The organism is Psychrobacter sp. JB193 (assembly GCF_002285555.1).
Lineage (GTDB): Bacteria > Pseudomonadota > Gammaproteobacteria > Pseudomonadales > Moraxellaceae > Psychrobacter > Psychrobacter alimentarius.
On record NZ_NRGY01000002.1, the window covers coordinates 1,038,088 to 1,228,459 of the forward strand.

At 42.6% G+C, this 190,372-nt stretch carries 161 protein-coding genes, 1 tRNA gene, 1 pseudogene, 2 riboswitches and 1 other annotated feature (1 of these 166 cut by a window edge); of the genes and pseudogenes, 90 read left to right on the plus strand and 73 right to left on the minus strand.

What is annotated here, in order from left to right; all coding sequences use genetic code 11:
* From CIK80_RS12455 to queC, 10 genes are all read right to left on the minus strand, one after another.
* A protein-coding gene (locus tag CIK80_RS12455; RefSeq protein WP_062845001.1) for a TerD family protein crosses the window boundary here: on the minus strand, positions 1 to 174 show its 5' portion. It extends 402 nt beyond the left edge of the window; 174 of the gene's 576 nt are visible here — the first part of the coding sequence; its start codon is at positions 172 to 174; the stop codon falls past the left edge of the window.
* Positions 175 to 483: 309 nt separating this feature from the next.
* The gene (locus CIK80_RS12460) at positions 484 to 1,404 is read right to left on the minus strand and encodes a glutaminase (RefSeq protein WP_062845000.1); all 921 of its coding nucleotides are present in this window, start codon (positions 1,402 to 1,404) and stop codon (positions 484 to 486) included.
* A gap of 247 nt (positions 1,405 to 1,651) precedes the next feature.
* On the minus strand, positions 1,652 to 2,725 hold the full coding sequence (locus CIK80_RS12465) for a DUF475 domain-containing protein (RefSeq protein WP_095570243.1): 1,074 nt from the start codon (positions 2,723 to 2,725) through the stop codon (positions 1,652 to 1,654).
* A gap of 191 nt (positions 2,726 to 2,916) precedes the next feature.
* Positions 2,917 to 3,492 (minus strand): TerD family protein, encoded by a 576-nt coding sequence (locus tag CIK80_RS12470; protein WP_062844998.1) that lies wholly within the window; start codon positions 3,490 to 3,492, stop codon positions 2,917 to 2,919.
* 275 nt (positions 3,493 to 3,767) lie between these two features.
* Positions 3,768 to 6,074 (minus strand): bifunctional 23S rRNA (guanine(2069)-N(7))-methyltransferase RlmK/23S rRNA (guanine(2445)-N(2))-methyltransferase RlmL, encoded by a 2,307-nt coding sequence (rlmKL, locus tag CIK80_RS12475; RefSeq protein ID WP_095570244.1) that lies wholly within the window; start codon positions 6,072 to 6,074, stop codon positions 3,768 to 3,770.
* 168 nt (positions 6,075 to 6,242) lie between these two features.
* Positions 6,243 to 7,430 carry a mechanosensitive ion channel family protein gene (locus tag CIK80_RS12480; RefSeq protein ID WP_062844996.1) on the minus strand — a complete coding sequence of 396 codons (1,188 nt, stop codon included), beginning with the start codon at positions 7,428 to 7,430 and terminating at the stop codon, positions 6,243 to 6,245.
* Between the two features lie 119 nt (positions 7,431 to 7,549).
* Entirely contained in the window at positions 7,550 to 9,043 is a 1,494-nt protein-coding gene (locus CIK80_RS12485; RefSeq protein WP_062844995.1) for a dihydrolipoyl dehydrogenase, read from the minus strand.
* A gap of 112 nt (positions 9,044 to 9,155) precedes the next feature.
* Positions 9,156 to 9,665: a peroxiredoxin gene (locus CIK80_RS12490; protein WP_062844994.1), complete on the minus strand. Its 510-nt coding sequence runs from the start codon at positions 9,663 to 9,665 to the stop codon at positions 9,156 to 9,158.
* A 165-nt stretch (positions 9,666 to 9,830) separates the two neighbouring features.
* Complete coding sequence (locus CIK80_RS12500) at positions 9,831 to 10,160, minus strand: hypothetical protein (RefSeq protein ID WP_062844993.1); 330 nt, start codon at positions 10,158 to 10,160, stop codon at positions 9,831 to 9,833.
* 234 nt (positions 10,161 to 10,394) lie between these two features.
* The gene (queC, locus tag CIK80_RS12505; RefSeq protein ID WP_062844992.1) at positions 10,395 to 11,174 is read right to left on the minus strand and encodes a 7-cyano-7-deazaguanine synthase QueC; all 780 of its coding nucleotides are present in this window, start codon (positions 11,172 to 11,174) and stop codon (positions 10,395 to 10,397) included.
* Positions 11,175 to 11,558: 384 nt separating this feature from the next.
* Between queC and ttcA the strand changes: the two genes are divergently transcribed.
* Positions 11,559 to 12,713: a tRNA 2-thiocytidine(32) synthetase TtcA gene (gene ttcA / locus CIK80_RS12510; protein ID WP_062844991.1), complete on the plus strand. Its 1,155-nt coding sequence runs from the start codon at positions 11,559 to 11,561 to the stop codon at positions 12,711 to 12,713.
* A gap of 100 nt (positions 12,714 to 12,813) precedes the next feature.
* Here the strand turns inward: ttcA and CIK80_RS12515 are convergent, their stop codons facing one another.
* From CIK80_RS12515 to ccoN, 6 genes are all read right to left on the minus strand, one after another.
* Positions 12,814 to 13,395, minus strand: coding sequence for a FixH family protein (locus CIK80_RS12515; RefSeq protein ID WP_062844990.1), 582 nt, complete (start codon positions 13,393 to 13,395; stop codon positions 12,814 to 12,816).
* Positions 13,396 to 13,524: 129 nt separating this feature from the next.
* A complete protein-coding gene (gene ccoG / locus CIK80_RS12520; protein WP_062844989.1) occupies positions 13,525 to 14,934 on the minus strand; it encodes a cytochrome c oxidase accessory protein CcoG in 1,410 nt (469 codons plus the stop codon).
* Between the two features lie 433 nt (positions 14,935 to 15,367).
* Positions 15,368 to 16,531, minus strand: a complete 1,164-nt coding sequence (gene ccoP, locus CIK80_RS12525) for a cytochrome-c oxidase, cbb3-type subunit III (protein ID WP_095570246.1) — start codon at positions 16,529 to 16,531, stop codon at positions 15,368 to 15,370.
* The gene (locus CIK80_RS12530) at positions 16,528 to 16,710 is read right to left on the minus strand and encodes a CcoQ/FixQ family Cbb3-type cytochrome c oxidase assembly chaperone (RefSeq protein WP_062844987.1); all 183 of its coding nucleotides are present in this window, start codon (positions 16,708 to 16,710) and stop codon (positions 16,528 to 16,530) included. Before CIK80_RS12530 ends, ccoP begins: the two co-directional genes overlap by 4 nt.
* Positions 16,710 to 17,348, minus strand: coding sequence for a cytochrome-c oxidase, cbb3-type subunit II (gene ccoO, locus CIK80_RS12535; protein ID WP_062844986.1), 639 nt, complete (start codon positions 17,346 to 17,348; stop codon positions 16,710 to 16,712). The genes CIK80_RS12530 and ccoO overlap by 1 nt, the downstream gene beginning before the upstream one ends.
* Before the next feature lie 9 nt (positions 17,349 to 17,357).
* Positions 17,358 to 18,842: a cytochrome-c oxidase, cbb3-type subunit I gene (gene ccoN, locus CIK80_RS12540; protein WP_062844985.1), complete on the minus strand. Its 1,485-nt coding sequence runs from the start codon at positions 18,840 to 18,842 to the stop codon at positions 17,358 to 17,360.
* Positions 18,843 to 19,683: 841 nt separating this feature from the next.
* Between ccoN and CIK80_RS12545 the strand changes: the two genes are divergently transcribed.
* Complete coding sequence (locus tag CIK80_RS12545; protein WP_062844984.1) at positions 19,684 to 20,073, plus strand: SCP2 sterol-binding domain-containing protein; 390 nt, start codon at positions 19,684 to 19,686, stop codon at positions 20,071 to 20,073.
* A gap of 102 nt (positions 20,074 to 20,175) precedes the next feature.
* Here CIK80_RS12545 and CIK80_RS12550 read toward each other — a convergent pair whose 3' ends face one another.
* On the minus strand, positions 20,176 to 21,150 hold the full coding sequence (locus CIK80_RS12550) for a hypothetical protein (RefSeq protein WP_095570247.1): 975 nt from the start codon (positions 21,148 to 21,150) through the stop codon (positions 20,176 to 20,178).
* Between the two features lie 452 nt (positions 21,151 to 21,602).
* Here CIK80_RS12550 and CIK80_RS12560 point away from each other — a divergent pair, with 452 nt between their 5' ends.
* The 3 genes from CIK80_RS12560 to CIK80_RS12570 all read left to right on the plus strand — a co-directional run bounded on the left by CIK80_RS12560 (position 21,603) and on the right by CIK80_RS12570 (position 24,067).
* Positions 21,603 to 22,838 (plus strand): lipoprotein-releasing ABC transporter permease subunit, encoded by a 1,236-nt coding sequence (locus tag CIK80_RS12560; protein WP_062844982.1) that lies wholly within the window; start codon positions 21,603 to 21,605, stop codon positions 22,836 to 22,838.
* Between the two features lie 137 nt (positions 22,839 to 22,975).
* Positions 22,976 to 23,656: a lipoprotein-releasing ABC transporter ATP-binding protein LolD gene (gene lolD / locus CIK80_RS12565; RefSeq protein WP_062844981.1), complete on the plus strand. Its 681-nt coding sequence runs from the start codon at positions 22,976 to 22,978 to the stop codon at positions 23,654 to 23,656.
* A gap of 102 nt (positions 23,657 to 23,758) precedes the next feature.
* Entirely contained in the window at positions 23,759 to 24,067 is a 309-nt protein-coding gene (locus CIK80_RS12570; RefSeq protein ID WP_095570249.1) for a hypothetical protein, read from the plus strand.
* A 132-nt stretch (positions 24,068 to 24,199) separates the two neighbouring features.
* Here the strand turns inward: CIK80_RS12570 and CIK80_RS12575 are convergent, their stop codons facing one another.
* Positions 24,200 to 24,775: a DUF2062 domain-containing protein gene (locus tag CIK80_RS12575; RefSeq protein WP_228139850.1), complete on the minus strand. Its 576-nt coding sequence runs from the start codon at positions 24,773 to 24,775 to the stop codon at positions 24,200 to 24,202.
* Between the two features lie 286 nt (positions 24,776 to 25,061).
* Here CIK80_RS12575 and CIK80_RS12580 point away from each other — a divergent pair, with 286 nt between their 5' ends.
* The 4 genes from CIK80_RS12580 to CIK80_RS12595 all read left to right on the plus strand — a co-directional run bounded on the left by CIK80_RS12580 (position 25,062) and on the right by CIK80_RS12595 (position 31,194).
* Complete coding sequence (locus CIK80_RS12580; protein WP_257011770.1) at positions 25,062 to 27,977, plus strand: ComEC/Rec2 family competence protein; 2,916 nt, start codon at positions 25,062 to 25,064, stop codon at positions 27,975 to 27,977.
* 287 nt (positions 27,978 to 28,264) lie between these two features.
* On the plus strand, positions 28,265 to 29,257 hold the full coding sequence (gene sppA / locus CIK80_RS12585) for a signal peptide peptidase SppA (protein ID WP_218830337.1): 993 nt from the start codon (positions 28,265 to 28,267) through the stop codon (positions 29,255 to 29,257).
* A gap of 187 nt (positions 29,258 to 29,444) precedes the next feature.
* The gene (locus CIK80_RS12590; protein WP_095570252.1) at positions 29,445 to 30,335 is read left to right on the plus strand and encodes an alpha/beta hydrolase; all 891 of its coding nucleotides are present in this window, start codon (positions 29,445 to 29,447) and stop codon (positions 30,333 to 30,335) included.
* Between the two features lie 73 nt (positions 30,336 to 30,408).
* Positions 30,409 to 31,194 (plus strand): CPBP family intramembrane glutamic endopeptidase, encoded by a 786-nt coding sequence (locus CIK80_RS12595; RefSeq protein ID WP_257011771.1) that lies wholly within the window; start codon positions 30,409 to 30,411, stop codon positions 31,192 to 31,194.
* Positions 31,195 to 31,247: 53 nt separating this feature from the next.
* On the opposite strand, the gene dusA is transcribed toward CIK80_RS12595, so the two are convergent.
* The 3 genes from dusA to CIK80_RS12610 all read right to left on the minus strand — a co-directional run bounded on the left by dusA (position 31,248) and on the right by CIK80_RS12610 (position 35,564).
* The gene (gene dusA, locus CIK80_RS12600) at positions 31,248 to 32,219 is read right to left on the minus strand and encodes a tRNA dihydrouridine(20/20a) synthase DusA (protein ID WP_095570253.1); all 972 of its coding nucleotides are present in this window, start codon (positions 32,217 to 32,219) and stop codon (positions 31,248 to 31,250) included.
* A 159-nt stretch (positions 32,220 to 32,378) separates the two neighbouring features.
* Positions 32,379 to 33,680, minus strand: a complete 1,302-nt coding sequence (locus tag CIK80_RS12605; protein WP_095570254.1) for an MFS transporter — start codon at positions 33,678 to 33,680, stop codon at positions 32,379 to 32,381.
* A 249-nt stretch (positions 33,681 to 33,929) separates the two neighbouring features.
* Positions 33,930 to 35,564, minus strand: coding sequence for a phospholipase D family protein (locus CIK80_RS12610; RefSeq protein ID WP_095570255.1), 1,635 nt, complete (start codon positions 35,562 to 35,564; stop codon positions 33,930 to 33,932).
* 338 nt (positions 35,565 to 35,902) lie between these two features.
* On the opposite strand from CIK80_RS12610, the gene CIK80_RS12615 reads away from it, so the two are divergent.
* From CIK80_RS12615 to CIK80_RS12630, 4 genes are all read left to right on the plus strand, one after another.
* Positions 35,903 to 37,177 carry an O-succinylhomoserine sulfhydrylase gene (locus CIK80_RS12615; protein WP_095570256.1) on the plus strand — a complete coding sequence of 425 codons (1,275 nt, stop codon included), beginning with the start codon at positions 35,903 to 35,905 and terminating at the stop codon, positions 37,175 to 37,177.
* 232 nt (positions 37,178 to 37,409) lie between these two features.
* Entirely contained in the window at positions 37,410 to 37,739 is a 330-nt protein-coding gene (locus CIK80_RS12620) for a YbaB/EbfC family nucleoid-associated protein (RefSeq protein ID WP_025651278.1), read from the plus strand.
* Positions 37,740 to 37,835: 96 nt separating this feature from the next.
* Positions 37,836 to 38,429 (plus strand): recombination mediator RecR, encoded by a 594-nt coding sequence (gene recR, locus CIK80_RS12625; RefSeq protein ID WP_062844940.1) that lies wholly within the window; start codon positions 37,836 to 37,838, stop codon positions 38,427 to 38,429.
* Positions 38,430 to 38,563: 134 nt separating this feature from the next.
* A complete protein-coding gene (locus CIK80_RS12630) occupies positions 38,564 to 39,862 on the plus strand; it encodes an HRDC domain-containing protein (protein ID WP_095570257.1) in 1,299 nt (432 codons plus the stop codon).
* 15 nt (positions 39,863 to 39,877) lie between these two features.
* Here the strand turns inward: CIK80_RS12630 and CIK80_RS12635 are convergent, their stop codons facing one another.
* The 5 genes from CIK80_RS12635 to gcvT form a co-directional block, all read right to left on the minus strand.
* Complete coding sequence (locus CIK80_RS12635; RefSeq protein ID WP_095570258.1) at positions 39,878 to 40,567, minus strand: alpha/beta fold hydrolase; 690 nt, start codon at positions 40,565 to 40,567, stop codon at positions 39,878 to 39,880.
* 179 nt (positions 40,568 to 40,746) lie between these two features.
* The gene (gene gcvP / locus CIK80_RS12640) at positions 40,747 to 43,644 is read right to left on the minus strand and encodes an aminomethyl-transferring glycine dehydrogenase (protein WP_095570259.1); all 2,898 of its coding nucleotides are present in this window, start codon (positions 43,642 to 43,644) and stop codon (positions 40,747 to 40,749) included.
* A 58-nt stretch (positions 43,645 to 43,702) separates the two neighbouring features.
* Positions 43,703 to 44,461: a nitroreductase family protein gene (locus CIK80_RS12645; RefSeq protein WP_179288385.1), complete on the minus strand. Its 759-nt coding sequence runs from the start codon at positions 44,459 to 44,461 to the stop codon at positions 43,703 to 43,705.
* 288 nt (positions 44,462 to 44,749) lie between these two features.
* The gene (gene gcvH, locus CIK80_RS12650; protein ID WP_062844936.1) at positions 44,750 to 45,130 is read right to left on the minus strand and encodes a glycine cleavage system protein GcvH; all 381 of its coding nucleotides are present in this window, start codon (positions 45,128 to 45,130) and stop codon (positions 44,750 to 44,752) included.
* An 83-nt stretch (positions 45,131 to 45,213) separates the two neighbouring features.
* Positions 45,214 to 46,401: a glycine cleavage system aminomethyltransferase GcvT gene (gcvT, locus tag CIK80_RS12655; RefSeq protein WP_095570261.1), complete on the minus strand. Its 1,188-nt coding sequence runs from the start codon at positions 46,399 to 46,401 to the stop codon at positions 45,214 to 45,216.
* A gap of 172 nt (positions 46,402 to 46,573) precedes the next feature.
* Positions 46,574 to 46,731: riboswitch (glycine riboswitch) on the minus strand.
* Between the two features lie 56 nt (positions 46,732 to 46,787).
* Positions 46,788 to 46,925, minus strand: a riboswitch (glycine riboswitch).
* A gap of 250 nt (positions 46,926 to 47,175) precedes the next feature.
* Here gcvT and CIK80_RS12660 point away from each other — a divergent pair.
* The 4 genes from CIK80_RS12660 (at position 47,176) to CIK80_RS12675 (ending at position 50,807) form a co-directional block, all read left to right on the plus strand.
* Positions 47,176 to 47,496 carry a YcgL domain-containing protein gene (locus tag CIK80_RS12660; protein WP_062844934.1) on the plus strand — a complete coding sequence of 107 codons (321 nt, stop codon included), beginning with the start codon at positions 47,176 to 47,178 and terminating at the stop codon, positions 47,494 to 47,496.
* Positions 47,497 to 47,755: 259 nt separating this feature from the next.
* Positions 47,756 to 48,388 carry a hypothetical protein gene (locus tag CIK80_RS12665; RefSeq protein WP_228139848.1) on the plus strand — a complete coding sequence of 211 codons (633 nt, stop codon included), beginning with the start codon at positions 47,756 to 47,758 and terminating at the stop codon, positions 48,386 to 48,388.
* Positions 48,389 to 48,677: 289 nt separating this feature from the next.
* Positions 48,678 to 49,526: a MoxR family ATPase gene (locus tag CIK80_RS12670; protein WP_095570262.1), complete on the plus strand. Its 849-nt coding sequence runs from the start codon at positions 48,678 to 48,680 to the stop codon at positions 49,524 to 49,526.
* Positions 49,527 to 49,583: 57 nt separating this feature from the next.
* Complete coding sequence (locus CIK80_RS12675; RefSeq protein WP_095570263.1) at positions 49,584 to 50,807, plus strand: VWA domain-containing protein; 1,224 nt, start codon at positions 49,584 to 49,586, stop codon at positions 50,805 to 50,807.
* Positions 50,808 to 50,890: 83 nt separating this feature from the next.
* On the opposite strand, the gene CIK80_RS12680 is transcribed toward CIK80_RS12675, so the two are convergent.
* The 6 genes from CIK80_RS12680 to CIK80_RS12705 all read right to left on the minus strand — a co-directional run bounded on the left by CIK80_RS12680 (position 50,891) and on the right by CIK80_RS12705 (position 58,890).
* A complete protein-coding gene (locus tag CIK80_RS12680) occupies positions 50,891 to 51,721 on the minus strand; it encodes a phosphodiester glycosidase family protein (RefSeq protein ID WP_095570264.1) in 831 nt (276 codons plus the stop codon).
* A 103-nt stretch (positions 51,722 to 51,824) separates the two neighbouring features.
* Positions 51,825 to 53,633, minus strand: coding sequence for an FMN-binding glutamate synthase family protein (locus CIK80_RS12685; RefSeq protein ID WP_095570265.1), 1,809 nt, complete (start codon positions 53,631 to 53,633; stop codon positions 51,825 to 51,827).
* A gap of 209 nt (positions 53,634 to 53,842) precedes the next feature.
* Positions 53,843 to 54,943 (minus strand): RNA 3'-terminal phosphate cyclase, encoded by a 1,101-nt coding sequence (rtcA, locus tag CIK80_RS12690; protein WP_095570266.1) that lies wholly within the window; start codon positions 54,941 to 54,943, stop codon positions 53,843 to 53,845.
* A gap of 469 nt (positions 54,944 to 55,412) precedes the next feature.
* Positions 55,413 to 55,871: a DIP1984 family protein gene (locus CIK80_RS12695; protein WP_095570267.1), complete on the minus strand. Its 459-nt coding sequence runs from the start codon at positions 55,869 to 55,871 to the stop codon at positions 55,413 to 55,415.
* Positions 55,872 to 55,938: 67 nt separating this feature from the next.
* Complete coding sequence (locus CIK80_RS12700; RefSeq protein ID WP_179288386.1) at positions 55,939 to 57,621, minus strand: DUF4209 domain-containing protein; 1,683 nt, start codon at positions 57,619 to 57,621, stop codon at positions 55,939 to 55,941.
* A gap of 36 nt (positions 57,622 to 57,657) precedes the next feature.
* A complete protein-coding gene (locus CIK80_RS12705) occupies positions 57,658 to 58,890 on the minus strand; it encodes an RtcB family protein (RefSeq protein WP_095570269.1) in 1,233 nt (410 codons plus the stop codon).
* 261 nt (positions 58,891 to 59,151) lie between these two features.
* Between CIK80_RS12705 and rtcR the strand changes: the two genes are divergently transcribed.
* Positions 59,152 to 60,867: an RNA repair transcriptional activator RtcR gene (gene rtcR / locus CIK80_RS12710; RefSeq protein WP_095570270.1), complete on the plus strand. Its 1,716-nt coding sequence runs from the start codon at positions 59,152 to 59,154 to the stop codon at positions 60,865 to 60,867.
* Between the two features lie 57 nt (positions 60,868 to 60,924).
* Positions 60,925 to 61,326: a hypothetical protein gene (locus CIK80_RS12715; protein WP_095570271.1), complete on the plus strand. Its 402-nt coding sequence runs from the start codon at positions 60,925 to 60,927 to the stop codon at positions 61,324 to 61,326.
* Here CIK80_RS12715 and CIK80_RS12720 read toward each other — a convergent pair.
* Positions 61,323 to 62,150, minus strand: a complete 828-nt coding sequence (locus CIK80_RS12720; protein WP_095570272.1) for an IclR family transcriptional regulator C-terminal domain-containing protein — start codon at positions 62,148 to 62,150, stop codon at positions 61,323 to 61,325. The genes CIK80_RS12715 and CIK80_RS12720 overlap by 4 nt on opposite strands.
* A gap of 176 nt (positions 62,151 to 62,326) precedes the next feature.
* Here CIK80_RS12720 and CIK80_RS12725 point away from each other — a divergent pair, with 176 nt between their 5' ends.
* Both CIK80_RS12725 and CIK80_RS12730 read left to right on the plus strand, forming a co-directional pair.
* On the plus strand, positions 62,327 to 63,511 hold the full coding sequence (locus tag CIK80_RS12725) for an acyl-CoA dehydrogenase (RefSeq protein WP_095570273.1): 1,185 nt from the start codon (positions 62,327 to 62,329) through the stop codon (positions 63,509 to 63,511).
* Positions 63,512 to 63,767: 256 nt separating this feature from the next.
* A complete protein-coding gene (locus CIK80_RS12730) occupies positions 63,768 to 64,976 on the plus strand; it encodes a CaiB/BaiF CoA-transferase family protein (RefSeq protein WP_257011782.1) in 1,209 nt (402 codons plus the stop codon).
* Positions 64,977 to 65,055: 79 nt separating this feature from the next.
* Here the strand turns inward: CIK80_RS12730 and CIK80_RS12735 are convergent, their stop codons facing one another.
* On the minus strand, positions 65,056 to 65,826 hold the full coding sequence (locus tag CIK80_RS12735; RefSeq protein ID WP_062844921.1) for an IclR family transcriptional regulator: 771 nt from the start codon (positions 65,824 to 65,826) through the stop codon (positions 65,056 to 65,058).
* A gap of 248 nt (positions 65,827 to 66,074) precedes the next feature.
* Here CIK80_RS12735 and CIK80_RS12740 point away from each other — a divergent pair, with 248 nt between their 5' ends.
* The 3 genes from CIK80_RS12740 to CIK80_RS12750 all read left to right on the plus strand — a co-directional run bounded on the left by CIK80_RS12740 (position 66,075) and on the right by CIK80_RS12750 (position 70,685).
* The gene (locus tag CIK80_RS12740; protein ID WP_095570275.1) at positions 66,075 to 67,541 is read left to right on the plus strand and encodes an NAD-dependent succinate-semialdehyde dehydrogenase; all 1,467 of its coding nucleotides are present in this window, start codon (positions 66,075 to 66,077) and stop codon (positions 67,539 to 67,541) included.
* 111 nt (positions 67,542 to 67,652) lie between these two features.
* Positions 67,653 to 68,915 (plus strand): 4-aminobutyrate--2-oxoglutarate transaminase, encoded by a 1,263-nt coding sequence (gene gabT / locus CIK80_RS12745; RefSeq protein WP_095570276.1) that lies wholly within the window; start codon positions 67,653 to 67,655, stop codon positions 68,913 to 68,915.
* Positions 68,916 to 69,242: 327 nt separating this feature from the next.
* Entirely contained in the window at positions 69,243 to 70,685 is a 1,443-nt protein-coding gene (locus CIK80_RS12750) for an APC family permease (protein WP_095570277.1), read from the plus strand.
* 97 nt (positions 70,686 to 70,782) lie between these two features.
* On the opposite strand, the gene CIK80_RS12755 is transcribed toward CIK80_RS12750, so the two are convergent.
* Positions 70,783 to 72,002 (minus strand): IS3 family transposase gene (locus tag CIK80_RS12755; protein ID WP_095570278.1). Its coding sequence is split into 2 segments (ribosomal slippage): positions 70,783 to 71,654 and positions 71,654 to 72,002, totalling 1,221 coding nucleotides; the frame shifts between segments, so codons are not numbered across the junction.
* A gap of 364 nt (positions 72,003 to 72,366) precedes the next feature.
* On the opposite strand from CIK80_RS12755, the gene CIK80_RS12760 reads away from it, so the two are divergent.
* Positions 72,367 to 72,588 carry a hypothetical protein gene (locus CIK80_RS12760; protein WP_062844917.1) on the plus strand — a complete coding sequence of 74 codons (222 nt, stop codon included), beginning with the start codon at positions 72,367 to 72,369 and terminating at the stop codon, positions 72,586 to 72,588.
* A 176-nt stretch (positions 72,589 to 72,764) separates the two neighbouring features.
* Here CIK80_RS12760 and CIK80_RS12765 read toward each other — a convergent pair whose 3' ends face one another.
* The 7 genes from CIK80_RS12765 to carA all read right to left on the minus strand — a co-directional run bounded on the left by CIK80_RS12765 (position 72,765) and on the right by carA (position 83,623).
* Complete coding sequence (locus CIK80_RS12765) at positions 72,765 to 74,126, minus strand: glycosyltransferase (RefSeq protein ID WP_095570279.1); 1,362 nt, start codon at positions 74,124 to 74,126, stop codon at positions 72,765 to 72,767.
* Between the two features lie 144 nt (positions 74,127 to 74,270).
* The gene (locus CIK80_RS12770) at positions 74,271 to 75,143 is read right to left on the minus strand and encodes a TIGR03915 family putative DNA repair protein (protein WP_095570280.1); all 873 of its coding nucleotides are present in this window, start codon (positions 75,141 to 75,143) and stop codon (positions 74,271 to 74,273) included.
* Positions 75,144 to 75,342: 199 nt separating this feature from the next.
* Positions 75,343 to 76,611, minus strand: coding sequence for a putative DNA modification/repair radical SAM protein (locus CIK80_RS12775; protein WP_095570281.1), 1,269 nt, complete (start codon positions 76,609 to 76,611; stop codon positions 75,343 to 75,345).
* A gap of 302 nt (positions 76,612 to 76,913) precedes the next feature.
* A complete protein-coding gene (locus tag CIK80_RS12780) occupies positions 76,914 to 77,771 on the minus strand; it encodes a hypothetical protein (protein ID WP_095570282.1) in 858 nt (285 codons plus the stop codon).
* 373 nt (positions 77,772 to 78,144) lie between these two features.
* A complete protein-coding gene (greA, locus tag CIK80_RS12785) occupies positions 78,145 to 78,621 on the minus strand; it encodes a transcription elongation factor GreA (RefSeq protein ID WP_057760725.1) in 477 nt (158 codons plus the stop codon).
* A 344-nt stretch (positions 78,622 to 78,965) separates the two neighbouring features.
* Positions 78,966 to 82,229 carry a carbamoyl-phosphate synthase large subunit gene (carB, locus tag CIK80_RS12790; protein WP_095570283.1) on the minus strand — a complete coding sequence of 1,088 codons (3,264 nt, stop codon included), beginning with the start codon at positions 82,227 to 82,229 and terminating at the stop codon, positions 78,966 to 78,968.
* 152 nt (positions 82,230 to 82,381) lie between these two features.
* On the minus strand, positions 82,382 to 83,623 hold the full coding sequence (gene carA / locus CIK80_RS12795) for a glutamine-hydrolyzing carbamoyl-phosphate synthase small subunit (RefSeq protein ID WP_095570284.1): 1,242 nt from the start codon (positions 83,621 to 83,623) through the stop codon (positions 82,382 to 82,384).
* Between the two features lie 689 nt (positions 83,624 to 84,312).
* Here carA and CIK80_RS12800 point away from each other — a divergent pair.
* Positions 84,313 to 84,849, plus strand: a complete 537-nt coding sequence (locus CIK80_RS12800; protein WP_062844910.1) for a gamma carbonic anhydrase family protein — start codon at positions 84,313 to 84,315, stop codon at positions 84,847 to 84,849.
* Between the two features lie 27 nt (positions 84,850 to 84,876).
* On the opposite strand, the gene CIK80_RS12805 is transcribed toward CIK80_RS12800, so the two are convergent.
* On the minus strand, positions 84,877 to 85,326 hold the full coding sequence (locus CIK80_RS12805; protein ID WP_095570285.1) for a hypothetical protein: 450 nt from the start codon (positions 85,324 to 85,326) through the stop codon (positions 84,877 to 84,879).
* A 179-nt stretch (positions 85,327 to 85,505) separates the two neighbouring features.
* Between CIK80_RS12805 and CIK80_RS12810 the strand changes: the two genes are divergently transcribed.
* From CIK80_RS12810 to CIK80_RS12820, 3 genes are all read left to right on the plus strand, one after another.
* A complete protein-coding gene (locus CIK80_RS12810; RefSeq protein ID WP_095570286.1) occupies positions 85,506 to 86,207 on the plus strand; it encodes an HAD family hydrolase in 702 nt (233 codons plus the stop codon).
* Positions 86,208 to 86,315: 108 nt separating this feature from the next.
* Positions 86,316 to 87,411, plus strand: a protein-coding gene (prfB, locus tag CIK80_RS12815) for a peptide chain release factor 2 (RefSeq protein ID WP_099046701.1) whose coding sequence is annotated in 2 segments (ribosomal slippage) — positions 86,316 to 86,387 and positions 86,389 to 87,411 — 1,095 coding nt in all. Because the reading frame shifts where the segments join, the coding sequence is not laid out codon by codon here.
* 64 nt (positions 87,412 to 87,475) lie between these two features.
* Positions 87,476 to 87,760, plus strand: coding sequence for a pyrimidine/purine nucleoside phosphorylase (locus CIK80_RS12820; protein WP_095570288.1), 285 nt, complete (start codon positions 87,476 to 87,478; stop codon positions 87,758 to 87,760).
* A gap of 90 nt (positions 87,761 to 87,850) precedes the next feature.
* Here the strand turns inward: CIK80_RS12820 and CIK80_RS12825 are convergent, their stop codons facing one another.
* Positions 87,851 to 88,303, minus strand: coding sequence for a GNAT family N-acetyltransferase (locus CIK80_RS12825; protein WP_095570289.1), 453 nt, complete (start codon positions 88,301 to 88,303; stop codon positions 87,851 to 87,853).
* A gap of 179 nt (positions 88,304 to 88,482) precedes the next feature.
* On the opposite strand from CIK80_RS12825, the gene CIK80_RS12830 reads away from it, so the two are divergent.
* The 7 genes from CIK80_RS12830 (at position 88,483) to CIK80_RS12860 (ending at position 99,668) form a co-directional block, all read left to right on the plus strand.
* The gene (locus tag CIK80_RS12830; protein ID WP_095570290.1) at positions 88,483 to 89,601 is read left to right on the plus strand and encodes a DNA topoisomerase IB; all 1,119 of its coding nucleotides are present in this window, start codon (positions 88,483 to 88,485) and stop codon (positions 89,599 to 89,601) included.
* A 251-nt stretch (positions 89,602 to 89,852) separates the two neighbouring features.
* Complete coding sequence (locus CIK80_RS12835) at positions 89,853 to 91,631, plus strand: AMP-binding protein (RefSeq protein WP_095570291.1); 1,779 nt, start codon at positions 89,853 to 89,855, stop codon at positions 91,629 to 91,631.
* Between the two features lie 196 nt (positions 91,632 to 91,827).
* Positions 91,828 to 92,628, plus strand: a complete 801-nt coding sequence (locus CIK80_RS12840; protein WP_095570292.1) for an SDR family NAD(P)-dependent oxidoreductase — start codon at positions 91,828 to 91,830, stop codon at positions 92,626 to 92,628.
* 134 nt (positions 92,629 to 92,762) lie between these two features.
* Complete coding sequence (locus tag CIK80_RS12845; protein WP_095570293.1) at positions 92,763 to 93,332, plus strand: L,D-transpeptidase family protein; 570 nt, start codon at positions 92,763 to 92,765, stop codon at positions 93,330 to 93,332.
* 424 nt (positions 93,333 to 93,756) lie between these two features.
* Positions 93,757 to 96,354 carry an ATP-dependent chaperone ClpB gene (clpB, locus tag CIK80_RS12850; RefSeq protein WP_062844901.1) on the plus strand — a complete coding sequence of 866 codons (2,598 nt, stop codon included), beginning with the start codon at positions 93,757 to 93,759 and terminating at the stop codon, positions 96,352 to 96,354.
* A 174-nt stretch (positions 96,355 to 96,528) separates the two neighbouring features.
* Positions 96,529 to 97,773: a PQQ-dependent sugar dehydrogenase gene (locus CIK80_RS12855; RefSeq protein ID WP_095570294.1), complete on the plus strand. Its 1,245-nt coding sequence runs from the start codon at positions 96,529 to 96,531 to the stop codon at positions 97,771 to 97,773.
* Positions 97,774 to 98,018: 245 nt separating this feature from the next.
* Entirely contained in the window at positions 98,019 to 99,668 is a 1,650-nt protein-coding gene (locus tag CIK80_RS12860; RefSeq protein ID WP_095570295.1) for a BCCT family transporter, read from the plus strand.
* Positions 99,669 to 99,821: 153 nt separating this feature from the next.
* Here the strand turns inward: CIK80_RS12860 and CIK80_RS12865 are convergent, their stop codons facing one another.
* The 7 genes from CIK80_RS12865 to CIK80_RS12895 form a co-directional block, all read right to left on the minus strand.
* Positions 99,822 to 100,145, minus strand: coding sequence for a hypothetical protein (locus tag CIK80_RS12865; RefSeq protein WP_095570296.1), 324 nt, complete (start codon positions 100,143 to 100,145; stop codon positions 99,822 to 99,824).
* Between the two features lie 222 nt (positions 100,146 to 100,367).
* On the minus strand, positions 100,368 to 100,739 hold the full coding sequence (locus CIK80_RS12870) for a DUF3144 domain-containing protein (protein WP_095570297.1): 372 nt from the start codon (positions 100,737 to 100,739) through the stop codon (positions 100,368 to 100,370).
* A 71-nt stretch (positions 100,740 to 100,810) separates the two neighbouring features.
* Positions 100,811 to 101,977 (minus strand): methionine adenosyltransferase, encoded by a 1,167-nt coding sequence (gene metK / locus CIK80_RS12875; protein ID WP_095570298.1) that lies wholly within the window; start codon positions 101,975 to 101,977, stop codon positions 100,811 to 100,813.
* A 162-nt stretch (positions 101,978 to 102,139) separates the two neighbouring features.
* Positions 102,140 to 102,736 (minus strand): DJ-1/PfpI family protein, encoded by a 597-nt coding sequence (locus tag CIK80_RS12880; protein WP_095570299.1) that lies wholly within the window; start codon positions 102,734 to 102,736, stop codon positions 102,140 to 102,142.
* Between the two features lie 177 nt (positions 102,737 to 102,913).
* The gene (gene nth / locus CIK80_RS12885; RefSeq protein ID WP_095570300.1) at positions 102,914 to 103,609 is read right to left on the minus strand and encodes an endonuclease III; all 696 of its coding nucleotides are present in this window, start codon (positions 103,607 to 103,609) and stop codon (positions 102,914 to 102,916) included.
* 98 nt (positions 103,610 to 103,707) lie between these two features.
* Entirely contained in the window at positions 103,708 to 104,562 is an 855-nt protein-coding gene (locus CIK80_RS12890; protein ID WP_095570410.1) for an RnfABCDGE type electron transport complex subunit B, read from the minus strand.
* A gap of 337 nt (positions 104,563 to 104,899) precedes the next feature.
* Positions 104,900 to 105,790, minus strand: coding sequence for a LysR family transcriptional regulator (locus CIK80_RS12895; RefSeq protein ID WP_095570301.1), 891 nt, complete (start codon positions 105,788 to 105,790; stop codon positions 104,900 to 104,902).
* Positions 105,791 to 105,882: 92 nt separating this feature from the next.
* On the opposite strand from CIK80_RS12895, the gene CIK80_RS12900 reads away from it, so the two are divergent.
* Entirely contained in the window at positions 105,883 to 106,818 is a 936-nt protein-coding gene (locus tag CIK80_RS12900) for a DMT family transporter (RefSeq protein ID WP_095570302.1), read from the plus strand.
* Positions 106,819 to 106,840: 22 nt separating this feature from the next.
* On the opposite strand, the gene nudC is transcribed toward CIK80_RS12900, so the two are convergent.
* The 3 genes from nudC to dnaQ form a co-directional block, all read right to left on the minus strand.
* A complete protein-coding gene (nudC, locus tag CIK80_RS12905) occupies positions 106,841 to 107,836 on the minus strand; it encodes an NAD(+) diphosphatase (protein ID WP_095570303.1) in 996 nt (331 codons plus the stop codon).
* Positions 107,837 to 107,977: 141 nt separating this feature from the next.
* Complete coding sequence (locus CIK80_RS12910) at positions 107,978 to 109,660, minus strand: hypothetical protein (protein WP_095570304.1); 1,683 nt, start codon at positions 109,658 to 109,660, stop codon at positions 107,978 to 107,980.
* 144 nt (positions 109,661 to 109,804) lie between these two features.
* Positions 109,805 to 111,448, minus strand: coding sequence for a DNA polymerase III subunit epsilon (dnaQ, locus tag CIK80_RS12915; protein WP_095570305.1), 1,644 nt, complete (start codon positions 111,446 to 111,448; stop codon positions 109,805 to 109,807).
* Positions 111,449 to 111,837: 389 nt separating this feature from the next.
* On the opposite strand from dnaQ, the gene CIK80_RS12920 reads away from it, so the two are divergent.
* From CIK80_RS12920 to CIK80_RS12930, 3 genes are all read left to right on the plus strand, one after another.
* On the plus strand, positions 111,838 to 112,389 hold the full coding sequence (locus tag CIK80_RS12920) for a hypothetical protein (protein ID WP_257011772.1): 552 nt from the start codon (positions 111,838 to 111,840) through the stop codon (positions 112,387 to 112,389).
* 70 nt (positions 112,390 to 112,459) lie between these two features.
* On the plus strand, positions 112,460 to 112,765 hold the full coding sequence (locus CIK80_RS12925; protein WP_095570306.1) for a hypothetical protein: 306 nt from the start codon (positions 112,460 to 112,462) through the stop codon (positions 112,763 to 112,765).
* A gap of 402 nt (positions 112,766 to 113,167) precedes the next feature.
* The gene (locus CIK80_RS12930; RefSeq protein ID WP_095570412.1) at positions 113,168 to 114,385 is read left to right on the plus strand and encodes an LD-carboxypeptidase; all 1,218 of its coding nucleotides are present in this window, start codon (positions 113,168 to 113,170) and stop codon (positions 114,383 to 114,385) included.
* A 275-nt stretch (positions 114,386 to 114,660) separates the two neighbouring features.
* Here the strand turns inward: CIK80_RS12930 and CIK80_RS12935 are convergent, their stop codons facing one another.
* Positions 114,661 to 115,659 carry a helix-turn-helix domain-containing protein gene (locus CIK80_RS12935; protein ID WP_095570307.1) on the minus strand — a complete coding sequence of 333 codons (999 nt, stop codon included), beginning with the start codon at positions 115,657 to 115,659 and terminating at the stop codon, positions 114,661 to 114,663.
* Positions 115,660 to 115,952: 293 nt separating this feature from the next.
* On the opposite strand from CIK80_RS12935, the gene CIK80_RS12940 reads away from it, so the two are divergent.
* The 6 genes from CIK80_RS12940 to arfB all read left to right on the plus strand — a co-directional run bounded on the left by CIK80_RS12940 (position 115,953) and on the right by arfB (position 122,159).
* Entirely contained in the window at positions 115,953 to 117,758 is a 1,806-nt protein-coding gene (locus CIK80_RS12940) for an acyl-CoA dehydrogenase (protein ID WP_095570413.1), read from the plus strand.
* 23 nt (positions 117,759 to 117,781) lie between these two features.
* Entirely contained in the window at positions 117,782 to 118,789 is a 1,008-nt protein-coding gene (locus CIK80_RS12945; protein ID WP_095570308.1) for an NADP-dependent oxidoreductase, read from the plus strand.
* 3 nt (positions 118,790 to 118,792) lie between these two features.
* Positions 118,793 to 119,575, plus strand: coding sequence for an SDR family NAD(P)-dependent oxidoreductase (locus tag CIK80_RS12950; RefSeq protein ID WP_095570309.1), 783 nt, complete (start codon positions 118,793 to 118,795; stop codon positions 119,573 to 119,575).
* A gap of 96 nt (positions 119,576 to 119,671) precedes the next feature.
* Positions 119,672 to 120,436, plus strand: a complete 765-nt coding sequence (locus CIK80_RS12955) for an SDR family oxidoreductase (protein WP_257011783.1) — start codon at positions 119,672 to 119,674, stop codon at positions 120,434 to 120,436.
* Positions 120,437 to 120,667: 231 nt separating this feature from the next.
* Positions 120,668 to 121,543, plus strand: a complete 876-nt coding sequence (locus CIK80_RS12960; protein WP_095570311.1) for a CoA ester lyase — start codon at positions 120,668 to 120,670, stop codon at positions 121,541 to 121,543.
* Between the two features lie 202 nt (positions 121,544 to 121,745).
* Positions 121,746 to 122,159 (plus strand): alternative ribosome rescue aminoacyl-tRNA hydrolase ArfB, encoded by a 414-nt coding sequence (arfB, locus tag CIK80_RS12965; protein ID WP_095570312.1) that lies wholly within the window; start codon positions 121,746 to 121,748, stop codon positions 122,157 to 122,159.
* Positions 122,160 to 122,178: 19 nt separating this feature from the next.
* Here arfB and CIK80_RS12970 read toward each other — a convergent pair whose 3' ends face one another.
* A complete protein-coding gene (locus CIK80_RS12970; RefSeq protein WP_095570313.1) occupies positions 122,179 to 123,378 on the minus strand; it encodes a sugar transporter in 1,200 nt (399 codons plus the stop codon).
* 450 nt (positions 123,379 to 123,828) lie between these two features.
* On the opposite strand from CIK80_RS12970, the gene CIK80_RS12975 reads away from it, so the two are divergent.
* The gene (locus tag CIK80_RS12975; RefSeq protein ID WP_095570314.1) at positions 123,829 to 124,461 is read left to right on the plus strand and encodes a hypothetical protein; all 633 of its coding nucleotides are present in this window, start codon (positions 123,829 to 123,831) and stop codon (positions 124,459 to 124,461) included.
* A 221-nt stretch (positions 124,462 to 124,682) separates the two neighbouring features.
* Here the strand turns inward: CIK80_RS12975 and CIK80_RS12980 are convergent, their stop codons facing one another.
* Complete coding sequence (locus CIK80_RS12980; protein WP_095570315.1) at positions 124,683 to 125,318, minus strand: TetR/AcrR family transcriptional regulator; 636 nt, start codon at positions 125,316 to 125,318, stop codon at positions 124,683 to 124,685.
* A 323-nt stretch (positions 125,319 to 125,641) separates the two neighbouring features.
* Between CIK80_RS12980 and CIK80_RS12985 the strand changes: the two genes are divergently transcribed.
* The 4 genes from CIK80_RS12985 to CIK80_RS13000 all read left to right on the plus strand — a co-directional run bounded on the left by CIK80_RS12985 (position 125,642) and on the right by CIK80_RS13000 (position 131,430).
* Complete coding sequence (locus CIK80_RS12985) at positions 125,642 to 126,793, plus strand: acyl-CoA dehydrogenase family protein (protein ID WP_095570316.1); 1,152 nt, start codon at positions 125,642 to 125,644, stop codon at positions 126,791 to 126,793.
* A 92-nt stretch (positions 126,794 to 126,885) separates the two neighbouring features.
* Positions 126,886 to 128,094 (plus strand): acetyl-CoA C-acetyltransferase, encoded by a 1,209-nt coding sequence (locus CIK80_RS12990; RefSeq protein ID WP_095570317.1) that lies wholly within the window; start codon positions 126,886 to 126,888, stop codon positions 128,092 to 128,094.
* A gap of 56 nt (positions 128,095 to 128,150) precedes the next feature.
* Entirely contained in the window at positions 128,151 to 130,340 is a 2,190-nt protein-coding gene (locus CIK80_RS12995) for a 3-hydroxyacyl-CoA dehydrogenase NAD-binding domain-containing protein (protein ID WP_257011773.1), read from the plus strand.
* On the plus strand, positions 130,333 to 131,430 hold the full coding sequence (locus CIK80_RS13000) for a CaiB/BaiF CoA-transferase family protein (protein WP_095570319.1): 1,098 nt from the start codon (positions 130,333 to 130,335) through the stop codon (positions 131,428 to 131,430). Before CIK80_RS12995 ends, CIK80_RS13000 begins: the two co-directional genes overlap by 8 nt.
* 70 nt (positions 131,431 to 131,500) lie before the next feature.
* On the opposite strand, the gene CIK80_RS13005 is transcribed toward CIK80_RS13000, so the two are convergent.
* Positions 131,501 to 132,181: a GntR family transcriptional regulator gene (locus CIK80_RS13005; protein ID WP_095570320.1), complete on the minus strand. Its 681-nt coding sequence runs from the start codon at positions 132,179 to 132,181 to the stop codon at positions 131,501 to 131,503.
* A 256-nt stretch (positions 132,182 to 132,437) separates the two neighbouring features.
* On the opposite strand from CIK80_RS13005, the gene madL reads away from it, so the two are divergent.
* The 12 genes from madL (at position 132,438) to CIK80_RS13065 (ending at position 142,557) form a co-directional block, all read left to right on the plus strand.
* A complete protein-coding gene (gene madL, locus CIK80_RS13010) occupies positions 132,438 to 132,842 on the plus strand; it encodes a malonate transporter subunit MadL (protein ID WP_062844874.1) in 405 nt (134 codons plus the stop codon).
* 74 nt (positions 132,843 to 132,916) lie between these two features.
* Complete coding sequence (gene madM, locus CIK80_RS13015; RefSeq protein WP_062844873.1) at positions 132,917 to 133,678, plus strand: malonate transporter subunit MadM; 762 nt, start codon at positions 132,917 to 132,919, stop codon at positions 133,676 to 133,678.
* Between the two features lie 62 nt (positions 133,679 to 133,740).
* Positions 133,741 to 135,396, plus strand: coding sequence for a malonate decarboxylase subunit alpha (gene mdcA, locus CIK80_RS13020; protein WP_095570321.1), 1,656 nt, complete (start codon positions 133,741 to 133,743; stop codon positions 135,394 to 135,396).
* A gap of 43 nt (positions 135,397 to 135,439) precedes the next feature.
* A complete protein-coding gene (mdcC, locus tag CIK80_RS13025; RefSeq protein ID WP_095570322.1) occupies positions 135,440 to 135,757 on the plus strand; it encodes a malonate decarboxylase acyl carrier protein in 318 nt (105 codons plus the stop codon).
* On the plus strand, positions 135,750 to 136,667 hold the full coding sequence (locus CIK80_RS13030; RefSeq protein ID WP_095570323.1) for a biotin-independent malonate decarboxylase subunit beta: 918 nt from the start codon (positions 135,750 to 135,752) through the stop codon (positions 136,665 to 136,667). Before mdcC ends, CIK80_RS13030 begins: the two co-directional genes overlap by 8 nt.
* Positions 136,668 to 136,671: 4 nt before the next feature.
* Positions 136,672 to 137,388 carry a biotin-independent malonate decarboxylase subunit gamma gene (gene mdcE / locus CIK80_RS13035; RefSeq protein WP_095570324.1) on the plus strand — a complete coding sequence of 239 codons (717 nt, stop codon included), beginning with the start codon at positions 136,672 to 136,674 and terminating at the stop codon, positions 137,386 to 137,388.
* A 95-nt stretch (positions 137,389 to 137,483) separates the two neighbouring features.
* Positions 137,484 to 138,188 carry a malonate decarboxylase holo-[acyl-carrier-protein] synthase gene (gene mdcG, locus CIK80_RS13040; RefSeq protein WP_095570325.1) on the plus strand — a complete coding sequence of 235 codons (705 nt, stop codon included), beginning with the start codon at positions 137,484 to 137,486 and terminating at the stop codon, positions 138,186 to 138,188.
* Positions 138,139 to 139,026 (plus strand): triphosphoribosyl-dephospho-CoA synthase MdcB, encoded by an 888-nt coding sequence (mdcB, locus tag CIK80_RS13045; protein WP_095570326.1) that lies wholly within the window; start codon positions 138,139 to 138,141, stop codon positions 139,024 to 139,026. The genes mdcG and mdcB overlap by 50 nt, the downstream gene beginning before the upstream one ends.
* Entirely contained in the window at positions 139,004 to 139,924 is a 921-nt protein-coding gene (gene mdcH, locus CIK80_RS13050) for a malonate decarboxylase subunit epsilon (protein ID WP_095570327.1), read from the plus strand. Before mdcB ends, mdcH begins: the two co-directional genes overlap by 23 nt.
* Positions 139,925 to 139,995: 71 nt before the next feature.
* Positions 139,996 to 140,802, plus strand: coding sequence for a sulfite exporter TauE/SafE family protein (locus CIK80_RS13055; protein ID WP_095570328.1), 807 nt, complete (start codon positions 139,996 to 139,998; stop codon positions 140,800 to 140,802).
* 156 nt (positions 140,803 to 140,958) lie between these two features.
* Positions 140,959 to 141,615 (plus strand): glutathione S-transferase, encoded by a 657-nt coding sequence (locus CIK80_RS13060; RefSeq protein ID WP_095570329.1) that lies wholly within the window; start codon positions 140,959 to 140,961, stop codon positions 141,613 to 141,615.
* Positions 141,616 to 141,846: 231 nt separating this feature from the next.
* Entirely contained in the window at positions 141,847 to 142,557 is a 711-nt protein-coding gene (locus CIK80_RS13065) for a hypothetical protein (RefSeq protein ID WP_095570414.1), read from the plus strand.
* A gap of 226 nt (positions 142,558 to 142,783) precedes the next feature.
* On the opposite strand, the gene CIK80_RS13070 is transcribed toward CIK80_RS13065, so the two are convergent.
* The 6 genes from CIK80_RS13070 to otsB all read right to left on the minus strand — a co-directional run bounded on the left by CIK80_RS13070 (position 142,784) and on the right by otsB (position 148,782).
* Positions 142,784 to 143,455 carry a glycosyltransferase gene (locus tag CIK80_RS13070; protein ID WP_095570415.1) on the minus strand — a complete coding sequence of 224 codons (672 nt, stop codon included), beginning with the start codon at positions 143,453 to 143,455 and terminating at the stop codon, positions 142,784 to 142,786.
* Positions 143,456 to 143,517: 62 nt separating this feature from the next.
* Positions 143,518 to 144,288 carry a class I SAM-dependent methyltransferase gene (locus CIK80_RS13075; protein ID WP_095570330.1) on the minus strand — a complete coding sequence of 257 codons (771 nt, stop codon included), beginning with the start codon at positions 144,286 to 144,288 and terminating at the stop codon, positions 143,518 to 143,520.
* Positions 144,272 to 145,171 carry a PIG-L deacetylase family protein gene (locus tag CIK80_RS13080; RefSeq protein WP_095570331.1) on the minus strand — a complete coding sequence of 300 codons (900 nt, stop codon included), beginning with the start codon at positions 145,169 to 145,171 and terminating at the stop codon, positions 144,272 to 144,274. The genes CIK80_RS13075 and CIK80_RS13080 overlap by 17 nt, the downstream gene beginning before the upstream one ends.
* On the minus strand, positions 145,159 to 146,181 hold the full coding sequence (locus CIK80_RS13085) for an acyl-CoA/acyl-ACP dehydrogenase (RefSeq protein WP_095570416.1): 1,023 nt from the start codon (positions 146,179 to 146,181) through the stop codon (positions 145,159 to 145,161). The genes CIK80_RS13080 and CIK80_RS13085 overlap by 13 nt, the downstream gene beginning before the upstream one ends.
* Before the next feature lie 73 nt (positions 146,182 to 146,254).
* Entirely contained in the window at positions 146,255 to 147,901 is a 1,647-nt protein-coding gene (locus CIK80_RS13090; RefSeq protein ID WP_095570332.1) for a trehalose-6-phosphate synthase, read from the minus strand.
* A complete protein-coding gene (gene otsB, locus CIK80_RS13095) occupies positions 147,898 to 148,782 on the minus strand; it encodes a trehalose-phosphatase (RefSeq protein ID WP_228139843.1) in 885 nt (294 codons plus the stop codon). Before otsB ends, CIK80_RS13090 begins: the two co-directional genes overlap by 4 nt.
* Positions 148,783 to 149,198: 416 nt before the next feature.
* Here otsB and CIK80_RS13100 point away from each other — a divergent pair, with 416 nt between their 5' ends.
* The 3 genes from CIK80_RS13100 (at position 149,199) to CIK80_RS13110 (ending at position 151,647) form a co-directional block, all read left to right on the plus strand.
* On the plus strand, positions 149,199 to 149,903 hold the full coding sequence (locus CIK80_RS13100; protein ID WP_095570333.1) for a hypothetical protein: 705 nt from the start codon (positions 149,199 to 149,201) through the stop codon (positions 149,901 to 149,903).
* A 250-nt stretch (positions 149,904 to 150,153) separates the two neighbouring features.
* Complete coding sequence (gene rluF, locus CIK80_RS13105) at positions 150,154 to 151,134, plus strand: 23S rRNA pseudouridine(2604) synthase RluF (RefSeq protein ID WP_095570334.1); 981 nt, start codon at positions 150,154 to 150,156, stop codon at positions 151,132 to 151,134.
* Positions 151,135 to 151,209: 75 nt separating this feature from the next.
* Positions 151,210 to 151,647 (plus strand): SRPBCC family protein, encoded by a 438-nt coding sequence (locus CIK80_RS13110; protein ID WP_062844860.1) that lies wholly within the window; start codon positions 151,210 to 151,212, stop codon positions 151,645 to 151,647.
* Positions 151,648 to 151,724: 77 nt separating this feature from the next.
* Here CIK80_RS13110 and CIK80_RS13115 read toward each other — a convergent pair whose 3' ends face one another.
* Positions 151,725 to 152,048 carry a DUF1244 domain-containing protein gene (locus tag CIK80_RS13115; protein ID WP_062844859.1) on the minus strand — a complete coding sequence of 108 codons (324 nt, stop codon included), beginning with the start codon at positions 152,046 to 152,048 and terminating at the stop codon, positions 151,725 to 151,727.
* A 318-nt stretch (positions 152,049 to 152,366) separates the two neighbouring features.
* Positions 152,367 to 153,386 (minus strand): aminotransferase class V-fold PLP-dependent enzyme, encoded by a 1,020-nt coding sequence (locus CIK80_RS13120; protein WP_218830331.1) that lies wholly within the window; start codon positions 153,384 to 153,386, stop codon positions 152,367 to 152,369.
* Between the two features lie 278 nt (positions 153,387 to 153,664).
* Between CIK80_RS13120 and CIK80_RS13125 the strand changes: the two genes are divergently transcribed.
* The 5 genes from CIK80_RS13125 (at position 153,665) to CIK80_RS13150 (ending at position 162,129) form a co-directional block, all read left to right on the plus strand.
* The gene (locus CIK80_RS13125; RefSeq protein ID WP_095570335.1) at positions 153,665 to 154,216 is read left to right on the plus strand and encodes a hypothetical protein; all 552 of its coding nucleotides are present in this window, start codon (positions 153,665 to 153,667) and stop codon (positions 154,214 to 154,216) included.
* A 152-nt stretch (positions 154,217 to 154,368) separates the two neighbouring features.
* Positions 154,369 to 155,588, plus strand: a protein-coding gene (locus CIK80_RS13135) for an IS3 family transposase (protein ID WP_095568366.1) whose coding sequence is annotated in 2 segments (ribosomal slippage) — positions 154,369 to 154,645 and positions 154,645 to 155,588 — 1,221 coding nt in all. Because the reading frame shifts where the segments join, the coding sequence is not laid out codon by codon here.
* Positions 154,644 to 154,760, plus strand: a sequence feature (AL1L pseudoknot). Its footprint overlaps the gene before it by 117 nt.
* A gap of 264 nt (positions 155,589 to 155,852) precedes the next feature.
* Entirely contained in the window at positions 155,853 to 157,943 is a 2,091-nt protein-coding gene (locus CIK80_RS13140) for a hypothetical protein (RefSeq protein WP_143516799.1), read from the plus strand.
* Complete coding sequence (locus CIK80_RS13145) at positions 157,936 to 161,148, plus strand: tyrosine-type recombinase/integrase (protein WP_095570338.1); 3,213 nt, start codon at positions 157,936 to 157,938, stop codon at positions 161,146 to 161,148. Before CIK80_RS13140 ends, CIK80_RS13145 begins: the two co-directional genes overlap by 8 nt.
* 426 nt (positions 161,149 to 161,574) lie before the next feature.
* Positions 161,575 to 162,129, plus strand: coding sequence for an Rrf2 family transcriptional regulator (locus tag CIK80_RS13150; protein WP_062844853.1), 555 nt, complete (start codon positions 161,575 to 161,577; stop codon positions 162,127 to 162,129).
* A 41-nt stretch (positions 162,130 to 162,170) separates the two neighbouring features.
* Here CIK80_RS13150 and CIK80_RS15585 read toward each other — a convergent pair whose 3' ends face one another.
* Positions 162,171 to 162,326: a LuxR C-terminal-related transcriptional regulator gene (locus CIK80_RS15585; RefSeq protein WP_323053120.1), complete on the minus strand. Its 156-nt coding sequence runs from the start codon at positions 162,324 to 162,326 to the stop codon at positions 162,171 to 162,173.
* Positions 162,304 to 162,465 (minus strand): hypothetical protein, encoded by a 162-nt coding sequence (locus tag CIK80_RS15590; protein WP_320157667.1) that lies wholly within the window; start codon positions 162,463 to 162,465, stop codon positions 162,304 to 162,306. The genes CIK80_RS15585 and CIK80_RS15590 overlap by 23 nt, the downstream gene beginning before the upstream one ends.
* 504 nt (positions 162,466 to 162,969) lie before the next feature.
* On the opposite strand from CIK80_RS15590, the gene CIK80_RS13160 reads away from it, so the two are divergent.
* The 6 genes from CIK80_RS13160 (at position 162,970) to CIK80_RS13185 (ending at position 170,819) form a co-directional block, all read left to right on the plus strand.
* Positions 162,970 to 164,169, plus strand: a complete 1,200-nt coding sequence (locus tag CIK80_RS13160) for a globin domain-containing protein (protein WP_095570339.1) — start codon at positions 162,970 to 162,972, stop codon at positions 164,167 to 164,169.
* A gap of 584 nt (positions 164,170 to 164,753) precedes the next feature.
* Positions 164,754 to 165,683 (plus strand): bestrophin family ion channel, encoded by a 930-nt coding sequence (locus tag CIK80_RS13165; protein WP_095570340.1) that lies wholly within the window; start codon positions 164,754 to 164,756, stop codon positions 165,681 to 165,683.
* 239 nt (positions 165,684 to 165,922) lie between these two features.
* Complete coding sequence (locus CIK80_RS13170; protein WP_095570341.1) at positions 165,923 to 166,327, plus strand: hypothetical protein; 405 nt, start codon at positions 165,923 to 165,925, stop codon at positions 166,325 to 166,327.
* A 24-nt stretch (positions 166,328 to 166,351) separates the two neighbouring features.
* Entirely contained in the window at positions 166,352 to 168,505 is a 2,154-nt protein-coding gene (locus tag CIK80_RS13175) for a hypothetical protein (protein ID WP_095570342.1), read from the plus strand.
* A 12-nt stretch (positions 168,506 to 168,517) separates the two neighbouring features.
* A complete protein-coding gene (locus tag CIK80_RS13180; RefSeq protein ID WP_095570343.1) occupies positions 168,518 to 169,216 on the plus strand; it encodes an OmpA family protein in 699 nt (232 codons plus the stop codon).
* Between the two features lie 25 nt (positions 169,217 to 169,241).
* Positions 169,242 to 170,819, plus strand: coding sequence for a hypothetical protein (locus CIK80_RS13185; protein ID WP_102094037.1), 1,578 nt, complete (start codon positions 169,242 to 169,244; stop codon positions 170,817 to 170,819).
* Positions 170,820 to 170,848: 29 nt separating this feature from the next.
* On the opposite strand, the gene CIK80_RS13190 is transcribed toward CIK80_RS13185, so the two are convergent.
* Both CIK80_RS13190 and CIK80_RS13195 read right to left on the minus strand, forming a co-directional pair.
* On the minus strand, positions 170,849 to 171,724 hold the full coding sequence (locus CIK80_RS13190) for an IS3 family transposase (RefSeq protein ID WP_143516800.1): 876 nt from the start codon (positions 171,722 to 171,724) through the stop codon (positions 170,849 to 170,851).
* Between the two features lie 146 nt (positions 171,725 to 171,870).
* Positions 171,871 to 172,035, minus strand: a complete 165-nt coding sequence (locus CIK80_RS13195; protein ID WP_095570346.1) for a transposase — start codon at positions 172,033 to 172,035, stop codon at positions 171,871 to 171,873.
* Positions 172,036 to 172,120: 85 nt separating this feature from the next.
* Between CIK80_RS13195 and CIK80_RS13200 the strand changes: the two genes are divergently transcribed.
* From CIK80_RS13200 to CIK80_RS13205, 3 genes and pseudogenes are all read left to right on the plus strand, one after another.
* Entirely contained in the window at positions 172,121 to 172,528 is a 408-nt protein-coding gene (locus CIK80_RS13200; RefSeq protein WP_095570347.1) for a hypothetical protein, read from the plus strand.
* A gap of 43 nt (positions 172,529 to 172,571) precedes the next feature.
* Positions 172,572 to 172,781: pseudogene (locus CIK80_RS15255) on the plus strand (IS3 family transposase); the annotation flags it as partial.
* Positions 172,782 to 172,811: 30 nt separating this feature from the next.
* Positions 172,812 to 173,012 carry a helix-turn-helix transcriptional regulator gene (locus CIK80_RS13205; protein WP_095570348.1) on the plus strand — a complete coding sequence of 67 codons (201 nt, stop codon included), beginning with the start codon at positions 172,812 to 172,814 and terminating at the stop codon, positions 173,010 to 173,012.
* Positions 173,013 to 173,438: 426 nt separating this feature from the next.
* Here the strand turns inward: CIK80_RS13205 and CIK80_RS13210 are convergent.
* A tRNA-Gly gene (locus tag CIK80_RS13210) sits at positions 173,439 to 173,513 on the minus strand.
* A 264-nt stretch (positions 173,514 to 173,777) separates the two neighbouring features.
* Between CIK80_RS13210 and CIK80_RS13215 the strand changes: the two genes are divergently transcribed.
* From CIK80_RS13215 to CIK80_RS13225, 3 genes are all read left to right on the plus strand, one after another.
* Complete coding sequence (locus CIK80_RS13215) at positions 173,778 to 175,448, plus strand: thiamine pyrophosphate-binding protein (protein ID WP_095570349.1); 1,671 nt, start codon at positions 173,778 to 173,780, stop codon at positions 175,446 to 175,448.
* A 188-nt stretch (positions 175,449 to 175,636) separates the two neighbouring features.
* On the plus strand, positions 175,637 to 175,972 hold the full coding sequence (locus tag CIK80_RS13220) for a GlpM family protein (RefSeq protein WP_062844816.1): 336 nt from the start codon (positions 175,637 to 175,639) through the stop codon (positions 175,970 to 175,972).
* 322 nt (positions 175,973 to 176,294) lie between these two features.
* The gene (locus CIK80_RS13225) at positions 176,295 to 178,106 is read left to right on the plus strand and encodes a potassium/proton antiporter (RefSeq protein ID WP_062844815.1); all 1,812 of its coding nucleotides are present in this window, start codon (positions 176,295 to 176,297) and stop codon (positions 178,104 to 178,106) included.
* 7 nt (positions 178,107 to 178,113) lie between these two features.
* On the opposite strand, the gene CIK80_RS13230 is transcribed toward CIK80_RS13225, so the two are convergent.
* Positions 178,114 to 179,013, minus strand: a complete 900-nt coding sequence (locus CIK80_RS13230) for a LysR family transcriptional regulator (RefSeq protein WP_062844814.1) — start codon at positions 179,011 to 179,013, stop codon at positions 178,114 to 178,116.
* Between the two features lie 206 nt (positions 179,014 to 179,219).
* On the opposite strand from CIK80_RS13230, the gene speB reads away from it, so the two are divergent.
* From speB to CIK80_RS13250, 4 genes are all read left to right on the plus strand, one after another.
* Entirely contained in the window at positions 179,220 to 180,188 is a 969-nt protein-coding gene (speB, locus tag CIK80_RS13235; protein ID WP_087040004.1) for an agmatinase, read from the plus strand.
* A gap of 113 nt (positions 180,189 to 180,301) precedes the next feature.
* On the plus strand, positions 180,302 to 182,005 hold the full coding sequence (locus CIK80_RS13240) for a 5-guanidino-2-oxopentanoate decarboxylase (protein WP_095570350.1): 1,704 nt from the start codon (positions 180,302 to 180,304) through the stop codon (positions 182,003 to 182,005).
* Between the two features lie 119 nt (positions 182,006 to 182,124).
* Positions 182,125 to 183,531, plus strand: coding sequence for a YjiH family protein (locus tag CIK80_RS13245; protein WP_095570351.1), 1,407 nt, complete (start codon positions 182,125 to 182,127; stop codon positions 183,529 to 183,531).
* A gap of 135 nt (positions 183,532 to 183,666) precedes the next feature.
* A complete protein-coding gene (locus CIK80_RS13250; protein WP_095570352.1) occupies positions 183,667 to 185,142 on the plus strand; it encodes an aldehyde dehydrogenase family protein in 1,476 nt (491 codons plus the stop codon).
* Between the two features lie 104 nt (positions 185,143 to 185,246).
* Here the strand turns inward: CIK80_RS13250 and CIK80_RS13255 are convergent, their stop codons facing one another.
* Positions 185,247 to 185,780: a DUF2058 domain-containing protein gene (locus tag CIK80_RS13255; protein WP_095570353.1), complete on the minus strand. Its 534-nt coding sequence runs from the start codon at positions 185,778 to 185,780 to the stop codon at positions 185,247 to 185,249.
* A 376-nt stretch (positions 185,781 to 186,156) separates the two neighbouring features.
* Here CIK80_RS13255 and CIK80_RS13260 point away from each other — a divergent pair, with 376 nt between their 5' ends.
* From CIK80_RS13260 to CIK80_RS15370, 3 genes are all read left to right on the plus strand, one after another.
* A complete protein-coding gene (locus CIK80_RS13260) occupies positions 186,157 to 187,020 on the plus strand; it encodes a universal stress protein (RefSeq protein ID WP_095570354.1) in 864 nt (287 codons plus the stop codon).
* A gap of 1,278 nt (positions 187,021 to 188,298) precedes the next feature.
* Complete coding sequence (locus CIK80_RS13265; RefSeq protein WP_095570355.1) at positions 188,299 to 189,288, plus strand: OmpA family protein; 990 nt, start codon at positions 188,299 to 188,301, stop codon at positions 189,286 to 189,288.
* Between the two features lie 63 nt (positions 189,289 to 189,351).
* The coding region (locus CIK80_RS15370; RefSeq protein WP_218830332.1) for a hypothetical protein at positions 189,352 to 190,372 on the plus strand (1,021 nt) is incomplete at its 3' end.

Below are 190,372 nucleotides of genomic sequence, written 5' to 3' on the forward strand. Positions count from 1 at the left end.
TTGGTCGTTACGTACTTTGCCTGCTTCATTAACCAAAAAACCAATCGCATCTAAGTCAAATTCTTGCCCGTCAGTGGCACGTGGATCCCATCCAAGACCGACTGTGATATTGGTTAAACCTGGCGCTTCTTTTGATAAATTTACGTTGCCGCCTTTTGTTAAACTGATAGCCATACAAAGATCCTTTAGATTAATAATTAAGTGGATTAAGTGATAGAAAAAGTAAACTAAAAATGATGTGTTTATGAGCAAAAGTGGCAAATACATCTAGCTGTATGCCATGCTCTACATATCACTACGCTTTACTATACTAAGCGTTTGCTGACTAAGCAAGGCGTATTTTGTGCGCTTACTATATGTTTACCAAGAGACATAATTGATGTTTACTAAGAGAAATAATTGCTGGTTATCTCTGATACTTTTTAACACTCTCTTTATATTAGTTAAGGTTAAACGATCAAAAAATACTTGGCCCAAGCATGTTTAATCGGAAAAAACCGACCAGCCCGTTTTTTCTACGAACAGCTCTAATGCTTTTAATCCAAGCTTGGAGTTTCCGATATGATCAAGCCCTGGCGACCAGACAGCGATAGAGCCTTTACCGGGGGCTATGGTCAAAATACCGCCACCAACGCCACTTTTACCGGGTAAACCGACGCGATAGGCAAATTCACCAGAGCCATCATAATGCCCGCACAGCATCATTAGCGAGTTAATCCTTCTTGCCCGGTGCTCGTTGATCACGCGTACCCCTGAGTGCTTATCAACCCCGTTAGAGACTAAATAGAGACCGGCGCTGGCTAATTGCTGGCAATTCATCGCAATCGAACATTGATGAAAGTAAGTACCCAACACCTTATCCACATCGTGCTTGAGACGACCAAAGGATTTCATAAAGTGTGCAAGCGATGCGTTACGGTCTTTATGCTCCATCTCGGACGCTGCCACTTTGTGGTCAAAACGGATGGACTCATCGTCCGTAATAAAGTGCACAAACTGCAGAATCTCACCCAATACTTCTCTAGGTTCGTGACCCATCATGATCGCATCCACCACCGCAATCGCACCGGCATTAATAAATGGATTGCGCGGTCGACCAGTTTCATGTTCCAGCATGACGATTGAATTAAAGGGATCACCTGATGGTTCACGACCAACGTGTGTCCAAAGTCCATCGCCCAACTTGCCAAGACCAATGGTTAGGGTGAATATTTTAGAGATACTTTGGATCGAAAACAGAGTGCTTGCATCACCTGCTGTATACATTTGTCCGTCAGGTGTCGCTACTGCAATACCAAATTGATTTGGATCTATGTGGGCCAGTTGCGGAATATAATCTGCTACTTTTCCACGATCAGTCTCAAGCGCCATCTGTGCGGCAATATCATCAAGAATTTGTTGCATATAAGTTGTATAGCCGTATTTCTGTTGGTGAAGGTTGTGTTATAAAGGATTGTACTGATAAAGCAGCGATTTTAACCGAATATAGAGTCACAAGGACGAAAAATTTGCATTTTGAGCAAAAATGGCTTTATGACATCGGTATCTTAAATATCAGCTCCATGAAGGAAGTAGAGTCATGCAAAAAAAAGCAGACCATATCTGATGATATAATCTGCTTATATAAGACGTATCGTATTAATAATACGTTTTAATTCAAATGGGCTTCTTTAGCTTTTTCGAGCTTGCGGTGCTTTAGTGATGCCCATAGTGCAAAACCAATAAAGGCGATACCGATAAGACCAGTAATCAGCTCAGGTACGTGGAATTTTACAGAAAGCAACATGATAACGGCAAGTGCACCGATGGCGTAATGCGCACCATGCTCAAGATAGATAAATTCATCAAGTGTGCCTTTATCTACTAAGAAAATAGTCATTGAACGCACAAACATTGCACCAATTGCAAGACCAAGCATAATCACGATGACGTCGTTAGTAATAGCAAATGCACCGATCACACCATCAAAACTGAACGAAGCATCAAGGACTTCTAAATATAAGAAACCGATAATACCACCCTTCATGATAGCGCTAGTGGCAGCACCAGTACTATTGCCTTGAGCGTCTAGTTCTTCTTCAAGATCGCCCTCAAGCATACCAGAAATTACTTGCACCCCCAGATATACTAGGATACCCCAAACGCCTGCAATTAATACCGCACCAGCTTGCTCAGCAGTCGCCCAAGATACTGAAATCATCAGGACAATAAGGGCTACGAATACGCTCATGGCATCGACTTTACCCAGTTTTGCTAAGCGACTTTCAAGCCAATCGAACCAATGTACTTCTTTGTCATCAAAGATAAAGTTTAAGAATACCAAGAGTAAGAAAATACCACCAAAGGCTGAAATTTCAGCGTGATGTGCCATCAATCTGGCTGAATATTCTTCAGGGTTATTCAGTGCCAAATCAATCACTTGCATCATGCCAAGATCGGCAGTCACTGCGACGATGACAATAGGGAATACTAAGCGCATACCGAATACGGCGATCAAAATACCAACGGTTAAAAATATCTTTTTCCAAAATTCGTCCCAGCCCTTAAGGACTGAGGCATTGACCACCGCATTATCAAACGATAATGAAATCTCCATAACGGCCAAAATAGCGGTAATGGATAGGGTAGTTATCAGGCCACCCATACCGCCATGTGAATATCCCCACCACGCTGCTATTGCTAGAGCGATGGCTGTGAAGATAAAATCTAAATAAAAATGTCTCATGACACATCCTGTCTGGTTGCGTAAAGCTAAGGTCAGTCTAGTATAAACACGCCATAAAAAAGTGGTTATCACTAACCACTTTTTATGTATAAATTCAGATGAAACATAAAGTATTATTGACCATTTGGCTATCAATAATTGTGACTATTTTGCAACTAGACATGTTTTATATTTCAAGGCGAAACCCTTGTTTAGATATCAACACCATACTGCTGACACATGGCTTGCAAACCGCCTGAATATCCTTGACCGACGGCACGGAATTTCCACTCACCATTGTGACGATATACTTCACCAAATACCATGGCTGTCTCGACAGAGTAATCTTCTGCTAAGTCAAAACGTACGACTTCAGTGCCCGTTTCTTCATTAACCACACGGATAAAAGCATTGGCGACTTGCCCAAAGTTCTGATTACGAGTAGCGGCGTCATGGATGGTTACCGTCACTACAATTTTATCGATATCAGCAGGTACTTGAGTAAGGTTTACCTTGATGACTTCATCATCACCATCGCCTTCGCCAGTACGATTATCACCTGTATGCTCAACGGAGCCATTATCGGATTTTAACTGGTTATAAAAGATAAAGTCATGGTCGCCACGTACTTTGCCTGCATTATTTAGCAAAAAGACACTCGCATCGAGATCGAACTCAGCGCCAGAAGTTGCACGCTCATCCCAGCCAAGACCGATCAGCAGCTTGGTCAAATTTGGGTCAGTTTTTGTTAGCGATAAATTACCGCCTTTATTAAGTGATAAAGCCATGAAATTGTCCTTATTATTAGAGTCAGTGAAAAGTTCAAATACATTTATAATCATGAAAAAAGCAATGTTTGGCAAAAAATGACACAAGACCATTACTTGATGACGCTCTATCATAACAACAAAAAATGACCCAATCAAAGCTGATTGGGTCATTGTTATGTTTTATCTGAATTGAACACAAAAACAAAGTGTTAGGTACTGTTTATACTTTAAAGACAATTTTAATGGTCACTATGCTTTGATTATTAAGTAATTACTTAAAGCTAAGTGGTCGCTTACAGGCTTTGGCGATGACGAATCTCAAAACTCTGATGGATGGGTTTTTTGATATTGAAATCAAACCCGATCGTTTTTTGTGTGATATCGATAATATCGTAGCGCTGGGTCAACTGCTCATCTAACTCAAACCGAGTAAAGTTATTAGAGAAATACAAGACACCATCAGATGTTAGACGATTCATCGCACGGTTGATAAGGGCCGCATGATCACGCTGTACGTCAAAGGTACCTTGGAACTTTTTAGAGTTCGAAAAAGTGGGTGGATCAATAAAGATAATGTCAAATTGCTCAGTATTGTCTTTGATCCATTCAAAGATATCAGCGGCAACGAACTGGTACTTATTGCGACTGACATCCAGACCATTGAGTACAAAGTTTTGTTTGCCCCAGTCTAGGTAGTTTTGTGACAGATCAACACTGGTCACTTTTTTGGCGCCCGCCAAAGCAGCATGCACACTCGCTGTACACGTATAAGCAAATAGATTTAATACGGATTTGCCGCGACTGTTATCTTTGATACGTGCACGCATATTACGATGGTCAATGAACAAACCCGTATCGAGATAATCGGTAAAATTAACGTAAAGATAAGCGCCGTCTTCACGCGCAACATAAAATTTACCACGCTTCTCAGTATTGCCCTGTTTGCTATACTGATCATTACCAGATTGGCGCGCCCGTGTTTTGATAAAGATTTGTTCACGGTTGATGCCAAACACTTCACGAATACCCATCAATGCCAAATTAAAGCGTTTTTTAGCAGTTTCTGGTGGAATCGTTTTGGGCGGCGCATACTCTTGTACGTGAGCGTAATCACCGTATAAATCGATGGCCACTTTGAAATCAGGCAAATCAGCATCGTAGACGCGAATATTGCTGACGTTGTCTTTTTTGGCAAGTTTTTTAAGTTTGGTCAGGTTTTTTTGCAACCGATTGACGAAGTCTTGTCCATCTTCCACGTCAATCTCATGTTTCTCAAAGTGGCTCACAAGGTTGCCTGTTTGCCCAGCGATTAAAGTACCGTAACGGAAGTAAACCGTGATAGCACCATTGTGACAGCGCAAGGTTTTCGGTTCCTTAATTGGCAATATATCAACTTGTTCGACATTGGACGCCAATATGCCAACCATTGGATTGATATCACTCGCCGCAAAACTGTCTTGCAAAATCAGACCCAATGCGTGATACAACGGCTTGATCATCTCTTCGTCACCCAAACGCTCTCCATAAGGAGGATTGGTAATGACGAGTGGATTACTCATTCTACCATCATCAACCAAGGGTTTTAGGACACCACTAAGCTGATCCAATGCACGCGTTTCAATATCGAGTAGGGGTAATAAGTCTTGCAAGCCTGCGGCGATGAGGTTTTTTTCAGTTGCCACAATCGCGCCGCTATCTGCATCAAATCCCAAGATTAAAGGTAGGGTATCTGGTTGCTCATTAGCAATTTCTAATGCTTCACGAAAACGCATCTGCGCATCATCAATCATCTCTTGCCATAACGCATCATCATGATGCTGCCATTGATAAAAACCAAATTGATTGGAAGCTTTATCAATACCCACTGCATAATCACAATGCATGAGTAGGGCTTCGATAATAAAGGTGCCAGAACCACACATCGGATCAACAAGCGCATCGTAAAAAGGCGCGTTGCCTGCTTCGTTTTTCTGATGCCAGCCTGCGCTATAGAGTAGAGCCGCTGCCAGGTTTTCCTTCAAAGGCGCTTCAGTCATTGCCACACGGTAGCCACGGCGATGCAAACTGGTTCCTGACAAATCCAAATACAGCTCGGCTTGTTTGTCATTTACCGTTGCAAAAATGGAAAAGTCTGGATTTTTACTGTCTACATTAGGACGACTGTCATAAACTTCGTTAAACGTATCTGCAACGGCATCTTTGATACGCAGCATCGCAAACTGCTGGCTGACAGCCACGCGTTTATCAACAGACAGACGAATCGCAAAAGTTTGTTCTAAGTTAAATTGCTCAGTCCAATTGACTGATTTTGCCAAACCATAGATCTGTTCAGCCACATCATATTCGGCATTTATGTTTCTACGTTTGATGAGCATCAATACCCGAGACGCGACGCGCGACCAGAGACAAATAGTATATAGATCACGTAAGGTGCCAGTGACCGCCAGACGCCCCGTGCTTTTAATATCGCTTACAATACCAAAACTTGTCAGCTCAGTCTGTAGCGGCGCCTCAAGCCCATCGGCACAGGTGATGATAAGATCAAGCGACAACTCTGATGGAGAAGCAGCTGAAGTGGCGGTTGCGGTTGTTACGGTCATACGAATACCTGTGAGCTAAATTGACAAAAAATGCGAATAATGAAATGGGCGATTTAACCAGTAATTTTACCATAGTTCAGGGTAGGATGGTCTAAAGTGCTTATGTTTAAAAAGACGTTTCAATACGAGAATGATTGACTGTCAAAAATTTAAGATGAGTTTATAACATTAATGATCGTTTTTCGTCAGTGGTACACCGTCTGAAACCATTGATGTTGCAGCCGTAAAAGATTTGGTGGCGATAGGATGATCGGTCTCACTTGGCATCAGCAAACGCATATGGGGGTAGGGGGTAGAAACACCTGCATTATCAAAGGCACGTTTGATGTCTTCTCTTAAGTTCTCTTTAATAATGGGCATGCGAGCAACAGCAGCAGGTTTTACCCAAAAACGTACGATAAAGAACACGCCATATTCGCCAATTTCTGCCACGGTGGCTGAATGTTCAGGTCGACTGAGTATCACCTCAGTATCAGTGAGTACTTGTAAAATCTCTTTACGTGCTGTGGCGATATCATCTTCAAAAGCAATGCGGACACGAATGTCAAAACGTATAAAGTTTTTTGAGGTCAGATTAATGACTTCAGATGAAGCAACATTAGAATTTGGGATAATGACGGTGATGTTGTCGCGAGTCAAAATGTGGGTCGTGCGCAAAGCAATCAGTACCACGCGGCCTTCATTTTCATTGATATGGATCCAATCGCCAACCTGAAAGGATTGCTCAAGCAAAATAGTGATACCAGCAATAAAGTTGGCAAGCGTTGATTGCGCTGCAAAACCTACTGCCAATCCGACAATACCCAAACCTGCAACCAATGAGACGATATCAAAGCCAAACTGCGCCATGACGCTGGCAAGCCCAAGTACCAGTAGTAACACAGACAAAATATTTTTGAGCAGCTGCTCTATAGAAGCGTTGAGTCCATAATGCTGCAATACTCTATGAATAACTTGTCCTGACGTGGCCCAAAGCACGTAATAAATACCGGCCCAAGTGCTTGCTTTTGCTGTGGCTTCAATCGTTTCTGGTTTAAAATTCATTTGACTCATAATCGCGATAAAACTGGCGACGATCCAAATATAGCGCAGCACTGAGCGCACAATTTTGGTACGTCGCTCATTTAGCCGAATTTTTGTTCTACTTTGCTTAACCATATAAACCGTGAGCCAATAAAAAAATCCCAATATGGCAAGCAGTATTAGGATTTTTATACCAGTACTGGTCAGCTCAACCGCTTGGGATTTCCAATCAAACGTTTCCTCTTCTATAGAACCGCCAAGTCCAAGATAAAGGCTAGTATGGAGATCATTAACAATCTCTTCAAAAAAATCCTTAATACTAGCAATTTGCATTGTTCAGTCCATGCGGTATGTGAATGGCATTAGGTTGTTAAGCAGGTAACCTGAGTGACGATTACTATTGAATACATCTAATACTAAATGTATCGGTTCTCTTATTGCTAACCTTATTATTAAAAGTTATTTTCTTGGGTGTCATGAAACTGATAGGGAATTTCCATTTTATGCTGGACATCTTGTAATGCGGTTCTTAGACCTTCTAGTATCGTAGGATGGTAAAAAGGCGTATTTAACAGGTCTTTGACACTCAAATCATTGGTAATCGCTGTTGCTAAAATATGTCCAATGTACTCGGCATCAGGCCCAACCATGCTCGCCCCTAATACTCTGTCGGTTTTTTTACAGCCGTAAATATGCAATAGACCACAGTTGACGCCCATGACACGACTACGACCTTGATTATCAAAACTGACGCTACCCACGACGTATTTTAGGTCTGGATCTTGTTGGATTTCTGGAAGCGATTTGCCAACGTTAACAATTTGTGGAGAGCAAAAAACGATAGAGAAAGGTATCGCAGGAGGGCGAATATAAGCGTCTTCATTATTTTTGCAGACCATACTGCCCGCACTATAGCCTTCATCACTAGCAACATGTAGCAATGGGATATGAGCATTGGCATCACCAACGATATAGACATTCAGATCACCAATCTGACCTGTTTTTTTGCTCAGATCTTTAGGACGGTTTTTGTCATCAAGCTCAACGCCCAGATGTTCAATGCCTAGCTGTTTTATGTTGTTGCGACGGCCTGTTGCGACCAGTACATATTCACCTTGCCATTGCTGTAACTCACCAGCACTGTCTTCATAATCAATAAATGCAGCAGTCCCTTCATTTTCAATAGTATTATGACCAACCTCGTTAATTTTACTGCCCAAATGCATGGTCAATTGACTACTTAAACAATCAATGGCTTTGTTATTAATGTCATCATCTTTAAGACCAGCAACGCGTTTTTCTCGATTGAATAAAGTGACGTCTACGCCCAAACGTTTGAATGCTTGTGCGAGTTCAAGTCCTATTGAGCCTGCGCCGATTACTGCCAGTGACTTTGGCAAATCTGCCAGCTCAAACACAGTATTAGAAGTTAGAAGTGTATCGCCAAGCTTATCGGCCCAACCCTCTGGAATAAAAGGCGAGCTGCCAGTGGCAACGATAATTTGACTGGCCTCAATCAATTCGTCGTTGACTTCAATCAAACCCTGCTCGTTGATATGAGCATGGCCGGCAATTTTTTTATCATCCGGCCAACTGTCTACTTGTTTTTTGATATAACTAGCAAAATGACTGCGCTCATCACGCACGCGCTGCATGACTTGCTTGCCATCTATCTGAGTGGTGGTATGAATACCAAATTCTGTAGAATGGTTGGCATCATGGGCACGATCAGCGGCTGCAATCAGTAGCTTACTAGGCATACAGCCGACAGCGATACAGGTGGTTGTCCAAAATCCTTCATTGATAATGACGACATCATCGAACATTTTACTGGCTTGGCGAAAGGCATTTTGACCAGCTGTACCAGCGCCAATAATAGCCACAGAGACCTTACGAGTGACTTTGGATGAGGCATTATCAGCAGAAACGCTAGACGGTTTATTCATATTATTCTCAAGTAATGTTTTATTAGTAAGGAATGTCTTTATTATTTGGTCCTAGATTTTTATCATAACGTTTGTTCACAGCCATTTCATAATTTTTTTATCAGGTATGGTTTTAGTTTTGTGATGAAGTGGTCAATGTTTCAAGCAAACGCTCGGTGTAGCCTTTAGCACGTAGGTTTCGTTGAGCATGAGTGAGCTTACCTTCGGTATTAAAAACAAAGGCCGAACGTACCAGCCCTAATGTGATATTGCCATACATGTTTTTCTCTTTGATCACATCAAAGTATTGGCATAACTTTTCATCAGTATCGCTGATAAGCGCGATTTGTAAATCTTGCTTTGCAATAAATTTTTCGTGTGATTCTACGCTGTCACGTGATACGCCAATAATATCGTAGCCTAAATCATCAAACTCGTTCAGCTGAGCTGTAAATTCTGTCGCTTGCGTGGTACAGCCTGGCGTATTGTCTTTGGGATAAAAATAAAGGATAAGGCCTTTATTGGTATTGGCGACCATCTCTTTTAAACTAATCTCATCATGAATAAAATGTCCATCCAATTCTCTTACCATGGTGACAGGAAAGGTTGGTAACGTGATGTCTTCTGTGGTTGGCTTTGCCATTGTAGATTCCTTATTGGTTTTGTTTATATGTGATTGGTATATTTATAGATATCTTATTATAGGCAGATTTGCAGCAATTAATGATGAGTTTTACACTTTGTTTCTGTATTGGCAACAAAAAAGACTGGCAATAGCCAGTCTTTTGTATATCAACCTCATGATGGGTTAAGCAGGTTTTTGTGGCTCTTTTAAATCCAAGCCTACTGTGCACTGCTGCAAGTCTTTTTGCATTTTTTTCACATAAGGCAAGTTTGAAGGGTCTTTTTTGTCTTGCGCGTAGCTTTCGATTTCCCACATTTGACCAATAGTCATATTGCTTCGAACGCCGATAGTACAGCTACACAATTTAGTCGCATTGCCTTTATCAGCGACTTTGTATTTGACCGCACCATTAACGCAAGTATTGATATTGTTTTGTTTAATATCAGCAGCGTTTGCTTGTGGAATCACAAACATCGCTGCTAGGGCTAGGGGTAACATCGGCAAAAACTTCATAAACGTCCTCTTAAAGGTGGTGTCAATTTCTTAAATCTTGTACTCAAGTTAGAGTCAGGTCACTCGTATGCGAATGCTTCATTGCATGATAAGTAAATATTGATACGTGCAAGCGCTCATACCATAGCAAGTATAGCGATTAAAATACAACGGCAGCTTGCTGTGTTAATGCAAGTAAATGTTTCGCTAGTGTTTACTATCACTGTTTAATCATAATCGCTATTCTAATGATTATTAAGCTTGATAGTGAGTGGGATCGGCAACGCCTGCTTGGGCGAATCCCTGACGGCGTAATGCACAGCTGTCACAGACACCGCACGCAAGACCGCTGGCATCTGCGCGGTAACAAGAAATCGTTTGACCATAATCAACACCTAACGACAAACCAAGCTCAATAGTTTGAGCTTTTGACAACTGCTGTAGAGGAGTTTGAATAGACAAGTGGTGACCAGTGACCCCAGCTTTGGTGGCAAGATTTGCCATGTGCTCGAAGGCTGCAATGTATTCTGGGCGGCAGTCAGGATATCCAGAGTAGTCGACTGAACTGACCCCGATAACAATGTGATTTGCATCCGTCACTTCGGCAACTGCCAATGCATAAGACAAAAAGATGGTATTACGCGCTGGCACATAAGTGTTGGGTATGGCGTCGTTATCAATCTCATCGTGCTTTTTATTGGGGAACTTATCGGCATCGCCATCAGGTACGATCATGCTGTGATCGGTCAATGAAGAGCCACCCAGCTGAGCAATATCAATATCGATTATTCTATGATTGACCTCAGCTGCTTCTGCGATGGCCTTTGCTGCTACAAGCTCGCTATTGTGACGCTGACCGTAATTGAAGCTGACCGCAGTGACAGAGGCATAACGCGCCTTAGCCCAATACAAACAAGTGACTGAATCAAGTCCGCCTGACAGTAGGACAACAGCGTTCTGACGCTTATGAAGGTCAGATACGTTGGCATCAGAGATTGGATTGATAGAAGTGTCCTGCGTAGTAGCGTTTGTCATAGTGGTATCTATTATTGGTTTACGAAAACGGGTATTTTAGCAAAAATACCCTCATTACAGAACCATGAGGCTATGATAAAAACAGTATCAAATATAAAGCGCGTGGATTGTCTTGACCGTGTCAACTCTCTCAAAAGAAAACATAAAGCAATAAAACACTATATAGGCATAAAAATTTTGTATATAAAAAGGTCAAACGACCAAGGCAATTTGGTATTTAACTTCATAATTTAATGTCATATTTTCAAACTATTAACAATATTTGTTATAATCGCTGCTTTCAGAACCTCCATGCTAATCCCTTTTTGCTAATGGCACTATGACCCCGCTTTTTAGCAAATGGTCTAACAGCAAAACCATCATTGTAAAGATATTGAGTAATTTATGACCGCAGCGACCTTGTTTACGCCACAGATCACGCCTGAGCTTGATGATACCGGCTTAGATAATCATGCCACAATAATTGAGAATGAGGGCGTGGACTATGATGATGCCGCTGATGATATGAGTGAAGAAGCGCTTATAGAAGGGCAGACAACCTCTCCTGAATCTGCTCAGTTTCGTAAGTTACAGAAAAAGCTACGTAGACAAGTCTCTTGGGCAATTCGTGACTTCAATATGATTGAAGATGGCGATGTGGTGATGGTCTGTGTCTCAGGTGGAAAAGACAGTTATACGTTGCTCGATATTTTATTGTTGTTGAAGCGTATTGCACCAATAAGCTTTGATATCGTCGCTGTCAATCTTGACCAAAAACAACCTGGATATCCTGAAGATATCTTGCCTGCGTATTTAAATGAGCAAGGTATTGCCCACTATATCTTAGAAAAAGACACTTATAGCATCGTAAAAAGCGTGGTACCAGAAGGCAAAACTTATTGCTCAGCATGTTCGCGTCTGCGTCGCGGCTCTTTGTATGGTTTTGCCAAACAAATCGGTGCCACCAAAATTGCACTGGGTCATCACCGAGACGATATGCTCGCCACCTTCTTTTTGAATTTGTTTCATGGTGGAGCGCTCAAGTCGATGCCGCCTAAGCTACTCAGTGATGATAAGCAAAATCTGCTTATCCGTCCGTTGGCGTATGTTGAAGAAAAAGACATCATTGAGTATGCGCGTTTAAAAGCGTTTCCTATCATCCCTTGCAATCTCTGTGGTAGCCAGACCAATCTACAACGTGCCATCATCAATGACATGTTGAGAGAGTGGGACAATGCCCACCCACAGCGTTTGGCCTCTATTTTTAAAGCCATGCAAAACGTAGCACCGTCTCAGCTCGCGGACCGTGAGTTATTTGACTTCGAGCGATTAAGTCTTGAGCGTGATGACAACGAGCGCGTCTTTGAAGGTGATAACATTCAAGCAGGGCAGACCGATAGTTTGGCCGAGATTGGCTTGCCAGTGTCGCCAAAAACACAAACTTTTAACCCAAAGTTCGCGAGTGACAACAGTAACGACCAGCTTTCGACAGGTACAGAAAAAGTAGCAGAGCACAATCGTACTATGCAAAAAATACCTACAATCAATCCTGTTCTATAAGATTGCACTCTCATTGTAATAAAAGGTTCAAGAACAAAAAAACCAGCCATTGATAAGCAATGGCTGGTTTTTATGATGCTATTGGGCATGACAAATAAAATTAGCTTTCTGCAAAAACAGGTAGTGGGCTGAAACTAACCTCCGAGCGAGGCAGTTTGGCCACATCTTGCATACGCCAGTCTTCCTTACCATCATGACTGACTTGTAAGTAGTATTTGGCTTTGACAGGATCGATATCTACTTGTGCACTGTATTTATTACCATCCTCATGCTGTAACACCACATCGCGATCTTTTTTGATATCAGTGGCATGTGAGATAGACAACGCCAGCTCTTTTGGATACACGAGCGGTGTCCCATCTAACAATTTACCTGATTGTAAGCTTTGCTTAGGATAATCCAAATAAAAAACCACATTCCCATTGTCTGAAAACTGCATTTTACCATGCAGGTCTAAATCGTACGTAAGCTTATCACGTGATACATCCTGATAAAGAGTCTTTCCATCCATATACCAATCATCACGTACTACACTGTCACGAATCTGGTAAGAGTAATAAACAAACCAAATGCAAGCGACCACCACAAATGCAGGCATGCCAATGACAAAGATGACAACCATGTAGTTTTTATACCATGGCTGAGAATCTTGATGTTTAAAGTTCGATATTGGAGTAGACATAAAATACCTATTAACTGTATCAACGGATAATCTGACGGCAGTATGCTGCCAGTTAATGATAAATAAGTCCTCCATTCATTTTAGATTAATGGAGGACATATAAGAACCTAAGTAGCTAATATCTTAAAATTACTGGCCTTGAGTGGTGAAAACGTTTTGTTTGCTGACTTTGTACTGACCATCTTCGCTGGTCACATTTAGAGTAATGGGTGTTTGACCAAATTCAATAACATCAGGATCACCATAAATACTGACAGGCATATCAAAGCTTTCGCCTGCTTCTAATGGTACATCATTAAACCGTAACTCTAAACTCAAACCCTCTTGTGGGGCAAGCGTAATTTTATAATTATGAGCATCCTGCGTCTTATTAGTCAGTTTAACGATATAGCTATTTTCGATCATGCCTTGCGTGTTTACAGAGGACAGCTGATTGCGGTCACGACGAATATCAATCTCTAATGGAACACGATCGGTTAGCGCATAGATAATGCCACCACACAATATCCCCAATAGTGCCAGATAGGCAAACAATCGCGGACGCAACACTCGGCTGGGTTCTTTTTCCGCCAATTGACGCTCTGTAGTATAGCGAATCAGTCCACGGGGATAGCCAACTTTATCCATAATTTCATTACAGGCATCAATACAGGCTGCACATTGGATACACCCAACTTGTAGACCATCTCGAATATCAATACCTGTTGGACAGACCTGAACACACATCTGACATTCAATACAGTCGCCTAAATCTTCAGGATTTGTGCCTTTTTTGCGAGCACCTCGAGGCTCACCGCGCTCATAGTCATAAGATACAACTAAGGTGTCTTTATCGAACATCACACTTTGGAAGCGCCCATAAGGACAGATCTGAATACACATTTGCTCACGCATGTAGCCAGCGTTGGCATAGGTTGCAAACGTAAAGATAAACATCGAAACCCAGATCCATGTCGGCCAATCTGGGATTGGCACCACACCAATCATTTGCCAGCTTTGATACAGATAATCTGTTCCAGCAACGTAGCTGACAAAGGTTGCTGCTGTAATCACTGAAAACAGAAACCAGATAAAATATACCAAAGAGCGCTTAAAAACTTTTGTCGCACTCATTGGTGCTTTATCAAACTTAATTCTCTTATTGCGATCGCCAATCACCCACTTTTCAACATATTGATACAGATGTGTCCAAATCGTTTGCGGACACGCATAGCCACACCAAACACGGCCTGCATAAACGGTCACCACGAATAAAGTAAAGGCTGCAATAATTGCAAATATAGCGATGAAATAAAAGTCTTGAGTCAAAAAGGTCATGCCAAAGATATAGTAATGCTGTGAAGGCACATCAAACCATATTGCTTGCCGATCATTGTAACGTAGCCATGGCAAAAGCAAAAAAGCAGCCAAAAGCGCATACATGGTAATAACCCGAATATTCTGATAAAAACCTTTAACAAACCTAGGGTGAACACGATGCTTGGTTGCATCAAGATCTACTTGTTGCACAGGAATTTTATTAGAGTGTTGTGCTGACATAAACGTGCCTCTTTTAAAAAAGAATCAGTTTGCTGGCATGATGAACAAACACCTGTACTAATCAGATGTATGAATGTGTGATGTTATCCATGTCAGTAAGCGGCGGATAAAACAGAAATACAGTCCAGATCCACTACTAAAAATCGATTGCGAATAAATGGCTTAATAAAAATCAATAATGACGATGAAGATCAGTAACTTATAGGACAATTTAAAATGCCGTTATTTTAACATTATCCCTACTATAAATGGGGTAATGATCTTAAAAAGCAATCAATATGTAAGAATAACTGTCTATTGAACAGTCATTTTACGACTTCAATTTATAGAGAATAAATCTTCTAGTATAAAAAGATAAAAAGGGAGAACTGTTATGACAGTTCTCCCTTTACTAAAGCTTGTCCATTTTAATTAAAAAGCTAAGTCAGAAATATCAATTAGCAGTTGCTGTTTCAGTTCCTGCAGGTTGAGCGGCAGTATTAGCAACGGCTGATTGAGTAGCAGAAGTACTAGCAACAGCTGGTTGAGCGGTCTTATCTGATAAAGAATAGACATAGGCTGCAAGAAGCATAATACGCTCATTACCTAACTTGGTTTGCCACTCAGGCATGACACCCGCACGACCATAACGTAAGGTCTCACGAATAGTCTCACGGTCGCCACCATATAACCAGATTTTGTCCGTTAAGTTTGGCGCGCCAGTTGAAATCATACCTTTGGCATCATTACCGTGACAAAGTACACAATTGGTAGGCTGATTAAATATTGCCTTACCTTGAGCAACCATTGTTTGATCTAGCTCATAATCTTGCTGATTACCAGAGATAGATAAAACATATTCAGCTGCCGCACGTACGCCATCTTCACCGATTTGATCACGCCACGCTGCCATACCACCGACGCGACCATTATGTAGTGTCGTCAAGATATTTTCAGGTGCGCCACCATACAACCAGTCGTTATCCGTCAAATTAGGATAGCCAACTGCGCCTTTAGCATTTGAGCCATGGCATACTGAGCAGTTCTGTAAGAACAAACGACTACCCACTTTTAAAGCATTTGGATTTTCAGACAACTTCTCAACGTAAGGAGCAAGTTCTGCTACTTTTCCATCAATCTTAGTCTGTAGGTCGGCAGGTGGATTTTCACTATGACTTCTTGCTGACTGTAGCTGAGCAAGTTCGGTCAAAGTAGACGTCGCACCGCTGGCATCCGCTTGCGCTAAAATGTTCTTTTCAAAGTTATCAGTAAATACTTTATTGTTACTTTCAAGGTCACTATATAGCTCGTTCTTAGAGGTCCATGGCACAGTTTCGCCATCAACTTCTACGGTGGCAAGTCCTTCCCATTTTCCTGGAACCATTGCTGGGAAAAATACCCAATATACAACTCCCCAAGCGATAGACCCAAAAAATATTACTAACCACCATTTGGGTAAGGGTTTGTCATATTCTTTAATGCCATCATAAGCATGACCTGTTGTACCGTCGTCTTCTAGCTTTGGCTTGTATTTCAATACCATTAGTAAGATGCCGAGGATAAATGCCCAACACGCGAAACTTAGTAAGGTAATCCAAGAACTCCAAAAAAATGTCATCGTTCATCCTTATTGCGCTGCTCTTCAGACAAAGCTTTTACATCTTTGTCATCAAGCGCAAGTTGTGCATCTTCTTCGAAACGTTTTTTGTTTTTTGGCGAATACGCCCACCATGCAATACCTACGAAAGCAATAAAGGCAGAAACGGTCGCAATTGTTTGTAATTCACCAATACCCATTAGCGCTGTCCTTCCATCGCAGTACCTAGCTGCTGTAGATAGGCAACCAAAGCATCAAGCTCAGTGGCGCCAAGAACAGCATCAGGAGCCCCTTCGATATCTTCTTCAGTATAAGGCACACCAAAGCGATCGCGGAATAGACGCATTTTAGTTTGAACGTTCGCACCATTTACTTCGTTAGTAGCAAGCCATGGAAAGCCTGGCATGACTGATTCAGGTACTAGCGAACGAGGATCAATCAAATGCTGTTTCTGCCAATCTTCGGAGTAGCGGCCACCAACACGTGCTAGATCAGGTCCAGTACGTTTTGAACCCCATAAGAACGGGTGGTCCCATGTTGATTCAGCAGCACGCGAGTAGGGTCCATAACGTTCAACTTCAGCACGCAGTGGACGAACCATCTGTGTATGGCAAACGTGACAGCCTTCACGAATATAGATATCACGGCCTTCAAATTCTAATGCAGTCCAAGGCTCCATAGAGGGAAGGGGAGCGTTCACACCACCTTCTTCAGGACCTTTATAGTCATAGATCAACGGCACGATTTCAACTAGCGTTGCAAAGCTAATAGCAATAACGATACCGATGACCAACAAGCCTGTATTTTTTTCAATAATTTCATGCGGTGTACCAGCCATGATCGCTCCTTATACGTTAGCAGCTGTCGAGGTTTCATCGACACTAGGTTCATGATCAGTTGGATCTGCAATGTCCACAGGTTTACCTTCTGGCATCTTGAGCGTTTTATAGCAGTTATATGCCATAACGAACATACCCGATACATATAAGAAGCCACCAAAAGCACGACCCATATATGGAAAATGTGAGAACTCAACGGTATCAACGAAACTGTATACCAAAGTACCATCAGGATTCGTTGCAAGCCACATCATGCCTTGACCAATACCTGAAATCCACATAGATACGATATAGAAGATAGTACCTGCAGTTGCCAACCAAAAATGCGTGGTAATTAAGCTAATAGAGTACATCTTTGGTTTATTATAAATACGTGGTAACAAGACGTATAATGAACCAATAGTAATCATACCAACCCAGCCAAGCGCACCTGAGTGAACATGACCAATCGTCCAATCCGTGTTATGTGATAACGCATTGACCGTTTTAATTGACATCATTGGGCCTTCAAACGTCGACATTGCGTAAAACGATAATGCCACGATCATAAAGCGAATGATGGGATCGGTACGCAGCTTATCCCAGCTACCTGAGAGGGTTAATACACCATTAATCATACCGCCCCAAGAAGGTGCGAATAGGATAATAGAGAACACCATTGCTAGAGATTGTGTCCAATCTGGCAAGGCTGAATAATGTAAATGGTGACCACCTGCCCACATGTACGAAGCAATCAATGCCCAAAAGTGAACAATAGACAAACGATAAGAGTAAATAGGACGACCAATCTGCACCGGGACAAAATAATACATCATCCCAAGGAAGGCAGCCGTTAAATAAAAGCCGACCGCATTATGTCCGTACCACCACTGTACCATTGCATCGGTCGCACCACTAAATAACGAATAAGACTTAAACGCACTAACAGGAATTGCCATGCTGTTCACGATATGCAGCAGTGCAATCGTAATAATAAAAGCGGCAAAAAACCAGTTAGCCACATAAATGTGTGAGGTTTTACGTTTGATGAGGGTCCCGAAAAAGACAATGGCATAAGATATCCATACCAAGGCAATTAAAATATCGATTGGCCACTCAAGCTCTGCATATTCTTTAGACGAAGTCAGACCTAAAGGAAGCGTAATAACGGCTGATACAATAACCGCTTGCCAGCCCCAAAAGGTAAACCAAGCCAGATAAGGAGCAAATAATCTTGTCTTACAAGTACGCTGAACAATATAGTAAGACGTTGCGAACAGGGCAGAACCACCGAACGCAAAAATGACCGCATTAGTATGTAGCGGTCTTAGACGACTAAAGGTCAGCCATGGAATATCAAAGTTAAGTGCTGGCCATACTAACTGCGAAGCAATGAACACCCCAATACTCATGCCGACGATGCCCCAAATCACGGCCATTGTCGTAAAAAATCTTATGACAGTAATTTCGTACTCACGGTCCACTGGGGCGACTGCTGTGTTTTGTAAACTCATTGGATGATTCCTTTACAGCCCGAATTATCAACAGAATTAACTAATGCACCGCATCATCTGCATTATAAAAATTTATAAGCAAATAATGATTGCGGGATATACTGCTTTTTGATTCACTTATTACCGTAACGCTATTAACTATCGCTTTAAGCGTTCTCTTATATTAGCCAGTACTAATAAATCAGAAGAGAAAACTGAAACACTCAGTGCTCATAGCTAGTCGATAGTAGGATTGTTAATAGGTTAAATAAGAAGATGCGCCGTTTTTTAACATCAAACCTCTGATGAGGTTAAGTATTTATCTTCATTATTATCAAAAAATTTGCACCAATAAAGACAGATACTAATATTCATAGAAAACACATGGCAATAGACTTGTGCTAGCGGCGGCTGACAAAAAAACAGGTTTATGTAATATTTAGTTAAAACTCCCGACTCTGTTTAAGGGTATTGTAACGCAATCTTAATGAAATATCATTAGGACTATGCGCCAAAATACAAACTCTTTAGTAAAAATATTAGCGATCAACTTGTTACCACTGGGTTGTCTCTTCATTTTATACCCAAACATATCACTATTCTAGGGATATGTTTGGGTATAAAAATAGCCAGAGTGCTTCAGTGAACGCAAAAATACGAGCAATATTTTTGTAACAATTGCAGTCTAAGCGATGTAAATAGGTTTTACTTATCATTAAGTCGCCCCTTATAATGAGGCAGAAAAAGAGCGATGCTAGCGCCTGTCTATGTCGATACTATCTGCTCTATTTTATAATTCAATATTTAATTGGACGAGAGCGAAACGACTCAGTCCTACATAATACCAATTAAGGAAAATAACATGGCCGTATTTTTGACAAATGAATGGTTTGAGCAAGTAGAGCAAATGGGGAATGAAGCAGGTGAGCTTAACTTGCCACCAGCACTTGCCAATATGATCGTCAATTTGAAGGTATCTGACGCTGAGCAAGATATTGAAGCCAACTTTACGAATGGGTTGTTACATCGCGGTTTGAATGATTCAGCAACAACGACCTTATTGCTTGATCGCGATATTCTACAATCTATTATCACTGATTTTGATACCAATCAAATCATGGGTGCATTCATGAGTGGCAAGATTCGTGTCGAAGGCGATATGTCACAGTTGATGGCAGTACAGACAGCGCGTCCAAGCGCGGAGCAAAAAGAGTTATATAGTCGTATTAAGTCAGCGACGACAATGGCTTAGTGATTTTTAGACTTGTCTAAAAATCATAACAAGAAAGCCCCTAATAGATATTAGGGGCTTTTTTATTGACTCAGCATATACTCAAATATTTTTCTTACTCAATCAACTGGCTTTTGATTGCTGGGTAGCATTTTGTTGATTTTCTTTATAGATAGCCGCTTGTAACCAGACGTTTGCTTGTACATAGTCATTGACTTCAATAGCCGCGGTCTCTGGTGTATTCAGTGCGCCAATCCGCATCACAAATGGATCTGCATCTTGTTCACGCAATACTACCACGTCAAATAAAATGATGGATTTGTCATTAAATACCGTGTTTTGCTTGCCCAGTACTTGACCTTGACACCATGCTTCGTCTTCTTGTCCTAGAGTGTCGCCAAATAGATAAGCGCACATATGACCCAAGTTGATTTCTACTGGTGCCATTTGTGCTTCGGTCTCAGGTTTCCATTCGCTGATCTGTGCTTGCAGATCGTCCGGAATTTGACCATCGTTGGCCGCCACGATGTCATTAAACGCACGGTGATAACGGATCGATTCTTGATCTTCTACCATAATCACCTCATTTTGTTCGCTTGGTTTGATTTCGTGTGCCCAAGCACTCAAGTTCACAAAATAAGACGTATCACGCTGATAGAGATGGCGATTGGTTGTATAAAGCTGGTCAAAGGCATAAATGATACTGCCATCAGCCGTACGTAAACGTAAAACGGCATCGTGCGAGCTGTCATTGGCAATGACGCGCTCAATTTTACAGTTCAGCCCATAAGGGCTGTCGACACAAGGGTAGGCATTGATAAAGCATTCAGGCTTACCATTTTTCATGGCCAGTACCTGGTTGATATGGCAAGGTTGGTTTTCAGATAGCAATAAGCAGCTGTCTTGAGCGCTCACATTGCTATTAAGACCTTTAGGCATTGCCGCTTTTTCAATCATCTTTTGTAGCCATTCTGGCACGTCATGACTCATGTCATCGGTTAAGATACGCCAATGATCAGCGTGACCTGCAGATTGCTCATCGGTTAAGGTGATTTTGGTAGGGGTTTGGATATTTTTATATTGGTAATTAATAGTCATGAAAATACTCAAAATTAAGTCAGCGTGAAGTTTGAACCCAAAACTGCTGTTGCGTATGTACCATACAATACTTAACGATATTGGTTTATGATAGTCAGCAATGTGATCATCAGCATAGAGTCAACAAACAGCAATAAATGGTTAATGACAATTGTCCTTAGCATACAATATATAGGTATTGACGCAAGTAATAGCAAGTCCTTCATTAAAAATAGTAACAAAACCCAAATTTTTATCAGAAAATATACTCAATTTTCGCTAATGAGTGGCACATATCCGACAAATTGTGTCAAACTAGCTCCCTTTTGACAGCTGTCTTTGAGCTGCCTTAAACCCTGTTTTTGTGTTCGATTTGTATGTGAGTATGGCAAATGCAAGCGCATGGTGCATTTGATATGGCTCATTTTATAACATATATAAAGTCGCACGTAGATAAGATAAAGAGTTTGAATATGTTTCGTCCTTTAGCGTTATTTATCGGCTTACGATACACCCGAGCAGAACGCAGTAACCGTTTTATCTCCTTTATATCACTCATCTCGATGATTGGTTTGACGCTGGGAGTGGCTGTATTAATAACGGTGCTGTCGGTCATGAATGGTTTTGATCGTGAACTCAAAACCCGTATCTTGGGTATGGTGCCGCAAGCAACTGTCGTCTCAACCGAAATCATCGGTGATTGGCAGCAATTGGCTGATAAAATCAAAGAAGATCCAGAAGTAGCAGCCGTAGCTCCCTTTATTCAGTTGCAAGGCATGCTGACCTCAAATGGGCAGGTTGCCGGAATCATGGTCACAGGTGTCGATCCTGAGTATGAAAAAAAGGTTTCAATCATCAATGATCATATGATTGAAGGCAGTATCGATACCCTACAAAGTGGCGATTTTAGCATTGTGCTGGGTGAAGAGATGGTACAGTCATTAGGGCTACGTCTTGGCGATAAAGTCACACTAGTACTGCCAGAAGCTTCGCCTTCGCCTGCAGGCGTTATACCGCGCTTCAAACGGTTTACCTTAACAGGTATTTATACGATCAGTCCTGAAGTTGATAGTTTGATGGCATTCATTCCAATGAACGATGCTGCAAAACTACTACGCCTTCCTGATGGAGCACAAGGTGTGCGTATGAAGCTCAATGATATCTTCAATGCGCCAATGGCATCAGAAAAAGCAGCAGCGATCGCGCCTGAACGCTTATATCCTAATAATTGGACGCAAACTCACGGCAATCTATTTGGCGCCATTCAAATGGAAAAAGCCATGGTAGGCCTGCTGTTATTCTTAATTATTTTGGTTGCAGCCTTCAATATCGTGTCAAGTCTAGTCATGCTTGTCACTGATAAAAAAGCAGATATTGCGATTTTAAAAACTTTTGGCGCATCTCCTCGTTTGATTACGCAGGTCTTTATGGTGCAAGGGGTTGTTATTGGTGTTATTGGTACGATTGCCGGCACGATATTGGGCGTAATATTTGCGCTCACTGTTAGCGATATTTTAGGCTTCATTAATCAGACTTTTGGTCTGAATTTATTTGATGCTTATTTCGTTAACTATTTGCCATCGCAGTTACGTTTGTTAGATGTTGTATTGATCACAGGCGCTTCGTTCATCTTAAGCTTCTTAGCAACCATCTATCCAGCACGCCGAGCAGCTAGAATCCAGCCAGCACAAACCCTACGTTATGAATAATTAGAAACATTAGTAGCCCAAGATATGAACAATGTCCCTTAAAATATAAGCATGTTTTAAGGGAGTCTTGGGTTTCTAGAGGCTAATTAAACTTGATGAGGCATCAACCTCAGTATGAATAGAATAAAGGAAGCATCATGTCTGCCATTTTAGAGGCAAAAGATATCAATAAGATATACGATGAAGGGGCAGTTAGTACGCAAGTATTGACTGGTCTTGATTTGACTGTTCACCCTGGCGAACGCATTGCTATCGTTGGTACCAGTGGTTCGGGTAAAAGTACTTTACTACACTTGCTTGGTGGTCTTGATACACCAACCAGCGGCGAAGTCTGGCTTCATGGGCAATTGCTAAATAGTATGAATGAAACTGAACGTGGTGCCATGCGTAACAAGTATTTAGGATTCATCTATCAGTTTCACCATCTTCTGGCGGAATTTACAGCCGTTGAAAACGTTGCTATGCCTTTACTGATGCGTCCAAAAGTATCGATAAATGAAGCGCGTCAACAGGCAATTGATATCCTAGAGAGTGTTGGCCTTGAGCATCGACTGGCACATCGACCAGGTGAGCTGTCGGGGGGCGAACGTCAGCGTGTTGCCATTGCCCGTGCGCTTGTGACCAAGCCCTCGCTTATTTTGGCAGATGAGCCGACAGGTAACTTAGATTATGATAATGCACAGAGTGTTTTTGGGCTGTTATCAGAATTGCAAAATACCATGCAAACGGCATTACTCATGGTGACCCATGACCGTAATCTGGCGGCATTGGCAGATCGCCAGCTTTTGCTACGTAATGGTCATTGGGAACAATATTAAACCTGCCACGCAGCAATGTGAAATCAGCAAGACAAGAAAAAGACATCATAAAAGAATGATTAGTCACTCGCCATTTCTGATAACGAGATAAGGATGAATACAATGAACGCAAACGACGATCCAATTGAAGCTTTCGGCAGCGCTGAAGAAGGCAACGAGCCATTAAAGCCTTATATGGATGTAACGCTATTTGATACGTTTGATAGACACGCACAGGTAGAGATTTTAACGCCTGTTTTTGATGCCATTACTCTGGCTGGTGCTGATTTTGATCTAAAAGCGCAAGACAGTGCAACGGGCAAACGCTACACACTACTCAAAAATGACGAAGTGATTGACGTTTTTGTTATGAATGCAAATCTTGCTGATGAGATTCAAGTGGCAATGGAAAACAGCAAAGACGAAGAGTGATTGAAACAAACAGCCGCTTTACTGTTTAGAGTGAGTGATACTTGATCACATATCAGTATCGCTCACAACAGATAGGCTTTAATTATCATTAGTTGTGTGGGCTTCTACTAATTTGATATTAATGAGATGCTATCAATCTTTGGGTGACTTATCCGTTGGTTCCTGCTGCCGTTTTTGCCAGCTAATAACAGTTTTGTAACGCCAAATTGCTTTAAATGCCAATCCGCAAATAAGACTTGTGATAATCGCTAAAACGATGACCCCGATACAAAAAGCCGCAAGTGAGACGGTGCCACGATAGGTCACAAAAGGATTGTCACCATTCGATAGTATCCATAAGCTAAAATCAGCAATCATCCGCCCGATCAGTCGTAGACTAATCATCGGCACATCAAGAATCTTGGCCCCCACATAGTAACTTGCATAAAAAACGGGTAGGGTCGTGAGCGGATTGGTAATCCAAGTCAAGCCTAGCGCCATAGGTACATTGGCACGGAAAATCAATGAGCCAATCAGTGCCAATAGCATCTGTCCTGGCAATGGAAAAAAGGCACTGAGTACACCAATATAGACGGCCTTATTCAAACTATGGCGATTAAATTGCCACAATCTTGGGTCTGCCAAATGGGGTGCGAATAATTTTAGAGTGCGACTTTCTAGGATTTTCTCCGGTGTAGGCAGCAAGTCTTTTAGACGTTTTTGGGGCACGGGATCGCCTTTAATCATTAAAGACAGTCCGATCAATCTTATCGATGGACTGATATAAAGTAATGTCATTAGTAAAAAGTGAGGACAAGAACATATTGGATGATAGTGCCAGATAGGTATTATCGCAATATGTATAATCAGTATAGGGCAATATAAATAGAAATGCTATTACATGAGGTAGCAGTTGTGGCTGTTTGAGTCTATATCGTATTGACGCATTTTTTTTGATAACACATCTCTATATGTGATTGCATCGTTTACCCTTATTATCAAGCAAGGAGCACGGGTGTATTGGTTAATTGTTGGTCTGATTCTTGTGGCGATGATAGGTGTGTTGGCAGTCGCAGACAGTATACCAATGTCGCTCGATTCATTTTTGTCAGGTCTTACTAGTCCTTCTAGCTTATTTTTATTATTAACGATGTTATCCATCATTTTGGTGGCTATTCTTCAATTTACGACACCGTCAGCAAGTAATCTAGAATCTTCTCAGACGCCTTCCAATATTCTACCTCATCGCTTTTTCCGTATTATTACTTACATTTTAGTCGCTGTTTTGGCAACAGGGCTGATAGTTGGCAGTGTCTTGCAAGCGATAAATAGCTATCAGCAGGCAAGAACCACAGAAGTTATTGAACCTATGCGTGTGCAAGCATTGGTAACGATTGAGGGGATAAGTGATAGTGTTTATGATGACTCTATGGAGAGCGGCTATCGACAAGTTGCCATCGTTAGTCAAATCTCACCATTGGTTTCTGATTTAAGCACTCAAGATTTAAATAAAATAACAGACAAGTATGCAGTTAATAATAGCCTAAGCGGTGATAATTCACTTAAAAGTTTTGCTCACAAATTTGGTAGTGAAGGCGCTACCTATCGCATATTGCTCAATGCGTATCCGAAAAACTCATCCAAGTCCTCACTTGGCAAACCCTCTAATGACAGTCAATTAAGAAGGTTGAACCATTTAAAGCCAGGGGATCAGCTATTTATGAGTTTGGCATTAGCACCACTTTCGACTTCTGAGCAAACCATCAATAATCCCTCTGGCTTCGATAGTTATCGCTGGCTAAAAGCCCGACATATTGATGGAGTGGCGAATGTATTGGCGACTAGCACCGTGACTGTGCCTGACGCTAACTCAACATCAGTATTTTCTGATCATTCCTATATCCACAACTTTCGCACTCGAATTGACCAAGGACGGTGGCAATTACGCCAGCATTTTTATGAGGATTGGTTAGAACTGACGGCGATTGATCAGCAAGCGAGAGCGGTTACTTTGAGTTTGTTGACTGGTGATCGTAGTTTAATCAGTCGAGATACCAAAGATCTGTATCAACTGGCTGGTATCTCGCATTTGCTGGCCATATCAGGCACACATATTTTGTTTTTGGCAATTATGTTGTCAGCAGGAGTGGTCTTTATCTTTGATCGACTATACCCAACGGTGTATCGCTCTGTCCCGCGCTGGCAATTGCGCTGGGGAGTGATGGTGGGTGCAGCTTTTGTGTATGCGTTATTTACAGGTTTTGATGTGCCAGCTGCGCGTACTGCTTGGATGCTATTGGCATTGGGGTTGATACGTTTGACATTGCTACCTATCAGTACGATACGTGTCTTATTTGCGTTGGCCGTGCTGATGGCATGGCATGACCCTTATGTATTATGGCAAGCAGGCTATTGGTTATCTTTTATTGCTGTGGCACTACTACTCAAATACGATGATACCTCAAACAGAGATGCACAATCTGATACAGTCCATAACGTCGGTTTAGTGAATGCTTTTACTAAGCGTATTTGGGAAACAAGTAAACGTCTATTTAAACTACAGTTTTGGTTATTTATTACTTTATTACCCATCACTTTGCTCTTATTTGGTAAAGCGTCGCTGTGGGGGCTTATCATAAATTTATTTGCAATCGGACTGTTTGGATGGGTGATTGTACCGCTCAATTTATTGGCAGGGCTTTGTTATCTGTTATCACCTGCTATAGCAGACAGTATTTGGACGATCGTCAGTACCATCGTGGCTCATTTGCATGAGCTTATTATCTGGCTAACGTCACTACCATCGTTGTCAAAAGCGTGGTTATACACACCTATAAATACAGCGATAATGCTCATGGTGATATTAAGTATGGTGCCTTGGCTATTACCACGAGGGTTTGTCAGTCGCTGGCTGGCGCTTCCGCCCTTGACATTATTAATGATGACAGTATATGCCAATCAGCAGTCACCAAAAACGATACCGACATTGTATATTTTGCCAACGGGTGACCGTTATGTGAGCGCTGTCTTGTTGCAGTATCCTAATAAAAATAATGAGCGTATAAGTAAGAATAAAAATATAAATTGGCTATTTTTAGCAGATCATAGGTCTGCTACCATACGAACGATGCCAAGCAAGTTAACAGCTGATAAGCTGTTTACGGCATTGGAGCAGCAGTTAGGTAGTCTATCTGTCGATGCGCTAGAAGGGGTCATAGTGCAGAGTGGCTATGCTGGATTAACGACCACACTCAATAATAATGACACGTTTGCTACGTCTGGTATCAGGCAATCTGAGATATTGCCCATGACAGTCGCACAGTTGGCTGCGCGTATTCCTATCGGCCAATATTGGCAAGCCGGTCGCTCTGAGCGCTGGGGCAGTTTGCAGCAAGCGTATCAGACCATTAATCATTCTGAAGGTAGGTTAGGTGTGAGTACTCAACCCTGCGAACAAGGTAAGACATGGCAACTACCTAATGGAGCGTTAACTATTCAAGCACTAACAGGTTGGAGTAAGGTAGGCGATACCAGTGTTTGGGATTGTACGATAGCGCTTGATACCAGTTTGCCCATACAAATATTAAAATATGATGCCTCTCATCCCCTCAAATCCTTGCTTTCTACTATTCAAACGCGCATATCGAACGATCACTCAACTGTTCAGCAAGTGAATGACCCATCATCGCGTCTTATTTTAAATGCTGATACTCACCAGCGGGTCTGGCAAATGTGGTCGTTACTGTGTTCCGCTGATGCTTCTAACAATCAAACCTCATCCCATACCACTTGGCTTGGACATAGCGAATCACAAATAACGACCGAGGTACTGAGACATCAAAAAATAGATGAAATTATGACTTATGATGATAAAGGGCTAGAGGCGGCATTATCGCTAGGTGAGATTGGCAACGTGTCACCTCAAAAATAGTACTTATAAGACAGGCGTTACAATATCGTGATATTTCACAGTTATACTATTGAACCATAAATGAAATACCACCATACTTAGCAGCTTGTTAATACAGATGACCGTGACAAGTTAAAAGTATAGAGTGTGAGAATTCACTCTCATTCTAGATTTTTTCTACGTTATCTTTTTTATCTTTTTTATCTTTTTTATTGTTTTAGATTGTTTCTGACTTAGGAAGTTATATGCCCAACTGGCCACCAGACCCTAACAAACGTCCTGATAATTCGGCAAACCAGCCCGTATCAATGCAGCAACAAAGCCCGCCGAGTGGTCAAGAGTGGCGAGTGCTGGAAAACACCTTATTGGCTAGCGTGGTTGAGCAACGCCGTGCTCGTCGCTGGAGTATCTTTTTTAAACTATTGACCTTTGGTTATCTATTGCTGATATTTTTGATGCTGGGTCGTAGTTGTAGCACACCGACTACAGGTATAGATGGGGTCGATACGAGTCAGCCGCATTTAGCGGTGGTTGAGCTTCAAGGTGTGATCAGTAATGATGACGTGGCCAACGCTTACGATGTCAATGAGGCATTGAGAGACGCTTTTGAAAACAGTAACTCTAAAGCGGTGGCGTTAGACATTAACTCACCAGGCGGTTCACCAGTACAGTCTGATGAAATTTGGCAGACGATGATGGATCTGCGTAAAGAGTACCCAGACAAAAAGCTTTATGCCGTTATCGGTGATATTGGTGCGTCAGGTGCTTATTATATTGCCTCTGCCGCAGATGAGATCTATGTCAATCCATCGAGCTTGGTTGGTTCTATCGGTGTCATTATGCCAAGCTACAATGTCAAAGGTTTAATGGATAAGGTTGGCGTAGAAGATCGTACTATCACAGCGGGTGAGTACAAAGACATCTTGAGCTTGTCGCGTCCATTGACTGACTACGAAGAAAAACATGTCGAAGGTGTGCTTGCCAATACGCACAAGCATTTCATCAATGCCGTTAAAGAAGGCCGCGGCGATCGCTTGAAAAACCCTGAGCAGAACAAACTGTTTTCAGGGTTGTTCTGGACAGGTGAGCAGTCTATAAAGCTAGGTTTGGCAGACAAAACAGGTAGTATCACAAGTCTTAGTAAACAATTGGATCTTGATACTATCATTAATTACAGTCCAACCGATCCGTTCCAAATGTTTATGGATCGTTTTGCCGTACAATTAGGTGCTGGTATCGGCTCTAGCGTCAGTCTTGATGGTTTTTTGCCGCAAGAAGAAGGTAATGCGAAGATGCGTTAAGCATTTAATATTTCAGATTTACTGTGTATGATTGTTAAGGCTGAGCGTAGAACTATGCTCAGCCTTAATTGTAGGTAAAAACAAACACAAAAATTGATAACCTTGTCAAATTCTGGGCAAAGAATGACAGAGGTCAGTCATGATAAAAATGTTTAACCTATTCATAATGATCTAATGAGTGCCTATTATGAGTGATGAAATTGATGTGAATGCCTTTGAGGTGTTACCTGTATCTAAAATAACGAACAAGCCAGTTATCCATTTTGCTCATGCCAATGGCATGCCAAGTGCTGTCTATGCACCATTTTTTGAAGCACTGACTGAGTTTTTTACGATTGAGTATATTGCGATGTTGGGTGCTACCCCTGATTATCCAGTCGATGACCATTGGCGTAGTCTGACGCAGCAGATTATCGATAGTGTGAAAAATACCTGTGAGAAGCATGGCGTTATGCAAGTCGTTGGGGTGGGTCACTCACTTGGTGCTATGTGTACTTTACAAGCATTATATAGGGCACCTGAGCGCTTTAGCCAAGCGGTACTTATGGATCCGCCTTGGATTTATGGCAAAGTCAGTTTGCTATGGCATTTGGCAAAGACGGCTGATAGATTGCCACTCATGAATAACCGTTTGATGGATAAACTGTCGCCAGCAGGCGTGTCCAAGCATCGCCGCGATGTGTGGGATAGTCGGCAAGACGCTTATGAAAAAATGCGCCACAAAGGATTTTTTAAAGATTTTGATGAGCGTAGTTTTCAAGGATACATCGATCATGGTTTGCATGAGCGCGCCGATGGCAAAGTGACCTTGGCCATCCCGAAAGCCAGTGAAGTAGCTGTATTTCGCACCAATCCCTCTTGGTATTGGCTTGCACCAAATCGTGCTCCCAAACCGCCAGTTACCTTAATCATTGGTGAGGACAGTCTTTTTTTAAAACGTCGCTTTCCACAGCAAGTCAAGTCACGATTGGGCATTCCTTATGAAACCCATGCGGGTGGTCACATGTTCCCGCTTGAGTATCCAAAATCAGTAGCATTGCAGGTACTAGCGTTGATTCAGAAACAGCTGGCAGAGTAAAGATTAATTACCGACTACTATTCACTTCATTATAGATTTGGACTGATAGACTGTCCTTTTGAGTAAAGACTTTATGCCAAAAAATGCTATTGATTCAGACAATCCTACACATCTATCTAAGCAGTCTCCTTTATTTTCTCGTTTAGGAGCTTGCCTGTTGACCATAGGCATGGTGCTTGCTTTCTTTATCAGTCAATTACTAGGGGTGTACGTTGCAGGCAAGTTGGTATTGCCTTCTACTAAAAATACAACCGTCGCTGATATATTCTTTTTTGGTGGTAATGATGGCACAGTGATCAGTTATTCAATCATCATTGGCTGTGTATTATTAATAGCGATTAGCGTCTTGATTATTCGCTTGCGGGGCGGTAACAGCCGCCAGTATTTGGCATTGAAGCCATTTGCTTTTTCGACAGGCATGAAGATGCTTGGGTGGTTGATACTCTTTATGATTGGTAGTCAAGTATTGACGTATTTTTTGGATGAAACACCATTGGTATTTGTCGACCCTTTATACCAATCAGTCAGCTCGGTCTGGTTATTGGTCTTTGCCATGGTGATTGTTGCGCCATTATATGAGGAATTGGTATTTCGCGGCATACTATGGTCTGCTATCTCAGAGCAATTCGTGACATCTCAATTGAGATATCATGGAGCAATTGTGGCAAGTTTAGTGACCAGCTTGATATTTGCGATGATTCACTTGCAGTATGGTATCTACGAAATCAGTACCATCGTGGTGCTAGCACTTCTCTTTTGCTATGCTCGTGTCAAATCAGGCTCATTGCTGTTGCCTATGTTAATGCACATGATCAACAACGGCGTGGCAATGGTACAGTATATTGCTCAAACAGCATGAACAATATAGGTATTGCAATCACTAGAAACGTAACTATTGAGCCATTCTTTTAATTAGGCGTCAGGATTCAACAGTAAAACCTCATCAGCTGCTCGTTTAACCTCATCAAGCGTTAGTTGCGGCTTACCACTTAGGGATTGTCGCCATTTACGAGCACCTGTTAACCCTTGAAACAGTCCCAGATAGTGCCGAGTCATCGTTGGTAGAGCCTCACCTTTGGCAATCTGTTGTTCTAAATAGGGGTAGAGCTGCTCTAAAATCTGTGAGCGTTTAGGAACAGCATGTCCCCACAAGCTATTGGCTTCTGCTAGTAAGTAAGGGTTATGATAAAAAGCGCGTCCAATCATAACGCCGTCTAGATGCTGTAAATGCATGTCAATATCGCTGATTGTTTCGACACCACCGTTGATTTCGATATCCAATTCAGCAAAATCTTGTTTAAGGCGATAGACGTCATCGTAACGCAGTGGCGGTATCTCGCGATTTTGTTTTGGGCTAAGACCTTGTAACCAAGCGGTTCTCGCATGCACGATAAAACGTGTACAGCCAGCATCAGCGACTTTTTGGACAAAATCTGCCATAAACTCATAACTATCAAAATCATCAATACCAATGCGATGCTTCACGGTCACAGGAATATCAACAGCGGCCTGCATGTGTTTGACTAAGTCTGCGACGGTATGAGGCTCCGCCATAAGACACGCCCCAATTTTGTTGTGCTGTACACGGTCAGAGGGGCAACCAACGTTGATGTTGACTTCATCATAACCATATTGCTGAGCAAACACTGCGCACTGAGTCATCTCAGTCGTATCTGCTCCGCCAAGTTGCAGCACCAAAGGATGCTCAAGCGCATCAAAACGTAGGTGCCGCGCCCGATTGCCATGTATCAATGCACCTGTACTGATCATCTCGGTATACAGGTACGTATGCGGATTAAAAAGTCGTGCAAAGTACCGATAGTCGGTCGTTGTCCAATCAATCATTGGGGCAATGGAGAGTCGCTTGTTGGTCATATCAACCATGGTTGTATAGCCTTTAATAATGAAATGTTTGAGTCTTACCGTTTACGTTTTTATCGCAAATAAATGCACTAGAGGTATGTAATAAACAACCCCTTATACTAAATCGATATATAAAATACTGTACGTTCACGAGCTAAGAGTATGTAACTCAGCTATTTATCAGATAACTTCATCGATTTTTTTGAATTCAGGTAAGTTATAAAAATAAATACCCATAATAATGCCAATAAAACCGACGAACGCAATATAAAGTGCTGGTGAGAAGCTCACATATAACGTTGCGTAGCCAAGTCCGAACGGAACCAGTACACCGACAATACCGTAAGCCATATTATAACAAAAAGCCATTCCAGTTAGTCGTACGTTGGTTGGAAACAAACGCACAAGAATTGCTGGAACCATACCGACAATACCAGCAGAAAAACCTAAGAGAGAATACATAATGAGAATGTAGTCACCACTTGCTTGCAAATGATAAAAGAATAAAAGCATCTGAATGATCAATAAAGTAGAACCAATGGCCAAGACTTTACCAAAGTTTTGTTGGTTCGATATCAGACCATAAAAGATACAACCAAGAACCATAAAGACAATTCCCAGACTGTGTGAGAAGCCAAACAAATCACTGTCTAAAGCAAAGCGTAATTCAATCAAATCAGGTAGTAAGAGTACGATAACGGTGGTAATGCTAGAAAGAATAATCGTAAGAATCATCCCAATAAATATGGAGTGTTTGCAATGTTTAAAAAGAAGACGGAATGGTTTAGCAATATAGTTATCAGGCTTTGATTTTTTCATTTCGACAAAGAATGGCGATTCATCTATCCAGCGCCATGCCAGCAGAGGTAAAAGACTTAAAATAGCGCCAGTTAGGAAAGGCAAACGCCAACCGTAATCGGCCAATTGGTCAGGTGTCATACTATTGGTTAGCCAAAGAAAAAAGGCATTGGAAAATAAAACCCCCACATAAAAACTGGCGGTGACATAGCTACAGGCTACTGATGAGTACTGGCGAGGTACATGTTCTGCCACAAAAACCCAAGCAAGAGGGACATAAAGCCCAAAAGCAATACCTTGTATCAGTCGTAATATAATGAATAAGGCTGGTGCCACTAATCCCCATTGGGCGTAAGTTGGCAGCATTGCCATTGCAGCCAGGCTGATTACCGTTACTAACATACTGATCAGTAGTACGGGCTTTCGACCCTTGATGTCACCATAACGCCCAAAAATAAGACCGCCAATAGGTCGCGCCAAATAACCAATGGCAAAGAGTCCAAGCCCTTGAATTTTTGTAATAGTAGGGTTGACACTGACAGGGAAAAAGTTTGCCGCTACAACATCAGCGATATACAAATAAATCAAAAAATCGAAAAACGCGACTGCGCTACTAAAACATACTAATAGGACAATGTTTTTGTCTTTAGCAGACATAAGGGCATATTGAGAACGAGAAGGCATAGTAAGTCGCGTATCCACATATAAAAGTGCTCATCAAGCCAGTTACTGTCAAAATAACTGACCATAATAAAAAACGGCAAATCAGTATAAAAAATAATGATTTGTCGAAAAGATGAAGTGTTGAGCAAAAAATAATTGAAAAGTAAGTAATCTGATTACACGTGTATGAGTCAAAAATGCCCAATTCCATGAGCTATTTCATTACTAAGAAGTAGGTTTTCCGATTACTTTTACTTTTTAGTATGACAGCTATAGCAGCCAATCAATAGGCAACCATGACATAATGGTCAGCCAAACATGGTCACTCACATCGACGCGTGGTTCTGAATCGTAAACCACTTTTTTGTCATCTTCCATCGTATGCCATTGCAGTTTGCCGTTATCGAGTAACTTAACCTCATAAGCCTGGTTCAACAAATCATCACTTAGCGCACCATGCAATTGTTTTGCCAGTTGGTCGTCATTGATGATTACGCCCATTTCGGTATTGATATTGGCAGAGCGCGGATCAACATTGTAAGAACCAATGAAAACTTGGTAGTCGTCAACCGCAAACGTTTTTGCATGTAAGCTGGTTGAGGACTGGCTACGCGCTTTCCACAATTTGTTTTCGCGTTTTTCTTCAGAAGCGGTTGATTTTAGCTCATAGATTCTAACGCCTGCCTTCAAAAGAACAGGGCGCCATTGTATATAGCCAGAATGAACCGCAGTCACATCAGTGGCATCAAATGAATTGGTCAAAATTTTAATATCAATCCCAGACTCAGCCAGTTTTACCAATGTATTGACCCCATCTTTGGTTGGAACAAAGTAGGAAGAAATAATGGTTAATTGTTTGGTAGGGCTACCAAGCAAAGTGCGCAATTGATGCACCAAATTGGTCTCAGATGAGACGGTTTTTGATAGTTTGCCTACATCATCACTCAAAAACTGCATGTCTGTCCAACGAAAGGGCACACGCTTATTAAGCAAGTCTTCATCGATGGTAGATTCTTCGATGGCCGTCTTATAGACAGTCACATCACTACGATTATCATCCTTGTCTTCTGGCCCAAGCTTGTCTAGTGCTTCTAAGAAACCAGATGGGACATCATTATCAGGCGTGACTAATGTTTCGATATCGAACGACAGCGGTGAAGACCAATAACTGGCAAAGCTGTTGTCAATATCGCCAACTACCTTACCAATCAGCAATACATCTAAGTCTGCAAACTGACTGTTTTGATCATTACTCAGATATTCATTGCCGATATTGCGTCCCCCAATGATAGTAATTTGCTTATCAAAGGTCATACTTTTGTTATGCATACGGCGATTGATACGTGGTAAACCCGTGACATAATTCAATGTCTGAAGTTTACGATGCACCAAAGGGTTGATTATACGTACTGCAATATTGGGATGGCTGGCAAAACGCAAAAGGTGCTGATCAAATTCAGCATTGTTATTAAAATCATCCAATAGCAAGCGTACAATTACCCCACGCTCGGCAGCTCTCCACAGATCTTTTAACAATAACTGACCCGATTGATCGTTATGCCAAATATAATACTGTGCATCGATATTACGTGTGGCCATTTCAGTTAAGATACTGCGAGATGCAAAAGCGTTCGCACCTGTTACGATGGGATGGTAGCCTGACAGCTCAGGATGGATATTGTTCTGCTCACTAATAGCCGCAACCAAATTGGTATTGTCAGCGGTATCTTGTGCACTAACTTGGTTGCCTTCCTGCTGATATAAAGCGTCAACACGTGCTGATAGTGCAACGCTTTCGGGCAAATGCGGTTGCTTTGGCAAAACTTGGCATCCACTAAGGCTTAAGCTAAGTCCAAGTGTGAGACTCAGAGCTAGGTTGTTAGGTTCTATACTAAACATGGACATAAATGAATTACCTTAGTGAACCTTTATATAGTGAAGCATTTTTTAAGGAAATGGGCTTGCATTTGCTATCTGTTTTTATAGATGATAGCACTGAATATGAGGCGTATGATAATATCACCCAAGGCAAAATTCAAATCGCTGCTAAGCTTACCAGCTGTCGTTATCTCTGCCTATTATAAATACGTTATTTTTATAAGATTCATCCACTCATTTACGAGCTTGCTATTTAGAATAAGTCAACATGATATGATAATGCTGGTACGTTGGGCAATAATCAAAAAATAAACAGTCTTTTTAATATTAATCAAATCAATACCAATCAAAGCAATGGAATATTTATGAGTCAGTCGCAAACCTATGATGAGAGCAATGTGAACCCATTAGATCCAAACTGGCGCAATGATGCCTTAGATTTAGGGCTTGATTATGGCATGCAAACCATTGCTGTACGAGCAGGGCAACATCGCACGGATGAAGGCGAACACTCAGAACCTATTTTTACCACCAGCTCTTATGTCTATCAATCCGCGGCTGATGCAGCAGCACACTTTGATGGTACCAAAACGGGCAACGTCTATTCACGTCATACCAATCCAAGCGTTCGTACCTTTGAGCGGCGTTTGGCTGCGCTCGAAAATGGTGAGCGAGCCGTAGCAACCGCATCGGGCATGGGTGCGATTTTAACCATGTGCTTAGCCTACCTAAAAGCGGGCGATCATTTGTTGGCCGCCAATCAGCTCTTTGGCTCATCTATCGGGCTGTTTAACAATTATATGGTCAAATACGGGGTTGAGGTCAGCTATGTCGATTGCTTCGATAATGACGCGTGGGCAAAGGCCGTCCAGCCAAACACCAAAGTGATTTATTGTGAAAGCCCAAGTAATCCGCTGGCGCAAATTTGTGATCTTGGTTATTTGAGCGAGCTATGCAAAGCCAATAACATATTATTGGTCGTGGATAACTGCTTTGCCACACCAGCATTGCAGTGTCCTCTAGATTTGGGTGCTGATGTGGTTATTCATTCTGCAACCAAATATTTGGATGGACAAGGTCGCGTGCTTGGCGGCGCTTTGGTTGGTAGCGACAAATTGATGCAAGAAGCGTTTACGGTGGTACGCTCAGGCGGTATTAGCATGAGTCCATTTAATGCTTGGGTCTTTACCAAAGGTCTTGAGACACTAAAATTGCGTATGCAGGCACATTGTCACAATGCCAATCAAGTAGCAGCGTTTTTGGTCGATCATCCCAATGTCAGTAAAGTGCATTTTTCTGGTCTTAGCGATCATCCAGCACATGAGCTGGCAACCCGTCAACACCATATGAAAGATGGCTATGGTGCTATCATGGGGTTTGAAGTTAAGGCGTCAGATGACCACGATGCGAAAGCCGCCGCTTGGCATGTGATTGATTCCACACAAATGGTTTCTATCACCAATAATTTGGGCGATGCCAAAACCACAATCACACATCCGGCGACGACCACGCACTTTCGCCTCACAGCGCAAGAACGTGCAGAAGCTGGCGTCAACGATGGCTTGATTCGTCTGTCAGTCGGTTTAGAAGATGTAGAAGATATTATCAAAGATTTGGCACGTGGTTTAGACAGTTTATAAAGATAACGGTATAATCACTGTCAGCGCATGCACGTTACGTTATAGTCAATATTAAACAAAATACATATCGAGCATTGTATTGTGTGACTGAGATGATTTTTCGCTTGCTGTGTCTTCGCTGATGGAGACGACAAACAAAGGCAACAAAAAATTTGCGCGAGTCCCACTGTGTTTTTTATATTGAACCGACGATATTACTCATTATTTATTACTATAAAAGAAAGAGGCAATTATGAACATCCAAGCATTGATGCAACAAGCCCAAACGATGCAAAAGAAAGTAGAAGCCAACGTTGAAAATGCCAAAAAAGAGCTGGCCAACAAAGAAGTACAAGCAGAAGCAGGCAGTGGTCTGGTCAAAGTCACTATGACTGGTCGTCATGTGGTTAAGCGTTTGACCATTGACCCAAGCTTGCTAGAAGATGAGCCAGATATGATCGAAGATTTGATTGCGGCCGCTATCAATGATGCAGTTCGTCAAGCGGATGAGCTATACGAAGAAACCATGGCAGGCGCGACCTCAGGTATGGGTTTGCCACCAGGTATGCAAGGCATGTTTTAAGCATTAAATACTTCATGCTAAAGACAAAATGGGGTTGTTATCGACACGATACGACCCCATTTTTATAGCTATGGTTTATAAATAAAGGAAGTAACTTTGCTGACAGCCAAATTTGATTTGCTGGTCAAACAGCTACGTGTATTACCAGGTGTGGGTCAAAAGAGTGCCCAACGTATGGCGCTGCATTTGCTCACCAAAAAACGCCCCCAAGGGATGGCACTGGCCCAGGCCTTGGACGAGGCGATGCGTGACATTGTAGAATGTCAGCGTTGTCATAGTTTTAGCGATGAAGCGGTGTGTCCACTCTGTCAAGACCCTAGACGTGATGATGGTTTGTTGTGCGTGGTCGAAACGGCAGCCGATGTCATGGCAATTGAGCAAACCGCAGGCTATCGTGGTCGCTATTTTGTGTTGGGCGGTCATTTATCACCCATCGATGGCATTAGTGCGGATGACTTAAATATTGATCAATTGGTTTGGCGCGTCAAGCAAGAACCAGTTGAAGAGCTGATATTGGCAACGGGCACCACTGTCGAAGGACAAACCACGGCGCATTTCATCAGCGAAGCTGTCGGACGCCACGTCAATAAGATCACTCGCTTAGCACAAGGCGTGCCGATGGGTGGTGAGCTTGAATACTTGGATAGCATGACGCTTGGTCAAGCCATGCAGAACCGCTCCTTTTTATAAAGCCTAAGTGAGCTATAAAATAAATCAGGCTTATTTTATAGCTCACTACCGTTATAATGACATCATTTTTTATCCCATTTTATTAAAATACTATTGAGTGTTTTATTTTCTTTTATTTATGCAGGTATCTGCCCGTGTCCAATCATGCTGTGAACGTTTCAAACCCTCAACAAAGTGCTACCGATGATCTCGCGACTGAGGATGCTTTAGCGAACCATTCAGTATCTTCATCCTCAGGCATAGACATCGATACATTGTTAGAGACCGCTAATAATGCAGTCGTCACTTGGGTGCATGAGCAGCATCAGTTGGATGAGGTCATCGAAGCATTGGCTACTTGTGGCCGTGTGGCGCTCGATACAGAGTTTATTAAGCGTGATACCTATTACCCACGCTTGGCATTGGTGCAGTTAAATACGGGCGATCATATCTATTTGCTGGATGCACCGCAGCTACAATTGGCTGAGCTTTGGCAAGCACTAAGTGACGTCGACGTCGCTATTTGGCATGCGTGCGGTGAAGACTTGGGTATTTTTTACCTTTTGTCTGGTTGTCCACCATTGACCAATATTTTTGATACGCAGATTGCGCTGTCTTATTTGACGGGTCAATTGCAAATGGGCTATCAGCAAGCGTTGGCGGATCAGTTAGAGATACATATCGATAAAGAACAAAGTCAATCAGATTGGTTGCAGCGCCCATTGTCTGACGAGCAAGAACAGTATGCTATTGATGATGTGCGGTTTTTGCCAGCACTGTATTTGCAGATTGAGGACAAGTTAAAAGCGCAAGGTCTTTATGATTATGTGTGGGCTGACTGTCAACTTTATGCCAGTGACTTATATGAGGCACAGCGTGTTGAAGACGAGGCCATGTATCTGACGATGGCAGATTATCGTTATACCTCAGAGCAGATGGCCATCCTAAAAGCGATTGCTACTTGGCGAGAGGGACTGGCACGCTCGACCAATCAGCCACGTACTTTTGTTATAAAAAAACAAGCGGTGCGTGAGATTGTCACGGAAAAGCCAAACAGTATGCGAGAGCTTGCGCATAAAACCACGATGCACCGCAGTATGCTGCGACTATATGGCGAAGAGTTGCTCAAGATAGTAAGAGAGGCGAGAAGTCTACCACCTGCTGAGCATCCAGCTTGTTTATTGCCACCTTATCGCTCAAAAAACAAAGCCCTTTCAAAAGCCGTGCAACACGCCATTGATGAACATGCCAAATCCCTTAAAATTCCTGCGAATGTATTGATGCGTAAAAAGTGGCTCAGTCAGTTGTATGAAGTGATTGCTTTTGACCAAGACATAAGCGAGTTGCCGCAAGGGTTAAAGGGCTGGCGTCATGATTGGGTAGTGAATACGTTGATTCCGGTTATTGAAAAGCATAAGACCGAATTGCAGCAAGGCATGGGTATTCGAGTTTAAAGAGTTGTATGATATCTATTCATTAAGCAATTCATGGTTGAATTGGCCATGCTCTAAAAAACAGCAGGTCTGTTCAGCCACTTGCTGGTTAACCAGCATACCAGTATGTGACACTGGTAAGACGATATGATCGCTTGCGCCTTCAACTTTGGTTTCAGAGACATAGACGGTGCCGTCATGAGCGCAAGCATCAGATAGCAAGGATGTGCCTTGTTTACGTAGTTTACGATTGTGATAGTGTAAAAACACTTGCCCTAAACCGTAAGGGTGGTTGCCAGCAATCACACCAAGCGTGATATGATCAGGTAAAGGCGCTACAGTACCATCTAACGCGTCAATGTATGAGCGTCCTACCATGAAAGGTGTTAATCGCCAAATATAATCGGCACAAACGCTACCCACATGCGGTGTCCCTAGCGTGACGCAATGTCCAATTTGCCACTTAGAGTAGTGTGCGACAAAATCCCTAATAATCAAACCGCCCAAACTATGCCCAACCAAATCTATCGCCTCGTCAGGATGATGATTTTGCTCTAACCATTCATTAAGTCGTGCACTGTTTACCTTGATACCATCACGCAGACTTCGGTAGCCGTATTGATAAGTATCAAACCCTTCAGACTGCAAACGTCTAGCAAGTTTTTTCATAATCCAAGCCGTTTGATGTAGACCATGTATTAGAATAACGCGGTTTTTTTGTGGCATGGTGTTTTCCAGATTAACTGAAGGCGTATCGCTATTATATTGGACTCTGATACTATATTTAAATACTAAAGATATGGTTTCTTTAATAAATAGAAAAGACCTGCAAAACAAAACCGCCAAATCAGTAACTGACTTGGCGGTTTTTTAGACAAAAAATGTGCAAATAATGAAAACGATGATTACATATAGTTTTCGATACTTGGGCAAGAACACATAAGGTTTTTATCGCCATACGCATCATCAACGCGTGCCACACTCGGCCAGAACTTGTTGGCACGGATGTAAGGCAGTGGGAAGGCAGCAGTCTCACGGCTGTACGGGTGCGTCCACTCTTCGCTAGTAATCATAGCGGCAGTATGCGGTGCATTGACCAATGGATTGTCTTCGAGCGTCCAATTGTCTTCGCCAGCTTTAGCTTTCATGGCTTCGGCTTTGATAGATTTTAACGCGCTGATAAAGCGATCCAACTCTTCTTTAGACTCAGACTCGGTTGGCTCAATCATCAATGTGCCTGCGACTGGGAAACTCATCGTTGGTGAGTGGAAACCATAATCCATCAAGCGCTTGGCGATATCGCTTTCGGTAATGCCAGTTTCTTCTTTTAACGGACGAATATCGATGATACATTCGTGAGCCACGCGGCCGTTTTTACCGGTATATAGGACAGGGTAGTGACCTTTTAACTCAGCCGCCACGTAGTTGGCATTTAGCAAGGCAAGCTCAGTGGCTTTAAGTAAGCCATCACGTCCCATCATGGCAATATACATCCATGAGATAGGCAAAATGCTTGCTGAGCCATAAGGAGCAGCCGATACCGCTGAGCAGTCTTTTTGCGCGTTATGAACAGGGCTTAGCGTATGGTTGGCCATAAATGGCGCTAAGTGTGCTTTCATGCCGATAGGACCCATACCTGGACCACCGCCACCATGCGGGATACAGAAGGTTTTGTGCAAGTTCATGTGTAGGACGTCTGCACCGACATCCGCAGGTTGCATCATACCGACTTGAGCATTCATGTTGGCACCATCCATATAGACTTGGCCACCATGTTTATGAATAAGGTCGCAAATATGACGGATGCCTTCTTCAAATACGCCGTGCGTCGATGGATAAGTGATCATTAATGCACCCAAACGCTCGCTGTGCTCTTCACATTTGGCGGTTAAGTCTTCGATGTCAACGTTGCCATTATCATCGGTTTTGACCACGACCACTTGCATGCCCATCATCATCGCAGTAGCAGGGTTAGTGCCGTGCGCTGACATAGGAATCAAGCAAACATCACGGTTGGTTTCGCCCAATGACTCATGATAACGGCGAATCGCGAGTAGACCGGCATACTCACCAGAGGCACCAGAGTTAGGTTGCATTGATACATCGTCAAACCCAGTAATGGCTTTTAGCTGGTCTTGTAAGCTATCAATCATTGCGATATAACCAGTGACTTGATCGCGCGGTGCAAAAGGATGCACATTGGCAAATTCAGGCCACGTGATCGGTAGCATCTCACTGGTCGCATTGAGCTTCATGGTACAGCTACCCAAAGAAATCATACTGCGATTCATCGCCAAATCTTTGTCTTCAAGCGATTTTAAGTAGCGCAGCATTTCATGCTCAGTATGATGCGAGTTAAAGACTGGATGAGTCAAGATATCGTCAGTGCGTAGGTGTTCGCTATCAAGAGACACGTTAGCTGTTTCAGGTAAATCATGGGCTTTACTGACAAATAACTGAGTTAGCACTGTAAAGTCTTGCTGATCACTGGTTTCACTGAAAGCGAGAGCCAATTTTTGCTCGCCCAAACGCCATAAGTTGTAACCAAGATTGTCCGCATTTTCAAAAATTTGTGTGGCTAGCTTTTCTGAACCGCAATCCACAACAACCGTGTCAAAGAACTGATCATGTACCACATTGAGGCCGCTATCATTCGCTTCTTTGATAACTGTCGCAAAAGCCGTGGCAAACGCATGAATACGAGTCGCAATACGCTTAACGCCTTCTGGGCCATGATACACAGCATACATACCCGCTAAATTGGCAAGTAATACTTGCGAGGTACAGATGTTTGAGTTGGCTTTTTCGCGGCGAATATGCTGTTCACGAGTTTGTAGTGCCATACGTAACGCCGTATTACCTTGCGCGTCTTTTGAGACACCAATGATACGACCAGGAGCAGAGCGCTTGGCTTTATCAGAGAAGGCAAAGTAAGCGGCATGTGGACCACCAAAGCCCATTGGAATACCAAAACGCTGTGTGCTACCAAGTGCCACATCTGCGCCCATGTCTGCTGGTGATTTTAATAATACCAAGCTCATGATGTCACTGACGACGCTGACATACGTTTTGTTTTCTTTGACTGCTGCGATAACGTCTGTTAGATCTTTCACGTCGCCTTCAGCGCCCACATATTGGAATAGCGCGCCAAAATAATCACCTGATTTGGCAGTCTCAAAGTCACCAACGACCACGTCCCAACCGAAGTACTTGGCGCGAGTATTGATAACATCTAGCGTTTGCGGATACACACGCTCATCAACGAAAAACTGTGTTGATTTGCTTTTGCTCACACGCTTTGACATTGCCATGGCTTCTGCCGCCGCAGTGGCTTCGTCCAATAAGGATGCACCAGCCATCTCAAGACCCGTCAAATCAATACATACTTGCTGGAAGTTGAGCAGCGCTTCTAAGCGACCTTGCGCGATTTCAGCTTGATAAGGGGTATAAGCGGTATACCAGCCTGGATTTTCAAGTACGTTGCGCTGAATGACCGCAGGCATACGTACAGGTGAGTAGCCTTGACCGATATAGCTCTTATTAACGGTAATGTCGTCCGCCATCGTCCGCAGTTTGGCAAGCGCTGCATGTTCACTCATTGCCACTGGCAAATCCAACGCTTTATGCAAACGCACTGGCTCAGGGACGGTATCGTTGATGAAGCTTTCCATATCCTTGTAGCCAACCGCGCTTAGCAAATCAGCTTGTTTGGTGTCATTTGAGCCTAAGTGGCGATAGACAAATTCAGCTTCGTTAAATAATCCTTGAAAGGTATCAAACGTAGGGTTTTGAGAGATAGTCATGACAGTCCTTGGTTAAGGGAGTAATAAATAAAGTAACTAAAAATCACGGTCTCATACACTATACATAGCGCACGAATTGGTCTTGATCAAAACGAAATTGGGTATTGTAGACACCATTGTCGGCACGCTCGCCGGCACCAATCATCATAATAATATGTTGATCGTCATTTAGACCCAATAGCTGCTTCATGGCTGGCTCATCAAAGCCGCCCATAGCACAGCTGTCAAATCCATATGCGCGCAGTGCTAACATAAGGTTTTGCGCCGCCAGTGCTGTATTGTTGGTTGCCCAGTTTTTGGTGTCTTCAAATGTATAATAAGGCGATTTGATGGGGCCTTTTACGCGTCTGACAACCTGAGTTGCGCCCCATTTTGCGGCAGATACGACATTGGCTGGACCTCGTAAAAAATCCATCGCTACCACTTTGGTATAGTAGTCTTTTACCTTTTTTGGCACAGGTTTATCAGGATATTCACGCAATATTTGCTTGGCATGATCGTGCCAAATATCGGTACGAGCCACGACAGCGATGAGGCGAGCTGAGGTTTTTGCGGCATTTTGATTCATGCAGTTTTTTACTGCCTGCTTACGGCTATCAGCACTATCAATAACATAGAATTCCCATGGCTGTAGGTTGCTAGAGTTTGGCGCTAGCATAGCCAGACGTAGACAGTCTGCTAATACGTCATCCGGTATTGGCGTGTCCGTAAAACGACGTACTGAACGGCGCGACTCAACCACTTCACGAAACGCTTGTAATTGCGGGGTGTGGCTAGGGGTAGCAATACTGTCTTTATGGTCAGTGTTGGGGTTCATATTAGGATCCATGCTGGGGATTGGGTACTCAACTTGAGTCATCATCGATTGCAGCTATTTAATCATTTTGCAAATCTGCAATCATATAGTGTGGCAAGTGATTAATACGAATAAACGGGGTATTTATTGAAAGTAATACGTTGAGCAATCATTTTTTAAATAAAACAGTACAGATACCAGCTGATGCTAGTACCCATAATTTTAAGAGATAGTGATAAAATCTATTTTTTGCTCGATAAAAGCGATACTTGATCAGTACCGCTTTTAGATGAGCGAACCAAGCGAATATTACAGCTCGTTTTCGTACTCATCTGCTGTCATTAGTGCTTCATAATCAGCGATGTTGTCAGGCTTGATTCTGAAGAACCAACCAGCACCATATGGATCAGAGTTGATGATTTCTGGATCATCTTCCAAGGCTTCGTTGATCTCAACCACTTCACCTGAAATGGGTGCATAAACGTCAGAAGCTGCTTTTACAGATTCGACCACTGAGATTTCATCATCAACAGCGATGATGTCACCCACGTCTGGTAATTCAACAAATACCACGTCACCTAACAAGTCTTGAGCATGGTCAGTGATACCAACGGTGATGGTGCCGTCGTCTTCTAAGCGTAGCCATTCGTGGCTGGCGATATACTTTAATTCTGCTGGGATATTGCTCATGGTCTCTCTCCTAAATGATAGAGGTTAATTAACAAAAATAGTGAACACTAGCTAATGCAGGCTAATAATAGAGTTTATGATGCTTATGAGTCAAATTGCTGTTTGCCATTACGAACAAACGGCAGCTTCAGAACGCGTACATCAACGAATTTGCCTTTGCCGCGTAGATCGACTTGCACGCTATCGTCATCCGATACGCTGGCAGGTACACGGGCAATAGCAATGGAGTTTTTTAGACTAGGAGAGAATGTACCGCTGGTGATGATACCGGTCTGTTCATTGTCTGTGCCTTGATTGATAGTCACTGTCATGCCTTCACGTAATACACCACGAGTCGTCAATAACAAGCCAACTTGTTTCATCGCCGTGTTGTCGTCTTTTGCTTGCTTGCGTTTGCTTACCAGTGCTGCGCGACCCACAAAATCACGATCATCTTTTAGCGCAAGCGTCCAACCCATGTTGCATTCATAAGGATTGATGGTTTCATCCATATCATGACCGTATAGGTTCATGCCTGCTTCCATACGTAACGTGTCACGTGCACCAAGACCAGCAGGTTTGATGCCATTGGCTTTTAATTGCTCAAAAAACGCTGGTGCATCATCGCCATGCATAATGACTTCGACGCCATCTTCGCCTGTATAGCCTGTACGTGCTACGAACCAATCAGTGCCTTCGATGTCTGTCAAGTCAGCACCAACAAAGGGTTTCAGTCCTGCCAAGGTATCTGCCCAGCTCGGTTTCGCTTGTGATAGCTTTTCAATAGCATTTGGTCCTTGCACAGCGAGCATGGCAAGCTCTGGACGCTCAGTAATGGTAAGGTCGAAGCCTTCAGCGACTTTATGGAACTGTGCCATGTCTTTGTCACGCGTTGCTGCATTTGAGACAATACGATATTCAGTTGCATCATCATTCATCAGATAGACGATCAAATCATCGATGACACCGCCTTCTTCATTGAGCATGCCAGAATAAAGCGCTTTCCCCGTCGTTTTTAATTTATCGACGTCATTAGCCAGTAGTTTTTGTAACCATGCTTTGGTGTTCGCGCCTTTGATATCGGTGACAACCATATGGGAGACATCAAACATACCAGCATCGGTACGGACAGCGTCGTGCTCTTCAATCTGTGAACCATAATGGATAGGCAATTCCCAACCAGAAAAATCCACCATCTTGCCTTCACTATTGACGTGAGACTGATAAAGAGGAGTGCGTTGTGGTGCTTGAGCTTGAACGTTCTGAGAATTGTCGTTTTGAATATCGGTCATAACAAATCCTTATGTGTACATCAGTCATACTCGATTATAAGTACAATGACTGATGCGCATTATCATAGTAGTGAGAGGCAATAGTGCAGGGTGCAAATATCACATCAAAGGGTGGTACAGAAAATATAGATGAAGCCGTGAGCCAAACAGACGCTGAACGTCGGTTTAAGCAAAAGCCCTATCTGTCCTGTGACCTGAGATTTTCAACACGAACCATCATCGCCAGTTTTGAAGCATGAGCTTCTTAAACCCAAATAAGCGGATGTCGCGTTTTCTCCCCTTCGGTGGGTAAGGCGTCGTCGGCGCTTACCACTCTCCAGATTTGTTATGTCTTTTGTTTGCAAGTGTGATGCGCGGTTGGCGACATTTCACAAAACAATAATGACATGTGTTTTTCAGTCCTTTTACCTGAGCGATTGGCAGGGTAGATGCGCCTTCGGTGGTTATACGGCAGTCGTGAGTTTGTATCACCAATAGGGTTTGATACAAAATCTGAGCCTATAACGCTCTCCTGAAAAACGCTTTTATTATGAAAGGTTCACAGCGCTTTTACAAGCCATCTGTAGCATTAAAATAGATAATTTTAGAAAACACTGATGTTTATGCTGATTGTTTTTCAAAATGCATCCCTCAAGAAAAATATTTTTACCGTTGCAAGTTGTCAATTTTAAAGGGGTTTTGCGTGATGTATCGCTGCGCAAATACCGAAAGCAACTACTGATAACTGCCTAAAATATGCTAACCTATGACGATAGTTTCTGATAGGTCATTTTTATGCATTGCGATATTTATAAATTCTCTAAACACGATGACATGTACGTCTACATTGCGCGTCCTGATTATCCAGACGATACCGAAGAGCTAAAAGATTGGCTCGGTGTGTTGCCAAAAGATTTCCGTGCAAGCCTAGGGCGAAGCCAGTTTGTGATGCATTTGGATTTGGCGACTACGCCATCCCTTGCTCGTGTGAATAAAGAAGAAGTATTAGCAAAATTACAATCGCAAGGGTATTTTGTGCAGATGCCACCACAAGACGTGATGCGTCGCCAAGCAGAGCTGCGGGCGCGTGAAGCACAAGATAATATTTACGATTAATGGCGTTTTCATACGTTTACCGCGATAGCGTTTTGAACCTGGGCTTAAACTGATCATTCAAAAGCAGACTATCCAAAAGTAGATGCGAAAACGTCTATGAAACATACGGTCACATGCATTTGGGTCAAAAGTCGTGATAAACTAGCGCTCTATTAAGGGTGCAGGCTGGGGATATATTCGATCTTACTGATGGTATTTACTAATAGTATTTATCGATAGTACGGCAGAAGGTATCATAGACGGCTAAACGCAAAAACGTGTGGCACCATTTATAAATGCAGGTAATAAAACGCGCATGGACTGGTTAAAAAATATCGTACACAGCTTACCATTAGAAGCCATCAGTGATATTCTCGGCGAAATTACTATTTGGTGGGGACAGCTGGTAAAAGACGTACCGCCCGCTGATTTACCCATGTATGCGTATCTTGGCGGTGTCATTATCGTGTTGGTACTGTGGTTGTTAGTTGCTCGTATGCTGCCACGACCATTGGGTGGCATGAGTTGGATGATGCTGTTTGCGGTATTGTTAGCGCCCGGTACGGCGATCGGTGATCCTAGTGTGATTGCGCCAGCCAGTATTGGCGTGGTTTATGCCATTATGATGAAAGACACCACGGGCGCGATCACCAGTATGCTGCCGATATTGGTGGTGTTGGTGGTGGGCTTGTTTGTTGGTTTTATTTGGCAATTGATTCGCGGAGCATTTGAATCAAGCTTGGACAAAGCTCGTAGTCGTACGGCAGAAGACACGCAAGCGACGATGCAATTGACCACAGGTAATTATTTAACAGAAGGCGCTATCGTAACCGAACAGTCCGATACTAACGTAAACCTAGAAAAAGACAGTACATTAAATAAGAAAACTGATAGCGATATGTCTGATAAATAATAAAAGTAGACTAAGTATTAATATAAGATTATCGTCTTAAAGAGCTACTGAATACCTGAATTAAAAGACACCAATGCGTGTCTTTTTTTATGCCAGAATGGTTACCAATCATATAAGTAGTTAGAAGTATATAATCATTGTTCATAAAGGCGAACGCACGAGTATTTTGGCAATACGTCAGGCTGTGCTAATCTAATTTATCTTTTATTCATTATTAAATTTTTAGTTCTATTTATTGATAACCATACATTCATAATAATTCATCTATAACAACAATCGAGATCTGATTATGAGCAAGCAAACCTTTACTGGCACCCAAAATTATATCGCAACAGACGACTTACAATTGGCAGTCAATGCAGCAATGACGCTACAAAAACCTCTACTCATCAAAGGTGAGCCGGGTACGGGCAAGACATTATTGGCAGAAGAAGTGGCTGAGAGCTTAGGGATGCCCCTGATTACTTGGCACATCAAGTCGACGACCAAAGCCGAGCAAGGTTTATACGAGTATGATGCGGTATCGCGTTTGCGTGATTCTCAGTTGGGCGATGATAAGGTTTATGAGATTGGCAATTATATCAAGCCCGGCAAGCTGTGGGATGCCTTTACCAGCAATGAGCGCAGTGTGCTACTCATTGATGAGATTGACAAAGCTGATATCGAGTTTCCAAATGACTTGCTCCATGAGCTTGATAAGATGTCGTTTTATGTTTATGAGACGGGTGAAACCATTACTGCCGAGCAGCGCCCAGTGGTTATCATCACATCAAACAACGAAAAAGAGCTGCCCGATGCGTTTTTGCGCCGCTGTTTTTTCCATTATATTGATTTTCCAGAAGAGCAAACCATGCGCCAAATCGTTGAGGTGCATTTCCCCAATATACAAGAAAAACTGGTGAATGACGCATTGGATATTTTTTATAAGCTGCGTAATATTCAAGGTCTTAAAAAGCCGCCTTCAACCTCAGAATTGGTCGATTGGTTAACGTTATTACTTGCTGATGATATGGCACAAGCAGAGCTAGAAGAAAACCTACGCGGTGAAAAATCGATTCCGCCGCTGTATGGTGCGCTGCTCAAAAACGAAGCCGATGTGAGCTTATTACAGCGTTTTGCCAATATGATGCGTCGTTAAGCGCGTCTAGGTGTTCAATGCTTTTTCTGTTTTACGTCAATCAGTGGTGCGTCGCTTATGTTCATAAAGTTATTTTATACCCTACGTACTTACGGCGTGCCTGTCAGTACGCGTGAGCTGCTGGATCTCAATGCCGCCTTAGATAAAGGATTGATGATGCAACCACATCCTGAAAATCCAGCATTGTCTACCTTTGCCAGCCGTGAGGACATGTATCGTCTGATTCGGCTGTGTATGGTCAAAGACGAGCGTCATTTTGATAAATTTGATCTCGCAATGGCGGATTATTTTGAAGGAGTAGACAGTCTTGATATGGATGCGCTGCTGGCCAAGCTGACAGACATCCCAAAAGAGTGGCTGGATCTAAAGCTAGACCCAAAAAACCTAACCGAAGAGCAGCGCAGACTGCTGAAAAAATACGGCTCGCTTGAAGAATTGATGAAAGCACTTGAGGAGCGTTTAAAAGAACAAAAAGCGCGGCATCAAGGTGGCAGTAAATGGGTGGGGACAGGCGGTACGTCACCATTTGGCGCTTATGGAGATCATCCAGAAGGTATACGGGTTGGCGGTGAATCTCGTAAACGCAGTGCAGCAAAGGTGTGGGAGCAGCGCAAATATCGTAATCTTGATGATGACAATCAGCTTGGTACGCGCCAGATTCAAATGGCACTGCGCAACCTGCGTCAATTTGCGCGGACAGGCAGCGCGGATGAATTGGATATTCATGAGACTATTAAGCGCACTGCCAAGAAAGGTGTGCTGGATATCCACATGCAGGCCGAGCGTCGTAATCGCGTTAAAGTGCTGATGTTGTTCGATGTGGGCGGTAGTATGGATATTCATGTTGAGGCGCTTGAGAAGCTGTTTTCTGCAGCGAAGAATGAATTTAAAACCCTAGAGTTTTTTTACTTTCACAACTGTCTGTATGATTATGTGTGGAAGGATAATAATCGTCGCCACAGCGCACCAATGCCGACCTTCGAGCTATTCAATAAATACGGCCGAGAGTATCGTGTTATTTTCGTTGGTGATGCTTCGATGTCACCCTATGAGCTGATGACGGTGGGTGGTAGCGTTGAGTATATGAATCGTGAAGCAGGTATCGTCTGGCTAAAGCGTGTACTTGATCATTTTGATAAAGTGGCATGGCTCAATCCTGAAACCCCGAGCTACTGGCAATATACCCAAACCATCGTTGAGATTAAAAAACTGTTCGATAACAAAATGTATCCCATGACATTGCATGGCGTGGAAGAGATGACCAACTATTTGGCACGCTAACACCACTCAAACGTTTGCACCAGTCAACAAAAAGCACTTAACAGAAATCATGTTAAGTGCTTTTTTCTTGAATTTAAACGATATTAGTCTTTAGGCGCTACCACCCCAATCATCACACCCATCTCTTTTTTGTCCTCTTCATCAATACTAGGCGCGTAAAGTGCTGAGGCAATACCGCCATCTAAAAATAGGGCATTGGGGCAATGCAGCTCGTCTTTGAATAGCGTTGCAAACTGATAAAACGTGACAGGCGCTTTTGTATTAACGAATTGGATACTGCCATCGTTGCAAATGCCTACACCATTACGAATTTTAAGTGAGGTGCTATTAGGATCAAATTGTGGGTGTATTTCATCATTGATGACCAGCATTGGGCCAGATTGCGTTGCATACCAAGGTTTTGCTTCGTCGTTTTTAAGCTGCTTATCAAAGGCTTGGCTTTCCGTAATGTGTACTTCACCAGACTGGTTCCACCACAGCACACCATTCGGCAATAGATGAAAATTGCCGCCGCCTTCTTTGAGGTTTAAGGAACGTTTTTCTTCGCCTTCGATGACAGTATAGCCAATTGGTGCAAATTGTTCGTTATACATACCTGCATTGGCAGCAAAGCTAAGCGTTTGATCGGCGGATAACGTCGTCAGTAATGTATCAAAAGTAAGCAAAGGCTCGCTACTATTTGGCTGCTGCCAAAACAACTGCAATGAGTAATCGCCGTTGGTCAAAGCATCAGCTTGTATATGACAGGCGTCATAGGCGAAAGGAGTATCTTGTGACTCACATGCCCAGTTTTTTGTATCACTGTTTGGGGCATCAGTACTTGTCTGCTGGCAAGCACTAATACTAAATGAGAGTAGAGCAATGACAGCTAAAGACAAAGTAGAACGAGATGAGGTAAGGGTGAAACTTGGCATCAATAAAAAATCTTTTGTAATAGGTAGGATAGAATGAACGATCAGTAATCACGTTTTATCATCGTTGAGTCATTACTTCTCGATCACTGCTTCGTCATCATTTTTAATCATTGTTAGGTGGAAACTCTCGAAAGGTATTGTTGACATTACCGATCAGTCTGCCACCATCGACGATATTTTCGAAGTTACCAGTAGCAATGCTTCGCTCTGTCGGTGCACTGGTTTCTTTTCCCTTGTCTCGTGAGTCTTTATTGTAAGCAATAAGCGCATCGTTATTGGCTAGGAAACTATCAGGACTTGCCATGACCCACATCTGGTTGAATACATCTGCACGCGCGCTATGATCGAGTAGGGCATCTTTGTCTGTAAAATAAAAATACTTTGATAATAGCTTGATCTGTCCATCATCCAAACGGCGGGCAATATGATAAGGCTGCAACTGACTTGGGTGCTGTAGACCGACTGCGCCGACGATACTGGCAAGCGATTTTAGCGTGTTTTTATGAAAACTTGCAACACGTTCGGCTTTACTTGGTACATCCAGCGCTTTTTGGCGATACGGATCTTGAGTGGCAACACCTGTTGGACAGGTATTGGTGTGACAAGAGCGCGACTGAATACAGCCTACTGCGAACATAAAGCCGCGCGCTGAGTTACACCAGTCCGCACCCAGTGCAATCATACGAGCGATATCAAAGCCAGAGACGATTTTACCACTCACGCCAAGTTTGATTTTGTCACGAATGCCGGCACCAACTAACGTATTGTGTACCAACAAAAACCCTTCAACCATTGGCATGCCGACATTATCCATAAACTCAACGGGGGCCGCGCCAGTACCGCCTTCTGCACCATCAATGACAATAAAGTCAGGGTAGTTGTCTGTCTCTATCATGGCTTTGACAATTGCCATAAACTGCCAAGGTTGACCCACGCACAGCTTAAAACCAACAGGCTTACCACCGGACAAGTCACGTAACTGCTGCCAAAAGGCAACGAGCTCACGCGGGGTACTAAAAGCGGTGTGCGAGGAGGGTGAGATACAATCTTGACCAGTCGGCACTTGACGAGTATCTGCAATCTCTTGAGTGATCTTTTCTGCAGGTAGTACGCCACCTTTGCCAGGCTTGGCACCTTGTGACATTTTGATTTCGATCATCTTGACTTGCGGATCAGCTGCTTTTTCGGCAAAGGATTTTGGATCAAAGTTACCATTGTCGTCACGGCAACCAAAATATCCTGTGCCTAGCTCCCAAATCAAATCACCGCCAAACTTGCGATGATAGGGACTGATGGCACCTTCACCAGTATCATGGGTAAATCCACCAATTTTTGCGCCTTGATTGAGCGCCATAATGGCGTTGGCTGATAAGCTCCCAAAACTCATCGCTGAGATATTAAAGACCGACATATCATGTGGTTGCTGACAACGCTCACCGCCAACCATGATACGAAAATCCTTATTTTCTAAAGGCTGACTGACGGTTGATTGTAAAAACCATTCTTTACCATGCGTGTATAAATTGTCTAACGTACCAAAAGCATTGGTGTCGCTGACATTCTTAGCACGTTGATAGACAAGCGCGCGCTGCTGTCTCGAAAACGGTACTTGTTCTTTATCGTCTTCTAGCAAATATTGGCGAATCTCAGGACGAAAATCCTCCAAAACGTAACGAATATGACCAGCGACAGGATAATTAGTTAAAACAGAATGCTTGGATTGAATTAAGTCATAAATACCCAGTGCCACTCCAAGCCCGCCAATCACAATTAGCCACCAATTGGTCAGTAAAAGACCGGCTAATAGAAGAAAAATTGCCGCGCCAAAAGTGCTATAGCGCAGCAATAAACCAACCCAATAAGGAGAGCTGGTTTTGGGTTTAGGGTTCAGATTGGTACGAGACTCAGGCATGACAATACTCAACAGCAATACGTAAATGGTAAAAAACGGAGACAATATAAAGATAGACGTAAAAAAGCCCTATTTTTATCACTGAACATACATAGGGCACTTAAACATAGGGCACTTAAATTTATCGCTTATATCATACACACATGATATCACCGCATCGCAGTAATTGAGTAACAGTGTGCTAATGCCGACTTTAAGCCTTACATAGTTTAAGCGATGACTTTGACCAATGTCGTATCGTCGTTTACTACGTCAAACTGAATCTCAACAGGCAAAAATTGCTCAATCAGCCATGCTTGTGTCTCCGTATGGCCGCTAATCATACGCGAGCTAAACGCACCACCGCCCGATAACGCCAAAGGTAGGAGCAACTGATCGGTTAGATATTCATCAACCAGCGCATCGGTATTAAACAAATAGCGCTTAACCAATCCTGCCAAGCGATTGCCCATGTTTTCTGCTGAACTGCGTTTTTCTCCAAGCAAGGTAAATATTTCTTGATGATACTGCTGAATGGACGTCTTACCAAATTGATGAGTGACATGCGCATAGCACGTATTGCCTTCGCCAATGCCCTGTAATTTACGACTATGAGTGGTTATCAGCGTCTTATCAATGCCTGATTCGACCAATGATGCTTGCGCGCTGGCAAGCTCACGTTTGCAAATGTCGTAATCCAAATTGAGCACGCTTGCGACCAAGGCGATGTTAACCAAATCGCCACGTTCAGTAAGTGTAAAGGGCAAGGTATTAGCACGACGCAAAAAAGGCGTAATGGTTGCTTTAACCGTTCCACCACCGATGGGTGCAAACCCTACTTGTTGTAATTCAAGATCAACGTGCATGCCGAGCTTAGCAAGGGCCGGAACAAATGCTCCGGTTAAGAAGTCTGTGGTCGGTGCGAGGGGATTGTGCGTACCACCTTTAATAGTTACGGTGGATTGTGCAGCTAAACCCGTATTGGCAAAAAGTAGGGCAGGTAATAGCGTTTGTAGCACGAGACTGGTACTGCCAGCCGAACCAATATCAAAAGTATAATCGCCCGATTGAATAGCATTAGGCGTGAAACTAAACGTCGTACTGCCCATCTGTGCGCCTGTCACCGCCGCATTTGATATTTCTTGTGAGGCTTGTACACAAACTAAATGCTGTCGCATCAATCCGGGTTTGGCGCGTCCAGTACGAATATTGATTATTTCAATTGGCGTACCAGTGAGCATCGATAACGACAGCGCCGTACGGATAATTTGTCCGCCGCCTTCGCCTGTGCTGCCGTCGATTTTTAAGAGTTCTTGTGTTGGTGCTGGCATGATAAATATCTTTATGGTTTGGGCTATTGTGCCGTGATGTTCTTGATAAGGAGACAACAAAATGCGACCCGAAAAGTATCAAGTCGCATGAATAATAAAATTGAAACCGACTGTCAGTGTCTGGTAGTAAGGTCTAAGTGGTGCATTGTGCCAAGTGACGAGTACGGGGCAGGAGTTGTGAAAAATGCGTTTGCCCGCAACGCGTAGCAGCCACTACAGTATGTTTTCAACCCCCTGCTGTGGCGGTTTGGGGTCTGACACTCGCCCAGTCGGTTCCAAAAGGGAAGTCTGCTAGCCTAATGTAAACTGGCAGAAAATTCTAAATAAAAAAACGAATCTTGAGTGGCGCTTCACTAAGCTAAGTTTTCCTCGCTTGCTGTGTGCTTCGCACTCCAGAGGCTCGAAAAACTCAGCTTAGCTTAGCTTAGAAGCGTGCTATATTCTCTTTACATGTCATCGACTATATTACTTATTCAACAAGGTCAATCTGCCAGTTATTGGCTTGAATGACAAGGTTAATCTTGCGCAGTTTCATGGCAATATCATCGGCTTGTTTTTGTAACCCTGCTACCGAGACCATGACATGCCACTTAATCTCGCGAGGACTATAACGGTCAACCTCGGTGTCGGTGGCTTCGATCGCCTCTATCAAGAGCTTGTGACGCATTTCTAACGTATCACGTTCGATCAATAGCGTCAGCATCGACTGACCTTCATTGGTTGTGGCAATGGCATTGGTACGGTGAATACGTTCAATCAACACGCTCAATTCGGTAATGATTTGGCTGGCATCGATCATCAATGCATTTGGGTCTTCGTTTGGCGTGTCGCCTTCTTGGACTTTGATATTACTGCGAATGCGTCCTTTGATTTGCGCTAATTTTTTTTGCATATCGCTACGGATAAGTAGGGCTTCTGCGAGTTTCATTTTCGTTCTCTCTTATTTTTTATAGTCATAATAGCCGCATTCTACAAAGGTAAAACTATAATCCTTATCAATCAGTCCTCTCATGAGTGGTGGTGGCTAAATATACGATTGTATAAAGAACTAATAGCGCATGAAAAAAGCCAATTTCATCAGCTTCGACTATGCCATGTGCAATCTTATTTCTCAGGTTGAAGCCACGTCTATCATCGTACAGCACTTTAAACATAAACCTTACAGGTTCAGTAAAAAAATCAGCTATTACCTGACTAGACATAAAGGCGTTCATTGGACGGAAATCGAATCCACCTATATTGTTTGGAGAAATATCGGCTTCACCTAGACTGCGAAGTAGTAAGCGTAACTTCTTCTCGATGAGGGGGACAGCGCGAGAAACAAATCCATGATAATCTTCTTCAATAAAGTCTCTAATAGCACTGCGGATATGTTTATCATCATTTGAATTAAATAATTCAACCTTTAGTAAATCTTCTTCGAAACTGTCTTTTTCTCTGATGCTATGAAATAGTGGTAAATGTATTTGAAAAAGTATAATCATACCCTGCTTCAAATCGCTAAATCTTCTACTTTCATCATCGTTTACTATACCTCTAATCAATCCACTGTCATCCAATAGAAGTTGACTTGCTAACATCGTAAAGTGAAAGTTACTGCTATTACTATTTTTAAGCATACTTTCAGAACTATTAAAGAAAGTATGTGACATGTGAGCTAAACAGTCTAATGCATTGAATTTTTTATACAACTCAATTTGTTTGTTAAGAGAATCTTGATAAGGTTTAGATAGCTTTTGTTCAAAAGTCTCAATATTACTAATCATGTGGACATTAGTTTCTGTTGAAGCTCCAATTATCTTCAACAGTATAATGTTTTTAATTTTTTCTTTATCCTTGTGATATTTTGATATTTCTAAGCAGTATTGAAGCTTACTATACTTAGTAAGTGGATTTATATCACTGCACTCTAGGTGGTTCAAAGTGTTACTTATAAGGTAATTTGTTACTTCATATTTTAAATCATCAAAACTATTATTGACACTATGGTCAATAATTTTTCCAAGGCAGACGAAAAAATAGCTATCACCCAAAAATATATCTGACTTTTCATTGTCTGTTAGACTTTCAATACTTTGTTTTAGTGACTCAAAAAAGTGAGTAAGTATTGCTTTTCTTTCGTCAGTTGAAAAAAATGATAACAGCTGTTCATTACATAAATTTGTAAAAGGTTCTGGATTCTTATCAAAATTAATGATGAGAGCATACGCTTTTTCTAAGTTTTCATCGAACTTTCTGCCACAAACTCTCTTAGACAGAATCAAATACCTATTCAGTAAGGAAACAATAGAGTTCGTCCTGTCATCTGGTCTATAGACACTCGAAAGTTCGTTAAATTGTTCAAACCATACATCTAGCATATCGCGTGGCTGGTCTTGAAATTCCTTTAGCTTAATTTTTAAGTTAATATAAGCAATGTTATACAACAAACTTAAGTATCTATTATCTATATTTAATTTAGTGTGAATATATGATTTCAACTCAATTAAATTAATTTCTCCAAGCGTTAATTCCCCTTGCGTTAAGCCTGATAGTAGGAATACACTTTTTTCAAAATCTATATATTTCTGTTGAATTTCATCGTTTGGATTGTCCCATAAGTATGTTTTTAAACTAAAAATATCATGAAAAGAATTTACTTTATTTGCTTCTCGCATATATATATCTGGCAATTTCATAAACATCTCCTAAAAATAACTAAATTATTGTTAATATCACCCTTTAACACAAACCACCTGCCGCAAGGTATGTACCACTTCCACCAAGTCACTCTGCGCGTTCATCACATCATCAATATTCTTATAAGCCGCTGGAATCTCATCAATCACATCGCTATCTTTACGGCATTCCACACCTTCGGTTTGCGCGATTTGATCGGCTACCGTAAATTCCTGTTTTGCCTGAGTACGTGACATCACGCGACCTGCACCATGAGAGCAAGAGCAAAAGGATTCTTCGTTGCCTTTACCGCGCACGATAAAGGATTTTGCGCCCATTGATCCTGGGATGATACCGTATTCACCAACGCGAGCACGTACCGCGCCTTTACGAGTGATAAATATTTCCTCACCGTAGTGCTCTTCCTTATCGACGTAATTATGATGACAGTTCACCGCTTTAACTGCCGCATCAAACGGTTTCGTCACAATTTGACGCAAAGCTTTGATTGCTTTTTCCATCATGATTTCACGGTTTTTGAAAGCGAAACGCTGCGCCCAGCCTACGGCAAACCAGTAGTCATCGAAGTGCTCAGTCCCTTCGGCGAAATAAGCCAAATCCTTATCGGGCAAGTTGATAAACCACTTACGCATGTCCTCACGCGCCAACTCAATAAAGTAGCGACCGATGGCATTGCCCACGCCGCGCGAACCTGAATGCAGCATGATCCACACCTGATTGGTCTCATCCAAGCACACTTCTACAAAATGGTTGCCCGTACCCAGCGTTCCCAAATGAGTCAGGTTATTGGTGTTTTTAAGCTTAGGGTGCTTTTGGGTCAGATAATTAAAATCATCGACCAATGTACCCCAGCTATCTTTGACGCTATTATCAGGATTTGTCCATGCACCGACATCACGACGAGAACCGCGTCCACGAGTTTTGCTACGGCCGTGTGGAATGGCTTTTTCAAGCTCAGTGCGCAGACCGCGCAAATTATCAGGCAAGTCATCAGCGGTCAGCGTCGTTTGTACTGCCATCATACCGCAGCCAATATCGACACCGACAGCCGCAGGGATAATCGCTTCTTTGGTTGGCAATACCGTACCGATAGTTGCGCCAATCCCGACATGCACGTCAGGCATCACCGCGAGCCACTTATAGATAAACGGCATTTGTGATGCTTTGATAAGCTGGTCATGTGCTTTTGGATCGACAGGAACGCCCTTTGTCCAAAGTCTGATTGGCGTTCCACCGTCCTGAATAACATTATGATTTGTTGGTTGCATGAATATGTTCCTTAATTTTTAAAATACTGATTTCATAAAATAATTTATTTTCTTATGCTTTATACAGTGCGAAGAGCGTGCCAGTTTGTGAGTTTATTATTTTCATATATATAAGCATTTGATACTTATAGGTTAAATATTTTTTATTATTTTTTCGGAATTATACATAAAAATTTTGGGAAATAATTCATAGAAAAAATTCTATATAAATAGAATTTAATATATTATTGGTTAATAATTAAACCCTAATGAATAACTACTATGAGTAATGAACCAACAAACAAAACCGCCGTTATTGGCTTCCTCGGCACCACCTTAGATAATGGCTTTAGCGAAACCCGCTGGCAACGCTGGCGTCCAACCGTGAGCCTTGGTTTACACGATGAGTTACTCGTCGATGAACTACATATCTTATATAGTAAACGCGATAAGCGCTTATTTAAGATCATTGTTGATGACATGGTACAAGTCAGTCCGCATACTCAAGTCATTGGTCATCACGTTACGCTATCGAGTCCGTGGGACTTTGCCGAGGTTTATGCTGAATTGTATGACTTTGTAGCGGCGTTTGATTTTCAAGATAAGACGGACTATTTGCTGCATCTGACCACGGGCACGCACGTGGCGCAGATTTGCTGGTTTTTGTTGGTAGAAGCGGGCTTTATCCCAGCGGATCTGATTCAAACCTCGCCTTGTCCGAGACCCGATCAAACTGATCCGCAAGGTCGCTATCAAGTGATTGATTTGGATGTGTCACGCTATGATGGTTTGCGCGAACGTTTTGAAGCAGAAAAGCAGCAGCATTGGCAAACGTTGCAGGCCAACTTAGTCACACAAAATGCGGCTTATCAACAGATGATCTCTGATATCGAAAAGGTCGCTACGCGCTCGACTGCGCCAATATTGCTGATTGGTGCAACAGGAGCAGGCAAGTCTCAGCTGGCAGGCCAAATTTATGCGTTAAAAAAAGCCAAAGCCAGCAGTAGTGGCCAAGGTAAATCCTCGCTTGATAAATTCATCGAAGTCAACTGCGCGACCTTGCGCGGTGATACGGCGATGAGTGTGTTATTCGGTCATGTGAAGGGCGCATTTACGGGCGCGGCATCGAGTCGAGAAGGACTGCTAAAATCTGCTGATGGTGGTTTATTGTTCTTAGATGAAGTTGGTGAGTTGGGTCTCGATGAACAAGCCATGCTACTTACCGCATTAGAGGAACAGCGTTTCTATCCGCTCGGCAGTGATACGCCGATTAGCGTGTCGTTTCAACTGATGGCAGGTACTAATAAAGATTTGCGTCAAGCAGTTGATGATGGAGCCTTTCGTGCAGATTTATTTGCGCGATTGAACACATGGACGTTCTTTTTGCCGTCACTAAAAGACAGGCTTGAGGATCTACCAGCCAATATCGACTATGAGCTGGCGCGTTTGGGCAGCGAGCAACAGCAGCAATATCGGTTTACGCCTGAAGCAAGAGCGCTTTATGAAAATTTTGCCACAAGTTCTGAGGCGACCTGGCAAGGAAACTTCCGTGATTTAACTGCCAGTATGATTCGTCTGACCACGTTGGCTGAGAGCAAAGTGATACGAGTAGGTGATGTAGAGGCGGAGATTGAACGCTTAACGCATCTTTGGATGTTACCTAATAGCTCGAAAAATTTATCCCATTTAAATAACAATAGTAAAAATAGCCTAAGTAATAATAACTCTAAACTAACATCCGATAGTCATTCCATTGAGCAAGCAAGCTACGCAAAGCTCAATACCTATCTTGATGAAGATGCTATCGCAACGATTGATCCCTTTGACGCAGTGCAGCTGGCGTACGTGATTGAAGTGTGTATAAACCATAAAAATCAAGCGACAGCGGGGCGTTATTTATACGCCAACTCCCGCGATAAGCTAAAAAGCCCGAATGATAGCGATAGATTGCGTAAATATTTGATGAAGTTTGGGCTTAAATTCGATGAGTTAGGTTAGATGATCGTAGCTGATAACCTTAGTACTAACATTAACTACTTTATCAAGGACGTTTATATGAACTTTTTTAAGTCAACCTTTTTTGTCATTCTAGCTATATCATTGACGGCTTGCCATTCAACATATCAATCAGGGCAAATGATGGACTCAATCGTAGATAATTCAACTGTGATGACAGGAATTACAGAGCAGACTGCATTCGAGTGGTTGCTTATTGCTTTAAAGAAGCAACAAGTCGCAGATCTTGACTGTTTAAAATTTCGTATCGAGAATGGTAAAGATAGTGATATAGCTAAAAGTACCATAGCAACGGTTTGGGATTTTGCTGCTATTGAGATTCACGATGAAAATTGTGGTGGCGATCCTAACATTACTCATGTACGTGACCGCTACCAGATTAGTTCAAATGGTTCAGTGAGGATCTATGATGTCAAAAATGCTCACTATAAACCGCTTTAAACCCCACTCCCAATCCCAGCCGCCAGTGCCTGTAATTTAGGCACAATCATAGACGCATACTCATCCATATCCCAGTTGGCACTTGGAACACTGGCATTCAGTGAGTAAGTGTATTGTCCAATAGCAACATCAAACACACCGACGGCGACGGCCAATATATCAGTAGAAAATTCCCCATCAGAGACCGTGTACCCATATTTATTATAGTGTTCTACAGCTTGATCCAAGGCCACTTGTGCAGGGACGTACTCTGCTTCAGACACATTATCTCGTATGTTTTTTAGCATCATGTCTTGTCTGACTGGTGAGCTTACTGCATAAAAAGCGCGACCAATCGCGGTGTAGGCCACCGGCACTGCCGAGCCAACTTGTAAGTTGACTGAGAGGCGAGCAGGGCTACGACAGCAGGCGTGATAACGCATTTCTCCTCCAATCTCTGTGGCCAAATTCACTGATACTTCGTTTTCGCGGGCAAACTGCCGTAGCAATGGTTCTGCTGCGGCAACCATATCATGACGGCTCCATGCGGTTGCGCTCAGCCTCATCGCACTACTACCCAGCTGGTAATGCCCATACTCTGTGATGCGTAAAAATCCAAGTATGGTAAGGGTATGGATAAGTCGTGTGATGGTCGCTTTTGGCAGTTTGGTCATTTGGCATAATTGTTGATGGCTGAGTACCTCTTGATGCTCAAAAGCCGTCAATAGCATCAATCCACGACCCAGCGCTGTTACAAATTGTCGGTCATTGTCTTCTTTATTTTGATGAAGAGCGCTATCCATTCGATCGAGTAATGGTGGAATATTCGATAGAGAGTTTGTCATTTTATACTCATATTTCTTTGATAAAGGTTTACAGCGCACTGAAACTTTGCTTAAATAGAATTATATTGTGAAACTAAGTTTCGCATAGCGGAATATCGAAGTCAATGACTTGTTAAATCAAACGGCTTATTAATCATTACTCGTCAGTCAGGAAGACTGATATCAAGGAGAGACACATGGCAACATCGACCAGCCCACGTTTTGATTGGGAAGACCCTTTTTTATTGCGTGATCAGTTGACAGAAGAGGAGCGTATGGTCACTGACAGCGCTCATCAGTTTTTTCAAAAAGAGCTGATGCCAAATATCGTGGAGGCCAACCGTAACGAACACTTTGATCGCAACATCATGCGTCAAATGGGTGAAATGGGTCTACTTGGCGTGACGATTGAGGGCTATGGTTGTGCTGGACTGTCGAGCGTGGCTTATGGGTTGATTGCCAAAGAGGTGGAAGCGGTGGATTCAGGTTACCGCTCAGCGATGAGCGTACAGTCCAGCCTAGTGATGCATCCTATTTGGGCGTACGGCACAGAAGAGCAAAAAGAAAAATATCTACCCAAACTTGCTACTGGTGAATATGTCGGTTGCTTTGGTTTGACAGAGCCAGATTCAGGCTCAGACCCATCATCGATGTCGACACGCGCGCGTGCGGTTGATGGCGGCTATGAGCTGACAGGTAATAAAATGTGGATCACCAACAGCCCTATCGCGGATGTGTTTGTCGTGTGGGCAAAAGATGATGCAGGCGAGATTCGCGGTTTTGTCTTGGACAAAGGCATGAAGGGGCTGTCCGCACCAAAAATCGAAGGCAAATTTTCATTGCGTGCGTCCGTCACGGGTGAGATTGTCATGGACAAAATATTCGTCCCTGAAGCCAATGCTTTCCCAGATATCCGTGGTCTAAAAGGACCGTTTGGCTGCTTGAATAAAGCCCGTTATGGTATCGCTTGGGGCAGTATGGGTGCGGCAGAATTCTGCTGGAAGGCTGCCCGTCAGTACACGCTAGATCGCAAACAGTTTGGTCGTCCGCTCGCCGCAACGCAGCTAGTACAGTTGAAGCTTGCCAATATGCAGACTGAGATTGCTTTGGGTCTACAAGCAGCGCTGCGTGTTGGTCGCTTGATGGATGAGCACAATGCGGCACCTGAGATGATTTCTATGATCAAACGCAACAACTGCGGCAAGGCATTAGAGATTGCTCGTGTGGCTCGTGATATGCATGGTGGCAATGGTATCTCTGATGAATTCCATATTATTCGCCATGTGATGAATCTAGAAGCCGTCAACACTTATGAAGGCACGCATGATATTCATGCACTTATCTTAGGCCGTGCACAGACAGGCATTCAAGCATTTTATTAATCTTGTCTAGGTAATAACTGTTAGTACAATTTTATCTTATAGCGTACGTCACTGTCTGATTCACCAAATAGTATTTATGGACAGTAACGTACGTTTTTTAGTGGTTATCCATAATCACTGCATGTTAAAGCAACAAAGAATACGTTAAAAATAAGGGATTATTATGACTGTCGCCATATCCACGCCATCCTCGTCTAAAAGCACTGATCATATTGTTAAACCCGATGGCAATATCAATGAAGATATTAATGAAAGTATCAGTGAAAGCGGTGACGTACCAAAAGGCGCGCTGCATGGTATAAAAGTGCTCGATTTATCCAGAGTACTGGCGGGCCCTTCTTGTACCCAAATACTTGCGGATCTAGGCGCAGACGTCATCAAAGTTGAGCGTCCTAAGATAGGGGACGAAACACGACACTGGGCACCACCAACATTCAGCGATAACACGTCCGCTTATTACGCTACCATCAACCGTAATAAAAAATCACTGACCGTAGACATCACTGCGCCAGCAGGGCAAACCATCATCAAACAGCTCATCGCTGAGAGTGACATTGTGGTAGAGAATTTTAAGGTGGGTGGTCTTAAAAAATACGGCTTGGATTACGACAGTCTCAAGCAAGACAACCCGCGCCTGATCTATGCTTCTTTAACAGGGTTTGGGCAGACAGGGCCAGATGCAGCGCGACCTGGCTATGATTATATTATTCAAGGTTTGTCAGGGCTGATGAGTATCACAGGTCCTAGTGATGGCGAACCGCACAAAGTTGGTGTGGCAGTCGTTGATTTGTTTGCAGGCTTGCAGCTGACGATTGGTATTCAAGCGGCATTATTGGCGCGTCAAAACACTGGGCTTGGGCAACAAGTTGATGTGGCGCTGTTAGACAGTGCGCTTGCAATGTTGGCTAACGTGGGTATGAATCATTTGGCATCGGACAAGATACCACCAAGACTTGGCAATCAGCATCCGAGTATCGTTCCTTATCAAGTTTTTGCAGCTGAAAATGAAACGCACTTTGTCTTGGCTTGCGGCAATGACAGTCAGTTTACCAAGCTTTGCGAGGTGCTGGCAGTTGACTGGCACACGGATAGCCGTTTTATGACCAATCCGGATCGCGTGGCGCATCGAGATATATTATGCGACGCACTTGCTGAGCGGTTTGCCAAGCAACCAAGAGCACACTGGTTGGCAGTTTTGGATCAAGCAGGTGTTCCATGCGGTGCGATACACAATGTCGCTGAAGCGTTGGCGATGCCGCAAGCAAAAGCACGTGAGATGATTGTTGATTTTGCCGCATTTGACAGCCCGATAAAAGCGCTCGGTAGTCCCATTAAATTGTCCGCATCGCCAGTCTCTTATCGTATACCGCCGCCACGTCTCAGTGAGCATACTGATAGCACACTTGCAGATTTGGGTTATGATAGCGAGATGATAGCCAAGCTAAAAGGAGATGGCATTGTCTGATGGATTCTTAAAACCGATTTACCTCTGATTTTATTATATGGGTCATGAGCGACACGACCCATATAGCGACGCTATCACATCACTTCGCCTCATTAGAGCAAAATCCCAAACGCTGCTCCATTTGTTTTGCCAACTCAATCAATACCGCGCTGACTTCCGCCCGTTTGACCTCATATTCTCCTTGCAAAAAACTGACCGCCATACCGGCAATGACATTACCCGAAGCATTACGAATATACGTGCCTAAACAATACATTCCCTCGCGCAGCTGCCCATCATCAAGAGATATTCGGCTGTTTTGAATATCAGCTAACTCCGCTTCCAAATCAGTAAAGTTTTTCACACCGCGCGGTGTCATAGGCGCGGGAAATCCTGTCGCATACATGGATTTTATGTTTTCCATAGACAGTGTTGAAAGCATCGCCTTACCTGTTGAAGAAAATACCGCAGGTACACGGACACCAGCGCGAAAGGTAAATCCAAGTGGAGCGGGCGCTTCATGGCACGCCAAAAATACCACTTCGCCCAAATCCAGCTTAGACAACGTCACGGTATGCTGTAGCAGAATAGGATACTGCACGATAAGCTCTTTAAATAACTGTATGACGCCTTGCTGCTGTTCGTACTTGCCCGCCCAATACATCAAATAAGACCCTAGATGAAAACGGTTCTCCGCATCTTTATAGATCACATGCTTTGCCAGTAAGCTCTGCAGAATATTATGCGTTGAGCTACGGGGCAGATCCAATTCTTTAGAGATATGAGCAGCCGTTAAAGGTTGGAGGCTATCAGTAATCAAATCTAAAATTTGGAAAGTCTTGTCTAATGCAGGAACGGAAGTGACGCTCATAAATAACCCATAAAAGTGAGTAAAATTAATAAGATAGAAAAATAATGAAAGAAATATTCATAGAAATGATTTTAGGGGTTGCAAATAACCGACTATCATTCCTATAATAATGTCTCGTATATAGAATTCATGTTCAGTATATTGAACATACAAAGTGTTATCAACCCGTATTTTATACCTAAACTTTTATTTATCGTTATGCTTTTATTTTGATAAATCTGCAATTCCCAATTACAAGGAGCGTTTATATGTCACAGCATACGCTACAGCTATCAAACCCAGAACTATTGAAACAGCAGTGTTTCATTAAAGACAGTTGGCATGGCGCGAGCGACCAGGCCACCATCGACGTAACCAACCCCTTTAATGGTGAAGTCATTGGTACTGTGCCAAGCCTGACGACTGAAGACATTAATGAGTCGGTTGCCTATGCTCATGACGTGCAGAGTGTTTGGGCAGCCAAAACGGCGCAAGAGCGTGCAGAGCTACTATTAAAATGGGCAGACCTTATTGATGCCAATAAAGAAGATCTGGCAATCATCATGACTGCCGAACAAGGCAAGCCTTTAACCGAATCACGTGGCGAAGTTGGCTATGCTAACAGCTTTATCCGCTGGTTTGCAGAAGAAGGTAAGCGCATTTATGGCGATGTCATTCCTGCCAATAAATCACAACTGCGCCATGTTATTTTAAAGCAGCCTATTGGTGTTTGCGCAGCGATTACGCCTTGGAACTTTCCAGCCGCGATGATCACTCGTAAAGTGGCGCCTGCATTAGCAGCAGGTTGTACCATTATCGTCAAACCTGCAACAGAAACGCCATTTTCTGCTTTAGCATTAGGTGCGTTGGCCGAGAAAGCAGGTATTCCAGCAGGCGTTATTCAAGTTGTGACTGGTAAATCTTCTACTATTGGCGATATCTTAACAGGTGACGCGCGCATTCATAAGCTGTCGTTTACAGGGTCTACTGAAGTCGGTCGTACGTTGATGGCTCAGTGCGCACCAACCATCAAAAAACTTTCATTAGAGCTTGGCGGTAATGCCCCATTTATCGTTTTTGATGATGCTGATCTCGAAAAAGCGGCTGAAGGTTTGATCGCTTCTAAATATCGCAATGCTGGTCAAACCTGTGTTTGTGCCAATCGTGTTTATGTACAAGACAGTATCAAAGACGCTTTCTTAGACATATTTGTCAAAAAAGTAGCCGAGCTTAATGTTGGCAACGGCATGGAAGAAGGCGTAGATATTGGTCCACTAATCAGTAAAAAAGCGTTGGATAAGGTGCAGGCGTTGCTTAAAGACGCGCTAGATAAAGGCGCGACGTTGGTCACAGGCGGTAGCGTAAACGAAGCGTCAGAGCTGACTTACAATCCTACAGTCATCACTGACATTAAAAGCGAGATGGACATTGCGCACGAAGAAATCTTTGGCCCTATTGCTACTATCTTTACTTTTAAAGATGAAGAAGAAGTCATTCGTCAAGCCAATGACACTATCTATGGCTTGGCCGCTTACTTCTATAGCAACGGCTATGCTCGTGCATGGCGTGTGACTGAAGGTCTTGAGTATGGCATTGTTGGTCATAACACAGGTCTTATCTCTACAGAAGTTGCGCCGTTTGGTGGCGTGAAGCAGTCAGGCTTTGGACGTGAAGGCTCAAAGTATGGCATTGAAGACTATGTGGTTATCAAATACTGGTGTTCTGACGTCAGCTAATGATTTGCCCAAACGTTTTAGCACTCATTTTATTATGCAATCTTGAATCCTCAGGTTTTAGTTTATCTAACTGAGATTGTTTATACCAAAGATAAAGAAAAGGATATTTTTATGACAACCACCAATCAATCATTACTTGAGCGTCGCAAAGCAGTTTTACCAACAGGACTTGGCGTTGCTTTTCCTATTTTTGCAGAAAAAGCAAAAAACTCAGAAATCTGGGATGTAGAAGGTAAGCGTTACATCGACTTCGTCGGTGGTATATCCGTTCTTAATACGGGTCATAGCCATCCAAAAATCACTCAGCGTGTGCATGAGCAATTGGATAAGTTCACTCACACTGCGGCACAAATGATCAACTATGAGTGCTATGTGGATTTGGCTGAAAAATTGTGCGAAAAAGCGCCAATCAGTGGCGATACTAAGGCATTCTTTTTGACGACGGGTGCAGAAGCCGTTGAAAACTGCATCAAGATTGCACGTGCAAAAACAGGTCGTCCAGGTGTCATCTCTTTTGTTGGTGGTTGGCATGGTCGTACGCTCATGTGCATGAGCCTAACAGGCAAAGTACTGCCATACAAAAAGAATTTTGGCCCGATGCCAGGACCTGTATTCCATGCGCTATTCCCTGCTGAAGAGTTAAATGTCACAGAGGCACAAGCATTACATAGCCTTGAGATGATTTTCCAAGCAGACATCGATCCTAGTGAAGTGGCAGCAATGATCGTTGAGCCAGTTCAAGGCGAAGGTGGTTTCCATCAAGTAACCCCATCATTTGCCAAGGCATTGCGCGAAATCTGTGATGAGCATGGCATCGTACTTATTTTTGATGAAGTGCAGTGTGGTTTTGCCAGAACCGGTACATTGTTTGCTAGCGAGCAATTGGGCGTCGAGCCTGATCTTATGACTTGTGCCAAGAGTTTGGCAGGTGGTTATCCTATCTCTGCCGTCATTGGTCGTGCAAATATTATGGATGCGCCGCAAGTAGGCGGCCTAGGTGGCACTTACTCTGGTAATCCACTTGCTTGTGTGGCAGCACTTGCCGTTATAGAAGTGATTGAAGAAGAGAACTTACTGGCGCGCAGTATTGAGATTGGCGACAAAATTGAGTCGTTCTTAAAAGGTCTCAATCTGAGCAGCATTGGTAATATTCGTCACAAAGGCGCTATGTTAGCGTTTGACTTAGTAGATAGTGAAGGCAAACCTGATACTGAGGCAACTGCCAACCTAAAAGCAAAATCATTTGAACAAGGTTTGCTATTGGCATCTTGTGGTATGTATGGCAACGCGATTCGTGTGATGGTCCCGTTAACTGTTGAAGATGACGTCCTACAAGAAGGTTTGGATATCATCAAAGGCATCTTAACGGCGTAATTAAGTACCTACTTTATAGGTATAGAGCATTTATAGTTATTTACTGTTTGATGGATCTCTTTTAGCCAACGATGAACAGGCGTTCAAGGCTATCGTTAATACAACAGCAAGGTTGCTCTCATGTCACTCATTTAGAGTGTGTCTTTGAACGGCGCCTTGCAAGTCAAGACGCCGTTTTTGCTGTCTGTTTAAAAGTTAAATAAATAGCAAACGACGGTTTTTAGGCAAACGATCTATATGGTAAATAGGGTGGGTACTGTCCCACTAAACAGAAATAGTGTAACTGTAATAGGTTCACACGGATGACACACAGACAAGGAGTAGGTTATGTCTGAATTAAAGAAAACGTTGGGTGTGTTCGATATCATCGCATTGGCGTTTGGTGCCATGGTCGGTTGGGGCTGGGTTGTACTGGCGGGTGGTTGGATTATCTCGGCAGGTATATGGGGTGCGGTCAGTGCCTTTTTGATCGGTGGTCTTGTGGTTATCTTGATCGGCGTGGCGTATGCAGAACTGGCGGCATCTATGCCCATCACAGGGGGTGAGCACACATATACACATCGGGCACTGGGGGTGAATGTCTCCTTTATCTGTTCGTGGAGTATTTTGTTTGGTTATTTTTCCGTTGTGGCCTTTGAAGCGGTAGCACTGCCTACTGTTGTCGAATATATCGTTCCCAATTATAGTCAAGGTTATCTTTGGAATGTCGCTGGCTGGGATGTTTATGCCACGTGGGTCGCTGTCGGGATGATCGGTTCAGTGATTGTCACATGGCTCAACATACGCGGTATGGAAGTCAGTGCTTGGTTCCAAAAATTAGCAGTCGTGGGTATTTTCCTCGTGGGTATATTGCTGTTCATTGGTGCCCTGTTGTTCAATCCCGAAACATCCAACTCAGTACAAGCCCCAGCCTTTATTGGTGGTATGGGCGGCATCATGACCGTCATGGTAATGGTACCGTTTTTATTCGTTGGTTTTGACGTGATTCCGCAAGCGGCAGAAGAAATCAACCTAACACGTCCAAATATCGGTAAATTTTTGATTGTGTCTATCATTATCGCTGTACTTTGGTACGTGGCGGTTGCTTGGAGTGTGGGTAAAACTTTACCATTATTACAAGCGCAAGACTCAACGTTGGCTACAGCTGATGCAATGACCAATGCTTGGAATGGTAAATGGGCAGGTACGTTGCTTGTTATCGGCGGTGTACTAGGTATTTTATCAAGCTGGAATGCATTCCTTATCGGTGGTAGTCGCTTATTGTACGCCATGGGTAAAACGCACATGTTGCCGCAGTTTTTATGCAAGCTACATCCTAAGTACAACACCCCAGTCAATGCGATTTTATTGATTGGTGGTTTGGCGACATTAGCACCATTGTTTGGTCGAAAAATGCTTGTGTGGATTGTTGATGCCGGTGGGTTTGGTATCGTTATCGCTTATACTTGCGTAGCACTATCGTTCTTGGTGCTGCGCTACCGTGAGCCTAATATGGTACGTCCGTTTAAAGTACCAGCAGGTAAATTGGTTGGTATTATTACCATTCTGCTCAGTCTTGGTATGCTGGCGCTTTATCTACCGGGTATGCCATCGGCGCTCGTCGCTATTGAGTGGTGGATCTTCCTTGGTTGGACGATTCTAGGTGTTGCGTTGTATGGTTATGCCTCAATGAAAAATCCTGGTAAAAGCAAAGAAATTATGGATCATGAATTGCATGAGCTAAAAATCGCTAATCAGCAATGGTTGAAAGAGAATCCATATAAAAAATAATTTTATTTGTCTGAATAAATTGGTTCAATGTCCCGTCCTAAAATAGATTGATGATTTTTTAGTGAGCCAGATACCCTGAGTATCTGGCTTTTTCGCATTAAGTAGGACATAAATGACTGTCATGAACCTGAGCAGGTGTTCTCATATTCAAACTTAAATGAGGTCTGATATTATTATAGACATAAACAGACTCATCGATAAGCTGTTTAAGCTCACCCATCGTATTGCACTCATACAACAAGAACTCATTCTTCAAGATACCATTAACCCGCTCAGCTAAAGCATTCTGATAACAATCATAGCCATCAGTCATAGACGGTGTGATGTTATTTACTCTAAGCACCTCTTGATACTCTGATGCACAGTATTGAAGACCTCTATCAGAGTGATGAATCGCTTTATGCGTATAACGCCGCTTGTGAGCTGCCATCTTGAGCGCCTTTACCACCTCAGTCGCTGGCATATGATCACTTAAATGATAGCCCAAGATCTGTCTTGAATAAGCATCCGTTACTAACGATAGATAATGCACTCCTTGCTTAGAGGTAACATGAGTGATATCAGCGACCAACATCTGCTCAGGCTGAATAGGTGCTGGTGCATCCTTCGTTAGATTGGGATGCTTTTTCATCCAATGCTTGCTAAAGGTAGTCTTGGTATAGCTACGTTTGGGCTTAACCAGTAGTCTGTGTGCTCTTAGATAATCAAAAAAACCATCACGGCCAATCTTGATACCATGCGCTATCAGCTTAGGTTTAATCAGCCAATATAACTTCCGACCTCCTATGCGTGGCATTAGCATTCGATACGCTTGTACCCAGTCTTTGATGACAGCAAACCTGCTTGCTTTGTCATGCTGCCGGATACGGTGTTGATATACCGCCTGAGGGCTTACGTCAAGTAACCGACATCCTTGGGCTAAACTTATTTGTTTGTCTGTTTTAAGCTGCCAGAGGATGCCGTAGAAGACTTTTTTCTAGCATTTGCTCCGTAGTCGTTTTCAAATACTTCGACGACTTTACTTAAAATAAGGTTATGCGCTTTGGCATCAGCCAGTTCACGTTCTAGACGTTTGATGGTTTGCGCTGGGGTTTCTTTAGATGGCATAGTCTGACTCTTAGGTGGGTGGGTCCAGTCTAATTTACCATGACGTCGCAGCCATACCAATACGGTACTGCGTCCTTGTATGCCATAAATCGCTTGTGCTTGTTTGTAGGTCATGTCGCCTTTTTCTACACTGTCAACGACGGCCAATTTAAAGCCTAGCGTGTAATCTCTTTGCGTACGCTTAGCCCTTGTTGTCTCTAACTTGTCCATGAATAAGATCCTTTTTCGTAAACTTATTTCAGGACGGGACACAATCGTAAAAAAAGCCTAACGTCAAGCGTTAGGCTTTTTTGTTGCTTTCAAAAAGTATGTAAATAGATTGATAGCATAAGAGCGTAAATCAGAGTCATGACAGGAATTTTTAAAGGGTAGCGTTTTTCGTCCTAACTAAAAAACATGAAGTCATAACTCATTGAGCGATACATATCCTTCTTTGTCATCGCCAAAACAGTTTGTCAAAGTGCAAACCTATAAGAAATTACATAATTCAATTTTTTATTTATTGACATTTGTAAACTATAAAGTCAAATTATTCATCTTTATCTACTTTCTTATTGTCATGGAGGACAAATATATGATCAAAAGTGGAGATCAGTTGAAATGTACCAGTGGTAACGATTTTTTTTCGGAAGGATCTATCTATACCGTAGGCAACATTATAAATGAAAAATTTTTCCAAATAAATATTGGTTTAGGTGATGAGCATTGGTATGCAACAAAAGACAGCGAAGGGATATATGTCCGCTTCGATTTAGAAAATCATCTAGTCAATGATGCGTGGTTTGCGCTACTGTAGCATCATTATCTACTGATCCATAAAGGTCACTTAATGCTCGATTTCATCCATTAAAAATACATCGAAGGAACGATGGGTTTTTGTAGATGGGGATTATTTTTACTACACGCATTATGATAGATATAGAGTGATTAAGAGTCTTTCGCCTAAAATCTATGCTCATTGACGATACGGATTTACAAATCCTTATCTTCTTGAACGGTTTCGGCATCTGTGATCGCTTTTGTGGTTTCTGCTACTTTAGGCGTTTCTTGCAGCAGTTTCACATTGGCATTTTTGCGATTGAGATTCAGTGCTCGTTGATCGAATGAAACATCGCTGACCGTAGATTCTCGGGTAGCCTGAGAGGACTTCTTTAAGCGTCTTTTGAGTTTTCGGTCCGCAGCGGCATTGATTTCTGCCTGTTCTTTCGCTATTGCTGCATCGTGAAGCCCTTGATATACGGCGAGCGTCTCTTCAATCATCTCACGCATGGTAAATTTATTGGTCATTTCAGGACGCGTCACGCTCTCTAGCTGGTTTCTCACCGCTTTACACAGCGCATTGGCATTGTATTTTTTTACCAAGCCTTGCGGATAAAGCGGTTGTAAGATTTCACTGAAGGCTGCTTGATCCCAACCAATGACTGGCGTACCTAAATGAATAGCTTGTAGAGCATTGATGCCAATTGATTCAGGCTCATTGGCAAGCGCCATTACAATATTGGCGGCTGACAGCCATTCGCGCATGTCATTGCGTTTTCTGCCCACGTATGTGATACGTTCAGCCAAACCTAACGTATTGGTACGTTGACGAAAGTCTTGGTGGGAGACATCATTTTCTCTATAGTCATCATCCATGATAATGGCGTGGATGTTGGGAAATTGTTCTTGTAAATTACCTAAGATATCAATCAGCCACTCTTGACCGTATTCATGACCAATAATAGTAGGAAACACCAGCCATTTTTTATGCTCAAGTTCAGGATATTCAGCAAAGGTATGTCGGAGCCAGTATACAGAAGGATTGTGCCGATAAGGGTAGCGGCGCGTGTCGACGCCGCGGTAAATGCGCTTGATGGTTTTAGGGTCAGCGTCTTCAAGACGCAAACCTTTCTTTAAGTAATTGGTCACACTATCAGAGACCGTGATAATCGTGTCAACATTCAGTAAAGCTTGTGAGTACTTATTAATAGGATAGAAGCCATACATGGTCGATACCAATTTTGGCATACGCTTGACGCGAGCACGGCGCAGAGCCAAGTGCAGTATCCATGCAGGGGTACGCGAATGTACATGGATGACATCCGGATTGTACTTTTCAATCAATCGTCGTAGCGGGGCAACTTGTAGTAATGATAACCAAGATTTTTTATTCATATGCAACTGATGGTAGAGGTTGCCATCACGTTTGAGACGTCTGACCAAATCATTGTCTTCCTCTGCGCTTGAGACAATGATGGAGGTGTGCCCATTTTTTACCAATGCGCGCCCAAGATGAAAGATACCGCGCTCGGATTCATCATGTTTGAGAGACGACAGTAAGCGCATAATCTTCATAATAGCGTGGGTCACTGGTTAATGATATGAAGCTGCTATTGTCAGTTAAAAATAGTCAAAACTCAACCATCAAGATAAAAGATAAGGTCAAATGGTGAATGGCTAAAAACGACAACAAAAATGTAGTCAAAATCCTCAAAGCCCCTAACGGCTTTTTGTAAGATGCTCAGCGTTGGGTACGACCTGTTTTTCACTTAAGTATTTCCAATAGCGCTGCGGTAAATATTGCTTATGCAACCGTGGGTTCTTACGCTCCTTGATATTGACATTGGTAAAGTAGCCTTGCCAAAATTTTTGATAACGCTGCTCATCATCACTATGAATGCTAGCAGGATTGCGCAGCACCTCATCATCAAGGTCAGTGATGGTTTGCAGTTCTGCAGGCTGGGAGGGTGTGCTGTTACTTTTGTCATAATAAATGCCATAACCGCGTGTCAGATCGTAAATGGCCCAGTGCTGATCTTGGTAACGCTGACGAAAATGCTCACCAATCAGAGGCAAGACATTAAAATCAGGTGCGACACGCGCAAAGTAAATGTCATCAGTGGTGTGCTCAAACCGCACAAATGCTTCCATACGATGCTTTTCACGCCCTACAGATTTTACGGTCTGTACCAATTCAAGCACTTCTAAATTGCCTACATCTTGCATAATTTGACGAGTAGGGTAGTCGATCGCATATTTAATCACATGAAACAAGGTTGTGCCGATATTGTTTTTTTCGGACAAAAATCCCCATAAGACATTGCGCATACCTGAGCGGCCCAAAAGCTTATTTAGCTTTATTAATACGCGCTCCGCTTTGTCTTCATCTTTGTGAACGCTCACTGCTTGAGCAATCAAGGAAGGCGCATAGTCATCTTGAGCGAACAGTTGCAATGTTGGCTCGTGCTGTAATCTGTGTTCGTAGACATAAAAAACAGCACTAAGCCACCCTTCAAAACTTGGCTCATAGAGCACGATACTGGGCGTTAACTGACCGATGGGATAAGAGGCATCGAGAGTAAGTTGCGACATTTTTTATCCTAAAATGACGGTAGGGATATTGTGGCTTATCTTAAAAGAGACATTTTGATAGCGTATTTAAAATACAGAGTATGGTCTCAGGTGCTACTGCAATATTTTTCTTGCTTGCTGTTCGCATAGCGTGACAGAGGCTACAAAAAATATTACCAGTAGCGCTGGCCATATATGGGCTTTAAAATTGAACGTAACTTTAAAACAACACCAGCTGACCGCTACGCTGATCTTTAAACTTGGTCTGAGTTTGTGCCAGTACGTATTGACGAAAGTTATCTCGCGTCAAATGTGCTAAATGCTCGTTTTTACCTGTGGTGGCAATAAAGTATTTGGCACGATTGACCGCGGCGCCCATCTTTTTTAAATGATATAAAGTCAGTTGATTAAACTTACGTGCCTTGATGATTTTTTTGGCCGTCTTAGTACCAATACCCGGAATTCGTACGATCATCTCATAAGTTGCGGTTTGAATATTGACTGGGAAATGCTCACGATGGCGTATTGCCCAAGCCAGTTTTGGATCACAGTCCAAATCTAAGAATGGCGACTCGGGTTCTAGAATCTCATGCGCACCAAACCCATAGAAACGCATTAACCAATCTGCCTGATAGAGACGGTTCTCTCGTACCATTGGCACGGGCGTACCAATCGCTGGCAGACGATTATCAGACAGCATGGGTACGTAACCAGAATAGTAGACACGCTTTAGATCATACGTTTTGTAAAAGTGACTGGATAGTTGAATCACCTGCAAGTCTGTCTCATTACTTGCCCCAACGATCATCTGGCTGGTTTGACCTGCAGGCGTAAATTTCGGTGCTTTTTTATGCGTTTTACGGCTCTCACGAATAGTAATAATCTCTTCTTTTACCGTCTCCATCGGTGCTTTCAATTGCTCATGTGATTTTTCTGGTGCGAGCAAAGCCAGCCCTGACTTGGTGGGGATTTCAATATTCACGCTTAGACGATCGGCGTATAGTCCTGCCTCTAGCAACAACTCTTTTGACGCACCCGGAATGGTTTTTAAGTGAATATAACCGTTAAAACGCTCGCGGGTACGCAATATCTTGGCAACTTCAACCAATCGCTCCATTGTATAATCGCCACTTTTAAAAATACCTGAGCTTAAAAATAGCCCTTCGATGTAATTACGACGATAAAATTGCATGGTCAAATCAACCACTTCTTCCACACTAAAAGCGGCACGTGGCGTGTCATTGCTTTTTCTGGAAGTACAGTAAGCACAATCATAAATACAAAGATTGGTCAAAAGAATCTTTAGCAAACTGACGCAGCGACCATCTTCGGTATAGCTGTGACAAATGCCCGTTGCTGAGGCATCACCAAGTCCGCCACCTTGGTTTTTTCGCGTACCAGCCGAGGAAGAGCAAGAAACATCATATTTAGCAGCGTCCGCTAAAATATTGAGCTTGCCTTGCAATCTTTCATAATTGATGGTTGCCATAAGCAGGTATTCACCGATGAATTCATGAAAGACTATTTTAACAAGATTGACGTTAAGTTATTGTATTTATAGGAAAAGATTAAAAACAACACGACATTTAGTGTCGCTTTTTGAAGTACAGTTTATAAATAGTAAAAGCAGCGCTTTACCAAATGATAAACAGTCGTTATTAAACATTGAAACTTATTGTCAGAGAACAAAAAAAGGCTTTGCCAACTATTCATTTAGCGGACAAAGCCTTTTATACCGAGTATTACTGAGTCATTGCCTAATATTTCAAAGCTGGATTTATCTATTAGATCTTACTGAACTTTGGCGCGTATCACCACGGTTTGAGCAGCATTGGGATTCAGGTTCACTAAGTTCCACTTAAGACCTGAGTAATTTTCTTGAATAACGGTCGTGTTACCGACTTGTTGAATGGTTTGATAGTTACCGCCGCCTGTGGTTGCAAGCGTTGGTATCGAACTATTCAATGATACCAGTTGCACGCCGCTTGGTAGAGATACCATCGCATTGATATCGTTGACTGGCTGGGCTGTGGTATTGGTATAAGTGGTGTGGTATTCGATAATGTCGCCGGGCGCTATGTGATTGGCAGGGACTGCGACGTCACGTCCAGCACTGTTTTTTAGGATCTTCATCACCTTGGTTTGAGCATTAACGATATCAGGCGTACTAAATGTCGGGGTAAGTTGTAGAGCATCTAATGACGTTGTGGTTATCTGGCTGGTCACGGGTAGCTGCGTCGCTGTTGTGACAGGCGTTACTTGTGTCACGGTACTGACGGGCGTAGTGATAACGTCCACGTTGGAGACAGTATTGGTCACTTGGTTGCTGACAGGCACGCTGGTAACCGTGGTGCTACCTTGAGTCACAACCGTGCTGTTATTGCCAGCTTGACGGACAACATATCGCGGAACCGTTGTCACTTGAGTGACGGCATAAGGCATACCATCCTGCATGGTAATACCATTTGGTGTCGCAGTGATGGTTGCCGTCTTACCGTCTGAGTATTGTTCAACGACAGTCGTACTACCACCAGCAGGCGAGCTAATGGCGATTTCAGGCGCAGCATGTGCCACTGATACCGTCAGTACGGCACCCGCCATAATGGCCGAGACCACTGTGGTTAATGATGTATCAAAATTTATGCTCATAAAAGGCTCCTTTAAAATAACGGTAAATGAAACAGCAATAAATAATGTATAGACAAGAAAAACCCTTGTTAAATGACACAACAGAGTATGCCAAATAACAAGGGTTTCGGTACTGACGATAGTCAATATTAACTATCAAGCCATCATTATTTTCGATTAGAAGTTATACCAAATGGCATAAACATCCATACTCAAGCAATTATGCGCCAAAACAAATTAAGTAGAAAAGCAGCATTGTGTAACTGCTATTTTATAAATAATGACGGTCTAAATGATGTTATTTGCCTATTAGCTAGATGAGCTGCTGTTTCGTCCGCTTTAATATAGAGCTTCTATCAAAGCATGTTTTTATAAAGGCACGATAAGCACAAAATCAATCGTAGATGACTTTCATCACTTCGTATTCAACCACACCTTTAGGGGTTTCGATACGTACTTCATCACCTTCAAACTTACCGATAAGGCCACGAGCAATTGGTGAGTTGACTGAGATTTTGCCAGCTTTGAAGTCGGCTTCATCGTCACCAACGATTTTGTACTGTTTTTCTTCTTCAGTGTCCATGTTTTCGATCACGACGCTGACGCCAAACACGATACGACCTTCTTTTGGTAACGTTGAAGGATCGATAACCTGAGCACCACCAAGTTTTGCTTCGATATCACGAATACGTGCTTCACAAAAGCCTTGTTGCTCACGAGCAGCATGATATTCAGCGTTTTCTTTTAAATCGCCGTGTTCACGGGCCTCAGCAATGGAAGCTGTGATGCGTGGACGGTCGACACTTTTTAACTGTTTTAATTCGGCTTCTAAAGCCGCATGTCCTTGCGGAGTCATGGGATAACGTTGCATGTTTTTTCCTTAAACCAATAACACCACACCACCTCATAAGGAGATGGTGTCAATGTTGTTGCAATGAGTATGAAATATAAAAAGAGTGGGGTTCAGATGGTGTCATCAGTAAACGGGCTATTATGTATTAGCACATTTACTCCTAGTACCAAGCAAACTGACAGTACCAAGCACACTGAACCTTACGTAATAAAAAGCATAGTCGCAGTTCAGCCACTATGCTTTTGTAGGTTTGACTCTTTAAAGATATTGTTTTTTTAACGTACGATTGTCACAGAATAATCAATAACAAGTCTTGGCTAAGCTTTTGTATAAGCTTAGCGGTTATGCTTAATCTACTGAAATTATTCAGTCACGTCAATAGTCTTTGCTTGTCCATGTAAATCTTGCAGCTTATAGACTTCAAATGGCAAGTCAATCGCATAAGATTTACAAACTGCATCTGCTGCACCTAACGTGGTGACATAAAAGACTTTACCTTGTAAGGCACTACGACGAATAGAGAATGAATCCTCTTGCGCCTGCTTACCTTCAGTCGTATTGATAATAAGGTCAATCTTACCGTTTTTCAAGGCATCAACGATATGAGGGCGGCCTTCAGTAACTTTGTTGATTTGCTTACACTCAATACCAGCATCGCTCAGTACCTTTTGCGTTCCTGTGGTCGATACGATATTGAAACCGAAGTCTACAAGTTGACGAGCGATAGGAGCGATTTGTGCTTTATCGCTATCACGAACTGAGATAAAGACGGTCTTATTTTCGCCTTCAGTAGGCAGACCTGGCAAGCGCTCATTACTACCGATGATGGCTTTGTAAAATGCTTCGCCAAAAGTCTTGCCTACGCCCATGACTTCACCCGTTGATTTCATCTCAGGACTCAAGATTGGATCGACACCAGGGAACTTAGCAAATGGGAATACCGCTTCTTTAACCGCGTAAAATGAAGGAACGATTTCAGTGGTAAAGCCTTGGTCTTTCAGTGACGTACCAGCCATACAGCGAGCGGCGATTTGTGCTAATGACGTACCAATACACTTAGAGACAAACGGGACAGTACGGGCAGCACGAGGGTTCACTTCTAAGATATAAACCGTTTCACCTTTGACCGCGAACTGAACGTTCATGAGGCCAACCACGCCAAGCTCCTTTGCCATAGCCACGGTTTGTGCACGCATGACATCACACAGCTCATCTGATAGTGAGTATGGCGGTAGTGAGCAAGCTGAGTCACCAGAGTGGACACCTGCCTGTTCGATATGCTGCATGATACCGCCAATCACGACATCTGTACCGTCACATACACAGTCCACATCGACTTCGATGGCATCGTCCAAGAAGCGATCTAACAATACGGGCGCTTCGTTTGACGCTTGTACGGCGGTACGTAGATAGTGTCTTAGTTCATCTTCGTTATAGACGATTTCCATCGCGCGACCACCAAGGACATACGATGGACGTACAACCAGTGGATAGCCCACATCTTTTGCTTTAACCAATCCATCTTCTAAGCTGGTGGCTAGAGCGTTTGATGGTTGCACTAAGTTCAATTGCTGAATCATGTGCTGGAAGCGCTCACGGTCTTCAGCGCGATCAATCGCATCAGGGCTAGTGCCGATGATTTTTACGCCCGCAGATTCTAAAGCGCGTGCTAGTTTCAAAGGCGTTTGACCACCGAACTGGACAATCACACCATCTGGATTTTCGATACGGACGATCTCTAGCACGTCCTCTAATGTGATTGGCTCAAAGTATAGACGGTCAGAAGTGTCATAATCGGTCGAAACCGTTTCAGGGTTACAGTTGACCATGATGGTCTCGTAACCGTCTTCACGCATGGCAAGCGCTGCATGGACACAGCAGTAATCAAACTCAATACCTTGACCGATACGGTTAGGGCCGCCACCGATAACCATGATTTTTTTCTTGTCAGTTGGGTTGGCTTCACATTCGCTATCGTAGGTTGAGTACATATAAGCGGTGCTGGTGGCAAACTCTGCGGCGCACGTATCAACACGTTTATACACTGGATAGACGTTTAAATCCCAACGCTTTTTACGTAGTTGCTTTTGTGACACGCCAAGCAATTTAGCCAAACGCAAATCTGACAAACCTTTACGCTTAAAGCTGCGTAGATTTTTCTCGTTCAATCCACCAAAGCCTAAGGATTTCACGGTTGCTTCGGTTTTAACGATGTCTTCGATCTGAACCAAGAACCATGGGTCAATCTTAGTGAATTTAAACACCTCGTCGACGCTCATACCAACGCGAAAAGCATCCGCAATATAGTAAATACGATCAGGGGTTGGAATCGTTAGGCGGTTGATAATCTCGCTACGAGCCTTATCAGCACTGACTTTTGATAAGTCGATTTGCTCGTCAAAACCATCTGCGCCTGTTTCCATACCGCGTAAGGCTTTTTGCATCGACTCTTGAAAGTTACGACCAATCGCCATCACTTCGCCGACCGATTTCATCTGAGTCGATAGGATGTTGTCCGCTTGTGGGAATTTTTCAAAGTTAAAACGAGGAATCTTGGTCACGACATAATCAAGTGCAGGTTCAAAACTTGCTGGCGTTTTGCCGCCTGTGATGTCGTTTTGCAATTCATCTAGCGTATAGCCAATCGCCAGTTTTGCTGCGATTTTGGCAATCGGGAAACCAGTGGCTTTCGACGCTAGGGCAGACGAGCGTGATACGCGTGGGTTCATCTCAATGACGACCATACGGCCCGTATCAGGGTTGATACCGAACTGTACGTTTGAGCCGCCTGTTTCTACACCGATCTCACGCAGTACTGCCAAAGAGGCATTACGCATGATTTGGTACTCTTTGTCAGTTAGAGTTTGTGCTGGAGCAACGGTGATTGAGTCACCTGTGTGCACGCCCATAGGGTCAAAGTTTTCGATGGCACAGATGATGATGCAGTTGTCGTTTTTGTCACGGACCACTTCCATCTCGTACTCTTTCCAACCGATTAGTGATTCATCGATGAGTAGCTGATGGTTTGGTGATAGATCAAAACCGCGCTCGCAAATCTCGATAAACTCGTCACGATTGTACGCGATACCGCCGCCTGAACCGCCCATGGTGAATGACGGACGAATGATACAGGGATAGCTCATCTTTTCTTGAGTAGCAAAGGCTTCTTCCATGGTCTCAGCGGTTTCAGCGCGTGGGCACTCAAGACCGATGCGTTTCATCGCTTTGTCAAATAAGTCGCGATCTTCTGCCATCTCGATTGAGTCTTTGGTCGCGCCAATCAGCTCGCAGTTGTACTTGGTTAGTACACCATGCTTGTCTAGGTCTAATGCACAGTTGAGCGCAGTCTGTCCGCCCATGGTTGGCAAGATCGCATCGGGGCGCTCTTTGGCAATGATTTGCTCAACCGTCTGCCACGTGATCGGCTCGATATAGGTGGCATCTGCCATGACAGGGTCAGTCATAATGGTCGCAGGGTTTGAGTTGACCAAGATGACGCGGTAACCTTCTTCTTTTAGTGCTTTACACGCCTGTGCGCCTGAGTAGTCAAACTCACACGCTTGGCCGATAACGATGGGGCCTGCGCCAATGATAAGAATGCTTTTTATGTCGGTACGTTTTGGCATAGTTAGAGCTACCTTCGTTTGATGATATTTTAAGTAATCTTTATTTTTAATAACACTTATGGCGTTTTATACTTACAATGCTTTGTTACAGTACAGCTCAAACCGCTTTTAGCGATTCAAGCATTGACTTATTATCAAGTTATAACGACCATTTAAGCTTGGGCAGTTTTAGCCGCTTCCATCATCTCTGCAAACTTATCAAACAATGGCGCGCAGTCATGTGGGCCAGGGCTGGCTTCTGGGTGACCTTGGAAGCTAAAGATAGGCTTATTGGTCAGCTCAATACCTTGGTTGGTACCATCGAATAGTGAGCGATGTGTAGATTTGACATTGTCAGGTAGCGTGTCTTCATCAACGGCAAAGCCATGGTTTTGACTGGTAATCATCACTGTGCCAGTTGCCAAGTCTTGTACGGGATGGTTGGCACCATGATGGCCCGTTTTCATCTTGATAGTATTGGCACCGCTGGCAAGACCAATCAGCTGATGACCTAAACAAATACCAAACGTTGGTACATCAGTCTCTTCGATAATGTGGCGTACGGCGTCGATCGCGTAATCACAAGCAGCAGGATCGCCAGGGCCGTTTGATAAGAAAATACCATCTGGGTTCATCGCGAGCACGTCTGCGATAGGCGTTTGTGCTGGGACAACAGTCACGTGACAACCACGGTCTACAAGCATGCGTAGGATATTGGTTTTGCTACCAAAGTCATAAGCGACGACATTATATTTAGAGTCGATATGAGTACCAAGCTGTTTAAAAAAGCCGCCAGTACCGCTGTCATGGCTACCCTCTACATCACGGTTGAGTAGGGTATCTGATAAATCCCACGTACCTGCAGTCCACTCAAAGCTGTCTTTGGTACAGCATTCTTTTGCCAAGTCCATACCTTCTAAACCAGCAAATTCTTGTGCCAGTTTGATGGCATGTTGCTCGTCTTCTGATGTGATTGTCTCACCGTTTGAGGCAGTCATGATACAACCGTTCTGAGCACCTTTTTCGCGTAGTAGGCGAGTCAATTGGCGTGTGTCGATTTCAGCGATAGCGACCGTATCATTGCGCTCTAGATAATCAGCAAGCGATTCAGAATTACGGAAATTTGAGGTAACCATGGTCGCGTCACGAATGATAAGACCGTCAGCCCACACTTGATGACCATTACCAGATTCAGTGTCTTCGCTATTGGTACCAGTGTTGCCGATGTGCGGATAGGTGAGGGTCACCAATTGACGTGCATAACTTGGGTCAGTCAGGATTTCTTGATACCCTGTCATGGCTGTATTAAATACCACCTCACCGACGCGATGACCAAGACTGCCGATACTCACACCGCGAAAAATTGTACCGTCTGCTAGTGCCAAAATTGCTTGTATTTCTGCCGATGAATTCAAGGGTTGCCTCCGCTATTATGTGTGAGTGCCATGATATTTTGCATCCAAAAATGGGATGAAAAAGCTTCTTAATTGCTTATTTATTATTGCCAAATAAGCGTAAAAAAAGCTTCAAACCCAAATTTTTTCCACAAAAAAGCGAGAAGACATTATTGATGAAAACTACAAATCCCACTAGATAGTGAATAGGTAACTTGCATCATGTCCGCTCGCTTAGGCACAGATTTTGCGCATTATATACAATATATGTACAAATAGCCAGTCGATTTTATAATCTACGCGATAAACATAAATCTTGTAACTATGTTAAATATAAGATAAAGCGTTATTTGTGAGGGAGTACTAGAGTAAAATGGCTTTGATGCCGACTTATCAGTCAGTCATTGCTTATAAAACCATTCATATGGAATAGACAAACAGTTATCTGGGCTAAAATAGCCTAAGCATAGGAAATATACTCTTTATATAACTACTGTCTTTATAATAAGTGTTAAGATTCTAGCGACATTAATAGGACTGGATTTTAATGAATGGCTTTGCCACAATAGGCAGCGTTGTTTGCCATATTAATATAGTCGCAATAGCTGATACGACTATCAGTCGATTTTTTGAAATACAATCAACGATAACCACTAGTATTCGTCATTCGAGACAATTGCAAAAAACAATAAATATAACAAGGAGTCGTTATGATTTATCAATATTTAGATAAAGTGCCTGAATTTGCAGTGCCATTTAACGGCTGGGTAGCAGATTCAGCACAAGTGATGGGCGATGTATATTTGGGACATCAAGCCAGTGTTTGGTTTGGTGCAGTGCTGCGCGGTGACAATGAACGTATTCATATCGGTGATTATAGCAATGTGCAAGAAAATAGTGTGATTCATACTGATGCTGGTATTGAAGTAAAAATTGGCAATTACGTCACTATTGGTCATTTGGCCATGCTACATGGCTGTGAGGTTGGGGATAATAGCTTAATCGGTATAGGTGCAGTCGTATTGAATAAGGCCAAAATTGGTAAAAACTGTCTCATTGGTGCCAAGGCGTTGGTTACAGAAGGCCAAGAGATTCCAGACAATTCATTAGTTATGGGCGCACCTGCAAAAGTAGTAAAAACACTAACCGATGAGCAAGCGGCCATGCTCAAATTATCAGCAATGCACTATGCGGAGCGTTGTCAAAAATTTAAAACTGGTTTAAAAGAAATTGCTGTGCCAGATTAAATGGTCATGCTAAGTAAGCAGTAGCCTTTAAGTCATAAGCATCATAATCAGCCAGATGATGGCAAAAATGATAATACCAATGATAAGTCCGCGAAAAACATCATGGCGTACGGAATAATCGTTTAGGTAAGCGTTATTATTAGTAGACTCGTCGATATTTAGGGCATTGACGCTTTCAGCACCAGCAGATTTGCCAACGATGAGTCCCATTATAGCCCCAAGTATCAGCATAAAAGGGGTAAATAACCAAAAAATCTCACCGTTACCAATACCGAATATTGAGCGGATGATTACAATAGCCATATCGATCAGTAAGCCGCCAAATCCATACATCAAACCGTTCAAAAGTGCATGAGTTAGGCGTTCTGAGAATGATTGATGGCTAGTGCCTGATTGACGCTGTCTAATTTCTCTGATCGAGCGTGCAGGGCGCCGGGGTCTATTTGAGGTGTTGGTTTTAGGATTTGGCGATTTCATAGGATTCCCAGTCTTTTTATTAAACATGCTAGATAAAATAAATTACCATGCTTTTATTTAGGGCATCGTAGTGTTATCGAAATTTTACTGACCAAATTTTCTGTTTATAAAGTTCCATATTACAAATATTATTTATATTAAAAATTATGTTTTTTAACAAACCATCATAAGGCCATATCATGCAGGCAAATCAGGCACAGAATCCTCAAAAAGAACTGGCACTATTTGATTTAGATCATACTTTACTCGATGTCGATAGTGACTATCTATGGGGCGAGTATATCGTCAAACATAATCTTGTTGACGAAGCTGAATATCGCACTGCCAATCAGAAATTTTATCAAGATTATATCGAAGGTACGCTGGATGCGACGGAATACAATGAGTTTGTCGCGCAGTTTTTGAGTAGCTTACCAATAGATAGGCTGCATGAGCTACGAGAAGACTATATCAAAAGTGAAATCGAGCCTCATATTCGCCCAAAAGCGATGGAAGTCTTATGTCAGCATATTGAGCAAGGTCATGATGTGGTGATTATCTCTGCGACCAATGACTTTGTCGTCTCTGCGATTGCAAAACGTTTTGGTATCGAAGACAGTCATGTGTTATCGACACCACTTGAGATAAAAGATGAGCGCTATACGGGCAAATTGACGGATAAGCCCAATTTCCAAGAAGGGAAGATTTATCATCTCAACAAATGGCTTGATAAGCAGCAAGTGGCTGGCATTGATTTCAAAAAAACGTATGCGTATTCAGATTCCAAAAACGACATTCCACTGCTTGAGTGGGCGGACGTGGCCGTTTGTGTGTCACCTGATGATACGCTACATGCGCATGCGCTGGCACATCGCTGGGCGGTAGAGGATTGGTCGCTTTAGTGGTGTGGTTCGCCATCATAAAGAATTAACCAACTATTAAACGTTAATCTCATTTAAAATAGCGCTGTATCCGTTATTTATTTTTATTAAAAAAGCATAGGAACCTTTATGGAAATCAATCCGTATCAAGAACAAATCAAAGATTTATCCGAGCGTGGGCAGGACTTGCGGAGGTATCTTTGACTTCGATGGTAAGCAAGAACGCTTAGAAGAAGTTAATTTGGAGCTAGAGAACCCTGAGCTATGGAATGATCCTGAGCGTGCAACCAAGATTAACAAAGAGAAAAGTCATCTTGATGGCGTCATTGACGTGGTCGTTTCACTTGAAACCACGCTAGAAGATGCGTCCGCCATGCTAGAGTTGGCAGTCGAAGCAGAAGATGAGTCGCTACTAGCCGATGTGCAAAGCGAGCTTGATAGTGCCGAAGCACGCGTGGCTGATCTCGAGTTCCGCCGTATGTTTAGCGGCGAGATGGATCCAAACAACTGCTACCTAGATATTCAATCGGGCAGTGGCGGTACAGAGGCACAAGATTGGGCAGAAATGCTGCTGCGTATGTATACGCGCTGGGCAGAAGCGCACGGTTTCAAGGTCGATGTGATAGAAGTCTCGGCAGGCAGCGTGGCTGGGATTAAATCGGCGACGATTGAGATCAAAGGCGATTATGCCTTTGGTTGGCTGCGCACGGAGATTGGTGTGCATCGTTTGGTGCGTAAGTCACCGTTTGATAGCAATAATGGTCGTCATACGTCGTTTGCTGCAGTATTCGTCTCACCTGAAATCGATGATAATGTCGAGATTGATATCAATCCAGCGGATCTACGTATTGATACTTATCGCTCATCAGGCGCTGGTGGTCAGCACGTCAACACGACTGATTCGGCCGTTCGTATCACCCATGAGCCAAGCGGCGTGGTGGTGACGTGTCAGAACGAACGTAGTCAGCACGGCAACAAAGCCACTGCCATGAAAATGCTACGCGCCAAGCTTTATGAGCTTGAAATGCAAAAGCGTATGGAAAAACAACAAGCCGTCGAAGACAACAAGTCAGACGTTGGTTGGGGCAGTCAAATCCGCTCTTATGTACTCGATGACTCACGTATCAAAGACTTGCGTACGGGTGTAGAAACCTTTAATACAGGTGCTGTACTAGACGGAGATCTCGATCAGTTTATTGAAGCGAGTCTAAAAGCGGGTCTGTAAAATTAAGTCCATGAAAGCAACTTGAAACCTAAAACATTACCTAAAATTTTATTAAGGATGAATGATGCCAAGCGTTAATAATTATTTTGATAATAAAGTCACGTCTATCGCCTTTCAAACGGCAACCAAGCCTGCTACCGTTGGTGTAATGGAAATTGGTGAGTACGAGTTTGGGACCAGCGATTTTGAAACCATGAGTGTGGTGAGCGGTGCATTGACCGTAAAGTTACCAGAGAGCGATGAATGGCAAACTTTCAACGCTGGTGAGCAATTCACAGTGGAAGCCAATCAAAAATTCAATGTCAAAGTCGAGGTAGAAACAGCTTATTTATGCCTTTATGGCAAATAGCTTTATCTAAACGACGGTATACTTATAAAAAACGCCAAGTGCCATGCTTGGCGTTTTTTGTGTGTTAATGATTGGCTTAAAATAAAATTTTCATAAGTTTTTACGGTATTGCACCATGTCAGTTTGGGTAGCAATGGCATCGTATAGCTTACGCGACGCGTTGTTTCCTTCTTGCGTCGTCCAATAGACCCGATTGCAGTTTTTTTGAGCTGCAAAGTTATAGACATACTCAATCAAAGCCCGTCCAGCCCCTTGCCCACGTGCATTGTCGCTTACGTATAAATCTTCTAAGTAACAGCAGTCAGAAGTGTTCCACGTATTGGGATGTAATACGACATGAGTGATACCAACCAAGGTGTCGTTTATCCATGCCCCAAACCCATAAATAGCGATGTCTTGATTGAGCAAGTTGTCCCATGTTGCCTCTGTTGTATGAGTGGGCAATGTGGTTTCATAGAAGCTCAGATAGCGTTCCCATAACACGAGCCACAAGCTGTAATCTGTTTGAGAAAGAGGCGCTATTTTTATAGAAGTGTTTTGCATTGTATTTTATTCAACTTAAGTTCTAATTTGCATCAAATTATGCCTTAAAACTCAATTTTATAAAACCCTTGCATCCATTTAGTTTTACACAGGATTACACTTTGTCCTTGGCAAATAAACAGCAAAAATCATCACAGTTCATTATGCTAAAACGATTCATTTATCAGACGAGTTTTCTTATGAACAAAGAAAATCAGCAAAACCCTACACAAGATGTGCGCCATGACTACGAGCATTTGGCTCAGTTGGCAAATTTACGCTATGTCAGTGATAATGAGCCTGGATATGGGCGCAGACGGTGGGGACGCGGTTTTACCTATCGCGACGCAACAGGAAAAACAGTCAAAGACAAAGCACTACGTAAACGATTTGATGCGTTGGTGATTCCGCCTATGTGGTCAGAGGTCTGGATATGCCGAGATGAAAAAGGCCATCTACAATCCACAGGCCGCGACGAAAAAGCACGCAAACAATATCTGTATCATCCTGAGTGGGATCGCGTGCGCGACCAAGCCAAGTTTGATACCATGATTGGTTTTGCAAAGGCTTTGCCAAACCTGCGCGCCCAAGTCGAACAAGATTTGGAGGCAATACCATTATCACGAGCCAATGTCTTGGCAGCCGTGGTCAAGCTGTTAGAAACCACGCTCATTCGTATTGGTAATAGTCGTTATGCTAAGCTCAATAAAAGCTATGGCTTAAGTACATTAAGAAGCAAGCACGTCAGTCAAACTGACACAGGTCTGGCGTTTGATTTTGTTGGTAAAAGCGCCAAGGAGCATCACATTGAGCTGCAAGACGAGCGTTTGATTGAGATTGTACAAGCCTGCTCTGAGCTACCGGGTTATCAGATTTTTAAGTACTTGGATGAAAATGGCGACAAACAAGTTGTCGATAGTAGTGATATCAATGAGTATCTACGAACACATACTTGTATCAATGGCAGCAGTGGCAAAATGTACAGCGCAAAAGATTTTCGCACATGGATGGCCAGTGTGCTTGCAGCGAGTCATTTGTATGATGAGCTACAAACCTCTGACGGCAAAGCCATATTAGCCAGCGCGCCTGACAGTGCCGAGCGGCAGCAATTGGTCACTGATATGGTAAAAATGGTCGCAGAAGAGCTGGGTAATACGCCTGCTGTTTGCCGATCCTCTTACATCAATCCTATTATTATTGAGCGATTTTTAGCAGGGGAGTTTTTTGAGTCCTACAAGCAAGCACGCCGTGGACATACCAAAAAGTATCAAAGCTGTGAAGAAAAGGCGTTGCTAGGTTTTTTGAGTAATGAAACCTGATAAATAATTAAAAAATAAAGGTCGCTCACATATGTACTCTAACGACTCCTGTCTGACGTGTAAAAGTTTTATTGGTTCGTAAATAGGAATGTTAAATAAAAATGATACGGTATGTATTGAAATAAGTGTAAAAATGCGTTACTAATATAGTATATTAAACAACAAGGTTTGAAACGGTCATAGGATATAACCGTTTCAACGGTAGTCTTTATTGTTCTACCTGTCACTCGTTATTGCTAAAGGATTAGCTTATGAACACCCTTTCTTCAAATACTTCGTCTGTCAGTCACTCATTTTCAGACGCATTGTCTTTAAACACCGAGTCTTCGAACACCGATACAAATACTAAAAACACATCAGCAAATTACAATGATTATTATCATAACTTTAGCATGGATACATTGCTGACAGAGATTTTTGGCGAGCATTTAGACGATCGTTTAAACGCTTATATAGCATGCTGTGGTCGCCACGTGCGTGATGGCCGTGGCGATATGACAGCACTGGTGCATGAAGATACCGCAGGCAAGGTGACAAAAATGACGTTTGCTGAGCTTGATAAAGCCAGTGCGCAAGTCGCCAACCTATTGCAGTCTTATGGTGTAAAAGTAGGCGATCAAGTCGCAACCATGTTGCCTCGCACACCTGAGTTATTGACTATTGTATTAGCCACATGGCGAATTGGTGCCGTATACCAGCCGCTATTTACCGCTTTTGGTTATGATTCAATCAAATATCGAATGGATAAAGCAGGCACCAAAGTTGTCTTTACCAATGTCGACAATCGCAGCAAATTTGAAGACTTGGCTGACCAAACCAAAATGGTATTGGTCGGTGGTGACAATGATATACAAGTCGATGATCAGCAATGGGATGATGATCGTTACGCCAAAATGATGGCAATGCAACCAGAAACGCTAGAGCCTATATTATTGGATATTAGTGCGCCATTTTTACAGATGTTTACCTCAGGCACAGTCGGCAAGTCCAAAGGTGTCAGCGTCTCATTGACGGCGCTTCCTGCTTTTTATTTGTACATGCGCTATGCCATCGACTTACGTGACGATGATAATTATTGGAATATGGCAGATCCAGGCTGGGCTTATGGACTGTACTATGCCATTACAGGTCCCTTGTTGTTGGGTGTGACCACTCATTTCAACGAAGCTGGTTTTGATGCTGCCAATACTCGTGACTTTATGATACGTCACAAGATTACCAATTTGGCTTCTTCACCGACGGCGTTTCGAATGATGAAGTCGAGTGGTGTGTTTGACAACGTTAATGACGACGCTCGTGACGATACTAATGTTAAATTATCATTGCGCTGTGCCAACTCAGCAGGCGAGACCCTCAACACGGAAGTGGTCAATTGGGTTGAGACTTATTTGAACTGTAAGGTTTGTGATCAGTATGGCCAAACAGAGACGGGAATGACATGCTGTGCGCATCATGCATTGGAACATGAATCTCCAGTTGGCTCGATGGGAATGGCATTGCCAGGGCATACGCTCGTCGTATTAGATGATGACATGAATATATTACCTGATGGCGAGCAAGGGCAGTTAGCCGTCGTGGTGAGCCAATCACCCGCATTTTATTTCCATGGTTATAGCTGGAACGAAAAACAAGCGTTCGCTGATGATTACTATCTGACGGGCGATGTGGTCGAGCGTCATAGCGATGGCAGTTATTGGTTTTCAGGACGTGATGATGACATCATTATCACCGCAGGTTATCGCGTAGGTCCAACGGATGTTGAAAATACTGTATTAGAACACGAAGCCGTTGCCGAATCAGCAGCCGTTGGTATACCCGATGAGGTGCGCGGTCATACCATCAAATCTTATGTGGTGTTAAAAGACGGCATTGAAGGAACGGATGAGATTGCCAAGGAGATTGAAAACTTGGTACGCAAGCGCTTATCAACTCATGCTTACCCACGCGAGGTGGAATTTGTGTCGTCTTTACCAAAAACGCCAAGTGGCAAAATTCAGCGCTTTTTATTGCGCAGTCTATCTGCTGTGTAAGTATGTAATAGAGCGCTTTTTTTCTTGCTTGCTGTGTCTTCGCAGACAGAGGCTATAAACACATATCGTTGGCAGTCCATTATTATTGTTGTGCTTTTTTTATTTAGGATTAACCATAGTTTGTATAAAGCCAGCTTGTAAAAAATAGCGCATAGAAAAAATAGTTCATAACAATTAGAAAGTGAAAGGAGCAGTCATGCATATTGAAAAAAATAGCTTTTTGGTGACGGGCGGGGCATCAGGTTTAGGAGAAGCAGTGGTTCGCGCTATTGTTGCTCAAGGCGGTAATGTCGTGATTGCCGATCTCAACGAATCGGCAGGACAAGCTTTAATCAATGAGCTAGGCGATAAAGCACGGTTTATACGGTGTGACATAACCAGTGGCGATGATGTACAAGCTGCTGTCGATGTCGCTGAAAAAGTGTTTGGTGGTTTACAAGGCTCTGTTAACTGCGCTGGTATCGCTGTCGTACAAAAGCTGCTGGATCGTGATAATAATCCAGCGGATCTTGAGTCCTTTAGTCGCGGAGTCAATATTAACCTTGTAGGCTCATTTAATGTGGCGCGTTTGGTCGCTGCCAGTATCGCCAAGCGCGTCGCTAGTGATGCGACAACGGCGGTAGAAAACGATGCCGAAAAAAACAATGCTGACCAAGGCATTATTATCAATACTGCGTCTATCGCTGCCTTTGACGGTCAAGTGGGACAAGCCAGTTATTCCTCGTCAAAGGCAGGCGTGGTAGGTTTGACATTACCGCTTGCGCGTGAGCTTGCGCGTCACGGTATTCGGGTGATGACCATTGCGCCTGGCGTTTTTGCCACGCCAATGATGCAGAGCATTCCTGAAAAAGCGCGTGAACAGTTGGAGGCAGGCGTGCCTTATCCAAAACGTTTGGGCAATCCGGCTGAGTTTGCCAAGCTGGTCACCCATATCATCGATAATGCGTACTTAAATGGCGAGGTTATTCGTTTGGACGGCGCGATTCGTATGGTGTGATGCTACATCACGTCTTTAAGTAGAAGGCAGTATTTCTAGCTGTCTGATTCATCACTTTTGCATAAAACTTGGCATAGTGCTTTGATATATTATGACTCACTGCTATTTAGTATTTGTTATAAGGATTAAAGTCTATGTCATTTTTTCACACGCATGCTAGTAAACATTCAAACTGGTTGTTTTTCGCGATAGGACTTGGCCTTGCTACCATTGTGAGCGCTGGCACGGTCATCTATGTCAATAGTCACTCAAAACAACCATCACCCATTCCTGATACGACTATCATCGATAAAGTCTTGGTGATTAAGTCGCAGCGAGTGCTCAAATTATTGAGCGGTGACACAGTGATTCAGTCGTACAAGATTTCATTGGGAGCGAACCCTGTTGGTCATAAGCAGCAAAAAGGGGACAATCGTACGCCTGCAGGCAGCTACACCTTGGATTATAAAAACGAAAATTCTATTGCCTATCGTTCTATTCATGTCAGCTATCCTAATGCTGCTGATAAGGCGAGAGCGCAGTTATTGGGCGTTGATGCGGGCGGCGATATTATGATTCATGGACAGATGAATGGCTTTGGCCATCTAGCTTGGTTCAATCAAAAACGTGACTGGACCGAAGGGTGTATTGCTGTAACCAATGAAGAAATGGATGAGATCATGGCTGTGGTAAACGTTGGAACACTTATCGAAATCGTCGAGTAATGACTTCTTGGTTCTGAAATAGAAATAAGTAAGTATTCAAAAAATACTAATAAAATTTTGCTATAAAAACGATAACACCTATTCCTTGCTGGCACTTTTTTGCCAAACAAACTTCTCTTTTCATGATTCTTTATTTATTCTCTTGAAATACATACTTCATGTACTTATTAAAGTCCTATGATGATATCATCACAATTAGTAAGGTTTTTTTATAGTATTAGAATCGGACTTTTTGCTATTACCAATAAGTCACTATTTGTGGTTGACAACTCATATATGTGAGTTGAAATCTGGCATGATATACCCTATATAGATAATAACTGACAATGATTGATACCCGACAAAATTGGTGGTCACCACCACAGTTCCGGTGTCTTATTTTTTGTTAATCAACTAAAAATACTAACTATAAAAGGACACAAATATGAGGTTCGAAAAATTTACCCAAAAACTGCAATCGGCGATTCAAGAAGCCCAAAGTCTAGCGTTAGGACGCGATCATACAGGCATTGATCCTGTCCATTTGCTGGCGGTATTGCTGCAAGATGAATCCAATCTGTCGATTTGCCAACAAGCAGGCGCTTCTATTCCTGCGTTAAAAAATGGCGTGGCAAAGGCGTTAGATAAGCAAGCAACGATTTCAGAGCCGACAGGTGATGTCAATTTAAACCCAAATTCAGTCAAAATTCTAAATTTAGCTGATCGCCAAGCACAAAAAGAAGGCGATGATTTTATTGCGACAGAATGGGTTATGTTGGCACTTGCCGAACAAGGCGAAACTAAGAAAATATTTGAAAGTGCTGGCGTGACGGCAAGCAAGTTAAAGGTAGTCATTGAGCAATTGCGCGGTGATGACACGGTAAACAATCAAAATGCCGAAGATCAGCGTGATGCACTCAATAAATATACGATCAACCTAACTGAACAGGCGGAACTTGGTAAGCTTGATCCAGTGATTGGCCGTGATGAAGAGATTCGCCGTACCATTCAAGTGCTCTCGCGCCGTACTAAAAATAACCCAGTGTTAATCGGTGAGCCGGGTGTGGGTAAAACGGCAATCGTCGAAGGCTTAGCACAAAAAATTATCAATGGCGATGTGCCAGAAGGCCTACGTCGTAAAGAAGTGCTATCATTAGACTTAGGTGCGCTTATTGCGGGTGCTAAATTCCGCGGTGAGTTCGAAGAGCGTCTCAAAAGCGTGTTGAGTGATTTGGCCAAGCAAGAAGGCAACGTTATCTTGTTTATCGATGAGCTACATACCATGGTCGGTGCAGGCAAATCAGAAGGCGCGATGGATGCAGGTAACATGCTCAAACCAGCATTAGCTCGTGGTGAGCTACATTGTGTTGGCGCGACAACGCTTGATGAGTATCGCCAATTTATTGAAAAAGATGCCGCGCTTGAACGTCGTTTCCAAAAAGTGCTGGTCGATGAGCCAACGGTTGAGGATACCATTGCGATATTGCGTGGCCTCAAAGAGCGTTATGAGTTACATCACGGCGTCGATATTCAAGACAGCGCAATCATTGCTGCCGCTCGTATGAGTCATCGTTATATCACCGATCGCAAGCTACCGGATAAAGCGATTGATTTGATTGACGAAGCAGCCAGTCGCTTACGTATGGAGATGGACAGTAAGCCTGAAGCTTTGGGCAAGCTTGATAGTCGCTTGATTCAGTTAAAAATGCAGCGCGAAGTCCTAAAAAATGAAGAAGACGCAGGGGCGCAAGCAGAGCGTAAAGTATTGGATGCGCAAATCGAAGAGCTTGAAAAAGAATACGCTGACCTTAATGAGATTTGGCAAGCCGAAAAAGCTTTGGTCAAAGGCAGCCAGCAGTTAAAAGACGAGCTAGACAAAGCGCGTATTGCTTATGACAAAGCCAGTCGCGAAAGTGACTATGAAACCATGAGCAAACTGCAATATGAGACCATTCCGCAGTTAGAGCGCCGTATCACTGAGTCTGACTTGGCAGAGCAAAAAGAGCAGACCGGTGAAGGCAATGGTGTCAAATTGCTACGTAATAAAGTCACAGACAATGAGATTGCAGAAGTGGTTGCAGCAGCGACTGGTATCCCAGTCAGTAAAATGATGCAGGGTGAGCGTGACAAAATGCTCGCCATGGAACAAAAACTCCATGAGCGTGTAATTGGTCAAGATGAAGCGGTCGAAGCCGTCGCCAATGCCGTACGTCGTAGTCGAGCAGGATTGTCCGATCCGAATCGCCCATCAGGTTCCTTCTTATTCTTAGGGCCAACGGGTGTTGGTAAGACAGAGCTGACCAAATCGCTTGCGAACTTCTTGTTCGATAGTGAAGACGCAATTGTCCGTATCGACATGAGCGAATATATGGAGAAGCATAGCGTCAGTCGTCTGGTGGGTGCGCCTCCAGGGTACGTCGGTTACGAAGAGGGCGGTGCATTGACGGAAGCGGTACGTCGCAAGCCTTATAGTGTTATCTTGTTTGATGAAGTTGAAAAAGCGCATCCTGATGTGTTTAATATCTTACTACAAGTATTGGATGATGGGCGTTTGACGGACTCTCAAGGCCGAGTGGTGGACTTTAAAAATACGGTCATCATCATGACCAGTAATCTGGGGTCGCATAAGATTCAGGAAATGGTTGGTGAAAGCTATGAAGATATCAAAGCTGAAGTGATGGAATCTGTTGGACAACATTTCCGTCCTGAATTTGTCAACCGTATTGATGAAATTGTCGTCTTTCATCCACTCGGTATGTCACAAATGGCAGGTATCGCTGATATCCAGCTAGATCGATTGCGCAAGCGTTTGTATGAGCGAGAAATGGATATTGAGCTCTCAGCAGATGCAATGAATAAGCTGGTTGCTGTGGGTTACGATCCTGTTTACGGCGCGCGTCCACTAAAACGTGCGATTCAGCAAGAGATCGAAAACCCATTGTCACTCAAACTGCTGGCAGGTGATTTTGTTGCTGGTGACATCATCAAAGTCGACGTCGGCGCCGATGACAAACTGGTTTTTGATAAACTGAGAATGAGTTAATAGTAAACGCCGAATAACGTTTTTTATAAATATAAACCGACCCCTTACTTGCGATGGCAAGTGAGGGGTTTTTACGTTGTGTATTGGTATTATTTTACTTTTTTAACACGATGACTGTGTTATAAATAATTTAAGCTCTAATGACATGAACTTAACACGGATGGAGAGTAAAAGATGACGACAATCAACAAAAGACATATCAGCACACCATTAACCCTACCAATCATCGTATCAGCACTTCTGTTTAGTACGGCAGCTTGCTCTAATCAATCAGGCCTAACTGCTAACACAGATTCTAAAGACGCAAAAACCTCACCTAAAAAATCAGCCGTCAGCAATGAAAAACCTGAATTCACTACCAAGACTGTTGCAACTTTTGATGAGCCTTGGGCAATGGTAGCGCTGCCCAAATCTAATAATGCGTCCCTCAAGTTTTTGGTCACGCAAAAGACAGGTGAGTTGTTTATTGTAGATACTGCTACAGGGGCTAAGACAGAAGTTACGGGTATACCTAGCGTTGCTTACGGCGGACAAGGTGGATTGGGAGATATTACGGTTGCGCCAGATTTTGCGACCTCCAACAACGTCTATATCAGCTATGCAGAAGCAGGTAAGGGCACTGATAGCAATAAATTTGGGGCTAAGGTGATAAAGGCCAAACTGTCAGGATTGAATACTGCGACGCCAAGTCTGCAAAATATCACCCCAATTTGGCAACAAACACCGAAAGTAACTGGGCAAGGTCATTATAGTCATCGCTTGCTATTTTCACCTGACGGACAGTATTTGTATATCAGCTCAGGGGAGCGTCAGAAAAAAGACCCAGCGCAAGACATGAGTATGAACTTGGGCAAAATCATTAGGTTACATCCTGATGGCTCGGTGCCAAAAGACAATCCATTTGTCAGTGATAGCAACAAAATTGCTTCTCAGTTTTGGACAGTAGGCAATCGTAATGTACTGGGGATGAGATTCGATGAAAATGGTAAGTTATGGATAAGTGAGATGGGTCCAAAGGATGGTGATGAATTTAACTTAATTGAAAAAGGCAAGAACTATGGTTGGCCGATTGTGTCTAACGGACGCAACTATTCTGGTACGCCTATTCCCGATCATGATACTCGTCCTGAGTTTGCAGCACCTAAAGTCACATGGACGCCTGTCATCTCACCCTCATCAATGAGTCTCTATACTGCTGGTACACATAACGATTTCCCAGCATGGCAAGGAGATTTTCTGGTTGGTGGATTATCCTCAAAGGCTTTAGTAGTAGTAGATGTTAAGAATGATAATACTGCTTCCGAGCGATATCGGTATGATATGGGTGAACGTATTCGTAGTGTGTTGACAGTTGATGGTAAAGTATGGGTATTGGAAGATGAGAGTGACAGCAAGTTGCTGCAACTAATACCGAAATAAGATGTTTCCCCCTATATTTCTGTTTTATTGTTTTAAAAATTATCTGTGAATACAAAAATTAGTAGGCAAACTGAGGTAAATAGCGCTACCTAGTTTGTCTATTTCTTGTAAAACTGCATATGGATATGCCACATAATTTTATAGTATGTCTATTAGTAACGAAATTGTAAGTATTTGAATTAGATTTGATAATTATGAGCGACCTTGTTAAGGTGACCCTTCTAAAAAATCGAGGCTAATAAATAATGGATCATGTAAAGGTTGGCAGATTAGGCCCATTCCCCCGAGTTAGTAAACCTGTGTTTATTACTTCGGCATTACTTATCGTAGGGTTTATTATTTTTGGTGCTTTTTTCACCGAAACAGCAGGAACACTATTTACTTTCTTACAAAATTTTATTACTGATAAGTTCGGCTGGATGTTCACCATTTTGATGAACTTGGCGCTGATCTTTTGTATTTACCTTGCAGCGAGTCGGTATGGGGATATACGTTTAGGCCAACAGACAGAGAAACCAGAGTACAGTCTGTTCTCATGGATTGGCATGTTGTTCTCAGCTGGTATTGGTATCGGATTGGTATATTGGGGCACAGCTGAGCCGTTGTATCACTATATGGCACCGCCGCTTGGCGAGCCGGAGACGATAGAGGCTGCCAAGCAAGCAATGAGCATCTCATTTTTGCATTGGGGTTTACATGCTTGGGCCATTTATACCATTGTAGCGTTGTCGTTGGCTTACTTCCATTTTCGTCGTGGTTTACCGCTCTCTATTCGCTCAACCCTGTATCCTATATTAGGCGAAAAAATTTACGGTCGCTGGGGTCATACGGTTGATATCTTGGCCGTGTTCGGTACGATGTTTGGGGTAGTAACTTCTTTGGGTCTGGGTGTTATGCAGATCAATTCAGGTCTAGAGAACTTATTTGGTATTCCCAACAATTTGACAGTACAGTTTATTACTATTGCTTTTGTGACCGCACTTGCATGTGGTTCGTTGATGCTTGGTCTTGATAAAGGTATCAAACGCTTAAGCGATATCAATATGGGCTTCACAGGTATACTTTTGGCCTTTATGGTTATTTTGGGGCCAACCTTATTTATTCTTGATAGCTTTCTTGAAAATATCGGGAATTACGTAGTTAATTTAATACCTTTATCAACGTGGGGTGAGTCTTATAGTAATACAGACTGGCAAAGCAGTTGGACCATGTTCTACTGGGCATGGTGGGTAAGTTGGGCACCATTTGTAGGGGTGTTTATTGCTCGTATCAGCCGTGGTCGTACGATTCGCGAGTTTGTATTGGGTGTGCTTTTAATTCCAATGGTGCTTTTATTTTTCTGGTTCACAACTTTTGGCGGTGTGGCTATCCATATGGAGCTGCTTGCAGGGCTTGATCCAACCCTTGCCAATCCAGGCTTAGTAGAAGCCGTACAGCAAGACATGGGTAGTGCCATTTTTAGACTGGTTGAGTATTATCCATTTACAAAACCGATTACGTTACTTATCGTTGTTATGATCATCCTATGGTTTGTCACGTCATCAGATTCGGCGAGCTTTGTGATTGATATGTTGACTGCTGGTGGTGATACCAATCCACCTAAAATTCAGCGCTTGTTTTGGGCCATTACGGAAGGTTTGATTGCTGCTATTCTGTTGGCTGCTGGTGGCTTGGGTGCTTTACAGGCGGCAGCTATTGTCGCGGGACTGCCCTTTGCTTTGGTCATATTTTTGATGATGTATGCGTTGCATCGTGGTTTGGGTCGAGACCGACTGATACTTTATCGGGCTCAGCAGCACTTTATTACTGAAGAGTCTGCCGATCATAACTCAGCCAATGAATTTGCTGATGAACACTTATTAAAAGGGCCGCCCAAGATTACAAAAGACGAATAGTTCGCTGATAAAATAGCTATCATATGATGGTTATCTAAAACAAAAAATCCTAAGACACATGAGTGTTTTAGGATTTTTTATGTCTGTATGGCAAATAATTTTGTTTAAAGCGCTCAGTTGTCTGAGCATGATTTTAAATCTTTGGGTGCGGTATTATTTACATTCACCTTTCACATAGCCTACTGCTTCGGGCATATTGCAAGCAGAGCAAGCATTGCCTGCTGTACGGTAACCAATTACGGAACCGACCTTGGTTTTTACACAGACTGGATCATACTGCATGGTACACATGGTATCTCCAGCATTCGCGTTAGAAGGCGGGCATTGAGTAAAGCTGCCTTTAGGTAGTGTATTGCTGGTCTTAGCTGGCTGAGTAGGTGCGGTATTTGTGTCTGGACTCGGTAAATAACTACAACTTGTCAGTGCCATTGTTAGGGTTAAACCAAGTAAAGAAGATTTAAGCAAATTGATCATCATGGTATGTCCTTATGAGATGAAGATGGTGATTTTTGTTACCGACGTTCTGCTGTCTTATTGATAGTAGCGCATTTATAAGCGACCATCTATAGGGTATCGTTCTTAAAATATAATGAGGCTAATGAGGTTAAAAGTATCAACAAAAAAGCCCAAGCTTGTCAGACAGCTTGGGCTTTAATATAAGTATTACTGCTATTAAAATATCAAATAAGCAAGCTGACTTTATTCAGCTGGTTTATCATCTTTGTTGATTTGAACATATTTATCAAAGTTTTGCGCATAATCTGTTAAGTTATCGCTTAACATCTGACGATACTGTTTGACATAGAATTCAACGATATCGTCTTTTTCTTTGGCAAAGTCGTCACCTTTAATAAAACCGATAGAGGCGACTGACGCACTATAGCGTGCGGCTGCATACAATAAAGAAGCACCTACTTGTCCAGAATGTGCTTCTGGCCCCAATTGGCTATTTGCAACACCGATAATGGCATCAGCGCGCTGGTAAAATGCCTGCATTTCAGGGGTGATCTCAATGTTTGCATCCACATTGTTGTCTTGAATGTTGTTGTCTTGAATATTGTCTTGAGACATAAGCGACTCCTAATAAGTGTCGGAATTTTAAGTTTATAAAAATGGTTCATAAACGATATAAAGTAAAATTTCTATAAACCAGCGTCTGCTTTTAAGATCTCAGCTTTGTCTGTTTTTTCCCACGTAAAGGCGGTTTCTGAGCCCAAACGACCGAAATGACCAAAAGTAGCGGTTTGCTGATACATTGGCTGCAATAAATTGAGCATGCGAGTAATGCCATAAGGACGCAAGTCAAAATGCGTACGAATCAGACGAATGATCTCATCATTGCTGATTTTATTGGTGCCAAAAGTATTGACAGAAATAGAAGTCGGTTCAGCGACACCAATCGCATAGCTGACTTGTATTTCACAGCGCTCAGCCAGTCCTGCTGCTACGATGTTTTTTGCAACATAACGCACCGCATACGCCGCGCTACGATCTACTTTTGAAGGATCTTTACCACTGAATGCACCGCCGCCATGACGCGCCATACCGCCGTAAGTATCAACAATGATTTTACGACCTGTCAGTCCTGCATCACCAACAGGGCCACCGATGACGAATTTACCGGTTGGATTGATATGATAGCGTGTACCTGCATGTAGTAGCTCAGCTGGTAATACATGCTTGATGATAGATTCCATCACTGCTTCTTGCAGATCCTTTTGCGATATGCTTGGATCATGCTGGGTCGATAAAACAACAGCATCAACGGCGACAGGCTTATTGCCATCATATTTTAGGGTAACTTGCGCTTTGGCATCTGGACGTAACCACGGTAGCTCTCCTGCACGGCGTAGCTCAGACTGACGCTCCATTAAGCGATGAGCGAATTCGATAGGAGCGGGCATTAAGACGTCAGTTTCGTTACTTGCATAACCAAACATTAGACCTTGGTCACCTGCGCCTTGCTCTTCAGGATCACTGCGATCAACCCCTTGAGCAATTTCAGGAGATTGCTTACCAAGCATATTGATGACAGCACAAGTTTCGCCATCAAAGCCCAAATCTGAATGATGATAACCAATGCCATTCACAGTATCACGAACCAGACGCTCCAAATCGATATTGGCAGTTGTAGTAATTTCACCTGCTAATATCACCGCACCTGTTTTGACCAAAGTCTCGCAGGCCACACGTGCATGCAGGTCTTCACTCAAGATAGCATCAAGGATAGCGTCTGATATTTGGTCAGCCATTTTATCAGGATGGCCTTCGCTCACAGATTCTGAGGTAAATAAGTTGTATTCACGCATAATGGGATCGCTTAATTGCAGGGACTGTAGTTTACGCACTCAGTCATTATTAAATGTATAGAAAAATAAAAGATGAAAAAGAATCAAAAAATTAGCGTATTTTAACGTGTATCGAGGCAAAACTCTAGCGATGGATGGCATTATGAGGTAACCGAGCCTTGATCAAGGGCGATAAAAGTCATCGATATCACTATTTTCTTGCCAACGATATTCGGTATAGGTGGCAATGTGACGTGCGGTCTCTACATCATGTCTGTCAGCAATAAAACCGAGTGCCATGTCCATACCAGCACTCACACCTGATGACGTATAAAACTTATCATCGACTACCCAGCGTGCTTGCTTTATCCAATGGACGTTATCAGATTGCAATATTACCCATTGCCACGACAGCTTGTTAGAGGTGGCGCGCTTGCCGTTCAAAACCCCTGTCTTAGCCAACAAGGCGCTACCAGTGCAGACGCTAAGCACCCAATTCGCTTGTTCAACAAGCGCTGTGATGATCTGCAAAAAAGGCTGGTTTTGCACCAATTGCCTAGTACCCATCCCGCCTGGCACCAACAAAATATCAGTCTGATCGTCTAATTTTGTGACGGCAGCCGTTTGCATAGCAACACCATGCTTGCTGCGAATAATACCACCGGTCATCGAGGCAAATTGAATGCGATAATAATCAGGTATACTTCCAAACATCTCGATAGGCCCAAACAAATCCAAAGTTTCAAAGTCGTCAAACAGCAATGCGGTGATCGTATTCATTTGATTTTCCTTAATATAAAAATGATTTTTATAACGATAAGTAACCATCCATGGCAACTAGAGTCCAAAGTTTTTGCTTTACCTATTGATATAAACGATAGGGTAATTTATCGAAGTGGTAATGATAGCCTGACGTATAATCCATCGTTATGGGTTGAAACGCTATAGGTCAAAAAGTTATAGTTCTAAAAACGTGGCTTTGTCTTTAAACATACATTCAGCATAGACAGGGCAGGCGCCGCATTTCGGTGTGCGAGCTTGACAGGTATAGCGACCGTGCAAAATAAGGTAATGATGCGCATCAACGATGAAATCGTCTGGAATACGCTCAACCAATTTTTCTTCTACAATTAAGACGTTTTTACCAGTGGCAAGCCCCGTGCGATTGCCGACGCGAAAGATGTGCGTATCGACCGCCATCGTTGGTTGTCCAAACGCTGTGTTTAGAACTACATTGGCTGTTTTACGCCCAACACCCGCTAGTGACTCTAGATCTTTGCGATTATCAGGGACAGTGCTATCAAATTTCTCAATCAAATCGCGACAGGTTTTGATGACGTTTTTGGCTTTGGCATTGTATAAGCCAATGTTTTTAATGTACGCCTTTAAACCCTCTTCACCCAGTGCCAATATCGCCTCAGGTGTATTTGCCACCGGATACAATTGCTGGGTGGCAATGTTGACACTCACATCTGTTGCTTGTGCAGACAATATGACGGCAATCAATAACTCAAAATTGCTGGCATAATTGAGTTCAGTAACTGGTTCATCAATCGTCGCCGCCAGTTTTTCAAAAAATGGACGTACATCACGATTGGGCATTCTTCTCGATGGCGGTGTATCGGCTGTTTTATGTTTGACAGTTTTACTCATAATATTTTATTAATAAATGTTATTGGGCAATGAATGAGTCAAGCTCTTATTTTGGCTATTTTATAGCAATTGAACAGCGCGTATTGTGTATCAAATGATTAGAACTGTAAAAGCTCGGCCTGTAGTGCCTCAAGCTCAGCTTGCTTTTGCTCATTGGCACGAACGCTCAGTTGTTTTTCCAACTTCTTAATCTTGGTACGTAATTTGGCCGCGGCAATGGTGTTTTTTGCTTGAGTCTCACTGATATTGAGAGATTGGCTCGCTGCATTGTTCAGTTTGGCTTCTACCATGCTGACCACTGGTTTGCTATTGCTGCTATCTGCAAGCTGTTCGGTCACTCGTCTTAAATGCGTGTGATAGCGCAGTCTCAAATCTTCTTGCTCGGCTTCTCGCTCAGAGACAGAAACCTCGCGCTCTATTGTGACCAAGTCAATACAGTCGACGGGACAAGGCGCGATACATAGCTCGCAGCCAGTACAGAGATCAGTAAAGATGGTATGCATGTGTTTGCCAGTACCGACAATAGCATCAACGGGGCAAGCAGGAATACACTTGGTACAGCCAATACAGTCATCCTCACGAATCACCGCACGCACCTCAGTAGGTCTGGCAGAGGCAGTATCTACTGGCCATTGAGAGGGAACGGCTTTAAGGGGTATCTTATGATTGTTAGGATACAGAATCTGAGCGATGGCGTCAGTGACGGGTTGCCCTCCAGGTACGCATTTATTGTGTGGCTCGTTATCTAAGACGATGGCAGCGGCGTAGGGTAAACAGCCATCTGGATGCTCACAAAGACCACATTGAGTTTGCGGTAAACAAGCATCAATACGTGAAATTTTTGCTTGTACATCAGTAGGCAGGGTGTCAATGTGCAATGACGTAAACAAGATGGGCAGGTCTGCCAAGCGAGTTTGTTGAGCATCTTGAGAATGGGTGTCGGTTTGGGACATGGTATTGCAGGCCTTAATATCGGTCATTATCAAAGGTTGTCTCCTATATCTGTCAATAAAGAGACAGAAAAGTGACTATTACAAAAGGCTATTAATTGGGCACTTTATCGGTATATCACAAGTTTGTGTACGGAGGTTATATGGTCAATAGCAACCAACCCAGCTCTAGCGATTGCTCTTTTGCCGCGAAAGATTAACACATTTGAAGCCCTAACACAGTATAGTCAAATACTAAGATTATGAGGGTAAAATTAAAAAATCATGACGAGAGCATGAGGCATTTGGCTCAAACGTGATACTGATTATCAGCATGAGAAAACAATCATTGGCGAAGCGCCTACTTATCAAAGCACTTGAGCATAAAATCGATTAATAAATGCATACGATAAGGCATGTTATCACGGTCACGATAGAGCATCTGACAGCCTCTTGGTTGGTTATGCCAATCGGGCAATACCTGTTGTAAATGTCCTGATGCTATCAGAGGCTCAGCATCATAATCGGGAATAAAACCCAGACCAATACCGTCTGCGATAGCCCTTGTCAACAAGCTGATGTTATCGACCTTTAGACGGACATTGTGCATTGGCTGGTGTGCTTGTACCTCACCTGTTGTGCGATGTTGCAGGTGCCAAGTCGACATAGGCGTACACAATACGGTAGGGTAGCCTGTCAAATCGCTGGGTACGTGAATAGCAGAGATATTGGTATTACTTGAGGCACAAATCATAAAGCGAATATTGGTCAGCTGTCGTCCAATCCAATGATCAGCACTGTGCTCACCGATGCGAAAAGCGATATCAATGGCCTGTGCTTCTATATCAATGGTTTGATTGGATAGTCGCAAATCCAAATGGATATCTGGATATTGCTTTAAAAAGGCATTGAAATAGGGTGCCAAAATATCGCTGCCAAAGTTGACCGGGGCACTGATTCTAATCGTACCTTTGGCTTGGTTTTTATCTTGTAATAAGCAAACCGCGACGTTTTCTAATTCGTCAAACAGATGGGCGCTACTTTTATAATACTGTTGTCCTGCATGGGTTAGCTGTACGCGATGCGCATCACGATTGAGTAATCTGAGTGCTAGATCGGATTCTAATTTGGCAACGCGGCGACTCAATGTTGATAGCGGCATATCTAGCATGACAGAGGCTTGACGAAAGCTGCCGTATCTGACAACGGCGCAAAAGCTGCGCATGTCATCGAGGGAGTAGTTAAATTTCATATTCGGAATCTATGCTCTCGTTATTGCTTGTTTATACCGTATTTAAAATATATACACTGGTGGTTATCTTTTCGCAAGTTTTTGGATGTAATATGAGCCGTTCCGCGAATACCAATGCCGTACTATGTCTGTTGCTGTGCACGTTTTTTTGGGGTGCAAGTTTCCCTGTTGGCAAACATGCTTTGGGAGAGGTCAATGCCTTAACCTTAGTTATGTGGCGCTTTAGCATTGCCGCTGTGTGTCTGTACCTTTATGCAAAATATAAGCACATGCCAATGCCGAGTCTCACACCAAAACAGTGGGTGTGGGCAATTGGCGTGTCCATCATCGGTGTTGGCGGTTTGAATCTGGGTCTGTTCACAGGCTTGGCTCAGACCAATGCCAATAATGGTGCGTTGATTATGGCACTCAGCCCACTAGTAACGTCTTTGATCGGTTCTGTGGCGCAGCGTCAGTTTCCTACCAAGGGCGCACTTTTTAGTTTGGTGGTCTGTCTCTCTGGAGTGCTACTGGTACTCACTGATGGCGCATTTGCCAAACTATTGGGTTTCGAGTTTAATCACGGCGATCAAATGATCTTTTTAGGCATGCTGTGCTGGAGTCTGTACACTTATCTGACCCAAGGCATTAGCCGCTGGATGCCAATGATACCTTATACCTTGGTTGGTATGCTGTCAGGTCTGGGCGTCATCTCGCTGATGGTACTGTTTAGTGCAGAGGTGCACCCAATACAAGAAAGCCTAGTGATCAGTCGTGGCGTTCTTGTTGACTTGGTATTTATTGGGGTCTTTGGCACGGTTGGCGGTTATCTGTTATGGATTTCTGGCGTGAAGCAACTTGGTGCTGCCAATGCGTCTTTATTCTTTAATTTTGTGCCCGTTTTTGCAGCGCTGACTGCATTCGCTTACGGTCAGCAAGTCACAATTTTACAGTTGGTCGGTATGATGATTGTCATCGCTGGATTACTAATACCCAGACTGTTCAAATGGCAACAGGCGCGTTTGGCAAGCCGAAAAGCCACTGTTTAAGTGAGATAGATAAACCAAACGCTTATAAGCTCACGCCTTGTTCATGAGCGACCAGTGCAATCAACTCATAAGCAATACTGCCCTTAAAAGGAATTTGGGGCAGGTTTGAGATATCAAAAAAATCCGCGTGGGTCAGCTCTTCTTCTTGAATAACGATATAACCCTCTGCATAAGTGGCTTTAAAACCAAGCATTAAGTTAGAAGGAAACGGCCAAGGCTGACTGCTTACGTAGCTTATATTGGTCACACTGATATTTACCTCTTCTGCGACTTCGCGTACCACGGCATGCTCCAAACTTTCACCTACTTCGACGAAGCCAGCAATCAAACCATACATGGCTGGCTGCTTTTGCACGCCATGGCGTCGATGCTGTGCCAGTAAGATTTGCATTTCTCCCGTTTTCGGATTGGGACGAGTGATAGCAGTGATGACACATGGCTGGACACGAGGATACTGGCGCAACTGACATACGGGACAGACCATCGCGCGTTCGTCCGTTTTAGTATGAACGGCAGGCGTGGCACAGCGACTACAAAACTGCGTATCTTCTTGCCAACGCAATAGCTGTATGGCTTGGCTGATTTGAGTAGATAGTGCAATAGGCAGCTGGGTAATGAGCTGTCTATAAGGCAAAAAATCGTATCCGCTATGGTCAGTTATTGTTGGCAAGACAATATTGTGTGCTAGGGCATAGGCATCAGTAATGGCGCTGGTGCTTTGAGCTGTGAAAGTGTCGGAATCGAAAGGATGGGCTTGAAAAGGATCAGAAGTAAAACCATCAGTCTTAGTCGCTTGATGGCCAAATTCAACGGAATTTTTTGGCAAACTATCAGACAACCAATGACTGGGTGCCAGGCTCTCAAGTAGCGCCACTCGACCAACTTGATAGGTTGGCGAATGCTCGCTATCTTCTGAATGTGGAGCAGACTGCGGTAATTGAACCTGCAATGGCCACCAGCCATCAGATGTTTGATGACATAAAAGAGTGTCATCACGAAATACGAAAGCATGGGTCATATACGACATTCCAAAGCATTAAAAACAAGTTTGTAGTACGTGACATACAAACCTGTTTGAAGTAATAAAAATATAGAGAATTCTATCGTAATGAAACATCATTCGCATAACGATGATCATTACGATCAAACTGTATCGACACTAGGCCGCCAATAATGCGCTTAAGCTTTGTTGACCGACATTAAGCGCCTGCTTACTGACAGGACGATTGTATTCCAAACCTTCTAAATGATAATCAACCGCCATAATAATATCGGCAATATAGGACAGGGTATCATCTTCTATGCGACGTCCACTTTCGATACGCTGTTCAATATAGCTAGCCAGTTGACTGAGCATGCTGGCAGGGGTTGGCAGTTGCAAAAAGCGTACAGCTCCTGATACTTGGCGCATCATCTCGGGTACGTTTTGAATATTTAGTAAATCTCGTTCTAGCTCAGCCAAATAGTCAGTGATAGCTTGTTCGGCACTGGCAATCGCGGTACGACTCTCTTGTATCAAGGTATCATTGGCAGTATTGAGCTGATGCAATGAGATATGAGGGTTGTTCAATGGCAAATAAATAGCGCCTGGGGTATGTGTTTCTGCCATCGCGATGGTGGCATTTTCTGCATGCATCAAGGCCAATAATAAATGATCAAAATCCTCAGGTGCAGGCGCTCGCCAATGCTTGACCGCTTGTGCAGCTGTACTGAGACTGCTGGCGGCACTTGTTAGACCAAGTAGTCGTAGTGCTGAGCTCAATGCAGTAAGTTCGTCAGTAATCTGTGCTGTCTGCATGTCAGCAGGATTAATGGAGTCACCGCGGGCGTAACTGTCTACATCTTCTTTAATTGTGTTGATTTGGGTTTGAATAATCGTGTTTAAAGTATCAGTCAACGTACGATTAGGCCCAAATAAAAAGCGCTTCATCTGTTCAATCTGAGGCCCATCCAACTGGTTGTCAGCGTACAGTTCACGCAGTTGCTGCGCCTCAATAGTGTTACGCTGGCATGCAAAGCTGACCAAATCAGCAAAACGTCTATCCATCACTGGTAGATAGCTTTGGAATTGTTGCTCCAAATAAATAAAGATGTGTTTTTGACTCAAGGTCAGCGGCAACAGGGTGGCGATATCAGTGACAGCGGTATTGGCTGCTTGCCAAAATAAGCTGTCGGTCTTCGAGGCAATCAGCGCACAGGCCGCACTCATGGCATCGATTTTTTGTTGCTCATCTGGGCTAATGTTGCCATCTTGATTGAGTAGAACCACGCTAAGCCCACTACGATAGGCGTAGGTCAACAGTTCGTTATCGATATCGAGCTCTTTGAGTGGCTGAAAGTTGCTTTCAGGATTGGCAATAATAACGCTACTGCTACCAAAAGCAGAAAAATAATCTGCTGAAATAAGGTTTTGATGGCTATGAGCGTTCAGTTTGTTGATCACTGGCAATAATAAAATGGGCTCTACCGACTCCGTCAATAGTACAAATTCGACATAACGCTCAAGTGTCATAATGGCTTCTGATAGATCCATAATCAAATCGATATCATTATTATCACCATTGTCATAAAGACGCTGCAATCCATTGGCAATAGCTGTATTTAAGACTTCGGCACCGACCAAAGAGATCAGTTTAAAAATATAGGATAACTGCTTTAGGACAACGATAGAATCTAGCAGTAAAGGTGCCTGACTGTCATCGTCATTGAACTCACCCAGATGAATCTCGGCATCTTTTAGCGTTACGATAATCTCATCATGCAGCAAATGTAGTGAGGGTAGATTGAAATCAGTGATACTAAGCGTGGGAGCGGTTAATTTCATTTGCGCAGACTGGTCCATAGTTATTTTTCCATAATGTACTGATGAGAATGGCGATGGGTTAGATAATGCTAAAAGTAGGTATGGGTGCTGTTTTAACGCTGATTATAATCATGAATGCTGTACTGTAGAATTGGTAATATCAAAAACGGTCACGATCGATAACTACATATGGGCTTTGAGCTCAGGGTAGTCCTCTGAAAGCGAGGTGTACCACTGTTGGTTTGCGTCTTCGTCTGTGCTTGACGCCAGCAATAAAGCGGCTAGATCGCTAAAATTTGCATGGGCAGTTTGTCCGCCCTCAGTTTGTGCATCTTCCTCAATGGCAAGCGTGACCTGCCCACCTGTCATCGCTAAATATACTTCAGCCAAAATCTCTGAGTCAAGTAAAGCGCCATGGAAAGTACGATCTTGCTTACCCACATCTAAGCGTCTTACTAAGGCATCTAGGGTGTTTTTTTGCCCTGGATACTGCTGTTTTGCCATGGCCAAAGAGTCAGTCACTCGTACCCGCTCGGCAAAGTCATTGAGACCAACTTTAGCAAACTCCATGTTTAAGAAGTTCATATCAAACGAGGCGTTATGGGCGATGATTTCTGCCCCATCCATAAAGTCATATAGCGATTTTGCCACTTGATCGAAGGTTGGCTTATCCGCTAAAAATGCCTCAGAGATACCATGAATGCGAATGACTTCCTCATCCATACCGCGCTGTGGGTTGATATAGACATGCAGTTTTTCGCCAGTGAATTTACGCCCAACCATCTCGACGATACCAACTTCGATGACACGATCGCCTTTTAGCGCATCAAGTCCTGTGGTTTCGGTATCCATAATCAGTTGACGGTCAGATTCATGACGGTGTTTTGGTTCAGGTAGCAGCGGCTTAAAGTGCGGATTGGCACGACTGGTATCACCATCGAATTTAACACCATCATCCGCTACCTCTGACAGTTTGTCTTCATTCATTGTATCGGTCATTGGTACAGATGTTGGTACATTCATTGGTACATGGGCTTCTGGCATATCTACAGTACTCATTGGTTTGGTCGCATGAGGCGGTGTATGAGCGTGTGCCTCATAGCGATTTGTGTCTATTATAGCGTCTTTAGCCATTATATTATTGTCATTGTTATGACTTTCTAGTGGCTCATTATCAAGTTCTTCATCAAGTTCGTCCTCTTCCATATCCAGACCTAGAGGGTCAAAACTTAGCCAGTCATGACCAGAAGCCGTTGATGCATCATCAGTCATTATGGACACTTTTTTTTTAGATAAGTCCTGTGTATGCATGGCTGATGAATGATCGCTACTTGAGGTTACGCCTAGGTTTGCTAATTCGTCTGCTTTTTCGTTGCCAGCATGTCCAGCATGACCTTTTACCCAGTGCCAATCAACATCACGTTTTTGAGTCAACGCATCCAATTGTTGCCAAAGATCTTGGTTGGCCACAGGTTTTTTGCCCGCTGTTTTCCAGCCTCTTTTTTTCCAGCCCTCGATCCATTCTGTAATCCCTTTTTGGACATAACTTGAGTCGGTCCAAATCTCAAGTTTTTGCTCAAGAGGACTGTGCATCAGTGCTTGTATGGCACCCATCAACTCCATACGGTTATTGGTCGTCTCTTTATCACCGCCATATAAATCTTGCGTGCTACCATCGCTGAATATAAGGTGCGCGCCCCAGCCACCAGCACCAGGATTGCCCTTACAGGCACCATCCGTATAAGCCACAGTGGTATTCGCTTTGGCAGCCAATGGGTTTATCGTGCTATGTGGGTTCAATGAGGGTGTGTTGCGATTGTCTGACATAAAAATATATTGACCTGATAAATGCTAAATAAGGGAGAGAAAGAAAAGCGATGCTACGGTGAGGGTTACGATAACGACCCATCTAGATGCTGGGTTTGAGTATAACAAATCTATCGCTGATATGGGCAGTCGTCATGTACAAAATCGCGAACTCATAGATGCCTTTTTATAGGATAATAGTAACCTGCTGGTTTTCTGTTAAAATAGCGTCAGCTACCAAAAGCTTCCCATGAAAATAGGGATTTTGGGGCAACAAACAGTAGCCATAAATGGCAGAATGTTTGTACCACAACGCTTTAGTTACTGTACTGTTTAATAGCCATGCTATTCAATAGTAATGCTCTCAACACACGCTCTTAACGCATGAATGAATGCAGGATAATCCGATTATGTCCTTATGCACAAACGTTGTTTCAAACAGATTGACGTATCTTACCGTTAGCTTGGCTGTGAGCAGCATGTTATTTTTGACGGCTTGTAATGATAGTAATGTACAAACCGAGACTCAGGTGGCTGAGGCAGTCGATTTGTCTATCTTTGAAGGCTGCTATACGGTAAGTAATGATGAGCCTGCCCAAATAAAAGTCAGTCAACAAGATGGTGCATGGGTGATGCAAATGAAAGAGCCTGCCAGTGCTAAGCGCGTTTGGGACAACCCTGAGCCATTAGAGGTGATTGAAAACAGTGATGTCTCAAAGTTCTTTTCTATTGATCCTAATAATGTCGATGCCGTGATTGGCCGTCCAGATAGGGTGCTGGTACTGGCTCATGTCAAATCTGCGTACGCCAATATCGACCCACTGCTAGATAGTGAGTACTTGTCTTATATCTATCGCGGTGCCAATACGATCTATCGTGTGGAATGTGATGACGTCAATACCGATATTTTGGCCAATCCTCATGTCGATATTATTGTCGATAATGTGAATGAAAGTGTGTGAACAAGTGGTATTTAACTGCTATTGAATATCAATCATCGTTTGTTATAAACCGTCATCAGAGTCAGGCAATATGAATTTTTTTAGTTATGTGGTGTTGGGTGGATTTTCTTATGCAGCAGGTTGGGCGATAAGAACGTATGTTTTGGACAAAAAACCCCAACCCGAGCAGCCTTACAATCTAAAACATCCGACGATTTTGGCGTACTTGGGTATGTTTTTTATTGCTATGCTGATTGTCTCATGGCTTATTGGTCGTTATGCGTTGGGACATGCCACCATTGATCTGCCTTTTATTATTGTGAATAGTCTCGTTGCTACGTTTGTCTGCTCATTCGGTCTCAATCCCGAAAAAGCCAATTATGATGTGCCTGATTAATATTCATAGACAGTTAATAACGCACAATCAATTGGATATAGTAAATAACCAATAAAAAGCCACGACCGATACCGAATTATCGATCTTGGCTTTTTTGCTATATAAACATCATGAAGTTTATATAAAAAGACGCTTTTTATATCACCATTCATTTGCATTATTGGCAGCCTTTTTTATGTTGGATCTTACAATCCAAACAGCATTATCGTCACAGTAGCGAAAAAGTAAATACGGGCAAGGGTTGGGCAACCATACTCGCGAGCAGGCACGTTATAATCCTGTCTTTTATAGCTGATTAAAATAACAACTAAGACAAAAGTAAAAAGGAAGCCGCAAGATATGGTCTCAAAGACACCGTGGACACAGGATGCTACCACTACCAAAAGCCAAAAATCCGCTTCAGTGACGAATGCCAAAACTGGACTGAATCGCAGGCAGTTTTTGCGTCAAGTAGGGATAAGCGCAGGCACAGGATTGTTAGCCACTCAAAGCATCTCTCAAGTACTGGCTGCCAATACCATGGATAAAAATAGCAGCACGTCACTGACCAAAGATGATCTGCCATTGGTGCAAGATGGTGCGTCATCGCAGACGTCACGACCACAGATTAGTTGTATGACGCCAACTATCGAAACGCAGCTTTTTGCCAGCTCTAATGTGGGCGGCAGTGATGAGCGCAATCAATTGGCGCTGGATCGCGTGGCGTGTGCAGGGTTTAAAGTAAGCAATCCTACGATCACCAGCCGGCAATATTTGCGCTTTGCAGGTACTGACTCACAACGTGCCAGTGATCTTCAAAATATCGCGACTGGTGCAATAGCGGCCCCTAAATTACTACTGGGCGTACGCGGTGGCTATGGTGCGATGCGCTTATTACCGATGATTGACTGGTCGACGCTTGGTCGTATCATGAAAGAGCGTGGCACGATACTCGCAGGATTTAGTGATGTGACCGCCATTCAATGTGCGCTACTGGCAAAAGGCGGCATGAGCTCGCTTGCGGCCCCAATGCTTTACAGTGAGTTTGGCAAAATCAACCCCGATCAAGTGACTTGCCAACAGTTTGCCAATGCCTTGAGCAATCCTAATTTAACGATCAGTATTGAAGATGCGTCTTTAACCAGCCAGCAGTTACCCAGCATTCTGACAACGGGCGCGCCAAAAGCGGTGCGCGGTACTATTTGGGGCGGTAACCTGAGTGTGGTCTCTGCGCTGGCAGGCAGTGAGTATTTACCACGGATTGAGGGTGGGATTGTGTTTTTGGAAGATGTAGGCGAGCAAGCTTATCGCATTGAGCGCATGTTATATGACTTGTATTTGGCGGGCATGTTTAAGGGTCAGCAAGCAATTGTATTTGGCGCATTGTCTGGTTCGGGTGAGGACAGCTACGATAAGCGCTATGATGTTGCCACTGTGGTTCGTCAATTGCATCAGTTGACAGGGCTGCCCGTTTATAGTGGTATGCGATTCGGTCATATTGGGAAAAAACACAGCTTTCCGCTAGGCGCGAGGTGTCAAATCAGTCCCAATACCAGCGGCGGTTATCAATTGGCGTTCGCCGATTATCCCACGATTAAAGCCGATGCGATTTATGTCGAAGGGCTGTGGCAGAATGTTTAAGAGCTCAACAATACTGTAGTCGATTCTAAATAAAACAGAGACACTACATGTCAACGCTGAACTAAGATAAATTTTTCTTGCTTGCTGTGCCTTCATAGATAGAGGCTAAGAAAAATTTATTTCAGTCCCGCTGACTCGGTTTTATACTAAACTCGTTAAATCGTTAAATCGTTAAATCGTTAAATCGTTAAATCGTTAAATCGTTAAATCGTTAAATCGTTAAATCGTTAAATCGTTAAATCGTTAAATCGTTAAATCGTTAAATCGTTAAATCGTTAAATCGCTAACCGTGAAAACTTGTCTTGGTATTCTTTGGGCGTCAACTCGGTAGTGCGTTTGAACAAGCGTGTGAATGACGAGATGTCCTCATAACCCACTTGATCCGCCAGAGATTTTATCGTCACATCGCCCGATTCTAATAGGCGTTTTGCTTGCTCAATTCTAACCGCTTGAATGTACTCAATGGGGCGCATGGCCACACAAGATTGAAAGCGTCGATTTAAGGTGCGTGGGGTGATATTGACCATACCAGCCAACTGACTCACTTGAATGGGTTTATTAAAATTTTCTTCTATAAATTCTTGTACCTGCTTGACTAGCGGGTCGGCATGCGGTTTGTGCAACGTCACATTTGTATAGCTGTTTTGGTTGCCGCGCTTACTATCGATAATCTGAGTTCTCGCCACCTGCGTAGAAATCTCACGTCCGCAATAGCGCTCTATGAGTAATAAGCCCAAATCATAAAAAGCACTGCCGCCTGCGGCACAAAAGATATTGTCTGATTGGGTCACGAACTGATTTTCCTGTAAATCCACGAGCGGGAAGTCTGCCTTAAACTTACTCGCATAACCCCAATGCGTGGTGGCGATCTTATGATCTAGCAAACCTGCCTTTGCCAAAAAAAACGCGCCACTACAGTTACTGGCGATATCTGCGTTGGTGTCAGCGAGTCTGATGAGATGGGGCAACAACTCACGGTTTTGTGTTAACACCTTATCGATCGAATCACCAATGGTCGGCACCAGCAATAAGTCGCATTCCATCACGTCTTGGATATCACAATGTGCCCGCATCATTAAGCGATTGCTACAGCGGATATCGCCGCCGCCCAAACTCGCTATCTGTACCTTAAATCTAGGCGCTACGTCCTCACCTAAAAATCGCTGCCAGCTGACCCCAGTGAACGAAAACAAGTCCAAGGCACCAGCGAGCACACTACCCAGCACGCCATCGAAGCCAAGAATAATCACTGTAAACGGTTGGAAGTCGGGCATGAGTTTTCGTTTTCCTTTATTTATTGCCAATACTATAGTTAAGTTCATATAAAAAAATACAGCGAGACGGGGATAAATTTTTTGTCGCCTCTGTCTGCGAAGGCACAGCAAGCAAGAAAAATTTGTACCAGTCTCGCGTCATAATGTCTGGTATCCATTTTATTCAGTATCGATAATATGTCTTATTTGACCATAATTATGTCATAAATGACAATACGGTAGCGTGTGAAATTGGCTTAGTATCTATGGATACCTCATTTTCTTTTGTCAACAAGCACAGTAGCGAGACTATTATGGCAGCAGATACCCTTATCAACGACTTTGAATTACCGTTTCAATTGTATGATGTACTGGGTGCTGAAACGCTGACCCAGCATCCCAAATTTGCAGAGCATAGCCGTGAGACGTTTGACGCGGTATTAAATACTGCAAACAAAATGGCAACCGATTTGTTTTTACCGCATAACCATATCGCAGATAAAAACGAGCCACAGTTCGACGGCAAAAAAGTCAGCATGATAAACGATGTGAAAGTCGCGTTTGATGCGTATCGTGAGTCAGGTTTTATCGCCGGTCGTTATAATTTCGAAGATGGCGGTATGCAATTACCTGAGACGGTGATGACGGCAGTGGCAGGCTATTTTATGGCGGCCAATCCTTCAACTACGGCCTATCCTTTTTTGACCACTGCTGCGATTAATGTGATCTCACATTTTGCCAGCGATGAGATTAAAGCTGCTTTTATGCCGCGAATGCTAACGGGTGAGTTTACCGGAACGATGGCATTGACAGAGCCGCATGCTGGCTCGTCGCTTGCTGATATCAAAACCACTGCCGTCAAACAAGCCGACGGTTCGTACCGAGTCAAAGGCAGTAAGATTTATATCTCGGGCGGCGATCATGAGCTGTCTGACAATATCGTCCATTTGGTATTGGCCAAAATTCCTGGTGGCCCTGGCGGTGTCAAAGGGATTTCTTTATTTGCGGTGCCAAAGTACCGATTAAACGATGATTTATCGATTGGTGAGCGTAATGATGTCCATCTAACGGGACTCATTCATAAACTGGGTTATAGAGGCGCGACGTCGACAGCATTGAGCTTCGGTGATGAAGGCGCGTGCCATGGTTACCTCATCGGTGATGAGCATTTTGGCCTGCGTTATATGTTTAAGATGATGAATGAGGCGCGTATTGCTGTGGGTTTTGGTGCGGCAATGATTGGTTATCGCGGTTATCAGTATTCGCTAGATTATGCCAAAGACAGAACACAAGGCAGGATTGCACCCAATAACAAGCCTGAAGATGATGCGACTGCCATCATCAATCATGGTGACGTCAGACGGATGCTACTGGCACAAAAAGCCTATTCTGAAGGCGGCATTTCATTGTGCTTATACGGCTCAAATCTGATCGACCGTATCAATACTTGCGAAGATGCCACGTTAAAAAACGAGCTGTCAGAATTACTGGATTTATTGACGCCAGTATTAAAAGCATGGCCGTCTGAATATGGGCCAAAAGCCAATGATTTGGGTATTCAGGTATTGGGCGGGGCAGGCTATACCCGCGAGTATCACGCCGAGCAATTTTGGCGGGACAATCGTCTCAATCCCATTCATGAAGGCACAAATGGCGTGCAAGCCTTGGATTTGTCATTTCGCAAGTTATGGCAAAAAGGCGGTCTTGGTATTCAAATCCTAAAACGTGAAATCACACAGGATTTGGAAAGTATCACCACGGCAGAGACGGCGAAGCTGGCAGGTAAATTGACACCTTACATGGGTGAGTTGCATGAAATTTTGATGCATTTGAGTAAAGTTTTACAAACCGAAAAAGCAGTTACCTTAACGGGCAATGCGCAGGCACTTATGAATATTTTTGCCTCGATAGTCGTGGCGTGGATTTGGATTCGCCAAGCCAGTAAAGCAGAACAGCTGCTGAGCAATACAGACGATACTGAGCAACGAGATTTCTATCAAGGCAAGATACAAGCAGCAAAATATTTTATCGATTGGGAATTACCATTAGTCAAACGCGATATCGCAATTTTAACCAATGACAATGCTGTTTGCACAGACATGCAAGCTGCGTGGTTTTAAGAATCTCTCTAAGGATAAGAGTCATGACAAGCATGAATAAGCAATGGCGGCTAAAAACAAGACCCGTGGGTGAACCGAATGCTGACACATGGGAGTATACCGAGAACGAGGTGCCGACCATTGAAGATGGACAGTTACTGATAAAAATTGACTACATCTCTATAGATCCTGCAATGCGTGGGTGGTTGAACGATGCAAAATCTTACATCGCGCCTGTAAAGGTTGACGATGTCATGCGAGCAGGCACTGTCGGCGAAGTGATTGACAGTAAGCACGCAGATTTTGCGATTGGTGACTATGTCTCAGGTCACAATGGCGTGCAATCTTATGCCGTCAGTGACGGTACGGGACTCTATAAAATTGATCCAAACCTTGCGCCCTTGTCTTATTACTTAGGTGTTTTGGGTATGCCAGGGATGACAGGGTATTTTGGGTTATTAAAAACAGGCGAGCCAAAAGCAGGCGAGACCGTTGTGGTATCGGGCGCGGCGGGCGCAGTGGGTAGTCTGGTCGGTCAAATCGCCAAAATCAAGGGTTGCCGAGTGGTCGGTATCGCAGGCGGTCATGGGAAATGTCAGTTCTTAGTCGATGAGCTTGGGTTTGATGCCGCGATTGACTATAAAAACGAAAATGTAAAAAAAGCCCTTAAACAAGCTTGTCCAAATGGGGTCGATGTGTACTTTGACAATGTGGGCGGTGATATTTTAGATGACGTGCTGACTCAGATTAATCTGCGCGCGCGTATCGTCATTTGCGGCGCAATCAGCCAATATAACAACACTGAGGCCGTTAAAGGCCCATCAAATTATTTGTCGCTGTTGGTCAATCGGGCGCGCATGGAAGGGATTGTGGTGTTTGACAATGTTAAAGAATATCCAACGGCAATGAAAGAGATTGCAGGCTGGATTAAATCGAGCGATATCAAAGTCAAAGATCATATCGTTAAAGGTATCGACACTTTCCCTGAGACGCTCATGATGCTTTTCAATGGGGAAAACTTCGGCAAATTGGTTCTCAAGGTAGAGGAATAAAACATGACATTAAGTACAAATGGAATCGCATCAGACGTGACAGGTAAACGCATTTTAATCACAGGCGGTGCATCAGGCATCGGTGCTGCCAGTGCGCTGCTGCTGGCAAGTCGCGGTGCAAAAGTTGTGATTGGCGATTTGGCAGAAACACTTGGGGTAGCGGTCGCCAAGCAAGGCCAAGAGGCAGGCAATAGTATTGTTTTTCAAAAGGTGGATGTAACGAGCGGCGATGAGGTGCGTGCGCTGTTTGCTTTTGCCATGCAAGAACTTGGTGGCCTTGATGTCGTGATAAATAATGCGGGTATCGACCATCAGCCTGCGCCCATGCATGAGCTGAGCGATGAAGACTTTGATCGCAATATTGCCGTCAATTTAAAAGGGGTGTGGCACTGTATGCGCGCCGCTGTCGCTTGTATGGCATCCAATGGCGGTGGACATGTGATCAATGTGGCCTCCATCGCAGGCCTGCGCTCCGCGCCCATGCTATCGGCTTATAGTGCTGCCAAACATGGTGTGATGGGGCTGACCAAGTCTGCTGCCCACGAGTATGCACGCGTTAATATTCGCTTCAATGCGGTATGTCCAAGTTTTATTGATACGCCAATGGTACGCAACACCATGGCAAACATGACTGAGCGCGCGCAAGAAGCCACCATCAAAGCCAGTCCACTGCGTCGTCTGGGCGAGGTTGATGAAGTGTCAGGCGCGATTGCATGGCTTGCCAGCGATGAGAGTACGTTTATGAATGGTCATGCCTTTACACTTGATGGTGGGATGGTGGCCTAGCTGGCTTAATGTACCTTATTAAAAAAATTGATACTAAATTTGGCGGTGCTGCGAGATTTTTTTCATCACTGCTAATTTAAAAAAGCATAAGGAGTTATCATGAAAGATTTATTTAATTTAACAGGCAAGATTGCATTGGTGACGGGCGCGAGTCGCGGTATTGGCGAGTCTATTGCGCGTCTGCTTGCGTCAAGAGGGGCGCATGTGATCGTGTCTAGTCGTAAGATCGATGCTTGCCAAGCGGTCGCAGATAGCATCAAAGCTGACGGTCATAAGGCCAGTGCGTTTGCTTGCCATGTGGGGGATATGGCGCAGATTGAAACGATTTTTGAGCATATCAAAAGTGAGTTTGGTCAGCTTGATATCTTGGTCAATAACGCGGCGGCAAATCCTTATTACGGTCATATTTTGGATACGGATTTGGCCGCTTTTGATAAGACAGTAGAGGTCAATATTCGCGGTTATTTCTTTATGTCGACGGCCGCTGGCAAAATGATGCGCGAACAGGGTGGTGGCGTGATTTTGAACACGGCATCGGTTAATGGTTTGGTGGCAGGGGACAAGCAAGGGATTTATTCAATCACCAAAGCCGCTGTCATTAGCATGACCAAAGCCTTTGCCAAAGAATGCGGGCCTTTGAATATTCGTGTCAACGCTTTATTGCCAGGTTTGACCGATACCAAGTTTGCCTCTGCTCTTACAACCAACGATAAAGTCTTAAAGATGGCGCTGCATTCTATACCGTTAGGTCGTGTGGCTGATCCAGATGAAATGGCGGGCACGGTACTGTATTTGGTGTCTGATGCGTCAAGCTATACCACGGGCGCAACCGTAGTGGTCGATGGTGGGATGCTTGCTTAGTGGTAGAGTGTTAAATGTAAAATAGCGACAGTGTTTACAATAAAAACCGCATAAGACGACGCTCTATGCGGTTTTTTTGTTCTATTTTTTAGTGCAAATATCCAAAATAAGATATGCTCAAATAAAAGTCAGATATTCAGATGAGATTGTAGAGTCAACAAAAACTAGAGTCGAGATGGCAGTAGTATACTGTAGCGTTTTAACGTATTTCGAATACACAGGAAATTATGTATGAGTTTCACCAATAACAATAATACAGAAGTAAAAACGACTGTTGAAAATAAAACATGGTTATTCGTACCAGCGACGCGTCTTGACCGAATAGAAAAGGCATTTGCCAGTGGTGCTGCGGCGGTAATTGTAGATTTGGAAGATGCCGTTGTTCAAAAAGACAAAGCACAAGCGCGAGAAGCATTAAAAAATTACTATGACGATCAAAACGAGAAGCTTACTTATCAGCCGATTTGGTTGCGTATCAATCGGGCAGGGACTGAGGCGTTTTTTGAAGACTTGGCATTGTGCCAGCAAATGCCCAAGCTGGCGGGCGTCTTATTGGCAAAAGCAGAGCAAGCTGGCGACATCGAGCATGTTTATCAATTCACAGGATTGCCTGTCATTGCACTGATAGAGAGCGCCACTGGCTTATATCAAATCGACAGCATGGCAAAAGCCACTGGTCTTGCTGCCTTCAGTTACGGGTTTTTAGACCTGTGTAATGATTTGCGCGTGCAAGTGGGCACGCCTTCAGCCGACCTTATTGCCAATCAGATTCGTTATCAGTTTATTATAGTATCAAAGGTGCACAAGCTAGCACCGCCGATTGACACCATTTATCCTGATTTTAATGATGAAGTAGGGTTACGCACTCGCGTACAGTTATGGTCACAAATGGGCATGTTAGGAATGCTGTGTATCCATCCCAAGCAAGTGGCTACCGTACAGCAAGCCTTGCAGCCGACAGACAAAGCGCTTGAGTTTGCCAAGCGTGTGATCGAGGAGTACGAGCGAAGTGGTCAGGCGGTATTTAAAATAGAAGGCGAGATGGTCGATGCACCAGTTATTGAGCGCTGCCGTCAGCTGTTGAGCCAGTGGCAGATGAAAGAATAATGCTTTATCATCAACCACCTATGATCAGTTCGAAGTTAAATTAGTACGTTGATAATCACGTGAGACTGGTACAAATTTTCTTTGCGTGCTGCTAACACAGAGGCTGCAAAAAATTCATCCCAGTCTCACTGCATCGCTTTCAAAATGGATCGATTATAGATCTATCAAAAACCACATATATTACGATTTATAAAAGAACGCTATGATTTTTATCAGTAATACCATTAGCCTAAATGATAATGACGTGGACATTAGTGCTATGCGCTCGCAAGGGGCGGGCGGGCAAAATGTCAATAAAGTTTCCTCTGCGATTCATCTGCGCTTTGATATCCTTGGCTCAAGTTTGAGCGATGCTCAAAAACAGCGTTTGCTGGACAGTAAGGATAGCCGAATCACCAAAGAAGGGGTGCTGATTATCAAGGCCCAGCAGTTTCGTACGCAAGAAAGAAACAAGATTGATGCGTTTGAGCGATTGCAGAGCTTTATCATAAAAGCCACTCATGTGAATAAAACCCGCAAACCCACCAAACCGAGCAGAAATGCCAAGCGCAAGCGCGTGGATCAAAAGACCCAACGCGGCAAGACCAAAGCATTGCGCGGTAAAGTGGATTATTGACGATGGCGCTTTTTACGTCTTAACCAAGTCTTTTACTCAGCTCAGGGAAGCGCTTGATCATAAATAACATCAATAGTAGGGCGACGCTAGCAATCGCCGCCCCAACGTAGCCCACGCTTGATATAGAGATATGCGTCACTGCATAACCGCCGAATAACGCGCCCGCACCAATACCTAAATTGATAATACCTGAGAACATCGACATCAGCATGTCTTGCGCATTCACATCCACCATGATGACTTTGGCTTGCATGGTGATGATAAGTAACATCAACGCGGCTCCCCAAAGTAACGCAATCAGGCTAAGCGCCCATACCGAGGTGACGGCCAGCAATAGCACAAGCATCGAGCCGAGCATCAGTATCGTCGACATTAGCATCAACTGAGTATTTAAGCGATCTCCCCAGCGACTGAATATCCAACTGCCTAAAATACCAGCGGCACCGAACAGTAACAGGACGAAAGTGGCTAAATTCTCACTAATGGAGCCGACTTGACGCATAAACGGCTCAATGTATGAGTAAGCGGTGTAGTGTGCCGTAAAGACGAGTAAGATAAGCAAATACAAGCAGACCAATAATGGGTTTTTGAGCAATTCTGGGATTTTTCTAAAAGACCCTTCAAACATACTTGGCAGAGTTGGTAAAAGCCTCGCTTGGAGAATAAAAACGATGAGCGCAATCACGCCGATACCACCGAAGGTTGCGCGCCAGCCAAACCATTGACCAATCACTCGCCCTAAAGGTACACCCAGTACCATGGCCAATGAGGTACCGGTTGCCAGCACACTAAGCGCCATCGCTTTTTTGCCTTCTGGTGCCACACGTATAGCGATCGCCGCCGTGATTGACCAAAATATCGCATGAGATAGCGCGATACCAACGCGACTGATCAGCAAGACATTAAAACTCCACGCAAAAACAGAGAGGATGTGGCTGACAATGAAGACAGCGAATAAGCCCAAAAGCAAACGCTTGCGCTCAAATCGACTGGTCAGCAGCATAAGTGGCAATGACATCGCTGCGACAATCCAAGCATAGAGTGTCAACATCCAGCCTGTTTCTGCCGTGGTGATTGAGAAATCTTGCGCAATGTCACTTAACAATGCGACAGGAACGAATTCTGTGGTATTCATGATAAATGCGCTAACGCCCATCAAAAATACTTGAAAATACTGAGTGCGGCGAGCATCTGCGCTCGCCTCAAGGGTGTGTTTCATAAGATCCAATACAAAGAAGGGGCTAATACAGCAAAATGAGCCAAAAAGCGGTATAAAAAATACTAAGGAATATAAGAGTGGAGGGGAAGATACCAAGTCAAAAGCATAAGTTAAAGTAGTTTTTTGCTATTTCGGTTGGATTTCTTTTATCTTAAGTGGCCAATTGTATGAATTTTAAAAACAGCCCTTGTATCAGTATTTATTTTCTATTAGCTGATATGCTATCATCAATGCATTATCCATCGTGGGTTTAACAGTTTTGTATTGCCAATCATTATTGTCATCTAATGAAAACGTACAAACCTTGCAACTTCCAGCACGATGTAAAATAATTCTGGTAAAGCGCATGAGCCTGTACTCCGACACCTCATTTGTGCCAATTTATTTGCCTATTTGGGCTTATTTCATACTTTTTCGTCGGAGTTACAGGAGCCAAAGGTGTTTAATACTATGAATTACACTGTCAATCAATCCCCATATACCCGTCGTTATCAGCCACGTCATCTTCTTGCACACTATGCCATCGCTCAAATAGATACGCTTAAACTGCGCTCGCAAGATATTATTAAAGCCATGGACTATCCGTTAAAGCATACGATACCGGCATGTGATCGACTGCGTCATGTACTGTCTAGCAAATGCCTTGGACTTGATGGTAGCTATAGTGATAAATATTTTACAGCTGATGAATTCCTAGCAACGCTATTTTCGGTGCTTGAAATCCCTTACGAGCCATTTGCAGAAGACATTGCTCAGATTAAATACGATTTGATACATTCTGACAATCCTGTGTCCAAGTATAGTTTACGAGCGCAAGTTGAGTTCGAATTCAATGATGCCAATTGGATGGCGCGTGGTAATGCTGCACGTTTGGCTCACATACGTCTTCCAGATGGATTTGCCGAATTAGAAGAGGCAGAGCGTCATGTGATTGTGAAAGAAAGTATTTGTGAGCACTATCAGCGTTATGAAGGTAATTTGCCTTTCGAGGGAATCATCAAAGGCTATGAGCTGATGACTGAGCAGAATAATAAAGTGGTCGATAGTTTAGAATATGGATTGCCAAAATCGAGTAGTGTGTAAATATTTTTTATAGTATAAAAGACTGATTTAGTTATGCTATAACTTCTGATCAAAACCTATAAATATATTAGCCACAAGTACAAATATATTAAGTCCAATGAAGCCTCATTTTATTATGAGGCTTTTTTTTATCTATTTTAGGACGAGACACATAAACTATATATTTGATGGACCATTACTATAAAAGCCATCGTGAATTAAAAAATCTGTAATCTATCTGATCACACAGGCTTAGAGATGGCTCGCCACAGCATATTGAATAAGGCATCGAATTCAGCATTGATAGGGGTGTCAGTCTGACGAATGATATGCATCAGCCCAAGGCGACTGATAAAGCCCATAAACACATCAAAAAGTATATATAGCGGTACGGTATCGTTGAGTACGCCGCGATTTTGCCCGTCCTCCAGTACCTCTAAAAACGCGCCAATCAATTCTTTATTTTCATAAATGGCAATATTACGAATGTGTGATGCTGATACAGAAGACAGCACCATGACTGCATCAGGATGTGAATCTACAAAATCAAAACATACCCATAGCGTCTTACGCAGACGATCTTGCACACTATCAATGCCTTGCAAATGATCCATGATGCGTATGGCCAATCTACCCAACACAATATCCATAATGGTATAAAAAAGCGTTTGTTTATCACCAAAGTATTTATAAAGCGTTTGCAGAGAAACATTAGCAGACTTGGCAATTTGCGCCATGGTGACTTCATTAGAATCGACGCCAGCGAACACTTTACGTACTGCTTTTTCGATCTTATCTAGCGTAGCTGGTCGCATGTCCGACAAAGGTGCTAACACTCGAGTATCAACGAGTTGAGAAGTTTGAGTAGTCTTAGTCATATTTTATGAGGCCTTTACTGTCGTGCTCTGTGAATGGTTTTTATTTGAATCATACCGTCCATCCAACCTAAAAATGATACATAAGGTGAATCAAATCGGAATGGTTGCACCAAAGAAATAGATTAAGGTAATTAATATTACCATTGATTTTTAATTAGTTGCGAAATTATTTTTATTATCCTAGTATAAGTTTTGAATTCACTAATAATTAAAGGTTTTAATGGGTATCCCATACGGTAATTTATATTACCGTAATTAAAATTGATTAGTGAATATCCTCTTTTAAATTAATAAGTCACTCAACATCGTCAAGGATAGACACCATGAGTATCGAAAAATTTGTGCCAAACTGGATGACTGAAGAGCATCAAATGGTTTACGACAGTGCGTTAAAAATGTTTAAAAGCTGGGAAACAAAAGATGAGGAATGGCGCAAAAACGGCATGATTGACCGTGCAGCGTGGGAAGAGGCGGGCGCGATGGGGTTCTTGTGCGCTTCAATACCAGAGGAGTACGGCGGCGGCGGTGGTGATTTTGGTCATGAAGCAGCTCTGCTGTACGCACAGGCCGAAGCCAATCAATCGGGTTTTGGTGGTATGGTGCATTCAGGTATTGTGGCCCCGTATATATTGGCGCACGGTACTGACGAGCAGAAAAAAGCATGGCTACCCAAGATGTCAACTGGAGAATACGTTGCCGCGATTGCCATGACTGAGCCTGGTACTGGCTCAGATTTACAGAATATCAAAACCTATGCCGTAAAGGATGGGGAAGATTATATTATTACTGGGTCAAAAACCTTTATCACAAATGGTCAGCATGCCAACCTTATCTTGCTGGCGTGTAAAACAGACCGCGAAAAAGGCGCGCAAGGTGTTTCATTAATTGTGGTAGAGACCGATCAAGTAACCGGTTTTGAGCGTGGCCGTAATCTTGACAAAATAGGTCTGACCTCTCAAGACACCTCAGAGTTATTTTTTAGCAATGTACGTGTGCCGCAAAAGAATGTACTAGGCACGGTCGAGGGCATGGGTTTTATTCAGATGATGCAAGAGCTGCCACGCGAGCGCTTAATCATTGCGTTGTCTGGCGTTGGTGCGATGAAACTGGCAATAAATTTGACGTTAGAGTACGTGAAAGGTCGTGAAGCCTTTGGCAAACCGGTTTGGGCGTTCCAAAACACGCGCTTTAAGATGGCAGAATGCTATGCAGATTATCTGGCTGCCAGCAGTATGTGTGACGCTGCTGTCGATGCCATGTTAGAAGGCAAGTTAACCGTCCCACATGCGTCATTGATTAAATATTGGGTAACACAAAAGCAGTGTGAGGTCATCGATGAATGCGTCCAGCTGTTTGGCGGTTATGGCTATATGACAGAATATCCAATCGCGCGCTTATATGCAGATGCTCGCGTACAAAAAATTTATGGCGGCACCAATGAGATTATGAAAGAGTTGGCGTCACGCTTTATGTAAAAACTGGATTTGAGCCTACATAACGCGATTGTGGTTGGTGCACAATACAGTGATGATACATGATTGATTTATCAAAATAAAAAGGGACTTTTATGACTGAGATTGCTTACATTTATGAGGCTATTCGCACCCCGCGCGGCAAAGGAAAAAAGGATGGTGCACTCTTTCAAGCATCGCCAATTTGGCTGGTACGTACTCTGCTAAAAGAGATGCAGCAGCGCCACAATCTAGATACCAGCTTGGTAGATGATGTGGTGCTGGGCTGCGTGACACCAGTGGGTGAGCAAGGCTCTGATATTGCTCGTATCGCGGTCATTGATGCTGGCTGGGCGCAAAGTGTGGCAGGTCTGACATTATCTCGATTTTGCGCATCTGGTCTTGAGTCTATCAATCTGGCTGCTGCCAAAGTCATGTCGGGCATGGAGGATATGGTGGTGGCAGGGGGTGTTGAGTCCATGAGCCGTGTCCCGATGGGTTCTGATGGCGGTGCTTGGTACATGGACCCACGAGTCAATGAAGCAACTCACTTTGTCCCGCAAGGCGTGGGCGCAGATACCATAGCAACGCTCAAGGGCTTTAGTCGTACTGACGTTGATGCATTTGCCACTGAGTCACATCGCCGTGCCGCCCATGCTTGGAATGAGGGCTATTATGACAAATCGGTCGTTCCAGTTACTGATATCAATGGCATGATGCTGCTTGCTAAAGATGAAACCGTTCGTCCTAATACCAATGTCGAGACCTTAGCTGGGCTAAAACCTTCTTTTATTGTGCCCGGCAAAATGGGCTTCGATAGTGTGATATTAGACAGATACACCACAATTGAAGCCGTGAACCATGTACATCACGCTGGCAACTCTTCTGGTATCGTTGATGGGGCTGCAATCTGCTTGGTCGGCAGCGCAGCAGCTGGTCAAAAAGCTGGTCTTAAACCACGCGCCAAAATCACTATGGCATCCGTTATTGGCTCAGAGCCAGCTATTATGCTGACAGGTCCCACGCCCGCGTGTCAAAAAGCGCTCAGAAAAGCAGGTATGCAGGCTTCAGATATCGACCTCTGGGAGATTAATGAAGCGTTTGCAGCCGTACCGCTCAATACCGCCAATGATTTCGGTCTCTCACTTGATAAGGTTAATGTCAATGGGGGTGCGATTGCCATGGGTCATCCGCTTGGCGCAACGGGGGCAATGCTACTGACCACTGTCCTTGATGAGTTAGAGCGTCGTGATTTAAAAACCGCGATGATTACGCTGTGTGTGGGTGGCGGTATGGGGATTGCCACTATCATCGAGCGTGTTTAACTCCTTTCTCAAATAGACTAAAACGCACTATACAAAGAATCATTTAAGGGATAAAAATGATGACAAATAACCAGACAACAGATAGCGTAACAGCAATTAACAAATTAGAAAACTTCTCTGCCCAGCGTGATAATGATGGTATCGTTACCGTCAAGATTGACCAAACCACGCGAAAAATGAATGTTATCGGCAATGGCTTTACAGAGTCTTTTGCCACGATAGTAGATAGCATCATCTATGATGACGCTGTAAAGGGACTCATTCTTACCTCTGCTAAAGACACCTTTGTGGTTGGTGCGGACATTGACCAACTGGCTCATATCGAAACGGCCGAGCAAGCATTTGCGCTGGTCGAAGCGCTTAAGAGCAGTTTACGTAAGCTTGAAACATCAGGCAAACCTGTGGTTGCCGCCATGACAGGAACAGCGCTTGGTGGGGGTTTGGAGTTGGCATTGGCGTGCCATTATCGAATTGCAATCGACTCACCCAATACCAAGTTGGGCTTGCCTGAGGTCAAATTGGGCTTACTACCTGGTGGCGGTGGTACTCAGCGTTTACCACGTCTAATAGGTATTCAATCGGCACTTGAGCTAATGACTCAAGGTAAAGCGCTACGTCCAACGGCGGCAAAAGATTTGGGTTTGATTGATGCCACAGCGACTGATTATGTAGACATGATGAGGCAAGCTAAAACATGGATTAATGCCAACCTTAAGGCACAGCAACCATGGGATAAAAAAGGCTTCAAAATGCCTGGTGGCGATAGCAAGCATCCAAGCGTAGTACCAATCTTTTCGGTGGCGCCTGCCATGGCCAATCAAAAATCCCATGGCAACTATCCCGCGGTTATTCATATTATGTCTTGTGTGTTTGAAGGATGCCTAGTCGATATCGACACAGGACTTGAAATTGAGTCGCGTTATTTTGCCGCTTGTGTGCTGTCTACTGAATCGAAAAACATGATCAATACACTCTGGACCCAGCTCAATAGCATCAAAAAAGGTCAGTCTCGTCCTCAGGGTATCGCACGTGCAAAAACCAAAAAAGTGGGTATTTTGGGAGCAGGCATGATGGGCGCGGGTATTGCTTATGTCACTGCTAAGGCTGGCATCGATGTTGTCCTGTTAGATACTGAGATAACAGCTGCTGAAAAAGGCAAAGCATATTCTGCTAATATTTTAGATAAAGCCATTAGCCGACAGCGCGCTACCGAAGAGAAAAAACAAGCACTCTTAAAACGTATCAAACCAACCGTTTCTTACGATGATTTGGCAGATTGTGATCTTATTATCGAAGCAGTGTTTGAAAATCGTGATATCAAAGCCAAATGCATACAGCAAAGTGAAGCTGTGATTCCCAAAACCGCAGTTTTTGCTTCTAATACTTCAACCTTGCCTATTACGGGATTAGCAAAAGCCAGTACGCGTCCAAATCAGTTTATCGGTCTGCATTTTTTTTCGCCAGTTGACAAGATGCCCTTGGTTGAAATCATCGTAGGCGCGCAAACTGACGATGTGACTTTGGCAAAAGCCTTTGATTATGTGGGTCAAATCGGCAAAACACCCATTGTAGTCAATGACCGTCGTGGGTTCTACACCTCGCGCGTCTTTGGTACGTATGTTACCGAGGGTATCGCCATGCTGAGTGAGGGCGTACATCCACGCAGTATCGAGGTTGCTGGTATGAAAACAGGGATGCCCATGCCGCCCTTAGCATTACAAGATGAGGTGTCATTGAGTCTTGCGTTACACGTCAGTGAACAGCAGCAACGAGACATGGAGGCAGAAGGCAAACCGAGCACGGTACGCCCATCTTATGACGTACTCAAAACACTGGTACAAATCTATAAGAGAGAAGGTAAGAAAAACGGCAAAGGCTTTTATGAGTACTTGGACAATGGTGACAAACAATTATGGCCCGAACTGATAATTCTGTATCCACCCCAGTCTGAGCAGCCATCTCAGCAAGATTTGATTGATCGTTTGCTGTTCATTCAAGCCAATGAATCCGCCAAATGTTATGAAGAAAACGTCGTTCGCTCTGTCGCTGATACCAATGTAGGTTCTATCTTTGGTTGGGGGTTTGCACCTCAGCACGGCGGTACGCTCCAGTTTATCAATGCCATGGGTTTGGATACATTTATTGCCCGCAGTCGTGAGCTTGCTAATACATACGGTGAGCGTTTTGAGCCTGCGCAAATTTTGTTAGAAATGAGCGACAAAGGTGAGGTGTTCTCTGATGACTGATTTGATCAATGAGACTATCGTAGATGCGATGACTGATTGCCTACAAGGATTGCGAGTGGTGGATCTGACGCGCAATTTGCCCGGACCGTTTGCCACGCGTCTATTGGCGGATTTGGGTGCAGATATTATCAAGATTGAACCCAAAAGTAGTGACCCTGCTAGGGCTTTTGGCAAAATGTTTGAGGCTTTAAATCATGGTAAAACCATTAAACAATATGACTTTCGTGATGCTAAAGACATTGATTCGATCAAAGCACACCTAAAACAAGCAGATGTCATGTTGGATAGTTTTCGACCTGAGGTGCTAAAAGGTATGGGACTTGATGCCTCAACGCTTCACGCGATTAATCCTAAATTGGTGATCGTATCGATTACAGGGTACGGCGTCACAAATGGGACAGCAACTACTAAAGGTAGTATCAATCATGACTGGGCACATAATGCTGGTCATGATATTAACTTTATGGCCATGAGCGGTGTCCTTGACCAGTTAAAGACGGCGCAAGGCGAGCAGGCGATGCCGAATGTTCAGTTCGCTGACTTGGCGGGTGGCAGCGATACCGCTGTTATTGCCATACTTGCTGCTGTATTTTCTGCGCAACGGACAAACAAAGGTCGTCATATTGCCATCAGTATGACTCACAGCTTATATCAGCATTTGGTCATGACAAAAGCTACTGGCGCATTTATCCAAAGCATTTCAGGTAAGTGGCCCATGCCGCAACACGATTTTGTAGGCGGTGCATTGCCTTGCTATCGTTTATATCAAACGGCCGATCATCGCTACATGGCTGTGGGGTCGCTGGAGCTAAAGTTTTGGCAAGGGCTGTGCGAGGTGCTGAAATTAACCGAGCTCAAAAACAGCCACTGGCAACTTGGTGTTATGCCAAATACTGAAAAGAGCCAGTCTGCCATCAATATAATGGCAGAAACATTTGCCAGTCAAACGTTTGCCTATTGGCAACACGTGTTTGCAAATACTGATGTGTGCGTCACTCCTGTCCTCAACTTAAGCGAAGCCAAAAAACATCCATTATTTTCCCATCAAGATGAGTATGAAGCGACCTTAGGATGGCAACAAATTCAATAGTGTCAATGACCATTGAATTTAGCGCCTATGTTTGTCATCAGTTTTGCTTTTATTATTAGCTCTGTGCTTATTATTGGTTTTGTCCACTCTCATTAAGATTCATGGTGGCGATCAAATCTGTGAATTTCTGCCCTTGCACTGAGACGTGGGCTTTTAATATGGTTTCAGCTAATTCTTCATCATGATTGATAATAGCATCTAGGATACCTTGATGCTCTTTAAAAGAGTGTCGCATCCGATTGCTCACTCGCAGTTGCAGCCGTCTATAGGGGTGGAGTCTATTGTGCAAATTAATCGCTTGCTCTATCAAAAATCCGTTATGACTGAGCTGATAGAGAAAAAAATGAAACTTACGATTGGCTTCATAGTAATCTTCTGGATTGTCTTCTAGTAAATACTCTTCGCAAAGATTGTGCAAAGCCAGAAGCTCTGCTTTTTCTGATTCGCTGATTCTTCTCGCGGCCAATCTGCCGCACATGCCCTCAAGCTGCGCCATGACCTCAAACATCTCACAAAGTGTCACTACATCTAAAGTAGGGACAATCGCCCCTCTACGCGGACGGATTTCTACCAGTCCTTCAGAAGACAATAGCTTTAACGCCTCGCGAATCGGGGTTCTCGATACCCCATATCTCTCACACAATTCCGCTTCATTCAGTTTTGTGCCAGGCGGAAAATGTCCATAAATAATATCATCTTCTATTTTTTTGCTAACTTGCAAAAATAGAGGCAGCTCATCGATTAAACTCATAAAAACCCTTTTTGTATACAAAATATATAGATAATAAATACAATTTCGTTGCGCTTTCCCATAAATTGTTTTAGATTATAGCAAGTCAGCGAAAATAAGCAGTCTTTTGAACGGACAAGTTTTACCAAGATTTGTGACGTTACAGGAATAAAAGACCGTTTTTACCTCTGCTTGCCGCTCGCTTTTATCTAATGCGACCTCTATCTCAAACGGACTGTTGATAGAGACTCTGCAACTATAATCAAGGACGATTATTATGATCATATATGGCACTGCTTTATTAGCAGTTAGTTATCTTCTCGGCGTTTTTCTTGGTGGACTATTAGGAAAATTATTAGGCGTTGATGCCAATATTGGTGGTGTCGCTATCGCAATGATTCTACTCATTGTTGGCAAAGAGATGCTTGCCAAAAGAGGCTACCTTCCTAAGGCGACTCAATTCGGTGTTCTATATTGGGCAGGGATGTATATCCCTATCGTTGTTGCTATGGCGGCGGGTCAAAACGTGGTCGCTGCACTATCTGGTGGAATGGTAGCGGCAGTTGTCTCTGTTATTGCGCTTATTGCAACTATCTTTGTCGTGCGCTTACTCAATAATATCGGAAATGATTACGATACCTTTACTTGGGATGAGACTGACGAACCTCGTGAACAATTATGAGTGTTTCATCAGTCTTATTATCATGTCATAAGAGAACTAAAACCACTAATTTAATAGCGCAATGGAGTAATTAAATGGACTTAATTATAGAGACGCTCACTAAAAATGCCTTTGTCACGGCGCTTGCAATCACAGGTCTTGTGATGCTTTTCTCCCAATTACTATCAAAGTACCTTACTAACAATAAACTGCAAGCCTCTGCTATTGCCATTACGCTTGGGTTAGTTGCCGCCTACTTTGCTGGTTTATATACTGGTGGCGAAAAGGGCATTTCTGATATAGCAATTTTTTCTGGTTTTGCTCTGTTAGGGGGATCGATGCTTCGTGATCTGGCTATCTCATCAACGGCTTTTGAAGTCGATGTAAAAGAGATAAAAAATGCTGGGAAAATTGGTATTGTTGCCTTGATATTAGGTTGCGTCATACCATTTGTAGTAGGGGCTGGTGTCGCATGGTCGTTAGGGTATAAAGATGCTGTCTCTATGACCACCATTGGTGCAGGAGCGATGACTTATATTGTAGGACCTATTACAGGGACGGCAATTGGAGCAAGCTCTGATGTGATCGCTTTATCTATTGCCATTGGTTTGATCAAGGCCGTATTTTTTATGATTGCAACACCGCTGCTTGCTCGATTTATGTATCTCAAAAGCCCTCGCTCAGCCATGATTTTTGGTGGTTTAGTAGGTACGACCAGTGGCGTAGCAGCTGGATTGGCGGGTACAGATGTGAGGCTTGTGCCATATGGTGCTTTGGTCGCTACTTTTTATACAGGTCTAGGTGCTTTATTAGGACCGTCTATATTCTTTTTAACGCTAAATGCCTTTTTTGGATAAATAGCCTTTTAATAGCCCGACTTTTGATAAGCAGTTTTTGATAAATAGAAAAAGGGAATCTTATGAACACAACCATAAACGAAACCACATGGGACACACAAAAAACCAAACGGCTGGCAAAGATCACTGCCGCGGCTGACAAGGGATTAAAAAAACTGGTCCCAAATGATAGAGTGGTTGAGCTGCTCGAAACCGTCATTGCTCGTGAAGACAAAGTCTGTATAGAAGGTAACAATCAAAAACAAGCTGACTTTTTGTCCGAATGTCTCTCTCAATGTAATCCTGATGTCCTGAACAACTTGCATATTTTGCAGTCGGTATTGGCATTGCCCAGTCACATCGACATATTTGAAAAAGGGATTGCTAGCAAAGTCGATTTTTCTTTTGCAGGTCCGCAAGCCTTACGATTGGCAAAATTGGTTCAAAAACAGCAGATTCACATTGGCTCAATTCATACGTATCTTGAATTATACGGCAGATATTTTATTGATTTAACGCCAAACGTCTGCCTAATCACAGCCCATTCAGCAAATGCAGACGGCAATCTGTACACTGGATCAAACACTGAAGATACGCCTGCTATTGTAGAGTCCACAGCGTTCAAAAGTGGTATTGTCATTGCACAGGTCAATGAGTTGGTAGATGACGTGCCACGCGTTGATATTCCGGCAGATTGGGTGGATTTTGTCATTGTAGCGCCTAGACCCAACTATATTGAGCCGCTATTTACGCGTGATCCTGCTCAGATTACTGATGTACAGATTTTAATGGCCATGATGGTGATTAAAGGCATTTATGCGCCGTATCAAATTAAGCGTCTCAATCATGGTATTGGTTTTAATACCGCTGCCATTGAGCTGTTGCTGCCCACCTATGCCGAAGAGTTAAACTTAAAAGGCAAGATATGTACGAACTGGGCGCTCAATCCGCATCCAACCATGATTCCGGCTATCGAAAGTGGCTTTGTTGAGAGCATTCATAGCTTTGGTTCAGAAGTGGGTATGGACGACTATATCGAAAAGCGTCCGGATATCTTCTTCACAGGCAGTGATGGCAGTATGCGCTCTAACCGAGCCTTTAGCCAAACAGCAGGCTTGTACGCTTGTGATTTATTCATTGGTTCTACCCTACAAATTGACTTGCAAGGCAACAGCTCAACTGCAACGGTCGATCGCATTGCTGGATTTGGTGGTGCGCCAAACATGGGGTCAGACCCGCACGGACGCAGGCATTCGAGTTACGGCTATCTAAAAGCGGGACAAGAAGCGACTGACGGGCGCGTGATTAAAGGTCGTAAGCTTGTGGTACAGCTGGTCGAAACCTTCCGTGAAAATATGAATCCTGTCTTTGTTGAAGAGCTTGATGCGTGGCAATTACAAGAAAAAATGGGCAGTGACTTTCCGCCTATTATGATTTATGGCGATGATGTGACCCACATTGTGACCGAAGAAGGCATCGCCAACTTATTGCTGTGCCGCACGCCAGAGGAACGGGAGCAAGCGATTCGCGGTGTTGCAGGCTATACCGCTATCGGTATGGAGCGCGATCATGAAAAGGTAAAAGAATTGCGCGCGCGTGGCATCATCCAGCGTCCAGAAGATTTTGGTATCGATATCTCAAAAGCAAATAGAGATTTGTTGGCGGCAAAATCGGTCAAGGATTTGGTCAGATGGTCTAACGGCACCTATGCGCCGCCAAGTCGTTTTAGGAACTGGTAATCAGGTTTTAGAAAAGGCGAACAAAACTGCTAAGGATAGAACTATGAACTTAATTAATTATACATTTAAATCAGAACCCTTTGATGTGACCACAAAAGACGTTATTTGCGGCGTGGTCGGCTCAGGCAATTTAGAGATATTGGTCTCAGAATTAGACGATAGCGAACAAAGTAAATTTATTATCAATACTTCAGTGTCAGGTTTTGATCATATTTGGGAAGCCGTTATTCAAGAATTTGTCAATCGTTATGCGGTTGGCGGCTTACAGTTCGAAATCAACGATATGGGTGCAACTCCTGCGGTCGTAAGTCTGCGCCTGAGCCAAGCGATTAATATTTTAGAGGGGGAGGCACATGAATAATTCAAACAATAAAGACTCACGCCAAGCGCATGCACATATTCAAAAAAGTTTCTACGAAAAGACCGCTCGTAATCGCATTGCCAGTATCGTCGATAAAGACAGTTTTGTAGAAATCCTCAAACCCGGCAGCGTGCCGACCAGTCCCAATCTTGCCTCATTAGACATTACGGGCAGTTTTGATGATGGTGTGATTATTGGTAAAGCCAAAATCAAAGACGATGCGGTTTATATCATCGCGCAGGAAGGCCGATTTATGGGCGGCGCAGTAGGTGAGATGCATGGCGCAAAAATCGTAGGTATGCTACTCAAAGCACTTGAAGAAAAGCCAAAAGCAGTGGTGTTCTTTGTAGATTCAGGCGGTGTGCGTTTGCATGAAGCCAATGCTGGTCTCATCACCATCTCCGAAATCATGCGAGCGATGCTCAAGGTGCGTAACGCAGGCATCCCCATTGTTACGGTTATTGGCGGTACGAATGGTGCATTTGGCGGTATGGGTATTTGCTCATGTTTGAGTACGCACATTATTATGACAGAAGAGGGTCGCTTGGCGCTGTCAGGGCCTGAGGTGATTGAGACACTCAAAGGCGTGGAAGAGTTTGACTCTAAAGATAGAGCGCTGGTGTGGCGAGTAACGGGCGGCAAAACCCGCTATTTGCTGGGTCACGTTCAGGTGTTGGTAGAAGACGATATTGATGAGATCACGCAAGCCATCGTGGATGGTATTCAACTGCCCGTTGACACTGTGGACTTAGACTATTTGCAGCAACAGCAAAATGGCTTGCAGCAACAGTATGATCAATGGTTTGGTGAAAAAGACAGCATCGCTATTTGGGAAGCCATGAACATAAACGATCCTGAATCTATTTCTATGCTAAGTGCCAAGCAAGTTAGAGCAATCAAACAAGGATAATATCATGCAAACACAAACTATTTTAGCCGAATTATTTCCCAATGAGCTTGAGTATCAAATTGATAATTGGGTCATACGCGGCAGTGCCGAGACCAAAGCAGGTAAGGTTGAGATTATCGGTACGGTCGATTCGGCAGCCATTAATCAGGCCATCGCAATCACACTTGCCGATGCCGTACTTGACGTCATTGCTCAAGGTAAAAAAACACCGATTGTTTTTATTGTTGATACTCAAGGGCAGGATTCTTCTCGCGCCGATGAGTTGCTGTGTCTAAACAGAACGTTTGCGCATCTAGCGGCTTGTGTCGATTTACTTAGACGTAGTGAGCATCCCAATTTAGCGATTATTTTGGGAGAAGCAGTGAGTGGCGGCTTCTTATCTTATGGTCTGATGGCCAACCAAATCTTTGCACTCCAATCTAGCCAAGTCAAAGTCATGGATCTCAATGCCATGTCAAGAGTCACCAAGATACCGCTAGACAAGCTTCAGTCTTTATCCAAGACCTCGGCAATCTTTGCTCCGGGCGTAGAAAACTTCTATAAAATGGGGGCAGTGGATGAGATATGGGTCAATCTCGATGAGCATTTGGTAGAAAATGCCATTGAATCGCAACAGACGCATATTCAGGATTTTTTGACAGATAATCGCCGTCAGGTCGCCAAAGAAAGAGAGGGTCGTCTGCTGTGCAATGAGGTTGTAGACGCAGTGTTAAGTGCGTAGATTCATATTCTCATGTCACTTATATTTTTTGCCAGTTAGATTTTTATCGCTATGATTTTTATAGCGGTGATTAAATAGACGGATAGGTGGTTTGCATGCATCGTCATGACTTAGTCTACTTACAACCAGAAGAAGCATTTACCTTGTTAAATGCTTCTGTGCCTTTATCTGTCATCCAAGCCATTGATCATATGATTGAAGCCATGCAGCCTTTCACAGTGTGTCGGCAAAGTACAGCGCACGTCTCAAAAGTAGCCACCAGTCACATAGAAAACCACTGTAAATATAGACTTGCGCTCGAACTGTCTGCACCGCCTCAAGTCGTCACTTTGCCATTGGTACTTGAGACAGTGATACCCAGTCTTCCTAAAAACCTTCAAGAACAGACGCGGTATTTTGTCAGGCAATGTCGTGATTTGAAAGCCGATGTTTATATATACGGCTCCTTTGCCAATCAATACTTTACCAATCTGCCTTTTGTCACGCCTACATCAGATCTTGATATTTTAATCACTGTTCATGAGATGAATAGGCTGGCCGATATATTGATAGCAATTGAAGTCTTTAAGCAATTTGCCTTATCCGTAGCGAACTTGCGAGTCGATGGGGAAGTCAGATTGTATGGACAGGAAGACGTGTCATTCAATGAGCTTATTCATGCTGTAGTGTCTGATATACCGACCGTGGTTATCAAAACGCTTCATGAGGTTAAGCTACAAACAATAGACGTATTACTAGGATGGAATACTGATGAGTGTGAACGTTTTATCGACGCCTGCAAGCGATGTCTTATTTTCTAAACAGGCCATTTGGCAGCAAATCGATGATTTTGCGCTTGATGCGTTATATGAAGAGATCAACCTTGAAAACAAACCGGGATTGGTGTGTCCGTCAGGCAATGGCAGCCATGCAGATATGAATTATGGTACGTTTATCGCCAGTATCCAATCGCTGCGAGGATATTTTGCAACGCTCAGCGCCTATGGTTATGACAACAAAGATTTTGATGATATAAAAAAAGTAGGCATCGAGCAAGAAACAAAGATGCGCCAAGCGACCAATAATATAAATACGCACAAAGGCGCTATTTTTAACTTGGGCTTTGCGAGTGCCGCCATTGGTAAATGTCTACAAGATCATCAAACGCTGACCACACAAAATATTTGTGCACAAATCGTCGAAAGCTGGCAGTATGATCTAACGCATCGACTAGAGCGCAAGGCTGACAGCCATGGGCAGCAAATGTATAAAAAATATGGCGTGACAGGCGCAATAGAAATGGTGGCAACAGGTTTTCAAATCATTCAAAATACAGCATTGCCTTGTTTTTATAAGACGCTTTATCGTACTCAAGACTTTGAAAAAGCGGCCATGCAAACCTTAATGACGTTAATAGCGTCTTTATCGGACACCAATCTGGTTTGGCGCGGCGGCATGGTTGACTTGACCAATGCCCAGACCATAGCAACACAATTCTTACAAGCAGGGGGCGTCCATCAACCTAAATGGCGTCAAGCAGTCAGTACGATCAATGACTATTTTATTCACCGTAACCTCAGCCCAGGCGGCAGTGCAGATTTGTTGGCGGTTACGATTTTCTTTTATAAGGTCGAAAATGAGTTTAATCCTTCTGTTTAGTGGGCAAGGTCTACAAGGTCAGCGGCACATAGAAGAGGTGTTAACTGACACCAGCGAATACGAGCAAGCATTGATAAAAGATATGATGCCAGACCTATTCGCAAACGAGATTGATAGTACTTTTGCTGGCGAGACAATATTCAACAACGAGATTGCGCAGCCCTTTATTTATACCTTGCAGTATCATCGTTGGCAGAAGCTGCGCCAGATGATAGAAAAGCCCATCGCTTTTGCAGGCTACTCCTTGGGCGAAATAAACGCGTTCTGCTGTAGTGCAGAGTTGGATTTTGAGGCAGGATTGACACTGGTTCAGCAACGAGCCAAGCTCATGGAAGAAGACGTTTTGGCGTCTAGTGGTTTACTATCGGTACAAGGGCTACATAGTAGCGAGCTTGAAAAATTACTTTTAGAAACCCATACCTACTTATCTATCAAAATTGGTAAAGACCAATTTATCATTGCTGGGCACAATGAAAATCTGAGGCAGGCGGAACAACTGGCGCAAACGCTCGGCGCACGAAATACCAAGTTACTTAACGTCTCTGTCCCTTCTCATACCAAAATGATGCAAGCCGCTGCCGAGAAATTCCGAGCATATACTGACGCAATGACTATGCCAATAATGCAAACCCCTATTATTAGCGCGACTGAGGGTATAAAATACTACACTGCCAAGCAGGGTCTACAGATTCTTTCAGGTCAAATTGATCATTCGTTGGACTGGTATATGTGTATGGAAACCATTCAAGAATATCAGCCCAGTATGATTATTGAGATGGGTCCTGGCAACGCATTGTCTAAGATGATAAATAATTTGATGCCGCATCTGCCTTGCCGAAGCTGGGATGACTTTCGCCATATTGATGGCTTGTTAGAATGGGTAGCAAAGAATAAATAGATGCAAGCAAAGTGATGTAAGCGAATCAAAAATAAGCACCACCAAAGATGAGTAAATAAAAGGCAGGTTCGATGTTGTTATATGTATGGTTTATTATTGCAGGAGCATTTGCTGGCCTTTGTGCGGGTTTGTTCGGAGTAGGTGGCGGCATGGTTATCGTGCCAGTCTTAGTATGGATTTTTACCTCTTATCAGTTTTCGCCTGAAGTAGTGACTCATCTAGCTGTTGGGACGTCTCTTGCCACCATTGTTGTGACCTCGATCAGCTCTTTGACAGCCCACAATAAACGCGGCGGTGTACGTTGGGATATCTGGCGCAATATGGCATTGGGCTTGGTTATCGGTAGCCTTGTGGGTGCGGGTGTCGCTGATGCAATAGATGGCGACTCTTTACAAGCCATCATTGGGGTTGGTGCATTAACCATTGCTCTAAAAATGCTCTTTTTTTCGAATAAGGAGCAGCCAAAAAAACCTTTAACGCCGCCAAGTGTTCAGTTTGGTGCAGGTACAGGTATTGGTTTGGCTTCGTCTATCTTTGGTATTGGCGGTGGTAGCTTAACGGTTCCGTTCTTGAATTGGGCAGGCTTGTCTATGAAGCAGTCGGTAGGGACGGCCGCTGCATGTGGTTTACCGATAGCTTTGGCAGGAGCGGCAGGCTTTGCGTGGTTTGGTAAAGACATGACCAATCTGCCAGAGGGGACGATAGGGTTTGTGCATATCAGTGGTTTTTTCTGTATTTCTGTTGCCAGTTTTATCACAGCAAAAATTGGTGCTAAGCTTGCCCATCAACTGCCTGCACTGATGCTGAAACGTGCTTTTGGCATCTTGCTCGTATTTGCGGGTAGTCAATTGTTATTAAGTGGTTTAGGCGTCATCTAGCACTATTTTTTGTCAAAATTGATGCAGCTTTCGACAGCATTTGTCTGATTGGCTGCATTCTTCTATCAACTTGGATATATAACCAAGATCAGAATAATATCTCATAATCACTAGCACCAATGACCTTGAGTGCCCATCTAACTGCGTAAAATATCTATGACATTATCCCTTCATCGCCTATACTCATTCCGACGTTGTCCTTATGCCATGCGCGCTCGTCTCGGCCTTTTGTTTGCAGGCGTATCTGTCGAGCTACGCGAAATCGTTTTAAAAAACAAACCACCTCAAATGCTGGCGATTAGTCCAAAAGGTACAGTACCTGTCTTACAACTAACAAATGAAACTGTGATTGAAGAAAGCCGAGAAATCATGGTGTGGGCGCTTGAGCAGAGTGATCCACAGGGATTATTGGATAAAGGTATCTTGTCTCAAGCCAATGCGTTGATTACGCAAAATGACAATGACTTTAAGCATTGGCTGGATCATTATAAATATGCTGATCGTCATCCTGAGATGACCCAAACTGAATATCGGGAGCGGGGTGAAGTCTTCTTACAGATTTTAGAGAATCTACTGACCAAAAATCGCTACCTATTAGGTGATAGCGCAACCATTGCTGATATCGGCATCATGCCTTTTGTGCGCCAATTTGCCCATGTAGATCGCGATACTTTTTATAGTCTTCCTTATCCAAAATTACAGGAGTGGCTACAAAACTGGTTAGCGCATCCGTTATTTTTGCAAGCCATGGTCAAGTTCCAACCGTGGCAGGAAGAAGATGAGACTGTGGTTTTTCCTGCCAAAACTGAGTGATGATGCTGAGATAATGAGCATATTTGATACAAGTATGAGTATGAAAAGACGTTATTCGATGGCATTATTCAGAAATATACAGTAGCATTCACCAGCATCTAATAAGGGCAGTGGCAATAGAGCGTCGCGATATAGAGATATAAAATACAGTGAAGCAAACCTGTTAAAAAAGAACATTTATGTAAGATCGTTGATATAAGGCACATGGTTATGGAACAAAGACAGAACCCTATCGAACAAAGAAAAAATCCCGTAGAGCTCAAACCCGTATTTATGCCTCGCGTCAACAGTGACAATCTGGTAAAAACGGACATGGTCAGGGTCGAGCGGCATGTAGGGTTCGCAAGTAGACAAAAGAAAAAAACTATCAATGACTTGCATCAAGTTATCCGTAAGAAATACGGCTTTAATAATGTCTTGGAGATGTCCAGTAAATCAGGAAATAAGCTGAGTTTTTTGCTTAGTCCACTGAGCTTAAAACTTACAAATGATGATGGTAGTCAGTATAGTGTCGAAAATGCCTTTCAAAGTAGTATGATTTTTGAGGATGGTGGCCCTTATACTGATTTGCTAAGTGCGCCGCCAAGACAAGCCAGAAGGGATGAGCGCTTAATGACCTCAGGTGAACTGATTGGCTATAACTATTTTGGTATGGAATGGAGTGTCGAGCCACTGACCACGTTTTATGATTGGCTGTATGTGAATGCCCTAAAACAAAATACTCAGCTGCATGAAGAAGTAATGCAGTATCAGGCTTTTACAGATCTTGAGTTTAATCCTAAGAAAAAGATTCACTGCGCCGCTTATGCACTAGCCATGTTTGTGGCACTTAAAAAACGAGAGTTGCTCGATAATGTTGAAGACCCAATGGCATTTTTTGACTTATATAGTGAGTTTAAAGTCAGTAATACCGAGAAGCTGCTGGAGGCAGGTTGGATCTGATACTAGTTATAAATAAATACTAGGCCAGTTATAAAAATTTGAGCGAGTCAAAAGCTACCGTTATGTATCGTAGCTTTCACGTTCATTTATGTGGCTATTTTCAATAAAGTTTAGGCATTACCTGAAGATTAACGATAGAACGTTTTGGTTTGTATAAAAGGCGATTTTCTCAGCTCTATCTATATTTTTGATAAGTCAGTTTTGCTGTATATCTAATACGAGTGCTTTATAAATTGTCTTTCTCTAGATTTGCCAAAAATGCCGCAAAGCCTTCATTTGCTCGAGCATCTAGACGACTGCTGGTAATCACACGGACACGATTGCTCCAAGTAATGGCATAACCTTGATCTTCGAATCTTTTGACCAAATCTACATCTTCATGACAGGGTAGAGGCGCAAAGCCGCCAACAGCGAGATAGGATTTGCTGCTAAAACTTAAATTCGCCCCATGAATGTGACGGTGTCCCATCATATCTTGATAATGCGCGATATAAGCTTCTTGTGTTTGTGGCGTCAAATGTGCCCAGTTATTAACACTTACCACGCCGCAAATCATATCAGTAGACTGCTGCTCGATATGAGTGACTTGCTGCACCAACCAATCTATTGTCACGACTGAATCCGCGTCTGTGCAGGCTATCCAAGTTGCGTCATTTTCAATAACATAGCGAATACCTATATCTCGCACTCGTCCCACACAGTGACAATCACACGCTATATAATCCACACCTGCATTTTTAACTAATGCCAACGTCTCGTCGGTACAGCCATCGAGCACAACGAGCGGATATGCCAAGATAGTTGAGGGCAGTTGAGTAATGGCTTTGTGAATGGACTTTAGGCAAGCGCTAATAGTCATCGCTTCGTTATGAGCAGGAATCACAATACCAATTCTTATATCAGCCATGTCGCTATTTTCCATAGTGGCGTCTCCCTCGCATTGTCTTACTCTCACACTTGTTATATCAAGTTTTCTTGCATGGCGACGGATTTTGGAGAGTTTTGCCAAACATCTAGTAAAAAGTCAGTATCTATTAGCTTGCTTTGATGCGAAAAACCTACTTGTTGTTTCCTCTCGTTGAATGCCTTATTACTGGATACAGTATTGGACAAATCAAACGCTTGATATAAGCGTTGGTGTACCGTCTCACCTGTCATCTCAAATCCATCAATGGGATAGCGCCAATGACAGCAGAGCAACGTGCCGCCGATGGCAAGATTTTGCTGAATCCAAGTAATAACGGTATCAATATCAGCGGGCGATAAATAATATAAAATCTCGCTAATGACAATCAAATCAAAGGACGATTGGTGGGTCGGGATATGGTTCTCTAAAGGATAAGCGTCGAGCAATGTCTCGTTTAGGGTCGATAAACTATGAGGAATCACGCCTTGTATGACCTTTACATGAGAGGAATTGGCCAAGCGTTGTTTGGCAAGTGCTACTGCTTGCTGGTTGCCATCTATACTCACCAACGCCTGACAACGGCGGGCAAGTAACTCACTAAACACACCATTGCCGCAGCCCAATTCAATCGCATTGTCGTATTGATTTTGAGCCAATACCGCAAGACACATATCACGCTTGCGTTTTTCATACCAGCGCGTCTGATACTCCCACGGGTCAGTGTTGTCACTGTATAACGCATCAAAATAGGTCTGTGAATAAGTATCAGAGTGAGCGATAGCAGGAGTATCATCTGCTATTATAGATTTAGAGATATGGTTCATATAAATAAACCTCCCAGCGTTGGCTAATTCTGGCGATGGTTTGAGCCGATAAAATAGGCGGATTGCCTGTACTTTCATCAGCGGTGATTTGGCTAGCAAAACAATTAATCGCTTGCGCTTTACGCGCTAATTGCTCAGCTGTTAAGTCAAGTCTGACGGCAATGTGCCAAGGAATGCGCCTATCGTCAGGCTTTGCCCAATGCCATGCCCAAATGAGTGCTTGATAACAGTCTAGGTTATGCTGCTTAGCAAATGCAGCAACGACTTGTCCGGTTGCCTCGTGGTCAGGATGTCCATCATGAATGAAGGGCGCTACCAAAATATCTTCAGGCCGGATGATAGTATCCAGTTTTTTATTAAACTGCTCTTGCCGTGCAAATACATCACCGTCAGGCAAGTCTAGAAAAATCGACGTGACTTGTGAAGCCACACCCAATGCGTTTAAAGCCGCAAGGCTCTCTTGCGGGCGAATGATATCTAATGTTTGCGGTGGATAAATTTGTGAGTCTGGGTGGCTTTGGGTACCGTTGGTCACATGGACAAGCAAGATAGAATTCCCGTTCGCTGCCAGTTGTTGCAGCATACCGCCGCAGCCCAAAATTTCATCATCAGGATGGGGCGCAAACACACACACACGCTGATGCGGTAAAAAATTTTGTGCAATATTTAATCGAGGTAACGCGTGTAGTCCTTGCCAATTTTGCCAAGTATCTGGACTCGTACCAACACCTTCAATAACTCGATCACTGACAATTGGATGGTTTTGTTTAGCCGTGGCTGTACGATTGGCTATAGCGTCAGTACTGATCTTTGTATTGTTATCGCGAAATGTTAAGTCAGACCATGAGGGGTTTTCTGACATATTGGTTGTCACAGTTGCCATATGTTTTCCTGCTCATTAATGGAGTCATTGTTTAAGTCAGTGGCTAACACACTCGACAGCTCCCCAATTCTTTGTAAATCAAACGCGCCATGACTTTGTCGAATAAAAACAGGCAAATCCGCTGATAGCCTTGCAAAATGAGCATTACGGCAAAAGGGCGCTGCGCCTAGAGATTGTCCAACGGCTTGTCCAACATCGCGTGCCAGCTGTTCAACGTTTGCTCTTAATTGACGAATGACAAGCTCGTGACTGTGAGTGGGTTGGCTGTCTATCAAGTGAGCAACATGATGAAAATACTGCTGCGTGACTGAAAGTGAGATGCTGATTTGTCCTAAATACATGGCTTTATAATCGTGTGGTTTTTGCTGATAGGCCTTTATTAAATAGCCAGCTATAGAAGTGGTTGCTCCATACCAGCAAGCTGCCACACCGGCCGCGCCATGCCAAAATCCCACACGTTCTAGATAGGCATTTGCCGCTCCGACATTACTGGCTGTTGCTTGATTGAAGTGTATGGTGGCCGTATCAGTCGCTTGCATTCCGACCGCATGCCATTCTCCATTATCAATCTCGATTCCCTCTTGTTGCATGGATACGACAAGCAGTTGTGATTGGCCACTCTCATCTTGATAAGTGATGAGTCCATGATCAACGATATTGGCACCCGAACACCAAGACTTTGTACCACTGATTTTACCTTGCTGATAACGTATGGGATTGGGGTGACCTTCTGCCGCCCAAATCGCCCATAATCCTTGTGTTGATTCTCTATAACCCAATTCATGTAGGATGCTGAGGGCATCTACATGAGACTCAAACCATTTGGCAATCGTTAAATCAATACCTGCCACGTAGGCCAAAATCTGCCAACGAATCAAAGTTTGTGAATGGTCACCACCAGCAGGATGAGGAATCTTGTTGCCATAAGTCACCAGTATATTTAAAATGTCATGGCGTAACTTATCTGTCATGACAAATGTGCTCAGGGTTTGATCATCTTGCGTAATCATCTCTTCTATAGCGGCTTTAATGCTTTGTAATAAATAAGGTTTTATCTCTAGATGTGACACATGACTCTCCTTATTACTCTTGTCGCTCAGGCATTTGGCGTGTCTCTAGGCGCGCGCTAGCCACTTGATGTTCTTTATTACCGTATAAATCGTCTAAAAAATCTTGTTGCCAAACGTGTAAATTGTCTTGCTGCAATCCATATAGTAATTCTTGATAGCGTTCTTTTCGCTGCATAAGCGGCATTTCTAAAGCCTTTTTTAAACCCTGTATGATGCTTTTAGGTTGGCGCGGATCGATAATAATCGCCGCCTGCATTTGCTCAGCTGCTCCCGCATATTGTGACAGCAATAACACACCAGGATCATCAGGATTTTGAGCCGCAATATATTCTTTGGCAACAAGGTTCATACCATCTTTGAGCGAATTAACCCAACCGATATCGCTATGCCAGAATACCCTCATCAATGTCTCATGGCTCAGTACTTGTTCACTATATGTAATGGCCTGCCAATTCTCTATAAAATTACTAGCATTACTGTCAGTACTAAAGGTACTACGTGGTAAAGTAGTGGTTTGACATACATCAAGCGAAAACTGCTGATTGATATCCGTCACGGTTTGTTTGACAGTATTGTAAAGGCATTGATAAGTAGGCAAGTCTAAACGGCTAGGGCAGGCAATTTGTATCAGCTTCAACTGATTTTGATACACCGGATAATGCTGTAAAAAATGACGATAGGCTGAAAAACGCTCCAATAAGCCTTTAGAATAATCGATTCTATCGACTGCAATGATTTGTTGCGCAGCAGGTTTGATACGGTTGCGTTTCGGGTTCGGTTTTATAGATTGAATAGATAAATCCATCGTTTGCTGTTGGATTCTTGCTGCGTTTATGCCAATTGGATAGGCATTAATCGTCAAACAATGCGTGGGGTATGAGGGTAGATTGAGCATCAACTGTGCGCTTGGCGATCGGGTATCCTTGGTCAAACTTTGGATCATATAAGATGTATTGATTGTCAAGTCACTCAAAAGACTCGCTTTTAAATAATGTTGAAACACAGCAAGGCAGTTGGTTTTGTTTTGCTGAGTCTGCATACCAAGTACATCGTAATGGGCAAGGTGCTCAATCAGCTCAGCGCTTTGATTAAGCTGCTGCCAAAACATTAATGGAGCAAAAGGGATATGTAAAAAAAAGCCAATACGATTGCGCATACCCAGCTGTCGGCAATAATAAGCCACACTCAAAAAATGATAGTCATGTACCCAAATCACATCTTCGGGATGGAGAACCTTTTTTAATTGTCTGGCAAAAAGACGGTTCACACTTTCATAGCCTGCATAATCTTCTGGCGTTTGGCTAATTAAATCGGCTTGCTCGTGCAGTAGCGGCCAAAGTACATTGTTAGCAAAACCGCAGTAAAAATGCCGATATTGTTTGGTGGTAAGGGTTGTTGTTAGGTAAGTGACGGTGGTACTAGCTCCGTTTGTGCCAGTAATAGCTAAAGCAATATCTTCGCTGATATCAAACTCATGGTCAGTGTAACTACAAAAGTCATCAGTATCGTCTGCCTTATTATCGACAACCTTGCCGTTCCAGCCCATCCAAATGACTGAACTTCCTACCAAGACGTCTTGTAAGGCGACCGCAAGCCCACCCGCCATCGGTCCACTATCAGGCATTTTGACTCGATTGGATAAGACAGCTAAGCGACTCATATACTGTGCCTCATGACATCCTTTGGCAATAAACAATCCGTGTCTATTGACTCAAAATCACTTATATTTTGCTGTTGGAAAAATCTTAAAAAACTCTGAAGTAGCACAGTGACCTCATCAATATTATTCACATAATAATGGGCACAGCTTGGCTCGTGGCCGACCTTGATACCCATTCCTCGCGCTGATTGTTGAGGTTTCTTTAGAGCATTATTTTGACTTTGTATGGCCATAAATCCTGCCTCATCAGTGATATCGTCACCAATAAAAATGGGACAAATATTATCGCTGGCTCGTACTTCTTTTAGTAAGGTTAAGATGGCAGTACCTTTATTTACACCTTTTGGTACTGCTTCGCAAACGTACTTACCGTGTTTCAATGTCCATTTAGCAGAATGTTTTATTGTTTCAGACATAATTGTGCAGGCGACATCGGCTAAGGCAGGGTTTTGCCGATAATGTAGGGCGACCGAGTAAGGTTTGGTTTCTATGGCAAAACCGCTGTAAGACATACAGGATTCAATGATAGATTGCCTGATAGCAGTAAGTGCTGCAGAGTCAACATGCAGAGTGCAGGTATCGTTGCTATTTTCGGCGCCATCAAGAGCGATTTCTAGACCATGCGTCGCTGCTATCGGTAAATTGATAGGGGATAGCATTTGTCTCGCTTCAGCAAGGCTTCGCCCGGTTACAATAGCGATTTTGACACCGTAGTCTTGTATTTTTTGTAAAATCGTTAATGTGGTTCTGGGAATAACGCTGTCTTTTGGATCCAGTGTAAAATCTGCAAGCGTGCCATCGATGTCTAAAAACAAATAATAACTTTGCTGATTTGATAAATAATCAACAAAGTTATTTGGCTGTATATATATGGGTGACATATCCAAACTAACGCTCCTTGCTGAAGTCACATTCAGTCCCTTTGTATGGCATACTGTTTCGTCATTAAGTACCCGTTTATAAAGGAATAACTGATACTTGATAACCACATTAATGAGTTTGCCATAGCCTGAATTGATCTTAGAGGGCAAGAGTGTTTAATTTGGCGTAGGTTCTGTAACTTAGTGAACATCGCATGGACAAAATAACTTCTATCAAGTCTTATTTCGTTGGCAAAACAAAAGGCCTGAAGAGTTCTAAATGTGAATCTACCCGCTTAGAGATATCCAACGACTACTCACTAAATGAGAGAGATTGCCCTTGTCTTTTGATAACGGTATATCCAAAAGTGTCTGAATAAGAGACAATACGTTCATAAATATTTCATAAGCTCATCCATATAAAAAGGCAGTTTTAAATGACCGATAATAACCCATATAATTTTTTACCTTTGGCGGCCACAGGTCGAAACGAGACTAATACAGCCAATACCTATGCACCTGAAGATATGGTCAAAATATATGAGCAGCAATTTCTCATTGAAGTGCCGGAAGACAAGCTGACTGAATTTTTACCAGCGCTAAAAGCGTTTTATGATATTGATAATCATACCTTGGATGTCAGCGCTGTGATTTTTGATGCAATCGCAGACGCAAGTATCATTTACAATCATAAAATCAAAGTAGGTGGCTATCAGCTACTGGGTGGGTTGATAGAGGAGTCGATTGAATATGATGAAGACCATACAGAGGGTGAAGAGACTCAGAATGAAGAGCTACAAGCCTATACGTTAGAATGTCAGCGTACTTTTTTCATTAACGATGTAGAAATACCTTATCATTTCAATCTGTTCATTTATGGCGATGGTTATTCTACGTTGACCAAAAAAGACACCGTGTTAGAAAAAATGTATTGGTTCGTCAGAGCCAGATTCGAAGAGAATCTATTAGAGGATTCTGAAAATCATAATAGCTTAGCGTCTATTAATGCGCAGCTTAATGGCTTAGGTATTCGTGAAATGGATCTGACAACTATGGATGAGATTGTAAGCTATGTAGAAAACAACATCATAGATGACGCCATGGTGGAAGCACTTAACAAGTTATTGGATGATGCGGAATAGTACCGAAAACAAACTGGTAGACGTTTTTCAGTTAAAATGAGTTTTTTGAACCTTTGGCGTCATAAATAAGTACTTTTGAATCCATACTGGTTTATACAATTCTGAATATATTTTTGGTTTTATGCGTATTTCTTCCAAAAATGGGTGCTAAGTTTCCCATGTGATGTGAGCAATCTTGTTGTTAATGATCCATTTAATTTAGGCTTTTTTCTAGCAAAATAAGCTTTTTATAAGGTAAAAACGGTGCTTTATGTTTAACAATCCCACGACTCGTTTAAATAAATACATCAGCGAGAGCGGTATTTGCTCTCGCCGCGATGCTGACCGCTTTATCGAGCAAGGCAATGTCTACATCAACGGCAAGCGCGCTCAAGTAGGCGCGCAAGTGGTTGCTGGAGACGCGGTCAAGGTGAATGGACAGCTTATTGAGCCACGCGAGGCGGATGATTTTGTTTTTATTGCATTGAATAAACCCGTGGGCATTGTCAGCACTACGGAAAGCTCTGAAAAAAATAATATTGTTGATTTTGTGAGACACGGGGTACGTATCTTTCCTATTGGTCGTTTGGATAAAGATTCCCAAGGGTTAATCTTTTTGACCAACAATGGTGATCTGGTAAATAAGGTATTGCGTGCTGGTAATAATCACGAGAAAGAATACTTGGTTACGGTGAATAAGCCGATAACGGACAGTTTTATCGAGGGTTTGGCAGGCGGCGTACCTATGCTTGGCAAGATGACGAAAAAGTGCCCAGTGACTAAGGTGGCGCCTACCGTATTTAATATTACGTTAGTGCAAGGTCTAAACCGTCAAATTCGTCGCATGTGTGAGCATTTTGGTTACGAAGTCGTCAAGCTTGAGCGTACGCGGATTATGAACGTTAGTCTTAAAGGCCTCCCAGTTGGCGATTGGCGAGATCTAACCCCAAAAGAGTTGTCTGTGCTGCTTAAAGCTGTAGAAGATTCTTCTTCGGATGCCAGCAATCCAGGCAAGAAATCTCGTCATGCCCCCCGAAAAAACGCTCAAAATGCCAACTCGTCAAAATCAAAAGGTACTTCAAAACCAAAGGGGGCAGAAAATGGCGGTAGTAAACGTCCCAATGATGGTGCTAAAAAACCAGCGGGTTCTAAAGGGAGTAATGGTCGTCCTTTTGGTAAAAAGACTGGTGGCAATGGCAGACCTACTACAAATGGCAAGCGTCCTGCAAAAGGTCGAGGATCTAAGCGGTAATAAGTTCTTAAAATGTGACTACCTTATGTATCTTTGAAATGGCAGTAAGTTGAATAACTTTAACGAGATAATACTATGTTTAAAATAAAAGTAGAGCGTATTGTCAGAAAACCGATTAATGAGGTATTTGAAGCACTAAGTGACCATGCCAGTTATGGATTATTCAAATCTGTAGGTGTGGCTAAGTTGGTGACTGAAGGTGATGAAGAGCGAAATGGAGTCGGCGCTTTACGAACGGTACAAACTGGAGCCTTTAAAGTATGGGAGCGAATTACTGCGTTTGAGCGTCCTATTCATATGCAATATCAAATCGAAAAAGCTAGGCCTATAAAGATGGAGCACTATAAGGGTATTATTGATTTAAAAGATTTAGGGGATGGAAGCACACACGTGACTTGGATATCTGAAGGCCGATTAGTTGTGCCATTGGTTGGGCGTTTGTTTGATCGTAAAATGCAGAAACAAGGTACAATAGTTTTTAATAGCATGCTCAAGTCTTTAGAAAGCCGCTAAATTAGCGGCAATATTGAGTTTTTTATAGTTTGCTCTGAGTGTCGCTTATAGAGTTTGGGCAACTCTTTTACTCTTAATCAGTCTTTTCTTTTATCAATCTCGTTCTTGGCAGCTTCAATGTTGTTAAAGCGCTCTAATTGCTCTGGTGTTGCTTTTTGTTGATGCTTCTCTTTCCATTCAGAGTAAGGCATACCATAAACAAGCTCGCGTGCATCTTCGTATTCGATTTCAATACCACGTTCTTCACCAGCAGCTTGATACCATTTAGATAAACAGTTACGACAAAAGCCAGCAAGATTCATTAGATCAATATTTTGTGCATCTTTACGCTCGTCTAAATGAGCTAATAAGCGACGAAATGCCGCAGCTTCTAGTTCAATGTTTGATTCTAATTTTGCCATAAGATTTTTCCTAATTATTAATGCGTGTTTGTGGGTGCTCGTTTGTTGTTATATTTGGCACTTTAAGAGTGCTGATAACCTGTTATCTTATTGTTTACTGGTTGTCCGTCTAATAAAGTCCAGTTTACACTAATATAGAAACTGTAATTGAGCCACTTTACAATTGACATGATACTAACGATATAAATATTGCACAATCTATGTCGATCTATATTCAAAACACTTGGCAAAATTATTAACTAGATAGAGGTGAATAGTATCACCTCTATCTAGCCGGCAAAATCACCGTACCATTACAAGCTTTTAAACTAAGTTGAATCACTGTATTTGGCAAAGTATTTTGGTGACTCCTAAAAATTTTTCTATATCTTTTAGATTATGGCAATGGATTGGTGAGACACGGATCGAACCTTTCAAACCAAACGATTCCAACATTCTTGACGAATAGGGGCTTGATAATAAACGTTCGAAAGTCACTACTCCATTCATCTCATAATATTCTACTGCTTTTTCATAATCTATGTTGTCAAAGCCAATTGCCATAATAAAGTCTTTTTTAGTCAGGTCTTTACAATCTAAGTATACGTTTATACCATCTATATGTCTTAATCCTTCTGCATTTTCTGTACCTTCTAACATTGCATGCATTAAGGCTCTTTCATGCAGTTTGATACGAGTCATACCTTCGACAAAAAGCTCTCTTTTTGTCGTTGAAGTAATGAATTGCTCTCCTAGCCAACACACATAATTGACCACTTCAGTGACTGCTGCAAAATGGGCGGGAGCAGGGCTACCAAGTTGCCAATAATCATTTGGTTTAGCAATTAACTTATTGTGTGGCAATTTCGCTAACCGCTCTGATACATAACCAATCCCAAAACCACGTGGTCCAAAAAACTTATAAGGTGCAAAGTTAATGCCATCAACAGGCACTTTACTTACATCAATAATGCCATGCGGAGCATGTTGTACAGCATCAGCCACAATATATAGATCAGGTTTTATTTTCCTTGCTTCAACAACTATCTTTTCTGCATCTAATAATGCACCAGACACATTTGAGGCATACATAAACGTGAGTAAACACGTATCTTGATCAATCAACTCTATTATATCTTCAACATCAACACCACCTGTCAATGGGTTTTTTTTAGCAACTCTCAACTCTTTACCAGTTGCCGCAGCATAAGAGACCATTGAATCGTAGGCTGAAGGATGCTCTAACAAAGTGGTCACGACATTACCACCGGGGACATTTTCCATGACTGTTCTGACCATATCAAACATGACCATTGAAGCCGTAAGTGATGTGACAATACTACCAGTATTGGTATTCAAAATGGTTTCTATAGAAACCCCAACCTTGGCAAGGACGCAGAACTATTTTACACAACTAGGTTTTAATTATAAGTATATGATATTAAATGATTTAGTTTGTATGAACTATAGTTATATTTTAGTATGTTAGTGCATTAAGTAATAAGTTATTCATATTTTAGTCACCGTGAAAATACGTATATTGACACTTAACTATTCTTAAGCTAGTCTAGAACTACTCCTACCCTATCAATATTATTTCTAGGACTGTTAATTTCTCTAGAGAGCAGAGGTGTTCAATGACAGAAAAACCTGTAGCTCGTAATCATTTTTTTACTCCTAGTTATACTCCGTTGACCGTGCATCCCAAAGCGGCCCTAGCCTATAAAACGTGGCTGAAGTTTCGTTCTAAAACTTCACCTATTCATCTTGCTAGTATCAATAAGTACCATAAGCCTCCGACAAGAGTTATATTTTGCGATAAGCAAGGTTATCTATATTTTGATAATTTTGAGCGCATGATGAATATTCTTCATCACGAGTCTGATGTAAGTCAGCCATTTATAATCATTACGGGTAATGATGAGCAAATTACTAAGATGGCTTGGGTAGAAGTATTGAAACTATGCTTCCATCGGGATGTCGACCATGTCTCTTTATGGCAGCATCTTCAGAAGCATTGTGCTCAAACAACGCTGAAAGAGCTAATGGGGTGTGATAGCTTATTTAACGAAGATTACTGTAAATTCGCCGGCATCAACATCGACCAGTATTTGTACGCACAAAGGTCTTTGAAGCAAGAAAAACAAGCGTTTGATTTACCACAAAACATGGACTGGACCAATGGATGAAGTAAAAAAATGGCCTGTTAGGACTATGGAGGTCGAAGAGGCTCATGCTTTGATCAGACAGATTGTGCCACATGACTCACCATTGTCAGTTCAAGTGCAGAGTGAACCGCCCCGAGATTGTCGGAGACTCAACTTTCTGAGAGAATACGACAATGAAAACACGAAACTATACCCCTGAAATGAAAGAGCGTGCGGTTCGCATGCTCATTGAAGCCAAAGACGAATATCCTTCCACATGGTCTGCAATTCAAGCCATTGCCCCTAAGATTGGCTGTACGCCTGAAACCTTGCGGTCATGGTATAAGAAGCACATCGATCAAACCATACCTGCTAATGTTCAAGCTCAAAGCCAAGCCGAGCGCATCAAAGCGCTTGAACGTGAGAACAGAGAATTAAAGCAAGCTAATGAGATTATAAGGAAAGCAGCTGCTTTTTTCGCCCAGGCGGAAATAGACCGCCCACCGAAGTGATGATCAAATTTATTGATGAGAATAAGTCAGAATATGGGACCCAAGCCATTTGTAGAGTCTTGCCGATTGCTCCATCAACCTATTACCGTGCTAAAGACTTGGAGAGCTGCCCTGACAAGCGCTCATTACGCAGTCAACATGACGACTTCTACATCAGTGAAATCAGGCGCATCTGGCAGGACAGCAAGTGCCGCTACGGTGCGCGTAAAGTCTGGCAGCAAATGAAGGCTGACGGCAGTCATGTGGCTCGTTGTACGGTAGAGCGGTTAATGAAGCAGCATAGCATGCAGGGGGTTTGGCGCGGTAAAGGTAAGATAACCACCAACAGCCGTGATGACCAGAAGCGCGCTGATGATTTGGTCAATCGCAACTTTAGCGCACGCCACCCTAACCAGCTGTGGGTGGCTGATTTTACCTATATCAAGACGACAAGCGGCTGGGTTTATACTGCTTTTATCATTGACGTGTTTGCTCGCGCTATCGTGGGCTGGAAGGTATCTAATCGTATGAACACCGATATGGTGATGGCAGCACTAAACCAAGCAATAGCAGATAGAAATAATCCAAAAGATGTGATTCATCATAGTGATCGCGGGGTTCAGTACTTGTCTATCCGCTATACAGACAAAATGACAGATTCTGGTGTGATCGCCTCTGTTGGTACAACGGGTGATTCATACGATAATGCGTTGGCTGAAACGGTTAACGGGCTGTATAAAACGGAGGTGATTGATTATTTAAAACAGCAGTGGCAAGGTGTGAATGATGTTGAATTAGCAACCCTTGAATGGGTGGACTGGTTTAATAAAAAAAGGCTGCATAGTGCGATTGGCTATGTGTCACCTTTTGAGTTTGAGAAGCGGTATTATGATAATCTTAATCTGTTAGGCATTGCTGCTTAACTTGAATAAACAGTCTCCGATATAGTCGGGGCGGTTCAGAGAGTTATTTTTGGGCTGATAATTCTGTCTCCAAACTACTTGATGACAATTAGTGATCAGAGTGTCGGTTTGAGTTTGACGGAGCTAACGTATGACGAATGCAACACTATTATAGAAGCAGTAAATTCTCATAAAAATACTGATGTTTGGTCCGTTTCTTATATGTTAGCTACATTTACTGCTTACTATAGGCAAGAACCGTTCACTGACAAATCTTGGCTTTTTATGAGCAAGTATTTGCAACTTATATTACTCATAGTAAAGCGTCAGGATAAGCATTTTAATAAAGTTAACAAGCTTGGCGTTCGCATAAGAATGTCGCTAAAAAAGAACTCATCTCAAACGGCAATTATTGATGAGCTGATAGACATACATGACTCATCTGCCAATGTCTTTCAAAACTTCGCTGATATTGAATTATATGAACAAGATATGCGGCATAGGGAGGAGACAGGTTTAGTTAAAACTCATAATCTAGCTAAGAAGATAGGTGAGATAAGACTTGCTTATGAAGTTGTTATTAAAGATAAGAGTTATATCGAAAGGCAACGTAGGGGAAATGGACAGTCTGTAATCGTAAAGAAGGTGAGAGAAGACCAAGATGTACTTCTTACGGATGAAGAAACTCGACGAATGCGTTTCCCTGAGGAATATTTAGGAAACAATGTTGTTAAATCAGAAAACTTAGCTGACGATGACCCACCAACGCTTTTAGACAACAAATATAAACCTACTAGGAAAACAGCTAAATCATCGCAACTACAACAGTACCAAGTTAAAACCAGCTATCTGCATAGTAAACGTAATCGATTTATGTTCCCTAGTAGTACCAGACTATTAACATTATCTGATTATCAGTCAGTTTTTGTAAAACTGTGGGATATGGTCTCTAACGAAGAGCAACATAATAGGCGTACTGCTTCTATATTATTGTTATCGATGATAACCGGTAGATCAATTAAAAACGTGATCAGTGAGGTGTCGAGTAATAAAAGCCAAAGACAGTTTTTGGTGGAAGAAGAGAGCGGTGTAGCAGTGATTCAAAATAGTATTAATGTCACTGTTAATAGGCGCGATGTAATAAAGTCCGTCGTTAAAAGCCATAGCAATCATTTTAGTTTACCGTTACCAGTAACTCTACAAGCTTTATTACAATACAAGTTTGAAGTAGAACCAACTGACGTCAATCAACTTCTAAAAGCGCTTAAAGAGAGTTTGTCCTTACCTTTATTATCTAGCCAGCATATAGAAGCAGCGCTAACATCTATCATTACTCACCACATCGGCGAACCATTACAATCAGACATCATTACAGGCGTCGAGGTGGAGCACTCAGCACCGCTGTACTATACAAGTATAAAAACATCTTCACTGATTCATACTTACCAAGCTGCAATCAATATACTAAGTGGTCGCTGCTTTAAAGATCTGGGAGCGGTACACTACTATAGTGTAAATTACAATCAAGTAGTCTCCGGCTATTTAAGCCCAAAACACTATCAACTATGGCAAGCACACAGATACCCTTATTTGGTAGATATGCCAATTGTCGCTAGCAACATTAATAAAACCTTCGTCGGTAGTGAGATGGCACTGATTGATAAAGTATGTGGTCAGTTTTTCGCACTGCTTGCAGAACAAGTGCATGGTGATAAACAACAATTAAATCATGGCGTAAACGATCGCGAAGATGAATATATCAAACAATTCAATGCTTATAGTTTATGGCTCTGGCACATTATCCAGATTCAAACAGGCATAAGACCTGTGAATGACGCACCTGGACTTCTAAATCAATTTAATTTTAATCATGATATCTATTGGGTTTCTGATAAATCCATACGACAAGGCAAAGACTATGGTCGTCTTATTCCTATCAGCTCTTTTCTAAAAACGGCGATAAAAAACTACATTAGTTATATCGAACACTTTGCTAGTGTGCATAATCCTTTATATCCGGAACACAAGCTTGAAATCGACCAAATTTTGCATTCAAAAGTGCCTTTTTTACAGATATTTAGCTTAAATCCAAAAAAGTTTATGCCCATCACACCAAGACGTATTAGAGGTATAGTGGGCAAGGCTCTTCCTCATCAAGACAATTGGTTGCGGCATCAATTACGTTCCATGCTGACCAATGAAGTCAACGAATTATACATCTGTGCTTTATTTGGTCATGAACATGCTGATCAAGAGATATTTCATCCTATGTCTTCTGAACGTATCAATCAATATAGAAAAGAGCTATTACTACAGTTAGATCGCGTGGCAAAAAAGCTTGATCTTAAACAAGTGGAAATCAAGCACCATGTCTAAGTCGTCAGAGTTATCGTCGCATGAGAAAAGAGCGGCCAATTTACAGCGGCAGAAGCTAGCGTTCATTAGAAACGCTAAAGAGATGGTCACTGAGTATTTATATGAACATCAGCCCTTTGATGAATCCGATATGGAAGAACATTATTGTGCTATTGATAATGAGTTATCGAACATTTTCAAGACATTCAATCAATACCGCTGTGCAAGAGTAGGGTTCTTACAAGCTGTCAGAAATTATAATAAAAATAACAATTGCGCGCTAGATGAACCTGTTGTTCCTATTGTTGCCGAACGAGACAAACTCACTATAAGCTATGACTGGTTCGTTGAAGGCTCAAAGGTCTCAAAAACATGGCAAGCTATGCAGCTGTTTTGGCAACGTAAGCTTAAGTTTAGTGCCAACGATTATGTTTCTTATTTCTTGTATAGCAGTATCATGTTTGGTGGTCTAAATGATATTGAGGCATTGAGAGCATTGTATCAATGGCTATTTAGCGATCGAAAATTGTATCTTATTAATATGGAAAAACAGACTGTACATCATAAGAAGCTAGATGCTGATAATATCTTACTCGTGATTCCTTTGGAGATCAGTGATGATAAATATGGATGTAGAGGGGATACTGATAATGATGCATTAATTCGTTATATCACTTATGTTCCTGACGATCTCAGTCTCATATTTTTACATGCTTTAGGCGATACTGATATAAACAAGCGTAAAATAAGCCAGTTCGAGACAATCGTTAAAGAGCTAAACAATAAGTTTGGGCTCACTTGCCGCGATCCGCAAAAAATTCATTTATCGCATCTTATTAGATACGCTAATTTTCACTGGCGCCAATGGCCTGATAGCGCTATTGATGGAGCTGGTAGTTTGGTTATGCAAGGACAGCTTAAAAGCACGTCATTGCCTACAGACCAGTTACTCACTTATAACCGAGAAGACATTCAAAATACCCAATCTGCCATTACTTGGCAACAGCTATTTGTTCAAAATATCTTAAGAAGTGAAAATCTTGGAAGGAGTGAAGGCTATCCTGCTTTTAGCAAAAATATCATTCAGCTAATCCAAGAGAGCTTGAAAGGAGCTCGATCATCTGCCAAAGAAAAAATAAGTCACCTAAAAAACGATTTTCCTCAGCCTAATGCCATACGTCTGCTCGGTTGGGTGCTGTCTTTACTAGAAAGTAACCAAACCAATTTAAACTCAGTCAGTAAATACGTTGGTTGTATTGGACGTGAGTGGCTTATGCTGACGATTGATGAAGATGTAGAGGAATGGGGTAGCAATGATTATGAAGACATATATGAGCAAATCATCTTAAGTAAAGTCAAAGATGCGCGCAAAAATGATGTTTTACAGAAAGACCCAATTGATGATCGAGACGATATTGAGCTTGATGAGAATGATATCAAGAATATTGAAAATGATGATTTAAATGATCCAAAATCTAATTTAGAGCAGGCGCTAGATGAAAGTAACGACGCAAAAAATGAGAGTCAACAATCAATCAGCTTAGATGAACTCAAAAACACTCAGTCTTATACTTATGGGCGATTACGCGCTTTTCATCGATATCAGATGCAGTATTTCGATGCTCCTGACGTGATTTTTGCATGGGGAGAAAATAAGCAGGTCGTCAAAGCAAGTATGGTATCGCCTCGAGTGTATAGCGCCATGCATAGCGCTATACAAGCATCTGAATTAAACCATAGCCAAAAGCTTTTATGCCAGACGATACTGATTCTAGCGTATCGTACTGGCATGCGCATTAATGAGATTGCAGGTATAAAACTCAAGAACGTAAAAAGTATCTCGGATATTAGCGTTGTACTGACGCCAAACCCTTATCTACGTCTTAAAAGTAGTAGTGCTAAAAGAAGAGTATTATTAACGGCGCTTGTAAAAAAAGATGAGTTAAAAATATTGACGTTGTTTATTGCTCAGCAAGAAAGAATGGGGGTGTCCTATTTGTTCTCTCAAGGCGTAAATAAGCAGCCACTACCAACATATTTTTTTAGCAATTTGATGAGGATACTATGGGATGGAGTGCTTGGACAAGACAACCACAGTTACACTTTCCATAGCCTTAGACATACGGCAATCAGCCAGTTAACGCTAGCTATCAATGGTTCGGCATTAGTAGAGGTGATGACTGACTATACTGTCGAGGACTGCCAAAATATTGCTGACAGTCTTGCTGGTTACCATCAAAATCAAGGTGCTTGGTTTGGGTTAGCGAGCTTTGTAGGTCATCTAACTTGTGACACTACCTTTGAGCATTATATCCATACCGCACATTTATTAGCAGGGTGGCAGCTAAGCCACGCTAAAATCGAAATACCTTTCACTGTTTTTCAGAATATAACAGGTATAGATTATCAAAAGGTAAATTATCATAGTAAAACCGCTTATGATAAAGCTTCTAAGATGGTAGCACTAAAAGAGCTAAGATTTTATTTTGCCAAAAAACTAAAGGCGCATCATGCTCCTTTGTTTACAGCGCCCGATGTGAGCGCTCAACTTATCCAACAGAATACTGAAGGTGAGGGGATATATCGTTCTATCTTTATTGATGCTAGATATGACGCTGTTATAAGCTTTATAAGAAAGCTAGATAACCTTAAACCTGAGCTGCGTGATAGAGAATTGGAAAATAAAGCGACAGAACACGGTATTCATCTTCACAAAGCGAAAAAGCTTTATCAAAATGCAAATGACTTAAATAATAATGACAAGCTCATCACTCAAGTTAAAGGTCAAACTGCTCAAGCGATTATTACAACAGCATTGGATAAAGCGTATCATATGTCAGTACATAACCCTGATAAATTACGCCAGTTTGTCAGAACCTATCAAAAAAAGCACATTACTTCTAGATCTTACTTAAAGTTTGGTATTAAACAGTCTCAACATAAGCTATTAGCTGAATTTTTGAAGATAGGCTGTGAAATTATTGCCCCTCAGCATTGGCAAATGACTTCTAATAGCGTGAAAGAAGTTAGGGAGTTCAAGAAAAAGTATAAACTAGATAGCGCCATTAGAGTTGAGGCTAACCAAAATGGTGCAGAATTTGAAGTTAGAGTTGTGAGAAAAATGAACGCCAAATCTGAGAAAAAAACTACGTATGAGTCCTCCGGCGTCTTGAAGTTTTTGGGAGAGATGTTAGTGATAATGCTTGAACAAGATAGTGAGAAGTGAGGCTGATGTAGAATAGTTTTTGTTGTCAGGCTACATAATTAAAACCTCCCAAGTTTGGTTCTACGCGATTGACAGTAGGGGTCACTTATTAATGGGCTTAATTTACCAATTTTAGTTGTACGGTTTCTTCAGCATAGCTCATAGTAGTTAATCTCTATTTCTACGTGTTCTTATTTATTGGGGGAATTATCATAGGGGTTAAATCCATAAATCATTGTATACGTTTTAAGAATATAATAGGTTTAGAGCTATAATAGGTATAGTTAAGAAACAATAAAATGCTACCTTATTGCTGGGACGAATTTTTCAATACCTCTACCACGCTTGCGAACAGCCAGAGAGAAAGATTTATATTGGTCGATTGGTGTACCAATTTAATTTTGCATTGACTATGCTTTAGATAAACTCTAGAAATGGGCTGATACTATGCGTCTTACTAATTATAGTGATTATGCGTTACGAACATTAATATATTTAACGGTGATGCCAACCTCGGAAGCTTTGGCAACGATATCTGACATTGCTGATAGCTATCAGATATCTAAGAGTCATTTGACTAAAATCGTGCATCAACTCGCGCAGCTTGGCTATATAGATAGTGTACGCGGTAAAAGCGGTGGCATTCGACTGGCTATGGCTGCCAAAGACATTAATCTGGGCCAAGTTTTACGTCATACTGAGCCTGACTTTGCCATTGTTCCTTGCTTTGAGAGCAAGTTTCTAGAAGGCAATAGCAGTGATGTTGTAGGTAAAAATGAAAATAGTAGTGTGGACAGTAATGATAATCAAAAGCTACTAACTGAGAAAATAAGGGTTGATCTGATTGATAGTTCGCCCAAAACGATGTGTACCATCAGTCCCTCATGCCAGCTAAAAGGCGTGCTTTATGAAGCCACACAAGCTTTTATTGAAGTGATGGATAATTATACCCTAGCTGATATTACTTTAAATAATAAAGAGCTTCAGAAACTGCTATTTTAAATAGGGTTTGGAGCTGGCTATAACGCATTATGATGGGTAGCCTATTTAACCAACTTACTCACCATCCATACGGCAGCGCCAATTTGAGTGCTTAAGCATGTCTTATTAAGTCTATGCTTCACATGTACTTTCACCATTGATTCTGCAATGTCCAACTTATTAGCAATCATCTTACTACTCAAATCTTCGGCGATCATTTGAATGACTTCCCACTCTCTTGTTGTCAAGAACAACCAAATCAACCTGATTGGCTGCCAAAAAGCCTAAGCATTGCCATTCATCGTTCGCTTCGCCAACCGCTTCCACACTGTTCTCAAGACTTAGCAAATCAGACAAGCCTCGACGTAACATTGGATTATTGTCAAACAATAACTACTTAGCGAGCGAGCCTGCGGTATAAGCAATGCTCCTCTTAACATTCTCGAAAATTGAATTTATATAACTAAGACGTGTTTGATTATCTCATTCTGCGTTACAACACTTGCTATGGCATTAGAGATTACTCTAAAAAGTCTCAATAATAGGACGTGTCATCAATTCAATTAATTATCTTTTAAATGCGCTAAAAATGGCTAGATTTTGCCAAACCGTGTCAAATAGCTGGTTGATATATCAATATTATTTGAGCTAATTCCCTTGTTTAATGGCAACTTGTCTCATGTTTATCACTATTTTTGGAATGAAAGAATAGCCTAGTAAAAGGGAAGTTAAAAATGCTATTATAAGATGTATTTTAAATGAATGTTTAAAGATGGTTATGTAGCTGGCCTATAAACCGTCATTAAATAGATTGAATACAGGTATCAATTAACTTCTCAGACCCTAAAAGAGAGAAATATTATGGCTACTGCACAAACGCTAAAAATTGTTAAAGCAACTGTTCCTGTATTGGAGGAGTATGGTACAAAGATTACCACGGCTTTTTATCAAAATATGTTTAATGAGCATCCAGAGTTATTAGATATTTTTAATGAAACCAATCAAAAGCTAGGTCGTCAACAAACAGCATTGGCAATGACGGTTCTGGCAGCTGCGAAACATCTTGAGCATTTAGAAGTGTTATTACCACAAGTTACCGAAATAAGTCATAAGCATCGTGCTTTGCAAATCCTACCAGAGCATTATCCCATTGTAGGTCAACATCTAATAGGCGCTATCAAACAAGTATTAGGAGAAGCAGCAAATGATGACATCATAGCGGCTTGGACAGAAGCTTATGATGAAATCGCTGACGTCTTTATTGAACTTGAAAAAGGCTTATATGAAGAGGAGATGTGGAAAGGCTTTGCAAGCTTTGAAGTGGTTGAAAAGGTAGCTGTTGCCGCTGATATTGTCGCATTTACTGTTGTACCAACGAAAGATAGCCGAAATGATGGGCAGGATATTGATTTAAGCAAGCTTACTTTAACGGCTGGTCAATATATTACCGTAAAAACTGATCCCCAAGATAGCAATCATCTAGCACTGCGTCATTATTCTTTGAATGGCACCACTACTGATAATGGCATTCAGTTCGCCGTCAAAAGAGATAATCGTGATGGTCATTATGGCTTAGTCTCCAACTATCTACACGACGAGTTACAAGTTGGCGAGACGCTATTACTATCAGCACCAGCGGGCGATTTCGCACTTGATAAAGCGCTAATTCATCAGAACGATATTCCACTAGTACTTATCAGTGCAGGCGTGGGGATTACACCTATTTTAGCGATGTTAGAGACACAAGTAATGGCAAACCCACAGCGTCCTATCATTTGGGCTTACGTTTGTCAGAATAAAGATCATCATGCTTTTGAGGTTCGAGTGAATCAACTGTTAGAAGCAGCGACAACGGTAGAAAAAAATATTTTTTACTTTGATAGTGGACAGCTATTAGACAATAACTTACTGGCTAATTTGCCTAAACCTGCTGATATCTATGTGTGCGGCTCTATGCCATTTATGGAAAGTATGATTAGTGGCTTAACAGCGCTTGAGCATAGCTCTGACAGCGTCCACTACGAACCCTTTGGCCCTAAAATGAGTTTGCAAATAGCCTAATTTTTAGCGATATATTTAAGGTATGTCATCAGACACTTATAGTGGTGATATACCTTAACCCAATAGTTTTTTTATTTTTCTGATAAAAATTTTAGCAGAGTATATGATGCTATCACCGGTAATATGATGACTATTATAGATAAGTTTAATTACATTCAATCGTTCAGTTGATTAATTTTAAATATAACTAAGTCATGTTCTCAATTCAATTGATGCTCGACTAAATGGACTAAAATTGGTTGAGTTTTGTCAAACCGTATCAAATACATGGTTAATATTTTGATATTATTTGCGCTATTTTCCTTGTTTGACGGCAATTTACCTCATTTTTGAAATGAGGACACGCCCTAAGTATCTACCTTGTTTTAAGTAAAATTTGGTCGGTGCTTATTTTATTGCTATTTCGTCCGACTAGTACACTCTGGATTATAAAAATATTGGTTTTAGTGCTAAAATTATCAACCATTATTCTCTCTATAAAAGACACTTATCTAAAGGGTGTCTGAGTCATTGAAATCATTCAATTGCCAAGCATATGGCACATTTGCTAGCCACTGTCTAAAATTTATCGGTAAAAAACTGTTATGATCGTTCGACAAAAACCAAATGCATTCAAGATACTTTTCACCTTACGTGGTTCTGTGATCCCACAAATTTATCCTCAAGTTTTATTCATTACCTTACTCAGTGCAATCATATCAGCGGTTCAACACTCGATTCCAAGCTCTTTTTCTACTTATGGTGCTGTGCCTTTTACTGTGCTTGGCATCGCTTTATCTCTATTTTTAGGCTTTCGCAATAATGCGACTTATCAGCGATGGTGGGAAGCTCGAGGATTATGGGGACAGTTGGTTTTTGACTCTCGCAGTTTAACACGTCAAATAATTTCATTTATCGATGATGAGACGGAAGTTGGGCGTCATACACAGCGATCTATTATCCGCCTTAATATTGCTTTTGTTCACGCGCTACGACATAGACTGCGTAGTACGTCACCATGGGAAGATGTTGAGAGTTTTGTTGAGCCTGATCATCATAACGATATACACCAAGCGCGAAACCTACCTGAGTATCTGCTACGACTGATGGGTAAAAAGTTGGGCTATAGTCGACGTCAAAATTTGTCATCAGATCTTATGATACAGAACATGGACAATACCTTATCTTCGTTGACAGTTGTTTTAGCAGCTTGTGAGCGTATTTATACGACGCCGTTGCCTTTTGCTTATACTTTATTGGTGCATCGAACTACTTATCTATTTTGTTTCCTGTTGCCTTTTGGCTTGGCAAATTCTTTAGGTTGGGCGACTCCCCTAGTGTGTGGTGTCATTGCCTATACATTTTTTGGTCTTGATGCTTTGAGTGAAGAAATAACAGACCCTTTTGGCATAGCTCCTAACAATTTACCACTTACCGCTATATCACGAATTATAGAAATTAATCTATTAGAAGCGTTAGAAGAAACAGATATTCCGTCTGAGATAGCACCAATAGATGGTTATTTTTTACGGTAAGTTATGTTAGAGACGCTGTCTTACCTCAATAAAAGCATTTCTGAGCTATGCTGAATAAACCGTATAAATAAACTTAGTAAACTAACGACTCGATCAGGCGTTTGACAAGACTAGGAACAAGCAAAGCTATAGTACGGAATTCAAAGCAGAAGCGGTTGAGAAATTCAGACAATATAGCTTTAATTGATATTGATCACTAAACTTTTAGTGTTCAATATTCATCAATATGGAATGTAGAAATGCTAGAACCATTACAGATTCAAGATGTATCGACTTGGCTAATTCATGCAGCTGATTATAATAAGCTATGGCATCAATGTGATGATTTTCTACGTACGAAACCACCTCCCGAACTCAGTGAGAATGAAAATAATTATTATAGAAGCCAACGTACTTTACTATTGAACCAAAAGCAAAGCTGCCAACTCACCGCATTAAGACTGACTTATAGTCAGAATCAACTGAATGAATATTCAGAGCATGATTTGATATTAGTGCTCGACCCTGATGAAAAAGGCGTGAATGGAGATGGTATTTTTTATTCACTTTATGCTCGTCAGTATCCAGATAGAAAATGTCATATTCCCTATAGTGCTTTAGTAGAAAACCTAACTACAAAAGAGCTGGTTTTTTTTAATATTTAATTATTTGTTTAATTTGAGAATTATATGGACTTAAGTAATACACTACAGAGCACGCTTGGACTAGTTTTTAATCATTTCACGTATACAGCAATGGCATTAGAGCATAATCCGTATATCTTCTTGGCCATATTGATCTCTGTTATTTTTTTCTTCATACAGGGCGTTCTAGCTCTAAAAACTTCAAATATGGGAGCTAGCAGTACTCTAAAGTTTGCCCCCAGTGTTCTAACCAGTTTAGGTCTATTAGGCACATTTTTTGCTCTCACTACCTCTCTAGTAGGGTTACAGCTAAATAATTCGGGGAATATTAACAATGAAAATTTGTCTGAATTTATTAAAAGTTTAGGTTCGGTTTTTAGTTTTTCTATATTAGGTATAGGCTCTGCAATATTTTTTATGATCGTTAATTTCTGTATATTGGCTCGCAGAAATAATCAAGTTTTAAGTCAAAAAGACAATTATAAAGTTGAAGCACAAAGTCGCCAAACTAAATTGGATGCACTTAACCAGTCCACCTTACAGGAACTAAAAAATCAAAATTACCACCTGAATAATTTAGCTAATATCTCAGCTAAAACCAACCTGCAGAATGATTATTTACAAGAAATAAGTGATCTGACTAAGCGCCAAGATGATGTGAAAAAAGACCAAGCTGAAGAGCAGCAGCAACTATTTAGGACTCTTAGTAGTTCTCTAGATAGAATGTCCATCGCTCTTACCAATATCGAAACTGGCTACGATATGGACAAGCTGGGCGATGTTATTTCCGAAAAAATTGGAGAAGTACTCACAGAACCCTTAGCTAAAATGACTCAGGCATTAGAAAAAAATAATAGTGATGTCATTCATAAGTTATTGGCTGATTTAAAAGAAGATATATTAATACCTATCAAAAATGAAATTGCCGCTACCAATGAGACGACCACTAAAGTTATTGAGGCAGTTGATAAGAGTCAAGTCACTAACACTCAGTTGATTGTAAAACTGGGGGATGTGACTCAGCAGATGGGTAATTTTGTCACAAATACAAATTTACTAGTCAGCGCAATGGCGTCTACAGTAGATCAGATGGAAACGTTACAGCAAAATCAAGATAAAACATTAAAAGAATTCAATACTGATCTACAAGACAATCTTGCTGGTATTCAGCCTGCCATTGAAAAGGGTATGAAAGCTGCTGAAGACGGCATGACAAGCTCAATTACATTAGCAACCACTGCTATGAAAGGTGCAATACAAAGCAGTGTCGAAGAAATATCATCGACAGTCGCTAAAATGGGTGAGTTGCAGGTTACTCAGGACAAAACGCTAACAGACTTTAATATGGGTTTAAAAGAGAACCTTGCAAGTATTCAGCCTGCTATCGAAGAAGGTATGGAGACTGCTAAAAATGGAATGGTAAGTTCGATTACCTTGGCAACAACCGCCATGAATACGGCGATGAGTGGTGTTATTACTCAAATATCTGAAGACGTTGTTGAAAATTTAGGTGGTGTATTAGTCAAATTCGATAGCAATATGAATGGTCATTTAACTCGTATGAACGATGAGCTTTCAGATACAGGGTCACGAGCAGCTGTCTTGATTGATTCTAGTGCCAGTGCATTAAGAGATACTTTAGGTGATATTGATAAGACATTAGATGACTCCTCAAAAAAACTAAAAGACGAATTAGAAGCCTTCAGAACAGAGTATCAATTTAGCCTAGATACCTTCTTCACACAACAGAATGAAGCCCTTGAGCAAACCCTTGGCGTCCAGAATAAGAGATTACAGGAAACGACAGATCAACTCGGTAAGCAGTTTGAAGGTATGGATGAGGCACAACGAAAACTTAATGAAGAATCATTAAAAACTATAGATAGATCACGCGAAGTGTATGGGCCACTCCTGAATCAAATGGCAACCATCGCAACCACTTTGAATAAAGGTCAAAGTACGTTAGTCAAAGACCTACGAGCTATGCAAGATCACACTGATGACATTAATGACGCACTTAAAGAATTAGGGCAGACGATGCCAAAAGAATTTACCAAAGCCTTTGAGACGCTAAATGATGCTTATATTAATAAATTTAACACTAGTAATGCAGTTTTAGAAAAAATGATGAAAGAGATGATTACTGCCTCCGCGGTATTGTTGACTGCCAGTAATAGCATAAATCAAGATGACGAATAAAGGAGCACACACATGCTAATGTATGACGATGAACCTTTAGAGAGTTATGAAGAGGATGCCACCACTTGGATTGCTTTGGCTGATATGATGACAGGATTGATGGCAATATTTTTGGCATTGAGTATTGCTATCTTGTCTATGCAGCAAGATAAAAAAGATGCCATTATTTTGGCAGTGTCGGACAATTTAAAAAAAGCACTAGAAGAGAAGGGTATCCCTGCCAATATTGATAAAAAAACAGGAAGGCTTATTGTTTCAGAAAAAACCAATTTTGGTTATGGAGAGGCTACGCTTAAGGACGAGGGTAAACAAAGCCTCGATATTATTATGCCAGTCTATGCCAAAGCTATATTTGGATTGACTCTGGAGCAACAAAGTAGGATTGATCGTATTGTCATTGAAGGTCACACCGATAGAGTTGGTAGCTATACCTCAAATATGACCTTAAGTAGTCAGCGTGCAAACGCTATCTTGGCACACGTCGACAGCATGCCAGAATTTGCTTATAAACAACAATTTTTACAGAAGCTGACGGCCGTTGGACGTGGCGAAAATGATGCCAGCACCCCAGATGAAGTCGCCAATCCAGATGATAGAAACGTGGTCATACGGTTTGAGTTCAAAGAAGGCGATGACCAAGAGACTTCTTTAAAAGCTCCAGAAGATACAGTTGAGAAACTGAATCAAATGACCTCAGCACCACAAATATGAGTAACTGTTCGCTATGAAAAAAAGTATGTCTGTTAATTTTATTGCCGACTTTTCTCACATTAATGCTGACACCATGAAATCATTAATTCATCAGAGCTTGTTTGATAACATGCCCTGGCAAACATTGGATCTGAGTGTTTTGCAAGAAGTGGATATCGATGCTGATCTTAAAAAACGTGCCGAGCAAAAATTTGATACTTTAAAAATAAACCAGACCAGTGCCTTTAGTGTTATTGATGTACTGGCATTAGTGATCATCGAAAATGAAGAATGGAAAAATAAAGCCATTGCTAAAACTGTCACTAATAATTGGTGGCTATCTGCTCTAGAGATGGAGGATCAACAGGCACTATATGCCAGCTTAGTATTGGTACTGCAATATCAGCGAAACCCTGAGTTGTATGAGAAATTTGCTAATATATATGCCTTAAAAGCACTAATAGGAATGTTATTAGCAGATGATAGTTATAAGTGGCAAGACAATATGCTTAAGCTTTCAGTGAAAGCCTTATTGTCTCAGCAACCTAGCCATTTTGCTACAGTAGCATTAGAAAACCATATTACAGTTCATCAACTGTTATCCAAGCATAAACTGCCAGTGAGTACGGATTTTGAAAGTAAAGCAAATGAAGAGTGGCTTGCTCTATATCTAAAACTGACAGAAAAACAACTATCTTCCTATAGCCGCGCCATTAACCCTTATCTCAAGCGTCGGTCCGATATACATTCTGCCGTCAGTCGTGCTGAATCGATTTTTAGTAATCGTTACTTTAAAACAGATTTATCGACACTCGAAAAGCAAACGCACAAATTTACGGATATTCATATATGGCTAAAAGAGTGGAATAAAAATCCTGCATTCAAGCAATTATTAGGTAAAGAATATCAACAGATTCTGCGTTGCTGGCTGGGGGCAGGAAACTATTACCAATTAGAAAAAGCGGTGAGGTACATCGCGCAAGTCAACGATGAAGATATTGAAAGTAATCGTAGTATCTCTATCAACCGCTATATATTTTGGACAAACTACCAGCAGCATATTATCGATTATTGGTTATTGATTCCTAGTAATCAACAAGCTAAGTACCAACCTATATTTGCCACTGCTAACATTAAATTGGTGAGTAAGGAGTCCACCTTAAATTACTCTAGTTCAATGATTGCAGAAAATGTAGCTTCGGTACCAACAGTCTTACTTAAGTTTGATGATTATTACTTTATTCAGCCTTTAGTTAACACAGGAGGGAAAGCTGACTTAGTGATGACGAGCAGTGTGGCGCTCCTAGATAGCGCATTACAACCTAATGAAATAGAAAGCCATGTTTTTAATAACATTGAACTCAATCTTATCCATGATCATATGTTTTTGTGGCAACGAGATATGGCAATGTGCCTGAAAGAGAGTTTTAAAATCATTATGGGTAATCCTAATAGGTTTGTGTACACGCCTACTTTTGGTGATAGCTTTATCAATCCAAGTAAGAATATAGACCATAAAGGACGATTAGAAAATATAGAGCGTTGGTATAAATACTCTCGTCACAAAGATGAGTTGGATAAATATGCTATTAGCTACCAAAAGCGTCATGTACGGCATGGATGATTGAACCACTCTAGGATTGTAGTGGTCAACTAATCTAGGACACCTGATAAGAGATTTTTATTAAAGTAGCGTTTCTCTTTTTCAGCTGGTGTTAGATAATTATTGAAAGTATGCGGTCTCACGGTTTGATAATAGCCCCCAATATAGTCAGTAATGGCGGTTGATGCTTCATCGATATTCTCATAACCACCTTTTGGTATCCATTCTGTTTTAAGGCTTCTAAAGAATCGTTCTGTTGGGGCATTATCCCAACAGTTTCCGCGACGGCTCATACTTTGCGTTATGCCATTACAACTGGCCACGGATTCAGCGAATGTCTTACTGGTGTGGGTACCTTGATCAGAGTGAAACAACACGCCACTTGGCTTTAAGCGAGTCTGATACGCCATCTGCAACGCCTTAGCGGTCAGTGCGCTATCAGGGGAATCTGATACAGAAAAGCCAACAATACGACGGGCATACAAGTCTAAAGTAACGGCTAGGTAGCACCAGCCGCCTTTGATGCGAATATAGGTCACATCACCTGTCCAAACTTGATTGGGTGCTGTTGGGCTAAAGTTATGGTTCAATAGGTTTCCATGGATTTTATGCGTGTTATCAGCGTGCTTATATTTATGCATTTTTATTTGACGACTTTGAAGTCCCATCTGCGCCATGAGTTTACCTGCTATATAACGAGTCAGCTTGATGCCATGTTCATTCATCATGATGGCGGCAATGCTACGAGCACCTGCTGAGTGCTTTGAATCGTTGAATATTTGACGTATTAAGGCTCTAGTTTTGACGGCTTCAAGGCTAATTGGCTTGGGCTTTAGTCCATAGTAGTAACTACTCTTCATCACGCCAAACAGCTTGCACAGAAGGCTTTTATTGACCTGCTTGTCTTGCTCTGCAAGCTGACTGATTAACGATAGCCGTTCAGGCTGTCCAAGGCCAGCAGAGCAGAAGCCTTTTTTAGTATGTCTCGCTCCATAGTCAGCCGTTTAACCTGTTTACGCAGTTCTTGGAGCTCTCGCTGCTCATCTGTTAAGGCGTTGCCGACTTTAGGTGCTTAGCCATTTATTTCTTGACGGTACTGAGTCAGCCATTTCTGCAGAGTGGATTTACCAACGCCCAGTGAGTTTGCCACATCGGGTATTTTACGTTTGTGTTCAACGACTAAGCTGATGGCTTCTAATTTGAATTCTCGAGTATATTGATTGCGTTTGTTGGTCATACTGTTTTCCTCTTTAGGTTAGTATAAACCTCTTATGCGCTGTCCAAGTTTATTATGCCACTACAGCCGGCGTAAGGTGAAAGAGATGCTTCAAGTCTTTAATGAAAAGGTTAATAGCTCTAAAAGTGAGATTCGTTTTACTTTTAAGCAAAAAAAGAATTTCTATAAGTACTTAAGTACTATGTGTCAGATACTACCAAGTAAGCATTGGCGCGTTAATATCAGCTGCCTTAAGTCAGAGCCTTATCTCAATGAGAAGAATAAAAATGTATATCGCTCCATTGTTGATAAATCAGCTAAGCTCAAAAAAATAGAAGAGTTTGAAAAGGACATGCCTGAATTCGAAGGTGACCTAATTTATTTAGACACTTACAACGGCTATTCATTAACACTTATTAGTCCGCTACAGAAAAAGGGTAAGGCAAAATTATCTTCTGCTTTGATGAGTTATGTTTTGCATTTTTTGCTGATTATTGATGATTTGTCTGATTGATACATCCTAAGTTTAGTTGTACAGTTTTTCCACCACAGCTCACAATTGTTTCCACAACGCACACATAGAGAGCTTTTGGGGCGTATTGAGGAATGAATTAGCATATTACTGAGACTATAAAACGAGGTTTACAGCCATTAACGATATCATCTGATAAATTGAGCTTCACTACAAACAGACGAGGATTCAAAAGGGTTTAGCCTATAAATCACCAAGACAAGTGTGGTTTTATTATTATCGTCAAGCTGCGTAAATAAAATCTCCCAAGTTTAGGTCTACGAGATTGACGACAGGGGTCAAATTGCGTGTAGCAGATGTTGTAAGAGCAACAGGTATGAGTAAATCAACACTTCATAAGCTATACAATGAAGAGTCATCAAGAATTGACTTCAATACCATCGACCAGTTATGTGAGTTTTTAGATGTGCAGGTGGGTGACTTATTTATTTATAAGCCAAATAATAAAGATGATGAAGAGTCTTGAGGATCTACAAAATTGAAAAAGATGCGCAGAGGAATAAGTGGTAGAGCCTTATATATGACGTTTCAAGGCCTAAAATTAAGGTTGGGGTTATTTTTAAAACTTAATTTTTCATGATTTGGTCACGTTTTGGTCACGCTATGAGCTCAATATACAAAAGCAGTAAAAAAGGAAAAGCGATGTTAAAAAAATATTTCTTAGCATCACTTTTTATAAATATAAGAATAATAAGTTGGGGTCAATTACGAAATCAGTGTTTATAGCGTGGGCACGAAATGGTCACGTTTTGGTCACGGTGCTGATTTTTGAGCTTTTAATATATTAGATAAACTTAGCAATTAGAGTGAATAGCTAATACTGGAAAACTCTGTAGCCCTTAAAAATCGGACAAAAAAAAGCCTCACTGTTAAGTGAGGCTTTTTAAATATTTGGAGCGGGAAAAGAGATTCGAACTCTCGACCCCAACCTTGGCAAGGTTATGCTCTACCACTGAGCTATTCCCGCTAAATCATCTGATAAACAATCTATCGTCTAGATGATGACGAGGTATTATACGCAGTTTTTTTTATGTGTCAACACTTATGACGAAAAAAAATAAACTTAGTAAAACAGGCATGTCATCTGGCCCTTGATATATGTTATAACAGTTTATTATATTATGTATTCCAAAAGCTTTAATAGGAATAAATAAGCTGGAATACCTTTTATAATACTTTAATTATATAAACAGTATTAACCCCTATAATAATGAGTCATAAGGATAAAGGAATGAGCCAACAATATACCATCGCTGATTATCTGTTTGATCGTATCGCGGAAGCGGGTGCGACTGAAATATTCGGTGTCCCTGGTGATTTTAACTTAACTTTTTTGGATAATATTGTCGCCTCCGATAAGCTGCGCTGGGTGGGTAACACCAATGAGCTCAATGCAGGCTATGCTGCCGATGGCTACGCACGCGAGCGTGGGTTTGCCGCGATGGTGACAACGTTTGGGGTGGGGGAGTTGTCCGCTATCAACGCCACTGCAGGTTCTTTTGCTGAATATGCGCCTGTATTGCACGTAGTAGGTGCACCAAATACTGCATTGCAAGACTCAAAAAGCCGCATCCATCATACCCTTGGTGATGGCATATTTAACCATTTTATCAAGATGGTGGAGCCTGTGACAGTCGCGCGGGCACAGATTACGCCAGAAAATGCCGCATCAGAGATCGACCGTGTGATTCGTTTGGTGCTCAAAAAGCATCGCCCAGGTTATTTATTATTATCGCCCGATGTAGCGCGTCAACCCATTTATCCACCAACGACCAAGCTTGATGACAGCCAAGAAGACATCACCAGTCAAGCCGCGTTGGCAGATTTCAAAAAAGCACTGATAGAATTTTTACCAAATAAAACCACGACGCTGATGGCAGATCTGATGGTGCACCGTTTAGGATTGCAAAATCAGCTAAAAGCACTGATTGCGGATACCAATATTCCTTATACAACGCTGTCGTGGGGCAAAACGCTACTTGATGAAAACAGCAATCGCTGGGCAGGAACCTATGCTGGTGTGGCATCACGGCCTATCGTCAAAGACGCCGTAGAAAACTGTGAATGTTTGATAAAAATTGGTGTGCAATATACCGATACGACCACAGCAGGATTTAGCCAAGACATTGATGAAAATGTGGTGGTTGATCTGCATTATGAGCGTGCGTCTGTCAGTGGTCAGAATTTTGCTCCAATTGCTTTAAAAGACGCCTTGCAAGCACTACATGAAGTCATGACTTCAGGTATTGAGATTGTGCCAAAGCAGTTTTGTAAAGAGGTAAAACCACATGAGCAAAATGGCAAAGACGACGAAGCCATTCGCCAAGATGACCTCTGGCATATTATTGCGGATCATTTAGACCATAATAATTTGGTGTTTTCTGATCAAGGAACCGCGTATTTTGGGATCAGTGATGTGCGTTTACCAGAAGGGGTGACCTCTTATGGACAACCAATGTGGGGCTCAATTGGTTACACGTTGCCTGCCAGCTTAGGCGGTGCGATTGCTTCACCAGATAAACGCAGTGTCCTACTGATCGGTGATGGTTCCGCCTTATTGACAGTGCAAGAAATCGCCGTGATGATTCAAGAATGTATCAATCCAGTCATTGTGCTGGTGAATAATGATGGCTATACCGTCGAACGAGCGATCCATGGTGAAAACCAGCACTACAATGATATTCCCAAATGTAACTGGCAGCTGATGCCACAAGCCTTTGGTGCCACAGAAGACAACAGTTTGGTGCTGAAGGTAGAAACTGCTGGTGAGTTAAAATCTGCTCTCATCAAGGCTGCCGAGACCACGAATAAGTTGGTTATGATAGAAGTGATAGCAGATAAGCACGATATCCCGCCATTGCTGGCTGATATTAGCGCGGCGCTAAAACCAAAAGCCGATTAAAAGCTGGTAATCGCTTTAATTATAAAATAAAAACCCCCATTTGGTTATAAGACTGAATGGGGGTTTTTTGATTATTTTTACAATGCGGGTCAACTAAGTCGATATGCCCCTTATGTCAGTTTGCATACTCTAGTATCATGGCAATTCGGCTATTTCAGCCCTTGGCACTTAACAGGAGATGACCCACCATGATTTGGCTAAAAATGCTTATTGGTGCTGTGATGGTATTGGTGATTCAATTATTTGCACAAACCCGCTTTTTTTATTTGGCAGCACTTGCGCCACTTTTCCCCACCTTTGCTTTAATCAGTCACTTTATCGTTGGTACTGAGCGTAGCCAAGCTGATTTAAAGGTTGCGTTGATTTTTAGTATATTGGGGGTCATACCGCATCTTGTTTATACGCTTGTGGTCTTCGTAGGTATTAACTACATCAGCTTATACAAAGCATTAATGCTAGGGGTCGTCGCTTGGATCATCGCTGCCGCTATTTTGGTACTAACGTGGCAATATATTCAGTCTTAACTTAACAACAATCAATACAGTGCCATTAAATTAAACAGTGCCATTAATTTGTATTTTGATCAACGCAGAGTCATTGCTAAATCACAGCGCACCAAACAGAGTAGAAAAAAGTATATAAATCTGAGATAGATAATTTCTCAAAATCTGGTTGCAAGTGTTATTCTTAAGGACACTCTAAAATAATAATAAAATTTTTGATAGTGGGATACAAACCCTACTGTCACCTTGGTATTAAGACGCGAAAATGATCGGTCGCAAAATAAAGCGGATCTGATTGTAATAATTCAACGCATTATAATTTATAAAAATAGGGCTTAAAAAAATGGATACCTTAAATATCCTATATCTCGTAGGGGCATTGTTGATTTTTGCCAGTATCATGGCAAGCACTTTATCAGCAAGATTAGGCGTACCCCTGCTACTGTTATTTTTAATAGTGGGGATGTTGGCTGGTGAGCAAGGCATTTTGGGTATAGAGTTTTCCCAGTATGGACTTGCCAATTTTGTTGGACAAGCTGCCTTAGCGTGTATTTTGCTAGATGGTGGTTTGCGTACTTCTTTTAAATCGTTTCGAGTTGGCCTCAAGCCTGCGATTACCCTAGCGACTTGGGGCGTACTGGTGACGGTAGTAGTATTGGGGATATTTGTCACTTGGTTGCTCGATGTTGATTGGCGCTTTGGTCTTTTGATGGCAGCCATCGTGGGCTCAACCGATGCGGCAGCTGTTTTTTCTTTATTACGTAATGGCGGTGTTAAGCTCAATGATCGTGTTCAAGCCACGCTTGAATTAGAGTCTGGTGCTAACGATCCTTTGGCGATTCTTTTAGTCACAGGTTTGATTGCCCTAAATGTCGATCCCGCAGGTCAGACAGCCATTGGCTTTTTGTTGCTGTTGTTACAGCAGTTAGGGTTCGGTTTAGGGATGGGCTTGCTGTTCGGCTTTTTACTGGCGCGCTTATTGCCCAAGTTGCATTTGGCAGAAGGGATGTATGCCATCTTGATACTGTCAGCAGGCTTGGCAGTCTTTGCCGCAACCAATCTGCTTGGTGGTAGTGGCTTTTTGGCTGTTTATTTGACTGGTGTATTGATTGGCAATCACAAAGTGCGTTCAACAGAGCATGTCATGCGAGTGATGGACAGCTTTGCGTGGTTGTCGCAAGCAGTACTCTTTGTGGTGTTAGGTCTATTGGCTACTCCATCCAACGTCATTAATGTCTGGCACTATTCAGTAGCGATTACCGCCTTTATGATTCTGATCGCGCGTCCGATTGCTGTCTATACCAGTGTCAAACCTTTTAAATTTAAAGATAGAGAAATTGGTTTTATCTCTTGGGTGGGTTTGCGCGGTGCGGTGCCTATTACCCTTGCGCTTTTGCCTGTTATGGCAGGAATAGATAATGCCTTTATGCTATTTGACATTGCTTTTGGGGTGGTGGTTCTGTCCTTGATTTTGCAAGGCATGACCATTCCTTTTATGGCAAATCTCTTTAGAGTCCGTATTCCGACCAATAAAGATCCAAAAGAAGAGCTTGAGGTGTGGGTATCAGATAAAGCGAGTATTACTCTGTATGAATTTGAGGTTCAATCAGGGGCATTCGCTATTGGTCGTCATCCGATGGATGTCTCTCGCCGCATTAGTCCTGATGAAATCAGCGTGTTTGCATTGTTGCGTAAACAAGAAATCGTCGTTGTAGATGAAAGTACGAAGTTAAAATTTGGTGATAGCGTGTGGTACGCCATGCGCGGCAATCATGCCAGCAAAATTGCCAATATTTTTAATGACACAACGCTCGATCGCAAGGTCATTGATGACTTTTATGGCGATTGGCTATTATCACCCAGTGTCAAACTCGGCGATTTGCCATTTTTCACTGACATCATGGAATCTGAAACGCTTGTAGAAAGCTTAAAATCTCAAGCGGATCATGTCGAGCAAGAGGATGAAACGTTTCAAAAAAGTATGTGGGATCAAACCGTCGCTGAGTATGTCAAAGGGAGTTTGGGTACCGCGCCAGTCTCAGGTGATACCGTAGCAATTAGTGAAGAGTGGGCATTGGTCATCAAGGAAGTGGATGACAAAGGCAAGCTAAGAACCATTGGTCTCAAACATACGGAAGTACCAGCAACGATATAGCAACTGCTTATAGCAGATGTATCATTTTACTCAAAAAATCTGCGACTTGTTTATGCAGATTTTCTCGATAAGCCCAGTGATGCTTGACATCGTAACTCGCTTCATTGGGCAGTAAGATTTTCATCAAGCCCATTTCTTCATAACGCGTCGCCAAATCGTGGGGTAAGTAACCGACATGGTGACCTGCAAGAATCAGCTGCGCGGTCGCCTCCATGTGGTAAGTGGTGGCACTCAACGTCTTAGGGCGAATGTGATTGATACTATGATCAGTCGCATAGCCTCTTTTGATCCATGGATAGTCTTGTTCCAACTCATGAAATGTCAGCGTATCTGCCTCATAAAACAAGCGATGCGTGTGACCACAGCAAACCACTTGTTTTTCGATAAAAGCTGGCTGAAAAGTCAGTAAAGGCGGAAAACTGCCAAAATATCCTACCCCAATATCACTCTCATTGCCCAACAGCTTATCCAGCATGTTTTCAGGGCTTTGCACATCGATAGAAAAATGTATCAATGGATTGGTGCGATAGCTACCAGCAAGGCATTGCCTGAGTGCATCATAAAAAAACGTAGGCATTTGATCTGTTAAACACAGTCGAATATGACCGCCACGGACAGAATCTAATTGCCGAATATAGTGTAGCTGATGCTGAAAGCTGGCAACCGCTTCCGTGAAGCTCAAGCAAGCCTCGTAGACTGCCGCGCCATCTTCTGTCAGCTTGAATCCTCCTCGACCACGATGACAGAGTGTCATGCCCAAACGATCTTCTAAGTGCGTTAAATGACCACTAATCACTGAAGGCGTCACGTTCAAACGCGTTTGAGCGGCTGTCACTCCTTGACATTCTACAATGGCCATAAAGCTACGCAGGGTTTTGATGTCTATTTTTATCAGTTCATCTAGCATTGATAATAGCGCCTTATCACATCATGTTTTGGTTGCATAAACTTCTAATAATAACGGCTAAATCCAATTTACTACGAAAAACCAGAAGTTTACTTCTGAATTTTACCATGGTCTACCGTCTATTATTTAGGTATTGTCGAGACATACAACAAATTGTCTATCTCGAAAGATTGCCTATTTCGAAAACCTGAACAAGGATGTGCTTTATGAAATTTAATCAACCATTGAGTGGCAATGATATGCCAAGATTTGGCGGTTTTGCCTCTATGATGCGCCTGCCAACACAAGCGGATGCGGAAGGGCTAGATGTTGCTTTTGTGGGTGTCCCTTTAGATATTGGCGCATCAAATCGCAGTGGTGCCCGCTTAGGCCCAAGACAGATTCGCGATGAATCACGCATGATTCGTCCTTATAACGTAGCCACGCGTGCTGCGCCCTTTGAATCCTTACAAGTCGCTGATATTGGCGATGTGCCTATCAATACGTTTAACCTCCTAAAAAGCGTCGATATCATCGAAAAATTCTATTCTGAAAAAATCGTCAAGCATGGCGCTGTTCCATTGACACTAGGCGGCGATCATACCATTGCACTGCCTATCTTGCGGGCGCTTGCTAAAAAACATGGTCCAGTTGGCATGGTACATATCGATGCCCATGCCGATATCAACGATGATATGTTTGGTGAAAAAATTGCCCACGGCACACCGTTTCGCCGCGCTGTTGAAGAGAACCTCATTGACGGCAACCGTGTGGTACAGATTGGTTTACGCGGTACAGGCTATAGTGCCGAAGAGTTTGACTGGTCAACCCAGCAAGGATTCCGAGTTGTACCGGCTGAAGAGTGCTGGTACAAGTCGCTTGCGCCTTTGATGGCAGAAGTACGCGAAAAGCTGGGTGACGGTCCTGTTTATTTAAGCTTCGACATCGATGGTATTGATCCCGCGTTTGCCCCAGGCACCGGAACGGCTGAAATTGGTGGTTTGACATCCACTCAAGGTATCGAAATCATTCGCGGTATGCGTGGTCTTGATGTGGTGGGCGGCGATTTGGTGGAAGTATCACCGCCTTATGATCCTTTTGGAAACACTTCGGTGCTGGCAGCAAACTTACTGTTTGAGATGCTATGTATCTTACCGGGTGTGCGCTATGACGATAAGGTTAAAGCCGTTTATTAATCATAACTTGTGATAGAGGCAGTAAATGGCCGCTTATAAGTAGTTAAATTGTCGTTCGGCTATATCGCTAAACAAATTATTAAACACTATTAAAATTTTAGGATGACTGACTCATGACGCACTCTACAAAATCGCCTTCGCCATCATCTCCGCGCTCGTCTTTGACCTGCGGTGAGCTGCTCGTCCAGTGGTTAGAATACTATGAAGTCGAGATTGTATTTGGCATACCGGGTGTACACACAGTCGAGCTGTATCGCGGTCTACCCAATACCAACATTCGCCACATAACACCGCGTCATGAGCAAGGGGCTGGGTTTATGGCAGATGGTTATTACCGCGCCTCTGGCAAAATCGGCGTCTGCTTTATCATCACAGGTCCTGGCATGACCAATATCATGACGGCAATGGCGCAAGCACTGGCGGATTCTATACCGATGCTCATCGTCTCTAGTGTGAATAAAGTAAAAGACACAGGCAGTGGTGAAGGGCACTTGCATGAGCTGCACGATCAGCAAGGTATGGTGAGCAAGGTCGCGCTCACAAGCAAAACCATCTGGCGTCCTGAATCATTACCCAAAGTCATCGCTGAAGCCTTTGCGTTATTCAATGGCGCACGTCCAGGGCCAGTCCATATCCAGTTACCTATCGATATCATCACCGCTGATGCCAGCCATGTCGAAAGACCGCCTCGCTTAGACACGCCAGCAGACCACTTATCCTTACCGCAGATCATGAGACCACTGCCAAATCCTGCGCAATTAGACCTGATTATCGAATCCTTAAAAACGGCGAAAAACCCAGTATTGCTCTACGGCGGTGGTTGTGTCGATGTCGATCAGGATGCGCAAAGACTGGCCGAGCTGATAGACGCGCCCACATTTTTAACCATCAATGCCAAAGGTTTGTTGCCACCCCGTCATCCATTAAGTTTGGGCAGCAATCAGTCATTAGCAGCAGGTCGTGCTGTGATTACTGAGGCTGATTGGGTATTAGCAATCGGCACTGAGCTTGGCGAAACCGATTACGACGTGTTTTTTAATGGTGGGTTTCATATCAATGGCAAGCTGATACGTATCGACTGTGATGCCCCGCAGCTTCAGCGTCCGTTTAGAGCAGATATTGCCGTATTGGGCGATGCACAATTGGCCATCAGTGGTTTGTGTGCGCGTCTAAAAGGACAGGCATTCGATCATCAGGCAGTGTCACGAGTAAACGATGCAAAACAAGACCTTATAAAGGATATAAAACCAGACTTCGCCGGTCAAAATGCACTGCTTCAGCTGATTCGCGATGAAATAGAAGATGTCATCTTCGTCGGTGACTCAACTCAGCCTGTTTATAGTGGCAATCTTGGCTTTGAGGCATTGGCAACTCGCAGATGGTTCAATTCATCAACAGGGTTTGGCACGTTAGGTTATGGATTACCAGCTGCAATTGGGGCAATGATTGGATCAAAGGTGCCGGTTGTCAGTCTGATTGGTGATGGCGGTATTCAATTTACCATTGCTGAGCTCATCTGTGCGGCAGAACTTGAGCTGCCATTGATCGTCTTATTATGGAATAACCAAGGTTATGGCGAGATTCGCCGATATATGGAAGAGGGCGGATTGCCACTGATTGGGGTCAATATCAAGACGCCAGACTTTGAGCCATTAGCCGCAGGGTTTGGGTCAGGATATCGCAGAATCACAGAGAAGCAGCAATTACTGGATGCGCTAAAGACAGACACAAAAGGTAAGCAGCCAATCATTTATGAAATTGATGAATCCGATGCGTTTCTGATGGAAATGGGTAAGGACTTTGCGTGTTTTACGTAATGAGATGACAGATTTTGGGAGCAATCTTTAAGTAGTAGTTTAGGTAGTAGTGACGTTAGATAGTAGTCAGACAGCAAAATGGATAAATTGGCGATGGTCGCCTATCAAGGAGGAATTGAATGACAAACTATATGGATAAGTCGCAACAGTCGATTTTAGAGAAAGATGCTGTCGATTCAGACTCGCTAAGTGAAAAGCAATGGCGCGCATCATTATGGAAGTTTTTACTGTTTTCTGCATTCGGTATTGCTTTGTTTATTATACCGTTTCAGTGGGATGGCAAAGTCACGATTTTATTAGGGGTATTAACAGATACTCTACAAGCATTGCTGGGTGGTTATGTCGTTTATGTGGTCATGGCGCTTGTGACGACTTCTTGTATAGGGGCGTTGGCAGTAAAGGTGTTAAAGCCCAACTTACATCAAGGCAGTTTATCCAAAAATCTTTTTGATGTGAATTGGTTTTGGCTGATTGCGCGCGTTTTGGGAATGGTCTTTGTTTGGACGATCTTTTTACAAGTCGGCCCTGAATTTATCATTAGTCGTAATACTGGCGGTGTGATTTTTGAAGATTTGATTCCTATTTTGATTCCTTTGTTCTTTTTTGCCATTTTGTTATTGCCGTTTTTGACTGACTTTGGTTTGATGGAGTTTTTAGGTACGCTATCGAGTAAGCTTTTTGTCAAGCTCTTTAATCTCCCCGGGCGTTCGGCAGTGGATGCTATGTCCTCTTGGTTTGGTGCCGCGTCCATTGGCTTGCTGGTGACGATGCAGCAGTATGATAAAAGTTATTATAGTCAGCGCGAAGCGGCAATTATCGCAACGACGTTTTCCGTCACCTCGATCGCGTTTACTTATGTGGTGGCAAAGACCATCGGTGTGGATAATAACTTCGTCTATTTTTACTTGACCATTGCACTCACTGGGTTTGTCGCCGCCGTTATTATGCCGCGTATACCGCCACTATCATTGAAGCCTGATACTTACCACTCTGGCAAAAGCATGCTGGATGAAGAGACACCAGCGCATTACACCACTTATCAATGGGCGGTCAATCGTGCTGTGACTCGTGCGCAGTCTATGCCAAAGCTGGGTCAAGTATTCAAAAGTAGCACCAAAAATTTATTTGATATTTATTTTGGGCTGATTCCAGTGGTTTTCGCTATCGGTACGATTGGTCTTGGGTTAGCAGAATACACCCCTGTCTTTAATTGGTTAGCTACGCCCCTTGTGCCTTTGCTTGAATGGTTGCAGATTCCAGAAGCCACAAAAGCTGCGCCTGCGATGATCATGGGTTTTGCCGATATGTATCTGCCAGCACTGGTGGGCAAAAGTATCGAGAGTGAAATGACAAGGTTTATCGTTGGTGCTGCTTCTATCACTCAGATTATCTATATGTCAGAAGTCGGCGCGCTTATTTTAAAATCAAATATCAAGCTCAATATATTGGAGCTGTTTGGGATTTTTATGCTGCGCACGCTTATCAGTTTGGTCGTAATTACCTCAGTTGCGCATCTGTTGTATTAGGTCAATCAACTCTTTGAACATGAGCAGCACAAGTATAAGTATAAACAGTCTACACAATCCAGCTGGTTGAATATGAAATGATATAAGGCAATCGATAATATGAAGAAAACAGACACAAACTCTCTAACGAGAGAAATGGCAAAGCAAACCGTTCGTAACGACGTCGTTCTAAATGCAGCGTATATAGAGGGTGATTGGGTAGCTATTGAAGCATCTGATACGGGTTCTGATAGCGTAGGTGACCACGCTTTGTATGATCCCAATTCAGGAGAAGTGATTGCCACCACTCGTTTGTGTAGCGCAGAGAATGTAGAGTCCGCCGTCAATGCTGCTGCTACCGCCTATGCCAGTTGGTCACAGACAAGCGCAGGTGAGCGTGCGCATTATCTAAATGCCATCGCAGACACGATGACACAGCAGTTTGATACATTGGTTGGTTTGTCCGTGTTGAATAACGGTAAGCCGATTGAAGAGGCAAAGATAGACGTCAGCGACGCCATTGCTTGTTATCGCTATTATGTTCAGCTCATTACCAAACAAGAGACTTGGGCTGAGGTCGAGGCCAATGAGGCAGGTGTGCGTCTATTAAAAACATACGCACCTGTTGGGGTTTGCGCCTTGATTGTGCCTTGGAATTTTCCTATGGTCACCACCGCTTGGAAGCTTGCACCTGCACTGGCGGCAGGCTGCACGGTGGTACTAAAACCGTCCGAGGTGGCATTATTACCAGAGCTGATGCTGGGCAATATATTGTCTGCTATTGATCTGCCAAAAGGCGTGGTGAATATTTTACCGGGAGCGGCAGCGGTGGGCGCTGGCATGACCAGTCATCCGCTGATTGACAAAGTGTCTTTCACAGGCAGTAATGCGGTGGGTGAAAAGGTCATGAGCCAAGCAGCAAAAGGTATCAAAGATATCAGCTTAGAGCTGGGCGGTAAGTCGGCCATCATCGTCTGCGCGGATGCGGACATTGAGTATGCTTGCGACTTAATCATCGGTGGTATCTTTACCAATGCAGGTCAAATCTGTTCAGCGACGTCCAGATTGATTGTTCATCAGGATATTGCTGACGCGTTATTTGAGAGGTTGAAGACAAAGACAGAAAACCTGTCCATCGGTGATGGTTTTGATACAGACACGCAAATGGGGCCACTGGTCAGTGAGCAGCAGCTCAATCAGGTAAAAAAATACTTCGATATCGCCATAACTGAAAATCTAGAGTGCCTAACAGGTGGCAAAGTGTTGGATAGAGCGGGGTATTTTGTCACGCCAACCATCTATCACAATGTGCCCGTGACCAGTCAGCTGTGGACAGAAGAGGTGTTCGGTCCCGTCTTAGTCAGCAAAACGTTTACAGAGGATTTGGATGCGATTCGTTTAGCCAACGACAGTAAATTTGCCTTGGCTGCAACCATTGTGAGCGCTGATGAGACTGCTGCACTCAAGATGGCGCTACAAATTCAAGCAGGTCATATTTGGATTAATGAGCAACAAATCGTATTGCCGCAAGCTGGATGGGGCGGGTTTAAGCAAAGCGGGATCGGTCGTGAGCTTGGCGTCGATGGTCTGTCTGCCTATCAAAAAAGCAAACATGTATTGCTCACACATTAACACATTAAAAATATCCATTAGTAATAAATGATGTGGATATAGAAAAACCCTTTATCGATTATTCAATAAAGGGTTTTTCTGATGTTGTATATCAGAGGAGACTTTTACCACATCAGATCATCTGGAATAACATAAGCAGCATAAGGATCATCTTCTTCCAACGCTTCTTCTGAAGTATCGTTAGAAACGACAATAAAGCCTTCCATTTTTGTATTTATGCGATCTGCCAATGGACGAGGCAGTAGCGCATAGCTGTCTTCTAATCGTGCGATGACTACATGACCGGCCACGATTTGGTCATAAAGCTTTTGAGTAATAGCAATTTTCTTAACCTTAGCATGATCTACAAACTGATAACTGACCTCACCACTTGTGTCGGTGATTTGATGTTGCTTAATCATTTGTACGATATTGGCTCTGAGCATTTTCTCTTCTAAAATCCGCTGCTTTTCTTGATTGAGCTTTTGATCTTTTTCTAGTTTTTTTGCTTGCGCGTCTGCCAACGCTTTTTTTGTCTCGATGCTTTCTGAGTCGCCAGTACGCTTGGCATGATCAGCTTGCTTACTGATTTTTTTGGCTTTTTTGCTATCCACCAATCCTGCTTTTAATAACTGAGCTTGTAGGGCATTTTTTGCCATCTCTTTATCCCCTAAATAACGATGCTTCAATTTTGATGATCGAATTATAAATATTAAAAAATACATTGTATCAAACTTTGCTATGGCATGTTGTTAGGAGAATACAAGAAGGGATTGTTAAATCAAACTGAAACGATCAAAAGCTAGGTTTAGCTGGCATAGAGACAAGCCGAATAGGATGTCACAATCTCACATACATGACTGGATGAAGTGGCTTAAATTGGTTATTATCAAATAAGGTATGAAGTTAACAAACAAATGTATTTTATAGAGCGTATAGAGGAGGCGCTTTTCGTAATACGGCGTAAAGTGGTCATAAACTAAAAACACCCTAAAAAGTGACATAGGATTAACCAACCATATTTAAGGATGAATTATGACAACATCACAGCACATTTTGGCCTGTATTGACGGCTCCGCAGTGACTGAATCGGTTTGTGATTATGCAGCATGGTATGCAAGCAAACTGAATTTACCTGTTGGGTTGATGCATGTTAGCAATGTTCCTGTCTCTACCAGACGAGACTTATCAGGGGCAATCGGCATCAATAGCCGCCAGTTTTTATTAGAAGAGTTGACCCAACTGGACGAGCAAAGGGCAAAAATAGAAAACAGCTATAGCAATGCGTTGGTAGAAGACGCAAGAAGTCATATTCAAGAGAAATTTGCGCATATTGATGTCCGTTTTTATCAGCGGCATGGCAAATTATTGCCTGCCATCGAGCACTTCAAAGCTGAAAACCGAGCCATCGTCATGGGCCGACGCGGCGAAGACCATAAGAATAGCCGTATCAACATCGGTAGCCAAATAGAAACGGTTGCTCGTGCATCAGAGGTGCCTATCTTGATTTGTTCAGAGGCGTTTAAAGAGCCACGCTCTTACATGATTGCCTTTGATGGCAGCAAAACCTCTATAAAAGCCGTTTGGATGGTTGCAAGAAGCCCTGTATTAAAGGGAATGCAAGGTCATATCGTCATGGTAGGCAATCATAATGATGCTGCCAAACAAAGTCTAAGCGCGGCAGGGGCGCAATTAGAAGCCGCTGGCTATGCCGTAGGTGCTCACCATGTCACAGCATCTGATGCTGTGAATGGCTTATTAAAATTTCAGATGGATAATGACGTTGATATGATGGTATTGGGTGCGTATGGTCACTCAAAGTTGCAGCAATTGTTTTTGGGAAGTACTACAACAGAAATTATTGCCAGCACCTTGTCTCCTGTCATTTTAGTCCGCTAACGTTTTATAATGTAGATAAATAGAGTCACAATAAACACAGTCACGTTCTTATAAAAAAAAGGCTATTGTATATTTTCATCGTTTTTCGATGGCAAATGTACAGTAGCCTTTTTCAATCGCTAAAAGTAAATAATACACTATTTACGATCGTTGATTTTAGTTAAATAGGGTAGTTACTTGCTTATTATTATATCGATAAAACCCAATCCTCTTTAAAAAATATACCTGAGCGACTGGCGAGAATTTTCCATCTTTAGCTATGTTAATGACTAAAAATACATTACTTATAGCCGACTTTCATCAATTTTAAACCCCTATTTTTTCCTACCACGAGTCTAAAGTAAAAGACCCTATCGAAATAAAACATACTGATATACTATTTTTTATTTACTACAAGCCAAAGCCTATAAATCAAGGCCTTCGAGCTGTTTATTCTGACCACGCTATAGTCTTTGCAAACCTAAGAAAAAACATAGTATCGCGTGTGCACGTTTCAAAAACTATGGTTTTATTGTGATATATACATCTCTTATAAACACTAATAGTGACGTACATTAATGTCAATACCATTCACGTCGGCAGCTTTCTAATTTCTTAGTTAATTTCTATTATCAGTAATAGTATTTATTGATGTAATCAAGAAGATAACCAGTTTAATCATCAGTATTCTTCCTCTACCTTGTATAAATTGTCACCTAATTAGTGCAGTAATTTACTCAAAAAAGGAGTCGGATTCAGAACTTTTATCAGTGATTCTCTGAAAGCGTATACCTTGATGTGTGTCAGAAAGGTAAATCAAAAGAACATACGTCACAGTGAGAAAATCTCTAATCTAAAGAATCCACCACTTTTTGTTGTAAAGAATTATTCGTAATGTACTCATAATATTACATAAGTAAGTTAATCTAATAAAAGCAAGCCAATTGTAATTATTTACTTATTATAAGTTTGATACTTCAGTATTGAAAATGTAGTATTAATGTTTCTTTACAATTTACCTTACATAAGTTCTTTTGTTTTCAGGCGCTGATAAACATAGTATTCACGCAATTCATATATAAGAATTAAGCATTTTTCTAAACATTCTAAAATTGCATTATTAATTGATGTGAATATAATAAAATTTAACTACGTCTATATTTTATAAAATAATATTCTAAAAAAATTCATAATAATTGTAATAAATATCGTTTAAAGATGATGATTTTTTAATAAGAAATGAGTTGTATAAGAGAAAAATAGATGCCCATAAACTAGATTTTATTAGGATGAAAAGCTATGGACAGTAAAGGTTTACTATTATCGACGACATTATTCACATTGGTAGGTTTGGTAGGCTGTCAAACTGTACCAAATAATAAAATAAAATTTTCCTCTGGTGATACTCAGCGAGTTAATCAAGTTGGTTGGGAAAAAAGTGGTGAATTATTTCGTTTGCCTAATGATAGTGATCTAAAAGTAAATGAGCGTAGAATTGTTTTTTTTCGAGACGCTCACCATGAGAAGAAAAATAATATCAATATAGGTATTGGACTGGATAATGTTTTTCAAACCAGTCTAGACAATGGCCATTACTCGGAAAAAATCATTTGTGATAACGCACAAATCATCAATGCGTCAGTCTTAAAAGAAAATGGCGACATTGTTTCTTATTCAGAAAGTTTTCAATTCCTTCCTCAAAAAACAACTTATATAAGAGTTAGCTTAACAGCAACGGGCAAACCTGTTCTTCAGCAAATATCAGCCAACGAAGCCTTGTCATCATTGAGCCAAGCCAATCGCCAGACGCATCAAATCAGTCGTATGCCATCAGACTGTAGCATGACAAGTCAAACGCTACTCAGTCAGCCATTGCCAAATCAAAATCTACCAAAAGAACCAGTCAAGAAACCTATAGCAAATACTCCAGTAGATATAAGTGATCTTAAACAGTTCAGTGTGTTATTTGATTTTGATAGCGCGAACTTGAAAAACAACAATAACGCTGTGCTAGATGGCATGGCCAGTTTTATTCAGTCTTATCCAAGAACCAATATCACTGTGGAAGGTCATACAGACAGTCGAGGTTCTGAAAGCTATAACTTGCAGCTTTCTCAAAAGCGTGCAAATACAGTAAAAAATATTTTAGTAGATAAATATGGTATGCAGCCTTCACGTTTACGTGCCGTAGGGTACGGAGAGGCGATGCCAATTGATATCAATGATACTGAAGAAGGACGTCAAAACAACCGCCGAGTTGTCGCCACTGTTAGTGAAAAAGTTAACTGAATCAAATCTTTATTCTAAGTCGATACTTATTCTATTTAGAATTAATTAATTAAGGATGATTTTATGAGCACTATAAATATCAAGGTAAACGGCCAAGCCGAAACCGTTGCTGAACATACAGTTGTGACACAAGACGGTACTCCTACGGTGCTCCAAGCTACCGATAAAATTAACTATGAGTTTCTTGATGAGTCAACGGGTTACGCCCCCAACAACATTATTACTAAACGTGTCGGTCAAGACCTTCAGATTTCTTTTGAAAGTGATAGTGTAGATCCTGATCTAATTATTGAGGGATTCTACGACGCTACTGAGAGTGCGCTTATCGGTGTCGCAGAAGATGGTAGTTATTACTATTATGTTCCTGATACTGGTGAAGTTGCTGACTATGTCACTGAGTTAGAAGCAGGTGAGATACAAGGACAATCATTGGGCGGAGATGCGCAGGTTTCGCCTTGGTGGGTAGGAGCTACGGAGTCTGGAGCTTTTAATGCCCTGCCTTGGTTAGCGGGTCTTGCAGGAATAGGCCTTGCTACCGCTGCTTTCTCTAATGACGATAACGATGACAGCGATGCCGATGCTGATGCCGACGCTGATGCCGATGCAGATGCAGATGCAGATGCCGATGCAGATGCCGATGCCGATGCCGATGCCGACGCTGATGCCGACGCTGATGCCGACGCTGATGCCGATGCCGATGCCGATGCCGATGCAGATGCCGATGCCGACGCTGATGCAGATGCCGACGCTGATGCAGATGCCGATGCCGATGCCGATGCCGATGCCGATGCCGATGCAGATGCAGATGCAGATGCAGATGCTGATGCTGATGCTGATGCCGATGCCGATGCCGATGCCGATGCAGATGCCGACGCTGATGCCGATGCCGACGCTGATGCCGACGCTGATGCCGACGCTGATGCCGACGCTGATGCCGACGCCGACGCTGATGCCGACGCTGATGCCGACGCCGACGCTGATGCCGACGCTGATGCCGACGCCGACGCTGATGCCGACGCTGATGCCGACGCCGACGCTGATGCCGACGCTGATGCCGACGCCGACGCTGATGCCGACGCTGATG

What these genes read in the sequence shown, in the direction of transcription:
- CIK80_RS12460 (WP_062845000.1), bottom strand. Translation starts at nt 1,404, where the DNA reads ATGCAACAAATTCTTGATGATATTGCCGCACAGATGGCGCTTGAGACT.
- CIK80_RS12465 (WP_095570243.1), bottom strand. Translation starts at nt 2,725, where the DNA reads ATGAGACATTTTTATTTAGATTTTATCTTCACAGCCATCGCTCTAGCA.
- CIK80_RS12470 (WP_062844998.1), bottom strand. Translation starts at nt 3,492, where the DNA reads ATGGCTTTATCACTTAATAAAGGCGGTAATTTATCGCTAACAAAAACT.
- rlmKL (WP_095570244.1), bottom strand. Translation starts at nt 6,074, where the DNA reads ATGACCGTAACAACCGCAACCGCCACTTCAGCTGCTTCTCCATCAGAG.
- CIK80_RS12480 (WP_062844996.1), bottom strand. Translation starts at nt 7,430, where the DNA reads ATGCAAATTGCTAGTATTAAGGATTTTTTTGAAGAGATTGTTAATGAT.
- CIK80_RS12485 (WP_062844995.1), bottom strand. Translation starts at nt 9,043, where the DNA reads ATGAATAAACCGTCTAGCGTTTCTGCTGATAATGCCTCATCCAAAGTC.
- CIK80_RS12490 (WP_062844994.1), bottom strand. Translation starts at nt 9,665, where the DNA reads ATGGCAAAGCCAACCACAGAAGACATCACGTTACCAACCTTTCCTGTC.
- CIK80_RS12500 (WP_062844993.1), bottom strand. Translation starts at nt 10,160, where the DNA reads ATGAAGTTTTTGCCGATGTTACCCCTAGCCCTAGCAGCGATGTTTGTG.
- queC (WP_062844992.1), bottom strand. Translation starts at nt 11,174, where the DNA reads ATGACAAACGCTACTACGCAGGACACTTCTATCAATCCAATCTCTGAT.
- ttcA (WP_062844991.1), top strand. Translation starts at nt 11,559, where the DNA reads ATGACCGCAGCGACCTTGTTTACGCCACAGATCACGCCTGAGCTTGAT.
- CIK80_RS12515 (WP_062844990.1), bottom strand. Translation starts at nt 13,395, where the DNA reads ATGTCTACTCCAATATCGAACTTTAAACATCAAGATTCTCAGCCATGG.
- ccoG (WP_062844989.1), bottom strand. Translation starts at nt 14,934, where the DNA reads ATGTCAGCACAACACTCTAATAAAATTCCTGTGCAACAAGTAGATCTT.
- ccoP (WP_095570246.1), bottom strand. Translation starts at nt 16,531, where the DNA reads ATGACATTTTTTTGGAGTTCTTGGATTACCTTACTAAGTTTCGCGTGT.
- CIK80_RS12530 (WP_062844987.1), bottom strand. Translation starts at nt 16,710, where the DNA reads ATGGGTATTGGTGAATTACAAACAATTGCGACCGTTTCTGCCTTTATT.
- ccoO (WP_062844986.1), bottom strand. Translation starts at nt 17,348, where the DNA reads ATGGCTGGTACACCGCATGAAATTATTGAAAAAAATACAGGCTTGTTG.
- ccoN (WP_062844985.1), bottom strand. Translation starts at nt 18,842, where the DNA reads ATGAGTTTACAAAACACAGCAGTCGCCCCAGTGGACCGTGAGTACGAA.
- CIK80_RS12545 (WP_062844984.1), top strand. Translation starts at nt 19,684, where the DNA reads ATGGCCGTATTTTTGACAAATGAATGGTTTGAGCAAGTAGAGCAAATG.
- CIK80_RS12550 (WP_095570247.1), bottom strand. Translation starts at nt 21,150, where the DNA reads ATGACTATTAATTACCAATATAAAAATATCCAAACCCCTACCAAAATC.
- CIK80_RS12560 (WP_062844982.1), top strand. Translation starts at nt 21,603, where the DNA reads ATGTTTCGTCCTTTAGCGTTATTTATCGGCTTACGATACACCCGAGCA.
- lolD (WP_062844981.1), top strand. Translation starts at nt 22,976, where the DNA reads ATGTCTGCCATTTTAGAGGCAAAAGATATCAATAAGATATACGATGAA.
- CIK80_RS12570 (WP_095570249.1), top strand. Translation starts at nt 23,759, where the DNA reads ATGAACGCAAACGACGATCCAATTGAAGCTTTCGGCAGCGCTGAAGAA.
- sppA (WP_218830337.1), top strand. Translation starts at nt 28,265, where the DNA reads ATGCAGCAACAAAGCCCGCCGAGTGGTCAAGAGTGGCGAGTGCTGGAA.
- CIK80_RS12590 (WP_095570252.1), top strand. Translation starts at nt 29,445, where the DNA reads ATGAGTGATGAAATTGATGTGAATGCCTTTGAGGTGTTACCTGTATCT.
- CIK80_RS12595 (WP_257011771.1), top strand. Translation starts at nt 30,409, where the DNA reads ATGCCAAAAAATGCTATTGATTCAGACAATCCTACACATCTATCTAAG.
- dusA (WP_095570253.1), bottom strand. Translation starts at nt 32,219, where the DNA reads ATGGTTGATATGACCAACAAGCGACTCTCCATTGCCCCAATGATTGAT.
- CIK80_RS12605 (WP_095570254.1), bottom strand. Translation starts at nt 33,680, where the DNA reads ATGCCTTCTCGTTCTCAATATGCCCTTATGTCTGCTAAAGACAAAAAC.
- CIK80_RS12610 (WP_095570255.1), bottom strand. Translation starts at nt 35,564, where the DNA reads ATGTCCATGTTTAGTATAGAACCTAACAACCTAGCTCTGAGTCTCACA.
- CIK80_RS12615 (WP_095570256.1), top strand. Translation starts at nt 35,903, where the DNA reads ATGAGTCAGTCGCAAACCTATGATGAGAGCAATGTGAACCCATTAGAT.
- CIK80_RS12620 (WP_025651278.1), top strand. Translation starts at nt 37,410, where the DNA reads ATGAACATCCAAGCATTGATGCAACAAGCCCAAACGATGCAAAAGAAA.
- CIK80_RS12635 (WP_095570258.1), bottom strand. Translation starts at nt 40,567, where the DNA reads ATGCCACAAAAAAACCGCGTTATTCTAATACATGGTCTACATCAAACG.
- gcvP (WP_095570259.1), bottom strand. Translation starts at nt 43,644, where the DNA reads ATGACTATCTCTCAAAACCCTACGTTTGATACCTTTCAAGGATTATTT.
- CIK80_RS12645 (WP_179288385.1), bottom strand. Translation starts at nt 44,461, where the DNA reads ATGAACCCCAACACTGACCATAAAGACAGTATTGCTACCCCTAGCCAC.
- gcvH (WP_062844936.1), bottom strand. Translation starts at nt 45,130, where the DNA reads ATGAGCAATATCCCAGCAGAATTAAAGTATATCGCCAGCCACGAATGG.
- gcvT (WP_095570261.1), bottom strand. Translation starts at nt 46,401, where the DNA reads ATGACCGATATTCAAAACGACAATTCTCAGAACGTTCAAGCTCAAGCA.
- CIK80_RS12660 (WP_062844934.1), top strand. Translation starts at nt 47,176, where the DNA reads ATGCATTGCGATATTTATAAATTCTCTAAACACGATGACATGTACGTC.
- CIK80_RS12670 (WP_095570262.1), top strand. Translation starts at nt 48,678, where the DNA reads ATGAGCAAGCAAACCTTTACTGGCACCCAAAATTATATCGCAACAGAC.
- CIK80_RS12675 (WP_095570263.1), top strand. Translation starts at nt 49,584, where the DNA reads ATGTTCATAAAGTTATTTTATACCCTACGTACTTACGGCGTGCCTGTC.
- CIK80_RS12680 (WP_095570264.1), bottom strand. Translation starts at nt 51,721, where the DNA reads ATGCCAAGTTTCACCCTTACCTCATCTCGTTCTACTTTGTCTTTAGCT.
- CIK80_RS12685 (WP_095570265.1), bottom strand. Translation starts at nt 53,633, where the DNA reads ATGCCTGAGTCTCGTACCAATCTGAACCCTAAACCCAAAACCAGCTCT.
- rtcA (WP_095570266.1), bottom strand. Translation starts at nt 54,943, where the DNA reads ATGCCAGCACCAACACAAGAACTCTTAAAAATCGACGGCAGCACAGGC.
- CIK80_RS12695 (WP_095570267.1), bottom strand. Translation starts at nt 55,871, where the DNA reads ATGAAACTCGCAGAAGCCCTACTTATCCGTAGCGATATGCAAAAAAAA.
- CIK80_RS12700 (WP_179288386.1), bottom strand. Translation starts at nt 57,621, where the DNA reads ATGAAATTGCCAGATATATATATGCGAGAAGCAAATAAAGTAAATTCT.
- CIK80_RS12705 (WP_095570269.1), bottom strand. Translation starts at nt 58,890, where the DNA reads ATGCAACCAACAAATCATAATGTTATTCAGGACGGTGGAACGCCAATC.
- rtcR (WP_095570270.1), top strand. Translation starts at nt 59,152, where the DNA reads ATGAGTAATGAACCAACAAACAAAACCGCCGTTATTGGCTTCCTCGGC.
- CIK80_RS12715 (WP_095570271.1), top strand. Translation starts at nt 60,925, where the DNA reads ATGAACTTTTTTAAGTCAACCTTTTTTGTCATTCTAGCTATATCATTG.
- CIK80_RS12720 (WP_095570272.1), bottom strand. Translation starts at nt 62,150, where the DNA reads ATGACAAACTCTCTATCGAATATTCCACCATTACTCGATCGAATGGAT.
- CIK80_RS12725 (WP_095570273.1), top strand. Translation starts at nt 62,327, where the DNA reads ATGGCAACATCGACCAGCCCACGTTTTGATTGGGAAGACCCTTTTTTA.
- CIK80_RS12735 (WP_062844921.1), bottom strand. Translation starts at nt 65,826, where the DNA reads ATGAGCGTCACTTCCGTTCCTGCATTAGACAAGACTTTCCAAATTTTA.
- CIK80_RS12740 (WP_095570275.1), top strand. Translation starts at nt 66,075, where the DNA reads ATGTCACAGCATACGCTACAGCTATCAAACCCAGAACTATTGAAACAG.
- gabT (WP_095570276.1), top strand. Translation starts at nt 67,653, where the DNA reads ATGACAACCACCAATCAATCATTACTTGAGCGTCGCAAAGCAGTTTTA.
- CIK80_RS12750 (WP_095570277.1), top strand. Translation starts at nt 69,243, where the DNA reads ATGTCTGAATTAAAGAAAACGTTGGGTGTGTTCGATATCATCGCATTG.
- CIK80_RS12760 (WP_062844917.1), top strand. Translation starts at nt 72,367, where the DNA reads ATGATCAAAAGTGGAGATCAGTTGAAATGTACCAGTGGTAACGATTTT.
- CIK80_RS12765 (WP_095570279.1), bottom strand. Translation starts at nt 74,126, where the DNA reads ATGAAGATTATGCGCTTACTGTCGTCTCTCAAACATGATGAATCCGAG.
- CIK80_RS12770 (WP_095570280.1), bottom strand. Translation starts at nt 75,143, where the DNA reads ATGTCGCAACTTACTCTCGATGCCTCTTATCCCATCGGTCAGTTAACG.
- CIK80_RS12775 (WP_095570281.1), bottom strand. Translation starts at nt 76,611, where the DNA reads ATGGCAACCATCAATTATGAAAGATTGCAAGGCAAGCTCAATATTTTA.
- CIK80_RS12780 (WP_095570282.1), bottom strand. Translation starts at nt 77,771, where the DNA reads ATGAGCATAAATTTTGATACATCATTAACCACAGTGGTCTCGGCCATT.
- greA (WP_057760725.1), bottom strand. Translation starts at nt 78,621, where the DNA reads ATGCAACGTTATCCCATGACTCCGCAAGGACATGCGGCTTTAGAAGCC.
- carB (WP_095570283.1), bottom strand. Translation starts at nt 82,229, where the DNA reads ATGCCAAAACGTACCGACATAAAAAGCATTCTTATCATTGGCGCAGGC.
- CIK80_RS12800 (WP_062844910.1), top strand. Translation starts at nt 84,313, where the DNA reads ATGATTTATCAATATTTAGATAAAGTGCCTGAATTTGCAGTGCCATTT.
- CIK80_RS12805 (WP_095570285.1), bottom strand. Translation starts at nt 85,326, where the DNA reads ATGAAATCGCCAAATCCTAAAACCAACACCTCAAATAGACCCCGGCGC.
- CIK80_RS12810 (WP_095570286.1), top strand. Translation starts at nt 85,506, where the DNA reads ATGCAGGCAAATCAGGCACAGAATCCTCAAAAAGAACTGGCACTATTT.
- CIK80_RS12820 (WP_095570288.1), top strand. Translation starts at nt 87,476, where the DNA reads ATGCCAAGCGTTAATAATTATTTTGATAATAAAGTCACGTCTATCGCC.
- CIK80_RS12825 (WP_095570289.1), bottom strand. Translation starts at nt 88,303, where the DNA reads ATGCAAAACACTTCTATAAAAATAGCGCCTCTTTCTCAAACAGATTAC.
- CIK80_RS12830 (WP_095570290.1), top strand. Translation starts at nt 88,483, where the DNA reads ATGAACAAAGAAAATCAGCAAAACCCTACACAAGATGTGCGCCATGAC.
- CIK80_RS12835 (WP_095570291.1), top strand. Translation starts at nt 89,853, where the DNA reads ATGAACACCCTTTCTTCAAATACTTCGTCTGTCAGTCACTCATTTTCA.
- CIK80_RS12840 (WP_095570292.1), top strand. Translation starts at nt 91,828, where the DNA reads ATGCATATTGAAAAAAATAGCTTTTTGGTGACGGGCGGGGCATCAGGT.
- CIK80_RS12845 (WP_095570293.1), top strand. Translation starts at nt 92,763, where the DNA reads ATGTCATTTTTTCACACGCATGCTAGTAAACATTCAAACTGGTTGTTT.
- clpB (WP_062844901.1), top strand. Translation starts at nt 93,757, where the DNA reads ATGAGGTTCGAAAAATTTACCCAAAAACTGCAATCGGCGATTCAAGAA.
- CIK80_RS12855 (WP_095570294.1), top strand. Translation starts at nt 96,529, where the DNA reads ATGACGACAATCAACAAAAGACATATCAGCACACCATTAACCCTACCA.
- CIK80_RS12860 (WP_095570295.1), top strand. Translation starts at nt 98,019, where the DNA reads ATGGATCATGTAAAGGTTGGCAGATTAGGCCCATTCCCCCGAGTTAGT.
- CIK80_RS12865 (WP_095570296.1), bottom strand. Translation starts at nt 100,145, where the DNA reads ATGATGATCAATTTGCTTAAATCTTCTTTACTTGGTTTAACCCTAACA.
- CIK80_RS12870 (WP_095570297.1), bottom strand. Translation starts at nt 100,739, where the DNA reads ATGTCTCAAGACAATATTCAAGACAACAACATTCAAGACAACAATGTG.
- metK (WP_095570298.1), bottom strand. Translation starts at nt 101,977, where the DNA reads ATGCGTGAATACAACTTATTTACCTCAGAATCTGTGAGCGAAGGCCAT.
- CIK80_RS12880 (WP_095570299.1), bottom strand. Translation starts at nt 102,736, where the DNA reads ATGAATACGATCACCGCATTGCTGTTTGACGACTTTGAAACTTTGGAT.
- nth (WP_095570300.1), bottom strand. Translation starts at nt 103,609, where the DNA reads ATGAGTAAAACTGTCAAACATAAAACAGCCGATACACCGCCATCGAGA.
- CIK80_RS12890 (WP_095570410.1), bottom strand. Translation starts at nt 104,562, where the DNA reads ATGTCCCAAACCGACACCCATTCTCAAGATGCTCAACAAACTCGCTTG.
- CIK80_RS12895 (WP_095570301.1), bottom strand. Translation starts at nt 105,790, where the DNA reads ATGAAATTTAACTACTCCCTCGATGACATGCGCAGCTTTTGCGCCGTT.
- CIK80_RS12900 (WP_095570302.1), top strand. Translation starts at nt 105,883, where the DNA reads ATGAGCCGTTCCGCGAATACCAATGCCGTACTATGTCTGTTGCTGTGC.
- nudC (WP_095570303.1), bottom strand. Translation starts at nt 107,836, where the DNA reads ATGACCCATGCTTTCGTATTTCGTGATGACACTCTTTTATGTCATCAA.
- CIK80_RS12910 (WP_095570304.1), bottom strand. Translation starts at nt 109,660, where the DNA reads ATGGACCAGTCTGCGCAAATGAAATTAACCGCTCCCACGCTTAGTATC.
- dnaQ (WP_095570305.1), bottom strand. Translation starts at nt 111,448, where the DNA reads ATGTCAGACAATCGCAACACACCCTCATTGAACCCACATAGCACGATA.
- CIK80_RS12920 (WP_257011772.1), top strand. Translation starts at nt 111,838, where the DNA reads ATGTCCTTATGCACAAACGTTGTTTCAAACAGATTGACGTATCTTACC.
- CIK80_RS12925 (WP_095570306.1), top strand. Translation starts at nt 112,460, where the DNA reads ATGAATTTTTTTAGTTATGTGGTGTTGGGTGGATTTTCTTATGCAGCA.
- CIK80_RS12935 (WP_095570307.1), bottom strand. Translation starts at nt 115,659, where the DNA reads ATGCCCGACTTCCAACCGTTTACAGTGATTATTCTTGGCTTCGATGGC.
- CIK80_RS12940 (WP_095570413.1), top strand. Translation starts at nt 115,953, where the DNA reads ATGGCAGCAGATACCCTTATCAACGACTTTGAATTACCGTTTCAATTG.
- CIK80_RS12945 (WP_095570308.1), top strand. Translation starts at nt 117,782, where the DNA reads ATGACAAGCATGAATAAGCAATGGCGGCTAAAAACAAGACCCGTGGGT.
- CIK80_RS12950 (WP_095570309.1), top strand. Translation starts at nt 118,793, where the DNA reads ATGACATTAAGTACAAATGGAATCGCATCAGACGTGACAGGTAAACGC.
- CIK80_RS12960 (WP_095570311.1), top strand. Translation starts at nt 120,668, where the DNA reads ATGAGTTTCACCAATAACAATAATACAGAAGTAAAAACGACTGTTGAA.
- arfB (WP_095570312.1), top strand. Translation starts at nt 121,746, where the DNA reads ATGATTTTTATCAGTAATACCATTAGCCTAAATGATAATGACGTGGAC.
- CIK80_RS12970 (WP_095570313.1), bottom strand. Translation starts at nt 123,378, where the DNA reads ATGAAACACACCCTTGAGGCGAGCGCAGATGCTCGCCGCACTCAGTAT.
- CIK80_RS12975 (WP_095570314.1), top strand. Translation starts at nt 123,829, where the DNA reads ATGAATTACACTGTCAATCAATCCCCATATACCCGTCGTTATCAGCCA.
- CIK80_RS12980 (WP_095570315.1), bottom strand. Translation starts at nt 125,318, where the DNA reads ATGACTAAGACTACTCAAACTTCTCAACTCGTTGATACTCGAGTGTTA.
- CIK80_RS12985 (WP_095570316.1), top strand. Translation starts at nt 125,642, where the DNA reads ATGAGTATCGAAAAATTTGTGCCAAACTGGATGACTGAAGAGCATCAA.
- CIK80_RS12990 (WP_095570317.1), top strand. Translation starts at nt 126,886, where the DNA reads ATGACTGAGATTGCTTACATTTATGAGGCTATTCGCACCCCGCGCGGC.
- CIK80_RS12995 (WP_257011773.1), top strand. Translation starts at nt 128,151, where the DNA reads ATGATGACAAATAACCAGACAACAGATAGCGTAACAGCAATTAACAAA.
- CIK80_RS13000 (WP_095570319.1), top strand. Translation starts at nt 130,333, where the DNA reads ATGACTGATTTGATCAATGAGACTATCGTAGATGCGATGACTGATTGC.
- CIK80_RS13005 (WP_095570320.1), bottom strand. Translation starts at nt 132,181, where the DNA reads ATGAGTTTAATCGATGAGCTGCCTCTATTTTTGCAAGTTAGCAAAAAA.
- madL (WP_062844874.1), top strand. Translation starts at nt 132,438, where the DNA reads ATGATCATATATGGCACTGCTTTATTAGCAGTTAGTTATCTTCTCGGC.
- madM (WP_062844873.1), top strand. Translation starts at nt 132,917, where the DNA reads ATGGACTTAATTATAGAGACGCTCACTAAAAATGCCTTTGTCACGGCG.
- mdcA (WP_095570321.1), top strand. Translation starts at nt 133,741, where the DNA reads ATGAACACAACCATAAACGAAACCACATGGGACACACAAAAAACCAAA.
- mdcC (WP_095570322.1), top strand. Translation starts at nt 135,440, where the DNA reads ATGAACTTAATTAATTATACATTTAAATCAGAACCCTTTGATGTGACC.
- CIK80_RS13030 (WP_095570323.1), top strand. Translation starts at nt 135,750, where the DNA reads ATGAATAATTCAAACAATAAAGACTCACGCCAAGCGCATGCACATATT.
- mdcE (WP_095570324.1), top strand. Translation starts at nt 136,672, where the DNA reads ATGCAAACACAAACTATTTTAGCCGAATTATTTCCCAATGAGCTTGAG.
- mdcG (WP_095570325.1), top strand. Translation starts at nt 137,484, where the DNA reads ATGCATCGTCATGACTTAGTCTACTTACAACCAGAAGAAGCATTTACC.
- mdcB (WP_095570326.1), top strand. Translation starts at nt 138,139, where the DNA reads ATGAGTGTGAACGTTTTATCGACGCCTGCAAGCGATGTCTTATTTTCT.
- mdcH (WP_095570327.1), top strand. Translation starts at nt 139,004, where the DNA reads ATGAGTTTAATCCTTCTGTTTAGTGGGCAAGGTCTACAAGGTCAGCGG.
- CIK80_RS13055 (WP_095570328.1), top strand. Translation starts at nt 139,996, where the DNA reads ATGTTGTTATATGTATGGTTTATTATTGCAGGAGCATTTGCTGGCCTT.
- CIK80_RS13060 (WP_095570329.1), top strand. Translation starts at nt 140,959, where the DNA reads ATGACATTATCCCTTCATCGCCTATACTCATTCCGACGTTGTCCTTAT.
- CIK80_RS13075 (WP_095570330.1), bottom strand. Translation starts at nt 144,288, where the DNA reads ATGAACCATATCTCTAAATCTATAATAGCAGATGATACTCCTGCTATC.
- CIK80_RS13080 (WP_095570331.1), bottom strand. Translation starts at nt 145,171, where the DNA reads ATGGCAACTGTGACAACCAATATGTCAGAAAACCCCTCATGGTCTGAC.
- CIK80_RS13085 (WP_095570416.1), bottom strand. Translation starts at nt 146,181, where the DNA reads ATGATTACGCAAGATGATCAAACCCTGAGCACATTTGTCATGACAGAT.
- CIK80_RS13090 (WP_095570332.1), bottom strand. Translation starts at nt 147,901, where the DNA reads ATGAGTCGCTTAGCTGTCTTATCCAATCGAGTCAAAATGCCTGATAGT.
- otsB (WP_228139843.1), bottom strand. Translation starts at nt 148,782, where the DNA reads ATGTCACCCATATATATACAGCCAAATAACTTTGTTGATTATTTATCA.
- CIK80_RS13100 (WP_095570333.1), top strand. Translation starts at nt 149,199, where the DNA reads ATGACCGATAATAACCCATATAATTTTTTACCTTTGGCGGCCACAGGT.
- rluF (WP_095570334.1), top strand. Translation starts at nt 150,154, where the DNA reads ATGTTTAACAATCCCACGACTCGTTTAAATAAATACATCAGCGAGAGC.
- CIK80_RS13110 (WP_062844860.1), top strand. Translation starts at nt 151,210, where the DNA reads ATGTTTAAAATAAAAGTAGAGCGTATTGTCAGAAAACCGATTAATGAG.
- CIK80_RS13115 (WP_062844859.1), bottom strand. Translation starts at nt 152,048, where the DNA reads ATGGCAAAATTAGAATCAAACATTGAACTAGAAGCTGCGGCATTTCGT.
- CIK80_RS13125 (WP_095570335.1), top strand. Translation starts at nt 153,665, where the DNA reads ATGACAGAAAAACCTGTAGCTCGTAATCATTTTTTTACTCCTAGTTAT.
- CIK80_RS13140 (WP_143516799.1), top strand. Translation starts at nt 155,853, where the DNA reads ATGAGCAAGTATTTGCAACTTATATTACTCATAGTAAAGCGTCAGGAT.
- CIK80_RS13145 (WP_095570338.1), top strand. Translation starts at nt 157,936, where the DNA reads ATGTCTAAGTCGTCAGAGTTATCGTCGCATGAGAAAAGAGCGGCCAAT.
- CIK80_RS13150 (WP_062844853.1), top strand. Translation starts at nt 161,575, where the DNA reads ATGCGTCTTACTAATTATAGTGATTATGCGTTACGAACATTAATATAT.
- CIK80_RS15585 (WP_323053120.1), bottom strand. Translation starts at nt 162,326, where the DNA reads ATGATCGCCGAAGATTTGAGTAGTAAGATGATTGCTAATAAGTTGGAC.
- CIK80_RS13160 (WP_095570339.1), top strand. Translation starts at nt 162,970, where the DNA reads ATGGCTACTGCACAAACGCTAAAAATTGTTAAAGCAACTGTTCCTGTA.
- CIK80_RS13165 (WP_095570340.1), top strand. Translation starts at nt 164,754, where the DNA reads ATGATCGTTCGACAAAAACCAAATGCATTCAAGATACTTTTCACCTTA.
- CIK80_RS13170 (WP_095570341.1), top strand. Translation starts at nt 165,923, where the DNA reads ATGCTAGAACCATTACAGATTCAAGATGTATCGACTTGGCTAATTCAT.
- CIK80_RS13175 (WP_095570342.1), top strand. Translation starts at nt 166,352, where the DNA reads ATGGACTTAAGTAATACACTACAGAGCACGCTTGGACTAGTTTTTAAT.
- CIK80_RS13180 (WP_095570343.1), top strand. Translation starts at nt 168,518, where the DNA reads ATGCTAATGTATGACGATGAACCTTTAGAGAGTTATGAAGAGGATGCC.
- CIK80_RS13185 (WP_102094037.1), top strand. Translation starts at nt 169,242, where the DNA reads ATGTCTGTTAATTTTATTGCCGACTTTTCTCACATTAATGCTGACACC.
- CIK80_RS13195 (WP_095570346.1), bottom strand. Translation starts at nt 172,035, where the DNA reads ATGACCAACAAACGCAATCAATATACTCGAGAATTCAAATTAGAAGCC.
- CIK80_RS13200 (WP_095570347.1), top strand. Translation starts at nt 172,121, where the DNA reads ATGCTTCAAGTCTTTAATGAAAAGGTTAATAGCTCTAAAAGTGAGATT.
- CIK80_RS13215 (WP_095570349.1), top strand. Translation starts at nt 173,778, where the DNA reads ATGAGCCAACAATATACCATCGCTGATTATCTGTTTGATCGTATCGCG.
- CIK80_RS13220 (WP_062844816.1), top strand. Translation starts at nt 175,637, where the DNA reads ATGATTTGGCTAAAAATGCTTATTGGTGCTGTGATGGTATTGGTGATT.
- CIK80_RS13225 (WP_062844815.1), top strand. Translation starts at nt 176,295, where the DNA reads ATGGATACCTTAAATATCCTATATCTCGTAGGGGCATTGTTGATTTTT.
- CIK80_RS13230 (WP_062844814.1), bottom strand. Translation starts at nt 179,013, where the DNA reads ATGCTAGATGAACTGATAAAAATAGACATCAAAACCCTGCGTAGCTTT.
- speB (WP_087040004.1), top strand. Translation starts at nt 179,220, where the DNA reads ATGAAATTTAATCAACCATTGAGTGGCAATGATATGCCAAGATTTGGC.
- CIK80_RS13240 (WP_095570350.1), top strand. Translation starts at nt 180,302, where the DNA reads ATGACGCACTCTACAAAATCGCCTTCGCCATCATCTCCGCGCTCGTCT.
- CIK80_RS13245 (WP_095570351.1), top strand. Translation starts at nt 182,125, where the DNA reads ATGACAAACTATATGGATAAGTCGCAACAGTCGATTTTAGAGAAAGAT.
- CIK80_RS13250 (WP_095570352.1), top strand. Translation starts at nt 183,667, where the DNA reads ATGGCAAAGCAAACCGTTCGTAACGACGTCGTTCTAAATGCAGCGTAT.
- CIK80_RS13255 (WP_095570353.1), bottom strand. Translation starts at nt 185,780, where the DNA reads ATGGCAAAAAATGCCCTACAAGCTCAGTTATTAAAAGCAGGATTGGTG.
- CIK80_RS13260 (WP_095570354.1), top strand. Translation starts at nt 186,157, where the DNA reads ATGACAACATCACAGCACATTTTGGCCTGTATTGACGGCTCCGCAGTG.
- CIK80_RS13265 (WP_095570355.1), top strand. Translation starts at nt 188,299, where the DNA reads ATGGACAGTAAAGGTTTACTATTATCGACGACATTATTCACATTGGTA.